The organism is Pseudomonas sp. HP_08 (genome assembly GCF_055284095.1).
In genome coordinates this window covers 169305-392290 of the sequence record NZ_JBTOQC010000045.1, presented here as the reverse complement: position 1 = coordinate 392290, position 222986 = coordinate 169305, and the positions used below count along the sequence as shown (strand labels likewise).

The following is a 222986-nucleotide window of genomic DNA, read 5'->3' as shown; positions in this document are numbered from 1 at the left end:
CAAGATTTCCCTCGGCGCGCTGGTGCTGGCGCTGGGCCTGTTGGTGGACGACGCGATCATTGCCGTGGAGATGATGGCGATCAAGATGGAGCAGGGCTACGACCGCTTGAAGGCGGCCAGTTTCGCCTGGACCAGCACGGCGTTTCCAATGCTCACCGGCACATTGATTACCGCCGCAGGCTTTTTGCCGATTGCCACCGCGCAGTCGAGCACCGGCGAATACACCCGCTCGATCTTCCAGGTAGTCACCATCGCGCTGCTCGCGTCATGGGTGGCGGCGGTAATGTTCGTGCCGTATCTGGGCGACCGCTTGCTGCCGGACCTGGCCAGGCGGCATGCGGCCAGACAGGGCAGCGGACACGGTGCTGGACATGACCCTGATCCTTATGCCACGCCGATGTATCAGCGCGTGCGCCGCGTAGTGGAATGGTGCGTGCGGCGGCGCAAGACGGTGATCGTCGCGACCGTGGCCTTGTTTGTGCTGTCGGTGCTGATGTTCCGCTTCGTGCCGCAACAGTTCTTCCCGGCTTCCGGGCGTCTTGAATTGATGGTCGACCTGAAACTGGCCGAAGGCGCGTCGCTGCGCAACACCGGCGAGCAGGTCAAGCGCCTGGAACAGATGCTCAAGGACCACGACGGCATCGACAATTACGTGGCCTATGTCGGCACCGGCTCGCCGCGTTTCTATTTGCCGCTGGACCAGCAATTGCCGGCCGCCAGCTTTGCCCAGTTCGTGGTGCTGGCGAAAAGCATCGAAGACCGCGAAGCCCTGCGCACCTGGCTGATTACCGCGCTGAACGAAAACTTCCCGACCTTGCGTTCGCGGGTTACCCGTCTGGAAAACGGCCCGCCCGTGGGTTACCCGGTGCAGTTCCGCGTCACCGGCGAGCACATTGAGGTGGTCAGGGCGCTGGCGCGTCAGGTGCAGGACAAGGTGCGTGAGAACCCGCATGTGGCCAATGTGCATCTGGACTGGGAAGAGCCCAGCAAAGTGGTGCATCTGAATATCGATCAGGACCGCGCGCGGGCGCTGGGCGTCAGCAGCCGCGATGTGGCGGCGTTTCTGCAATCGTCGCTGACCGGCGCCAGCGTCAGCCAGTTTCGCGAAGACGACGAACTGATCGACATCGTGCTGCGCGGCACGCGCAGTGAACGCGAGCGCTTGCAGGACCTGTCGAGCCTGGCGGTGCCGACCAGCAACGGCGCGAGCATCGCCCTGTCACAGATCGCGACCCTGGAATACGGCTTTGAAGAGGGTGTCATCTGGCACCGTAACCGCCTGCCCAGCGTGACTGTGCGCGCCGATATCTATGGCCGCGAACAACCGGCGACGCTGGTCAATCAGATCCTGCCCAACCTTGAGTCGATTCGTGCCGATCTGCCCGATGGCTATCTGCTGGAGGTCGGCGGTACGGTGGAGGACTCGGCTCGCGGGCAGAACTCGGTCAACGCCGGCGTGCCGCTGTTCATCGTCGTGGTGCTGACCTTGCTGATGATCCAGCTGCGCAGCTTCTCGTTGATGTTCATGGTGTTCATCACCGCGCCTTTGGGGCTGATCGGCGTGACGCTGTTCCTGCTGGTGTTCAACCAGCCGTTCGGCTTTGTCGCCATGCTCGGCACCATCGCGCTGTCGGGGATGATCATGCGCAACTCGGTGATTCTGGTGGATCAGATCGAGCAGGACATCGCTGCGGGGCTGGACACCTGGCACGCGATCATTGAGGCCACGGTGCGGCGCTTCCGGCCCATCGTGCTCACCGCGCTGGCGGCAGTGCTGGCGATGATTCCGCTGTCGCGCAGCCTGTTCTTCGGCCCGATGGCGGTGGCGATCATGGGCGGGCTGATTGTGGCGACGGCCTTGACCCTGCTGTTTCTGCCCGCGCTGTATGCCGCGTGGTTCAGGGTCAAGAAGCCCCTGTAGTAGCTGGATGCCTTCCACTGGTCTGTGGGAGGCAGCTCTGCTGGCGAAAAGGCCAGTACATCCGGCACATTTCCTGTGCCTGTAATACCGTATTCGCGAGCAGAGCTCCCTCCCACGGTTACGAAGTGAAGCCTGGATTTCTGGCTTGCACAGACCCGTGGCGGGTACGTTACAGCGCGCCGAACACCTTTTTCGCCAGGCTGGTCGCGGCGGCGGCCGGGTTGGCGCGGATGCTTTCTTCCTGCTTGGCGATCATCTCGAACAGGCCGTTGAGCGCCTGTTCGGCCACATAGTTCTCGACGTTGGCGCTCTTGGCGTCGACCAGGCCGAATGCCGCCGCTTGACCGGCGAAGGTGTTGTATTTCTGGGCCACGCCAACTTTGTCGGTGGCCTGCTTGACGATAGGCAGGAACCTGGCGCGGATCGCTTCGCGGCTGCTCTTGTCCAGGTACTGGGTCGCCGAGTCCTTGCCGCCACTGAGGATCGACTTGGCGTCGGCCACGGTCATCTTCTTCACCGCATCGACCAGCAGCGCCTGCGCCTGCGGTACGGCAGCTTCGGCAGCCTGGTTCATGCTGGTTTCCAGCTGGTCGACCTGAGCGCCCATGCCGAACTGACGCATCTTTTTCGCGGCCTTGCCCAGATTGCCCGGCAGCTCGATGCGCACCTCTTCGTTATTGCTGAAGCCGCCCGGCGTGCCCAATTGCTTGACCGCGATCTGTGCGCCCTGGGTCAAGGCGTCCTTGAGCCCGCCGCTGGCGTCCGACTGGCTCAGGTCGCTCAACGACAGGGCAAAGACATTGGCCGACAGCAACAGGCCCGCGCACAGGCCGGCAAGGGTAAACGAGGGGCGAAACATGGCAGTTTCCTTTTGCAATAAGGGTGTCTGAACAGTGCCTGCGCAGAATATCAGGGATGCGCCGGGTTGACGCGGATGCGCAGCGGTTGCACGTCGCTGCCGTCAAGCTTGACGCTGTGCTGCTCGGTATTGATGAACAGCAGGCGCCCGCCATCCTCGATGCGTGCGCTGACGGCATAGCGATGGCCGGGCAGAATCTGCTCCGGCTGATAGCTCAGCTTGAACGGCACCTGGCCGTTGATCTGAGCGCTTTGCTGCGCCAGAACCAGGGCCGGGGCATCGGCAAGGGAGACGTCTTGCAGGCTGACGCTGAGGGTGGCCGAGGGCGGCAAAGCCATGCGTTGCAGATAGAACACTTCACCGTCGAGGCTGGCCACGGGGGCGTTCGAGGTTGAACAGGCGGCCAGCAAGCTGGCCAGTGCGATCACGGGCAGGGTTTTCATACAAGTGTCTCCTTGGCGGGTTCATCGCCATTGCCGTGCGAGGTCACCTGACGAATCGACAGGCGGATCTCGGCGGTCAGTACGCGCTTTGCAGCGCCCTCGGCCAGTTCACCGAGCAACGGGTGGTAACTGAGCTTGCCGTTGCCATCCTTGCGCAATACGCCCAGGTCGAGCAGCGTCTGGATGAAGTGGCGGAACAGGCTCTTGTCAAAAAATTCCGGGGCATTCAGGCCATGCAGGATCGACAGGCGCTGGGCCATGACCGTGCACAGGTCTTCGAGCTCTTCGGCGCTGAGGCTGTGCTGGCCGTTATTGAGCAGCAAGGCGATCGCCATGTAGAAGCGTTGCAGGGTCTGGGTAATCGGCTTGGACAGCAGGCTCAGTTGCACGAACTCGCGCGAGCTGGGCTCCGGACGCAAGTACACGTCGTTTTCCAGGCGCAGCAGGCCTTGGGACACGAAGGCCTCCAGCCACTGCTCGATGACCTCGTCCAGCTCTTCCAGCGGCCAGCGGATGAACAGCTCCGATTGCAGGAACGGGTACAGGGCGCGCACATAACGGAAGATCAGCTCGCGGCTCATGCGCGACCAGCTCTGGAAGAAGCACGCCAGCAGCGAGGGCAGGGCGAAGATGTGCAGCACGTTGTTGCGGTAGTAGGTCATCAGGACGGCATTCTGCTCGTCCAGATAGTAGATACGGCCCAGCGCGTCTTTCTGTTCGGACAGCAGCTCCATGCTTCTGACATGGGCGATCAGCGCCTTGCCGTCGCCTGCGGGCAAGGTGATGTGCGGCGAGTACGGCACCTGGCGCAGCAGGCTCAGGAACAGGTCGAGCGTGCGTTCCAGCGCCTGGTCATCCAGCGCCAGGCGCGGGGTCGAGAGCAGCGCCAGCGCGACCAGGTTGACCGGGTTGATGGCCGCCGCCGCATTGAGGCGCTGGGCCACCTGATCGGCCAGCCGGTGGGTGGTCGCGTTCAGCCATTCCGGGCGGTCCTGCGGTGCCAGCGCCTGCTGGCGCCAGTCGGGTTGCTCGCGGTCGAGAAAGTCGTCCAGGTGCAGCGGTTCACCAAAGTTGACCGCGACTTCGCCGAAGCGCTTTTTCAAGGCGCTGAACACCTTGAACAGGTCGAACACCGACTCTTTCTTCTTGGTCGCGCCACGCAGCTCGCCCAGGTAGGTGCGGCCTTCGAGTACCCGCTCATAGCCGATGTACACCGGGATGAAGACGATCGGCATGCGTGAATTGCGCAAAAAGCTGCGCAGGGTGATGGCCAGCATCCCGGTCTTGGGTTGCAGCATGCGCCCGGTGCGCGAGCGTCCGCCTTCGACGAAGTACTCGACCGGGAAGCCCTTGCTGAACAGGGTATGCATGTATTCGTTGAACACGGCGGTGTACAGCGGGTTGCCCTTGAAGGTGCGGCGCATGAAAAACGCACCGCCCCGGCGCAGCAGGCCGCCGACCACCGGCATGTTGAGGTTGATGCCGGCGGCGATGTGCGGTGGGGTCAGGCCGTTGCGAAACAGCAGGTACGACAGCAGCAGGTAGTCGATGTGGCTGCGGTGGCAGGGCACGTAAACCACTTCGTGGCCCGGCGCGACCTTTTGCACGTTCTCGATGTGGCTGACCTTGATGCCGTCGTAAATCTTGTTCCAGAACCAGCTCAGCACCACTTCCATGAAGCGGATCACCGTGTAGGTGTAGTCCGAGGCGATTTCGTTGGCGTAGCTCTGCGCCTGAGCGCGGGCTTTTTCCCTGGAAATATTGTCGCGTTCGGCGGCCTCGTTGATTGCCTCGATGACCAGCGGCTCCTGCAGCAGGTCCTTGACCAGGTTACGTCGGTGCGAGACGTCCGGACCGATGACCGCGCTCTTGAGGTTGCGAAAGTGCACGCGCAACAGGCGTTGGGTCATGCGCAGGGTCAGTGCCGGGCCCTTGTTCTGGTTGAGCAGGTCGCGCAGGTGGATGGGCGCGGAGAACTGCACGCGGGTCTTGCGTCCCAGAATCAGGATGGTGACCAGCCGCCGCAGGCGTCCGGTGACGGCCCAGCTGTCGGCGAACAGCAGTTTCCAGGCGCTGGACTCACGATCCGGCGACTGGCCCCAGAACACGCTGACCGGAATGACCTGTGCGTCAAGGCCGGGATGCTCGCCGAGGGTCGTCATCAGCCGCTCCAGCGTGGGCGGCGCGCCGCGCTTGTCATGGCGGCCCAGCCAGTCGGGTTCCGGGGTCAGGTAGAAAAAACCTGCCGGCTCCAGCAACTCACCCAGCGCCACCGGCAATACCGGGCGCGGCAGCCCGACCTTGCTGCATTCGCGGTCGATCACTGCCAGATCGCTCAGCGACGGCGATTGCAAGGCATAGAACACCGGCTTGCTGCGATCCAGATCCAGGCCCAGAGACGACTGATTGATGGTTTCGGAGCGAACCCAGAGGTACAGCAAGCGGCGCAGGGCACCGAACACAAAGCGACGCAGGGGGGAACGAGTCATACAGTTCTGCTGAATAGAGGGCTCGGGCGGCAGTGTGCCGTATCTGCCTGAGAACGGCAAAAGGGCCGGTGTCGTCTATTGGTGTCGTAGAGCGTAGGAATGTTCCGTATCCGCAGGATCGCCGTGCGGCAATCCTGCAGTGCAGGGAGGGTTACGAAGTGCGCCAGACGATCTCTTGCTCGCCATCTTCGCTCACGCGAATCCAGCGGTCGGCGTCGTCTTCGCCTTCTTCCTCGACCCAGGTGCCCGGTGCGCAGCGCACCTCGACACCCAGTGCGGCAAAGGCGGCGCGCGCGCAGGCAATGTCGTCGTCCCACGGTGTCTGTTCGCTTTCAAGGTACAGGCTGTTCCACTTGCCGACCGCCTTGGGCAGCCAGGTCACCGGCACGTTGCCTGCGGTGCATTTCCAGGTCTGGCCGCGTTGCTTCCATTCGCTGCACGGGCCCAGGGCCACGCTCAGCCAGGCAGTGATTGCCTTGTGGTCGACGTCTTCGTCCTTGAGGTAAATCTCGATATCGGGTTGACGCATGATGGCCTCGAATAAGTGCTTAACGCAGGACGAAATAATCGTAGCGCATGGATACAGTGACCTTGAACGGCCCCGGGTACTCGATGACCGCTGTGCGCCGCTCGGCACTGGCGCGCCAGCCGTGAGGCGTCATGGCCAGCAGGTCGGCGCGGGACTGGTTGTCGATCAGCTTGAGGGTGTAGGTCAGGGTTTCGCTGTGCGCAAGCTCCATACCTGCTGGCACCAGGGCCAGGTGCTTGTCGTCGGCGTAGTCGCGCACTTCGTCGTAGAGCTTTTCGCGCATTTCCATCAGGTGGCCGCTGGTCGGGCCAACTCGCATCAGGCCGCCACCGGGTGTCAGCAGGCGCCTGGCCTCGGTCCAGTCCAGCGGGCTGAACACGCTGGCGAGAAACTGACAGCTGGCATCGGGCAATGGAATGCGCGCCATGCTTGCGACCAGCCAGGTCAGCGCCGGATCGCGCCGACAGGCACGCTTGACCGCCTCGCGAGAAATATCCAGCGCATAGCCGTCGGCCTTGGGCAGCGCTTCGGCCAGTTGGGCGGTGTAGTAGCCCTCGCCACAGCCGATGTCCAGCCAGCGTTTGGGGCTACGTTCGGCAGCCAGCTCCGCCAGGCGCCGGGCCACCGGGGCGTAATGCCCGGCGTCGAGAAAGCGCCGCCGCGCCTCGACCATGGCCTGGTTATCGCCCGGGTCGCGGCTGTTTTTATGCTGCACCGGCAGCAGGTTCAGGTAACCCTGGCGCGCGCGGTCGAAGCGATGATTGGCCGGGCACGCGACGCCATGCTCGACGGCGCTCAAGGGGGCTGAACAGATTGGACAGGTCAGCATCAGGCGAGCAACTTGACCAGGGTCTGGTAGTAAATCTCGGTCAGCACATCCAGATCGCTGGCCAGAATGCGCTCGTCGACCTGATGAATGGTGGCGTTGACCGGGCCCAGTTCGACAACCTGGGTGCCGAGGGTGGCGATAAAGCGCCCGTCGGAGGTGCCGCCGCTGGTCGAGGCCTGGGTTTCACGGCCGGTGACCTGGCGAATGCTCGCTGACACCGCGTCGAGCAGTGCGCCCGGCTCGGTGAGGAACGGCAGGCCCGACAGCGCCCAGTCGATGTGCCAGTCCAGGCCGTGCTTGTCCAGAATCGTCGCGACGCGCTGCTTGAGGCCTTCAACCGTCGATTCGGTCGAGAAGCGGAAGTTGAACACCGCCACCAGATCGCCGGGGATCACATTGGTCGCACCTGTGCCGGAATTGAGGTTGGAAATCTGGAAGCTGGTGGGCGGGAAGAAATCATTGCCTTCATCCCAGTGCTCGGCGGCCAGTTCCGCCAGTGCCGCAGCGGCCAGGTGAATCGGGTTACGGGCCAGGTGCGGGTAAGCAACATGGCCTTGCTTGCCGCGCACGGTGAGGGTGGCGCCCAGCGAGCCGCGACGACCGTTCTTGACCACATCGCCGACCAGCGTGGTGCTCGACGGCTCGCCGACGATGCACCAGTCCAGACGCTCCTTGCGCGCGGCCAGACGCTCGACGACGGCCTTGGTGCCGTGGTGCGCCGGGCCTTCTTCGTCGCTGGTGATCAAAAACGCCACCGAGCCCTTGTGGTCCGGGTAGTCACCGACAAAGCGCTCGACCGCCACGACCATCGACGCCAGGCTGCCCTTCATGTCCGCCGCGCCGCGCCCGCAGAGCATGCCGTGTTCGTCGATCGACGCCTCGAACGGGTCGTTCTGCCAGGCTTGCACGGGGCCGGTCGGCACCACGTCGGTGTGCCCGGCAAAGCACAGCACCGGGCCGTCGCCGTTGCCATGAGTGGCCCAGAAGTTGTCCACGTCTTCGATGCGCATCGGTTCAAGCTTGAAACCGACCGCGCCCAGGCGGCGCATCATCACAGCCTGACAATCGGCGTCGATCGGGGTGACCGACGGGCGGCGGATCAGGTCGCAAGCCAGTTGAAGAGTGGGCGAAAGCTCGGCTGGGGCCGTCATGAACAGAACTCCGGTAACAGGGCGCAAGGCGAAAAGGCGGGTATCTTAAAGCAAAGACGGATGCCGCGCCTGTCATCACAGCCTATAATGCGCGCCGGTTTTTGAGGGCAGGCACATGAGTACAGCAGATCCACGGTTCGCCGGTATCGCACGTTTATACGGCAATGAGGGGCTGGCGCGCCTGCGTAGCGCCCATGTGGCGGTAATCGGCATCGGCGGCGTGGGCTCCTGGGTCGCCGAGTCGCTGGCCCGTTCCGGGGTCGGCGAAATCTCGCTGTTCGATCTGGACGATGTCTGTGTCAGCAACGTCAACCGCCAGTTGCATGCGCTGGACGGCACCGTAGGGCGCAGCAAGGTCGAGGTCATGGCCGAGCGCATTCGCGCCATCAACCCTGAGTGCGTGGTGCATGCGGTGGCCGACTTTGTCACCGCCGATACCCTGGCCGAATACATCACTGCCGAACTGGACTTCGTTGTCGACTGCATCGACAGCGTCAAGGCCAAGGCGGCGCTGATTGCCTGGTGCCGTCGGCGCAAGATCCAGTTGGTGACCACCGGCGGCGCCGGCGGGCAAATCGACCCGACCCAGATTCAGGTAGCCGACCTCAACCGCACGTTCAACGATCCGCTGGCGGCCAAGGTGCGCTCGACCCTGCGCCGCGAATACGGTTTTTCACGCACGCCCAATCGTAGTTACAGCGTGCCTTGCGTGTTTTCCAGTGAGCAGCTGCGCTACCCGATGCCCGACGGCAGCGTGTGCCAGAGCAAGACCTTTGTCGGTGAAGGTGTGCGGCTGGACTGCGCCGGCGGCTTTGGTGCGGTGATGATGGTTACCGCGACCTTCGGCATGGTCGCGGCCAGCCGTGCGGTAGACAAACTGGTGGCCGGCGCGCGCCGGCCTTCGGAGCGGGTCAAGGCAGAACCTGTTCAGGCTGATGCCGATTCGACTCAGGCCTGAGCCAGCTCGCGCATGCGTTGCAACACCGCGTTAAGGCCGTTGCTGCGCGACGGCGAAAGCTGACGGCTCAAGCCCAGGCGTTCGAACCAGTCGACCAGGTCGATCTGTTGCAGCGCTTGCGCCGGCAGGTCGTTGATCCGCACCAGCAGCACCGCCAGCAGGCCGCGCAGCAGCCGGGCATCGCTGCTGGCCCGAAACTGCCAGCGGCCGTCGTCAACCTCGGCCAATAGCCACACCTGACTTTCGCAGCCATGCACCCGATGCTCGTCGGACTTTTCTGCGTCACTCAAGGCTGGCAGGCGCTCGCCCCATTGCATCAGCAGGCGCGCGCGTTGCTCCCAGCCCTGGGCCTGGGCAAATGCGTCCAGCGCAGCCTGGGCCTCGGCGGTCAGATTCATGCCAGCAGCTCCAGGCCCTGATCCAGCGCGCTGAAGAAACGCAGCAAGTCGTCGGAGTCGTTGTACAGCCCCAGCGAAACGCGGATCGCACCCGGCAAGCCGAGGCTCTTGAGCAATGGCATCGCGCAATGATGACCGGCGCGCACGGCAATGCCTTGTTCGGTCAACAGGTGCGCCAGATCGGCATGGTGTACGCCCTCAACCACGAAACTGACCAGCGCCAGCTCCGGCGCACCGAGCACGCGTACCTGCTCGCGTTGCTGCAGGCCTTCAAGCAGACGTTGATGCAGGCGCGCTTCATGAACGCCCAGCGCCTGCTGGTCGAGGCTGCCGAGGTATTCAAGGGTCGCGCCCAGGCCAATGACGCTGGCAATCGGCGGCGTGCCGGCTTCAAAACCCAAGGGGGCAGGGCGAAATTCGGCGTGGTGGTAGTCGGCAGTCAGCACCATCTCACCGCCGAACTGCCAGTGATCAAGCTGCGCCAGCGCCTCAGTGCGGCCAAACAGCACGCCCAGCCCTTCAGGGCCATACAGCTTGTGGCTGGAGAACACATAGAAATCGCAGCCCAGCGCCTGTACATCGTGACGGCCGTGAACCACGCCTTGCGCGCCGTCGACCACGGTCAGCGCGCCTTGTGCGCGGGCCAGCGCCAGCAGGCGGGTCAGCGGCTGCCAGGCGCCAAGCACATTGGAGAACTGGCTGACCGCCAGCAAACGGGTACGCGGGCCGATCAGGCTGGCAGCGGCGTCCAGATCGATCAGGCCGGTACTGTCCAGCGGCAGTACGACCAGACGCAGCTTGCGCCGGCGTGCCAGTTGTTGCCAGGGCAACAGGTTGGCGTGGTGTTCCAGGGCGCTGATGACGATCTCGTCGCCCTCGGCAAAGCGCTCTTGCAGACCGTAGGCCAGCAAATTGAGGGCCGAGGTGGCGCCGTGAGTGAAGATGATCTGCCCGGATTCACCGACGTTCAGCCATTGGCCGACCGTATGCCGCGAGGCTTCGAACGCCTGGGTGGCATGCGCGCCGGGCAAGTGCTGGGCACGGTGCACATTGGCGGCACCGCTCAAGTAATAGTGGTTCAGGGCATCAAGCAAGGCCCTTGGCTTTTGCGTGGTGGCGGCACTGTCCAGATAGGTCTGGCCTTGCCGTTGCAGAGCGTCGAGGGCTGGAAAGTCCGCGCGCCAGGGAGAAATGAGGGGCATTGGTCCATCCGGCTCGGTCAGTCGGCGCCTGCCCAGCGGGGTCAAGCCGCAAGGCAGGCGCCGCCGACAACATCAGTTGTGAGCGTGCAGTGCTTCGTTCAGCTCGATGGCCGACTTGTGGGTCTTGCATTCCACCGCGCCTGTCTGCGAGTTGCGGCGGAACAGCAGGTCGGCCTGACCGGCCAGGTCGCGGGCCTTGACGATGCGCACCAGCTCGTTGTTTTCGTCGAGCAGTGCCACTTTGGTGCCGGCGGTGACATACAGGCCCGACTCGACGGTGTTGCGATCGCCCAGCGGGATGCCGATACCGGCGTTGGCGCCGATCAGGCAGCCTTCACCGACCTTGATGACGATGTTGCCGCCACCGGACAGGGTGCCCATGGTCGAGCAGCCGCCGCCCAGGTCCGAACCCTTGCCGACGAATACACCCGCCGAAACGCGGCCTTCGATCATGCCCGGGCCTTCGGTGCCGCCGTTGAAGTTGACGAAACCTTCGTGCATCACGGTGGTGCCTTCGCCAATGTAAGCGCCCAGACGCACACGGGCGCTGTCAGCGATACGCACGCCGCTCGGCACGACGTAATCGGTCATTTTCGGGAATTTGTCGACCGAGAAGACTTCCAGCAGCTCGCCCTTCAGGCGTGCTTCAAGTTGACGCTCGGCCAGCTCGCTCAGGTCTACGGCACCGGCGCTGGTCCAGGCCACGTTCGGTAGCAGCGGGAAGATGCCGGCCAGGCTCAGGCCGTGCGGCTTGGCCAGGCGGTGCGACAGCAGGTGCAGCTTGAGGTACGCCTCGGGTGTCGAGGTCAGGGCTGCATCTTCGGCCAGCAGGGTGGCGACCAGCGGCTTGTGGCTTTCAGCCAGACGGGTCAGCAACGCGGCCTGGGCTGCATCGACAGACTTGAGTGCGTCGGCCAGTTTCGATGCCAGGTCGGTGGTGAAGGTGATCGCCTGGTTGCCGCCGGTATAGCCCAGCAGCGGAGTGACGGCGGCGACCAGTTCGGCCGACGGATTGATCAGCGGTTGCGCGTAGAACACTTCCAGCCAGGTGCCTTGACGGTTTTGAGTGCCGACGCCGAAGGCCAGGCTGAACAGGGTGGTGGACATGCAGATTCCTCTTGGTGGTCGGGGGTGTCAGTAGCGCTTGGGCTTACTGCAACGCCGCCGCATACAATTCTGGTTTGAAGCCAATCAGGGTTCGGTTACCGAGATCGAGCACCGGGCGCTTGATCATCGACGGTTGCGCCAGCATCAGTTCGACTGCCTTTGCCTGGTCGAGGTCGGCTTTCTGCGCCTCGTCAAGCTTGCGAAACGTCGTACCGGCGCGGTTCAGGACCACTTGCCAACCGTGTTCGTCACACCACTGCGTCAGGTGTTCACGGTCGATGCCCTGGGTCTTGTAATCATGAAACTCATGGCTCACGGCATGTTCATCGAGCCATGTACGGGCCTTTTTCATCGTGTCACAGGCTTTGATGCCATAAAGACGAATGATGTTGCTGCCGTTGGTGGTATTTCCCATTGCCAGAACTTCCCATGCATCGCTGAAAACAGCCGGGGATTATGCCATGGCAAACGCCGCTGTGCCCGGCTCGTCTCGACATCTGTCGGACAATCCGGGTACAGCAGTATGGCGCGCGCCCTATGGGAATGGCCGGGCAGCAGTCCATGGATCAGCGGGTGACGAATGCCCGGATGCGCTCGGCCGCTTCAATGCATTCGGCCAGCGGCGCGACCAGGGCCAGGCGTACACGGCCGGCACCGGGGTTGAAGCCGTCGACTTCACGTGACAGGTACGAGCCGGGCACAACGGTCACGTGCTGTTCGGTGTACAGGTCACGGCAGAACACCGCATCGTCGCCGCCGACGTTGGGCCACAGGTAGAAGCTGCCATCGGGGCGTTGTACATCCAGCACAGGACCCAGGATATCCAGCACGGCATCGAACTTCTCGCGGTACAGGTCGCGGTTGGCGAGTACGTGGGCTTCGTCGTTCCAGGCCGCGATGCTGGCCAGTTGGGTTTGGACCGGCATGGCGCAACCGTGGTAGGTGCGGTACAGCAAAAATGCCTTGAGAATCTCGGCATCACCGGCCACAAAGCCGGAACGCAGGCCTGGCAGGTTGGAGCGCTTGGAGAGGCTGTGGAACACCACGCAGCGCTTGAAATCCTTACGGCCAAGTTCCACGCAAGCGGTCAGCAAGCCTGGCGGTGGCGTCTCTTCGTCGAAGTACAGCTCGCTGTAGCACTCGTCGCTGGCAATCACGAAATCGTATTGGTCGGCCAGCGCGATCAGCTTTTTCAGGGTTTCAAGCGGCACCAGTGCGCCGGTCGGGTTGCCGGGCGAGCACAGGAACAGGATCTGGCAGCGCTGCCAGACCTCTGGCGATACCGCATCGAAATCCGGGTTGAAGCCGTTTTCGCTCAGGCACGGCAAGTAGTGCGGCTGGGCACCGGCGAGCAGGGCCGCGCCTTCGTAGATCTGATAGAACGGGTTCGGGCTGATTACCAGGCCGTTGTCTTCACGGTTGACCACGGTCTGGGTGAAGGCGAACAGGGCTTCGCGGGTGCCGTTGACCGGCAGCACGTTGCGCGCAGGATCAATCCAGCCTTCAGGGACGCCAAAGCGCCGCTCGCACCAGTGGCCGATGGCTTCGCGCAGTGCCGGGATGCCCAGCGTGGTCGGGTACACGGCCATCTGGTCGAGGCTGTCGGCCAGGGCCTGGGCAACGAACGCCGGCGACTTATGCTTGGGTTCGCCGATCGACAGGGCAATCGGGCGTTTGTCCGGGTTGGGCGTCACGCTGCCGAGCAGGGCGCGCAGCTTTTCGAACGGGTAGGGCTGAAGCAGTTGCATGGCGTTGTTCATGGTGCAAATGTCCCAAGGCAAAGTGCAGGGCGCCCGTCTTGCGGGCGCCATCGAATCAGATGCTGAGTCGAAAGCCCACGGTGGGCTCGCTGGTGACGCTCAATTGCTCGGCGATTGCTTCTTGCAGGCGCAGGCACAGTTGCGGGTCGGACAGCGGCTGGTTGTGGGCGTCGGTGATGAAAAAAACGTCCTCGACCCGTTCGCCGAGCGTGGCAATCTTGGCGTTTTGCAGCGACAGGTCGAACTCCAGGAAGATCTTGCCGATCCGCGCCAGCAGGCCGGGACGGTCCGGTGCCAGCAGCTCCAGTACGGTGACCGGGCGTTGGGCATCGTTGTGGATAGTGACCTGCGGTGCAAAGGCAAAATGCTTGAGCTGGCGCGGCACCCGGCGTTTGATGATGGTCGGGTAGTCGTCGGGGTTGCGCAGCGCGTCGGTCAGGCCGCGGCGGATCTCTTCGATGCGCTCGGGGTTGTTGCCGATCGAGCCGCCATCGCTGTCGAGCACCACATAGGTGTCGAGGGTGAAGCGGCTGCTGGAGGTGATGATTCGTGCGTCATGAATGTTGAGGTTCAACTGGTCCATGGCTGCCACGGTCACGGCAAAGAAGTCATGCTGGTCCGGGGCGTAGACGAAGATCTGCGTGGCGCCTTCGAATTCGCGCTGGGTGGTTTCCTTGATCAGCACCAGCGGGCCGCCGTCGGCCGGTTGCTGGAGAATCGCATCGCTGTGCCAGGCCACATCGCCTGCGGTGTGGCGCAGGAAATAGTCATCACCCAGGCCCGACCACAATTGCTCGACATCGTCCGGGTCGGTGCCGTTGCGCACCAGAATATCCAGGGCGGCGGTCTGTGTGCGGCGGATCTGCTCTTCGCGGTCGACCGGATTCTCCAGGCCGCGGCGCAAGGCACGCTTGGTCTCGGTGTAGAGCTGGCGCAGCAGGCTGGCGCGCCAGGAGTTCCACAGCGTCGGGTTGGTCGCGTTGATGTCGGCGACGGTCAGCACATACAGGTAGTCCAGGTGCACTTCGTCACCGACGAACAGCGCAAAGTCATGGATGACCTGCGGGTCGGAGAGGTCCTTGCGTTGCGCGGTGGTCGACATCACCAGGTGGTGGCTGACCAGCCAGACGATCAGGCGGGTGTCCCACTTGGGCAACTGATGACGGTTGCCAAAGGCCTCGGCATCTACCGCGCCCAGCTCCGAGTGGTCGCCACCACGGCCCTTGCCGATGTCGTGGTACAGCCCGGCCAGGTAGATAAGCTCCGGCTTGGGCAGCCGCGCCATGATCTTGCTGGCCAGCGGAAATTTCTCCGACACCTCGGTGTACTGCAGCTTGCGCAGGTGCTTGATCAGGTTGAGCGTGTGCGCATCCACGGTGTAGATGTGGAACAGGTCGTGCTGCATCTGCCCGACGATGTGCCCGAACTCTGGCAGGTACAGGCCCAGAATGCCGTAGCGGTTCATGCGCCGCAGGTTGCGGTGGATGCCGATCTCGCACTTGAACAGCTCGATGAACAGGCTGGTGTTGCGAATATCGTTGCGGAAATCGTCGTTGATCAGGTGCCGGTGCTCGCGCAACAGGCGAATGGTGTTGGCGCGCACACCCTTGATTTCCGGGCGCTGGGCCATCAGCACGAAGATTTCGATAATGGCGAACGGCGTGCGCTTGAAGACGTTGGGGTTGGTCGCTTCTATATAGCCGTCATGCAGCTGGAAGCGCGAATTGATCGGCTGGGTGCTGCCGTCGTCGTCGCTGAGGATCACCTCTTCGAAATGCTGAATGATCAGGTCGCTCAACTGGGCGATGCTCATGACCACGCGGTAGTACTTCTGCATGAAGCGTTCGATGGCGCGCTTGGCGTCGCTGTCCTCATAGCCCAGCAAGGCGGCGATGGTGCGCTGGTGATCGAACAGCAGCCGGTCTTCGGCGCGGCCGGCCAGCATGTGCAGGGCATAGCGCACCTTCCAGAGAAACTCCTGGGAGGAGGCCAGCAGGTTGTTCTCGCTTTCAAGCAGAAAGCCTTCGCCGGCCAGCGCGTGCAGGTTCAGCGTGCCGTACTGGCGGCGGGCGACCCAGAGGATGGTCTGGATGTCGCGCAGGCCGCCCGGCGAGCCTTTGACGTTGGGCTCCAGGTTGTACTCGGTGTCGTTGTACTTGTGGTGCCGGGCGCGCTGTTCGGCGCGCTTGGCCAGAAAGAAGTCCTTGCTCGGCCACATGTTCCGGGTGCTGGTGACTTCGAGCATGCGCTGGCGCAGCGGCTCGGGGCCGGAAATCGTGCGGCTTTCCATCAGGTTGGTGATCACCGTCAGGTCGGCCTGGGCCTCGATGGCGCACTCGTTCACCGAGCGCACGCTTTGCCCGACTTCCAGGCCGATGTCCCAGAGCAGGGTCAGAAAGCGCTCGATGGAATCGCGAAACAGCTCGTGATCGTCGTTGTCGAGCAGGATCAGCAGATCGATGTCCGAATAAGGATGCAGCTCGCCACGCCCGTAGCCACCGACGGCCAGCAGGGCGATGTCGGCTTGCTGGCTCCAGTCGAACTGGCTCCAGGCCTGCTGCAGGATATTGTCGACGAACCAGGCGCGGTCTTCGATCAGGCGGCGGATGTCGCGGCCCGAGCGAAAACGCTGGTCAAGCACATCGCGTGCGTGACGGATGGCTTTCTTGAAGGCGGCAATAGGGCTGGCCTTCAAGGCCAGTTCGGCCTGGAACTGGCCGCGATCGAACAAATCAGGATCCACCTGCGGCATGGCAACTGCTTTCCTTCTGGGTTGTCGGCAAATAAACGGCGTGAATCAACCTGCGTTGGTGCGCGGGATGGTGTCGTCGGCGCGCAAGGTGAAGATTTCGTAGCCGGTGGCGGTGACCAGCAGGGTGTGTTCCCACTGGGCCGACAGCTTGTGGTCCTTGGTCACGGCGGTCCAGCCATCGGCCAGTAACTTGGTGCCGGCACGGCCCTGGTTGATCATCGGTTCGATGGTGAAGGTCATGCCTTCCAGCAGCTCGATACCGGTACCGGCCACGCCATAATGCAGCACCTGCGGTTCTTCGTGAAAGACCGTGCCGATGCCGTGGCCACAGAAATCTTCTACCACAGACAGGCCGTTTTTCTCGGCGTGCTGCTGGATCACTGCGCCAATGTCGCCCAGGCGTGCGCCGGGGCGAACGACTTCGATACCTTTATAGAGGCATTCCTGGGTGATGCGCGACAGGCGCTCTACCCAGGGTGCAACCGGGCCAACGTGGAACATCTTGCTGGTGTCGCCGTAGTAACCGTCCTTGATGACGGTGATGTCGATGTTCAGCGCATCGCCTTTCTTGAGCTTCTTGTCGCTGGGGATGCCGTGGCACACCACGTGGTTGATCGAGGTGCAGATCGACTTGGGGAAGCCTTTATAGTTGAGCGGCGCAGGGATGGCCTGTTGGACGTTGACGATATAGTCGTGGCACAGGGTGTTCAGCTCATCGGTGGTGACGCCGGGCTTCACGTAGGGTTCGATCATGTCCAGTACATCGGCGGCCAGGCGTCCGGCGATCCGCATCTTTTCGATGTCTTCGTGGTTTTTGATGCTGATGGTCATACAGGCTCTCTCAGGAAGCCGCGTGCGGCTTGAAAATACGGAAAACGGCCATTCTACCAGACCGCCGGGCGGGCAGTGGCGATGGGCTTGCAGGCAGGTTGCTGCGGGTTGTGAAAGGCGGGCGCATCGGGCGGTTTTGTTTGTCAGGCTTTTGTGATATAAAGTGCGCCGCTTTGCAGGGCTAGCCTGCAGGGCATAAACCCACACACGTATCGACACGATGACCTGGGTGCCTTGGGCAATGCCTCTGGTTGGTCATTGGGATGCGTGGAGGCCTAACCCGACTTATCAAGGAACTATCATGTCCCAAGTCAATATGCGCGATATGCTGAAGGCCGGTGTGCACTTCGGCCACCAGACCCGTTACTGGAACCCGAAAATGGGCAAGTACATTTTCGGCGCGCGCAACAAGATTCACATCATCAACCTCGAAAAAACCCTGCCACTGTTCAACGAAGCACTGACTTTCGTTGAGCGTCTGGCGTCGGGCAAGAACAAGATCCTGTTCGTCGGCACCAAGCGTTCCGTCGGCAAGATCGTTTCCGAGGAAGCAGCACGTTGCGGTTCGCCGTACGTCGACCATCGCTGGTTGGGCGGCATGCTGACCAACTTCAAGACCATTCGTCAGTCGATCAAACGTCTGCGCGACCTGGAAATCCAGGCTGAAGATGGTACTTTCGCCAAGCTGACCAAGAAAGAAGCGCTGATGCGCACCCGTGATCTGGAAAAACTGGATCGCAGCCTGGGTGGTATCAAGGACATGGGCGGCCTGCCTGATGCCCTGTTCGTTATCGACGTTGATCACGAGCGCATTGCAATCACCGAAGCCAACAAGCTGGGTATCCCGGTTATCGGCATCGTCGATACCAACAGCAGCCCGGAAGGCGTTGATTACGTGATTCCAGGTAACGACGACGCCATTCGCGCCGTTCAGCTGTACATGGGTTCGATGGCTGACGCCGTCATCCGTGGCCGCAACAACGTTGCCGGCGGTACCGAAGTCTACGTTGAAGAAGCTCCGGCTGCTGCCGTAGAAGGCTGAGTAACCAACGCCAGGCGTTGACTCAGTGCGCAAAAAGGGGGCTAGGCCCCCTTTTTGCCACCTCGGAAAACATCGAGTGTCCAGGTCGCGGTCTGCTTGTCATCTGTGACTGCCACGATGGTTTTCCAAGAATTTGAACACCCGCGAGTTCGGGTGGTTTGGTTTAAGACCTTTCCAAGAGGATTTTGAAATGGCAGAGATTACTGCAGCGCTGGTCAAAGAACTGCGCGAGCGTACCGGCGAAGGCATGATGGATTGCAAGAAGGCGCTGACCAAGGCCGGCGGCGACATCGAAAAAGCAATCGACGACATGCGTGCTTCCGGCGCCATCAAGGCCGCCAAGAAAGCCGGCAACATCGCTGCCGAAGGCGCGATCGGTGTCAAGGTTGCCGAAGACGGCAAAGCTGCGGTCATCATTGAAGTCAACTCGCAGACCGACTTCCTGGCTCTGCAGGACGACTTCAAGAACTTCGTTACCAGCAGCATCGAAAAAGCCTACGCCGACAAGGTTACCGACGTCGCCGTGCTGATCGAAGCCCAGGAATCGGAGCGTCAGGCTCTGGTTGCCAAGGTTGGCGAAAACGTCAACATCCGTCGTCTGGCGCGTGTTGAAGGTGATGTGGTCAACGCTTACCTGCACGGCAACAAGATCGGTGTGGTCGTGGTCCTCAAAGGCGGTGACGCCGAGCTGGCCAAAGACATCGCCATGCACGCTGCTGCCAGCAACCCTGAGTTCCTGCTGCCGTCGGAAGTTTCGGCTGAAGCGATCGAGCGCGAGAAGGGTGTCTTCCTGCAACTGAACGCCGACAAGATTGCCGGCAAGCCGGAAAACATCGTCGAGAACATGGTCAAAGGCCGTATCGCCAAGTTCCTGGCCGAAGCCAGCCTGGTCGAGCAAGCGTTCGTCAAGAACCCGGAAATCAAGGTCGGTGAACTGGCCAAGAAAGCCGGTGCTGAAATCGTTTCCTTCACCTACTTCAAAGTGGGCGAAGGCATCGAGAAGCCGGTCGACAACTTCGCTGAAGAAGTTGCTGCTCAAGTAGCTGCCAGCAAGAAGTAAGACGGTTCCACGCGTCTGTCAAAGAGGCTGCCCGCACAAGCGCGCGGCCTCTTTGTCAAAGAAAGAAAGGGAATTTTTTCTTGTAAAAGCAGTCTGCAAGGCAGCATTTTCTGGCGCCTGCGTGGTGCCGGACTAGAGTTGACGCAGGCCTTGGTGCCTGCACGGATTTCATTATCAAGTAACGCCGCAGGAGAGATTCGCAATGGCTCAGCAGAGCAGTGGTCATCAGGCTCGCTATAAACGCATTCTACTCAAGCTTAGCGGCGAGGCCCTGATGGGCTCCGAAGAGTTCGGGATCGACCCCAAAGTGCTTGATCGCATGGCGCTGGAGGTGGGTCAGCTGGTAGGTATCGGTGTACAGGTCGGCCTGGTCATCGGTGGCGGCAACCTGTTCCGCGGTGCAGCGCTCAGTGCTGCCGGCATGGACCGGGTCACCGGCGATCACATGGGCATGCTTGCCACGGTGATGAACGCGCTGGCCATGCGTGACGCGCTGGAGCGTGCCAATATTACCGCCATCGTGATGTCTGCCATTTCCATGGTGGGTGTGACCGATCACTATGATCGTCGCAAAGCCATGCGCCATCTGAGCGCCAAGGAAGTGGTCATCTTCGCCGCCGGCACCGGCAACCCGTTTTTCACCACCGATTCGGCGGCCTGCCTGCGAGCCATCGAAATCGATGCCGACGTTGTCCTCAAGGCGACCAAGGTCGATGGCGTTTACACCGCCGATCCTTTCAAAGACCCCAATGCCGAGAAGTTCGATCATCTGTCTTACGATGAAGTGCTGGATCGCAAGCTGGGCGTCATGGATCTGACCGCCATCTGCCTGTGTCGCGACCACAAGATGCCGTTGCGCGTCTTCAACATGAACAAGCCTGGCGCCCTGCTCAATATCGTGCATGGTGGCGCTGAAGGAACCCTGATCGAGGAAGTTCAATAATGATCAATGAAATCAAGAAGGATGCTCAGGTCCGTATGCAGAAGAGCCTGGAATCCCTGGCTCATGCATTTGGTCGCATCCGCACCGGCAAGGCGCATCCGGACATCCTTGAAGGTGTGATGGTGCCGTATTACGGTTCCGACACGCCGATCAGGCAAGTGGCCAACGTCACGGTCAAGGACGCTCGTACCCTGCAAGTGGTCGCATTCGAGCGCAACATGCTCGGCGCCGTCGACAAGGCCATCATGAACGCCGGCCTGAACCTGAACCCGACCAACCTGGGTGAACTGCTGCTGATCTCGATGCCGGCCCTGACCGAGGAAACCCGCAAGGGCTTCACCAAGCAGGCGCGTGATGCCGCTGAGGATGCTCGTGTTGCAGTGCGCAACATCCGTCGCGATGCCCTGAGCCAGTACAAGGATCTGGTCAAGGAAAAGGAAATCAGCGAGGACGAGGAGCGTCGTGCGGCTGACGATATCCAGAAGCTGACTGACAAGTTCGTGGCAGACATCGAAGTGGCTGTTAAGCAGAAAGAAGCCGACCTGATGGCCGTATAAGGCTCGGGGCGTTTTCATGGAAAAGACCAAGCAAGCGGCACTGTCCTCGGTGCCGCGACACGTCGCGATTATCATGGACGGTAATAATCGCTGGGCGAAAAAGCGCCTGCTGCCCGGTGTTGCCGGGCACAAGGCAGGTGTGGATGCGGTGCGTGCGGTGATCGAGGTGTGTGCCGAGGCCAAGGTCGAGGTGCTGACCCTGTTCGCGTTCTCCAGCGAGAACTGGCAGCGGCCGGCCGAAGAAGTCGGCGCGTTGATGGAGTTGTTTCTGACTGCCTTGCGACGTGAGACGCGGCGCCTGAACGAAAACGACATCTCGTTGCGGATCATCGGTGATCGCTCCCGCTTTCATCCCGAGCTTCAGGCTGCGATGCGCGATGCCGAGCAGCGTACTGCCGGCAACGATCGCTTCATCCTGCAGATCGCGGCCAATTACGGTGGTCAATGGGACATTGCCCAGGCTGCCCAGCGCTTGGCGCGTGAAGTGCAGGCCGGGCATCTGCAGCCCGAAGACATCACGCCGGGGTTGTTGCAGGCGTGCCTGTCCACCGGTGATCTGCCGGTACCGGACCTGTGTATTCGCACCGGCGGCGAGCGTCGTATCAGTAACTTCCTGCTTTGGCAGCTGGCGTACGCCGAGCTGTATTTCTCCGACCTTTTCTGGCCGGACTTCAAACACGACGCCATGCGCGCAGCGCTGGCCGATTTCGCTTCCCGCCAACGTCGCTTCGGTAAGACCAGCGAACAGGTAGAAGCCGGAGCCCGCGCCTGATGCTCAAACAACGGATCATCACTGCTCTTATTCTGTTGCCGATTGCCTTGGGCGGTTTTTTTCTGCTCAAGGGTGCAAGTTTTGCCCTGTTCATCGGCCTGGTGGTCGTCCTCGGTGGTTGGGAATGGGCGCGTCTGGCCGGCTTTGCCAGCCAGTCGATGCGCATTGCCTATGCGGTGACGGTCGCTGTTTTGCTGTTTCTGCTGTACCTGCTGCCGGGTCTGGCGCCGTGGGTGCTGACCGCTGCGGTCATCTGGTGGTTGCTGGCGACTTGGCTGGTCTTGACCTTTCCGGCCTCCAGCGATCACTGGGCAAGTGCAGTGTGCAAGCTGGCGATTGGCTTTCTGATCCTGTTGCCGGCCTGGCAAGGCCTGGTGCTGATCAAGCAATGGCCCTTGGGCAACTGGTTGATCCTGTCGGTGATGGTGCTGGTGTGGGCGGCCGATATCGGCGCCTATTTCACTGGCAAGGCACTGGGCAAGCGCAAGCTGGCACCCAAGGTCAGCCCGGGCAAAAGCTGGGAAGGTTTTTATGGTGGCCTGGTCGTCAGCCTGGTAATCACCCTTGTGGTCGGTGTCATGCGCGACTGGTCGTTCGGCCAGTTCATCGCAGGGCTTCTGGCGGCAGCGGTGGTGGTGGTGATTTCCGTGGTCGGCGACCTGACCGAAAGCATGTTCAAGCGTCAGTCCGGGGTCAAGGACAGCAGTAACCTGCTGCCCGGTCACGGCGGTGTGCTGGACCGTATCGACAGCCTGACGGCGGCCATTCCGGTATTTGCAGTGCTGCTGTGGGCTGCTGACTGGGGTGTGATGTGAGTACGCCGCAACAGATCACGGTACTGGGGGCTACAGGCTCCATCGGGCTGAGCACGCTGGATGTCATTGCCCGTCATCCTGATCTTTATCAGGTGTTCGCCCTGACCGGTTTTGCGCGTCTGGATGAGCTGTTCCAGCTGTGCGTCGTGCACCGGCCGCGTTTTGCCGTGGTGCCTGCGCCCGAGGCGGCGAGCCGGTTGCAGGATCAGTTGCTCAGTGCCGGGCTTGAAACCCGTGTGCTGGTCGGGGAGGGCGGTCTGTGTGAAGTGGCCGCTCACCCTGAAGTCGATGCGGTGATGGCGGCCATCGTCGGGGCGGCCGGGCTGCGTCCGACCCTGGCGGCGGTCGAGGCTGGAAAGAAGGTGTTGCTGGCCAATAAAGAAGCGCTGGTCATGTCGGGTGCACTGTTCATGCAGGCTGTGCGGCGCAGCGGTGCGGTATTGCTGCCGATCGACAGTGAGCACAATGCGATCTTTCAGTGCCTGCCACAGGATTTCTCCCGTGGTCTGGGCGCGGTAGGCGTTCGGCGCATCCTGCTGACGGCCTCCGGTGGCCCTTTCCGGCAGACCCCTCTTGAGCAATTGCAAGCCGTCACGCCGGAGCAGGCCTGTGCGCATCCGGTGTGGTCGATGGGGCGCAAGATTTCCGTCGACTCGGCCACCATGATGAACAAGGGGCTGGAACTGATCGAGGCCTGCTGGCTGTTCGATGCGCGCCCCGATCAGGTCGAGGTGGTCATCCATCCGCAAAGTGTGATCCACTCGCTGGTCGATTATGTCGACGGATCGGTCCTGGCCCAGCTGGGCAACCCCGATATGCGCACGCCCATTGCCAATGCCCTGGCGTGGCCTGCACGTATTGATTCCGGCGTAGCACCACTGGATCTGTTTCGTATTGGTCAACTGGACTTCCAAGCGCCGGACGAGCAGCGCTTCCCTTGCCTGCGCCTTGCGCGTCAGGCGGCAGAGGCGGGTGGCAGTGCGCCGGCCATGCTCAATGCGGCCAATGAGGTGGCGGTGGCCGCTTTTCTCGATGGCCGTATCGGCTATCTGCAGATTGCCAGCCTGATCGAGTCAGTGCTTGCGCGCGAGCCGGTTGTCGCGGTCAATGAGCTGGAGACAGTATTTGCGATGGATGCCAGGGCACGGCTTCTGGCCGGGCAATGGCTTGAGCAAAATTGTTGATAAGATCATGTGCGAAAAATCCATGGACGGTCGGGTGATGCGTCAGGGGTGGCTACAAAAGCCTGCAATGATTGGCACACCGGCTCGCATGCCGGTCCCCGGAGAAGATAAATGAGCGCGTTATATATGATCCTCGGGACCCTCGTGGCCCTGGGTGTGCTGGTGACCTTTCACGAATTCGGCCACTTTTGGGTGGCGCGCCGCTGCGGCGTCAAGGTGCTGCGGTTCTCGGTAGGCTTCGGCACGCCGCTGGTGCGCTGGCACGACAAGCAGGGCACCGAGTTCGTGGTGGCAGCCATTCCGTTGGGCGGCTACGTCAAGATGCTCGACGAGCGTGAAGGGCATGTGCCGCCGGAGATGGCGGAGCAGTCGTTCAATCGCAAGACCGTTTATCAGCGCATTGCCATTGTCGCAGCAGGCCCGATTGCCAACTTTCTTCTGGCCATCGTGTTTTTCTGGGCGCTGGCGATGCTGGGCAGTCAGCAGGTCAAGCCGGTCATCGGTTCGGTGGCACCGGACAGCATCGCGCAGCAGGCGGGCTTGAGTGCTGGCCAGGAAATCGTTGCCGTTGACGGCAAGCCGACCATCGGCTGGTCGGCGGTCAATCTGCAACTGGTTCGCCGTCTGGGCGAAACCGGCACGGTCAATGTGGCGGTGCGTGAGCAGGGCGCCAGTGCCGACAGCGTGCACCAGCTGGTGCTCAAGGAATGGCTCAAGGGCGCAGAAGAACCTGACCCGATCCGCTCGCTGGGTATTCAGCCGTGGCGGCCGGCCCTGGCGCCGGTGCTTGCCGAACTCGATCCCAAGGGGCCTGCGCAAGAGGCAGGCCTGAAGACGGGCGACCGCCTGATTGCTCTGGACAGCCAGCCGCTGAATGAGTGGCAGCAGGTCGTCGACTGGGTGCGTGAGCGACCCGATGCGCGTATTTCGGTGACCGTCGAGCGCGACGGTGCCCAGGTGGTGGTGCCGTTGACTCTGGCGGCGCGTGGAGAGGGTAAGGCGGCGACCGGTTACCTGGGCGCAGGCGTCAAAGGCGGCGAGTGGCCGGCCGAGATGCTCCGGGAAGTCAGCTACGGGCCATTGGAGGCAGTGGCCGAGGGCTTCAGGCGCACCTGGACCATGAGTGTGCTGACCCTTGAATCGCTGAAGAAAATGTTGTTCGGGGAGCTCTCGGTAAAAAACTTGAGTGGACCGATAACCATTGCTAAAGTGGCGGGCGCTTCAGCCCAGTCGGGCGTGGGTGACTTCCTGAACTTCCTGGCGTATCTGAGCATAAGCCTGGGGGTTCTCAATTTGCTGCCCATTCCAGTGCTGGATGGGGGGCATTTGCTGTTTTATCTGATCGAATGGGCCCGTGGGCGTCCTCTTTCGGAAAAGGTACAGGGTTGGGGGGTTCAGATTGGTATCAGTCTGGTAGTGGGCGTCATGTTGCTCGCACTGGTCAACGATCTGGGTCGACTCTAAAGTTTCGCTCCATTGCGAATCTGCCGCCTCAGGCGGCAGTTTGTTTATTGCCAGTTGGAATAAAGGACTTCATGAAACGTCTGCTGCTAACTGCGGCTCTTGCCGTACTGATGATCGCTGAAGTTCACGCCGAGTCCTTCACCATCTCCGATATCCGAGTCAATGGCCTGCAGCGGGTTTCCGCCGGCAGCGTCTTTGGTGCCTTGCCGCTCAACGTTGGCGAGAACGCTGATGACGGCCGTCTGGTCGAAGCCACTCGTGCGCTGTTCAAGACCGGGTTCTTCCAGGACATCCAGTTGGGGCGTGACGGCAACGTTCTGGTCATCACTGTGGTCGAGCGTCCATCGGTCGCCAGTATCGAGATCGAAGGCAACAAGGCGATCTCCACTGAAGACCTGATGAAAGGCCTGAAACAGTCGGGTCTGGCCGAGGGTGAAATCTTCCAGCGCGCCACTCTCGAAGGTGTGCGTAACGAGCTGCAGCGTCAGTACGTTGCCCAGGGCCGTTATTCCGCTGAGGTGAAGGCCGAGGTCGTTCCCCAGCCACGCAACCGCGTCGGCCTGAAGATCGACATCAACGAAGGCACCGTTGCCGCTATCCAGCACATCAACGTGGTGGGCAATACCGTTTTCGCTGAAGACGAACTGGTCGACCTGTTCGAACTCAAGACCACCAACTGGCTGTCGTTCTTCAAGAACGACGACAAGTACGCCCGTGAAAAACTCTCCGGCGACCTTGAGCGCCTGCGTTCCTACTACCTGGATCGCGGCTATATCAACATGGATATTGCCTCCACCCAGGTATCTATCACCCCTGACAAGAAGAGCGTGTACATCACGGTCAACGTCAACGAGGGCGAAAAATACACCGTCAAGTCGGTCAAGCTCAGCGGCGACCTGAAAGTGCCTGAAGACCAGGTCGAGTCCCTGTTGCTGGTGCAGCCAGGCCAGGTGTTCTCGCGCAAGGTCATGACCACCACCTCCGAGCTGGTCACCCGTCGTCTGGGTAACGAAGGCTATACCTTCGCCAACGTCAACGGCGTGCCGACCCCGAACGCTGAAGATCGCACCGTCGATATCACCTTCGTGGTCGATCCGGGCAAGCGTGCCTACGTCAACCGCATCAACTTCCGTGGCAACACCAAGTCGGCCGACGAAGTGCTGCGTCGCGAAATGCGTCAGATGGAAGGTGGCTGGGCTTCGACCTACCTGATCGACCAGTCGAAAGTGCGTCTGGACCGTCTGGGCTTCTTCAAGGAAGTCAACGTCGAAACGCCTGCCGTACCGGGTACCGACGACCAGGTCGATGTGAACTACGCCGTTGAAGAACAGGCCTCCGGTTCCATCACCGCCAGTGTTGGTTTTGCGCAAAGCGCAGGCCTGATCCTGGGTGGCTCGATCAGCCAGAACAACTTCCTGGGTACCGGTAACAAGGTCAGCATCGGCCTGACCCGCAGCGAATACCAGACCCGCTACAACTTCAGCTATGTCGATCCGTACTACACGCCGGACGGCGTGAGCCTGGGTTACAACGCCTTCTACCGTACCACCGACTACGATGACCTCGACGTCGACGTGGCCAGCTACGCGGTAGACAGCATGGGCGCCGGCATCAGCCTGGGTTACCCGATCAGCGAGACCGCGCGCCTGACCTATGGCCTGAACGTGCAGCAGGACAAGATCAAGACCGGTACCTACACCGTTGATGAAATCTTCGACTTCATCGACAAGGAAGGCAGCAACTTCACCAACTTCAAGGGTTCGATCGGCTGGTCCGAGTCGACCTTGAACAAAGGCGTGCTGGCGACCCGTGGTCACTCGCAAAGCCTGGTGGCCGAAGCGACCCTGCCGGGCAGCGACCTGTCGTTCTTCAAAATTGACTACCGTGGTCAGTACTTCTATCCGATCAACGATACCTACACTGTGCGCCTGCACACTGAACTGGGCTTTGGCGACGGTTACGGTTCTACCAGCGGCCTGCCGTTCTATGAGAACTACTATGCCGGTGGCTTCAACTCGGTACGTGGCTTCAAGGACAGTACGCTCGGTCCGCGTAGCACACCAAGTAAAGGCGCTGACGATCCGGCTGGACGGCCCGGCACCTTGCGTGATCCGGATCAGGATCCGCTGCCATTCGGTGGCAACGCACTGGTACAGGGTGGTGTAGAGCTGATGTTCCCGCTGCCATTCATCAAGGACCAGCGTTCCCTGCGTACCTCCCTGTTCTGGGACGTGGGTAACGTCTTCGATACCAACTGCGAATCCAAAACACGGACCGGTACTGGTGAAAAAGTCGAATGTAACGGCGTCGACTTCTCCGGTATGGCCAGCTCTGTTGGTGTTGGTGTGACCTGGATCACCGCGCTTGGCCCGCTGAGCTTTGCTCTGGCGATGCCGATCAAGAAGCCGGACAACGATTCGGAAACCCAAGTGTTCCAATTCTCCCTGGGCCAGACGTTCTAAGCGTCTGACTCTACGAAACGAAAACGAATTCTGTAGGAGTGTATTTGTGCGTAAGTTGACCCAATTGGTACTGCTGGCCACTGTCCTTGTAGCAACCCCGGCCTTCGCTGACCTGAAAATCGCCGTTCTGAACTATCAGATGGCCCTGCTGGAATCCGATGCTGCCAAGCGTTATGCCGTGGATGCCGAGAAAAAATTCGGTCCACAAGTCACCAAGCTCAAAGGCCTAGAAACCAGCGCCAAGGGCATCCAGGATCGTCTGGTCAGTGGCGGCGACAAAATGGCCCAGCCAGAGCGCGAGCGTCTTGAGCTCGAGTTCAAGCAAAAGGCCCGTGACTACCAGTTCCAGTCCAAGGAACTGAACGAAGCCAAAGCCACTGCCGACCGCGAAATGCTCAAGCAGCTCAAGCCGAAGCTGGACCAGGCTGTTGAAGAAGTCATCAAGAAAGGTGCTTTCGACCTGGTGTTCGAACGTGGCGCAGTGATCGACGTCAAGCCTCAGTATGACGTCACTCGCCAGGTCATCGAGCGCATGAACCAGCTGAAGTAATCATGAGCGCACCCATCAAGCTCGGCCAGCTGGCCGAGTTCCTGGGCGCCACCCTGCGTGGCGACAAGGACAAGGACATTACCGGGCTTGCCACCTTGCAAGAGGCGGGGCCCGGTCAAGTCAGTTTTCTGGCCAACCCGCAATATCGAAAGTTTCTCGCCGAAACCTGCGCTGCGGCCGTGCTGCTCAAGCCAGCCGATATCGACAGCTATGCAGGTGACGCGCTTCTCGTTCCCGATCCCTACCTGGCTTATGCGCGGGTGTCGCACCTGTTCGACCCCAAGCCCAAGGCTGTTGTAGGGATTCATCCAAGTGCCATCGTTGCCGATGATGCCCATGTCGACCCAAGCGCCAGCGTGGGGCCTTATGCGGTGATCGAAAGCGGCGCGCGGATTGCGGCAGGGGTTACCGTCGGCGCTCATTGCTTTATCGGTGCGCGCAGCGAAATCGGTGAGGGCGGCTGGCTGGCATCGCGTGTCACGTTGTATCACGACGTGCGCATCGGCCAGCGTGTGGTCATCCAGTCCGGCGCGGTACTGGGCGGTGAAGGCTTTGGTTTCGCCAATGAAAAGGGCGTCTGGCAGAAAATCGCCCAGATCGGCGGTGTGGTCATCGGTGACGATGTGGAGATCGGCGTGAATACCGCCATCGACCGCGGCGCGCTGGCCGACACCCGGATCGGCAACGGGGTGAAGCTGGACAACCAGATTCAGATCGCGCACAACGTGCAGATCGGCGATCACACGGCAATGGCCGCCTGTGTCGGTATTTCCGGCAGCACCCGAATCGGCAAGCACTGCATGTTGGCCGGTGGCGTGGGGCTGGTCGGGCATATCGATATCTGCGACGGGGTGTTCATCACCGGCATGACCATGGTCACCCACTCGATCACCGAGCCGGGTTCCTATTCGTCGGGCACTGCCATGCAGCCTGCCGCCGAGTGGCGCAAGAGCGCAGCGCGCTTGCGCAAGATCGATGACATGGCTCGACGCCTGCAAAAACTCGAAAAAGTCGTCGAGACCGTGACCCGCGACGCCAATGATTCATCTGATGGCTGAAATCTCTTTCATATCGGGTCAGTACGGTCGATAGACCGCCTGCCCGATTTGCAGAAGAGTGCGTGCAGTCGTTACGCATTCTCACTCTTTACTACAGGCTTTCCCTCGAAATGATGGACATCAACGAAATACGCGAATACCTGCCTCATCGTTACCCTTTCCTGTTGGTGGATCGTGTTGTAGAGCTGGATATCGAGGGCAAGACAATTCGTGCCTACAAGAATGTCAGCGTCAACGAACCGTTCTTCAATGGTCATTTTCCCCAGCATCCGATCATGCCGGGCGTACTGATCATTGAAGCCATGGCTCAGGCCGCCGGTATCCTGGGCTTCAAAATGCTTGACGCCAAGCCTGCCGATGGCACTCTCTACTACTTCGTAGGTTCGGACAAACTGCGTTTTCGTCAGCCAGTCGTGCCGGGTGACCAGTTGCTGCTGGAAGCCAGATTCGTCAGTTGCAAGCGTCAGATCTGGAAGTTCGAGTGCAAGGCATCGGTTGACGGCAAATCGGTTTGCTCCGCTGAAATCATCTGTGCGGAACGCAAACTATGAGTTTGATTGACCCTCGCGCAATCATCGATCCGACGGCCGTACTGGCCGACAATGTTGAGGTCGGCCCCTGGTCGATCATCGGAGCCGGTGTGGAAATTGGCGAGGGTACAGTGATCGGTCCTCACGTGATTGTGCGTGGACCGACGTACATCGGTCGTCATAACCGGATCTACCAGTTTTCCTCGGTAGGTGAAGACACCCCTGACCTCAAGTACAAGGGTGAAGAGACGCGTCTGGTGATCGGTGATCACAACGTGATTCGTGAAGGGGTGACGATTCATCGCGGCACCATTCAGGACCGCGCTGAAACCACGTTGGGCGACCACAATCTGGTCATGGCTTATGCCCATATCGGCCATGACAGTGTGATCGGCAATCACTGCATTCTGGTCAACAACACCGCATTGGCTGGCCATGTGCATGTCGATGACTGGGCGATTCTGTCCGGTTACACCCTGGTGCATCAGCATTGCCATATCGGCGCCCACAGCTTTTCCGGCATGGGTACGGCGATTGGCAAGGATGTGCCTGCGTTCGTCACGGTATTCGGTAATCCGGCCGAAGCGCGCAGCATGAATTTCGAAGGCATGCGCCGTCGCGGCTTCTCGGAGCTTGCCATTCAGGCGCTGCGCAAGGCCTACAAGACGGTTTACCGGCAAGGGCTGACCGTCGACCAGGCGATTGTCGAGCTGGCCGAGCCGGCTGCTGCCTTTCCTGAGGTGGCCATCTTTCTCCAGTCGATCCAGTCCTCGACTCGCGGCATTACCCGCTGACCATGGCCAGTTCATTGTGTATCGCTCTGGTCGCCGGCGAAGCGTCCGGCGATATCCTCGGTGCCGGCCTGATGCGTGCGATCAAGGCGCGCTACCCGGATACCCGGTTTATCGGCGTGGGCGGGCCGCTCATGGAAGCCGAAGGCATGGCCTCGTACTTTCCCATGGAGCGTCTGTCGGTCATGGGCCTGGTCGAGGTGCTCGGCCGTCTGCGTGAGCTGCTGGGCCGGCGCAAGGAGCTGATAGCGACCCTGATCGCCGAGCGTCCTGATGTGTTCATCGGCATCGACGCACCGGACTTCACCCTCAATATCGAGCTGCAACTGCGCCGTGCCAGTATCAAGACTGTGCACTACGTCAGTCCGTCGGTCTGGGCCTGGCGGCAGAAGCGGGTGTTGAAGATCCGTGAAGGCTGCGACCTGATGCTGACCCTGCTGCCGTTCGAGGCGCGCTTCTATGAAGAAAAGGGCGTGCCGGTACGTTTTGTGGGTCACCCGCTGGCCGATACCATCGCCCTTGAGTCCGATCGCGACGCTGCCCGGGCGCAGTTGGGGCTGGGTGATGGCCCGCTGGTTGCGTTGATGCCGGGCAGCCGTGGGGGCGAAGTCGGGCGCCTGGGGGCGCTGTTTTTCGATGCGGCGCAGCGCCTGCTGGCCGAACGGCCTGAGTTGCGTTTCGTGTTGCCCTGCGCCAGCCCGCAACGGCGCGTACAGATCGAGCAACTGCTGCAAGGTCGTGACCTGCCCGTCACGCTGCTGGACGGCGGTTCGCATCTGGCATTGGCGGCGTGTAACGCGGTATTGATCGCCTCCGGCACCGCGACGCTCGAAGCGCTGCTGTACAAGCGCCCGATGGTGGTGGCCTATCGCATGGCGCCGTTGACCTTCTGGATTCTCAAACGGCTGGTCAAAAGTCCTTATGTCTCGCTGCCCAACCTGCTGGCCGATCGTGGCCTGGTGCCTGAGTTGCTGCAGGATGCGGCGACGCCCGAAGCGCTGGCCGCTGAAATACTGCCCTTGATCGATAACGGCCAGGCGCAGACCGAGGGCTTTGACGCGATCCACCGCACGCTGCGTCGCGATGCATCCAATCAGGCCGCCGAAGCCGTGTTGGCATTGATCGGCCGCCCTTCTTCACTGTGAGTGTACGAACAATGCAAATGGGCCTGGATTTCACCCTCGTCGAAGAACTGGTTGCCGGCGTCGATGAGGTCGGGCGTGGCCCGTTGTGCGGTCCGGTGGTCACCGCTGCGGTGATTCTCGACCCGGCCCGGCCGATTCTTGGCTTGAACGACTCGAAGAAGCTCACCGAGGCGCGGCGCGAAAAACTGTTCGACGAAATTCGCGAGAAGGCCCTGTGCTGGTACATCGCACGAGCCGAGGTCGATGAGATCGACCGCCTGAATATTCTGCATGCCACCATGCTGGCCATGCAGCGGGCCGTCGAAGGCCTGAGCATTACCCCAAGGCTGGCCCTGATCGATGGCAATCGCTGCCCGAAACTCTCGGTGCCGTCGGCGCCGGTGGTGCAGGGCGATGCCAAGGTGCCGGCGATCGCTGCCGCCTCGATTCTGGCCAAAGTCAGCCGTGACCGTGAGATGGCAGCCTTTGAGCTGATTTATCCCGGCTACGGCATGGGCGGGCACAAGGGCTATCCGACGCCCGTTCATCTGGAAGCGCTGGCCCGCCTGGGACCGACGCCCATCCACCGGCGCTCCTTTGCCCCGGTGCGCGCCGCTTGGGAGGCACTTGCCGTGGCACCCGGTGCGCCGGTCAGCCTGCTTCAGGACTGATGTTGCGGGACTGACGTTTCAGGTCCGGCTGGGTACAATCCCGATCTTCGTTTTTCGTGTTCCCGCGTTATAGGATCTTCATGTCGGCTTCTTTCGTTCATCTGCGCCTGCACACTGAATACTCCCTGGTCGACGGGCTGGTCCGGGTCAAGCCGCTGGTCAAGGCGCTGACGGGCATGAACATGCCGGCGGTGGCCGTCACCGACCAGGGCAACATGTGCTCGCTGGTCAAGTTCTACAAGGCGGCGCAAGGGGCGGGCATCAAGCCGATCTGCGGTGCTGACTTGTGGCTGGCCGGCAAGAATGCCGATGCGCCGCTGAGCCGCCTGAGCCTGCTGGTGATGAGCCCGCTGGGCTACCGCAACCTCACCGAGCTGATTTCCCGTGGTTTCACCGAAGGCCAGCGCAACGGTTTTGTGATCATCGAGCGCGAGTGGGTGGCCCAGGCCAGTGAAGGCCTGATCGCATTGTCGGCGGCCAAGGAGGGCGAAATCGGCATGGCCCTGCTCAGCGGCAATGCCGATGAGGCCGACCAGCTGTTGCGTGAATGGATGGCGGTGTTTCCCGACCGCTTCTACATCGAGTTGCAGCGCACCAACCGGGTCAACGACGAAGAGCATGTGCATGCCGCTGTCGCCCTGGCCGATCGCCATGGCGCGCCGCTGGTGGCGACCAACGATGTGCGGTTTATCCGCGAAGAAGATTTTGCCGCCCACGAAACCCGCGTCTGCATCGGCGAAGGCCGGGCGCTGGACGACCCGCGTCGCTCGCGCAATTACAGCGATCAGCAGTACCTCAAAAGCGCAGAAGAAATGGCTGAGCTGTTCAGCGACCTGCCCGAGGCGCTGGAAAACACCGTCGAGATCGCCAAGCGCTGCAACATCGACGTCAAGCTGGGCACGCACTTCCTGCCCAACTTCCCGATCCCCGATGGCATGACCATCGACGAATACTTTCGCAAGGTCTCTTTTGACGGCCTTGAAGAGCGCCTGCAGGTACTGCTGCCCAAAGACTCGGAAAACTATGACGAACGCCGTCAGGTGTATGTCGACCGGTTGAATTTCGAGCTGGATATCATCATCCAGATGGGCTTTCCCGGTTACTTCCTGATCGTGATGGACTTCATCCAGTGGGCCAAGAGCAACGGCGTGCCAGTGGGCCCGGGCCGGGGTTCGGGTGCCGGATCGCTGGTGGCCTATGTGCAGAAGATCACCGACCTGGACCCGCTGGAATACGACCTGCTGTTCGAACGCTTTCTTAACCCCGAGCGGGTTTCGATGCCCGACTTCGACGTCGACTTCTGCATGGACGGTCGCGACCGGGTCATCGAATATGTGGCCGAGAAATACGGCCGCAATGCGGTCAGCCAGATCATCACCTTCGGTTCCATGGCGGCCAAGGCGGTGGTACGCGACGTGGCGCGGGTGCAGGGCAAGTCCTACGGCCTGGCCGATCGCTTGTCGAAGATGATCCCCTTCGAAGTCGGCATGACGCTCGAGAAGGCTTTCGAGCAGGAAGAGATTCTGCGCGACTTCCTCAAGAACGATGAAGAAGCGGCCGAAATCTGGGAGATGGCGCTCAAGCTTGAAGGCGTGGTGCGTAACGTCGGTAAACACGCCGGTGGTGTGGTGATCGCGCCGACCAAGCTGACCGACTTTGCACCCATTTATTGCGACGAGGCCGGTGATGGCCTGGTGACCCAGTTCGACAAGGACGACGTCGAGGCGGCGGGTCTGGTGAAGTTCGACTTCCTCGGCCTGCGGACCCTGACGATCATCGACTGGGCGCTGGACACCATCAACCGCGAGCGGGCCAAGGAAGACAAGGCGCCGCTGGACATCGCCTTTATCCCGCTGGACGACAAGCCGACCTACGAGCTGTTGCAGCGCGCTGAAACCACGGCGGTTTTCCAGCTTGAATCGCGCGGCATGAAAGAGCTGATCAAAAAGCTCAAGCCCGACTGCCTGGAAGACTTGATCGCACTGGTGGCGCTGTTTCGTCCCGGTCCTTTGCAATCGGGCATGGTCGATGACTTCATCAACCGTAAGCACGGCCGCGCCGAACTGGCGTATCCGCACCCCGATTATCAGTACGAAGGCCTCAAGCCGGTGCTGGCACCGACCTACGGCATCATCCTGTATCAGGAACAGGTGATGCAGATTGCCCAGGTCATGGCCGGCTACACTCTGGGTGGCGCTGACATGCTGCGCCGCGCCATGGGTAAGAAAAAGCCCGAAGAAATGGCCAAGCAGCGCGGCGGTTTCATCGAAGGTTGCAAGAACAACAATATCGAGCCGGACCTGGCGGGCAACATTTTCGACCTGGTGGAAAAATTCGCCGGTTACGGTTTCAACAAGTCTCACTCGGCCGCCTATGGCCTGGTCTCTTACCAGACCGCCTGGCTGAAAATGCACTACCCGGCGCCGTTCATGGCGGCGGTATTGTCGGCGGACATGCACAACACCGACAAGGTCGTGACCCTGATCGAAGAAGTGCGCAGCATGAAGCTGCGCCTGGATGCGCCGGATGTGAACATGTCCGAGTTCAAGTTCACGGTCAGTGACGACGGACGCATCATCTACGGCCTGGGCGCGATCAAAGGCGTCGGCGAAGGGCCGGTGGAAGCGATCACCGAGGCGCGTCAGGCCGGGCCGTTCAAGGATCTGTTCGATTTCTGCGCCCGGGTCGACCTCAAACGGGTCAACAAGCGAACCCTGGATGGCCTGATTCGCAGCGGTGCGCTGGACCGGCTGGGGCCGTATTTCGAGCTGGAACCCAAGGCGTATCAGGCCAATATCGACCGTAACCGTTCGGTGTTGCTGACCGCGCTGGAAGAAGCCATCCAGTCGGCCGAGCAGACTGCACGCAGCCGCGACAGCGGGCACAGCGACCTGTTTGGTGGCCTGTTCGAAGCCGCAGATGCCGATGTCTATGCCAACCATCGCAAGACCCGTGAGATCACGCTCAAGGAGCGTCTTCGCGGTGAGAAAGAAACCCTGGGCCTGTACCTGACCGGCCATCCGATCGATGAGTATGAAGGCGAGATCCGCAGGTTCGCCCGCCAGCGCATCATCGACCTCAAGCCGGCCCGCGATACGCAGACCGTGGCCGGGCTGGTGATTGCCCTGCGGGTGATGAAAAACAAGAAGGGCGACAAGATGGGTTTCATCACCCTGGATGACCGCTCGGCGCGTATCGAAGCCTCGTTGTTTGCCGAGGCTTTTCACGCCGCGCAGTCACTGTTGCAGACCGATGCTATCGTGGTGGTCGAGGGTGAAGTCAGTAACGATGATTTCTCCGGTGGTCTGCGCTTGCGTGCCAAGCGCGTCATGAGCATCGAAGATGCCCGCACCGGCCTTGCCGAAAGCCTGCGCGTGACGGTGGATGCCGCAGCGCTCAAGGGCGACCGGCTGCGCTGGCTGGGTGACCTGTGCAAGCGCCATCGCGGTGCCTGCCCGGTCACGCTCGACTACACAGGGATGGACGCCCAGGCGATATTGCAGTTTGGCGACAGCTGGCGAATCGATCCCGCCGACAGCCTGATTCAGGCGTTGCGTGACCAGTTCGGCAAGCAGAACGTCTTCCTCCAGTACCGTTAAGCGCTTAAAGTACCGAATTTTTAACCTCGACCTGAATGCGCCCCTTCCGTATGGTGGGGCGCTTTTACAGATCAACCGGCCGGCCTCTTGGCCGTCGACCCAAGACGGATGCCTATGAACCCGAATTTTCTCGATTTCGAACAGCCTATCGCTGACTTGCAAGCCAAGATCGAAGAGCTGCGCCTGGTAGGCAATGACAACTCGCTGAACATCAGCGACGAGATCTCCCGGCTGCAGGACAAGAGCAATACGCTTACCGAAAGCATCTTCGGCAACCTGACCAGCTGGCAGATCGCCCGGATGGCGCGTCACCCGCGTCGTCCTTATACCCTGGACTACATCGAGCACATCTTTACCGAGTTCGACGAGTTGCACGGCGACCGGCACTTTGCCGATGACGCCGCTCTGGTCGGCGGTGTCGCGCGTCTGGACGATCAGCCGGTGATGGTGATCGGTCACCAGAAAGGCCGTGAAGTGCGCGAGAAAGTGCGCCGTAACTTCGGCATGCCGCGCCCTGAAGGCTACCGCAAGGCCTGCCGTCTGATGGAAATGGCCGAGCGCTTCAAGATGCCGATCATGACCTTCATCGACACCCCGGGCGCGTACCCGGGCATCGATGCCGAAGAGCGCAACCAGAGCGAAGCGATTGCCTGGAACCTGCGCGTGATGGCGCGTCTGAAAACCCCGATCATCGCCACTGTGATCGGTGAAGGCGGTTCCGGCGGCGCACTGGCCATCGGCGTTTGCGACCAGTTGAACATGCTGCAGTATTCGACCTATGCGGTGATCTCGCCTGAAGGTTGCGCATCGATTCTGTGGAAAACCGCCGAAAAGGCACCGGATGCCGCTGAAGCCATGGGCATCACCGCCGAGCGCCTGAAAGGCCTGGGGATCGTCGACAAGGTGATCGGTGAGCCACTCGGTGGCGCGCATCGCGATCCAGCCGCCGCCGCTGCGCTGATCCGCGAAGAGTTGCTCGGTCAACTGGCCGCGCTGAAGAAATTCGACAGCGCTGCATTGCTGGCGCGCCGTTATGAGCGCCTGATGAGCTACGGCGTCTGATATGACCCCGGGACAGTGTCATGAGCGATAACGCGCTGCACACAGCGCTCGCTCAGGCGCTGTCCGGGGCCGGCGCGGCGCCTGCCTTGCATGTCGCGTTCTCCGGTGGCCTGGATTCCACTGTCCTGCTGCACCTGCTGGTCACGTTTTCAAGACGCCAGCCACTCCCTCCCATTCATGCCATTCATGTCCACCACGGCCTGCAGGCGACGGCTGACGCCTGGCCGGAGCATTGTCGTCAGGTCTGTGCGGCGCTGGGTGTGCCCTTGCGCATAGAAAAGGTTCAGGTGCGCAGCGGCGCCAGCCTTGAAGAGGCGGCGCGTCAGGCGCGCTATGCCGCGTTTACGCACGTGCTGGGGCCGGATGAATGGCTGCTTGTGGCCCAGCATCGCGATGATCAGGCCGAAACGCTGTTGTTTCGTCTGTTGCGGGGTGCCGGAGTACGCGGTCTGGCGGCCATGGCGCCGCGCCGGGCGCTGGGGCAGGGCAGCCTGCTGCGTCCATTGCTCGGCGTTTCTCGCTCGGTGCTCGAGGGCTATGCGCAGCGCCACGGGCTGAGTTGGGTCGAAGATCCAAGCAATCAAAACGCTCACTATTCGCGCAATTTTCTGCGGGCGCAGGTGTTGCCGCTGTTGCAGGCGCGCTGGCCGCAGGCGCAGGCAAGCCTGGCGCGCAGTGCGGCGCACCTGGCCGAAGCACAGCAATTGCTGGATGAGCGGGCGGTCGAGGACCTGACGACTGCGCGGCGATATGACGCATCGGCCGCTGCTTTTCACTGGCTTGATCTGCCGTGTCTGACCCTGGCGCCGCTGGCCGGTTTGTCCGAGGCGCGCCAGCGCAATGCTCTGCGACACTGGCTGGCGCCGTTGACCCGGCTGCCGGACACCGACCATTGGGCCGGCTGGAGAGACCTGCGCGATGCGCAGCCGGCAGCGCACCCCGTCTGGCGCCTGGCCGATGGCGAACTGCACCGCGCCGGCGAGCAGGTGTTCTGGCTGGCGGGTGACTGGCTGCATGAGCCTTGCGGTGTGTTGGACTGGCACGATCCGTCGCAGCCGCTGGCATTGCCTGGCAATGGGGTACTGCGTTTTGCAGGGCACGTGCCGCCAGGATCGTTTCAAGTGCGCTATCGCCACGGCGGTGAGGTGATGAACGTGCCCGGCCGCGGGCAGCGCGATCTCAAGCGGTTGCTCAACGAAAAAAGACTGCCCGGTTTTGTCCGCGGCCGTCTGCCACTGCTGTTTCAGGGCGATCACCTGGTGGCGGTGGCCAATCTGCCAGGCCTGGACGAGGTGGGTGAAAAAGGTGCGCGGTTGTACTGGCATGCACCGACGAACGACCAATGTTTGAGCTGATAGGCCCTTTCCGGTAGACTACGCTCCCTTCTTGATACAGCTTGTGTCAGTGGTTTCCAATTGACCCAAGTTGCCGATTCAAAACCCGTGTTTACGGGGCAATCTTTAACGTGTGGCGCGATGGGCAGGCTTTTTTTGCCGGTCGGTTTCAACGCAGCAGTTTCAGGAGTGCACTGTGAACCTGGTGGGTAATCGGAGGCTTCGGCCTTCCTTCGCTTTCCCCGGCGGCTCTGACCGCTTTAACGCAGACTTCTAGGGTTTTTCATGACGCGCTACATCTTCGTCACGGGCGGTGTTGTTTCTTCATTGGGGAAAGGCATTGCCTCGGCTTCATTGGCGGCCATCCTGGAGGCGAGGGGACTTAAGGTCACCATGCTCAAGCTGGACCCCTACATCAACGTCGACCCGGGCACCATGAGCCCGTTCCAGCACGGTGAAGTGTTCGTCACCCACGACGGCGCCGAAACCGACCTGGACCTGGGCCACTACGAGCGGTTCATCCGCACGACCATGACCCAGAACAACAACTTCACCACCGGCCGTGTGTACGAACACGTGCTGCGCAAGGAGCGCCGTGGTGATTATCTGGGCGCGACCATTCAGGTCATCCCGCACATCACCGACGAAATCAAGCGCCGGATCATCAAGGGCGCCGGCGATGCCGACGTGGCCCTGGTCGAAATCGGCGGCACGGTCGGCGACATCGAGTCGCAACCGTTCCTGGAAGCCATTCGTCAACTGCGCTTCGAAGTGGGCGCCAAGCGCGCCATGCTGATGCACCTGACCCTGGTTCCGTACATCGCCACTGCAGGCGAAACCAAGACCAAGCCGACCCAGCATTCGGTCAAGGAACTGCGCTCCATCGGCCTGCAGCCTGACGTACTGATCTGCCGTTCCGATCACCCGATCGACGTTTCGTCGCGTCGCAAGATCGCGCAGTTCACCAACGTTGAAGAGCGTGCGGTCATCGGCCTGGAAGACGCCGACACCATCTACAAGATCCCGGGCATCCTCCACGCTCAAGGCCTGGACGATTTCGTCGTCGAGCGCTTTGGCCTGCAATGCGGCGGCGCCGATCTGTCCGAGTGGGAAGCGGTGGTCGATGCCAAGCTCAACCCGGAGCATGAAGTGACCATCGCCATGGTCGGCAAGTACATGGAATTGCTCGATGCGTACAAATCGCTGATCGAGGCCATGAGCCACGCCGGTATCACCAACCGCACCAAGGTGAACCTGCGCTACATCGATTCCGAAGACATCGAGAACCAGGGCACCGGCCTGCTTGAAGGCGTCGACGCCATTCTGGTGCCGGGCGGCTTCGGTCTGCGCGGTGTCGAAGGCAAGATCACTGCGGTGCAATACGCTCGCGAAAACAAGGTCCCTTACCTGGGCATCTGCCTGGGCATGCAAGTGGCGGTCATCGAGTTCGCCCGTAACGTGCTGGGCTGGAAAGATGCCAACTCCACCGAGTTCGACCGTACCGTCGAGCATCCGGTAGTAGGCCTGATCACCGAGTGGGAAGACGCCACCGGTGCGGTCGAAACCCGCACCGAAAGCTCGGACCTGGGCGGCACCATGCGTCTGGGCGCTCAGGAATGCCAACTGCTTCCTGGCACCAAGGTGCACGACTGCTACGCCAAGGATGTGATCGTCGAGCGCCATCGTCATCGCTACGAGGTCAACAACAAGCTGCTGCCACAACTGGTCGAGGCTGGCCTGAAAATCTCCGGTCGCTCCGGTGACGGCGCGCTGGTTGAAGTGGTCGAGGCGGCTGACCATCCGTGGTTCGTGGCCTGCCAGTTCCACCCTGAGTTCACCTCGACGCCACGTGACGGACATCCGCTGTTCAGCGGCTTCGTCAAGGCAGCCCTGGCTCAACATCAGAAGAACGCCTGATTCGGGATATCAAGTACATGGCTCAGAAAATCATCCGCGTAGGCTCCATCGAGATCGCCAACGACAAGCCGCTGGTCCTGTTCGGCGGCATGAACGTGCTGGAGTCCCGTGACCTGGCCATGCAGATCTGCGAGCAATACGTACGCGTTACCGAGAAACTCGGTATCCCGTACGTGTTCAAGGCCAGTTTCGACAAGGCTAATCGCTCGTCGATCAACTCCTATCGGGGGCCGGGTCTGGAAGAGGGCTTGCGCATTTTCGAAGAGATCAAGCGCACCTTCAATGTGCCGCTGATCACCGATGTGCATGAGCCGCATCAGGCCGCTCCCGTGGCCGAAGTGTGCGACATCATCCAGTTGCCGGCCTTTCTGTCGCGTCAGACCGATCTGGTCGTGGCGATGGCAAAGACCGGTGCCGTGATCAACATCAAGAAAGCCCAGTTCCTCGCGCCCCAGGAGATGAAGCACATCCTGACCAAATGCGAAGAGGCGGGTAACGAGCAGTTGATCCTCTGCGAGCGCGGTTCGAGCTTCGGCTACAACAACCTGGTAGTGGACATGCTCGGCTTCGGCATCATGAAGCAGTTCGAGTACCCGGTGTTCTTCGACGTGACCCATGCCCTGCAAATGCCGGGCGGTCGCTCCGATTCGGCCGGCGGTCGCCGCGCCCAGGTACTGGAGCTGGCCAAGGCCGGTCTGTCGCAAGGCCTGGCCGGGTTGTTTCTTGAGGCGCACCCGGACCCGGACAACGCCAAGTGCGATGGTCCTTGCGCCCTGCGCCTGGACAAGCTTGAGCCGTTCCTGACCCAGCTCAAGGCACTGGATGATCTGGTGAAAAGTTTTGCACCCGTAGAGACCGCGTAAGCCCGGCTCTGCGGTAAAGTGCGCGCCCGGTCCTGCCGGTTTCTGGCCGGGCGCCACCCGTTTTTCCCTGCTGTGTCGTTTACGTCAATCTTGGAGTGTTCACAACAATGGCAAAAATCGTCGACATCAAAGGTCGTGAAGTTCTCGACTCCCGTGGCAACCCCACTGTCGAAGCTGACGTGCTTCTCGACAATGGCATCACCGGTTCGGCCTGCGCGCCATCCGGTGCTTCGACCGGCTCGCGCGAAGCGCTCGAGCTGCGTGATGGCGACAAGAGCCGTTACCTGGGTAAAGGCGTTCTGAAAGCGGTAGCCAACATCAATGGCCCGATTCGCGATCTGCTGCTGGGTAAAGACCCGGTCGACCAGAAAGCCCTGGACCAGGCGATGATTGCCCTCGACGGTACCGAGAACAAAGGCAGCCTGGGCGCCAACGCCATCCTCGCCGTGTCCCTGGCCGCTGCCAAGGCCGCTGCCCAGGATCAGGATCTGCCGCTGTACGCGCACATCGCCAACCTCAATGGCACCCCTGGCGTCTACTCGATGCCGGTACCGATGATGAACATCATCAACGGTGGCGAGCACGCTGATAACAACGTCGACATTCAAGAATTCATGGTTCAGCCGGTCGGCGCCAAGAGCTTTTCCGACGCGCTGCGCATGGGCACCGAGATTTTCCATCACCTCAAGGCTGTCCTGAAGGCCCGTGGCCTGAACACTGCCGTGGGTGACGAGGGCGGTTTTGCCCCTAACCTGGCTTCCAACGAAGACGCTCTGGGCGCCATCGCAGAAGCGGTAGCCAACGCCGGTTACACCCTGGGCACCGACGTGACCCTGGCACTTGACTGCGCGGCCAGCGAATTCTTCGAAGAAGGCGGCACCTACAACCTGTCCGGTGAAGGCCAGTCGTTCGACGCCGCAGGTTTTGCCGACTACCTGGCAGGTCTGGCCAGCCGTTACCCGATCATCTCGATCGAAGACGGCCTGGACGAGTCCGACTGGGCTGGCTGGAAAATCCTCACCGACAAGCTCGGCGACAAGGTGCAACTGGTCGGCGACGACCTGTTCGTGACCAATACCAAGATCCTGAAAGAAGGCATCGACAAGAAGATCGCCAACTCGATCCTGATCAAGTTCAACCAGATCGGTACCCTGACCGAAACCCTGGAAGCCATCCAGATGGCCAAGGCCGCCGGTTACACCGCCGTGATCTCGCACCGTTCCGGTGAAACCGAAGATTCGACCATTGCCGATCTGGCCGTGGGCACTGCGGCTGGCCAGATCAAGACGGGCTCGCTGTGCCGTTCCGATCGCGTCTCGAAGTACAACCAACTGCTGCGTATCGAAGAGCAATTGGGTGCCAAGGCTGTGTATCGCGGTCGCGCAGAGTTTCGCGGCTAAGCCATAGATGGTAAAACGGCAGGGCCGGCACGCAGTGTGTGCCGGCCCATGCCGATGTTGCACTGATTAGGCCTGGCATTTGTCAGGCCTAATGCCGTTGGTCGCTATGTTTCTGGCGCTGCCGCCTCATTACCGGGTCACTGATATTTAAATGCGCAGTCCTTACTGGTTGTTTCTCGTCCTGCTGCTGTTACTTGCCGGTCTGCAATATCGACTGTGGGTAGGCAACGGAAGCCTGGCGCAAGTGGCCAGCCTGACCCAGCAGATCGCGGATCAACATGCCGAGAATGAAAACCTGCTCGAACGCAATCGGGTGCTGGATGCTGAAGTCATGGAGCTGAAAAAGGGTCTGGAGACCGTCGAAGAGCGTGCCCGCCATGAGCTGGGCATGGTCAAGGACGGTGAAACGCTTTATCAGCTGGCGCGCTAGGCATGAGCACTGCATTGCCTTTTTTCTGGGCCGTCATTCCCGCCGCAGGCGTGGGTGCGCGTATGGCCGCAGACCGTCCCAAGCAATATCTGGCATTGGGCGGCCTCACTATTCTTGAACACAGCCTGCTGTGTTTTCTCGATCATCCAAGGCTCAAGGGGCTGGTGATCAGCCTTGCAGCGGATGATCCCTACTGGCCGACCTTGCCCTGTGCCCTGGATTCACGTATCCAGCGCGTCACCGGTGGCAAGGAGCGCGCCGACTCTGTCCTCAACGCCTTGCTGCACCTGCACGCGCAGGGCGCAAGCGACGATGACTGGGTGCTGGTGCACGATGCCGCACGGCCTAATCTGGCGCGCAGCGATCTGGACAACCTGCTGGGCGAACTGGCCGATGATCCGGTCGGTGGTCTGTTGGCGGTGCCGGCCCGTGACACCCTCAAGCGTGCCGATGCTCAGGGGCGGGTGACCGAGACGGTCGATCGCAGCCTGATCTGGCAGGCCTATACGCCGCAGATGTTCCGTCTTGGCGCCCTGCACCGTGCGTTGGCCGACAGTCTGGTGGCGCATGTGGCGATCACCGATGAGGCTTCGGCCATCGAGTGGGCTGGTGCTGCGCCGCGTCTTGTCGAGGGGCGGGCGGATAACATCAAGGTTACGCGGCCTGAAGATCTTGAGTGGTTGCGTCAGCGTCGGCAGGGTCGCTTCTAGAGGGTCGCCTCTAGTCGCTTCTAAGTGGGTGATTATGTTGTCGGTGCGTGCTGTGGTGGCCGTTAGCCGACACCATATTCCTTACGCTGCGCCAATCCCTGCTTGAGATAGTCGACCAGCTTGCGCACTTTGGGCGACAAGTGCCGTTGTTGCGGGTACAGCGCCCACACCGCCGTGTTGGGCGGCTGATGCGCCTCAAGCAGGGAAACCAGCGCGCCGCTGTGCAGATGCTCCAGCACGTAATAATCCGGTAGCTGGCACAGGCCCGTGCCGTGCAAGGCCGCGTCCAGTACCGCCTGGCCGCTGTTGCAGCGCCAGTTGCCTTGCACGCGCTGGGAAAACTCCCTGCCATTTTGCTGCAATAGCCAGGTGTCGCTGCTGCCGATCAGGCAATTGTGGCGGCTCAGTTCCGACAGGCTGTGCGGCCGGCCATAACGCTCCAGGTACGATGGCGAAGCGCACAGGTACATGCGTCGCGGCGCCAGGCGCGTGGCGACCATTCGTGAGTCTTGCAGCCGTCCAAGGCGGATCGCCAGGTCCAGGCCCTCGTGGACCAGGTCCAGGGTGTCGTTGCTCAGTTCGAGGTCGACGCGCAATTGTGGGTAGTTTTCCATGAAGCGGGTCACCAGCGGCGCGATGAATCGTTCGCCGTAGGCCACCGCGCAGGTCATGCGCAACAGCCCCTTGGGTTCGCTATTCAAATCGCCGACTGCGCGCAAGGCTTCTTCGCGGCCGTCTTGCAGGCGCTGGCAGTGCTGCAAAAAAGTCTGCCCGGCCTCAGTGAGTGTCACCCGTCGGGTACTGCGGTACAGCAGGCGGGTTTGCAGGCGCTCTTCAAGGCGCATGATCTGCCGGCTGACATGTGAAGACGACACGCCCAGACGCAGCGCAGCCGCAGTGAACTGGCCGCTTTCAGCGACCGCAACAAACTCGTCCAGACCTTCCCAGCGATTGGCGTACATCGATTGTCCCTGTACAGCAATAATGTTTTGCTTTTGCCTGGATTATTCATCATTCGGTAGCGTAATACACTCCGTGTCTGTTTTTACCCTAATGGAGAGACCCAATGATCAAGTCACGCGCCGCTGTCGCCTTTGAAGCCAAGAAGCCACTGGAGATTGTCGAAATCGATGTGGCCATGCCCAAGGCCGGCGAAGTGTTGCTGCGGGTCGTGGCCTCCGGGGTTTGCCATACGGACGCCTACACCTTGTCCGGTGCCGACCCTGAAGGCATTTTTCCGGCAATCCTGGGCCATGAAGGTGGTGCGATTGTCGAGGCTATCGGCGAGGGTGTGACCTCGGTGGCGGTGGGCGATCACGTCATCCCGCTGTACACCCCCGAATGCCGCCAGTGCAAATTCTGCCTGTCGGGCAAGACCAACCTCTGCCAGTCGATTCGTGCGACCCAGGGCAAAGGCCTGATGCCGGACGGCACTGCGCGCTTTTCCTACAAAGGCCAGCCGATTTTCCATTACATGGGCACCTCGACCTTTTCCGAGTACACCGTCTTGCCGGAAATCTCGGTGGCCAAGATCCAGAAAGATGCACCGCTGGAAAAAGTCTGCCTGCTGGGCTGCGGCGTGACCACCGGCATCGGTGCCGTGCTCAACACCGCCAAGGTCAAGCCCGGTGACACCGTGGCCATCTTCGGTCTGGGCGGCATTGGTCTGTCGGCCATCATCGGTGCGGTCAAGGCCAAGGCCTCGCGCATCATTGCCATCGACATCAACCCGTCCAAGTTCGATATCGCCCGCCAGTTGGGCGCTACCGACTTCATCAACCCGAAAGAATACGATCGCCCGATCCAGGAAGTGATCGTCGACCTGACCGATGGCGGCGTGGACTTCTCGTTCGAGTGCATCGGCAACGTGCAACTGATGCGTGCAGCGCTGGAGTGCTGCCACAAGGGTTGGGGCGAGTCGGTGATCATCGGTGTGGCCGGTGCCGGCCAGGAAATCGCCACCCGTCCGTTCCAGTTGGTGACCGGTCGCGTCTGGCGCGGCTCGGCCTTCGGTGGCGTGCGCGGTCGTACCGAACTGCCAAGCTACGTCGACATGGCGCAAAGCGGCGAGATTCCGCTGGATGACTTCATCACCCACACCATGGGTCTTGAGGACATCAACAAAGCGTTCGACCTGATGCATGAAGGCAAGAGCATCCGCTCCGTCATCCATTTCTGAGGAAGCCGCAAGTTTTGAGCTGCAAGCGGCAAGAGGGCACCCGCCTTTACTTGCCGCTTGCAGTCATGAGCTTGCAGCCTGGAGCTGTCCAATGAGTCTTGAAAACATTTCTTGCCAGAAGAGCTTTGGTGGCTGGCACAAACGCTACAAGCACACCTCCAAAGTGCTGGGGTGCGACATGGTGTTTGCCGTGTACCTGCCACCTCAGGCAGAGCAGGGCGGCAAGCTGCCGGTGCTGTACTGGCTGTCGGGACTGACCTGCACCGATGAAAACTTCATGCAGAAGGCCGGCGCGCATCGGCTGGCGGCCGAGCTGGGGATCATCATCGTGGCGCCGGACACCAGTCCGCGTGGCCCCGATGTGCCGGGCGACCCGGACGGTGCCTGGGATTTCGGCCTCGGGGCGGGGTTCTATCTCAATGCCACCGAGCAGCCCTACGCCAAGCATTACCAGATGCATGACTATGTGGTTGATGAGTTGCCGGCGTTGATCGAAGCGCACTTTCCGGCTTCCCAGGCGCGCGGCATCAGCGGCCACTCCATGGGCGGGCATGGTGCGCTGGTCTGTGCCTTGCGCAACCCTGGGCGCTATCAGTCGGTGTCGGCGTTTTCGCCCATCAGCAATCCGGTCGATTGCCCGTGGGGCCAGAAGGCGTTTTCCCGCTATCTGGGGGAAGATCGCTCGCGCTGGCGCGAGTGGGATGCCAGCCTGCTGCTGGCTCAGGCCACCCAGAAGCTGCCGATCCTGGTGGACCAGGGCGATCGCGACGATTTTCTGGTCAATCAGCTCAAGCCCGAAGCGCTGGTACAGGCCGCCAAGGCCGCCGGTCATCCATTGAACCTGCGTCTGCAGCCCGGCTATGACCACAGCTATTACTTCATCGCCAGCTTCATCGAAGAGCACCTGCGTCATCACGCCACAGCCCTGAACGCGTATTGAGTGCAATCAGGTCAGTTCAACTGACCTTGTGCCCTGCAAAGCAGGTAGAATCGCGCCCTGACTTTTTTCAGGGCGTTTTTCTATGCGTATTGGCCATGGCTACGATGTGCACCGTTTCGCCGAAGGCGATTTCATTACCTTGGGCGGCGTGCGGATTGCACACGGTTTCGGCCTGCTGGCCCATTCCGATGGCGATGTCCTGTTGCATGCCCTGAGCGATGCCTTGCTGGGAGCCGCCGCACTGGGCGACATCGGCAAGCACTTCCCGGACACCGATCCACAATTCAAGGGCGCCGACAGCCGCGTATTGCTGCGCCATGTGCTCACACTGGTGCAGGGCAAGGGCTGGAAGATCGCCAATGTCGACGCCACCATCGTTGCCCAGGCACCGAAGATGGCGCCGCACATCCAGGCCATGCGCGAGCTGATCGCCGAAGACCTGCAGGTTGACCTCGACCAGGTCAACGTCAAGGCCACCACCACAGAGAAACTTGGCTTCGTCGGCCGCGAAGAAGGCATCGCGGTGCATGCCGTCGCGCTGTTGCTGCGCGCATGAACGACCTTCAATTGCTGGGCCCGCGGGCTTACGGAGAGGCGTTGGGTACGGCTGTGCTCAAAGCCACTGCCGATGATTTTCAGGTCGACGAAGTGCTGGACATTCCGTTGTCCGGCGATGGCGAGCACCTGTGGCTCTGGGTTGAAAAGCGCGATCTGAACACCGAAGAGGCCGCCCGGCGCCTGGCGCGTGCTGCCGGCGTGCAATTGCGCACGGTCAGTTATGCCGGTCTCAAGGACCGGCAGGCGCTGACCCGGCAATGGTTCAGCATTCAGTTGCCGGGCAAGGCTGACCCCGACCTGTCGGCGGCCGAAGATGCCACCCTGACCATTCTTTCGCGCAGCCGGCACCGCCGCAAACTGCAGCGTGGCGCGCATGCCGCCAACGGTTTTACCCTGCGCCTGACCGGTCTCAAGGCCGACAAGCCTGCCTTGCAGCAGCGCCTGGAAGCGATCGCGGCCCAAGGCGTGCCCAATTACTTCGGTGCCCAGCGTTTTGGCTACGAAGGCGGCAACCTGGCGCAGGCCCGCGACTATGCCGCGCGCCTGGCCTTGCCCGAGCAGCGCGCAGTGCGCTCGCGGCTGTTGTCCACGGCGCGCAGTTACCTGTTCAACCGGGTATTGGCGGCGCGGGTCAGCGACGGCAGCTGGAATACGGCGCAAGCAGGCGATTTGCTGGCATTCACCGACAGTCGCAGTTTTTTCCCGGCCGGCCTCGAGGAGTGCAACGATCCTCGCCTGGCGATTCTTGACCTGCACCCCACCGGGCCGCAGTGGGGCGCAGGCGCCTCACCTGCCAGCGGCGCCACCGGCGAGCTGGAAAACAGCCTTGCAGACAGCGAGGCGGCGCTGTGCGAATGGCTGGTGCGGGCGGGGATGGAACACGAACGTCGTATCCTGCGACTGCCCATTGGCCGTTTGGCATGGCATTATCCCGAGCCTGACATTCTGCAACTGGAATTTGTCCTTCCGCCCGGATGTTTCGCCACCGTTCTGGTACGCGAACTCGTCGATCTGGTGCCGGTCGGGCTAACGGATAGCCCATGCGTATTCTGATTTCAAACGATGACGGGGTCGCTGCGCCCGGTCTGGCAGCGCTGTATGCCGCGTTGTCGGATTATGCCGAGTGCACGGTGATTGCCCCGGATCAAGACAAGAGCGGTGCCAGCAGTTCATTGACGCTGGATCGCCCGCTGCACCCACAAACCCTGGGGAACGGTTTCATCAGTATCAACGGTACGCCGACCGATTGTGTGCACCTGGGGCTGCACGGGCTGTTGCCTTATGAGTGCGACATGGTGGTGTCTGGCATCAATCTGGGCGCCAACCTTGGCGATGACGTGCTTTATTCGGGCACTGTGGCCGCCGCACTGGAAGGCCGCTTCCTGCAGCGTCCCAGCATGGCCTTTTCATTTCTGTCGCGTGAGCCGGACAACCTCGCGACGGCGGCGCATTACGCGCGCCTGCTGGTCGAGGCGCACGAGCTACTCGACCTGCCGCCACGCACCGTGTTGAACGTGAACATTCCCAACCTGCCGCTGGACCGCATACGTGGCATCCAGTTGACCCGGCTGGGCCATCGGGCCCGCGCTGCGGCACCGGTCAGAATGGTCGATCCGCGTGGCCGTGCCGGTTACTGGATCGCTGCAGCCGGTGATGTCGAGGACGGCGGTGCCGGCACCGATTTTCATGCGGTGATGCAGGGTTATGTGTCCATTACGCCCTTGCAGCTCGATCGCACCTTTCAGGACGGCTTCAGCAGCCTGAACACCTGGCTTGAGGGCTTGCGCTGATGTCCCGTGACCATGATGACTTGCTGCGCCGTGGCATCGGCATGACCTCGCAGCGCACCCGTGAACGGCTGATCCAGCGATTGTCCGAAGAGGGCGTGGCCGATAACCGGGTGCTGGACGTCATTCGCAAGACCCCGCGTCACTTGTTCGTCGATGAGGCGCTGGCACACCGGGCCTATGAAGACACCGCCTTGCCGATCGGCCATAACCAGACCATTTCCCAGCCCTACATGGTGGCGCGCATGAGCGAGCTGCTGCTGGAGGCCGGGCCTTTGGACAAGGTGATGGAAATCGGTACGGGCTCCGGTTACCAGACGGCTGTGCTGGCGCAACTGGTCGAGCGGGTGTTCTCGGTCGAGCGCATCAAAGTGTTGCAGGATCGTGCCAAGGAACGCCTGATCGAACTGAACGTGCGCAATGTGGTGTTTCGCTGGGGTGACGGTTGGGAAGGCTGGCCGGCGCTGGCGCCTTACAACGGCATCATTGTCACCGCGGTGGCTACCGATGTCCCTCAGGCGTTGCTCGATCAGCTGGCGCCCGGCGGGCGTATGGTCATACCGGTGGGCTCCGGCGAGGTTCAGCAGTTGTTGATGATCGTACGTGAAGAACACGGGTTCTCCCGGCGTGTGCTGGGTGCTGTGCGTTTTGTGCCGTTGCTCAATGGCCCACTGGCCTGAACGGTCTGGCCTGTTGTCGGGAATTCTGTACGCCACTGCGGGTCTATCACCTGCCTGACGGTCTTGATATGGCAGCATGGCATTATCGTGTAACGCCGCTTGTTTCAGGCAAGCGCGCGTAACACCGGTTACACTCGCTGCTCATCGTATTTGTAACGTAACAGCATCATTTCAAATCAATCACCAGGAAAGGGAGTGGCGGGTGAGTCACACAGTCATTCGGCAGCTTAGGTTTTTGACAGGTTTTCAGCGTCTGGTGATTGGCCTTGCCCTGAGCGTCCTTCTGGTCGGCTGCTCCAGTTCGCCTTCGGGCGGCGTTCGCGTTGTCGATCGCAATGGCAATCCTGTCGAGCAGCGCTCGCCAGTCACCTCCGGCCAATACGTGGTCAAGCGTGGCGATACCCTGTTTTCCATCGCCTTCCGTTATGGCTGGGACTGGAAAGCACTGGCGGTGAGCAACAGGATTCCAGAGCCCTACACCATTCGTCCGGGTCAGACGATTCGCTTTGACGGGCGTTCCGATGCCGCGTCGAGTGTGGCGAGCACGCCGGTGCGAACCGGACCTGTCAGTACCTCGACATCGGTCTCCAGCAGTGGCTCGGGTTCTGTAAAAACCACCGTTATTTCCAGGCCGGTTGCTGTAACGCCCGTGGTCATTCCACCGGCGGCGACCAATGCGCAGACCCCGGCGGGGCGCTCTCCAACGGGCTGGACGTGGCCTGCCAGTGGCGTGTTGATAGGAAAATTTTCTTCAAACGGCAGTTTGAATAAAGGCGTTGATATCGCCGGGGATTTGGGACAGCCTGTTTTAGCTGCGTCTGATGGTTCAGTTGTTTACGCCGGGAGTGGATTGCGGGGCTACGGCGAATTGATCATCATCAAGCACAGCGATACCTACGTCAGTGCCTACGGTCATAACCGCAGGTTGCTGGTTCAGGAAGGGCAACAGGTCAAGGCAGGGCAGACAATTGCCGAGATGGGGTCAACGGGGACTGACCGGGTGAAGCTGCATTTCGAGATTCGCCGCCAGGGTAAGCCTGTAGATCCGCTGCAATTCTTGCCACGTCGTTGAAAGTTGTCAGCCTGTTCCCGGCGTAGAGGAACAGGCTCAGGCGTTGCCACGGAAGTCAGGTGACGCGGGGGCTTGAGGTCGAACTCACCAAAGGACTATAACAATGGCTCTTAGCAACGAGGCGCCGGAGTTTGACATCGATGATGAAGTGCTCCTTATGGAAGCAGGCATTGTCCTGGAGCCGGTGTCTGACGAAAAGCAGTCGTCAACCGCAGTCTCGGCTCGCGCCAAGGCCAAAACTTCTTCTTCGCTCAAACAGCACAAGTACATCGATTACACCCGGGCGCTAGACGCCACCCAGTTGTACCTCAACGAAATCGGTTTCTCCCCTTTGCTGTCTCCGGAAGAAGAGGTTCACTTTGCGCGTCTGTCGCAACGTGGCGATCCTGCCGGGCGCAAGCGCATGATCGAGAGCAACCTGAGGCTGGTGGTCAAGATTGCCAGGCGCTATGTCAATCGCGGCCTGTCACTGCTGGACCTCATCGAAGAAGGCAATCTGGGGCTGATTCGGGCCGTCGAGAAATTCGATCCTGAACGCGGTTTCCGTTTTTCGACCTATGCCACCTGGTGGATTCGCCAGACCATCGAGCGGGCGATCATGAACCAGACGCGCACTATCCGTCTGCCGATTCATGTCGTCAAAGAGTTGAATGTCTACTTGCGGGCTGCCCGTGAGCTGACCCAGAAGCTTGATCACGAACCCTCTGCCGAAGAGATCGCCCACCTGCTGGAAAAACCCGTGAGTGAGGTCAAGCGCATGCTGGGCCTCAACGAGCGGGTGTCCTCGGTGGATGTATCGCTGGGGCCGGATTCGGACAAGACACTGCTCGACACCTTGACCGACGATCGTCCAACCGACCCGTGCGAGTTATTGCAGGATGACGACCTCTCGCAAAGCATCGATCAATGGCTTTCGGAATTGACCGAAAAGCAGCGCGAGGTGGTGATTCGCCGCTTCGGCCTGCGCGGTCATGAGAGCAGCACCCTTGAAGATGTGGGGCTCGAGATCGGCCTGACCCGTGAGCGTGTCAGGCAGATTCAGGTCGAGGGCCTCAAGCGTCTGCGTGAAATCCTCGAGAAGAACGGCCTCTCGAGTGAGTCGCTCTTCCAGTAAGTCGCCTGGCGAATAAAAGGCCGATAGCAACAGGTTTGTTGCTATCGGCCTTTTTGCTTTGTGCATACTTGCATTGCGCTATCGTGACAGTAGTGGCTATAAGCAGTGAATCGTTATTTCAGGACCGGCTTTTTGATATCAACTAAGCGTTGTGTAAGTCATTGCTTACGCATGCTGTAAGTATTCCTGGTTTTAATGTGTTGATTTATGCCAGACATGCCTTGATAAAATTCTTATGTCGTTGATTTATATGTGTTTTTATTTATTTCTGTGCAGTATCTGGACACTTTTTATGCCGATGAAAGGGGTTGCTCTTGGCTGAGAAGTCACTACTATCGGAACTGTGCCAACGGAGCGGCACAGGCTCTCAAGGATGAAAGTCGACAGGGACATCGCTGGATGCGATTCATCAGGATGATGAAAGGGATCAAAAGGACAAGGGAAAAAATGTGGGCGGTCATACCGCCCCTTTTTTTTGCCTGCAGAAAAGTCATCAGGCCAGAATATGCAAAAGGCCCGCAAGGGGCCTTTTGATCAACGTTCCAGATCAGCGATCTTGCCGGGCTTGCCATCCCATTCGGCGGCATCGGGCAACGGATCGACACGTTCGGTAATGTTGGTCCAGATTTCGGCGAGCTCGGCATTGAGCTCAATGAAGTTCTCCATGCCGGCCGGGATCTCGTCTTCCGAGAAAATGGCTTGCGCCGGGCATTCTGGCTCGCAGAGCGCACAATCGATGCACTCGTCCGGGTGAATCACCAGGAAATTCGGGCCTTCGTAAAAGCAGTCCACCGGACAGACTTCTACGCAGTCGGTGTACTTGCACTTGATGCAGTTGTCGGTGACGACGAAGGTCATTTCTAATTTTCTCCTCAGGCGGCGGCAGCATCGCTATATCAGACAGCGATGCCAGGTTCGGGAGGTTATCGCCCGAGCCGTATGAAAACATGTGCTTTAAGTGAGCGGTCTCAAGGCGGGTGGCTGTGTCCGCCTGCCGCTGACCTTTGGTTCGCTACGTTCTCACGCGGCCCGGATAGCGGCTTGACCAGGCTAAATGTCAAGAGCATTCTAAAACCGCGCGGGATTCTAACAGTATGTAACGCTCTACGTCACAGGCGAGTTTGCAATGAGTACAACAAATCCAGCGCCTGACGTGGTGTCAGATCGTCGGGTTTGAGGCGTCCAAGCTCTTCAAGCACCGGATGAGGCAGGCTGGCGAACAGGTCGCTCTGCTGAGGCACGGCAGGTTTGCCGGACTTCGACCTGGTCTGAACATGCGGCTGCTCATGAGGCAGGCTGGTCGTTTCCAGTCGATGCAGATGCTCCTTGGCGCGGTTGATCACCTGGCCTGGAACCCCCGCCAGCTGCGCCACGGCGAGGCCGTAGCTCTGGCTGGCCGGCCCCGGCAGAACCCGGTGCAGGAACACGATGCGTTCGTTGTGCTCGGTGGCATTGAGGTGCACGTTGCTCACCAGAGGCTCGCTTTCGGGCAGCACCGTCAGTTCGAAATAGTGCGTGGCGAACAGCGTATAGGCGCGTAGCTGGGCGAGACATTCTGCCGCAGCCCAGGCCAGCGACAGACCGTCAAAGGTACTGGTCCCGCGCCCGACTTCGTCCATCAGGACCAGGCTGCGGTCGGTGGCGTTGTGCAAAATGTTAGCGGTTTCGCTCATTTCGACCATGAAGGTCGAACGTCCGCCGGCCAGATCGTCGCTGGAGCCGATACGGGTAAAGATCCGGTCGACCAGCGACAGCTCGCAACTGGCCGCTGGCACATAGCTGCCGATGTGGGCCAGCAGCACGATCAGCGCGGTCTGGCGCATGTAGGTCGACTTACCGCCCATGTTCGGGCCGGTAATGACCAGCATGCGGGTGTTGTCGTCCAGATCCAGGTCGTTGGCCACGAACGGGCTGGACAGCACTTGCTCGACCACCGGGTGACGGCCTTGCTCGATCTTCATGCACGGCTGCGCAACGAAGCGCGGGCAATTGAGGTCCAGGTTCAGGGCGCGTTCGGCCAGGTTGCTCAGCACGTCCAGTTCCGCCAGGGCGGCGGCGGTGTCCTGTAGCGGCGCCAGATGGCCGATCAGGTCTTCGAGAAGTGCCTCGTAAAGTATTTTCTCTCGTGCCAGGGCACGGCTCTTGGCCGACAGTGCCTTGTCTTCGAACGCTTTGAGTTCCGGGGTGATAAAGCGCTCGGCACCCTTGAGCGTCTGGCGGCGAATATAGTCGGCAGGGGCCTGTTCGGCCTGCTTGCTGGGCAGTTCGATGAAGTAGCCGTGCACGCGGTTGTAGCCGACCTTGAGGTTGGCCAGCCCGGTGCGGGCTTTCTCGCGGGTTTCCAGATCGATAAGAAACTGGCCGGCGTTTTCGCTCAGCGATTGCAGGTCGTCGAGTTCGGCATCGTAGCCGGTCTTGAGTACGCCGCCATCGCGAATGACCGCCGGCGGGTTGTCGATGATCGCGCGTTGCAGCAGCTCGGCCAGCTCCGGGTAGGTGCTGGTGGTGTGCGCCAGCTGTTGCAGGTGCGGCACTTCAAGGTCGGCCATGGCCCGTTGCAGATCGGGCAGGGCGCTCAGGGCATCACGCAGACGAGCCAGATCGCGCGGGCGGGCATTGCGCAAGCCGATACGCGCCAGAATCCGCTCGATATCGCCAATTTCCTTGAGCTGCGGTTGCAGGCCCTCGAAGCGGTACTGCTCCAGCAGGCATTCGATGCCGCTCTGCCTGGCTTGAATCACCGGCAGATCGCGCAACGGACGATTCAGCCAGCGGATCAGCATACGAGTGCCCATGGCGGTCTGGCAGCGGTCGATGACCGACAGCAGGGTGTTGTCGCGCCCGCCGGCCAGGTTGGTGTCCAGCTCCAGGTTGCGACGGCTGGCACCGTCCATGATCACAGTATCGTCCAGACGCTCGTGGCGCAGGCTGCGCAGGTGCGGCAGCGCGGTACGCTGGGTTTCCTTGGCGTAGCCCAGCAGGCAGCCGGCAGCGCCGATGGCCAGGGTCAGGTTTTCGCAGCCAAAGCCCTTCAGGTCCTGGGTCGAAAATTGCTGGCACAGGCTCTTGTGCGCCGAGTCGCGCTCGAAATCCCATGGCGCACGGCGTCGCGCGCCCCGACGTTTTTCGGCCGGCAGGCCTTGTGGCCAGTCATCAGGAATCAGCAGTTCGACCGGGTTGATGCGCTCCAGCTCGGCCAGCAGGGTTTCCCAGCCCTTGAACTCCTGCACGCTGAACAGGCCGCTGGTGATATCCAGCACTGCCAGGCCAAACAGACGCTCGTCGCCCAGCACAGCTGCCAGCAGGTTGTCGCGGCGCTCGTCGAGCAAGGCTTCATCGCTGACGGTGCCCGGCGTGATGATGCGCACCACCTGACGCTCCACCGGTCCCTTGCTGGTGGCCGGGTCGCCAATCTGCTCACAGATCACCACCGACTCGCCCAGTTTGACCAGCTTGGCCAGGTAACCCTCGGCGGCGTGGTAGGGAATGCCGCACATGGGAATGCTCTGGCCAGCCGACTGGCCGCGAGCGGTCAGAGTGATGTCCAGCAACTTTGCGGCTTTCTTGGCGTCTTCATAGAAGATTTCGTAGAAGTCGCCCATGCGATAGAACATCAGCTGGTCCGGGTGCTGATTTTTCAGCCTCCAGTATTGCTGCATCATGGGAGTGTGGGAGGACAGATCGGAAATGGCTTTATTCATCAGTGGGTTATGGCAGATTCGTAAATAAATGGGGCAACGCCAGGGGCAAAAGCGCATCTCGGCTTGCAACAGAAGATGTCAGCTGGCGACTGGGTAATGGGCGCAAGATTACCACGCGTGCAGGGCCGTTGCAGGCATGCGCCGGGGTGTGCACCGGATGGCTGCGAAGGATGCCTACACATTTGCCCGGCTATGCAAGGGCTTGCGTGTGTGTAGACTCGCCAACCGTTGGCCGCTGGCTTGGCTGACGACTTTCTTTCCTGTCAGGAATTGCACCATGGATGACATTACCCGGCTTGCCGATGTGCTTGGCAGGCATCTCGAATCGCTCAAGGCTCAGGTCAGCACGGCCGAGTCCTGTACCGGTGGCGGGATTGCCGAGGCCATTACCCGTATCGGCGGCAGCTCGGCCTGGTTCGAAGCCGGCTATGTGACCTATTCCAATGCGCAGAAAACCCGTCAGCTGGATGTGCCCCAGGCATTGTTCGAGTCGGTCGGAGCGGTCAGTGAAGAAGTGGTGCGCGCAATGGCGACCGGCGCACAGCGCCATAGCGGGGCGCGCTTTGCTATCTCGGTCAGCGGTGTGGCGGGGCCCTCGGGCGGCTCACCGCAAAAACCGGTGGGCACGGTGTGGCTGTGCTGGGCTGATGGTCAGCAGGTCATCGCTCAGCGCCATCACTTTGCCGGTGACCGCGACGAAGTGCGCCGACAAACGGTAAAGACCGCGCTGGAAGGGCTTATCCAGCTTTGTATCGGTGAAAAACCGAAACAGGGGTAGGCGAGCGCTCGGCGCTGTGGAATAATACTGGCTACTTATACAGTTGTCGTGGCCGCAAGGCCTTTAATGAATTTGATTACGTGAGGACTTCAATGGACGAGAACAAGAAGAAAGCCTTGGCTGCGGCCTTGGGTCAGATCGAGCGTCAATTCGGCAAAGGTGCCGTAATGCGCATGGGTGACCAGGACCGCCAGGCTATTCCTTCCATCTCCACCGGCTCGCTCGGCCTGGACATCGCACTGGGTATCGGCGGTCTGCCACGTGGCCGTATCGTCGAAATCTATGGTCCAGAGTCGTCGGGTAAAACCACACTGACCCTGTCGGTCATCGCTCAGGCGCAAAAACTGGGTGCTACCTGCGCCTTCGTCGACGCCGAGCATGCCCTTGATCCGGAATACGCCGGCAAGCTGGGTGTGAATGTCGACGACCTGCTGGTTTCCCAGCCGGACACCGGCGAGCAGGCTCTGGAAATCACCGACATGCTGGTGCGCTCCAATGCCGTCGACGTGATTGTGGTCGACTCCGTGGCTGCTCTGGTGCCTAAAGCCGAAATCGAAGGCGAAATGGGCGACATGCACGTGGGCCTGCAGGCTCGCCTGATGTCCCAGGCGCTGCGCAAGATCACCGGCAACATCAAGAACGCCAACTGCCTGGTGATCTTCATCAACCAGATCCGCATGAAGATCGGTGTGATGTTCGGTAGCCCGGAAACCACCACCGGTGGTAACGCCCTGAAATTCTACGCCTCGGTTCGTCTGGATATCCGTCGTACCGGTGCGGTGAAGGAAGGCGACGAAGTGGTTGGTAGCGAAACACGCGTCAAGATCGTCAAGAACAAGGTGGCACCGCCTTTCCGTCAGGCCGAGTTCCAGATCCTGTACGGCAAGGGTATCTACCTGAACGGCGAAATCATCGACCTGGCCGTAGCGCATGGCTTCCTGGAGAAATCCGGTGCCTGGTACAGCTACAAAGGCAGCAAGATCGGTCAGGGCAAAGCCAACTCGGCCAAGTTCCTCGCTGAAAACCAGGAAATCGCCGGTGCGCTCGAGAAGCAGATTCGCGACAAGCTGCTCAATGGTGGCGCTGCTGTGACCGCTGCTGACGCACGTCCTGCGGATATTGATGAATCCGCTGACGACATGGCCGAAATCGACGCCGACGCCTGATTTTCGATCATGACCACCGTGCTCGATACCCTCGTCGCTGTACGGCGTACCGCAATGGACCTGCTCGCACGCCGCGAGCACGGTCGTGTCGAGCTGGCGCGCAAGTTGCGCCAGCGCGGCGCTCCCTCCGAAATGATCGATGCTGCCCTGGACCGCTTGGTCGAGGATGGCCTGCTGTCTGAAACCCGTTACCTTGAAAGCTTCATCGCATCGCGTGCCCGGTCCGGGCAGGGTCCCTTGCGGATTCGTGAAGAGTTGAGTCAGCGCGGACTTGCGCGAGGCGATATCGAGCAGGCCTTGGCTGAGTGCGAGGTCGACTGGCGAGCCAGGCTGGAAGAGACCTGGCAACGCAAATTTGCCGGCAAGCTACCCGGCGACATGCGTGAGCGCGCACAACAGACCCGCTTTCTGAGTTATCGAGGCTATCAGCTGGACATGATCGGCCGCCTGTTGAGCGGCCGGGGCGGGGATTTCGACTGAGTTGATCCTTAGCCGATATCCTGCGTTTCATGTGCCTGGATCTTGCTGGAAAGCGCGGCATCAGCCCGGTTCTGCGGCAAGTTGATATAGTCGATCAATTCTCGCAACCGTCCCTGCTGGCGCCCGGTAAAGTTGAACGCGAGCCGGGTCAGGTGACTGTACGACGCCTCTTCGTGCTCATCGGGCTTGAATTCAAGCTGCTGGAACCCCTCGCTCAAACACAAATCAGCGAAGGTACTGCGTATATGTTCCAGCGCTGCCTCGCTGAGCGGGTGGCGCATGCGCAGGACAAACGTCTTTTTCAGCCAGCGGCTGGAGTGGAAGTTGCTGTAGAAACGATCGATTTCTTCCACTGCCTGTTCAGGACTGTGCACCAGGCGCAGCAGCTTCAGGTCGCTGGGCAGAATGTAGTGGTTGTCTTGTAGCTGGGCCTTGATGAAGTCCAGCGCGCCTTGCCAGAAGCTTCCGCCCGGAGCATCGAGCAGCACAATCGGCACCAGCGGGCTCTTGCCGGTCTGGATCAGGGTCAGCACTTCCAGTGCTTCATCCAGCGTGCCAAAGCCGCCGGGGCAGAGCACCAGCGCATCGGCCTCCTTGGTGAAAAACAATTTGCGGGTGAAGAAAAAGTGGAAGGACAGCAGGTGGTCGCTGCCTTCTATCGTGGCGTTGGCGTGTTGCTCGAACGGCAGGGTAATGTTGAGCCCCAGGCTGTGATCCAGGCCTGCGCCTTCGTGAGCGGCTGCCATGATGCCGCCGCCACCGCCAGTGATGACCATCATGTCCGACTCGGCCAGGCGTTTGCCCAGTTCGCGGGCCAGAGCGTAAAGCGGATGCTCAAGCGGTGTACGCGCCGAGCCGAACACCGTGACCTTGCGGCGTCCCTTGAATTGTTCCAGAACCCGAAAGGCGTTATCGAGTTCACGCAGGGTCTGCAACACAATCTTGGCATTCCAGCGGTTACGGTCGTCCTCGGCCATGCGCAAAACGGTAAGGATCATGTCGCGGTATAGCGGCAGATTGGCGCTGCCAGGGGCCAGCAAATCAAGGTGTTGCTGAACCTTGTCGGCGATGTCCAGCCCCTTGTCCTGAAAGTGGCGGGATAGCGCATCGTTGGGTACATACGGCATTTAAGTATTCTCCTCCTGCAGAATCGGCGTGGCTGCCCGCTGCATACCTGAATAAAGGTTATCAAGGTTTATAGCGTCAGCTGCCGGTCGATGTCGATTCGAAGGTGTTCCGTGTCATTTGTAATACGACACTGAAATGCCCGCTCGTCAGTCTGCCAGATACCTGTTCATCGCTCTGATTTACTCAGTTTGAGGCAGGGCTTGCGGGGTCTGCCCATGGAGCATGGCGATGATTGAGGTGCAGGGAGGCTGCAGATGGTAATCATCAGACTTGAAGTGGATCAGGCGCTGTACGACGCGCTCGAACAGGCGGCGCAAGCCGATTGTCTGACCCTGAGTCAGGAATGCCTGCGCCGCTTGCGCAGTGAAGAAACGCGCTCACGTTACGTTCAGGCATTGATTGCCGAGTTGCGCGCCGATGATGAACAACGGCACGCGACCAGACGGGTGACATGATGAATAAGCGCTAGCGCTTACTTTTTCGCCTTGGCTGCAGGCTTGGTCGTGCAATCGGTGTTGGTGAATGTCTGGCTGATGACCGGCCGGTTGCTCTTGTATTCGGTGAATTGATACTTGAGCACGGCGCCCTTGGTCATTAACTGACGGTACCCGTTGTTATGACAAACACTGTTGGCCAGTTGGGCGCGAACCGTGTCCGGGTTGGCGCGCATCTGCCGGGCCTGGTCTTCACGTACGCTCAGGTGGTTGATCAGTTCGTTGCCACTGACCGTGTAGCCCTGGTCGAGAATGTCCTCGTTGATGGCGCGTGGAGTTCCGACGCTGCTTTCCTTGGCGACTTGTTCCAGCATCTTGCTCAATTCGTACTCTTGTTTCGACGCCGCCTGGGCACCCAGAGGGGCTGCGAGCAAAAGTATGAGGGTGGGGGCGATAAGGCGCAGCATTGAACTCTCCTGACTACGGTGGCTGGCGCTTTGACCAGCAACTTGGATGTGCGTTCACAAACAGGCGCGGGAGTATAAAGGCTGTGCGCCCTGAATCACATCGGCCCGCAAAACGCTCGCGGCCCCGGCTCTGATAAACTGCGCGCACTTTTCAATCCTTTCGGGTTATTCGCTGTGCCGATGCTTTCCTCCCGCGAGTGTGTCTCGCCATGAGCCACGCCGTATCTCGCCTGCGCGAAGAGCGCCTGGCACGCAGTACCAAGCCATTTGTTGCCCGGGGTTCGCGGGCGCCGCGTTGCCCGGGTTGCCGGGTGATTTTCAGCTATTGTCTGTGTGCCTGGCGCACGCACGCCGCAGCCATGTCAGCCATGTGCCTGTTGATGCATGATACCGAGCCCTTGAAGCCGACCAACACCGGCTGGCTGATCGCCGATGTGATCGAGGATACGCATGCCTTTGGCTGGTCGCGCCTGGACGTCGACCCCAAGCTGCTGGCGCTGCTTGATGACCCGCAGTGGCAGCCTTATCTGGTATTCCCCGGTGAATTTGTCGCCCAAGAGCGGGTTGTCGATCAGGTCGCTCCGCTATCGGGCAAGCGTCCGCTATTTATTTTGCTGGACGCCACCTGGACAGAAGCGCGCAAGATGTTCCGCAAGAGTCCGTACCTTGAGCGGTTCCCGGTATTGAGTCTGGCGCCGGAACAGATCTCGCGGTATCGCCTGCGCCGCTCCAAGCGTGACGATCACTTCTGTACCGCTGAAGTCGCAGCGTTATGCCTGGAGCTGGCGGGTGATATCGATGCCAGTCAGCAGCTCGATGCCTATCTGGATGTGTTCACCACGCATTATCTGGCGGCCAAGTACCAGAATCCGCTTGATCCTGACGATGCCGTGCATAACCGTCTGAAGACCTGGCTCTGAACTTTACGCCTTAAAGGCCAACTGCCATCCTCAGCCCGGATCGCGCTTGACCACCACGGCCCGGCTGGGCATGCTTGGCGCCGCCCCGAGTCGTGCAGGGACGCTGAGCATTTGCCGACATTCGCAGCGGCCTGATCGGGTATTCGTACTCAGTATAAAAACAGGATCAAATAATGACCTACGATATCCTGATCGCCGATGATCACCCGCTGTTTCGCAGCGCCTTGCATCAGGCGCTGAGCCTGGGGCTGGGCCCGCAAGCGCGGCTGGTCGAAGCGGACAGCATCGCGCAGATCGAGGCTCAACTGGCGCAGAAGGCCGACTGGGATCTGGTGCTGCTGGACCTGAACATGCCGGGCGCCTATGGATTTTCCGGGCTGGTTCTACTGCGCGGCCAATACCCGCAGATACCGGTGGTAATGGTCTCGGCGCAGGAAGAAGCGTCGATCGTGGTGCGTTCCCGTGAATTCGGCGCCAGTGGTTTCATTCCCAAATCCAGCCCTCTGCAAACTATCCAGCAGGCCGTGCGTGCGGTGCTTGATGGCGATGTCTGGTGGCCGCCACAAGCCGATGAAGCTGTCAGTGTCTCGGCTGAAGCCAAGGCGGCCAGCGCAGGCCTTGCCAGCCTCACACCGCAGCAGTTCCGGGTATTGACCATGGTCTGCGAAGGCTTGTTGAACAAGCAGATTGCCTACGAATTGAGTGTGTCGGAGGCGACCATCAAGGCGCATGTCACGGCGATCTTCCGCAAGCTTGGGGTGCGCACACGTACGCAGGCGGCGCTGTTGCTGCAGCAGCTGGAATCGATCCCGGCACAATAATCAGGTGGGGTTCACATTTTTTTGACCGGCCCCGCTTTAATTTCCTTCATCTTTTTTGCATGGCAGTTCTTTGTATGTCGCCTTTCAAGGGCCAGACCGGTCTTAAACGTATTTTCAATGCTGCCGGGTACTCGCTCGATGGCCTGAGCGCCGCCTTCAAGGGCGAAGCTGCCTTTCGTCAGTTGGTGCTGATCAATGTCGTGCTGATCCCGCTGTCGTTCTTCCTCAACGTCAGCCGGGGCGAACATGCGCTGTTGATTGCGGTGTGCCTGTTGGCACTGATCGTCGAGTTGCTCAACTCCGCGGTAGAAGCGGCCATCGACCGTATTTCCCTGGACCTGCACCCCTTGTCGAAGAATGCCAAGGACATGGGCAGTGCGGCACAACTGATCGCCCTGAGCATGATTGCCTTGGTCTGGGCGGTGATCCTGCTCGGCTAGAGGGCCGGGTTAATAGAGGCTGGGCAACACGATCTGGTCGCTGCGCTGTACGCCAGCGGTGAAGGCCCGGCACAGTTCCAGAAACTCACGCATCGCCGAGGTCTGGTATTTCTGCTTGTGCCAGATGAAGTAGAACTGCCTGGACAGGTCCAGCGCCGGCGTGTCCAGCGCCACCAGGCTGCCGCGGCGAAAGGCATCGCGCAGGGCCAGCCTGGAAATACAGCCAATTCCCAGACCTGACTCCACGGCGCGCTTGATGGCCTCGGTGTGCTCCAGTTCCAGGCGCACGTTCAAGCCATTGCGATGATGGCGCAGGGCCTGGTCGAAAGTCAGGCGAGTGCCAGAACCCTGTTCGCGCAGGATCCAGGCTTCACGGGTCAACTCCTCAAGCGTGGCCTGGCCCTTGATGGCCAGCGGGTGCTGAGGTGCGCAGAACACCACCAGTTCGTCCTCGACCCAGCTTTGCACCTCGATGTCCGGGTGGCTGCAGTCGCCTTCAATCAGGCCCAGATCGATTTCATAATGCGCAACCTGTTGCACGATGTGTGCGGTGTTCTGCACGTGCAGCTTCACCTGGCTTTCCGGGTGGCGCTGCATGAAGCTGCCGATCAGCAGGGTGGCCAGGTAATTGCCGATGGTCAGTGTGGCGCCGACCGCCAGCGAGCCGAAGCCCGACTTGCCGTTGAGCAGGTCTTCGATTTCCTTGGCCTGGTCGAGCAGGGCCACCGCCTGGGGCAGCAACTGGCGACCGGTAGCGTTGAGGCTCAGACGCTTGCCGGCACGGTCGAACAACTGGCAGCTCGATTGGCGCTCCAGTTCGGTGATCGAGGTGCTGGCGGCCGATTGCGACAGCGACAGCATGACCGCAGCCTTGGAAACGCTTTCTTGCTGGGCGACGGCCACGAAGACCTGAAGTTGACGCAGAGTAAATCGCATATCTATATAACCGATAACCCATATCTTGATAATCCAGTTAACAGATATTGTGTCTGCCACTAGAATGTCGCGCAATAGCGCCTGTGCCGGCGCGAGCGATTTTTTCAGGAGTTTCCACGTACATGAGCAACATGTATCACGAGCGCGTCCTCAGCGTTCATCATTGGAATGACACGCTCTTCAGCTTCAAGTGCACCCGTGACCCGGGCCTGCGCTTCGAGAACGGTCAATTCGTCATGATCGGTCTGCAGCAGCCCACCGGTCGTCCGCTCATGCGTGCCTACTCCATTGCCAGCCCGAACTGGGAAGAGCATCTGGAATTCTTCAGCATCAAGGTGCCCGATGGCCCGCTGACGTCCCAGTTGCAGCACCTCAAGGAAGGCGATGAAATCATCATCAGCAAAAAGCCTACCGGCACGCTGGTGCTCGACGACCTCAAGCCTGGCAAACACCTGTACCTGCTGAGCACCGGTACCGGTCTGGCGCCGTTCATGAGCGTTATCCAGGACCCGGAAACCTACGAGCGTTACGAGAAAGTCGTGCTGGTACACGGCGTGCGTAATGTCAACGAGGTGGCTTACCACGAGTTCATCACCGAGATCCTGCCGCAGAACGAATTCTTCGGTGAGGCGCTGCGTGAAAAACTGATCTATTACCCCACCGTGACCCGTGAGCCGTATCGCAACCAGGGTCGTCTGACCGACCTGATGCGCAGTGGCAAGCTGTTCAGCGACATCGGCCTGCCGCCGATCAACCCGCAGGACGACCGCGCCATGCTGTGCGGCAGCCCGAGCATGCTGGATGAAACCAGCGAAGTGCTCAACAGCTTCGGTCTGACCGTTTCGCCGCGCATGCGCGAGCCGGGTGACTACCTGATCGAGCGCGCTTTCGTCGAGAAGTGATGGGCGCCTGAATAAAAAACCCGCCGCCTCTTATCGGAGCCGGCGGGTTTTTTATTGGGCCGTAGCCTTTTATTGGCAGGCCGGTACGACTTCCAGTACGCGGATCAGTCCGGGTTCCGGGTAATGCCAGCGCACATCCAGATCCCAGAACTGCGCCCCATAACGGCGTTCAGGCGCTGGCACCTGATAGGCCGGTCGCGGGTCCTGAGCCAGGCACTGCTTGATCAGCTCGACCAGCGGCTCGTTCAGGCGCAGGGCGTGGCTATGAGCCTGTTGCAGGGCGCTGTCCTGCCACTGCACCGCAATCAGCGTCGGTGCGGCGCTGGCCATCTCGTTGCGGGCATCGCTGACAATGTCGGCGTAAGGCACGTAAGGCTTGATATCCAGCACCGGCGTGCCGTCGAGCAAGTCGATGCCCGACAGCCACAGGCGACCCGGTTCGACCTTGTCCAGGCGCACCACCGACTGGCCGATGCCGTTGGGCCGGTGCGTGGCGCGGGTGGCGAACACGCCCATGCTCTGGTTGCCGCCCAGCCGCGGCGGCCGGACCTTCAGGCGTGGCGTCGCTTCCAGTGCCTGATGAAACACGAACAATAGCCAGACGTGGCTGACCTGCTCCAGTCCCTGCACAGCATCGCCCTGATCGAAGGGCGCCACCAGTTCCAGCACGCCACGCGCTGCCGGAGCCAAATGCGGCTGGCGTGGAATGGCGAACTTCTCCTTGAAGCAGGAGCGCACAAAGCCGACCGGGGAGACGCTGTAGGTCATGGCTGGGCAGGGCGTACGCGCAGGGTCAGGCCCTTGAGGAAGTTGCGCAGCAACTGGTCACCGCACTCGCGGTAGTTGTTATGCCCGACCTTGCGAAACAGCGCGCTGAGTTCTGGCTTGGACACAGGGAAATCCACCGAGGCGAGGATCGCGTGCAGGTCTTCTTCCTTGAGCTCGAAGGCCACGCGCAGTTTTTTCAGAACAATGTTGTTGGTGACCGGCAGCTCCAGCGGCTGGGGCGGACGGCTTTCGTCCTTGCCACGCTTGAAATACACCAGACCATCGAGAAAATGCGCCATCAGTTCGTCAGGCAGGACGGCGTAGCCTTCGTCCTCTTCCTTTTTCAGGTAGGCGGCGACTTCTTCTCGGGTCAATTGGCAGTCGGCCAGCTTGAGGATATCGACGATCTTGAAGTCGCTGATATCCAGCATGTAGCGCACGCTGCGCAAAATGTCGTTGTTGATCATGGAAGCAGAAATCCTTTCAGGTAGTAGCCTGGAAAACGGTTATCAGAATTTTTCCGAGGCAGTCATGTAGCGCCACTGGCCTTCGGGCAACTTGCCCATCGATACACCACCGATACGGATGCGGCGGATGGCAACGATCTTCAGGCCAACCGCCGTGCACAGTTGGGCAATGACGTCGGGTTGCGGATTTTTCAGGGCGAAACGCAGGCGGTTCTCGTTCTGCCAGCTGGCTTTGACTGCCGGCAGCTCCTTGCCTTTGTGGGTGACGCCATGGTTCAGGCGGTTGAGGCCATGGGCGACCATCTCGCCGCTGACTTCCACCACGTATTCCTGTTCGATGCGGCTGCGGTCGTCGGTGAGCTTGCGCAGGATTTTCCAGTCCTGGCTGAACACCACCAGACCGCTGGCGTTGGCCTGCAGGCTCGACACGGCTTCCTGACGCAGAAAGTGGCCCTTGAGCACGCGCTTGCCGTAGCTGTGCTCGACCGACAAGGTGCCGGGAGTGATCGAGTCGAGCGCCGCATCCAGGCTCTGGCTGGCCGGTTTGTGCAGGATCAGCGTGACCGGGTCCGGCGAGCTGGCCACAGCGTCCGGGTTGAGCACGACCTTCTGGTTATCGACCTTGAATTGCGGCTCTTCGATCACCTGGCCATCGACGGTCACCCAACCGCCTTCGATGTACAGCTCGGCTTCGCGACGCGAGCAGCCGGTCAGCTCGATGAGGCGTTTGGAAAGGCGTAGGGGTTCAGACATGAAAGGCAGCCGTTTTAAAAGGGTAGAAAGGCGTCATTGTACGCATGCACGCCCGGTTAATCTGCTTGGTGCGCGCTTGTGTCAGATCCGCCGCGGCCTGGCCAGTGTCAGGCGCAGCATCGGATAAGGCTGGTCCAGCCCGTCCACCGGGCTGCGGCTGACCTGTTTGAAACCGTGCTTGAGATAAAACCCCAGCGCCTGAGGGTTCTGCTCGTTGACGTCCAGGTGACGAATACCGAACTGCGCGATGGCATGGTTGAGCAATTGGGTGCCCAGCCCTTGACCACGGTGTTCAGCGTCAATGAACAGCATTTCCAGCTTGCCCAGGCCGACGCCGGCAAACCCTGTGATCAGCCCCTGTGCGTCGCGGGTGCAGAACAGCAGCACGGTGTCCAGGTACTGCTCCAGCAGCAGGACCTTGAGACGTTGCAGATAAGGTTCGGGCAAAAAGTCGTGAGTGGCGCGCACCGCGCTTTCCCAGACCTCGATCAGCCGTGGGTAGTCGTGCTTGTCAGGGCGATGGAAGTCCATGCCGGATAGCTCCTGCGCAATTGAAAAGCCCCGCAACGGCGGGGCTTGATGGCACCGTTTCAGGCTTACAGCAGTTCGGCCCACAGGTCGTATTCGTCGGCGTCGGTGACCCGGCACATGATCTTGTCGCCCGGTTTGACGTTGCTGTCGTCCTCCAGACCAATGTAGACGTTGCCGTCGATTTCCGGGGCATCGAAGAAGCAACGGCCGACCGCACCGCGTTCGTCGACTTCGTCGATCAGCACTTCGATGTCCTTGCCGATCTTCATCTGCAGGCGGGCAGCACTGATGGCCTGTTGGTGGGCCATGAAGCGGTCCCAGCGATCCTGCTTGACATCATCCGGTACGATTTCGGCATCCAGCAGGTTGGCTGGCGCGCCTTCGACCGGCGAGTACTGGAAGCAGCCGACGCGGTCGAGCTGGGCTTCGGTCAGCCACTCGAGCAGGTACTGGAAGTCTTCTTCGGTTTCACCGGGGAAGCCGACGATGAAGGTCGAGCGGATGATCAGGTCCGGGCACTGCTCGCGCCAGTTCTTGATCCGCGCCAGGGTCTTGTCTTCGAAGGCCGGGCGCTTCATCAGCTTGAGCACTTTCGGGCTGGCGTGCTGGAACGGGATGTCCAGGTACGGCAGGATCTTGCCGGCCGCCATCAGCGGAATCAGCTCGTCGACGTGCGGATACGGGTACACGTAGTGCAGGCGCACCCACACGCCCAGCGAGCTGAGCGCCTGGCACAGTTCAGTCATGCGCGTCTTGACCGGCTGGCCGTTCCAGAAACCGGTGCGGTACTTGATATCCACGCCGTAGGCGCTGGTGTCCTGAGAGATCACCAGCAGCTCTTTGACGCCCGACTTGACCAGGCGCTGGGCTTCGTCGAGTACATCACCCACCGGGCGGCTGACCAGCTTGCCGCGCATCGACGGGATAATGCAGAAGCTGCAGCTGTGGTTGCAGCCTTCGGAAATTTTCAGGTACGCATAATGACGCGGGGTCAGCTTGATGCCTTGCGGCGGCACCAGGTCGATCAGCGGGTTGTGCTCGTGGTTCGGTGGTGCCGCCGAGTGCACGGCGGTGACTACCTGCTCGTACTGCTGCGGACCGGTGACCGACAGCACGCTGGGGTGCACATTGCGGATCACGCTTTCGTCGACGCCCATGCAACCGGTAACGATCACCTTGCCGTTTTCGGCGAGGGCCTCACCGATCACTTCCAGCGATTCGGCCTTGGCCGAGTCGATGAAACCGCAGGTGTTGACGACCACCACATCGGCGTCCTGATAGGTCGGCACGACTTCGTAACCTTCCATGCGCAGTTGGGTCAGGATGCGTTCAGAGTCGACCAGAGCCTTGGGACAGCCGAGGCTGACGAATCCGACTTTGGGTGCGGATGCGGGGGTATTAGCGGTGGACATGGCAAACCTCGGCGTGAAGGGGGAGGCCTCAACGCACTGCGCGGGCTCCGACGTGGGCGCTCGGTGCGCCTCTGGTCAAAAAGTGCGCAATTCTAGCGATCAGCCGGCGACATGACCAGTGCCTTACAGAGAAATAAGACGAGTGCTGCGCTATGCTTCGCGGCGTTGTGCACGGAGTCTGTCAAGAAAGCGTGCAAACTCAATTGTTTCCTGCTGTTAAGCACACAGGCGGCTCAGGTTAAGTACAAGGCCTCAGGTTCCGGTTTCGGGAGTATTCGATGAGTCATGCAAGTAGTCAGGCCGGAACAGGAAGTACCGCCAAACCGTTGGGATTACTGATTGCAGCGGTGGGAGTGGTGTACGGCGACATCGGCACCAGCCCGTTGTATACCCTCAAGGAAGTGTTTCAGGGCGGTTATGGGGTCGAGGTCACCCACGACGCCATTTTCGGGATTTTATCGCTGATCTTCTGGTCGCTGATCTGGGTGGTGTCGTTCAAATACATGGTGTTTGTCCTGCGTGCCGACAACCAGGGCGAAGGCGGGATCATGGCCCTGACTGCGCTGGCGCGGCGGGCCACGGCGCGCTTTCCCCGGTTGCAGATGGTCATGGTGGCCTTCGGGTTGTTCGGGGCGGCCTTGTTCTACGGCGACAGCATGATCACGCCTGCGGTGTCGGTACTGTCGGCAATGGAAGGGCTTGAGCTGGCCTTTGACGGGCTGGATAACTGGATCGTGCCGATGGCGCTGGTGGTGCTGGTGGGCCTGTTTCTGATCCAGAAGCACGGCACAGCGCGCATCGGCGTGCTGTTCGGGCCAGTGATGGTGGCCTGGTTTCTGGTGCTGGGCGCATTGGGGGTCTACGGCATCCTGCACACCCCTGAGGTCTTGCAGGCGGTAAACCCGGTCTGGGGCGTGCGCTTTTTCATTGTGCATCCCGGTATTGGTGTCGCGATTCTGGGCGCGGTGGTGCTGGCCCTGACCGGTGCCGAGGCCTTGTACGCCGACATGGGGCATTTTGGCCGCAAGCCGATTTCCCGGGCCTGGTTCATCCTGGTGTTGCCGGCCTTGCTGCTCAATTACTTCGGCCAGGGTGCGTTGGTGCTGGAGCACCCTGAAGCGGTGCGCAACCCGTTCTACCTGTTGGCGCCGGGCTGGGCCTTGCTGCCGTTGATCGCGCTGTCGACGCTGGCAACAATCATTGCCTCTCAGGCGGTGATTTCCGGGGCCTTCTCGATGACCCTGCAGGCCATCCAGCTGGGCTATATTCCGCGCATGTACATCCAGCACACCTCCAGTGATGCCCAAGGGCAGATCTATATCGGTGCGGTGAACTGGGCGCTGATGGTCGGGGTGATTCTGCTGGTGATCGGGTTCGAGTCTTCCGGCGCGCTGGCGTCGGCCTATGGGGTTGCGGTGACCGGCACCATGCTGTGCACCACCTTCCTGGTGTCGGCGGTGATGCTGCTGCTGTGGAAGTGGCCGCCGTTGCTGGCGGTGCCGCTGCTGATCGGGCTGCTGCTGGTCGACGGGCTGTTTTTTGCCGCCAACGTACCCAAGATCGTGCAGGGCGGGGCCTTTCCGGTACTGGCGGGCGCTGCGCTGTTCATCCTCATGACCACCTGGAAGCGCGGCCGGCAACTGCTGGCCGAGCGCATCGACGAAGCCGGCCTGCCGCTGCCGATCTTCATCAGCAGTATCCGCGTGCAGCCGCCGCATCGCGTGCAGGGCACCGCCGTGTTCCTGACGGCGCGCTCAGACGCGGTGCCGCATGCCTTGCTGCACAACATGCTGCATAACCAGGTGTTGCACGAGCAAGTGGTGCTGTTGACCGTGGTGTATGAAGACCGCCCGCGAGTGCCTGCGAATGAGCGCTTCGAGGTCGAGTCCTATGGCGAAGGCTTCTACCGGGTGATCCTGCATTTCGGCTTTATCGATGAGCCGGATGTGCCTCAGGCGCTGAGCTTGTGCCATCTCGATGAGCTGGATTTCAGCCCGATGCGCACCACTTACTTCCTTAGCCGCGAGACGGTCATCCCCTCGAAGATGGTCGGCATGGCACGTTGGCGAGAAGCGCTGTTCGCGTTCATGCTCAAGAATGCCAACGGTAACCTGCGCTTCTTCAAGCTGCCGTTCAACCGGGTGATCGAACTCGGTACCCAAGTGGAAATGTAGATAAAAAAGCCCCGGTCACTTTGCAGTGCCGGGGCCTTTTAATGCGGCTATCTCGCTATCAAGGCTTGCCTTGCCATTTGTTGATGGCTTGAATCAGGCGCTTGGCCAGGGCCGGGTAGTTCTCGTCAAAGTGGTGGCCGCCCGGTAATTGCAGCGCCTCACCCACAGCGGTGCTGTCGGTGCAGCCGCTGTCTTTCTGTTCTTCGACGCCGTATACGCACAGCACTTTGCTGGCTGGCAGCTTGGCCATTTCCGGTCCGGTCTGGGCTTCGGTGCCCTTGTTGCCCAGCCAGCCATCGACGTGAATCTCGAAGTTGCCGCTGCGCGCAAAGGCCAGCAGGATGATGCCGTCGACACGCGCCTGATCCTCTGGCGCCATGCGGTTATAAACCGCTGGCAGCACATCGGCCCCAAACGAATAGCCGGCGAGGATAAAGCGCTTGGCGCCCCATTTCTGCCGATAGTGGTTCATCAGGTCGGTGAGGTCGGTGGCGGTCTGCTCCGGGGATTTACGCTCCCAGTAGTAGCGCAGTACATCGATACCGACCACCGGATAACCCATGCCGGCCATATCACCGGCCACCACTTTGTCCAGGTCGCGCCAGCCGCCGTCACCGGACAGGAACAGGGTCACGGTGTCGCTGGTCTGTTTGGACGGTACTTCAACGGTCGGTACACCCAGGCCACCGGCGTCGTTTTCGCCGAGCAGCAGGTGGCGCAATTCGGTTGTCAGCACTTGCGGCAGCGGAATGTCGTAGTCGCTGATGCTGGTGTCTGCATTGGGCTGATCGCGCACGAACGCTGCGCTCGGATCGTCCGGCGCGTCGTTGAAGGCGGCCAGCCAGTGACCGTGTGCCGCTTTTTGTGGCAGTGGCTCATCGCAGATCTGCGGCGGCGTGTCGCCTTCGTCCACCACCGGTGGCGGGTTGGAGACATGCTGCAAGGCAAAACCCACCGAGATGGCCTGGGCCTTGTCGTCGGTCTGTGCCGCCAGCCAGCGCCAGGCCAGGGTTCCGCCGTGGCCGATGCCGCCGACCACCTGGGCCGGGCCATCGAGCTGTTGCAGTGCAGCCTGGAAGGTCTTGCCCTGCAATACGCAATCATCAGCCGGCAGCACGACCTGAACAATGCGTGCAGAGGCATCGGTGCCCAGCGCCTGCAATTGCTTGTCGCTGAGTTTGTCCTTGTCCGAAACCGCCAGGGCAATGCGCGTCTTGACCCGGCCGGCTGGCGTTACGCGGGTGACCGCTGCGCCATCTGCCAGGGTCAGTTGTTCAAGGGTTGCCGGTGTAGCGGGGCGTTGCCACAGCCATACACCCAAGCCTGCGATCAAGAGAATCGCCAGTACCACCAGTGCATAGCGCCATAAGCGTCGAATCATCAGCGTTTCACCAATCCAGTCAGGCCGCCTGCAATCAGGGCGGCGGTATCAGCCAGGGCCACCAGCGGATCGAGTCCGGCCGGCACGGCCATGTAGCGAGGTTCCCAGTCGGGCTGGAACTTGTCCTTGAAGCGCCGCAGCCCCTGGAAGTTGTACAGCTGTTCACCACGCCGGAACACCATCGAACCCAGGCGCTGGGTCAGCGGTGCACCACGTCTTGGTTGCAAGCCCGACAAGGGCACCATGCCAAGGCTGAAACGGCTGTAGCCCTGGGCTTTGTAGTATTGAATCAGGCCGATCATCATGAATTCCATGGTCGACTTGGGGGCGTCGGGGTGAGCGCGCATCAGGTCCAGGCTGGCCAGATCGAGGCTGACGGTCTCCAGCAGGTTGGCAAACGCCACCGGCTTGCCCTGGAAGCGGATGATGGCAACGCGAAAGTACTGCAGGTACTCGGGCGTGAAGCGTCCGAGCGAGAAGCCTTTTTCCCGCACGTTCTTGCCGCTCAGCCAGGCATCGGAAATGACTTTCAACTCGTCCAGCGGGGCCTGGCCTGCTTCATGGATTTCCAGCGACAGGCCATCGCGGCTGCCACGGTTCCAGGTGTAGCGCAGGTCTTTCATCTCCTTGCCCTTGGCGTCGATGTCGAAGCGGCGCAAATCGACGCGCGCTTCTTCACCGAGCTTGATCGCGGTCAGGCCGATGTCCATGTAGTAGGGCAGGTTTTCTGCGCGAACCTGGTAAAACACCGGGCGGGCATGGTGCACATCGCACAGGTCACGGAACTGCCAGATCATCTCGGCACGTTGCTGGGCCGGGCCGATCGGGTCGTAAAGCGCCACCAGGCTGCGGCCGCGATGGGAGTACATCAAAAAAGCGTTGCCGTCCGGGTGAAACAGAATCGCCTTGTCGCCGGTCAGCGCCAGGCCGCCGTCAGGCTGGCTGGAAGTCTTGAGAATGGCCGCCGCCTTGGCCAGGTCGGCGGCGTCGGGGAGCTTGATCACCGGGCGAGCAGTGCGCAGCAACCAGGTCAGGCAGACCACCAGCAACAGCACCGCACTGCCCAGTGCCGAACGCAAGCCGCGGGGCGCATCGGCATCCAGGGTGAACTGCCACCACAGCTGATGGCTGTAGGGCACGTCCTGATAGGCAAACAACAGCAGCCAGATCGAAGCGCCAACCACACAGAAGCTGGCGATCAGGTACAGCGGCGAAAAGGGCAGTTCCAGCAACCGGCTTGGGCGATAGAACGAGCGGCGGAAGGTGGCCAGCAACGCGGCGGTCAGCAGCAGCAGGCTGGCCTCTTCCCAGTCAAAGCCTTTGAGCATCGACAGCACGGCGCCGACCAGCAGCAGAATCACGGTCAGCATCCAGGCGGCAGACAGCCGGCGTCGTAACCCTTGAGCCAGCAGCAGGCACAGCACGCCAACCAGGCTGGCAACAAAGTGCGAAGCGTCGATCAGCCGGTGCGGGAGCATGAAACCGACGTTTTCCAGGCGCGTGTCGATTTCAGGTGTGGCACCGGAAAAAAGCAGTACTACACCAGAAAGAAACACCAGTAGGGCAAGGATCGGCGCCGCCAGGCCCGACGCCACGCGCATTGCCTGGCGGGTTGGCAGCAGGCGCTGAGCTTCGGTAAACAGCAGGGTCAGGCACGCCAGCAGCAGTGGCAACACCACATAGATCAGGCGATACAGCAACAGGGCCGCTGCCAGTGGTGCGGCGCCCAGTTCGTTGGCGAACGCCGCCAACAGCACGGCCTCGAACACGCCGACGCCGCCCGGCACATGGCTGAGTACCCCTGCAGCCAGGGCCAGCAGGTAAATAAGCATGAAGGCGCCCAATGGCGGCGCCTCTGGCAGCAGCATATAAAGCACCAGTGCCGCCGCCGCGACATCCAGTGCGGTGATCAGCAGCTGCACCAGCGTCAGGCGCAAATCAGGCAGGCGCAGCGAGCGACGTCCGGCGCGCACCAGCAGTACGTTAGGGATGTCCTGTTCCGGCAGGCGCCTGCGGTATACGGCATAGGCCAGCACCAGGCTGCCGATCAAGACCGCAATGGCGATACCGGCCAGCAAGTCGACAGGCAGTTTCAGCGCCAGCGACGCGCCGGACAGGTTGCTCAGGGTCGCAATCGCGGCCAGTGGCGGCAAGGCGCAGCCCAGCGACAGGCTGGCAAACACCGTCATGCGCGCAATCTCTACCGCCCCGACGCCATGGCGCGAGTACAGCCGATAACGCACCGATCCTCCCGACAGCATCGACAGGCCAACGGCGTTACCGATTGCAAAAGAGGTAAAGCCGCCGAGCAGCAATGTGCGGGCGGGCAACTTGACGCCGGCATAGTGGCTGGCTGAAAACTCGTAACCCATCAGGATCACATAGCCGATCACGGCCGCCAGCAAGGCACCGCCCAGCGATGGCAAGGGCACGGCGTAGAGCGCGTCACGCAGTGCGAAAAAGTCCATTTCGATCAGCATGTGCCGGCAGGCGATCAAGGCCATGCCAAACAACACCAGCATCACCGCCAGGCCAATAGGCTGGCGATACTTGCTCAGGCGTTCCAGCCACTGGAGGCGCGCAGGTTGGATCGGTTGAGTTGCCGTTACGGCTTCGGGAGTCTCTGACGAGTTATCACGCATCATTCATTTCCTGAAATGTGCGCGACAGGGTTGAGGTCTACAGCCAAGTTACCGATCCCTACGCAAAAATATGTCGAGATGTTAGCGCGTCAGCGACTAACGAGCGAATAGCCAGTGGAGCAGGGTAAAGCTGTTCAGGTGTGATTCAGCCTAGACACAAAGGTATCGGCAGTGCATGAAAAAACTGTCGGACAAGACGCATCCGGTTACCGGGTCGATGATAGGGTTTTCCGCGCAGCGACGCTAAACAGTTTTTTATCAGGGGCTTGGTGAGGTGGGGCAGGCTTTTTTGCAGGCAACAAAAAAGGCCACTTTTTCAAGTGGCCTTTCTTTTGTATCTGGTTGCGGGAGCCGGATTTGAACCGACGACCTTCGGGTTATGAGCCCGACGAGCTACCAAGCTGCTCCATCCCGCGTCTGTGTGGGCGCATTCTACAGCCAAACGAAATGTTGTCAATGCTGAATGTAAAAAATAGTAATAAAGCGTATGGCACTGACAAAGTACGAAATTCAGGACAAAAAAAAGCCACTTTTTCAAGTGGCTTTTTTTCTATACCTGGTTGCGGGAGCCGGATTTGAACCGACGACCTTCGGGTTATGAGCCCGACGAGCTACCAGACTGCTCCATCCCGCGTCTGTGGTGGCCATTCTACGGATTATCGATTCGGTGTCAAGCGTGTTTTTGGAAAAAGTGCTTTTTGTTCAATTGTTTAGTGAAAGTATTCCAATACGCGCGCGCTCACCGTCAGCCTGTCGCCGGTTTTTCATAGGCATTGTCCAGCTGCGCAGGTGCCAGCGATAAATAGCAATGAGATACTGCACTTCCCGGAAAACGATGATCGGACGGCATGGCCCAGCGCAAGATTATTCACATCGACTGTGACTGCTTTTATGCAGCCATCGAAATGCGCGACAACCCGAAACTGGCCAACATCCCGCTGGCCGTGGGTGGCTCGGCAGATCGGCGCGGTGTTATTGCTACCTGCAACTATGAAGCCCGTGCATTTGGGGTGCGTTCGGCCATGTCGTCGCACCATGCATTGAAACTGTGCCCAGACCTGACCATCGTCAAGCCGCGCATGGATGCCTATAAAGAAGCATCAAAGGAAATCCAGGCCATCTTTCGCGACTACACCGACTTGATTGAGCCCTTGTCGCTGGATGAGGCCTATCTGGACGTGTCCGAGTCGACCCGGTTCGAAGGCAGTGCCACGCGCATCGCTCAGGATATTCGTCGCCGGGTGTCCAATCAGTTGCACATCACCGTGTCGGCAGGTGTTGCGCCTAACAAGTTTCTGGCCAAGATCGCCAGTGACTGGAAAAAGCCCAACGGCTTGTTTGTCATCACGCCTGTGCAGGTCGAAGACTTTGTCGCGGCGTTGCCGGTCAGCAAGCTGCATGGCGTTGGCAAGGTCACGGCCGACAAGCTCGCACGTTTGGGGATCGTCAGTTGTCACGACCTGCTGAGCTGGCAAAAGCTGGCGCTGGTCCGTGAATTCGGCAGTTTTGGCGAGCGGCTATGGAGTCTGGCGCGGGGCATTGATGAGCGCCCGGTGCATAACGACAACCGGCGTCAATCAATCAGCGTAGAAAATACCTACGATACCGACCTGCCTGATCTGGAGAGCTGCCTTGAGCGGCTGCCGGAGTTGATGCAAACCCTGGAAACCCGCATGCAACGGCTGGACGGCCAGTACCGGCCGGGCAAGCCGTTCGTGAAGGTCAAGTTTCATGACTTCAGCCAGACGACGCTGGAGCAGGCCGGTGCCGGGCGAGACCTGGCCGGTTATCAGCAGTTGCTGACCCAGGCCTTTGCCCGGGGCGCCAAGCCGGTGCGGCTCTTGGGGATTGGTGTGCGCCTGCAGGACCTGCGCGGCGCACATGAGCAACTGGAGTTGTTCGAGCGCTAAGCGTTTTACTCGTCCGCAGGAGCCGGTGCTACCAGGCGTCCCGCATCGCGAGCCAACAGCTTGAGGAAGTCGCTCTGCAATTGCGGGTCGTTGCGCGTCAGCTCGATCAGGCTTTGTTCCAGTTCGCCGGCCTGTTCTTCCAGGCCCAGCTCTGCCAGACGCTTGACCCGATAGACCCACTGGCTGACTTCATCATCTTCCAGGTCGTCATAGATCAGGCCATGGGCTTCCAGCAGTTTGCCGCGCAGGCTGCGGCTGACAGGCAGGCTGTCGCTGGCGTGAGCATTGTCCTGTTCGTCTTCGACATTTATATAGAGGCGCGTGATCTGGCGCAGGTCCTGTTCGGCGAACGGGCTGTCCAGCAGATTCAGGCGCAGCACGCCATTACGGTCGGTGCTCAGCTCATGAGTCGTGTTGCCGGCCTTGACCAGCACCGGGCGTTCGTTCCAGGGCAGGGTCGTACGCTCGACACGTTTGTCCTGTTGCGCCTCATCGATACTGGCCAGGTTTTGTTCGGCGCGCCCATGGGAGGGTGCGTTCATGAACGGGTTGATTCCGGCCACGCCGTAATCGAGCCAGTCGTGGGTCACGCTGTCGGGCAGGTTGCCCAGGGCGAATACATTGACCACGTTGGCGCCCAGGCCGGCCACGATTGCCACGGCACCCAGCGGGATCTCGTAGATTTCGCGCCAGGGCTGGTAGGGCGTGTAGCGGTCATAGTGACGGGTCACTTCGAATTCGGTGACTTCGAAGGCCTTGTGTTCATGAATGCGGATGCGACGCTGCGGCAGCTCCAGGGTCTTGGGCTCGCCGACATCGATCTGCAATGTGTGTTCGAGAAGTTTGCGCTCGACGCGTTCTTCATGCTCGCTGCGTTGTGACAAGTGATTGGCACAGCCGCTGACGAGCAGGGCGCCGCACAAGGTGGCGCTGCCGAGGCTCAGGTTATGTCGCTTGAACATGGGGTCTCTGAATTCGGATAGACGCGCAGGTGCGTGCCAGGCGCACCCGCTACAAGCGGGTGCGCTCAGGGCTTAGCGACGCAGGCGGCTCTGGATGAACGACAGCACGTCAGCGAGGGCGACGGCTTGCGGCTGCGACTCGGTGCGGCTCTTGTACTCGATATTGCCATCGGCCAGGCCGCGATCGCTGACAACGATGCGGTGCGGGATGCCGATCAGTTCCATGTCGGCAAACTTGTTGCCGGGGCTGGTTTTCTTGTCGCGGTCATCGAGCAAGACCTCGAAGCCTGCAGCGGTCAGGTCGCTGTACAGCTTGTCGGTGGCCTCGCGCACGGCGTCGGTTTCGTAGCGCAGCGGTACCAGTGCAATGTGGAACGGCGTCAGGGTGTCGTTCCAGATAATGCCGTTCTCGTCGTTGTTCTGCTCGATGGCTGCGGCGACCACGCGGGACACACCGATACCGTAGCAGCCCATGATCAGGTCGATCGGCTTGCCGTTCTCGCCCAGCACCTGGCACTTCATGGCCTGGCTGTATTTGGTGCCCAGCTGGAAAATGTGCCCGACTTCGATGCCGCGCTTGATTTCCAGTACGCCCTTGCCATCCGGGCTCGGGTCGCCACTGACGACATTGCGCAGGTCGGCCACTTGCGGGGTCGGCAGGTCGCGTTCCCAGTTGACGCCGAAGTAGTGCTTGTCGTCGATGTTGGCGCCGACGCTGAAATCGCTCATCAGTTCGACCGAACGGTCGATGATGCACGGCAGCGGCAGGTTCAACGGACCAAGGGAACCGGCACCGGCGCCAATGGCGTCGCGCAGTTCGGCTTCGCTGGCCATGGTCAGCGGGCTGGCAACCTGTTCAAGCTTGGCGGCCTTGATTTCGTTGAGCTCGTGGTCGCCACGGATGATCAGCGCGATCAGCTTGCCTTCTTCGGCAGCATGTACGACCAGCGTCTTGACGGTTTTTTCGATCGGCAGACCGAAACCTTCGACAAGCTGTGCAATGGTCTTGGCGTTAGGGGTGTCGATCAGGCGCAGTTCTTCGGTTGCAGCCGGGCGGCTGGTTTCCTGTGGAAGTGCTTCGGCCTTCTCGATGTTGGCCGCGTAGTCGGAGCCGTTGCTGAAGACGATATCGTCTTCGCCGGACTCGGCCAGGACGTGGAATTCATGCGAGCCCGCGCCGCCGATCGAGCCATTGTCGGCCTCTACCGGGCGGAAGTTCAGGCCCAGGCGGCTGAACACGTTGCTGTAGGCCAGGTGCATGCGGTCATAGGTTTGCTGCAGTGAAGCCTGGTCGGCGTGGAATGAGTAGGCATCTTTCATGATGAACTCACGGCCACGCATCAGACCGAAGCGCGGACGGATCTCGTCACGGAACTTGGTCTGGATCTGATACATGTTGATCGGCAACTGTTTATAGCTGTTGAGCTCGTTGCGGGCCAGGTCGGTGATGACCTCTTCGTGGGTCGGGCCCAGGCAGAAATCGCGCGAATGGCGGTCGACCAGGCGCATCAGCTCGGGACCGTATTGCTCCCAGCGACCCGACTCTTGCCACAGTTCGGCAGGCTGGATGCCCGGCATGAGAATTTCGAGTGCGCCGGCGGCGTTCATCTCTTCGCGAACGATGGCTTCGACCTTGCGCAGTACGCGCAGGCCCATGGGCAGCCAGGTGTAGAGGCCTGAAGCCAGTTTGCGGATCATGCCGGCACGCAGCAGCAGCTGATGGCTGACCACGACCGCATCCGAAGGAGTTTCTTTCTGTGTGGCGAGCAAAAATTGACTGGTGCGCATGGTTGGCCGTTGTCGGTTGCTTAAGGCTGAAAATGACCGGCATTGTACGGCGCTGTGCCAATCGAGTACAGGGCGCGGCAGTTGTGGATCGGGAAGGTCTATAAATGAACAAGCCCGGCATGAGCCGGGCTTGTGGTGTTGCGTGTGACTGGGCCGCGATTACAGAACCGAAATCGGGTAGTCGATGATCAGGCGGAACTCGTCGATGTTGCCTTCGGCCTGGTCGGTGTTGCCGCGGTGCCAGGCTTGGCGAATGCGGAAAGACAGGTCCTTGGCCGGGCCCGATTGCAGTACGTATTTGGCTTCTACGTTGGTCTCGTGGTGTTTGCCATCGTCGCCATAGCCATAACCGGCGTAAGCGCTGTTGCCAGGCATGTTGGAGCCGTCGATGTCCCAGCCTTTGAGGTAACGAGCCATGAAGCTCAGGCCTGGAACGCCGTATGGCGCCATGTTCAGGTCGTAGCGGGCCTGAACGGATTTCTCGTTCGGACCGTTGAAGTCGGAGTACTGAACCGAGTTGTTCAGGAAGATCGAGTCGCCGCCACGGTTGTTGTCGCCGATACCGATGTAATCGAACGGAGTGTCGCCGTTGATTTTCTGGAAGGCCAGGGTCACGGTGTGGGCGGCCAGGAACGAGTAGGCAACGGAGCCGGAGAAGGCGGTGTTGCTGATCGAGCCGGCTTTGGCGCTGCCTTCGTCAACGGTGCGATACAGGTTGGCGTCGAAGGCCAGGGACTGATCGTCGCTCAGTGGCAGGGCGTAGTTGATGTTGGCGTAGTACTGGTTCCAGACATCTTCGAGGTTGGCTGCATAGAACGCTACGCCGAGGCTGTCGGTGATGGCGTACTTGCCGCCTGCGAAATCGGCAGTCTTGGCCGATACGCCAGCATAGTTGGCCCAGATGTTACCGTTACGGTTGGTTTCATCCTGGCTGGTGCCCGAGTAGTAGTGACCCGCTTCCAGGTCCAGACCTGCGATCTCGCTGCTCTGCAGGCTGATACCGCTGGCGGTCTGCGAGACGAGGCGCGAGCCGCCCACAGCGAATACAGGGCTGGTAGGGAACTGGTCGCCGATTTTCAGCTCGGTTTTCGAAATGCGGAACTTAACAGCGCCACCGGCCTTGCCGAAGCTGTCTTCGTTACGGCCCTGGCTGTCGACCACCAGGTTGCCGGAGCCGGAGTATTTGTCCTGGCCGTCCAGTTTCAGGCCAAAGAAGCCGAAAGCGTCCACACCCACACCCACGGTGCCTTGGGTGTAGCCGGAGCTGTAGGTGGCGAAGAAGCCCTGGGTCCAGTCTTTATCGTCAACCGCGCCGTCTTTCTTGTTGCGGTTGTAATAATAGTTACGTGCCTTGAGGTTCAACGAGCTGCCTTCGACAAAACCCTTGGCCTCGGCCTGGTCGCTGACGAACGGCGCCGCTGTAGCCAATTGGGTGCTGGCTGCTGCTGCAACGGCCAGTGCGATTGCGCTCCACTTCATCACTCTCATCGTGATTGCTCCTTTGGTTTTTAGAAGTTTCTGACCGCTCACCTGTATTTTTATCTGAGCGGTTCTTTCTTTTTATGCTGGCGCAATGTAACTCACGCCGGTCGGGGGAAGCGATAGTCACGACCCCATTATTTTCAGTTTTTTTACGGCTTCTTCGCCGAAAAAGTCCCTTATGTCGTCGAAAATGTCGCTATTAAGCAAATGCATATTCGACCACTGTGTCCAGGAGTAGAGCAAAAGTCTTGCCAGGTTTGAGTCGCTTGGCATCCAAGCAACCAACGCTGCTTTGAGACATGCCAGTGACAAAGCAACAAGCGTGCTCAAAGTTCCTCGAAATGAAAAAAATTTGTGAAAAATGCAGCTTCAACCTTAATAATTGTTTGTAAATGTATGTTTTTTAAGTGAAAAATAATTTTGTATCCGTTGCCCGTGCGGTGGGTGCTTTTCTTCAGGTATCGCCAAGGGCGTTTCACAGATTGTTACCGGGCGTACTCCATTGTGGGTAAATCCCGGAATCCTGGTATGCCAAGTACCCACTTGTGTTTCGTTTTGGTGCGTTTCTGAGCATAGCTGCCTGAATCTGAACGGTCGGGTTATGTTCGATGGCAGGTGATTTGTCACTTTGGTGTGTCTGGGCAGACAGGTTGCGGGGTCTTTGCTGCGAATAAATGACGGTGAGTCCGAATCGGTGCGCGAGCCGACGAAGGAGGGTGCAGGTCGGTGCGTCGGGTTTTTGATATTCTCCCGTTCCTGCGTGGCGTCACTGCATGGCGACGTCTTTTATATTTTCGATCAGGAGTACGGTTGTGTTCGTTCTCGATTCGCGCCTGCAGCAAGACACGTTGCCAGTAGGCGATTTCCCGTTGTGCCGGCTACTGCTGTCCAACGATGCGCAATATCCCTGGTTTATCCTGGTGCCGCGTCGCGCCGATATTACTGAGGTCTTTCAGCTCGATAGCCAGGAGCAAGGGCAGCTGTGGCAGGAAACCACCGCGCTGGCCAGTCTGCTCAAGGATGTTTTTGCGGCCGACAAGCTCAATATTGCGGCGTTGGGTAACGTTGTCAGTCAGTTGCACATGCATGTCATCGTCCGCGCGCGCGATGACGCTGCATGGCCTGCTCCGGTGTGGGGCAAGCAGCCGGCGGTGCCTTACACCGCAGAGCAATACGCGGCCATTATCGAGCGCCTGAAGCCGGTACTGGTGGGTGACTTTCAGTTCGAGGCGTCGTTATGAGTCTTGAATTGCGGGTCGTAGAGCTGGAAAGCCGCCTGGCTTTTCAGGATGACACCATTCAGGTGCTCAATGATGCGCTGGTTGCCCAGCAGCGCAGCCTGGATCGTCTGCAATTGCAGCTGGCGATGGTGATCAAGCGTCAGGAAGAAATGAGTCATCGTGGCGATGGCTTTGAGGATGATGTGCCTCCGCCTCACTATTAATAGAAGAAAGCTGGCAGGTATAAAAAAAGCCGCGATCGATTCGCGGCTTTTTTATGGGGCGCTGACGCAGGTTTAACGGCGTGGCAGTGCTGCAATTACATCCTCGGCCTGCAGGCCCTTGTCGCGGTTCATGACCGAAAACTCAACGCGCTGACCTTCGACCAGAACGCGGTGGCCTTCGCCGCGGATGGCGCGGAAATGCACAAAGATGTCATCGCCCGAATCGCGCGAGATAAAGCCGAAGCCTTTGGAGGCGTTAAACCATTTCACGGTGCCGGTATCGCGATTGCCCAGGTCATGGCTTTGTGGTGCCGGGCTGGGGGAGCGTCGGTACAGTGTGGTGCCCAGGTGCAGGGCCACGGCAATCAGGGCGATGAACAGGGCGACGGCAATGGCAGGTTGCTCGGCAATGGTTTGCAGAGGAACCAGTAAGGCGAGGGTCTGGACGATCACTGCAATGACCAGCAAGGCGCTGGCCAGATTCTGCAGGTTGCGGCGAGGGCCTTTTTTCCAGTGCGGGACGACAGGCGCCAGCAGCAGGTTGAGCAGGCCGAAGAATGCCAGGTACAGGGCCTCGGGTTGAAACAGGTGGGTGGGAAGCGCTTCACTGCGCAGACTGGGTATGAAGGAAAGCAGCAGGGCTGCCGCTCCTGTTACCAGGTGGACGATTTTCAACATGGTAAAAAGCTCACATTAAGATGGATCGCAAGGAAATAGCGGGTAACGCCCGGTACGCTTCTAAAGATGAAGGAGGCGTGCTGCACGAGCGTTGGTCCTGCCTATGCGCTACAGACCGGACGTACGTCATTTGATGACCGGTTCGTGGCGACACGCGGTGTATTTAACAGCAAAGCCATGGGCTACTCAAATCAGCCGTCTTGTGAGCGTTATTCGCAAGGGCCGGGCAGGCAATAAGGCGCTTCAGGCGGTCCTGAATTGCAGCGGGGTGGCTTTCGGAACTCCTGAGGACCCGTTCGCGTCATAGCCGTCGGGTGCTGGCGTCCGGGTGTGCATGCCTTTGTTCTATCGCCTCGATAGTGCTGCATCGCAGGGCGTGTCTTGATAGAGTGGCCCTTGTCGCTATTTTTCATCGTTATTAAAGGAGCGTTAACATGGCAATCGATATTGGTATCAGTGAAGAAGATCGCAAGTCGATCGTCGACGGACTTTCCCATCTGCTGGCCGACACTTATGTGCTGTATCTGAAGACCCATAACTTTCACTGGAACGTCAGTGGGCCGATGTTTCGCACTCTGCACCTGATGTTCGAAGAGCAGTACAACGAGTTGGCGCTGGCGGTAGATGCCATTGCCGAGCGTATTCGCGCACTGGGCTTTCCGGCGCCGGGCACCTATTCGACCTATGCCCGCCTGTCTTCCATCAAGGAAGAAGAAGGTGTGCCGCCTGCGACTGACATGATCAAGAGTCTGGTTCAGGGTCAGGAAGCCGTGGTGCGTACTGCCCGCAGCATTTTCCCTCTGCTGGACAAGGTCAGCGACGAGCCCACCGCCGACCTGCTGACCCAGCGCATGCAGGTACACGAGAAAACGGCGTGGATGCTGCGTTCGCTGCTCGAAGGTCAGTAATCCTGCTGGCGAGTGGCGCGGCTGCGCCACTCGTTACCGCTTCATGTAGGGAAAAGTCGCGTATTTAAATACATATTTAATACCTGACTTGCTGCTCTCTGATATCGCTATTCTCGAATCTCCAATTCCTCGCCTCGTTGTGGTTATGTCCTACAGTCTTTGAGTGTTGGGCTGGCTGGATTAGTTCTCATGTTTCGGGCTTTATAAGGGTGCATTTATTTATTTTTAAATGTTTCTTTAAAAGGTTCGTCGAACTGACTATTCGGAGGTCATCACTGCCATGATTCGAGGTGTTGAACGTGAGGTAAAAGATTCAATTCGCCATGTGACGATTCCCGACGACCCCTTCGTCGAGGGTTTCAACATGACGCTGGCCCAACCCCATTCAAAGTCGGTCAGGCTCAACGGCCTGGCAACCTGCCTGCGGCTGGAAAACGTTTACTGGAACATTCTTACGACCATTGCCCGCTCCAATAACTGCTCGGTCAATGCAGTCCTGTCCTACGTCGACAGAGAGGTTCACCTGCGTTACGGCGGGGTCAAGAACTTCAGCGGCCTGATCCGGGTCGTGTGTGTGGCTCATCTGCTCAAGGAGCAGCCTCAGGCCTGAAGACGGTGCTTCCAATTTTTCATGCGCGATTGCCGGCCGGTGATCGCGTTCGGGTCCTGGTGTCACGGCGCATTGCCAGGGCTGTCCCGGTCGGCACGAGCCTATCTCCCAACGGATAGGGTCGTGCGGCTGCAAGGCTTCGATTAACTCTATATAATCCTCCGTCTTGCCCATGGGCATGGCTCTGCGCGGGCGCTGTGGCTTGAACTGCAAGTCGTTGCTCTTGCACTATTGGGCGCACGCCAGGGGCCAAAGCCGCCACTGAATCTCGAATTACGGAAGTGAATACAACATCATGATGCGCAGCCACTATTGCGGCCAACTGAACGAGAGTCTGGAAGGTCAGGAAGTTACCCTTTGCGGATGGGTCCACCGTCGTCGTGATCACGGTGGTGTGATCTTCCTCGATATCCGTGACCGTGAGGGTATGGCTCAGGTGGTCTTCGATCCGGACCGCGCCGAGACCTTCGCCGCAGCTGACCGCGTGCGCAGTGAATATGTCGTCAAGATCGTCGGCAAGGTGCGTGCCCGCCCGGCTGGCGCCGTCAACCCGAACATGGCCTCCGGCGGCATCGAGGTGCTGGGTTACGAGTTGCAAGTGCTGAACGAGTCCGAGACGCCGCCGTTCCCGCTCAACGAATACTCCGACGTCGGCGAAGAAACCCGCCTGCGTTATCGCTTCATCGACCTGCGTCGTCCGGAAATGGCTGAAAAGCTGCGCCTGCGTTCGCGCATTACCAGCAGCATTCGCCGCTACCTGGACGAAAACGGCTTCCTGGACGTTGAAACGCCGATCCTGACCCGTGCTACCCCGGAAGGCGCCCGCGACTATCTGGTGCCGAGCCGCACACACCCCGGCAGCTTCTTTGCCCTGCCGCAATCGCCGCAGCTGTTCAAGCAGTTGCTGATGGTGGCCGGTTTCGATCGTTACTATCAGATTGCCAAGTGCTTCCGCGACGAAGACCTGCGTGCCGACCGTCAGCCTGAGTTCACCCAGATCGACATCGAAACCAGCTTCCTGGACGAAGACGACATTATCGGCCTGACCGAGAAAATGATCCGTCAGCTGTTCAAGGAAGTGCTGGATGTCGAGTTCGGCGAATTCCCGCACATGCCGTTCGAAGAAGCCATGCGTCGCTATGGCTCGGACAAGCCGGACCTGCGTAACCCGCTGGAGCTGGTCGACGTTGCCGATCAACTGACCGGTGTCGAGTTCAAGGTATTCAGCGGCCCGGCCAACGATCCGAAAGGTCGTGTTGCCGCCCTGCGTGTACCCAATGCTGCGAACATGCCACGCAGCCAGATCGACGACTACACCAAGTTCGTCAGCATCTACGGCGCCAAGGGCCTGGCCTACATCAAGGTCAACGAGCGCGCCAAGGGTGCCGAGGGTCTGCAGTCGCCGATCGTCAAGTTCATCCCTGAAGAAAACCTCAAGGTCATTCTTGATCGCGTAGGTGCAGTGGACGGCGACATCGTGTTCTTCGGTGCCGACAAGTTCAAGATCGTCAGCGAAGCCCTGGGCGCGCTGCGTATCAAACTGGGCAACGACCTCAATCTGCACACGTGCGAGTGGGCACCGATGTGGGTCGTCGATTTCCCGATGTTCGAAGAAAACGACGATGGTTCGTTCTCGGCGCTGCATCACCCCTTCACGGCGCCAAAATGCAGCCCTGAAGAGCTGGAAGCCAACCCGGGCAAGGCGCTGTCGCGTGCCTACGACATGGTCCTCAACGGCACCGAGCTGGGCGGCGGTTCGATTCGTATCCACCGCAAAGAGATGCAGCAGGCGGTGTTCCGTCTTCTGGGTATCAACGAAGACGAGCAGCAAGAGAAGTTCGGCTTCCTGCTCGACGCGCTGAAATTCGGTGCGCCACCGCATGGCGGCCTGGCCTTCGGTCTGGATCGTCTGGTGATGCTGATGACCGGCGCCCAGTCGATTCGTGAAGTGATTGCCTTCCCGAAAACCCAGAGCGCTGCCGATGTCATGACCCAGGCACCGGGTGTTGTCGATGCCAAGGCCCTGCGCGAGCTGCACATTCGTCTGCGCGAGCAGCAAAAGGCCGAGTAAGGCGAGGCGGGGCGCATCGCTGGTGCGCCCCGTGTCATACGCTGATGATCAGGTAATCGAGCCTTTCGCTTGTTTTCATGAGCGAGAGGCGCGTGTGTTTCTGAAAGATTCTGGAGCGAAAAATGGCAGGTCATTCTAAGTGGGCGAACATCAAGCACCGCAAAGAGCGTCAGGATGCCAAGAAAGGCAAGGTCTTCACCAAGTGGATTCGTGAGCTGACCGTTGCGGCCCGTCAGGGTGGCGGCGATCCGGGCTCCAACCCGCGTCTGCGCCTGGCGCTGGACAAGGCGCTGAGTGCCAATATGACCCGCGACACTATCGACCGGGCCGTGGCCCGTGGCGCCGGTGCTACCGATGCTGACGATATGGTCGAGCTGGGTTATGAAGGTTATGGCCCGGGCGGTGTGGCGGTGATGGTCGAAACGATGACCGACAACCGTAACCGTACTGCTGCAGCCGTGCGTCACGCCTTCAGCAAGTGCGGCGGCAACCTGGGTACCGATGGATCGGTGGCTTATCTGTTCGATCGCAAGGGGCAGATTTCCTTTGCCGCAGGCGTCGATGAAGATGCCTTGATCGAAGCGGCCATGGAAGCCGATGCCGACGATGTAGTGACCAATGAAGATGGCTCCATCGACGTGTTCACCTCCTTTGCCGGTTTCTACGCGGTACGCAATGCACTGGAAGCTGCAGGCTTCAAGGGTACCGATGCCGAGATCGTCTTGCTGCCAAGCACCAGCGCCGTGCTGGATCTGGAGCATGCAGAAAAAGTCCTCAAGCTGATCGACATGCTCGAAGACCTTGATGATGTACAGAATGTCTACTCGAACGCTGAAATTCCCGATGAAGTCATGGAGCAGCTAGGCTGATCCGGTCTTCTGCATTTACAGGGCGCCACTGGCGCGCCGGACTGTTGGCACTATGACTCTTATTCTTGGTATCGACCCGGGCTCGCGTATTACCGGCTATGGCGTGGTGCTCGACACCGGTCGCGGTTGTACTTATGTAGCCTCTGGTTGTATCCGCACTGGTGAAGGCGAGTTGCCTGAGCGTCTGCAGATTGTGTTTCGTGGCGTGCGCGAAGTGATCAAGGCCTATGGTCCGGTCACCATGGGCATCGAACGGGTGTTCATGGCACGTAACGCCGATTCGGCACTCAAACTTGGCCAGGCGCGCGGTGCTGCTATTGTGGCGGGGGCCGAAGAGGGCCTGGAAATTGCCGAATACAGCGCCACGCAGGTCAAGCAGGCGGTGGCCGGTACCGGTGGCGCCAACAAGGAGCAGGTGATGATGATGGTCATGCACCTGCTCAAGCTCACCAGCAAGCCACAGATCGATGCCTCCGATGCGTTGGCAATTGCCTTGTGTCATGCCCATACCCGCTCCAGCCTGATGCCTCATGGGTTGAGTGCGGCGCGCAGTCGGCGCGGACGTTTGCGGCTCTGATTTGCAGCATTTGTTCGCATTTTTTTACTTGCTTGCAGCCATGATTTTGTCCACTTTTCCGGTGGGCCAAGGGCAATAGGATCTGACGGTGATTGGACGTTTACGGGGTGCGCTGGTCGAAAAGCAGCCGCCACATCTGGTGCTGGATGTAAATGGCGTCGGTTATGAGCTGGAAGTGCCCATGACCACGTTGTACCGGTTGCCACATGTCGGTGAAAACGTGACGCTGCACACCCATCTGGTCGTGCGTGAAGATGCGCACCTGCTCTATGGCTTCTTTGAAAAGCGTGAGCGTGAACTGTTTCGCGAGCTGATTCGCCTCAATGGCGTCGGCCCCAAGCTGGCCCTGGCGTTGATGTCGGGGCTTGAGGTCGACGAGCTGGTGCGTTGCGTCCAGGCTCAGGACACCTCTGCGCTGACCCGCATTCCAGGGGTGGGCAAGAAAACCGCCGAGCGGTTGCTGGTCGAGCTCAAGGATCGTTTCAAGGCCTGGGAAGCGCTGCCGGGCACCTTTGCCCTGGTCTCCAATGGGCCTGGTTCGCTTGAGCCTGCTGCCTCCGAAGAGGCCGATGCGGTCAGTGCGCTGATCGCTCTGGGCTACAAACCTCAGGAGGCGAGCAAAGCCGTCTCCGCTATCAAGGATAAAAACTTGAGCAGTGCCGATCTGATTCGCCGTGCCTTGAAGGGGATGGGTTAAGTGATAGACGCCGACCGCCTGATAAGTGCTGCGGGTAGCCGCGATCGCGAAGAGCAGATCGATCGCGCCATTCGCCCCTTGAGTCTTGCCGACTATATAGGCCAGCCGACCGTGCGCGAGCAGATGGAGTTGTTCATCCAGGCTGCCCGTGGGCGCAACGAATCACTGGACCATACGTTGATTTTCGGGCCGCCAGGGCTGGGCAAGACGACGCTGGCCAACATCATCGCCCAGGAAATGGGCGTTTCGATCAAGAGCACCTCGGGGCCTGTTCTGGAGCGTCCGGGTGATCTGGCCGCGATCCTGACCAACCTCGAACCCAATGATGTGCTGTTCATCGACGAGATTCACAGGCTTTCGCCTATTGTCGAAGAAGTGCTGTACCCGGCGATGGAGGACTTCCAGCTCGACATCATGATCGGTGAGGGCCCGGCGGCCCGTTCGATCAAGCTGGATTTGCCGCCGTTCACTCTGGTGGGTGCAACGACGCGCGCCGGGATGCTCACCAATCCATTGCGTGATCGTTTCGGGATTGTTCAGCGTCTGGAGTTCTACAATATTGCCGACCTGTCGACCATCGTGTCGCGCTCGGCCGGCATTCTCGGACTGACCATCGAGCCTGAGGGCGCCTTTGAGGTGGCCCGTCGCGCGCGTGGTACGCCGCGTATCGCCAACCGCCTGTTGCGCCGGGTGCGCGATTTCGCCGAGGTACGTGGCAATGGCGAGATCTCCCGGCAGACCGCTGACAAGGCCTTGAACCTGCTGGATGTCGACGAACACGGTTTCGATCACCAGGACCGGCGTTTGCTGCTGACCATGATCGAGAAGTTCGATGGCGGCCCGGTTGGCATCGACAACCTGGCAGCGGCCATCAGTGAAGAACGTCATACCATTGAAGATGTGCTGGAGCCGTACCTGATCCAGCAGGGCTACATCATGCGTACGCCGCGCGGACGGGTGGTGACCCGGCATGCCTACCTGCATTTCGGCCTGAACATTCCTTCACGGATGGGCGATATGCCAGTTACTGGGGAACCAGTCGATGATCCTGTCGACTAATGGCATCGGGGCGCCGTTCAAAAGCGTCGTGTTTTGCAAAACGTTGAAAAACAGTTGTATCACCTGATTGGCAACCCGAGGAGTAAGCACTAGAGTATGCGCGCGCAAAACGGGGTTCAGTCGTTCGCACATCTGTGTCGCGTCTATTACGAGGACACGGATGCCGGCGGCGTCGTCTACTACGTCAATTATCTGAAATTCATGGAACGGGCTCGCACCGAGCGGCTGCGGCAACTGGGGTTTCTCCAGTCCCGGCTGGCCGATGAGAACCTGTTGTTTGTCGTGCATTCCAGCGAAGCGCGTTATCACAAGCCGGCACGGCTCGATGACGAGTTGTCGGTCAGTGCGCAGGTCATCGAATTGAACCGCGCCAGCCTGCGTTTTCGTCAGCAGGTCAGGCGGGTAACGGATGCAACACTGCTCTGTGAAGGGCAGTTTCTGGTGGCGTGTGTAAGCGCCGATAGTTTCAAACCCCGGGCCATTCCCCAGGCACTGCGCGCGGCCTTTGCCGATGATCAGTGCGACACGGGCACCTATTCGGATTCAGAGCAGGAGATACAGCGTGGAAGCTAACGTCGTCGACCATACCTCCATGTGGAGTTTGGTCAGCAATGCCAGCATTGTCGTTCAGTTGGTGATGCTGAGCCTGGTGGCGGCCTCGGTCGCCTCCTGGGTCATGATTTTTCAGCGTAGCAATATGATTCGTGCCGGTCGCCGGGCACTGGACAGCTTCGAGGAGCGCTTCTGGTCGGGTATCGACCTGTCCAAGCTCTACCGCCAGGCTGGCAGCAGCCCGGACCCGGATTCGGGTGTCGAGCAGATCTTTCGGGCCGGCTTCAAGGAGTTTTCCCGCCTGCGCCAGCAAGCCGGTGTCGACCCCGATGCGGTGATGGAAGGTGTGGCGCGTGCCATGCGCGTGGCCATCTCGCGTGAAGAAGAGAAGCTCGAAACCGGCCTGTCGTTTCTGGCCACTGTCGGCTCGACCAGCCCCTACGTCGGTCTGTTCGGTACGGTATGGGGCATCATGAACTCCTTCCGTGGTCTTGCCACTGCACAACAGGCCACTCTGGCCACCGTTGCGCCGGGTATTGCCGAAGCATTGATCGCGACAGCCATCGGCCTGTTCGCCGCGATCCCGGCCGTAATGGCCTATAACCGCTTCGCCGCCCGTACCGAGACCCTGATCAATCGCTACTACACCTTTGCCGATGAATTCCAGGCCATCCTGCACCGCAAAGTGCACACCAGCGAAGAATGAGGCGCTAATTCCCCATGGCTTTGATCGCTCGAGATCGTCGCAAAAAACGCAGGCCGGTCGCCGAAATGAACGTGGTGCCTTACATCGACGTGATGTTGGTATTGCTGGTCATCTTCATGGTGACAGCCCCCATGATCAACCAGGGCGTAAAGGTCGATCTGCCCAAGGTCTCCAGTGAGGCCTTGCCGCAGGACAACAACAATCAGGTCCTGACCATTTCGATCAAGGCCGACAAGACGTATTACTGGAACCTGGGTAGCGAAGTCGACACCGACAAGCAGATGGACAAGGCCATGACCTTGCCGCAACTGACCAGCGCCGTGACCAAGATCGTTGCTTCCGGGCGTGATGCCGGCAAGCAGACTCAGGTGTTCATCCGTGGTGACAAGGCGGTCGACTACGGCTCGGTCATGGTCACCATGGGCGGGCTGCAGAAAGCCGGGATTGCCAACGTCGGCTTGATTACCGAGGCGCCCTGATGCAGCCAATTCGAGAGCCGTCCGCCTCGGAGAATTACTTCTGGCCTACTGTCTGGGCCGTGGCTTTGCACATCCTGATTTTTGGCACGCTTTTCGTCAGTTTTGCCATGACCCCCGAGTTGCCTGAGGCCAAGCCGGTGGTTCAGGCTACGCTGTATCAGCTCAAGTCCAAAAGTCAGGCAACGACCCAGACCAACCAGAAGATTGCAGGTGAGGCGAAGAAAACTGCTGCGCGGCAGAGTGAAGCCGAACAGCTGGAACAGAAAAAGATCGAGCAGGAAGCTATAAAGGCTGCGGAACAAAAGAAAGCTGACGCCGCTCAAAAAGCCGAGGATCAAAAGGCTGCCGAAGAGGCCAGGAAAGCCGCCGAGCAGAAGGAAGCCCAGGAAAAGGCTGCCGAACAAAAAGCCGAGCAAAAGGCCGAGGAGGCCAAGAAGGCCGCCGACGAAGCCAAGAAGGCTGCTGCCGAAGAAGCCAAGAAAACCGCTGATGCCAAAAAGGCAGAAGAGAAACAATTGGCTGATATAGCCAAGAAGAAGGCTGAAGAAGAGGCGAAGAAAAAAGCCGAAGAAGAGGCCAAGAAGGCCGCTGCCGAGGACGCCAAGAAAGCCGCTGCTGAAGAAGCCAAGAAGAAGGCTGCCGACGAGGCCAAGAAAAAGGCCGCCGAAGACGCCAAGAAACAGGCTGCCGAGGACGCTAAGAAAAAAGCGGCTGAAGACGCGAAGAAGAAGGCCACCGCCGATGCGGCTGCCAAAAAGGCTCAGGACGCTGCACGCAAGGCTGCCGAAGACAAGAAGGCGCAGGCATTGGCCGATTTGCTCTCCGACAAGCCAGAACGGCAACAGGCCCTGGCCGATGAGGTAGGTAATGAAACGGCTGGCAGCTTCGATGACCTGATTCGTCTGCGTGCTTCCGAAGGCTGGGCTCGTCCGCCGTCGGCTCGCAAGGGAATGGCCGTGGTCTTGCAGATCGGCATGTTGCCTGACGGCACCGTGACGTCGGTCAAGATTCTCAAGGCCAGTGGTGATGGTCCGTTCGACAGTTCAGCGGTAGCAGCGGTCAAGAATATTGGTCGTTTGACAGAGATGCAGGGGCTCAAGCCAGCAGAGTTCGCGCCCTATCGTTCATTCAAGATGACATTCACACCTGAGGATCTAGCCTTGTGATTAACCTTCTTCGAGGACTGCTTGTAGTTCTTTGCTGTGCGGCAGGATTAGCTGTCGCAGAAGAAAAGAACATTATGGTCACCAGCGGAAGTGACCGTGCCACGCCGATCGCCGTTGTGCCGTTCGGCTGGCAGGGCGGTAACGTCCTGCCCGACGACATGGCCGAAATCATCGGCAACGACCTGCGCAACTCGGGTTACTACACACCGGTTCCGCGTCAGAACATGATCAGCCTGCCGGTTCAGGCGAGCGAAGTCATTTTCCGTGACTGGAAAGCGCTGGGTACGCAGTACGTGATGGTGGGTAACATCGTCCCGTCCGGCGGCCGTCTGCAAGTGCAATATGCGCTGTTCAACGTGGCCACCGAACAGCAGGTGTATGCCGGCAGCGTTTCGGGTACCACTGACCAGCTGCGCGACATGTCGCACTATATTGCCGACCAGTCGTTCGAAAAGCTGACCGGCATCAAGGGCGCCTTTTCGACCCGCATGCTATACGTGACCGCCGAACGTTTCTCGGAAGCCAATACGCGCTACACCCTGCAGCGTTCGGACTACGACGGTGCGCGTGCAGTGACCCTGCTGCAATCGCGTGAGCCGATCCTGTCGCCGCGTTTCGCACCCGACGGCAAGCGTATTGCCTATGTGTCGTTCGAACAGAAGCGTCCGCGCATCTTCGTTCAGCACATCGACACCGGTCGCCGTGAGCAGATCACCAACTTCGAAGGCCTTAACGGTGCGCCTGCATGGTCGCCGGACGGCAGCCGCCTGGCATTTGTGCTGTCCAAGGACGGTAACCCGGAAATTTATGTGATGAATCTGGCGAGCCGCCAGATCACTCGCGTGACCAATGATTCTTCGATCGATACCGAGCCGTTCTTCGGCAAGGATGGCTCGACGATCTACTTCACGTCCGACCGCGGCGGCAAGCCACAGATCTATAAAACCAGTGTTTCCGGTGGTGGCGCACAGCGTGTAACCTTCGTTGGCAACTATAATGCCAACCCGAAACTGTCGGCTGACGAGAAGACCCTGGTGATGATTCACCGCCAGGAAGGCTTCACCAATTTCAAAGTGGCTGCTCAGGATCTGGCTCGTGGGAGTGTAAAAATCCTCACAGACAGTAACCTTGATGAGTCACCTACTGTTGCGCCCAACGGCACCATGGTAATCTACGCCACCCGCCAGCAGGGCCGGGGAGTCTTGATGCTCGTGTCCATTAATGGACGCGTAAGGCTCCCGCTTCCTACCGCTCAAGGCGAAGTCAGAGAACCGTCCTGGTCCCCTTACCTGAACTGACGCGGCGCTACAAAGTTTTTGCTTAACACACTGGGGTTCATTAGGAGTTTCAAGATGGAAATGCTGAAGTTTGGTAAGTTTGCTGCGCTGGCTCTGGCCATGGCTGTAGCAGTAGGTTGCTCGTCCAAAGGCGGCGACAATGCCGGTGCTGGCGCTGGCGCTGTTGATCCTAACGCTGGTTACGGCGCTAACACTGGTGCCGTTGACGGCAGCCTGAGCGAAGAAGCTGCTCTGCGCGCAATCACCACCTTCTACTTCGAATACGACAGCTCGGACCTGAAGCCAGAAGCCCTGCGCGCTCTGGACGTTCATGCCAAGGACCTGAAAGGCAACGGCGCTCGCGTCGTTCTGGAAGGTAACACCGACGAGCGCGGTACTCGCGAGTACAACCTGGCTCTGGGCGAGCGTCGTGCGAAAGCCGTTCAGCGCTACCTGGTGCTGCAAGGCGTTTCCCCAGCTCAGCTGGAACTGGTTTCCTACGGTGAAGAGCGTCCAGTTGCTACCGGCAACGACGAGCAATCCTGGGCTCAAAACCGTCGCGTCGAACTGCGTAAGTAATTTGACATGCGAACTTGCCGTCGTGCTCTAACCGTTTTGGCTCTCACCCTTCCGCTTGCTGCGTGGGGTGCGGTACCTGTAGTCGGTGACAATTCTGGCTCTGGCAGCAGTTATCCGCCAGCGGGATATGGCACGTCCGGCGCCTATGCCGGGGGAGGGGTTGCGGCCCAGCCCTCGGCACAGGGTCAACTGTTTTTACAGTTGCAACAGATGCAAGAAGAAATCGCGCGTCTGCGCGGTATCGTCGAAGTCCAGCAAAATGACATCCAGCGCATCAAGCAGGAAGCCCTGGAGCGTTATCAGGACCTCGACCAACGTATCGTCAATGGCGCTGCTGCCTCGGCGAACAACAATTCTCAACCTGCGGGCAATGCAATAAATGCCGGCGGGACACCTTCAGCCCCGGTAAGCGATGCACCGGCGGCGGGTACCGAGCCGCCTGACCCGGCCAAGGAAAAGCTTTACTACGAAGCTGCCTTCGACCTGGTCAAGGCCAAGGATTTCGACAAGGCCAGCCAGGCGTTTGCCGCTTTCCTGCGCAAGTACCCCAACAGCAACTATGCGGGCAATGCCCAGTATTGGCTGGGTGAAGTCAATCTGGCCAAGGGCGACCTGCAAGGTGCAGGTCAAGCGTTCGCCAAAGTCAGTCAGGCTTATCCGAAGCATGCCAAGGTGCCGGATTCGCTCTACAAACTGGCCGATGTCGAGCGTCGCCTGGGTCATACCGACAAGGTCAAAGGCATTCTTCAGCAGGTGATCGCCCAGTATCCGGGCACTTCCGCTGCGCAATTGGCGCAGCGCGACCTGCAACGCCTCTGACCGCCTGAATCGCTGTTCAAGAAAGCCGCGCTTGTCGCGGCTTTTTTCGTTAGAATTCGCACCCGAAATTTTTGCTCATTACGCTTCTCTGCATTACGCGATCGCGGATGCCCTGAAGTGCCTGACGGAGGCGGACAGCCTGTTTAGCTGTTACGCCCGTGGCCCCTATGCAAGACACCTTACGCATCACCGAAATTTTTCACTCGTTGCAGGGTGAAACCCGCACCGCCGGGCTGCCCACGGTATTCGTGCGGCTCACTGGCTGTCCTCTGCGCTGTCAGTACTGCGACAGTGCCTATGCCTTCAGCGGCGGCACGATCACCACGCTGGACGCTATCGTCGAGCAGGTTGCCACCTGGCGTCCCCGCTATGTCTGTGTGACCGGTGGTGAGCCGCTGGCACAACCCAATGCCATCCCGTTGCTCAAGCGCTTGTGTGATGCCGGCTACGACGTATCGCTGGAAACCAGCGGTGCGCTGGATATTTCGGCAGTCGACCCGCGTGTCAGTCGCGTAGTCGACCTCAAGACGCCGGGTTCGCTGGAAGTGTCGCGTAACCGCTACGAGAACATGGATTTGCTGACGCCCAACGATCAGGTCAAGTTCGTGATCTGCTCGCGGGAAGACTATGACTGGGCAGTGTCCAAGCTGATCCAGTACCGACTGGACCAGCGTGCGGGCGAAGTTCTGTTCTCGGCCAGTCATCACCAGTTGAAAGGGCGTGATCTGGCAGACTGGATCGTGGCGGACAATCTGCCGGTTCGTCTGCAGATGCAACTGCACAAACTGCTTTGGGATGACGAGCCAGGGCGCTGAGGGAGAAAAGATCATGAGCAATAAAAAAGCGGTAATCCTGTTGTCCGGCGGCCTGGACTCCGCCACCGTGGTAGCCATGGCGCGCGCCGAAGGCTATGCCTGCTACACCATGAGTTTTGATTACGGCCAGCGTCACCGCGCCGAGCTTGATGCAGCTGCGCGCGTTTCCCGCGATCTGGGTGCTATCGAGCACAAGGTCATCGGTTTGAATCTGGACGGCATGGGCGGCTCGGCACTGACCGATAGCAGCATCGCGGTGCCTGAAGCGCCAACCGAAGGCATTCCGGTCACGTATGTGCCGGCGCGCAACACCGTGTTTTTGTCGCTGGCGCTCGGTTGGGCAGAAGTGCTTGAGGCACGGGATATCTTCATCGGTGTCAACGCCGTGGATTATTCCGGTTACCCGGATTGCCGGCCCGAGTTTGTCGAAGCATTCGAGCGCCTGGCCAATCTGGCCACCAAGGCTGGAGTCGAAGGCAATGGCTTCACTATTCAGGCGCCGCTGCAGAACCTGAGCAAGGCAGACATCATTACGGCTGGCATCGGCCTGGGCGTCGATTACTCGCTGACCGTGTCGTGCTATCAGGCCGATGGGCAAGGGCGTGCCTGCCGTAAATGCGACAGCTGCCGACTGCGTGCCGAAGGCTTCGCGGCGGCCGGTGTTGCAGACCCAACCAATTATTTTTAGTTTTTTTGCATGAAGGTGTTGAATTACTGATAAAAATCAGTAATATACGCCCCACGCAACGGGTCGTTAGCTCAGTTGGTAGAGCAGTTGGCTTTTAACCAATTGGTCGTAGGTTCGAATCCTACACGACCCACCATATACAAGTAGAAACCCTCCTCACGGAGGGTTTTTGCGTTTACGGCGTAAAAAATCAGGCCGTATGCACAAAAAACAGACCCGGGGCCTGAGCCTGGCTGTCTGCTTTTCGCAGATACAGGTGCGCAACAGCGTCTGTCAGGTAAAACAGGTCGGTGAACGGTTCCGGGAAATCGCTCGAGTAGAACTGGCAGAAGAACTCATAGTCAGCGCCAATATGCGGCTCGACAGGTGCCCAATGCGGCGCTGCCGTGCAGATCAATGAGCAAGCCGGAATATCGTTCTGCCCCAGCGATCGCTCGGCAAGCACGGCGGCGCGTTGCTCAATACCCGGTACAGAGCTGTATTTGAGTTCGTGATCACCACCGGGCAATACGGCGGTATAGCCACTCGGGCGCGTTGGATGTTGCATCACGGCCGCATCGCTGGTGATGTTGTCCAGAAAGTAGTCTGTAGCGCTGTAGGTGGAAAATACATACAGAACACCTTCTGCAGGCAGGCTTGTGGCCTGGGTACGCTGCAGTGCCCGACGGCAGTCAATGGTCGCGACAAGCATCAACGGCTCACCGTCGGGGTTGTGCGGCCAGTGCTCGACACGTGCGGCATCACCACCCAGCGTAATGCCGCACGCAGCAGTGCTGGCGGGTGACGCAAACGACATTTGCAGAATCGACGTCAATGGATTCGTGTCCTTGTTGATACTGCGCCCAATCAGATGATGTATTCGGGCTGACCCATTTCGTTCCAAGTCTTGAAGCGCGCATCTATCAGGTGCGAGAGCTTGTCGTAATTGTCCCAGGTGTCATCCACACGATAGAGCGAATGCTCGTCTACACCGAAGGCTTCAGAGTAATCGTCGATATAGCGGCTGTCGTTCTCCAGTCCCTGGTAATAGGCGAGGGCGAACGCATTGCCGGTCTTGCTGAACTCCTGGTCGGTCATTGCCTCGTCCAGCATGCTCAGCACGAAACCCGCGCCGGTGATGGCGCGTTCTTTGAGGTCCACGATCTCGTCCTCGGCGTCTTCCTGCAGTTCTTCGCTGGTCAGGTCATTGATGGCCATCCAGCTCAGGAACATGCCGATATGCGTGGCGCTTGCTTTATCAGGCAAGTCCGCAGGGTAGTCGCCCTGGTAATGCCAGGAGGCATCGTCATACTTCATGGTGTGTCTTCCTATGGACGAGTGACGCTGTTTTCCGGTCATCGATAGAGACAACTGCTGGTAAAAGAGTTCCTGAGTTGAATGCGTTATTTAAATAGTAATCATTTGTATTTGTGCCGTTTAAAAACATTGCTCCAATGTTGTTCTTTAAGGTTAGAATCGGCCCGCCTCTACTTCAGGACCTTGATCCTGCTGGCTTCGAGGGGTGTAAACTTGCATTACGCGCTACCGCGCATTCAGGTCCAGCCAACATGACGCAGATTTCCGAACGCTTTCTGGTGCAGGCGCATCTCGCTGCCAAACAGCCGAAAGAGTTGAGCCTTGAAGAACAAGCCCATTACCGTGAGCAAATCGCTGTCGAGCTTAAAGCGCGCGATGCTGTTCTGGTTGCCCATTATTATTGCGACCCCGTGATCCAGGCGCTGGCCGAGGAAACCGGCGGCTGCGTGGCTGACTCGCTGGAAATGGCGCGTTTCAGCAATAACCATGCGGCCAGCACCGTGCTGGTGGCGGGCGTGCGTTTCATGGGCGAGACCGCCAAGATCCTCAACCCGGAAAAACGCGTGTTCATGCCGACGCTGGAGGCGACCTGCTCGCTGGACGTGGGTTGCCCGGTCGATGAGTTCTCGGCGTTCTGCGATCAACATCCCGAGCGTACAGTCGTGGTCTATGCCAACACCTCGGCTGCGGTCAAGGCGCGTGCCGACTGGGTGGTGACCTCCGGTTGTGCCCTGGAAATCGTCGAAAGCCTGATGGACAACGGTGAGAAGATCATCTGGGCGCCGGACAAGCACCTGGGTCGTTATATCCAGCGTGAAACCGGCGCCGACATGCTGCTGTGGGACGGTGCCTGCATCGTCCACGAAGAGTTCAAATCCAAGCAGCTCGAAGACATGAAGGCCTTGTACCCCGAGGCTGCGGTGCTGGTGCACCCCGAATCGCCAGAGGCCGTCATTGCGCTGGCCGATGCGGTCGGCTCGACCAGCCAGATGATCGCCGCCGCACAACGCCTGCCCAACAAGATGTTTATCGTGGCCACCGATCGCGGCATCTTCTACAAGATGCAGCAGCTGTGCCCGGACAAGATCTTCATCGAGGCGCCTACGGCCGGCAACGGCGCGGCTTGCCGCAGTTGCGCACATTGCCCGTGGATGGCCATGAATACGCTGGAGCGCACCTTGCAGTGCCTGCGCGAGGGCAGCAACGAGATCTTCGTCGACCCGGCACTGGTCCCGCACGCTGTGCGACCTTTGCAGCGCATGCTCGACTTCACTCATGCAGCGCGCATGAGGCAGGCCGGTAACGCCTGATTCTTGCGACAAATAAAAAGCCCGGCTGACTTGCCGGGCTTTTTGATTCAGCAGGCGGTCAATTCATCATGCCCTTGATCATGCGCTCCTGTTCGGCCAGCACTTTCTGGCGGGCATCGATGCGTGACGCCAGCTGGAAGTTGTTGTTGGAGCGGCGCTTGGCAAAGTCCAGTTGCTGGATCGCCTGGCGGAAATCACCCATCAGCGCAAAGTACTCGGCGCGAGCCTCATGCAGGCCCACGGTGTTGCCGTTCAGGCCGCGTGCTTCGGCCACCTGATACCAGATGTCCGGATCGGCAGGGCGCCTCTTGAGCAAGGCATCGAGCGCTTTCTCGGCGTCGGCCGAACGGCCCTGCTTGAGTTGCACATCGATGAGCGCCTGATTGAGCGGGTAGTTGCCGGGGTACAGGGTCAGCATCCGTTCGGCGCGTTGCCGGGCTTCCGCCAGGCGGTTGCTGGTGATGTCCAGATCGATTTGCGCCAGGTTGTAGGTCACCTCATTGGACGATTTATCCAGCAGCGTCTTCAGGCCGTCACGCGCCTCATTGAGCTGGCCACCCTTGATCTGCGCGATGGCCAGGCCATAACGCGCGTCATCGGCGTTTGGATTCTCGGTGAGCTGGGCGCGGAAGCGCTTGGCGGCAATCCCGGGTGTTTCTTCATAAAACAGCGCAACCCGCGCGCGCATCAGTTGATAGCGCAGGCTGTCTTCCTGCCCGCCAGGCTTGGCCTGTTCGGCGCGGTTACGGGTGTCGGCGATGCGCGATTCGCTGACCGGGTGAGTCAGCAGAAACTCCGGTGGCCGGGCGTCAAAACGGTACTGGCGCATCAGGCGTTCGAACATCGTCGGCATGTTGCGCGGGTCGTAGCCGGCCTTTTCCAGATTGAGAATGCCGATACGGTCGGCCTCCTGCTCGTTCTGCCTGGAAAAGCGCCGCTGTTCCTGAATGGCGGCAGCCTGGGTGCCGGCGATGGTTGCAATGCCGGCGTCGCCGGCGCCGGCAGCCGCCATGACGATACCGGCCAGCATGGCGGCCATGACCGGCACTTGCATGCGTTGCTGGGCTTCTACGCCACGGGCGAAGTGCCGTTGTGAGAGGTGAGCCAGTTCGTGGGCCATGACCGAGGCGTATTCGCCTTCGGTCTTGGCATACAGAAACAGGCCGCCATTGACCCCGATGATGCCCCCAGGCGCGGCAAAGGCGTTGAGCTGGTTGCTGTTGATCAGGATGAACTCCAGGCGCCGGTCCTGCACCTGGCTGGTTTCGGCCAGTTTATAGACCGACGCCTCGACAAAGTCTTTCAGTTGCGGGTCTGACAGCTGGCCCACCTGCGAGCGCAACATCCCCAGCCACGCCCGCCCCAGTTGGTGCTCCTGCTCGGGAGACACAATCGATGAGCTGGAGTCGCCCAGCGAAGGCAAATCATCGGCCAGGACCGGTGTCGCCAGCAGGCAGGCAAGGGTGAGCAATGTAGGACGCAGGAAATTCATGCATTTGGCTCTGGGCGAATGTGCATCTACTGTAGCCGGCTCAATGGCTTGCTGACCAGAGTGCGGTATTCTTGCCGGCCTGCGCGAAGCGTCACGATGACTTTTTGCCAGATCGATGTGTCTGCCCGGAGAGAAGCGATGTCTGACGCTGTAGCCCCCAAAGTTTGTGACGCCGAACTCGACGCTCGCGGGCTCAATTGTCCGTTGCCGCTGCTCAAGGCCAAGATGGAGCTCAATCGCCTGGCCAGTGGTGCGGTGCTGAAAGTGCTGGCCACCGATGCCGGTTCCCAGCGCGACTTTCGCAGTTTCGCCCGGCTGGCAGGGCATGCGCTGCTGCATGAGCAAGTCGATGCAGGGCTTTATACCTATTGGTTGCGCAAGGCATAGGCAACCGTTCTCGCGCAAAAGGATGCTCGATGTACAAAGTGCTTAGCGACTGGATGCAGCGCTACTTCTCGGATGAAGAAGCGGTGGTGCTGGCGGTGTTGTTATTTCTGGCCTTCACCCTGATCCTGACCCTGGGCGGGATGCTGGCGCCGGTGCTGGCGGGCATGGTCCTGGCGTTTCTGATGCAAGGCGTGGTCGGTTTGCTGGAGCGGCTGCGCATGCCGGAGCGCGTGGCAGTGGTTCTGGTCTTCGCATTGTTTATCGGCGCACTGTTGGTCTTTTTGCTGGTGCTGGTGCCGTTGCTGTGGCATCAGGTGATTACCCTGTTCAACGAGCTGCCCGGCATGCTCGCCAAGTGGCAGTCGCTGCTGCTGATGCTGCCTGAGCGCTATCCGCACCTGGTCTCCGATGAGCAGGTCTTGCAGGCCATCGAAGTGGCGCGAGGCGAGGTGGGCAAGTTTGGCCAGCTGGCGCTTACCTTTTCACTGTCCAGCCTGCCGCTGCTGGTCAATCTGATGATCTATCTGGTGCTGGTGCCGATCCTGGTGTTCTTTTTCCTCAAGGACCGGCTCTTGTTCGCGCGCTGGGCGCGTGGCTATCTGCCGCGTGAGCGGGGTTTGCTGACCCGGGTGGCCAAGGAAATGAACCGACAGATCGCCAACTACATTCGCGGCAAGGTCATCGAGATCGTCATCTGCGGCGGGGTGACCTACGTGGCTTTCGTGGCACTGGGGCTCAACTACGCCGCGCTGCTGGCGATGCTGGTGGGCATTTCGGTCGTGGTGCCGTATGTGGGTGCGGTGGTGGTCACTGTGCCGGTGGCATTGATCGGGCTGTTTCAGTGGGGCTGGGGCGACCAGTTCATCTACCTGATGATGGTTCACGGCATCATTCAGGCGCTCGATGGCAACGTGCTGGTGCCGCTGCTGTTCTCCGAGGCGGTCAACCTGCACCCGGTGGCGATCATCTGCGCGGTGCTGTTGTTCGGCGGGCTGTGGGGCTTCTGGGGGATTTTCTTTGCGATTCCGCTGGCGACCCTGTTCAAGGCTGTGCTTGATGCCTGGCCGCGCAACGAGCCGGTGGTCGCGCCGCTGATGTAAAGCAAGAGGCGCCGCCGGGTGCGGCGCCTTCACTGCGGGCTCAGGCCTGGTTCAATGCCTGTGCGCTGGCCAGAACCTCGGCCACATGGCCGGGCACCTTCACGCCGCGCCACTCATGACGCAGCACGCCGTCCTTGTCGATCAGGAACGTGCTGCGATCCACGCCCATGTATTCCTTGCCATACAGCTTCTTGAGCTTGATCACGTCGAACAGCTGGCACAGCGCCTCGTCCTTGTCTGAAATCAGCTCGAACGGAAACGCCTGCTTGGCCTTGAAGTTCTCGTGGGTCTTAAGGCTGTCGCGTGAAACGCCGAACACCACGGTATTGGCCGCTTCGAACTGCGCAATGCTGTCACGAAAGCCCTGGCCCTGAGTGGTGCAGCCCGGCGTGTTGTCCTTGGGATAAAAGTAGATCACCACCTGGCGACCCTTGAGCGCAGAAAGGCTCACGGTCTGGCCGCCAGTGGCGGGCACCTCAAAATCGCTGACGGATTGGTCGACTGCAACGGCCATCGGTTTTCCTCAAGTTGGAGTCTGTGGGCGCCACGGTTCGATCAGCGCATCAAGGTTCAGGGCGTCGGAGAAGTCCAGGAACTGATCGCGCAGCCAGCTGATCTGGGTGCCGGCCGGCAGCGTGACGGTGAAGGTGGCATTGAGCATGGTGCCGCCGGTCTGCGGTGCCTGGTAGGTGTCGCACACCAGGTTTTCCAGCTCGACGTTGTGGTCGATGAAAAACTGGCACAGTTCATTGATGATGTCCGGGCGATACGCCGAACTGATATAGGCCACGTAGGGCAGCGCTTCCGGGCGGCTCTCAAGCGTCATGCTGCGCACCACGCTGGTGGTGAAGGCGTGCTTCTTGCTCAGGTTCGGCAGGATGGTCTCCAGGCGCGCCAGAGCGTCCCAGCTGCCGGATATCTGCAGAATCAGCGCGCTGCACTCGCCATGACGGGTCAGGCGTGAGCTGACCACCGCACAACGGCTTTCATGGCTGGCGCGGCACAGAACGTTGGTCAGCTCCATGGGGTTGGCGCCAAGGGCACTGATAACAAGGAATTGTTCGCGAACTGAGGGAGTGGACGACATGCAGCATTCCTAGATGATGAACGGTCGGTACATTTCGGCTCTTGCAGAGGCGACTCGGTGATGCGGGCTGCTCGATGTCGGCCTGGTCCTGTCACGATACCGACCTGCACGGCAGGGCTACAAGGCGCTGGGGCAGGGGGTGTGGAGGACAAAACCGGGCGATTGGAGGCAGGGCGCAGGTGACCTGTACCGAACAAAGGACGAAGGGTAGCGAAAACCATCGCTCAGGGGAATGCTCAGAGCGTGGTACTTCGCTTGTGCAAGGCTGATGGCGCCAGTACCATTACGGCTCTCTTTTTCCGGCAGGAGCGGTTGCATGATTGCGGGCAGTATGGTGGCACTGGTCACACCAATGGATGCACAAGGTCGTCTTGACTGGGACAGCCTGAGCAAACTGGTTGACTTCCACCTGCAAGAGGGCACCAACGCCATCGTCGCCGTGGGCACTACCGGTGAATCGGCGACCCTGAGTGTAGACGAACATATCGAGGTGATTCGCCGCGTGGTCGATCAGGTCGCCGGGCGCATCCCTGTGATCGCCGGCACCGGCGCCAACTCCACCAGCGAAGCGGTCGAACTCACCGGCAACGCCAAGTCTGCCGGCGTCGACGCCTGCCTGCTGGTGACGCCGTACTACAACAAGCCGACCCAAGAAGGCTTGTTCCAGCACTTCAGCCACATCGCGCGTGCCGTCGACATTCCGCAGATCCTCTACAACGTGCCAGGCCGTACCGCTTGTGACATGAAGGCCGAGACGGTCATCCGCCTGTCGACGGTGCCGAACATCATCGGCATCAAGGAAGCCACGGGCGATCTGCAGCGCGCCAAGGACATCCTGGCCGGTGTGAGCAACGACTTTCTGCTGTTTTCCGGCGATGATGCGACCGCTGTCGAGCTGATCCTGTTGGGCGGCAAGGGCAACATTTCCGTGACCGCCAACGTCGCACCGCGCGCCGTGAGCGACATGTGCGCCGCCGCCCTGCGTGGCGACGCTGCCGCTGCCCGGGCGATCAACGAGCGGATTTCTGCGCTCAACAGCACCCTGTTCATCGAATCCAACCCTATCCCCGTGAAGTGGGCACTGAATGAGATGGGCATGATGGCCGACGGTATCCGTCTGCCACTGACCTGGCTCACCCAGACCTGTCACGAACCGCTGCGCCAGGCCCTGCGCCAGGCCGGCGTACTGGTTTAATTGAGGAAGTACAACGCAATGAAGCGATTGGCCGGATTCTCCGCACTTGCCCTGATTATCTCCAGCACCAGTGGTTGTGGCTGGGTCTGGGGTCCTGACGGTTACTTCCGTGATCGCGGTAGCGATTACCTGGAATCGACCCAGACTGCACCGATGCAAGTGCCTGCCGATGTCACGGGCATCAAACGCCTGGACCCGTTGCTGCCGATTCCGCGCAACGTGGCCGACAGCACCCAGAAGGGCGAGTACACCGTTCCTCGTCCCGCCGCACTGGCCACCAGTGCCGCCGAGTCCAGCGACTTCAGCCTGCAGCAAAGCGGCGAAGCGCGCTGGATCCTGGCCCAGCGCCCGCCGGTCGAAGTCTGGTCGGTGGCGCATCAGTATTTTGAAGACAATGGTTTCCGGATTGCCGAAGAGCGCCCGCAAACCGGCGAATTCAGCACCAGCTGGCAGCGCCTGGACGAGCTTTCGGCTTCCGTTTCGCGCCGCCTGAGCGCCAGTGGCACCGCAGCCGACAGCGAAACCCGCGTGCGGGTACGTATCGAGCCAGGCGTGCAGCGCAACACCAGCGAAGTGTATGTGGCCAGCGTTTCGCGCCCGGCTGGCAGCACCGCTGAAATCGGCTTCCCGGACCGCTCCGCAAGCCCGGGCCTGGACGCTTCGCTGACCGACGATCTGCTCGCCAACCTGAGCCGCAACGCCAAGCAGGGCGGTTCGGTATCCCTGTTGGCAGCCCGTGACTACGACACCCCGAGCCGTGTGGCGATGGGCGCTGACGGCAGTGGCAACCCGATGCTTAACCTGGGTGCAGACCTGGACCGCGCCTGGTCCAGCGTCGGTCGTGCCCTGGATCAGGGCGACTGGCGCGTAGAAGACATCAACCGCAGCCTGGGCCTGTACTACATCAACCTGGCCGAGCGCGCCGACAAGCCTGAAAACCAGCCTGGCTTCTTCAGCGGCCTGTTCGGCGGCAAGGCCAGCAAGGAAGAGATCGAAGCGCGCGCCGAGCGTTACCAGGTGCGTCTGAGCAAGGTTGGCGACAGCGTGCAGGTTACGGTCGAGAAGAACATCAACACCGTGGCCCCGGCCGATGTCGCACGCCGTGTGTTGAGCGTCATTCAAGATCACCTGGGTTAAGTGCGCTTCGCCGTACTGGGCAGCGGCAGCCGTGGCAATGCCACGCTGGTCGCCAGCCACGAAACCTACGTGCTGGTCGATTGCGGCTTTTCGCTGCGGGAGACCGAGCGACGCCTGGCCCGGCTGGGCGTCGACGCCGCGCAACTGAGCGCCATCCTGGTGACCCACGAACATGCCGATCATGTGCATGGCGTGGGTTTGCTGTCGCAGCGCTACAATGTGCCGGTGTACCTCAGCCGTGGCACCTTGCGCGGCCTGCGTAAGCCGGTGGAAGTCGCCGGCCTGCTGAGCGCCGGAACGCCGCTGCACATAGGTGCGCTGGAAATCGACGTGGTGTCGGTCTCGCACGATGCGCTGGAGCCCACCCAGTTCGTCTTCAGTGACGGCCAGCGGCGCTTCGGCATCCTGACCGACCTGGGCACTTACTGCGCCGAGGTGCTGCAACGCTATCAGGGCCTGGACGCCCTGATGATCGAAGCCAACCACTGCCGCGACATGCTTGCCCGAGGCCGTTATCCGGTCTTTCTCAAGCAGCGGGTGGGAGGCCACTCAGGACATTTGAACAATCATCAGGCTGCAAGCCTGGTGAGCGAGCTGGGATGGCAGACACTGCAACATCTGGTGCTGGCCCATCTGAGCAGCAAGAACAACCTGCCGCAGCTGGCCCGGCAATGTTTCGTCGATACCCTCGGGTGCGACCCGGACTGGCTGCAACTGGCCGATCAAGATTGTGGGCTCGACTGGCGACAAATCGCCTAGCCCTACCATTTAGCAAGCGGAGCCCATCATGGAAAAACGTGAAGAACTCTACCGCGGCAAAGCCAAATCGGTTTACAAGACCGATGACGCTGACCGCTTGATCCTGCTGTTTCGCAACGACACCTCGGCGTTCGACGGCAAGCGCATCGAACAACTGGACCGCAAGGGCACGGTGAACAACAAGTTCAACGCGTTCATCATGCAAAAACTCGAAGAGGCGGGCATCCCGACTCAATTCGACAAACTGCTGGGCGACAACGAATCCCTGGTTAAGAAGCTCGACATGATCCCGGTCGAATGCGTCGTGCGTAACTACGCCGCCGGCAGCCTGGTCAAGCGTCTGGGCGTCGAAGAGGGCCTCAAGCTTGAGCCCTACACCTTCGAACTGTTCCTGAAGGACGACGCCAAGGGCGACCCGTTCATCAACGAATCCCACGTCGTGGCATTCGGTTGGGGCACCGCCGAACACCTGGCACGCATGAAAGAGCTGTCGCTGAAAGTCAACGACGTGCTGAGCAAGCTGTTCGACGACGCCGGCCTGCTGCTGGTCGACTTCAAGCTTGAATTCGGCGTGTTCCACGGCGAGATCGTCCTGGGCGACGAATTCAGCCCCGACGGCTGCCGCCTGTGGGACAAAGAGACCCGCAAGAAGATGGACAAGGACCGCTTCCGCCAGGGTCTGGGCGACGTGATCGAAGCCTACGAAGAAGTTGCCCACCGTCTGGGCGTGCCGCTGTAAGGCGCGTTACTGACGCAAGCGCTTGATACCACGAAAAAAATTGCAGAAAGGGCTCGACATCTGCAATCAGACTGGTATCATGCGCGCCAGTTGGAGAGATGCCAGAGTGGCCGAATGGGACGGATTCGAAATCCGTTGTACTGGCAACAGTACCTAGGGTTCGAATCCCTATCTCTCCGCCATACGTTGAAAACCCTTGTAAATCAAGCACTTACGAGAGTTCAAAAAAAGCGTTTTGTACCAACGCTTTGTACCAAAATAAAATAGCTCTAATCTTCGGATTGGGGCTTTTTTTTTGCACAAAATTTGACCAATTGCCGGGGATCGTGGAGTTGTTCTGTCTAAGCCAAGCTCACAGGCAGGTCCACCTCATATCGGAGCGAACTTAAGACGTTATGAGGCGCTTCGGCATGCCCGTGACAAATCGGGGTAGGGTGGGGGCAGAAAAACGCTTAAAACGATTCACAGAGCACTCTCTACGAAGGATCGATACGCATGAACCCGCAAGAATTGACTGATGAAGAACTCGATGCCCTTGTATCCCAAGCGACGGAAGCTCTAGCCGCGATGGTTGAAACTCTGGGTAAGCAAGCGAAGCCTGACGTGCGGGTCACACGACTAGCGAATGTCGATGTTCAGAACCTAAGAAGGTGCAGCATCTTCACCCCTGAGCCGGGTTTCCATCTCTTCATGAAGTTTGAAACGCAGAGCGGTGAGTGGGTGGAAATCACACCTAACAACGACGAAGAGAATGCCGGGGCTTTCGTGGTGTACGAAAATGCCGAAGGTGATATTCGACGGATCGTGGCGGGTTCGCCAATCGTGCGTACTGGCGATGGTTGGGTGATTGAAAGCCCAGCTTATCGGGTCGAAATTCTAGATTGAAGATGATCACACGCCAAACGTAGTTCAGAGCGCCTGTGACCTCTGCATGGTACTGAACTGCCATTTTCTCATGTGAGAGCGGGGAGTCTCCCTGAAAGGATCTGGCGTGGTTCGGCTTCTCGATGCGTGCAAGCTTCGCTATAAATCTATTATTAGATACTTGGCAAAGGATTTGTGGTTTGAGATTTTTGATTTGGCTTCTAAAAACGTGCCATTTACCACTAAATTTACAGTTTCGAACCTTTCGCGGTGTAATTTATAAGAGATTGCTCTGAATGGCTCAAATTCGTGCGATTTGATGATTGGATAAATCTTCATTCTAAAACCATAAATGCTTAAAACCCGCTTTTGATTTTTTTAGTCGAATCATTATGAAGTGAAAGCAAAGGGTAGGTGTAGAAGTATTCAGAAAAAATCCATTTCCGCGAAGCGATTGGTCTTTACCTTTCTGCGTAGCAAGCGTTCTTGTTTCAAGCTTCGGGCTTTCTCAAGAAATGACTAATTGATTTCTCAATGCGAGATTAATTTACATCACGCATTGCTTTCCAGTTCTCTTTTCTTCAGTTCCCAATATCCCGTTCCCATTATAAAATTTTGGTGGTCGGCAGGACTGGTTAGGTTCGGGTTTGGTTTTTGCTGTTGGCTTTTAAATCTAAAAAACACGCGCGCGCACACGTTGGAAATTGACCCCTTGATTTTAAAGGGCTGTAGAGGTTATAAAGTACACTGTACTGTACTTTATAACCAAAAATACCCAATTTATAAAGTACACTGTGGTGTACTTGTTCAGGCTTTTTTTCCAGAGATTTCTGTGTTGGCGTTTTTAAGAAGTACACCACAGTGTACTTTATACGTCATCAAATATGAGTAAAATCGGTTTGGATTTATTTTATGATTCCCTTGATCAAGGTGTTTTGCGAGAAATGCACCTTCTTAGAAATCTGTAAATGGTTAATATTTTAATTCCTGCATTATAATAATAATCGATCAAATTTCGCCTAACGCCGAAATTTCTGTTATCAATATGCTATATTGATTAAACAAGAAATAAAACGGAGTAATTATATGGCGTCTACGTTCATCAGTCACAATCCAAATACTAAAAAGAAACTAGCTGAATTAGCGCATGAGAGCACCAATGCTTACGTATTGTTGATGTTTCTTATGATTGAGTCAGACGAGTTTTACGGTAAGCATCAAGTCACTTATCAAAACTATGAATCAATGGCTGCTTACCTAGGGAAGTCGAAGGAAACAGTTAGGGTTGCGCTCAACATTTTAAGAAGAAAAATGCTAATTTCAGAAGAGTATGACGCGAAAAATAGAAATTTCCTAATTGAAGTTTTAGTAAATAAATTTTAAAACTAAGACTAGGTGATTGAAATGAATAACCCCTTTAAGAGCGTGATATCTGTCAATGATGTGGTGCAGTCTTTTTATCAGACTAACCTAAAGGCTCGTCCGCTGCTGTCTGCAGTTAATAGATCCGATAGCTACGCCAGAGATATTTTGGACATGGCTTGCGAGATGATGGATAGAAATAATGAATGTACAGTTACTTATGCTGAGTTAGATAAGGAGCTTGGCATTAAGCAATCAAGGACACGTACACGCTCTATGAACATCCTTAGAATGCTCAATTTGGTAGACACAATCAATGGCAACAAGAAAGGAGTCATTTTGTTCAGAATCAATGCGAGAGCGTTCAGTAAAACAGGCATAAACGTTAAAGAAAAGGACGGAAGATTTTGCGATGATCTGAATTCAGAAATGATTGATAAGGATGGTAAGGTAAAAAAAGAGTGCATTGAGTCATATAGATACTACGAAAAGAATCAGGAAAAGGTAGAGAAAAATGATGGTTTGCCATTTTGATCTGCGTAGCAATGTAGTTCATAGGTATTTATTTTTAGGTATTGCTAATCCTCAAATTTGAGGATTTTTTTTAACGAATATTTTCTTTTGTCTGTTGATTTGTCAGTTTCAAATGTTACTATATTTGAAATAAACATTAATTTAACAATGAACACTAAGGCAGATACTCTTTTTCATTTGATAGCAGCGCATAATGGGTTTTCTCCCAGCACAGAAAAGGTTTTCAAGGAGCTGATGAAGTTTCTCGATTCCGATGGTCTGATAAATATCAATTTCTATCATAAAAAACATATTTCTAGTGAAGCTGGCGTAGCTACTCATACTGTCAACAACGTTATTTTGAAATTGAAAAAAGCAGGTTTTCTCAAGTCTATTGATACAGGTTGCTTCAAGCCGAGTAAATCATTATTCGTGAATGATTATTTTTATGGATTGTATGCTCGCACTGGATGGAAGAATCTGAATTATGAAATAAAGATAAATAGCAACACTGGGCTGATGCAAGTGATAGGTGCAGTATGAATTACGCCTCTGTCTCAGACCGCCAGAAATTCCTTGTGAGCCAGCTTTCAACCTTCGATGCTGACCATTTCATCGTCATCGTGAAGCCTAACGCTGCGCTGTGCAGAAAGGGCAGGACAGACCTCACAATCAACCATATCCCTCGTAAATCAGGCTTCAGGTCCACTGGGTACGCCGTGGAAGACTTCATGCAGCCAAGGCTCTGGAATTGCCTCAGCAAATACAACTCTGAGGGCTACAGCATCACAGTGAAGTGCAAGTCCACGAAGTACCACTACGTTGCACTCTATGACGTGAGTCACGCAGAGCTGACAAGGCTGGTGGACGTTGATGGCGCAACCCCCTGCTTCGTGAGCTTCCTGAGCGAAAACGACCGACTAGAGAGGTTTTATTCAGTGGTCCTGCGATTCCGTGTGACAGAGCACAAGAAGGACACGATTTACGCGAAAAAGGTAGCCAGTAGTTTCCAATCCAAATTCGGTTTGAAGAAGATCGACGACCTTGAAGCCTGCATCCCGCTTGCCGGGTTTTGGGACAAGAGGTCAGGAACGCTGGTGAAGTCTAGCCGTTTAAAAAACCGTGACTGCGATGCGTGTACAACGCGATTGGCGACGTTTTTGAAGGGTGGGTTGGCAGATCTGCAGGATGAGCCAGAAGCGCCGGTAATCGACCGCTCTGGCAATGATGACTTCTATTTCGAGTCGTGCCTTCAGATGATGATTTACAACGCTGATAAAGCTGGTGATGTAGTTAATGAAGCTGATATTGAAAAGCGTCTAATCAACAAATTGGTTAAAGAGCATTACCATATCGATCTAATAAAAGGTTTCTTCGTGCAGCGCGAAATGCCGAAAGAAGAGGTTTGCGATTTCTAAAAGGAATCGTTTGCAGGCGTTTGCGGGTCTATCAATAATTATCTTCAAGGCGTAATGCTTCCGTGCTCACAAGCAAAATTCAATAGCTGCGGAATGGGATAATGCAGAAATTATTTAAAATATTTTTGCTTAAGGCTTGATTTTTTTTATTAAATGGTAGGATAGGTGAGTAGGTAGATAAAAAAGCATTATTTGGTTATAAGATTTCGAATCTGCCTGCGTTTTCATTTTTATTTAATTTGTTATTAAAAAACTCTCCGTTTTTGAGCCGCCCACGTTGGCGGTTTTTTTCGTCTTGATCTTGTCACGCGCATGGAATCGATCAATCATGAGCTTTTCCATCTGCGGGGGAGCCTCTAGAAAATGGCTTGGAAATTCAGAGATCGGTACATGCCGGGTGAGGTTATCACCATCCCATACGACATTACTGAAAAGCTTCACAAGCTGAATCAAACCCTTGACGCCTATCGCTGGTATGAACTTCTTCCCGCCAAGGAACGTGAGCAAACCATAGCTGATGGTGGGGTAATTGCTGACATTTTGACGAAGCACGTCATGTGCTGCTATTACATTGGCTGGTTCGACATTGAAAGCGATGAAGCTTTCGAAAATTATAAAAAAAATTTCAGGAAATTCTTTATCGACCCTCATCCAGCTTTCGCCGCTTGCCGCTTTGCAGCTTGTCTAAGCTTTATAAGGCATCAAAGAAAGCTAATTGAGCAATGCGAATTTCTTTCTAGCGTCCAAGAAGGTGGTAGTATTTTCACTAACACGAATATCAACATAGAGAACCAAACCATCCCTTGGGACTGAAATTAATAGATTATCAGATCCGCTGGGTATCCCAGCTTTTCTGTTTCAGGTGATACGTCTGGTATGTCATGATCTTCTATTAATCCGCCTTCTAGGATTAATTCTCGTAGGATGGTTTTTTCTTCTAGCGTTTCTCTTGCGATTTGCTCTGGTGATTTGTTCATTAGATTTTCCTCTTGTAGGTTGATTTTTTGTAAGGTGATTTCGATGCTTCATGTCCAAGCTCAGGTTTGGATTCAGAGCTGATACGGGCAATGACCATTTCCTTGATCGTAGGATTCAGGGGAAGCTCAGGGTTAGCTTTGTATTTCGCTGTGAGGTTCGTCACCACCTCATAGATGATGGGGTTAGCCGTGCGGTCTGCATCGTGCGCAGCCTTCATCACGTCAGCCGGTTTGGGGTTGTTTCGTGTCCAGCTCACGTCATACGCCGTATGGTTGTCCATGAACCCTTTGTCCAGCTCTTCGCGGGTGTGTGGGTCTATCGTCACGTCCAGATGCTTGATGACTGATTGAGCTGACAGGTTAGCTACCAGCTCTTCGTATGCGCGGTGCTTATCGTCTTTGCTGTAGTCACGCAAGGAGATTCGATTCTTGCGGGACTCATGCCCATAGGAGTGAGAGACTTCATGTAGGAGGGTATTCAGTTCGTGAAGACGGCTCTTGAATACGTTGGATGGGTTCATGACTATCACGTCTGCCGCAGGGCGGTAATGGTTCGAACCGATGACACGTACAAGCCTAGTGGGCATCGTCTCCAATACGGCTTGGTAGACCGTCTCTAGCTCTTCTGGTGTGGCTTTAGGTGTCTGAGTATTGAGGCGGGCTTTAAATTTCTCAGGAAGCTCGCCGGTAAACTGCGAAATGTTGAAGACTGCAGTCAGCTTCGCGGCTGGAATATAGATCGCCTTTGCCTTGGCTTCCCCGTCATTCTCCAAACCTTGCTCCTGCTGGTCTTTCGCATACCCGACCGGCACACCGAAGCGTTTGATGATGCAGTGAGATTTCTCGCCTTTGTTGCTCAAGCCCTCAGCGTAGCCTTGTTTTGCGGTGAGGTAGTAGGACGTGCCGTAGTCCTTCTCGAAGGCGGAATCCTGTAGGAGCAATGAGTTTTCGAGGTTGTACATCGTGCCTGATGCAATGTTTTTGTAAGGCGTTGTGAAAACCGGATGATTCCAAATGTTCTTGTATTCACTGTCGTTTATTTTTGTAAATATTCTATCTATGCGCTCCTCAAGGAAGTCAGAAATCTTTGGGATTGAATCTTCGGCGTAATCTCTTTTTTGTTTTTTTGTCAGGCTTGCCATGTTTTTAATATTTGTTTTATGTGAACATTATAGCATTTGCTGGTTTGTGCTTTTTTCGCTTTTGGCTGTTGTATGTGGAGGAAGATTTAGAGTTGTTGCGATAGCCCATTTCACTCCCGCAAAGCGGGGGGGGTGAGCTTCAGTTATCTGATGTGAATTTTATTTCAGTGCCTCAACTCCTTCCTTCAAGGTTTGCTTCACGTCGTTGATTTTATCTATAGCTTTTTCTTTAAGAGATTTAGGTAAAGCCAGTTCTCCATTGGAGTATAGAATGTTTCTGATATTTTGACTGACACGTTTGGTCGCGGAAAAATGGATTTTGCTAACAATTAACGTTAATAAGAAAAAGAAAATGATCGTGCAGAAATACACCACATGGATTATTTCAGTAGAGCCACTGGAGGTCGCGGTCATTCTTATGTTTACGTAAAGCAATACGCCTTGGAAAACTGTTTGCATCGCCATGATGATCATTGGCATAGGCATCAGAGATTTCAAGAAGGGATTTCGTCTAAGATAAATCCCCATGACATAAAATATGGATAGCCATGCGATTGGTGCTGCGACTGCTCCAAAAAATAAAAGGGTGTAGATTTTGGTGATGCATTTAGTCTGGTCAATCCATTTGGTAAATTTGGCTATGGTTTTAGCTTTTGTCTCATCATAAAAGATTTTCTCGTTCATTTTATTGTAATTTGTTTTTCTAATTATACCATTTCGCATGCAGGCATAAGGGCTTAGCAGCCCTTTAAATTATGCGTCCTTGCTGGCATTTACCTCTACGTCCTTCTCATAAGCTGGAGCTTTTGAGTGGTCTCCGTAAATCCACGTTCTCATAATATCTGTTAAGTGATACGCGCCAAATTTCAGAATTGCTGCAATCATGAACGAAACAAACACAAGGTACAGGCAGAGCATCAAAATCGTGTCCACGGCGTTTGCGATAGTGCTCGCATTGGCTGATGCGAGGTAGGTATTCGAGTAGGCTGAAAACGGAATCGCTTGAAGCATGAACAGGGTGTTGATGAACGCTACGCCGAGGAACGTCAATGCTCCAAACATGCTCCAGCTCGACACGTAAACAACGATGGATTCAATCGGCTTCCATGTGTCGGTCTCGGGGTCCACTGCGTTTTTGCTTTTGCCCATCGTCAAGATGAAATGCGGAATGCTCGCGATTCCAGTAGCAGTGATTTTTGTCCACATGCCGAGGAAGAACGATATGACAATCATTGCGAAGGCAATTGGAATTGAGAATTTCAAGTACATTCCCATGACCCACATGTACGTTGCTGCCGAGTCTGCAAACGCTGCTACGTCATCGTTCGCGTACACAGCGGCAATCATGTACGAGGCTTCAGGTCCAAACCCTGTGCCGTACTCGCTGAAAATATCCGAGGCTTCTGCATTCGCCGTAGCCGCTGTAGCGAACGCCACCATCGCGTCATTACCACCGAACATCTTCGCAGATGCTTTCATAGACGCTTGAGCCATCTCCACACCGGCTTTTGCCTTCGCCTTGTCCGCTGGATTGGTGTACATAATTGAGAGTGCCTTGGTGCCGATTCGGATCTCGGTAGAAGCTGCAATCAGTCGATTTCCAAGCATGTCCAACTCCTTGAACACTGAGGCGCACATCCTGCCTGAAGGGGATTTCTGGCTTGGGTAGCTGAGGCATTCGATGGTCCTGAAAATACCAAATGGACCGTCATTGCCAATCGCGAAATACCTATCAAGCAAGCCGAAGAAATCGAGGTTCATTGACGCTTCTGCTTGGAACGCGCCCATGATGGCGGCAGTCGTCCAGCGCCTCTCTTGAGTGGTGACGTTCTTCGTGTACGGCACAGTGAAAGCTGGTTTACCCTGAATTACAGGCTGTTCAAGGATGTTGGATTGGTAGCTTTCGATCTTGGTCGAGTTCGCTAGAAGCTTGCCGGGCTTGTCGAAATTGGATGAGGCGTACTGGCTCTGTACGAACCATCCCACCATCGTCATGTAAGAAGGATTGGTGACGTAGCGGCTACCAAGCAAACGAACGTAATTGTTGATCTGAGCGCTGCACATGTAGGGGCTGGAATCGCTGGCACACATCTTCTCTGCACAAGCTCTTTGAGTTGCTTCAAGGTTCGCCATATCGGTATTGGTTTGGCAGAGCTGAACCCAACGATCCTTGGCGTCCACAAGGCTTTGCTCAGTGACTCCCGGCGCTCTAGTGATGCGCTGGATGAATGTCTCTGCCATGCAGCTTGCAGAAGCGTAGACATAAGCTTGCATCCCAGTTGCGTCGGTGCGTCCGAGGTCATAGGTCTTGATAGCTTCGCATGACATGGTTTTGTCGAATTCAGACGCAATCATTCCGCTTGGAAGGTCCATGTGGTTGCTGAGCTTCGATGCGATGTTGGCTGCATCAGTGAGCGCTACCGTGTAAGCGTCTGTGAGCGCTTCAATCCCCAATTGATACAGATCTGGTAATCCATTCGCTGACGCCGCGAGTATCGTCCCCTCATCGATCTCATGGTCGATGTTGAGTATGCAGCTACCGACCTGAGCGAACGCCGTGACGTGCCCTTCGTAGCGGTTGAATGTGAGGTTCTGTTGTGATTTGCCCGGTTGCTGATTCACGCACATCTGAAAGTCTATAAGGTTAAGAAACTCCCTTGTGCGCTGGTTCTTCGGTACAGGAATCGACACGAAAGGTTGCTCAACGGACTGCTTGGCAAGCAGCGCTTGGAGGTTGAAATTACCTGCTTGTAAGCCCCACGCAATCGCTGTGAAGCCTGCGACCATCAGCATGTTCGTATCTTCGTTTTCTGCTTCTGGATCTGACTTGTAAATCGGGATAAGGCATAAGATGACGAAACCAATTAAGACAAAGTGCCCCACGGTTTCGCCCCGCTTTTGCTTTCTCTTTTGGCTTTCAGGCTGACCCACTGAAATCATGGCTTCGAAAATCGCCATCAAAGGAATTCGAATCGCTAAGCCTGCAAAAATAGCGGTGAAGAAAATGACGATTAGGTAAATCGGTCCCATGTACAAACGGTAGGTTTCAGAGTTGAACAGATTCGATGCGCCAAGGCATTTGTACTCGCCGGTAAAAAATATGTGAGTATCGAATGGTCCATCATGAACAATCTGCGTCATGTGACAGCCAAGCACTGATTCCAGAAGAGGAAATACCAAAGCTTGTTTGCGCTCGTAATCCTTGTAATTGACCTCAAGGTTTTTGCTTGCAGTGTTGTAGCCGACTGGTGACGTAAGCCCCCAGTCTTTGCCAATTTCTAAATCGGCTGAAAATGCTGGAGTAATGGCGCTAATGGAAAGCAACAAAAGGAGGGAGTAAAGGAAGCGCTTCATAAGTGTGATTATGTTTTTTATTCCCTTATTATACCATTAAGCGCCTTCATTAATGACGCTTAGGTCGGTATTTCCTTCCGACCTTTTTGAATAGGTTGTAAGCCCCTATAGCTGTTTTTCTATCAACGATAGCGTTTACAATAGTGTACATTCCAAGAGTTGCGGCTCCACACATCATTTCAATTCTGCTGAGCAACGTAGAAGCGAAGCTTAGGTAAGGCATTTTCAAGCCCATAACTGCTACTGATCTTTCGAGCATCTGCAATGCGTAGTTTGTGCATGAGATATGTACGATGAAGAAAATAGCACCGGAGACGACTAGCTCAATCATTTTCTGAGTGATGATATTCGCGCCTTGCCCGACTGCTGCCCCTAGTCCATTGGTTGCAAATTTCATGATGGATTGGTCCAGCACTGCGGCTATCTCCCAGTTCGAAATGTAAAAGAAAACAATCAACGGTCCAAATACAATGGTGCTGAAAAGGATACCCAAAAGGGTCGAGCCGATTCTCATCAGGTTATCAAGGTCATTCAGCTTGCAGAAAGCCAAAATTGCAAACGGCATGGTCACTATCAAAATAAATAGGTAGAAAATGTTCAGTATGTAAAGCAAAAAGAAAGGTCCGGTCATGATGGAGATTACGAGAAACTTGAACATCGTCGCTAAAATGTAGCCTTTCAAAGCCCACCCGAAGAAGAACGAAGCCAGTCCGCCAGCGATTGCACCTACGATTTGCATGAAGTTCGGCGTCTTGATTAATTTCTTCTGGTTCTTCTTGATTTTGTCTTTTGACACACCAGCGTTTTCTTCCGCTTTAGCCTGATCGCTCATCACCCTTTCTTTTTTCTTGTCGCCGTAGGCGTTCGCCGCATAGCCAATCAGCTTTGTGGTTGCTGCGAGGTACATGATTTGAGTCATGGTTTCAGCTATCTGAGATCCATATTTCTGCATGCAAGTGACGGGGTATTTGGTCGTGTTCACGCAAGCGTCAAGCTCGACTTTTGGATTTTCCAAGCCCATGCCGATGGCTTCGTAGAAGTCCTTTTGCTGAGCTGATGCAGTGGCGTTCGTGCTGTACTGCTTCTGCATGATGGCGGCGCTGTCAGCAAGGCTTGGCGTTCCATCTGAATTCGGGATGAGGTTCAATTCACGAACCCTTTCGCCCATGTTCAGACCGTTGTACGTGTCACCATCGCTGTAGCCGTGCCTTCTCGCCCAATCGTCGATGATGTACGTCCCAACCGCTTGAGTCTGGATCGTGTTCATCGGAGAGGATGTGCCGAACTGGTTTTGTGCAGTTGCCGAGAGATTTGCCTCATCTGACATGCTTGGCATGGTCCAAACAAGGTTGATGAATCCCTTCTGGTAAGCTTCAACTTGTCTTTTGAAGAGGTCTTCATTGAACACTGACGCATGGAACTGGGTGTTGATTTTCAGGCGTGTATTATAGTATTCGTCAATCAATGCATTTGTTTTGTCATGAATTTGAGTCTCGTACTGGTCTGTCTGACCTAAGCCCATCACCTTCCAGTTGTTGTCCACGCACGATGGGTTTCCGCTCCCTTTTGGTGAATCTGCCTTTGTATGAGCGTCAATAAAGTTTTGTGCAGCCATCCTATCGCCAAGCGATTTTGAACATGCGTAGTTGACAATCAGGTCAGCAATCTCATCTGACTTCACCATCCACGGTAAGAAATTCTTCTTCATAATGTTGGCTTGCGCATCTTTGAAGAAAAGGGATGCAGCGGACTCCTTGATTTCTTGAAATCCAGCCGGATTGTTATTGAAGGAGGTTGTTCTAATATCGCTCATAAGTTTCGACGCTTGATTTTCTAAAGCGTCAATATCATTGAAGTCTCTGTACGACTTGTTGTAGTTGATAGCTTTTAGGTAAGAAAGGGTTTCGCCAATGTCTGTGGGGTTTTTGGCAAAGGTTATTTTATCTGCAGACCACATTGTCTGGTTTGGGGCTTCCGAAAAACGTTTCTCGAATGAGATTCCGTCCTCATCGTTCGGTTGCCACACATCAGCCGTAGTGTTTCTGACCTTCCAGCTCGTATCCTTCACCTTCATGTTATCGATGGCGTTGTTAAACGCAGATGTATTCGATATCACAAGGCTGGTCGCTATCAGCCCAGCTACCGTAGCTTGAGCTGAGTAATAGGTATGGCTATTTTCTTTCTTCTCTCTGTAGTCCTTGAGCGTGTCATTTTTTGAGCTGATTTCAAGGTTGCCGGTGATTTGACGATTGATGAACCTACCTATGATTTGAGCTTCTGCCTCTGCACCAGCGTTTGAGCCTGAAACCAAAAGGTATGCGCCACCACTGAGGGCGTGATTCACTCCAAACAGACCCGGCATGAACATGCCCAACCCAGCTACAGACGTAGCCAAGGTGTACATCCCCCACGTTTTGTAACGAGCGGGATTCCCCTCATGCTCATAAAGCTCGCCGGAAATCCCTGCCTTGATATACGTGATAATTAGGGCTGGTAGGTGAAGGGTTCCAAGGAATAGCGCGATACCCCACGCGAGCATAACGATGACGCCTATGGTGTACTGGTTCGAAGCGTTGATTTCTTTCTGTCCATCTGACAAGCCGTCCTCGATTGCCGAAGACCTGTTCATGACTACAGCGTTGTTATTTACATCACCGAATGCTGCACTGCCTAAAAAGCTGTATCTGAGATTTTGACTGATGTTCTGTGGGCAGACTAAGTATTCTGTGTCTATTGATTTTCCGTCCTGCGACACGCCGCAGGTCGAAGAATCGGAATCAGCGAAGGCAGGAGTGGTGCAAAGCGCAGAAAGGAGAAAGAGAAAGGGAAGAAAGCGTCTCATCGTTGTTCGTTTGGTTTGTCATATTATACCATTTCACTTGTATGGTTTTAGGAGTATTGGATAGGGAAATGCCCAATCCCCAAATCGCAGATTTGGAGTGAACAGGATCTGCGTCTGGGTGATGGTTTGCTGTGTCCTGCAACCACCTGCTAGCTGATGGGTTCCAGGTGGTAGAGCAACCGCTTGAAGCTTACAATCAAGCCATTCCAGCATTCTGAGCGTCTTACTGCGTATGTCCCACCTCGACCCTATAGCTCTGTTTACCCTCGGTGATTTCAAGAACGATTTGGTAAAGCTTCTCCATGCATACCCTGTCATCTATCTCTGTGAGCAAAGCCCCGAGGGTGTGTACTTGGTGCAGCTCGACAAGGAGAAGAACCTTCTCGTTGATGACAAGCAAGGTCTGAGCGTGTCGCTTGGAGACTTCAAAGCTGCCATCAAGGAATCCAAAGATGGTGGTCGCCTTGAGGTTCGCTTCAGGGCTTTAGAGATCGACGTGTTCGGCACCAGCGGCTATGCGACGGTGAGCGTTGAGCTAGGGCAGGGCATCGTCTTCAAGGAGCTGCAGAAAGTCCTCATGGTCTTCGGAGCCATTGCTCCTATAGAAGGAGGGATGACTACTGTACTCAAAGCAGCCATTTCGAAGGTTGCTCGGTGGCGAAAAGGTGAGCTGACCTTTAAGCCAAACTGACTGATCGAGCCTTGGGGTTGGTCGTGATTCGCGTCCGCAAGCACCAGTCCCTGATTATTTTGCAGAAACTTTTCTATCGCCTATCTCGCTCCTGATCGATTCCTTCTATTAGGAATTAGCACTTCAAGCAGGAAATACCAATCGAAATTTCTGGATAATCTTTAAATTCTTTTAAAGAAACCCCTGCGGCTCATGCAGCTCAAAGCTTGTAGCCCTTTCTTATTTTTCGCACTCACTCCGCAAAAACCTATAAACCAAATTAAAGATTTTTAAAGCAGATAAAACTTGCATTTTTGCGAGTTTTGGTCGTTTGACAAATAAATTCGAAATGATATCGTTTGTCTCGTCGAGCAAAGCAATGCCCGCTAATGAGGAATTTAATGGTTCAAACATACAAGACAAACTTCGCTATCAGAAGTGATTCTAAAACTCTAAATAGGTTTAGAAAGGAGTGCATGAGTAAAGACGTATTAGGTAGGTCTGTTTTTGATTTTGAAAAGGTTCGACCCAGAAACGGTCGTTCTGAAATAAGAGCATGGGGCTGTGATTCGTCGGTGCTCAACTATGAACACATAATTGATTCAACTGATGAGATTTCATTTGCTTTTGAAACCGAGTCGTATGCACCTATATTAGTGCTCTTTAAGTTCTACACGTCTTTTAGAAAGGCTTCTATTTGTGTGAGATTTGTAAATTCGAGTATCACTGAAGGCGGATATTTCTTTCGAAATGTTTTAGGTGAACTCGACACCGGCTCTTTTCAGACGCTTTCAAGAGAGTCCAGCACAGAAGTTTTTGCCTTGATGGCTCTTTATCATCAATTGTGGACTGATTTGACTGATGATTCGTCATTGCTTAATTGACGATAGCATGCATTAACTGAAACGCCTTCACGTTTCTAAAAGCAGTTTTAAACAATACTGCAATGCATACCAGAACAGTAACACTGTTCCGTCTTCTCATAGGGAGAGGCGCAAATGGTAACTTGTAATGGCTGATGAATATAGAAATGAAATTTCCATCATGGGTAAAAAATCAACTATTGATGAATTTGTTAATAGATACTTTGTTGTCATTGATGGGCAATATTATTTTGATTTTGAAAAGGTAATTCCGACGAATGATAAGACTTTCGAGGACGCTTGGGCTTGTGGCAGCGAAGCTTACAATTTTGAAATTGTTGAATACGATGAAAAAGATAAATTGGTGTTTCGTTTCGATACTATTGGCGGCGGACCCGGCTTGATCATCGCGAAGATTTTGAGCGAATTTAGAAGCGCCCATGTCGTTTCAGTACTAGTTTGTGAAATGCTTACCTACGCAATTGTTGTGAATCGCCCGTCATTTCGTGACAAGCCATTTGTTCAGCGTGCGATTAAAGGTAGCTGTACACGAGCTGAGGAAGAGTGGATTAACTCTGTAGGGCAAATGCTATGGGGGTACTCCGTCGAGCCTGATCTTACTCAGAGAGGTTTTGTTGATATAGGTGGTGGGCAGTTCATGAGAATGCATTTTGATATGGAAGCATATCAAGACCTATACCCACGATTCAAAAAACCATAATTTGTTGCGCATAGCTTCATCTACTTGCACTAATTGAAATGTCCGCATTTCTAAAGGCTGATTGAGTTCAGTAGTGCAAATTCGAAAAGTTAAAGTCTTTTCCACATGTTAACTCCTAACGATGTGAGCCGCTCTGTGCGCGTTTGAAATATCTTGGATCAAAAAAAAAGCTGTTGGGTTTCATTGATTCTGTCGTGACAGAATGCGTTGGTAAAATCGATAAACCGTCTGAGGAAATCGTGCTGTGTGATTTATTCAGCGGTTCGGGAAAGGTCGCTAACCATTTCAAGGATCGTTTTAAGGTCGTTGCGAATGATCTTGAATACTATTCGTTTGCAACGTTGAGCAATCTGTTAATCAACGATTCATCTATAGTTTATGAATGTCAGCCAATAGTTGACTGGATGAATTATGCAATGGAAGGTGAAGAAGGTTTCATTTTTAAAAATTATAGTGAGCAAGCTGGGCGCACTTATTTCACTGATGGAAATGCTATGAAGATCGATGCGGGAATCAGCCTCGTTTACGACATGTATGGACGTAGCGAGCTGACTGACCAGCAATTTTATTACTGCCTCTGTTCCGTCTTGGAAGCCGCAGACAAGGTTTCGAACACGACTGGTTTGTACTCCGCATACCTCAAGAAATTTAGTGCTACTGCGCTCAAACCGATTGAGTTCAAGACGTTCGAGTTGAAGGAATCTGTAGCGAGCAATGAGGTATATCTAGGAGACGCCAACCACCTGATTCAAGAGATCCGTGGCGACATTCTCTACCTCGATCCGCCCTACACGCCAATGCAGTACAGCAATGCGTATCACGTCTTGAACACCATTGCTCAGAATGAGCAACCGAGGATTCACGGCATTTCCGGTCGCCCGGAAGGCAGGAACGTTTCTCCGTGGTCGAGCAAACCTAAGGTCGAAGATGAGTTTAGGCGTTTGGTGGAATCCGCGAATTTCGAATATCTGGTCATGAGCTATTCGAACGAAAGCATCATGCCTGTGGAGTTAATTGCTGATGTGATGAGTTCGCACGGCAAATATGAGATCAAGCAAATGCAGTACAAGAAATTCAAAAGTCGCACAGATGCCTCAAAAGAAGCCTTCGTGATTGAATACCTTCATGTGCTGCATAAAGCAAGCTGATTAATCTTTTTGAAATAAATCTGAATAGGTGTTTTGTAAATGGCTACAAGAGAAGGTGGTGCAGTCAATTTCGAGTTTGTCAGTGTCGAAGAATGTGAAGCAGAATTAAAATCACACAAGGCTTCGTTTTCGATGTTTGGTGGATTCAATAATAGATCTTTAGGATGGATGATTCACCCGAAGCGAAAGCCTGTCTATGAAATCATTTCCCGTTTAATCTTTACTACGTGGAATGATTCGTTGAGGCTTGATAACGACTGTTGCGAAGTGGAAGTAAGATCTCGCTGCAATGAAGTTTTTGAAAAGTGCTTTCGTCGCAAAGTTCAGGATCTAGAGTTTGTAAAGATTCTGAAAGGGTTTAAGAAGATTCACAAGCAAGCGCTGTCGTCACATTGTGCATAAAAAGCCCGCAATGCGGGCTGTTTTTCGGATGAACCTAACCTTTGGTTTTTATTGGATCAGCTCTGCGAGGGTAGGTGCGTTCTTCTTGAATGGTCCCATCCTCCTTGTGGATTTTCAGTGAGGCAGTTTTGCCCTCAAGGAATGCCGTAGCAAGCTTGATGATTTCTGCCTTTGTGTCAGCAGTCTTTGAAGCTCGTTCAGCACCTTGCTTCTTGAGAATCCAGTGGTCGCCGGATTTGGTGATGTGGTAGTTATCCATTTTGCTCTCCTGATCTTCGAATCAAAAACGCTTTGGGACGCTATTTGGGAGGCGCTTTTGCCCTCAAGAGTTCCACTTAATCACTCATCCTGAATTTACCCGTCTGCGCAGCATCAGAACAGTAATGCTTGGTATTGGCGTGTGAGGTAGGACTGATGAGCAAAGACAGCAAGGCGTTGGTCGCCGAGATTTTTGACCAGCTTCGAATGCTCCGTGAAGCTGTGAATAAGCTGGAAGCGGTGGATGAATCCGAGGTGGACTCGCTACGTGGTTCACAAACCGTTGACGTGGATGGTGCTGTGCATCTGTCGTTCATCAAGCTTCAAGACCAGATCGCCGCAATGGAGGAGACCTTAGCTACGATTGCTGAGGCAACTGGCGAGATTCCGAAGCTTTGAGGGATAAGGGTATGTGCGGACGCTTTGTGATGTTCCGGTCTATGGACGAATACGTTCAAGAACTCGACCCTCAAGGGGATCTGTTCGCCAAGGTCGATCAGACGCCTATCAGGCGCTACAACATCGCCCCCAACCGGCTGAGGATTTTGAGTGGTATCCCGTCTCCAAAGACGTTGGCAACTTGCGCAATAAAGGCGAATATCTCATCAAGTCGATTACGTGAACAGGGTGGCAGGGTAGTGAAGGGATTCTTGAAGGCTGGGATGGTGTGTGTAGGGTTGGGTGCGTCGCTTCAAGCGGCGGCTGCTGACATCGAGTGGTACTACAGAAATTTCGCTCCAACGGATCTGGCGAGCCTGAAAGGATGCCGCAAAGACACCCTGTATGACGGCTACCTGTCGTCTCTGAAAAAGGGGTTGGAAGTCGCACCTGAAATCGACCACACGCGAATCCCCATCTTCATGAAGAACCTGCTCGGCAAGGTGGACGTGGAGTATCAGTTAATGGGCTACAAAGCCTATGACGAATATCAGGCTTCTGGAAAGTCGGGTCCGAACCCGTCAGCGGGTGTGATGGAAAGCTGTGACACTGATGTGGGTAACGCACTCAAGAACAGAATCAAAATTAATGAGCTGAGCCTGAAGGCGTTGGGCGCTCGATAGATCCTAGACACAAACCGACCAGCCCCACCTGTGCAGGGCTGGATGGTCTGCGTTTAGTCCTTCTTAGGCGGAGGTGGTGGAGGTGGCGACTTTGGAAGATCTCTTCCATGGTCTTTAACGAACCGCATTGGAGGCGGGGGTGGCGGTGGTGGTTTTTGACTGCTCATGCTGGTTAATCTCCTGCTGAAGGACGTAAAAAGGGACGAAAGACGCCACAGAAAGAATCATAGTCAAGGTTACGTTGGAAGCGAGTGCGGTGAGGTTTCGCCCCCGCTTGTCGTTATTTTCGGTGTTGACTGAAGCGCCTTCGATGTAATAGTTCAAGATAACACTTTTGAAATAGGTCTCAGCGTCGTCTTCGTTTTCTCCGTAAACTGCAAAATGTGCAGTGGCTTCGGCGCGATATTTTTCCATTTCATTAAGCGTTGGCAGTCCTCGGTCGTAGTCGGGTAACTGCCAAGAAATCCAAAAGTAATAAGCTCCGCGAAGCATGCAAATTAATGCGCAAAAGTAAAAGGTCCAAAAGAAAACTCCTACATATCCATCATCGGTGGTAGGGGCTTTGGCAAGCATGTATGAAAAGAATGAAAGCAAAACCACTAAAATAGTTAGTGGAAGATTCAACCGTGAAATCAGTTTTTCCTTTCTATCAAGCTCGTAAAAATATATTTTTTCATAAAAAGTGAATCTTGAAGCTTCATCCATGGATAATTCCTCTATGGTTTTTCATGCGTGCTTCTTGCGTATCAAGTCCTCAAGGGCGTTCTTCTGGTCGTTCAAGGCTTAAACCTCCTGAATCGCTGCCGGTGACATGGTTTCGTGAGTCATGGACAGGACGATAGCTGTGACCAAACCAGTCTCTACACACGCGAGAAGCGCACACTCATAGCCATAATTCCCGACTGCGTACAGCCCCACATTTTCGAATCGTGTGAAGCCCACTTCATCATCAAACATGCGCGTGTGAAGGGTTACGGTCTTGGCGTTTGGGTGAGCGCCAAAGTCGATGGAGCTTTCGTATAGCTCGTACATCCATGCGCCCAGCTTAGGGTCATGTTTATCTACCAGATTCTGTGCGGCTTTGATTGGCGACTGGAAAGCTTTCTTGCATGCTTTGAGGTCTTCTGGTGAGTTGTTCCGCTTCAACCATACCTCTGACAAGGTTTGGTCTTTGCTCATGATGAGCGCGTAGCAGGCTGTCTCCAATGCGGTGCGAAGGGTAGGGAAGACACCACCAGCGTGACCTGTCATGCCGATCCTGAAAGAGGTCATCAGGAGGAATCGAGCATTGATGCGCATGGAGTGAATTACCAGATCGTCAGGCTGAACGTCAGAGCCACTGACGTGCTCGGTCAGAAAAGTATCAAGGTCGTCCATCATGGTCAGGAACGGCGAGCCTGCAGCCACAATTTCGTCCACATTCTCAGTCCCGGCGTTCAGGTAGGCGCGGAACGAATCATCACCATTGCTGCTGAACATCACTGACCCTCGCTACGTTTGTTTTTCAGTTTAGCCTTGTACTGGGCAGCCTCGGCTTCGATACGCTCCATCGTCCAGCCAGCTTGCAGCCATAGCGGCTCAAGGAGAGCGGTGAGGCGCTTGTCGGTCTCTGAAAACAGCTCAATGTCTTCGTTCAGGGCAGTGACAATCTCGTCGAAACCTCCCGCGTACAGCATGTCCATGTTCTCGCGAAAGAAGGTGTGCGCAAGGTGGTTCCTGCGCTTGTTCGACCGATGAATCAACGATTCCAGATCGGCTGGCACGGTCGAGATTTTCTTGAGAGAGTGGACCAGCTTGCCGAAGGTTTTCGAGATGTTGTCTTCAAAAAAATCCTCGTATTCCTCGTCTGTCCATTCGCCCTTTCGAGGGAAGAAATCTAAGAAAAACAACGCGTTTACCATGCCATGTTCAAGCACCTGCGCCATGTGCATCGCTGCGCCGTAGTACGCACACATCTCTTTGAATTGGAGGGACTGAGGGTCAAGCTCTTCCATGGGATTTCCTAGGTCTGCTGACCGTTCCTCGGGGTATGTGGAATCATACCCAGCGAACCTGCACAGCTCTAGCGATTCAGACCAGCTTGTTCGGTAGTCAGGGTGTCCCTATGATCGATTTAAACCAAAGGGGGCAGGGCGCTCATGATTGAAGATGACTACGACCATGACAGGGACTATGTGCCAACCTATCAAGACCATGACCAGATTCCCCAGTACGCACTGGGAGAGGCTCTGAAATCCCTGACGCTTTTCACTACGGACATGAACCTTGTCAGTCAGGCGATGAACCTGACCATCATCGATGAATTCGTCATGGATCTGGAATACGACTACCTTCGTGCCAAATTCAACGAAACCTCCAATCCCTATGATTCGATCTTCCTTGCTGCTCAGTCGCAGATGTGGATTTTCAGCGCGTATGAGGTCATGCGAACGTGGATTGAGAAAGCCAAAGGTTACGTCAAAACCGCCAAAAACTCGGGGCTTCACCTCAAGCTCAAAGACTTGAAGCGGGACCGTGGGTACGTCAACTACACAGCCCTTCAACGGGCTGATGAGGTTCAGGCTCTAATTAATGATCCCTCGCTAGTGAAGGCGCTGGAGGACGATCTGGCACGTATCAATTTCCTGTTCATAAGGTTGGAAACCCTTCGCGTTGCTCTGGCTAAGCATGAAGTCAGGAAGCGACCCAACGCCATGATGGTGGGTGGCACTGTGGGGTACATGAACCGTGAATGCGGTTCGCTTGAATACCAGATGAATAACGGAATGGTCACTCACGGCAGTATTTCACGCAGGGATATTGCTGATGGAATTCGGGCAATTCCAGAGTTTACGGTGCCGACTGCAGATGAGGTGAAAAGCTACGACCAATACATGCGCGGGCTTTCAGATGAAGAGGCAATAGAGCTTTTCAAAAGCTTTGAGCAACCCTGATTTTTCAAAGGAGTGACCTGTGAAGCCAGCTCTACCTAAGCGACTTGAATCCAAGGTACGCAACGCCCTTGCGAAGGTCCAAAGAATCAGAAATTCCATCGTTCGCGGTGAAATCAAACTGAGTGAAGAACAGGCTGTGGTCGATGAGTTTGATTCTGACCCGGTAGCCTTTGCTGCGAAGAATTACCCAAGACATGACGTGGATTCCTACCCGGTCCAAACTCACATTTCACGCAAGCGGGAAAGCATCGAATATCAGCTTATGCGCAAGCCAGAACGTTGGACCGAGCTGGAAGAAGCAGAAGCCAATCTTGCTCTGATTGAAGCTGAGGTGCTTGCTGAGGTGGCTTCCATGCGTCCATCTGCTGGACGGCTTTCATACCCATCGTCTTTGCCGCCATTCGAGGTCCAACGTCAGGTTACGATTTCTGAGCATCAGGCATTTCGCATTCAGGAAAAAGCTGACCACGCTGTGCATATGGCTGAGATCGAGCGGGAATCGCAAGATGAAGACGCTGAGCTACAACGTCAGTCCGATCTTGAAGATGAACAATACAGGGAAGAGCGGCGGCTGCGGCTGGCGTCCATGACTGAGGATGAACGTCAGGTGTTGCTTGCCCAAGAGGCACGATTCAGCGAGCTGCTGCGGTCGGGGAAGGTTACTGTCCACGATGTAATCGCTCATCTGAACCAGAAGAACGTTGAAAAGGATGGCTGAGCGCAGAATGCTCAGCCAGTATTTCCCATTCTCTACGCTTTACGTTGGTTTTTTTGAGATTTCTTTGCGTAAGGCGTAGTTCGCCAGTCGATTTTTTCTCTGAACCTGACCAGCTTGTAGGTCACTGCTTGGAGCTGGATACAGCGATGATCTGCTTCACTTTGTTTTGGCTCTCGCCAAGCAGTACGGCAATTTCCTTGTGATCCTTGCCTTGACTCACCATGTCCATGATTTTGGCGGGCAGTATTTCCATTTTGTAGATGGAAGCTGATTCACGCGCAATTCGGTTAAGGTCAAATGATAGGAAGTCGCCGCCAAATTTCTTGGTAGCAAGGCTGACTCGATCACTGATATTCTTAGCGAGATAGAAATTATCATCCTCTGCTAATTTTCTAGCGTAGTCAGCAATTTCTTCTTCGGTTTTGTATATCTCAGTGAAATCTTCATCATCATCGGGATCTTCATCTACTGGCTCGTAAATCGAACACAGCATTCTGAGCTTCGATTGCGTGACATGCTCAACAATCATTGGCGGGTTGTTGAAGATCGCGTATGTGGTGAACTCGATGTTTTTCCCTGCCGCTTCTGATTGGAGCTTCTTCACGTCATCCAGACGATTCTGGCTCTCGGAATACCCAATCATAAAATCTAGGGTCATCCCCTCCGTACTGTTGGTGGTGCCTGCTACCAGCTCGACAACAACGAAGGAAGGAACGTTGGTTTTTATCCATTCGTTCAGGTCGCCGGTTATGTCCATATCAACCGTCAGATGATTCTTGGTATTGCGCAGCGATCCCATTGTGAAAGGAACCTTGCTTTCAAGGCAGAAGGATTCGATAGCCTTGTACGAAGCGACCAGATTGCTGACCTCCGTCTCAACGTCAAGCGCCAAAATGGTATCCAGTATTGAGTCCAAATCCTTGTTCATAACATTCCCTATGTGGCGGTCATTTGCTCTGTCGTCAGACCTGGCTCTGACGTTCGTGGTACGTGCGTCTGACGTAGGTAAGACTTACATCATACGATGGTCAGACTCAGTAGCGGTGGTCGAAGAGGGCGCTGTAGCTTTTGTACAAGGCGTCAAAGCGTTCCCAGTCAGTTGCGCCGGTACGTGAGTAGGTCTTGATGGGTGTTCCCTTCACGGCGGTCTTGCCTTTGAACAATACGCTGTTGTGCATCTCATAAAAATCCGTGAGGTCGTCATCAGTGGCGTCCTTCGGCACTGGATACCGTCCAGCCCACACAACGCTGTGTTGGTAGAAATTCAGGATCTTTTTCTGTGCTGGATTGCGCTTCACGCCAAGCAGATGAGCGAGTAGGTTCAGGTCATGGTGTTCAGGTGGCTTTTGTCTGAGGCTGACCAGCGCCGCTTTCATCACTACCTCAAGCGATAAGCCACACAGCATGTGATAGACAGGGAAGCACGCCCGTAGCATGTCGAACCCTTCCCGCAATCCAAGCTCCTTAGCTGAGTCCTTTCCGCGTTCATCAGCCATCGAGAGCCACACAGCCCCGGCAGAGGCGTGTAGGTTGTTCGCCCTGTGAAGCCATAGGTTTTCATGGCTCCGGTCCTCGACAAGGGTCATGCGTGGAGCTGGTGTGTCGTACAGCTCGAATCCGTCTTCGTCATCGTCATGCATGGAAAATCCCTTTAATGAATTGCGAACACAAAAAAGCCCCAATCAAGGGGCTTCTTCAGAAAGATCTGGTTAGTCTTTCAGGACCGCTGTGAAGCCAGCGAAACCGCCGTTCTGTACGGCTTCGAGCAAAGCTTTGCGGTTGGTTTTAGCCACAACTACTTCTTTGCCCCCCTTGTCCTTGTATTTGAAGCCTGCTTCGACCAACGAATCATCTTCGTTGAACTTGAAGCCCAGCAGCTCAAACACTTCTTTATCTTTGCTTGGTTTAGCATCACCACGGCGCAGAGGTAGCTCAGCAGTTTTGCCGGTCTTCTCCTGAGTAACGATGTAGGTTTTAGGTGGAGTCGTTACGCCGGGAGCTTTTGCAGCGGTGTTCTTGCCTGTTGCTCCTTTATCGCCACCAGCATTGGCATTCAGTTGAGCAACACTTGCGGATTTGATGATTTCGACAGCCAGAGAGCAAGCCAACTCATGGAGTTCTGGTCCCCAAGCTTGAGCTACTGTTTCAAATTTGTCATTACCACGGATTTTTTTGTAATGATCTTTCAGCTTTTCCTGATCCTGTTCGATCTGGTTCAGTTCCGCAAAAAGAGACTTGTACAGAGGCTTGTTACCAGCAAGCAAAGCTTCAGAAATTTTCACTTCCAAATCTGCGATCTTGGTATCGGCACCGATGGTGGTCAGTTTTTTGAAGATGGTTTTGCCGAGAGCTTTCGCGCTATCTGTGTACGAACCGCTGTTGAGAACTTTATCGAAATCAACCTGAGCTTGGGTTGGAGCTGGAACAGCTTCGGCTTTAGCATTTACCATTTTGTGATTCCTTCCGGGTATCGATACTGAATTTAATTGCTAGGTGAAAACCTAATGTAGAGGTAATTCCTTGTCAATTCTATTTGAGTAAAAAATCAGAGATTTCATAATCGGAAATGAAAAAAGCCCCACGAAGGGGCTTTGGAAATGGAATTAGTTTATTCCTTCGTGGATATTGTGTAGCCCTCGAATGCGGTTTTTTCCTCAATCGCGGTAGCAATGCTTCTACGTGATGCAGGGTGCTCAACCCCCATTTTGTCTACGAAGACGCCCGGTACGAGAATTTCTTTCCCTTCAGCATCCTTCTCGATAGCAAAACCAAGAAGTCTGAATGCATCTGAATCCTGAGCGAGGTTGGCTGCGCCTTTTCCGATACGCATGACCAGCTCGGCGGATTCTTCGCCCTTAATGACGATGTAGGTCACGGCTGGCTTTGGCTCGGTTTTAGGACGGCTGGTCTTAGTTTTGCCCGCTGGCGTAGTCAGTGCTTGGTGGCTGTGGTTCAGTACCTTAAGAGCAAGCCCGTAGACGATCTCTTGGAATGCAGGGTCTTGACGGAACGAAGACAGGATCTGAGAGATAGAAAACTTCGAGCTGATTTCAGCCAGCGCAGCAGCGTTTTCTAGCTCTGCGTCTTTGATGGTTTTCAGCTCAACCATCAGCTCATGGGCTGCATCGTCGTCTGCGTTGCCAACGGCTGTTTTAATTTGTTCACGAAGCTCGCGGATTTTTTGACTTTCGCCAGACGAATTAATCAGAGCGTCCAGAACGAATTCGCCAATAATTTTTGACTGCGGTACGTGGTCAGATTTTTCAATGGCGTTTTCGTACTGTTCTTTAAATGAAAGTGTTTCTTCGTTCGAAGCAATCGAATCAGTCATTGTTTATCCGCTGAATATTTGGTCTAAAATGGGTGCGATAATATACCAAAGCAACGGGGTTAATTCAATTGGAATCTCGTGGTCAAATTAAAGGCGTCAAAAATGGTATAATCTGTACATAACAAAATTACAAAATCATGGCATCTCCAAAACCACTTAACGCAATAATGCAGCACTTGAAAAAAGTGTGGAACTACAACCCTGCGCTCGATCCAGATTTATTACCACAAGACGAAGATGAACCAGCCGAAAATGGCATGAAGTCAGAGATAGACGTTGATAATGAATACGGAACCCTTTCAGGTCATAGGATTACGTCCGGTATCAAGAAGAACGGTAACGAGAAATACGACAAGCCGTCAGACGAAGCAAAGATTAAATTCGATGCGATACTCAAAGAGTATTGCGAGAAGTACCAGCTAACAAGTCATTACAATCCGCTATACGGGAATTACGTCTTGAAGGACGCGCAAGGGAAAGGCGTGTACAACGTCAAGGAACATGGAGAATTCAGGCATAATGGCTATGACATTTTAGGCGACCATTACAAAGACATGGTGCGTATCTCGGCGCGTCAGTTCTTGAAGAACAATCTGAAGGTTTGCCCATTCGTTGAAGAGAATGACCCAAAAATTCCAGCGGCAATGCAAGAAGCAAATCTACGTTTGACAATCGAAATCATGCTTGAGGAAGGTGTTGAGTTTGAGCGCCTAAAAATCAATAGCAAGACGTGGAGGCACATATTAGACGACTACAAACCAAAAGCCGAGGATGACCATGACTCTGGTGGTCAAAATGATTTGAGTGGTGTTGGACACAATACTCCGCAAGCAAATTCACCTCCAAGCGTTGATTCTGATAAGACTGCAATTCAGTGCAAGGCTGAGGATAAATCAACGACAGTTGATGAGATTTATCCAGATACGAAAGTGGAATCTTGGTTGGATTCTATCGCAAACGAACCTGCTGCCGTTCAGGATATTACTCAAGAACCAGTTACCAATGACGAAGTGGTGAGCACCAAGAAGGCTGAATTCAAGGAAGAAGATGAAAAGGTTAGACTTGAAAAGGAGCTACGCTGGGCGCTCGATACAGCCGCTGGTGATGTTGGATTATTGCTGAGACAAAATGATAGCTTCGCCAAGAGAAATTATCAGGTCGAATTTTCATCCGATGGAGAATCTGTAACGATTCAAAACGCACAGCCAGTCGCAGGTAATATCCATAAGGTTACGTTGCAAACTTCTGACATTCCCGATGGAGAATTGTATAAAGAAGAGGGTATCGCCTATTACGCAGAGAAAGTCGATAAACAAGCTCCTGCAACGAATACGGCTGACTTTGATGCGTTGTTCGATCCAAAAGTGCATTCTATTGATAAGAAGGTAGCGGAAACACCTGATGCTGAGCCAGATGGTAAGAAAAAGACGAAGCTCAAAATATGATCAGTCTGTTCATCAAATCCAAACGACCTGAGAAGGTCATTGATGAGAGCATCCTGACAGATGCTTTTGTCAAAGCTGTTAAAGAAAGGCTTGTGAGGTGCCTTTTAAAAACAGTCCAAGAGGTTCCTGTCATCGTGCCGGTGTCCAATGTTCACTCGCCCAACGGGCGGGAGTGGCTTTTGGCTGTTGGTGAGGGCTATCAGATTCGCGATATGGCACATCTGCAGGCGAAGCTCCTGAAAGGAATGCTGGTGGATCTGGCTCTTGAATTCAACATCAGCGCAACGGATGAAGGGCAGTTCTGCTTGTCTGTCCTGCTCGATGAATCTCAGAGCCTGATAGAGACGGTGATACGTGTCACGGATCGGGTCATTGGCGATTTGCCAGAAGATCTATCGACGGGTGGGTATGAACCTTTGCAAGCTGCGTATATGAACAGCCTACCCCGTTACCTCGCAAAGGAACTGAACGACTACCTGGCTGAAAGCCCGCGCCTCACAGAAGCCCTAGCCCGATTGGAAGGCTCGAAAGGTCCGCACCTTGTCACCGTTGGGGGAAGCCTCAAAAACATTCTGGACAAGAAGCTACAGAAGGATAAGCCAGTATTGTTCAGCGACCTGTACACCCGAGACACGACAAACACGTTCGACAAAGAAGCCCAATAAAGGGCTTTTTACAACTGGACCAAGTGGCTATCAACGCCTGCGGCTGGCGGTAGGCGGTCCTCTTCGAGATCGTCAATGAGTGACGCCAGATGGTATTTCTTGAGGTTCTTGCCACTGAACAATTCCATCACATGGAAAGGTGTGAGGACGCTGCATTTGTTGAGAGAAAAGCCATTTTTCAAATAGGCTTGGTCGAGTAAATGAAGGTTTTTTGCGTAATGCACGTTCTCACCTTCTTGCGTTAAGACATTGCGTTTTAGAAAGTCGAGATAAGTATTGTCTTTGTCAATAGTCAAAAGAGAGCGTTGGAAAAGACTGTATCGACTGTCAATCATTAGTAGGTAAGCTTCAAGCTCAGGTTGTAATGATTTCAATAAGGCAGGATCGAAATTTTCTTTCTTCTTCAAGTTCCTGAATATCTCCATCATGAAGCTGGTTGAGAAATTCTGCTCAATGGGCATGAAAGAAAGCTTGTTGTTTATCTCGTTTATTATGAAGTCGTCGTAAAGCTCGATTGTTTTCCGTATAGCATCTCTCGCATTTTCAAAAACACTTTTAGTTTTAGTGCTTTCCGATTTTTCCTCTGGCTTTGATTTTAGCTGTGTAATTTGTTGCTGAACAGCGCTGGGCTTTTCGACAGGCCCAAGATTGAGATCATCAATGTCAACGTCTTCATATTGCACTTCTTGAAGTTGAAGCTGTTCTTTAGTTATTTTAGTGAAATCGTTTTCAGTGCTCGACATATCAAGCCTCTCTTTGTATTTTCTTGATTTTGAGGTACTTGTTCAGTGCATAACCAGCGGAGATTGGTAAGACGACGAAAGCCAATAATCCGAAAATTGCCATTGGGGCTTGTTTGTGAAATTCAGTGAATGTCACGAGCCAATCGACGAAGGAGAAATCAAACGCTAGCTGGAAGAATTTGCTTGAGATGAGCAAGGCAGCAAAGGCGTAGAATGAGATTCGTGCGATCTTGTCTGTTTCGATTTTCTTGGTCAGGTGGAAAATGACATTGGCGATAAGGAGCAGTGCAGCCACTTCGAGGTAATTGTTTACGCTCGCTTCCATACCTTTAGTTATGAAGAAAAATATCGAAATATTAGCTATGACTGGAAAAAGGCTTTTGTCAGATGCGAACCATTCGGCTATAGATTTTGGTGTGTTGAGTATGTTCATTGTTTTAAAATTGGTTATTACTGCAATTATACCATTTGGTTGACGAAATCCTCTTGTTCGAGGCGAAGCGCGTATAAAAAAGCTCGACGGTCAGGATTGCTGTCGTTCGTGAATACCCCAACAACTTTGCATAGAGCTGAATCCACAATCAGGAAGCACGATATTTTTTCGGCTCCTTTCTGACGCAGCGTCAGTGTTGTGTGTGGTTTAAGCGTCTGAAATATCACCAGTTTCAGCGGTTCGGAAGAAACCCCGGATTCATGAATAAGCTCTATCTCACAGTTCGGAATCTTCGATGTGTAAGGCTTTAGGGCTTCTATCAAATCTGTTGTGTATAGGCTTGCTGGCTCTGGGAGTGGCTGTTTGTAGAGCAAATTAAACCTGTCCACTGTTAATTTCTTCTCGTATCTCCACGTTTGAACAGTATCCAAATCAACAATTTTCGAAAACAATTGACTGAAATTTTCACGTAGATATATTTCTTGGTCGCTAATGCTTGCTTTCGAGCCACGCTGAAAATGCCACTGGCTATGACCACTGGTTAAAACTCTGTGCCCTAAACCTAATCGGTCTAAATGAGTGTCTATTATTTCGTTTGAACGAAAATGGCAAGCTATGGATTCTGTCGAGTCAATCTTAAGGTTTCTGTATCTTTTGAAAAGTAGAAGTTCGGAGGGGTCGCGCTTAAAATCGTTAAACCTATCGAAATTAATGTATTTATCCCTTTGAGCTATTTTCTGAATGTTCGTTGGTATTGATTTTGAGAAGTCTCTGAAGTCGATGTCTTGGTCGTTAAAAAGTTGGTAGGAATCACTAATCATAATGAATAATTTCGGTTTAGCATATTATACCATTTGCAAAGTGCTACAATGAGGATAAATAAACCATAAAATCATGAATGAATATGAATTAAAATCTTTACCAGAGATGGATTTTGTCTCTGTGCAAAAAGAACCTGAAATAAAGCAGTTGGATTTCAACGAGCAACCTGCTGTGAAGTCCTCAATCCTTGAACGATCAGCTCTGAATGTTCAGTCCTTGAAAAACCTTGGAATTGCACTTGGCTTCATGTCACACGCTAAGAAGCTTTCTGCTGAAAATCCTACTGAGGCGGTCGAAGGCGATTTCTTGACCTACCGCTTCGAAGCCAAAGCTGCGCATGAGGAAAGCACGCTGAACGCACCTTCGGAGCATTCTGAATGGGGTACGGCTGGAATCGGTAGCTCTGACGATGATGAGGGAAAGCAAGAGCCAGAAGAGCAATTTGAAGGTGTAGTAGCTGATCATCACGTAGGCGTTGATGAGTCCTTCTTTGTCGATGCTGATGAGGAAACACAGGTGATCGCGGACGTGCATGTGGTGCAAGAGGAAAACCCTGAAGTGTTCGTAGTGGATGCAGAATCTGATGAGGTCGAAGCCATTGTGCATGCTCTCAATTCACGCGAATCGGTTGTGTCCGGGGTTGATATTGGCGTAGATGTAGAAGCGCCTGATAGCGGTACTGACGACCTCACAGCGCCCGGTGTTGTTGCTGATGAACCTGTGTATGAGTCCTTCATCCCAGCGCCTGACATAGAGGTTCCGGCTCACGTAAAAGCTGAGTACAAGGACGTGAAGCCTTTCCTTGCGCCTTCACCCGTTGAGTCGGTAGAAGAGGTGCAAGAAGCGGTTATGACTGCCTTGGAGATCTTCGACGCGGCTGTGTTCGGACCTAAGCCTTTACCCAAGCCCGTCCCTACGGCGTTAGACAAGCAGCTACGATTAGCAGAGAAGGATTCTGTGAGCGCAGTGAAGCTCGAATTCATGACAGATGAGACTCACGCACGTTTCTACTCACTCGAAACCCGCGAGCTAAATTTCAGGCGCTGGGCGTACAAAGGATTAAAAGAATCTGCTGAGTTGACAGAGGGCTTGAAGGTTTCAATCGAAGCACTCGATTTCGTGGCGATTGAGAAATTCTTGAAGGTGCTAAACAGGTCAGTGAACTACAAAAAGCTGAGCGAAGACTTAGAAGGTACAGTGCGCGATGTGATGCGCAGAAGCCAGAAGCGCTGGGGTAAATAATCCTCAAACCAAAAGAAACCCTCAGTTTGAGGGTTTTTTAGTTTTTACCATTTCACGCCCAGCTTTTGCAGCGTATCTATAAAGACTGTGGCGGTGTGGGGCAAGTCGATTATCAGCACGGAAAATATTATCGTCCAAATATGCTTCCAGTGTGAATCACCTTTGGAACCATCGGCTATTTTTTTCAAGCCGTTCAATCCAAGAAAAAAATAGATAACGCCTAAACATTGGAATAGAAAAACTATTGTTTTTAGATTTTCAAGAAACTTGGTCTTTGCATCGCTGTCTTGTGCAAGAATTCTGTCCTTCAATACGCCATTGATTTCGCTCGTTGCCGTGTCCCAGCAACCGCTGCTGCTCGAAAGCTTGCTGATCAATTGGCTGTCAGACACAAAGCACATGCCGGTGCCATCGCCTCGAATTGTATGCATGATCGTATTCACAGTCGATGAGCCTGAAAACATTAAGAAACCCACGAAAATGAGGGCTATCGCTCTGCCTTTTGATCTGTTGTTTTGTTCAGCAATTAGCCTCAGCTCATAGAACCCCATCAATAGGGTTGCGGCTCCCACCAGCATCATTCCTGCATAAAAGCACCAGATCACAGCGGAGATTAGATCGTCCTGTGCGCTCTGGGCTGAGGTGCCTATTGACCCAGTACCTGCATCGGCGGATAAGCCGCCTGATGTTTGCAATGGGTTCGATAGCAAGGGATCAGGTGCGCCTGTTGCGGTAACGTAATCTATTGGCGATGACGTATCAGATTGCGGCGTGACGATTACACCTGAATCATCTGCTTTTGCTCCAATAGAAAAGAAAAGCATAAAAGCCATCGTCGCTATTAAGGGGATTTTCTTTGTTAAAGTGTGCTTCATTTGTGTTTAATTTGTTTTGCTTATTATACCATTTTGTATTTTTGGAAATGGTAAAATATGGCTAACAACAAAAATACATAATAATGAACGTGTTAATCGAAAGTGAAGAAGCAAGGAAAACAAAGGAAAAGGCACTCGAAGACCTGAACCAAAAAGGGATATTTTATGCTGAAATCGTTCGTGGTGGATTATCCCTTTTCGTGAAGCTGGCAGTTCCATTTGATAAAAAGAAATTTTCTGCATTAGCCCTTCGACTAAAGCCAATCACAAAAGCTCACAGTTTAAGTCCACGCTTCAATGAAGGATTTCGAGTTGATAATCACATGGTTAGCTTGAACCGATTGAGTGATGTGAGTGACGAAATAATAGATAAGCTGGAGGTGGTATGATGGAGACTAATTTATCAAAGCTGAGGGAGTTACAACGTGCAAGGGACGATGGCGGGTGGATTGATCCAGAGGATCGTAAAGAAGAAAGGCGCAAAGCTTTAGAAGCTGCATGGAAGGATAACGAGAATGCTCCTATAGAGGTGGATAAAAGGTTGAAGGCTAACAAGGCAGAATTGAAAGCCCTTATGCCCTACATTAAAACCTTGTGCAAGAAACCCACTTGGGACGAATTGCAGAAACAGAATCCTGCGTAAACGAGAATTTTGGTTGCGTTTTTTCTCATAAGTTAATAATGCGATAGAGTAAAATGTTATAATTCGATTATATAACCAAATGATGCAGAGTCGAAATGAAATATGAAAATAAGTACGATGAAATTGACGCAAGTGACGTAATTAAAAATAAGCCGGTCTATCGCAGCATCTGCATTATGAATGAAGCCGGGAAAAAGCGCGTGAAGGACATGAAGGGTTCAAGGTCTGAAATAATTGATAGGGTCTTGCAATATGCTTATGCTTACGAAACCCATTACCTAAACGAAGATGGCGACTACGATACGAAGCTTGATGGTACGCCAGCCTATGCCCCTCCCTCTAAAATCGAATCTTTCAATTATGCTAAATCAGTAGTCCAGAGCCAGAATGAGGAAAATCCTCTTGATGGAATTCCTAAGCAAGTAGTTCTTACTAAATTTGAGAAGGATGAAATATGGATGATTTTCGCAGGAAGATGAAATCAAAAGTCTTAACGGGTAAGTTTGTCAGTTAGAAATGTTAAGCTTTAATAGAAGGCACTTATGGGGTTGGGGCTTTCATGTTGAAAATTGTTAAGTGGTTAGATTACAGAGCTTCGGCTCTGTTTTCATTTGTGCGTTCTTCAAAATGGTATGATTGACTCATAACAAGCAAAAATTATTATGCCAAATCTAAAAGCCGAATATCGCGCTCAGGTCCAGAGCTTCATCAAAACAATGGATTATGCAAACAACGTCAGCGAAGACGCTGATTTCAAAATGTCCAAGATAAAAGACGAAGCATTTCTTCCTCGTTGGCTCACAACCCTTGTGAACGATGAGGTTGTGAGGCAGGGCGAGTCTGCGCCTGCTGTGTTGAATTTCGGCGGTCCAGTCTTCACCAACACCGTGATTGAGAAGGGTGGTGAGAGTTTTTATGGCTTTGAGATGTGCCACGAGTACACGAAGCCTGACCATGCTCCGATGACAGTGAATGCTCTGAGCAAGACGATAGACAACTACATCACTCTCAGGAACCACGTAGTAGCCCATTGCGTTCCGTTGCTGGATCTCGATAACACGATGAAGGAGTGGTACGGAAAGGTGAAGGGGATGCTTCTGCCAGATCCTGCGGGGCAGTTAGTCCAGAACCTGAACGAGAAGGGCATTGCCGTGAAGACCCTTGATGACCTCCAGAATCTCAAAGGCGAAGCGTTTGACCGATTCCGTGAGTTAGATATGCCTAACACATGGATTGCGCTCAATCCGCACATCAAGGGCTTTAAGAACGATTTCATCGTGCCGCAAAGGTTTTGGGATTTCGAAAATTCATACGCTGCAAGGATTCAGAAGCGTTTCGCTGAACCAGCACCTGTGGTCGAACTGGTTGAGGAAAGAAAACCCATTCGACCAAAACTGAAAATGTGAGAGAAGATTCGCCTTTATGGCGAATTTCTGCTCTTCGATTTGGTATGATTTGATCCATAACCAAATAATACTGAGATGATTAAATTCTACACGCTAGAAGATTCTGCTGAATTCTTCGCTCCGCTCTACAATTCTATCACTGAAATCGCTTTGCAATTCGGATATAGAAAATCTGGAAATTCATTCAAAGACTACAATGATGACTGTCTGATTCTTCTAGAAGATTATGCCGTACATTTGGCTGCTGACGCACCTTTGACGATTTTGAAAGAAATAGGATTGGCTGTCAGGAAATTCAAGAACAAAGAGGTTTCGCTATTTTATGGTGGCTCGCTGGTTACGCACAAGCAAATCAAGATGTTGATTGAAATGGAAAAGCAGACCGCCTAAATGGCGGTTTTGTAAGCTCGGACTTTTTTCGTGATTAATTTTAGAAAAAAATTTCTTAGTAAGAGATTTATGTTTTTTGAATGGTATAATTCGAATATAACCAATAATGTAGAAAATAATTATGATAATTTCAATGAGTAATTCAGCAAGAAAAGTCCCTTGTAAAATAACAAATGCTGTGGTGTTTATTAAATACATGCTTGGTCAAAAGTCTGGCTTCCTAGTGAAGCTTGATGAGGATTTTGAGAAAATTGAAGAGGCAAAGCCGGAAGGTCAATGCGGAAATATCGCTCGACTTCATATCAAGGCTCCTTTGCAAGACGCTTTGAGTTACCCAATCGTGAAGCTGCTAATGGCAGATGCTAAGCGTGATGGCGAAATTTATTCACTTCGTCAGGTGGGTGACTCGGAATGTGTTTTAGATATTTCACAGATTGATAGATCAGTGAAGGTTGATATGGTCGCTGCTTCTGTGAGTTACCATAAATTTGTGGATTACAAGACTAAGGCAAAAAAGAAGTGAGAATCCGACTTAGCTAAAAGCCTCCGCATGGAGGTTTTTTTGTGCCTGCTGATGGCGTTGTGCCTGTGTGACATGGCGGTGTAACCTCTCTGATCTCTACCTCAAAGGACTGATGCTTTGAAATCTACTCATCCTATCCAACGGATTCTGGCGCAAGGTCATTTTGATGGTCTGTGCCTGATCTACTCGTTGTTCAACGCCTACAAAGCACTGAGAAGCCCAAACGAAAAAGCCTCTGATTTCGCATACAGGAACTCGAATTTCTGGCGGCGCGTCATCGGCAACACGCCGTCTCTTCACAATTTTGTGCTGGGTGACGGCAGCGACTTTGGCAGGCTGAGGAACGCGACCGATGCGAAGGTGAAGCAAGCCTTCATCGCGACCTGCTTCGAGGTCATGACTGATGGATCGGCTGTTACGCCTGTGGTGACTTCCACAGATATTGGGGCTCTGACCACGATGGATTTTTCTGCCTCGGTGGCGATCCTTTGTGTGAAGGAGAAGGCTGAATTCGAGGAAGGTGGGATGGGAGATCACTGGGTCGCGATTGTGGGACGGGATGATGACGCTGGGGTGTACCTTGTAGCTTGCTCGTACACGAACCATTCCTATGGGCTGAACGAGCGGCAGGACGCCAAGACAGGGCGCTTCTATAACACGACCATTGAGGTAGGTGGTATCACCAAATCCACGTCCTACCCGGAAAATATCAATGTCATCCAGCTTATCCATCGCGTGCCGGATTGAGGGTCGAGGGATGGTTACGACAACGGGTATCAAACAGCAAGAAATAATTTCCCGCTTAGGTTTCGTCGTTTCGAATTTGCGTCTCTCCAATTCAGTAAATTTGACCAACGACAATATTTTGCTTGAAAGGTTTTTTAAGCAGGTTTTGAACGTTCGTCATGGTTATAACCTGAAAAGCGTGAATCTTGAGATAAGTAATTATCCAGCAATTGACCTCGAAGATTCTGACAGGCGCATTTGCTACCAAGTCAGCTCTACAAATCGCACCGAAAAAATAAAAACAACAATCAAAGCCTTCAAAGCTAAAAGGCTTTTTGACACGTATGATGAACTTCGGTTCTTGATGCTGGTATTAGATGATCCTTGCAAGGCGGAAGACAAGGACGTTGAGAATCCGATGAAAACAAAGATTTCCATTCAAACCGTCAAGGGGTTGAATTCCGAAATTTTTGCGCTTGATGATGAAGCGTTGATTAGTGATATTTATGATGTGGTCACTAGGGAAATAACTCTCCCTGTGCCGTCAGTGAATTTGCCGGTAATTGAAGAAAGAAAATATTATCTGCCGTCGATCCAGCGTTTAATAGATGGGCTGAATTTCACCAAGGATTATGAAGCTAAGGGTATGCTCGAAAGGGATATGGTCGCCTTAGCTGACGCCTTAGCTGACCTGAATCAAGACCAGCGAAACGTTATCTATAAGTACCTTGCGCTCTGTAATTACAGAACAGATTATCGTGGTAAGGAAATGCCCGGTGAGATCTACATGGTTACGGAGGATAAAAATGTATTATTCACGCCGGTAGAGGTTTCTGTTCTTAACACCTTAAAGCGTAAGGAAATGCTTTTCAATCATGAGTCGTTTCGCATTAGCCACCTTGAATGGGAAGAATGCGACATTCTATATTTCCGCTCTGAATGCGATGTAAACCTGTTCGGCTGGATGAAGTATGTAGTAAAGGGAAACAAGAATAAGCTTCGCGACATGTTCTGCCTAGGTGACTACAAGCACCTTGGAATATGACCCCACGCAAGAAAAAAAGCCCCAATGCGGGGCTTCGTTTACGGCTTGATTTTACGGTTGGGATCAGTGCCAGTCTTGGGGGATTTGCTCACTGGCGGTGTCGCGTTAGCCGGTGCTGATGAACCTGCAGGAGTGGTCGAAGTAGCCGGTCTGGTGTCAGGTGCAGGACTCGCAGGAACGGTTGCCGGTGCAGATGGTTGGCTTGGGTGGATTGAAGCTGTTGGAGCCTTCTGACGCTCTTCCGCCGATGGGTCATCATCAAGGGTTATACCGGCACGTCTCAGAATGTCTGCCAACTCGACAGGGGTTACATTTTCCGCGCTAGCGAAGTGTTCTATGACCTTCTTCTGCTCTGCCTTGCTGATGGTGAGCTTGTCGATGTGAGCGAACGCCTCTGGCTCCATACCCATCCTCACTCCGTAGAGGAATCCGTAGAGCTTCGGACGTTGGTCTACGTCCACATCGAGCTTGCGGTTCGTGCGAAGGTACAGGAGCTTCGGCTGAGCATTTGCTTGAGCCTGAACAGCCTCAAGGTGCTTCTTGACCTTCTCCTTGTTCGCTTCTATCAGCTTGTCACGCTCAGCATCGAGCATCGCATGGGCTTCTGCCTTCAACGCTGCGGATGGCGTGTAGTTCGTGATTTTTATGTCGTGCAGCACGGACTGGATGTACATGAGGCGTTGAATATCATGGTTATCAATCCCCTTGAATTCCATCTCACAATAGCCCTGAGCCACCAAGGCTTGGATCGCCGCCTTCGCTGATGAGGCATTGGCTTGATAGACCTTAACCGTCCCGTCATGCTCGATCTCGATCTGCTTCCTGTCCGTCCATTTACTTTTCAGGGCATTCTCAAAGCCGATCCCGCTTGTGAGGGTCTGCTTGTACGCACCAGAGTTGTTGTAGCGGCTGATGAATTGCTGAAGGGTTTCGTGTTCGAGGAACCTGAATTTCGGCAATCTCTTCCTCGCCTGCTGCTCATATTTTTTCTTCCCTGCTGCACGCTGAGCTTCCTTGTGGAAATTGATCAAATCCTCAATGTCATTGTGAATAGACAAGCTTTCATCAGGCGTAGCGATGAAATGTTCAGGGTTCAACACTCCAGCCTTCAAGGCTGGGAATTTGATGTTGTCCGTGGTTGAGTAGAACGACCAGCTACCCACATACCTCCTGCCGTTGGTGTCTACCTTGTAGGTCGGTGTGAGCATCACGCCCAGCTCCGCATACAAGGTCTTGTTAAGCTCAACGACATTTTTGGTTGGAGCATCATTCACCAGCTTCACTGCTGCTGAGATGACCTTTGATACGTCTAAGCTGATTTTGTCCTTGAGCTTAAAGCGCTGGTAGGTCTGCCAGTTTTCGAGTACGCGCTTGTCGTAGAAGGGAAGGTTCGCAACGGATCGGAATTCTTCGCCAAGGTCTGGATGGTGTACCTGCACGTCCTCATACTTCGACGTGGATTTTGCTTTCGTGTAGCGCAATGCAAAGCCAGCTTCCTTCAACTGCTCGGTGATCCTCGGGTGGGAGTAGTCTGACCCAGTGTGCTGAGCAAGGATGGCGTGGAGCTTCGTGTAGACCTCGGCATGGTCGCCAGTGACCGACTTCGTCACCTTATCAACATCAATCCTCATGCGTTGGTTCCGGCGCTTGTCATGCTCCATGCGCAGAAGGGTAGGGTGCTTCTTCTCCAGCTCGTACTTCACGTCATCAGCCATTTTGATCATGCCGTGGTCCTGCTTCCCTCGGTAGAACTCGTAATACTGACCGTCGATTGTGTAGCTGCTCATCATGATGTGGATGTGCGGGTTGCCGTCCTTCAGGTGCGGAACTATGTCGTAGTAGAAATTGATTTCAGAGCTGCCTGAGAATTTCTTCAGCACAGCCTTAGCCATTTCACAGAGAAATTTGGCTTGCTCTTCATCAGTTTTGCATTGAGATAGTTCCTCGGGTTTGCAGGAAATGATGAAGCGGAAAGCGTCCATCTGCTTGCCCTTCGATTTGGGACGGTTGTTGTTCCCATCTGCGGTGTGGTTACGGAAAAAGGCAGCGCGGTTGGCAGCGAATTCCTTTCGGTACAGAACCATCTCAATGGCAGATAAGGTCTTCTCTGCCTGCGCTGGGTGAAGCATTGCGGAAGGAATATTGGTCTGTGCCCACTCACGTCCGTAGTGAACGTCAAGCTTTGTTTTTTTATCTATCTTGGGTTCAACAAGGTACTCAGAATGTTTGGTAAGGCTTTTCAAACCTCTGATTTCTGGTGAGCCTTTGCTTGTGCTTGCAGGCTTCGCATTGGTCGAAGCTGACGATTGAGATTCCTCTTTGTTTGTGAAGTCGATTACCATTTCTGTCTCGGTTGTTTTTATTTTATGCCACGAATTTTTTTAACGAGCGTGACAGCCTCGTAGTGTCTTCTCCTTAACCCTTTGAAAAGGTCAACGGTGTAGGATTTATTTTCAAGGTTTAGAATATGCGCCGCCTCAATATCCTTGTTCAGCTTTTGGTAAATCGCCAAGGCTTCAAGAATATCTGGATGATTGATTGGTGCGCCGCGCTTGTATAGCTTCACGTTACCTATCAAATGCCTGAGCATGGGCTTGAGCTTCAAGTGCGTGGAGCGTAAAGCTCTCTCCGTGTCTTCATCAGTAACGAATGTCATTCGGTCATTCAGTCGGTCAATGTCAAAATCCAGAGCGAAAGCCTTCTTGGCTTCATAGACTGGTCCGTCAGTGATTTCATGGAGCGTCTTACCTTCCATGATTTTGTCTATGTCTTTGGACAGCTCGATACGTACCTTCAAGAAGTCCTCGAACAGTTTTTGAAGGTTGTATTGCTCACCCTTCGCTGAGAAAGCCTGACCTGCGGTGAGGTCTCGAAGCTGTGACATGTTCGCGTTCGTGCGGTTGAATTTCGTGGCAAGGTCTTTGGTGTCTGACTTGTCTGCGCCGTTGATGATGAGTGCACCATCCCTGACAATGTTCATTATCATTTCGGACACACCCTGTTTTTTCTCAAGCAGGTAGAACCTTTCTTGCTGTGCAAGCTTCGCCGCATCGATCTGAAAACCGTACTCGTCTAGCTCTTCTGATTTTACCTTTTTGATGAAGCCAGCAAGGTACGCCAGATCCGTCAACTTCTGACGGAACTGGGTTGTGCATCGAATTTCGAATTGTACTTTGTCGTTTGCCTTAGCCATGAATCACCTCCAATTATTGATTGGAAGCGAATCGGGATTTTACCATCTGAAAGAAATCGACGAAGTTGTCTGTGCCGGTGAATTGGAACAGGTACGGGAAGCCTCTCTCAATTTCTGAGATTTTGGTTTTGGTAATCCCTTCGATGTTAATGGCGTGCTGACCTTTACCTTCCTTCAAGATTTCTTCGTGTAGACGATTGATTCTTTTCAAGAGGTTTGTGTTTTCAGTAGCCTTGTTTTTCTTCGAGGTTTTGTTTTCTTCAACGGTTTGCTTCAAGGCGCTACGATCAGTCCTAGCCTTCGCAGCTTCTTCATCCGAACCATCCTCAATAACAGAGGCGAGCTTATCTATCTTTTTCTCATCGTTCTTGATACGAGTATCAAGGGCGCTGATTGCCTTGGCTATTGAATCATATGTGGATTGTAAATTGGCTACGTCGGCTTCTTTCTCTGTAGAGATTTTTGCGTTAGCTAAATCATTGGTGTTTTGGTTTGTATCGGTCATTTTACGAAATGGTTGTTAGTGAGTTTATTATACCATTTTGACGGTTCAGGATTTTAGGTTGCGAAAACAGGCTAAAAATCATTAGCTAAAACAGAGAGAGAAAAGCTACAAAACAAAGAAATCAACAAGCGGAGCGCGTAGCCTTAGTATTAACGTGCGCGCACTGTTATTACTCCGTCCTTGCATGCTTTAAAAGTTTTAAAAAATAGCTTCTGAAAAGACAACAGTGCGCCAGATTTGCCGTTCTTCTCGTCTGACAGTGCAGCGGAATCGACCATCCTTCTTTCGTGACAGTGCAGAGAAAAAGGGTGGTTCTGATCAACAACAGTGCAGCGTTTTTGACGTTCCTTCCCTCAAGACTTTCAGTTTGGATCAATGCTTTTCGATTTTTTTCTGGAGGGGTAAATTCTTTTTGTTTAACGAAAGGTTTGGGTTAGTCGCAATGGTATAATTAGGAAATAAACAAATACAAAATGAATATGTCCAACTACAACCATGAAGAGGAATCGCCAGAGCTAAAGCAAATCCTCGCTGACCTTGAGCTTCACCTGAACTCTGAAACTACCTCTGAAGCTGATCATGAGAAACACAAATCTGAATCAATAAAGCGCGTGATGGTTGGTGATAAGTATGTCTCCGGCTTACCCATCAACACGATTCGACATTTGATAATCCCTTGCATTCTTGCCTTCCTTCTTTACAGGAATCTAAGCTCACTCTTCGCCGGTGGCTCAGGGATGATGATCGGGCTGAATGTCATTTCCATTTTGTTCTTCACGTCTGTTGCTGTGTGTGCCTCATTCAATTTTCTCAAAGCACAAATTGCTCTTCGCGCTTCATCCTTCGAACAACGTACCAGCGTTGCAAAAATTTCCCTGAAACGAATTTTGCTGGAGGGTGGTGATGAAGATGGCTCCTTCCTGCTCAGACGCCAAGGCTTAATCTTGGAGCTGGTTGCCGGTCTGGTTCTACCAACGATGGTCTTCATAGTCACTTACGTAGTCATGGACACGCTCAACATCTTCGCCGTGGATGTGGTGTACGTGGTGCTAGCCTTGGTCGTCTTGATAGCGTTCCTCAACGTGCCTATCAACGCGATGAGAGCGAGAGCCTTGTTGGAATTGAAACGCTTCATGTGAGCGCTAGTAGGGTAGAAAGCCAGATCGATCGGTCTGGTTTTTTGTGCCGGCATTCTGCTTTGCGTCGTTCCCTTCGTGCATAAGCCGTCCTGGGATGCCGTGTGAGTGGTGAAGGTGAATGGTCGTGCTGGTAGGATGCCACCACTCGAAATATGGAAGGGATACCCCTGTGAAAAATGTGAAGGGCTGGCTTACTCGCAACTGGATCTGGCTTGCGATGGCGAGCGTCATTGCCGCGCTTGGAGGGAAGCTTTTCTACACATACGCTCAGACCTTCCCCTACGTTTCGACCGAGCACGCTGCATGGAGTAGCTTCGGTTCCTTGATGGCAGGCTTCTTCACCCTGACAGGGACGGTGGCTACCATCGCAACTCTTCTGTTCCTTGCACGGCAGAACAAGGAGATGCAAAAGGTTACGCAGACGCAGATGGACACCTTGACGTTCGAGAGGTACATCAACCATCGCAAGCTCTTTACTGAGCATCTGCAAGAGCTTGAAGTGCTCCACAAGAACACCTTCGTCTTCCGCGATCCTTCAAGCCTCTACAGTGAAATTTTTCCTGACAATAGTCCGCATCACTGCTCGTTTGCAGTCAGCCCTATCTACGATGAAAATGGTGATGGCGTAAATCTGATTGGAGAAGTTCTCTCTACGCTGAAACGCCTCAAATCATATCTTAATCAAACCATATTCGTTGAAGTAGAGGATGAACCTCAAAAGCTAATTTTGCTTTTGATGACTTTTACTAGACAAGTTTTCAGAATTGAACCTACCAATCCCGCGCAAGAAGGCGACATTACGTTTTTGACAAACGATTATGGTATCAACGTCCATAGTCTTAAAAATATTGTTGAGCCGTGCCTCTCTATTGCCAATATGATAATGCGGTTGACCAATAATCCTTTGGTTGATGTTCGTGAGTTTAATTCAGAGTCCCGGTTTGTTCGTGAGGCTTTGGTTAATCGTTATTATCTGCAAAAAGTAAAAAGCTCAGTCACTATACATAGAGAGGTAAAAGGAATCCACGTCCTCGCCTTCGTGTACTTCGAGGCTCAGCGGCTTCGCGAAGATGGTGCATTCCTCTTCCCTCAAACGGTGAAGCTGCTGAACGCGAAATTCCAAACTGTTGAGACTGTGAAGACCTTGGCTGAAGACTCTGTTTTCAATGACATGCTCAACGTGCTGCTAAATGAGGTCACGCACAAGGTTCATGAAATGGATACTGGATTGGAATACTATAATGATGCTGCAAGGGTTCGCGATAACCTGCATGCACTGATAAGCCGCGCTGACAATTTCTGACTCCTTCCTCTATATAGGAGCCAACCTTGTTGGCTTTTTTAACGACTGCTATTTATTGACAAGCACAATTTTGAAACCTCTTGCCGAAATATTGACAGATTCAGATATTTGATAATGATTTTTAGCTTAGGCTCCGGTTTCCGAAATGCTGTGTGGTATAATTTGAAAATAACAAACCACTTAGAAAATGAAAAAATTAAAATTAGCTTTAGGCTTCGCAGCAATCCTTTCTGTTTCTTCAATCCATGCAGTCGCTGATGAAGCTCAGGGTCAGTCTATAACATCAAACCCAAACGCGAGTGTGGCAGTTAATGAAAACACAGCACCGATAGAAGTAGTTTCTGTTGTAGGTCATCCGGTTTACCACAACGACGAAACGGGTGTGACGGTTTATGCTGCACCTGAACCAGCACCGATTACCATAAATCAGATGATCTCATCTCAATAAATTAGCTAACAATTATTTGGCTTTTTTGTCGATTATTTTCCGTTAAGCCTCTGAGTTCATTGGGCGGAATGCTATAATATGTATATTAACCAAATAATATAAATCATGAAAAACTTCACAAAAATAATTTCCATTTTATCCTTAACACTAATCGCTTCCCACTCTTTCGCTGCCAGCGCTGCTGAAAATTCTTATGACGCTGAAATGAGAAAAATGCAAAAGCTGTCAGAAACTGAATTGTTCCTTGAGGATAATTTCGCTGATCAAGCTGCTGTCGAATTGCCGGGGATTCACTGCGTACAGGCTGAGAAATCAAGCACAGAAGTGGAAGGCGCTGCTGGCGGTGTGACTACTCACAGAGTCGCTTACAAAGGCTTTACCTGTACCTACACAAACTGACTTTTAGGAATCCAGACAAGCCGACCATTGCAGTCGGCTTTTGTTTCTGTATTTATATTCGAGGATCTTCGAATGGTGTTTCCTCAACATCAAACTCAATTCCTTTATGCAAGCCAACGATAGCCATGTGATATTCTTCGTTTATGAATTCACCTTCATCAGATTCGAAGTACAGGTCGATAACGATAGGGAATTCATGTTCGGCTTCTTCCTCACGTTCTATCGTATCGAACGTATATAGCCTATCGTCTTCCTTATCATAGTAGCCGTTAACCTGATCTGGTCCTGTGACCTCAACCTTAAATTTAACCGTTACGTCGAAATTGATCATGCATCTCGTGGAATCCAAGTGGGTGATTTCTGGCTCGAAATCCGTTATTTCCACTACTTCAAAACTTTCAACCTCAGCGTCTTCCCAAGTAGAAGAATTGTATGCATCCGCTTCTTCCAGACGGGTTTTTATTTCCTCGCGGATGGCTTCCTTTTTCTCGTTCAGGTATTTCTCAACGAATGCGGCACGTTTATCAATGTGCTTGTAGCACATGTCCAATAGGGTGCTTAACGTATCAATGCTGATGAATTGATCATTGCCTTTGCAGAACGCTTTGTGATCAGCGTCTGATGAAATTACGTAGATTTTCTCCCCACGTTTAAGAGCGGAGCGTAGTGCGAGTAAGGAGAAAGCGTCTCGAAACTCATTTTGTTTTTTGGCTCCAAATGGTCTGATTTGCTTAAAAAACATGTCAAGGATTTCGTTTGGATTTACCTTGCTCATGTCAACAATTTGAGCTTTTGAAGACTCTAGAAAATCATGGAAATCGTCATAGCCTTTTTTCTTTAACTCGTCTTCTGTTAGTTCAGGAAAAATCTTACCTGTCAGCTCATTATCGTTGCGAAGGAATCCAGCACGTTTTTTGAAATTCTCTAGACCTTTCAGACCTTCCTTGATGGATTCGAGAATCTTCTTTTTTACTTCCTGCTCAACAACCGTGCTTGTAATGTGAGCTAATTCATTTTTCTGGCACAGCTCTTCGAACGACTTGAATGTCTGAGATTCAAAATTCAATTCTGCTTTGACGTAAAATTCTGTGTCGATAAAGACGTTTTTGGTTGCAAGTGACATGTGTTAAGTACCAATTCTTTGATTGTCCAAGAAATTTTGAAGATTTTTAAAAAAATCACTTTCCACAACATTGTTTATATTTTTTTTCTGAGCCACAGGCACATGGCTCGTTTCTTCCTTGCTTTGGGTGGTCTTGAGCTATTCCAAGCGTTCTCATGTGCCCGGTGATGCTTTTGCCAGCTCGATGGGACTTGGACATATCTATGAGCATGCCCATACGTTCCGCTCGGTTCCTATGGGGATAGCCCTGCTTGTCGTAGTATGCCGACACGATCATTGCTGCTTCGACAAGCTTGGGGTTGTTGAGTAGCGTTGGGAGCGACTGACGAATATCTGTGATGGTTTGCCTGCCAAGCGAGGCGGAATCCTTGGAAAACTGAGAACCTGCCGGTTCGCTTTCAAAGCACTCCTGAAGCATTGACGCTGCGAGCACCATCCCCTCGATACCCGGCTCGAATTTCAGTAGGTATTTGGCATAGGCAATCTTCGCTTCATTTTGAAGGTCAGGGACGTGCATACAGAAGAACAGGTATTTTTTGGCGTCCTCGATTTCAAAAGCGGTTGTTAGCCCGCTGGTGATGGCGTGAGCGAGACCGAACATCGCTTTGGGATGACCTTGCTCGGCTGATTTGGCAAGCCACTCGTATGAAAGTGCGTCATTCGGCTCAACGCCCAAACCTTCCGCATAGCATTTCGCAAGGTGGAACTGACCGTGTGGGTAGCCAGCTTCCGCCGAACGAACTGAGTATTCAAAAGCCTTCTGCTCGTCTACGGCTGTTCCCAAGCCCTTGGCATGCATTTCTGCAAGCTCTGCCAGTGCTACGGGATGGTCCAGTTGAGCTGCCTCTGTGAAGTTGTACAAGGCTTCAGGAAGGTCTACGTCGAAGTTATTCGACCCATCGCGCAGGTAGATACCAAACTGAACCTGAGCCTCTGCGTAGCCCTTTCTGGCTGATCGGGCAATGCAACCTTGACCCATGCCTTTCAAGGAATTGTCCTTGCCATTGGCGAGCGTCATGCCGTACTCATACAGACTTTCGCGGTGGTCTTGGTGCTGAGCAAGCTTGAACCACATCTGAGCTTGGTCTAGGTACGATTGGTATTCCTGACCGAAGAAGCCACTACCTGCCTTTCGAACATCATCGTCGTATTTTGTGGCTCTCCCTTGGAAGTATTTGCCAGCGAGGTACTGAGACTCTGCGTCGCCTTCGACCATTGCCTTGTAGCTCATCGTTTGCAGGAAGTCATCGACCGGCTCAGTCACCTCGTAGGCAGGGACAGAGGCGGTCCCATGCATGAGCTGATAGGTGAAGGCGAGCAGGCTCAGGCATTCCTCAATGGATGACTTGGCGATATTGAGCATGTCGGCATCTGACAGATTGTATTTTTCAGGATGAGCGCCGATGTTTCCGCATCTCCTTACCTTCTTTAAGGAGTCAGCTACGTCGAAATTTATCAGGTTTAGCTTTTTCAGCTTGGCGATTACGAAATCTAAATTTTCCCGAGAGTCAATTTCAGTAGTTTTGAAATCTAATATAATGTTGCAAATTACCACAGCCAGTGAGCGCTGATTAATCAATGAATGCTCAGGCAGTACTATTAGCTGAGATTTTGCTTTGCCGTAAAATTTTCCAATGTCAGCCGAGATGCTTTCTGCGAATTCATAGTCGTTCATTTTTCAATCCTAAAAATCTGGAAAATCGTCAGTTCCCGTTCAAGCCACTGTCGCGGGTCAAAAGGCGGCGTTTCCAGTGAATCTCCTTCTCCATCATCTCTTCTTTGCCGGTGTGCTTGTCAGCGATTTCGAGGATGCTGAACCTGAATTTCTCCGCGAAATCCTTGCCGCGCTTGGTGTGCAGATCTCGAATGCGCGTGTTCCCACCATGCCCGCTGTTTGCGTAATTCGACCATCGATCCCACAAGCCGCCTGTGCCTGTAGCTGAACCCACGTAGAGCTGATGCTCGCCTTCGGTGCGGTCAGAGATGAGGTAGACCCCTGCAACGCTGGAAAGGGCTGTCTGCCAAGACTCCAAGCCTTGGTTGACGATGATCTTCAACTCTCCATGGGACACGTCCACCTCCTTGAAACCGGGAAATCTGCCTACCGTCATGGGCTTTTCAAGCATGGAGGACACGACCATACTTTTAAGGCAGGTTTCCAGCCAAAGGTAATTCAGTCGGGGCTTCGTGTAGTCGAGGATCAAACGTCCTTCCAGCTCAACAAATTCTGGTACACGACGGTAGTCGTAAACGAAGTCGCGCTTCTCTTTTTTGGTCTTCGTGTCGTTCAGTTTCAACGAGTCGTACACACCTGCCAGAAGCCATTTCTTCGTGCCCGGTAGCTCGACCAATCCGATGACGTACTCACACTCAAAATTCTTGCGAGACTGCCATGATTGCCACTCGTCAAAATCGCCTGCTAGGTACACGTCCATCGGGTGCTCAATCCCGTTGTGCTGAGCGAGGTGCACCTTCGTGTTTTGTGCGGTAAGGGACGGCAGGAGGCTGGTAAGAAGCTGGATCAGCATGGATTGGCTCTGGTGAGTTTATGAACGGCAATCGCCAAGGACTCACTGCTTTCGCGCAGGGAATCGAGATCGGTGTTGAGTGATGGTTGGTTGATGCTTTGGAATGCCATGCACGCGAGATCTTGAAGGATCTGAGGCTCTGCAGGGGTACTGAGGACGTGGCGAATCGCAAAAGCCAGGTCTTGCTGTGACTGGTAGGAATAGACGTGCGTGCGAGCTGGACGAAACCTGATGAGGGATCGAGGTGTGTGACGCTCAACCGTGAAGGGCTGAGAGAACACTCGCCTTGTCAGGCGGTAAGCGCTGCTGGATATGACGTGTGCCGTCTCGTCCGGGAATCGGTTAATGAGGCTGATGGTGTGTGAGGGTAGAGCATCAAATCCGCTTTTGATGGCTTTGCCGTTTGGATAGAACATCAGGTAGAGACGGTACATCTCGTCTTCGAGGTCGATCAGTCCGTTGCTCATTTTCAACCACTCCGTGGTTAGCGTTCATGTGCCATTTTTACAGGAAGTGATGCAGGAGTGGTATCACAAAAAACCGCCCCGTAGGGCGGTCTCTATGGATCATAGGTGTTTAGGCAGAGGTAGATGGCTGGTCCATATCGGCTAGCTGCTTTTTGTAATCCTCAATGCGCTTGTTGGTCTGTTCGAGCTGATTCTTTGCGTTCACAAGGTTGCTCTCAGTCCAGCGCTTCCAGCCAGCATCATCAAGATTTTCAGCAACGCTTACTTTTTTTCCTGTGTCAGTCGCAGTGATAATTTTAATGTCCACTGCCAAGTCACTTGGCTCGTACTTGAATGCAGCGGAAGACGATATGTTGTACGAGATATGGTAGGTCGCGCCGGGGGCAACACCTTTACCATCAACACGCTCTCTTGACGTTGGGCTGGTGAGGACCGTTGAGCCAGCAGCTACGGTCGTCTTGAAAATGATCTCGTCAAATTGGACCTGAGAGCCATTCACCACGTCAAATTCGACGAAGCGTTTGCGTGGACCATCAACCTTGATTGAGACGTTTTTGATCTCGACCTTGGCGTAGTCTGCCACTGCATCGGCGTATGGCTTTTTGAGGATTTCTGCTTCGCTGATTTGAGCTTCCAGCTTTGGAATGTTCTGCTCAAGCTGGGCAATATTCTGGCTCAGTTGAAGCTTGCGCTGACGTGCGAATTCCAGCTTCTGGATCTTGGCGTTTTCTTCCATCTGCTTCTGACGCTGAGCAGCAAGCTCATCCTGCGCCTTCTGCCACTTAACCTGAAGATCAGCCAGTTCTTTATCCCAGTCAGCTTTGTCGCTGATTACGTCAGAGGCTGTTTTCCCATCCATCATTTTCAGGAAGTCACGCTCAGTGTTGTCATCTGCGCTGGTGTCTACCTGCTTGCCGCTAAGCCCGTTCATTGCCTGACCTAGGATAGCGCCAATGTTCTGATCCGGTGTGCGACCGCCGTGGTTCTTCGCGTAGGCGTAGTTCAGACCAGTCTGGAAGGCTTCCTGAAATTTCACTTTCTCAACTGGGTCCATGTCCTTGGAGACCTTCTGGACGCTCGCTTTCAAGATCGACATGGAAGAGGCTTCGATTTTCTCTTGGCATCCAGTCAGCAATGCTACAGAGCCAAGCAATACAGCAGTTGCCAAAAGCTTACGATTGAAAAGCAACATTTGGGTCCATCCACCACAGTTAGAGAGGGCTGGAGTTTTCCACATGCGAATGGCTGAAAGCCAGCATTTTGTGGATCCAAGGGGGGCTTTTTGTTTGAAAAATCCGCGAGCTAGAGCCTTTGTGCTGGAAGGGCAGGGGTGGTTGAAAGCGGCTTCTGCTTGGTAAATGTAGTGGCATCACGACATATCTTGAGGTAAAAACCATCCAGAAAATCACCTCCAAGGACGACCTGATGATTACGCTCAAAAACGCCCTGAAGCTCTCCCTTTTGCCAATGATGCTTGCTTCGAGTGCGCCTGTTTTCGCTGTGACGCCAGATGAGCCTCTTGCCAAGAATCCCGGCTACAAGATCAATACTGACCAACGAAGCATCGAAATTCAGGGGCTTGGAAATAAAATCCTCGACGAAGCCTCATCGGCTCGCTACATGGTGAGGCTGGATAACAAAGGAACTGAATATGCATATAGCTTTAAACGCTTGGGGTCAAACGATATAAAATACACTGGCAATCCAGAAGACATTGCTGGGTATATTTTTTTCAAACTCACTGTTTACCATGATGGGGCTAAGGTTCAGGAGCAGACAACAGCTTTCATTCCAAGCCAATATACCAATGCAATAAAATTTCTCAAAACGGATCGGGATGAAAAACCTCAATATGATTTTGATCTCGGAATGGATTCCAAAAATAAAATATATATAATAACCAGTCAGACCGATGTTGTTTATCTTGACAAGAAAGAAACGATTAAAGATCCTAAAAAAGCAAAGGATAAGTACGACAAGTACCTATTTTGATGTATTTATTTACCCTTGAAAAAGCGATTCAGTCTATCGCCTTCTTCATGAACTGCTCACTCGCTGGATATTCATGTCGCAGGGGAGGATTTAGCGTCCCATGTGCTGAGAAGGTACAGGGCGAGCGAGCCTGCCAGATTCACTGCCAGTTCTGCATGGCGTGGAGCTGGTTTGACGCCAGCCTTGCCAGTGCCGTGGGAATCGCTCAAGCGGTTCCTCAATGCTCCCAATCCTTCAACCACTGACGTGCATCCGCCAAGGATCTGCTTGAAGACCTTCTCTGTGTGTTGAGAGGGGGCAAGGTTGAGTAATTCAGCGGTCTGGCGATACAGCTTGTTGAGGTCCGGTGTTTCGTCGTACTCGGTCCCAGCTTCTTCCAAGATGTGCTTGCAGACGGATTCCAAAAGGGTACGCGCCATGGTGATTGCGCCTTCTGGATCTGTGGTACGCCTCTCTAGTGATTTAGTCCAAGCAACCCTCACATGCTCTGAGTCGAAACGCTCAATAGCACCAGTGACCACATGATCTGCTGGTGATGAACCACCTTTCTCAACGTAGTCCAGCAATGGGCGGAATTCGTCCCATAGGAAGGTCCGGCGTTCGGCATAGGTGCCGTATTTGTTCTTGATGAACTGCCAGAACTGCCCGAGGCTGCGGCATGTGTTCACGCACCGTGGGACCAATGTGGAAAGGGTAGGGTCGTCCAGAATGGCGCGTCTGAGCGCGAGATACGCCGTGTCGTCTTCCTGACCGCCTGTAGCTTGCGAGACCAGCATGTGCTGGAGAGCTTCTGCTTCTTCTGACAGTGGATGCATAGGTAGGCTCTGGACCAAGGGGTGTGACACACCGACATACTAGGGCTTGAACCCCCAAGGTTCCAGCCACTTCCCTCAACTGCTTGTAGCACCTTTGATTTGGCTTCGGAGCCAGTCGCCGCTTGCCTTGGAAGGGATCATGGTGTCAAATCACCGGCTGCCTTCAGAGGCAGTTTCTGCTTCATTTTTCAAGGACAAGGCTAGCACCATGCCTACATTGCATTGGGTGGGGAAGGATCAAGTCCGTAACCATCATCGGGATGTAACCTATCGCGTTCTGCGCGAGCAATTCACTTTTTCAGCTCATCAGAGCCTGCCGAAGAACAGCTTAGATAATAAGATTATCCATGGCGATAATCTAGAGGCTCTCAAAAGCTTGCTGCCTGAATATGAAGGAAAAGTGAGATGTGTTTACATCGATCCGCCCTATAATACCGGCAATGAAAACTGGGTTTACAACGACAACGTTAACGACCCACGAATTAAAAAATGGTTAGGGAAAGTTGTCGGTAAAGAAAATGAGGATATGAGCCGCCAAGACAAATGGCTCTGCATGATGTATCCACGTCTAAAGCTTCTTCATCGGTTGCTTTCCGAAGACGGATCAATTTGGGTTTCGATTGATGACAACGCTGTAGGTATTCTTCGTCCGGTTTTGGATGAGATTTTCGGTGTTGGGAATTTCGTGACTTGTGTGATTTGGGAGAAGGCGGATTCGCCTCGGAATTCTGCCAGCCAATTCTCTACAGACCATGACTACATTCTGGTTTACTCCAAACGACCTAATTGGGTTCCTGCCCGGTTGGCACGTACTGCTGAGTCGGATTCCATTTACGACAATCCAGATAACGATCCTAATGGTTCTTGGATTGCAGGCGATCCCTTTGCGAACAAACCCTATTCGAAGGGGCTGTTCACCATTACAGGTCCAACTGGGCGTGATTTCTCCCCACCTCCGGGACGGTTTTGGCGGGTGTCTGAGGAAAAGCTGCGCGCTCTAGATGCTGATGGTCGTGTCTGGTGGGGTCCAACCGGCGATGCCCGTCCTAGCATCAAGCGGTATCTCAACGAGGTGGGTGACTTGGTGCCCCGCACGTTGTGGAAAAAGGACGTTGGCAGTAATCGCAGCTCGAAGAACGAAATGCGGGCTATTTTCTCCGGTTCTTCGTCTTTCGATACGCCAAAGCCTAGCAGCCTGATTGGTCGAATTTTGGACATTGCTGCTGATAGCGATTCCATCATCCTCGATTCCTATGCTGGGTCTGGTACGACTGGACACGCCGTATTGAAAGCGAATGCCCAAGACGAAGGCACTCGACGTTTCATCATGATTGAGATGATGGATTACGCTGAATCGCTTACCGCTGAACGCATCAAACGGGTTGCGAATGGCTACGGCGAAGAGAGCAAGGCAGTGTCGGGGCTGGGTGGCGGTTTCACCTATTACGCATTGGGTGAGCCGCTGTTTGTGCAATACGGCAACCTGAACCCTGCTGCCGGAATCGACGCGATCCGTAACTATGTCGCATGGCAGGAAGGAATCGTTGAAGGCACTGGTTCGTCATCTGCTGAAAGCCAGCATCGCTACTGGCTTGGCGAAGCAAATGGTCTGCGAGTCTTCTTCGCTTATGAGGAACATTCTGTAACCACGCTCGACCTTGATCTTCTGGCAGAGCTGGTGAAGGTTGCTGGACCTGTACTGGTTTACGCTGACCAGTTGGCTCTTGGTGATGACTTCATGCGTCGGCACGCCATTGGCTTCAAGAAAATTCCACGCGACATTGCTCGACTCTGAGGATTTAGAAAATGCAGTTGAACACCTATCAGAGTCAGGTCGTTGAAGATCTTGAGCTGTTCCTTCGTCGCTGGACCGCTTGTGATGACCCTCAGCTAGCCTATCGCGCTCACTGGGATGCACTGGGCGCGACCAAGATGCCCGGTTATCAGCCAGCTCCGCACGGCGCTCCACAAGTGTGCGCGAAGGTGCCGACTGCCGGTGGTAAAACCTTCATCGGACTCCATGCCGTTTCGAGCATTTTCAGTGCGCTGCAGAAGCGCCAAGGTGATGCTCGTTTGTGCCTGTGGCTCGTTCCGTCGCTGTCCATTCTGGATCAGGTTCTGAGGGCGCTGCGTAATCCGACACATCCTTACCGACAGGCGCTGAACCGTCTGTTCGAAGGTCGTGTGAGCATCATGGATAAGCGCGATTTGCTGTCTGGGTTCTTGTCTCGGGATGAGGTGGAAGACGGACTTGTCGTGGCTGTGCTGACGTATGACAGCCTCAAAGCCCGCAACAAGGATGACCGAAAGCTTTATCAAGAGAACAGTGCGCTGGATGACTTGGCGTCCACGGCGGTGGCGGTAGGTGAGGGTGTTGACCCTTACTCTCTGGTCGCATCGATGGCAGGTTTGGAGCCAGTCATTATCGTTGATGAAAGCCACAACGTGACCAGTAGCCTGTCCCAAGACATGCTTCGCAACCTCAACCCTAGCTTTGTGTTTGAACTGACCGCTACCCCGCGAACCGGGGCGAATATCATCAGCTTCGTTGATGCTCTGGTTATGCGTGACCAACACATGGTCAAGCTACCAGTCATCGTGAGAAACCTTCCAAGTCGTAGCTCTGTCATTGCTCATGCAATTGATTTGAGAGCGCGGCTCGAAGCTGAGGCGAAGGCAGAAGAGCAGACTGGTGGTGCTTACATCCGACCCATCGTGTTGCTGCAGGCTGAAAGCAAAACCAAGGCAGATGCCAAAACCTTCGAGCTGGTGAAAGCTGAGCTGCTGGAACATGGTATTGCCGAAGACTGGATCAAGATCAAGACTGCTGACAAGGATGAGTTGAGCGGTTTGGACCTCATGACCCCGTCCTGCCCGGTTCGATTCATCATCACCGTGAACGCCTTGAAAGAAGGTTGGGATTGCCCGTTTGCGTACATCCTCGCGACCTTGGCTGACAGGTCGTCTGCGGTTGATGTGGAGCAAATTCTTGGTCGGATTTTGCGACAGCCATATGTTCGCGCTCATGGTCATGAACCACTCAACATGAGCTATGTGCTGACGGCATCCAGTGTCTTCAGTCAGACGTTGGAAAGGATCGTTGTCGGTCTGAACAGAGCTGGTTTTAGCCGTGCAGATTTCAGGACTCCTGACCTCGTTTCGAACGATTCCAAGCCAGATAACCAGACCTCGAAAACAGTTACGCCTGAGCCCACAAAACCTCAACCGGGGCTGTTCGTCACGAATAGTTCTAAGGGTGATTCAACACCTTTTGAGTTGTCATCGAGCGACGGCACTGAACCGGGTAGCGGCAGTGAGCCTAGTGGCGAAGATTTTCTTGAATCGACACTGCAGGCTGCGCGCCAAGCCAATGCAGAGCTTATAGCTACTGCGGCTACCAACGGCGGTAAGCACATCCCAAATGAGGTGAGAGGCGCAATGGAACTGTTCTCCCTACGACCTGAATTCGTTGATGAGATTAAGGAACTCAAGCTACCCCAGTTCTATCGGAAAGCACCTGCTGGGTTGATTTTTGCTGATGAAGACGGCGGGGTGCTTCTCGATAAATCTCAGTTGCTCGACCAAGAGTTTCGTCTGGCAGATTGCGACGTTAACGACTTTACCGTTGCTCCTGTGGGCGGCGATTTAGTGAAGCTCGATCTGCTTCGTGTAGGTAGCTCGCAGGGTGACTACGAACCTACGAAAATTCAGTTGAAGGACAACGAGATTCGCAAGCTGAAGGACTACCTTTCGAGCTTGGATTCCGAGGGTAAGCGTCGTCAGCTCACAGGGCTGGTAGGTAACTGGCTGGGCAAGATGCCGCCGTTGGCTGAGGCTGATTTGCAGGCGTACATCCGTAAGATTCTGGCAAGGTTGAGTGCCGGTCAGTTGGATGAGGTGCTTGAACAACAGCATGCTTACGTAGAGAGCATCAAACAGCGCGTTCGTAGCGAGATGCTGACTTTCTCCCGGAGACGATTTAAGCAGTGGATCGACCTGAACAAGGTGGATACGCGACCGTCCTACCAACTGCCGCTGGAGATTGCCCCACGGCAGAAAGCCCCACTCGCGGCTGAGAATTCTCTGTACGTTCGTGAAGAGAAGGGTAACGGGCTTGAAGAGCGCATGTCCGAATTCTTGTCAGATTGTGAAAACGTCCGTTGGTGGCATAGGAACTCAAGCGGGCGTGGGTTCGTCCTGAATGGACCAATCAACCACTACCCTGACTTCGTTCTGAAACTGCGATCAGGTCTCATCATCCTCTTGGAAACCAAGGGTGGTGATCGGGACAACTCGGATTCCAGTGCGAAAATCGAGCTTGGAAAGTATTGGGAAAGGTGTGCAGGGCGTGATTACCGCTACCTGATGGTCTTTGAGCATAGCCCTTTGGAAGGTGCGTATTCGTGGGCAGATGCCTGTGAATTGCTGAAAAACCTCTAGCTTTAAAAACGTTTGAGAAGAAAGCCGACTTTTTGTCGGCTTTTTAATTTCTAATGTGGCAGCAGCTTGAAAGGGAATGGGCAGTCTTTAAGACTGTAGTATTACTATCAGTCTATTCCATGCGCGAAGCGCGAACCGTTATTTACGCAATTAACCATAAATAAAATATTAACGATTTGGTATCATGAGGGCATAACCAAATAACTAAAAAATTAAGCAAAAAACAGCATTTGCATTAATCGCCGTGGGAATAATGGTTTTCCCTCCAATAGTTTCCAGAATCATCAGCACAAGCCTTTTCATAACATGTGGCTTCTCTGCGAAAACAGCCTTTGCCCTCTACGTCTCACTGACCTTTTTCATCATCGCTTCTACGCTGACATTGATTTACGTTGCTGGAACTAGGCTTTCCCGAGCTGGTGACGCAAAAAGAGTCGAGCTAGAAAGCATCAGTGAGCGTGAAGAGCCTCACGTTGGCAAGCGAGTCAAAGATAAAATCAGGCTGTCCAAAACTAAAGAGATAGCTCCAGCGGCACCTCAGAAAAAGGATGGGTGGTTTACCGGGTTTGCTGATGACCTATCGTCTTTCGGGGATGCCGGTGGCGGGGGAGGTGATGGTGGAGGCGGTGGCGATTAAATTTAATTCGGTTAACAGCCGGTTTTTTATTTATCGACTATTTTTTGATAATGGTAAATTGGCATGTTTTAATTTGGTATAATTCGCATATAACCAAATGATACTATAATGACTAAATCTGAAAAATCAAAAACTTTGCCTTACACGATATTGTTCTACGGGTTGCTATTCGGAGCAATCTGCTACAGGAAGTCCCAGTCAGTTGAAAGGCACGAGCCTGTAAGAATAGAAATAAAGCGTGTTAGCGATAATGTTCCATTTCATCAATATTGGAATTCGATATTTGATAGGATGCTCGAAGGTAGGCAATCTGAGGGTTGAGGCTCAGCTAAAATAACCGACTAGAAATAGTCGGTTTTTTAACGCCTAATTTTCGACGGTCAAAATGGTATAATATGAGCACATAACTACAATCATTAAAATGCGTAACATTATCCGTCTAATCATGCTCACGGTGCTTCTCAGCGCGGGCGCTCAAGCCAATGCGCAATCAGGTCTTTTGTGGGGTATGAATGTATCCCCAATATGTAGCTTGCAACCGGGATTAAAGAACGTAGAGAGCTTCGATGCCACTCCCTACGAAAACGATTACGGATTCATCTGTAATGAGGATTCTGCTTTTACGCCAATAGCCTCATTGTTCGGGACGGAGAGCGATAGTTTCGCGCCTTTGAAGCCAATGCTAAAGGATGCGGGTTTCGATACTGTCTATCCAGAGAACAATGCGTTGTCATCAATGATGGCTTCGATACTCCTGATTGTTTCATTTGTGCTGATTCCAGCGGCTATCTGGCTGATTGTGAGAATCTGTATAGAAGGAGCAAAGTCAGGGAGTGCATTAGCGACGTTCGCAAAATACCCTGTGAGACTTTTCGCAGTGTTATTAGTCGCAATTTACCTTTTGTTCGGCGGCGCGATAGTCATGTACTTCCCAACGATTGGAATTTTCATGGCGAATGGTCAGATTGCTGGAAAGATAAAAAGTACATTCGAAACTGGAAAACTCAAGAATTCGCTAGAAACGACTGAGAAATTCATGCTCAGTGCGAACAATGCTTCTCAGATCAAAATGGCGGCAGAAGAGGACGTGACGACCCAAGCGCTTTTCCAATTTAACCATCCGCGCATGACGAAGGTACAAGGCACATTCTTCGGCTCGAATAGCCTCACGAAAGACGAAGCCATTGAAGAAGCTGTGAAGCAAGGGAGCCTTACGATTGAGCTGAACAAAGAATCTAAGCTGAATTTCGATGTGACTTCCAATCTCTCAGACATACTTAACGCCTTCAATCTTGGTCGTCGCTACACGCTTACGAAGAAAGCTGACTACAGTCCTGAGTACCGCGATGCATACGGCTTTGAGACCGTTTACGGTTCCGTTGAGATCGGATCGAACGGTGAGAACATCGAGCAGCAAGCCGGTGGTGAAAGCCTGAATGACGGGACGATGATGAACATGCTTCGCTCTGCACAGAAGCAGTCTGCTGAGACGCTTGGACCTCAGTACGTGCCGGAGTTGAGCACGTTCAAAAGCGTTATTTTGGCTCAGTTGAAAGCCGGTGCCATCGACACGACCAACCCATCAGCAAACGCTGCTGTGAAGACGTTGGCGGATGCTACACGCAAGAAGTACAGATCTGCTTCTACAGATATTCGTACCAATACCATCCAGTACGACAGGCTACAGGCAACCATGCCTCAAACCTACGATGTGGTGTCTGGCGTAGCTGGTGCGACAATTTTCGCCGGGGCTAGAGGTCACGACATGACAAGTGACGGGCAGTTGATTCGTGCCCAGCAAGACTGGATTAGAAAAGAAATCGTTTTGCCTTTCAGATCGGCAGTGTGTACTGAGGACGCTTACACATACATCAATGCTGCGATGATGGTGCAACGTTTCAATGAGATTCCGGGCAAAACGCTGATGAGTGATTTCATCAGAAACAATAAATTGATCGGATTAAATTTAGCTTGTGCTGAAATCAATGCAGCAACTCATAAAATCGATGTTCTTGGCTCTCAAAATTCTGAGGACGCAGAAGCTTTCAAAATAGAAGCACTGGCTGGTTCATTGGCTAAATCTGCTTTAGATGAAAGCATCTACCTCGGCATTAAGGACTCACTTGCAGATGATAAAGCTCATGAAGGTGCTTTGAAATACGCTGTATGGCTTCAAGTGAAAGAAGGCGTGTTGGGTTTAGGGTTAGCTGACGTGACAGTTTCAAATTACCTCAATGCTCAGCAAGTGAAAGCTCGTTCATTGAATAGCAGCTTGTATTTTACTTTCAAAAACAGTGGTATCCAGAACTACAATTTCGTCAACCTTGCGATGTTGAGAGGAGCAAATGACATCGATTTATCCGATGAAGATTTGAAATGGGTTGCGGATTCTTTTCCAGTATTACCATTCAACATGTTGATGATTTCTTCTGTGACGAACGTAGCACCATCATCATTGTTGAGTGACCAATCAGCTGAAAGCGCTTTCAACGTTGCTAAGCTCGTTGGGAATCTATTGTCCGTAGAAAGTAATTCTATAAAGCTTTTAGGTGGCATGGATCAAGGCAAGTCGATGTATGACGGCGCAACTGAATGTAAGAATGATCCAAGCGTATGCGAGGGGAATCCGACCGTAAACTTTGAAACCGGCATGAGATTGATGGGGAGTGAATCCATCAGTTATGCGAACAAAGTTATAGGGGCTTACGTTGTAGCAAAAGCCGTTAAGGAAGCGAAAGATATGGTTCCTACTGTGCTTGAAGCCAGCACTGCTGGTGTTGCTGATAAAAGCAGTGTGAGCTGGTTAAAGCTTGCATGGCAAGGAGGTACAGTTATTTTTATGACTGCGGTTTACGGAACATTGATAATCGCTGGTGGGTTGTTGCCTGTAGCCTATATGAATTACGGTATTGGTATTTTCTGTATGTATTTCCTTCCAATCGTTAAGATCTTCTTGATGATAAGCGTGATTATTGTATTCAGTTGGGAAGTAGCAATACTCAAAGGAATCTATGCGCCTTGGCTTTTGCTCCGAGCGTTGATTGCTAACACAGACAAAGCTAGTGCGGATTACTTGAAAGATTTAGGTATGAAGCTTTTCAGAGTGGCATTGCTAATCCCTTCTTTCGTTGTTGTGTACAATTTCCTTGGGTTCATGCTTGAAAACTTTGTGCCAAAAAGGTTGATCTGGAGCATTTTGACCATGGGTGATGGTAGCTTGGTGGCACAAGTCGTATTGTCGCTGATGGTTGCGATTGGAATGCTTTGGATTTATTTCTCATTCGTTAAAGCAATGAAAACCTATCATACGGAAATCATTACAGCACTGACCCAACAGCAAAGCGCTCATGATGATAGTACGTACAAAAATGTTGTACAGATAATGACCCATCCTCAGATGGTTAGCGCTTACCAAATGGTATTGCAGCAAGGAACACAAGCTATCCCGAATGCCGTTAGAAATTACTCTGACAAAGAAAAAGAGAATTTGAGGAAGCAGTTCAGTGACGTGCCTCGAAATCCAGTCGTTCCACAATCAAGTGACGGAACAAGAAAAAGAGATGCTGAGTAATGAAGCCCCGAAAGGGGTTTTGTTTCTTATGGGGCTTTTTAAATAGGTTGAAATGATATAATAAGGAAAACAAATTTAATGCAAAATGATTAATTTAGACAAGCCTGAACCTGCTAAGGAATACCACAAGCATCAACGTTTTCTGCCGTTGGTAATCGTTTTTCCATTTACTATAGTATTTCTGCTATCCACTGTAGGTTTGAAAAGCGCGCTCGCTTACGCGGGAATTGTGGCTATTGCCTTGGTGTGTATTTTCTATTCGTTAAAAGTGCGAAAAGCAGCTAAAGAAAGAATAGCTGAAACAGATGCTCGATTGAAACGTGAAGCAGATAATAAGAAAGCCAAGGACCATTTTGCAAAAATTAATGCTGCTCGAAAAGATTTTAGAAATGTCGAGCATGAGGTTCTTCCATGACACAGGTTCGATTTTCCGGTGCGGCGCGGCTTGCCGTGGCGTGCTTGGCGGTCTTTTCTATCACCAGTCCTACAAGCGCCAAGCTATCTGGAGACCACGCTTCTACGCAAAATGTAGACGTGTGGGAGGTGCTACCATCGCTGGATCTGGCGGTGTGTGCTGATCCGTTGGTGATGCAGGAATCCGAGAAGACAAACGTACTGAAGGCACTGCTTGGTGAAAAGGTTAAGTCACTGCAAGTGGCTGGGCGCTGACGGGCATACTCGAGGACGGGCATGTCTTAGCCTAGATAGTTCAGACGTTGAAACGCGCCGCTGAGTCGAGTCCGTCAATGTCACCTTCTTCGATTTTCAAATCCAGCATTTGAACCACGAGATCAGCCATATCGTCTTTAAAATTACGTTCTCCTTCGTGGTTGAGTATCCGTCCTATCGCGCCCGCGATTACGTCAGATAGCTGTATCAGAGCGCTATTTTTGGATGATGCGGTCTGCAGTGAGGTTAGTTGCAGTTTGTCGTTATACCTTTTTGTTAAGGTTTCCCCTACACGGTCTCTCAGGTCAGAGATTACAAAAGAGTCAAGCGATTGCTCTTCATCAACCGTTACCTCCATTTCCCTCGGTAAATCTATCCTTCCGCTGTCCAGCTCATGGGCAGCACCACGCGCAAGCATCAGCTCATGCAGCTTGAGAATTGTTTCTTCAATCGGACGATTGGTTTTCGCCCGCTCGACTGCTATGTATTTAAATCCTAGATACTCACGATTTTCTAGAATCACTCCAAGATAAGATTTCAGTGTTTCGTAATCGCTCTTACCAAATTTTGTGAAATGGACTTCGCGGTTTTTCCAAACTGATTTGGCTTTCCATTCGCTTATCGCTTTGCTGGTAGCGAACACTGCTCTACCATTGAGAACCCATACCGACGCAACCATTACGAATTTGTGCGTTTTTCCTGTTTCATCCGAGAAAATATGCACCTTTTTGACTGGTGGTGAGTCATCAATGACTGCACCTTCCATTTTCTCTTCATTTCTTCTACGGCTTTTCTTGATTTCACTGTCCGCTAAAAATAGTTCGTACTCATTTTGTATTTTAGCGCGGGCACGGACTATGTAATGAAGCCTTTCCAGCTTGAAGAGGTCTTTTGGTAGAATCCCGCTTTCTTTGTAAAGGTCTGGTTGGAATATTTCCCAGTATTTGAGTGAAAGCGAAATGTCGCTATTCCGAGTGTGAGGATAGAGGTTTAGGACGTAAGCGACTCTAGGTTTCAAGGATGAGAAGTCAGCAGCAGCTACTGAGGATAGTAACTCTTTTTTCTCCTTCTCAATCTTTTCGTCCTTGGTCAGAACCTTCTTCTCTGGTTTTTTCTCATCCTCATCAGGCGGTAGCGGAACATCATTTTCAATGGGGTAAACCTTGCTCATTACACATTCCTTGTCTTCAAGCTGTAGGTGGTTGCGCCTAGCGTTTTCAGGCGCATCTTTCCTTGATGATAGCCTATGGCTGTCATTACGGATTGCCCTCTATCACGGTAGCCTGTCGCTGAGGGGGCGCGGGTAGCGTACAACCCGTCAATGACAAAGGGAGATTCCATTGATCAAGCAGTACGTAGCAGCAGGAATGATTGGGTTGGTGTGCGGCTCTGTGTGGGCTGCAAGCAATGAAGATGAAACAGCGGCACTGGCAACGCTCAATCAGGTCCAGAAGATGTACGAGAACCGTCCACAAGGCACGCCCAATGACGCTGGTACGCGAACCTTGTCCAAGCAGGACATTAATGACTGCGTGACACAGATGACTGAGGCTAAAAACAAGCTCGATGCTGTGAAGCAGCAGTACGGTAACACCCAAGCCTATCAGGCAATGCAGACACGTTTGCTGAATGGCCAGGTCCGTGGTCGCTTGGCGAGCTGCAAGCAGACCAAGGAGACCTTGGGCTACTGATGGCACGCCTTGCTTTGAAACGCTCTCAGGCGCTGGTATGGTCTGTCCTAGAGCGTTTCATCGTAAGGGAGAGGCATGAAGATTTGGGCGTATGCGAAGGGTTCTGATGGTTACGTCACCCTTGAGGACGGTCGGCTAAAGTTTTTCTTCGTCTGGCAAGTCCTCAAGATGAAGCGTGAGAATCCGCAGCAGTTCAGCTCTCTGACCTTCATCAGTACCCAGTGGCGAGAGAAATATCGGCGGGAAATGTTTGCCGTGAAGCACGGATATTTTCGCTACAAAAGCGCCGAACCGGTTTCACGCTCAGGTGACAGCGACGGCGAGTCCCTTCCACACGCCTACTTGATAGCCATCCTTTCCCAGCTGCAGACGATTAATTTCAAAATCGGTGAGGAAGTCGTGCCTTTTACGTTCACCCGGCTTGTGCCGGAGGAAACCCGGCTGAGGTTTGGGAACGGCAAGGTCTACGTCCCTGACCTTTATGGCGAGTTCACATCCGACAACCCGTACTACAAAAAATGGGGCGGGAAGCTCGCCATTGAGGTCTGTTATTCCAACCCGTGCAGCCCTCAGAAGATTGTCGATTTCCGTGACCACGGGATCCCTATCATCGAAATCAAAGTCGCCAAAAGTACAAACATTGAGACGTATATTGATAAAAATGACATCGAGGTAAGTCTCGAACGCGGCTATCAGAAAATCTGCGAAATAGCGTCAAACCAACTGTTTTGCAGAGTCCTGTCTGACCCGGTGAGCATCCAGTACCATCAGGAATATGTTAGGCAAGCTGAGAAGGATCGGGCAGAGCTGATCGAGAAGAACAGGCGCGAAACTACCTTCCTTTTCAACAAGCTTCGTGAGGCTGAATCACTCGCTGATACTGTGGGCAAAGAGCGAGATGGCTTTTCCCATGCGAAGGGTCTATTGGAAAAGGACAAGGCTGGTCTTGAGGCTTCGACCAATGAGCTGACTCAAAGCGTTGAGGATCTGAAGGTTGAGCTTGGGAAATACAAGACGGCGTACACGAACAGGGTCAATGAAATTAAAACGCTGAAGAGCGAATTGGAGGATGCGAAGGCAGGATTTTGGACGAAGGTTTGGCGGGCTATCAGTTCTGAGCAGGCACAAAAAAAGCCCTAGTGGGCTATTTTTTGTTTTTTTACTCGTTGATCGATAGGGCTTGCAATCTTTCCTTCACTACTTTAGTCCATTCTGCTTTTTTACTTTCCACCAACTCAGCAAGTCATTCCTGAAGATTAAATTTTCGCTGGAGTGAAGAATTGATAATTTGTCCACTCCAATCATAATATTCGTTGCCTCTATCGTTGATGTCAATCCTCCAGTCCTGCGTGCTAATGTCATATTCTGCGCCCGCATTGAAACTTACACCGCCGTCAGTTTTGTAACGAATCTCGATTTGGAATATTGCGTATGTATCTTGTATGACTTCATTTTCTATATCTATTGTTGCTTTTTTGGTGAGTAACTCTTCAAATTTTGCCATTTTTATTTTCTCCGATTTTGTTATTCGAGACGCTTAACTGCTTCCCATATAAATATAGTACCATTTTTTTCTTGAAATACAGGGTTTAACGTAAAATAATCCTGTACTCATCTAAATATTTTGCAGCTGAGTTTTCGCTATCTCTATAACTATAGTTTTGTTGTGCTCCAGCGCTGCTTTGATTTCTTCAAGTAATTCCTTAGTAGCATTGGCTACGTGTGTGCTTTCAGACCTCACGAAAAACCCATCCACCTCTGCATTCGTGTTGTTCGCGAATGGCACGAATACAGGCTTCTTGATAATTTCAATCTTGCTATTGCTGTGTATCACCTCGACGTATTTCTTTAGACGATTGCCATTTCCGTCCAAAGCATAGAATCTTCCTTCATTTCGTTTGCTGCTTTTGTATTCAGGTGTGTAACCTAATTTTTTAATGGCAATGTAATGATGATTGATGCTCATTGAATTCTCAGTTGTTTCAATCATCGTACCATTTTATTTTTAAATACAAGATTTAAGCGGTAATTCTCCTGTGTCTTGGTTTTGTTTTTTAGTACCTTTTCAGTGAACTTGTTAAAGCTCCCATAAAAGTTAATGGTTTTTGCGTTTTTGCGGCATGAGCCTCACTGACCCGGCTGAAAAGCTTCTCTGGTGTTTTGATGACCACCATCGATTTGCTATGCGGCTTCGTCTCTGTGAGCGCGTTCGAGCATGTGACCGGTAGCTGATGAAGGTCTTGTTCATGCACGACCATGCTTGCCACGAACTGCAGTGCTGCTGCACAACACATGGATGGATCTATGTCGTTCAACTCAAGGTCGATGAGTCTGGTTTTCTCTCGACCTTTACCCGCTTCGATAGCGACTCTTGGTAGCTGGAGGCTTCCTGCTCCACACGTAGAATCGTAGAACGTCCATGAATCGGTTCCTGTGGTTCTGTTCTGACTTTCCAGTGTGTGAAGCAAAGAACCCATAAAGGCTTGAAAGGTCAGTTGGTGTGAGGAACTGACCCAAGCCTTCACCAGATCTGCGGAATAGCGCGACTTCCTCGATGAGCAAGGTCAGTACGTCCGTGAACGCCGGTAGGGCTTTTACAACTTCTTTGTATAGCATCACTGACGTTGCCAAGGCTTCGGGATTGAGCGTGTCAAATAGCTTCTCATCAAGCGCAAAATGGGTGTCGTCGATGTAGACGTGCTCGACAAGCTCTTGGTCCGTGATTCCATAGTGGCGGTATCTCGAAATGAGCTGGTTCAGCATCACGCCAAGGCTGAATTTCACAAAGACTGAAAGGGCTAGATCCTGCTTCGCTCTCTCGCCTCCTGTGTGGTGGCTGGTGATGGCGAAGATTGCGGATTTCAGGGCTTTGATTTTGAGATCGGTAGACTGGCTCATACTGCACCTACCGTTTCACTTGGATTCGAAATCACTTCATTCATCAATTCGCTGAATAACTTGAAGTGGTTAATTTCAGATTGCTTTTTCTTAACGATTTCTGGTGTTAGGAAATTTATTAAAAATTGCGCGTCGCCTTTAACGTATTGAGTGATTACATTTGAGCAAATCATCAAATAACTTTTCAGATCTATGTTGTGTTGTGTCGTATTTGCAAGAATCTGTAACGAAGCAACGTGACACATCATCGGATCAATATCGTTAACCACGACTTCGATATTTTTTATCTCATCAGGGTTTGCTCTGTATTGATTCCACAAATAGGCAAGCATTAGAGCGCCGTATCCTACACATGGATCAGCGAATTTATGAGGCTTGTTTTCTTCTATTGGCGTGTAAATCAACTTTGCCATAAATTTTGCAAGGTCTGGCGGTGTCATGAACTGACCTTTCGATTTTCCGCGACCTTTGGTTAGCAAAATGTCTTCTGCTAAAAGGGATAAAATATCCTCGAAAGGCTCGCTTTCTCTGACAATCGCGTTGTATTGATTGATAGCTATTGCTAAAGACACTTGATCAAAATATTGCAGATCATCTGGTGGGCATTTAAAAGGCTCAAATGCTTCGCCAATCGCAATGTGATTTTTTAGATCTGGTTTCGAAACGCCGTAATGGGCATAGCGTTGAGCAATGGATTCAACACTTGAATCAAGTGCTATCTGCACAAACGTCCTAAAAGAAAGGTCTTGATTTTTGGAGTCTGAGATTTTCGGATTTTTAGAAATCTTAAATATGGTTTTTTTCAGGATTTCGATTTGGATTTTTAGATCATTCATTTTTCACCTATTCAGTAATGAGGTGCAAAAGATAGATCGAAATGAATTTAAATGTCAAGGATATTATTATAATGTCACGGCAACTAAGGAAGCTTCGAAAATAGAATTTTATTTTGGATAAAAATCTCAAATTCGTTTTTTGATTTTTGGTCTGGTTTCGGATTCTCGAAAATCAATACTTCTTTTCCTAAAATCTGAATTAGGGAAATGGTATAATTTGCTCATAACAAATTATAATCCCATGGCTACCAAGATCACGTTTTCAACCATTGCTTTCGCTTTATGTGCTTGCACAAATACTTATGCGGCAAACAAAATTGATATTTCTCCTTTGCTTCAAGAAGAAAAGTTTGATGTACACAATAAACAAATAAACTGCAATATGCCGAATGGATCTCGTGACTTGATGATGCTTAGGCAGGTCTATAATAAAGATACAGGTGTACCGGTTTATAAGGGCAATGGTGTTTATGCTGCTCTCGCCTACATTGATGCCAAAGGTGTTTATCACTCGAAGGAAGAAATATTAGCTACGACTTCATCTGAGTATACAAATGATGGATGGGAAGTAGTGGTTGCATGTGGTGGTAGTCAGTTTGATGGTTATTCATCAGGAACAGATAAGGTAGTGGGTGATTGGTGTCCTGCTGGTTATACGACTGGAGGTTTTGATAGAATAAGAACATATTTGTATTTCCCGAATATGCCTGCGTACAAGAAAGTGAATTTCAAAATCAATTGGCAATGCACTGAATTAGCAAGTTTTACTGGTATACAAACTGGTACTGATTTCTGTCCTTATCCCCAAACTGGTATGATTTCTAAATCTAGACAAATAAAAACGTATACAGACGGATACTCATACGCGCTTACAGGCTGGATAGTAACAAGTAATTCATGCGTGACACCTCCGCCGCCCGTACCGGTTGTCACTACTATACAAAAGGTTGTAGAGGTTTCCTGTGATAGCTTTTATAAGGCTCCTGCTGGAACATATTCTGGAAAGGTTTATCAAAGCGGCACACTCACAACATCAAAGAATTTTTTAGGAATCACTTCCAGCGTTTTCACTGTTGAATCGCAAGATATTTCTAGCTGTGCTCAAATGTTCTCAGATGTTATTGAGAGTAAAACGGTTGAAAATTGTCCTGATGGTCAATCGGGAACAATCACCAAGGCTGTTTACACTGCAAAAGATTCGCTTGGATATACTACATATCCCTTGGGGCAGTCAGCAATAATTTTGGTGAGTAATTGTTCCACAGTTGCAGATATTGATAAGTCAGAAGCAGTGAATATTGTTGCGTCTAAATCTGCTGTGCTAAGCAATATGTCATTTCGATTAAGTCAGTTAAGTTCGAATGGCATTGAGTTATCAAAGTCGATTTCTGAATTTGATTCAAGTCTTGCAACAGATGCTCATACGTTGAATATTGTCGCTGACACAATGAACGCAAATACATTGAACGCCGTAAACGTGACAAAAGTGGTTAGAGCTTTCAAAAAGGCATCTGGTAATAATGCAGTATACATTAAGGTTGGAGCTATAAGTCGCAATCTTGTTGATTACGTAGGTCAGAACGGTTTAACTGTCGATAGAATCAGCAAAGAAAAACTAACCTTAATGAATGCTTTGGAGTCAGATGGGGTTGTGACTGTCGAGTATGCGTCTTATCTTAATCAGATGAAGCCCGGCGATAAGCAAAAGTTCACTGTGAAGCTTTTCGATATGTAATAAAAAGCCCCAATGAAGGGGCTTTTTTCTGTCTGGTTCATTTTAATAGGTGAATATTGAAAACATCTGTGAGAATCCAGTTAATTAGAAATCCCATGCAGACGGTAAAAAGGTAAACCATTTGTCGTGTGCTTGCAAAGGTGTAAAAAAAGAACTTGTATAAATGGTAAACTGGTAAGATTGAGCCGATCACTAAAAGAATCCCTAAATACCTACCTTCGCCCAATATCTTTAAGCCCCATATGCATGTGGCGCAAATGATAAGGGTGACAATCAGGATTATTATTGCGTCTATTCCTGTAATTGTGTTGATGCCAAGCTTTTCTTTCCGCTTAATTTCAAAATCGATATGAGCATTTGCTAGGCGTTCACTTTCGTGACCTTGATGAATCGCATCGTAATACTTTCCATCATCACCTTGATACGCTGATTTTCCGCCAGACTCTGTACCGATGACTTTCTTCAAGGCTTGTACTCCGTGTAGTAGTAGCCGTCCCGTTGGTAGGCTTTAGAGAAGCTGACATTCAGCGCTGGAGTGTACATTTGGTCAATGCCCTTGCGCACCACGTACACGTAGATCACAGAGGTTTTTCCGGCGTAGGAAAGCTCTGCGCGGTACTGAGTGAAATGCTGCCGGTCTTTTTGATTCTGCTCGAACACGTCCATTGTGCTTGCATTCGCACCCTGAGCGTACACGCCGTTGGGCAACCTGATGGCGGGCTGCTTGTACAAAGGGTTCGCGACCTTCTTCCAAAAATTCGGCTCAACGATGTAGTTGAAGTACCCGGTGAAGTGGTAGGTGTCCTTACCCTCGGCTGGCGTGCATTGGGCAGTCATGTTCAGGAAATCTTTGATCTCCCGGCTGAACTGAATGCTGTTGTCTTCAAGCATCTGCCAGTTCTTAACCTTGACCGGCAACGGTTTGGCTTCGTAGTAGTAATACCGATCTTGGCATTTGGCGTGCGCTTGGGTGGCTACCAGAATGAAGGCGAGGGCGGTGAGTGTTCTCATGCTTAAATCCTTGCAGACATGAAAAAGCCCCGGTATGGGGCTTGAAGGCGTCTTGGTGGTTGCCGGTCTTAACGACTGAACAGACCGCGAACTGTGGAACGAACAGTTGAAGAGGCTTCTGATTTCACTGTGTCCGTTGCGCTCTTCATCATGTCACCCATAAAGCTTGATTCTTGCTGACCATTGCCGGTGCCATTGTTGGTAGTGGCTTGGTAGCTGGTGTTCGTGGCTTTCGCATTGCCGGGGATAAATTGAACCTGCTGACCACCTTCGTAGCTCGCCACGGCGGGTTGGGCTGGCTGCGAACCGGGCATGTAGCTGCTGGCTTGCTGTTGGAGATCTGCACAGCCTGTCAGGCTCAGGGTGGCGACGATTGCGGCAAAGCTGATTGCACGTTTCATGTCCATTTTCTCGCGTGAAAAGCATCAGATGGGAGCCGGACGGGCGGCTGTGCGTGCAATTCTACGTATAGCGTAGAATTACTCAAGCTGAGTCTACGTTAAGCGTTGTTACGAGCGAACGAAAAATGGAGTTAACTGCTTGTTTCTTATACTGAAATTTGCAGATGAAAAATTTACAACTTGGGCAGACCTTGAAGCGCCTACGGTCGGCTTCTGGCTTGAGCCAAGCTGAGTTGGGTCTACGAGCTGGATTTGACTCAAACACGATCTCTCGCTTCGAGTTGGGAACGGTCACGCCTAGCGTCGATGCGTTGTACAAACTGGCTGTCGAGCTGGAGTGTTCTGTACGGGATTTCTTTCTCGAATTCGATGACGATGAGCAGAAGCGTGCGTATCTGTTCAACGTGATTTGTGGGGCTAATTCGAGCGAGCTGAATCGCCTTGTTGAGCTGGTGAGTCAGCCAGTCAAGAAGCCGTAACGATCAGAATTTTATCGTCAAAGGGCTTTCGGTCTTTTTTTCGGAATGGGTTTCGATTGCTGGTTCAGATGCGGCGGTTGAATTCGTTTCAGAGATATAGGCATGGGAATCTGAATTCATATCTACGAACCCTACGTTGTCTATAGCTTTGCGCATTGCTTCGTTTTGCTGCTGCTTTGTATACGCATTCGGCGCTTCGTATATTAATGAATCTGAGTGTGCAAATTGAGTTAATGAACCTATTACGCAGATTGCCAAAGCGGAAATTAATGATGTTTTGTTACTGTTCATGATATTTATTATTTGGTTATATAAATATCGTACAATTTGCTTTTCTTAAGTCAAATCGAAAAAGCCAATATTAGTAAAGTATTTCCATTTTCTGACGAATGTCAGAAGCGTGTCCTATCTACGTCAGACGTGCGTAGGACGTTCCCTCGGTCGGCGTCCTCTTGCCCGCTCCTCATCTCTACTCGATACTGTTCAAATGTACAGTAGTTGAGTGGCAGTCATGTTCCACGTTCTCGGACCTATCACAAGCAGTGAAACCCCAGTCAGGAAGCCCATTTCAGGGCGTGTGAGCTGTGGGTTTCCAAGCCCTGCACTTGAGTACTCAGAGCCGCCTCTGTCGATTGATGAGCTGGTTGCGCTCCGTGAACCAAGCCGTTGGTTGCTTAGGGCGGATGGAAATTCGCTCCAAGGAATCGGGATCTACGATGGTGACGTGCTGGTCGTGGACAAGGCTTTGGAGCCAGTCTGTGGTGACATTGTGGTGGTCGTCATTGGTGCTGATTTCTGCTGCAAGGAGTTTCGTGAAAGGCTCGGTAAATCACCACTTCTGATCGCTCACAACCCTGAAAACGCTGACGTTGAGGTGGGTGACTGGGAAGAAATCGACCTTTGGGGTGTCGTCCTGTACAACTTGCATCGTGTCTCTCGATAACTCTTGGAACTGTCATGACTACTAGAAAGGAAGCTCTCCAGCGGATGTCCCAGCAGGTTCTTGAAACCCGAAGTGAGGTGCGTGCTGGGTTGGAAAATGTTGAGAAAGAACTGCGCGAAGCTGTGAGCGGGTTGAGAATTTACGTAACTGGCATGAAGGTAATGCTGGGGATGGTGGATGAGGACGATTGGGAATACGCGAAATTGAATTTCGATGGAGAAGACCTTCGAATTTTTACCTCTACCACCCATGAAGATGGACAAAATTATGGGACGTACCGCGAAGGGGAAATGACTGTACGGTATATTCGTGATTTCAAAGATGACGAAAAATTAACAAAAATAGCCTCAAAGGATTCTATCAATTCGCTTTGGACTGCGGTCGAGGATTCCATTTCTGACATGCTTGGCGAAGCGAAAAGCTCCGTTCGATTGCTATCAGAATTTTCTGATGTGCAAAGCGAGAGTATTCATAAAGATCTAGCTGATCTGATGAAGGGGGATTACTTTGAGCAGCATTGGGCTAACGCTAGATTAGCGATTGAGACTGATGCTAGCGATTCGCTGACTAGGACAACTCAGTTTTTAGAGTCAGTATGCCGTCATTACCTAGAGAAACGAAATATTCCCCTTGGGAAAATAAAAGCGATAAATGAATATATCAATGCTGTCGCTGACGATTTTCCGCCGCTAGTTTTGCCAGAAATCATCGAAAAAGGCGACAAAAGCGAAGAGATAAAAGCTCAATTTGTTAAGGATGTAAAAGCCCTCCTTGGTGGCGTCAAGTCCGTCTCACAGGGTTGTGGAGTGTTCAGAACCCATTATGGAACTGCACATGGCGGAAACAAAGTGGCAAACGCGGATGAAGCACGCCTAGTGAACAACCTTGCAGGCGCGGTTTCGATCTACATACTCGAAAAGCTCAAATCACATATGGTTGCGGACAGTCATGAGTGACGAAGGGTTTACAGCGCTTGCTGCACAATCAGCCAAGGTTAAGAATGAGAACCTGCAGCTACTCCTAGGGCTATATGCTTTCGAGCAAAAGCTTTCGGAATTGGTCGATGGGCTGGACGTTGGTGGGAATAGTCACACGGTAACCTTTGACGAAATCGTTGATCTCGAAGGCGACCCAATTGGGCATACAGCTTGCTATCTCGCGTTCACAGGCAAAGAGCTTATGGTTGGCTGGAAGCAAGTGCCTCGACCCAGCGAAGAGGACTACTGGTCGCTCTGCTCGTTGGAAAGCGCTGGAGCAGAGAGGCGGCGGCGTTTGAGTGATCCAAATGTGCTGGACTCGCTCATCAGTGATATTGCGAATAATCTTGAAACTGAGTTCAAGAAGACTGTCCCGGTCGTCAGATCCCTCGCCCAGTTCGTGACCATCGAGAAGGCTGAAATCGACTCTGATCTTGATGAGCTTTTCAGCGGAAACGGGACGATTCTCGAATCTTGGATGAAGGCACGTAAAGCCGTCCAGACTGACCCGGAGCAGTCGATTACGTTGAGCTGTTCGCACATAGAGACGGTTCTGAAAGGTTGCCTCAAATCGCTCAATGCCACTGAGTACGAAACCCTAGCAATTGAAAAACTCGCAAGAAAGACACTTGGTCTGCTCAAGGCTGATAACGCTATCGACACAGTGACCGCTGAAATGGTCCAAGGCGCGATTACCGTGAGCAAATCGATTGGCGAGACTCGTAATTTCAAAAGTTCTTCGCATGGCAAAAACGAAGGGTACGTGCCGCCATCCTCGGACCTTGCACAACTCGCGAATCACCTTGCAGGCGTCGTGTCAGTTTTCGTCATGAAACAGACTGACCGTGTGATAAAGGCTAGGTGATGAAAACCATCTTCTGTCTGGTTGATTGTGACTGCTTCTATGTGAGCGCTGAGAGGTTGTTTGATCCGACCTTGATTGGTGTTCCAGTGGTCGCACTTTCTAACTCGGATGGCTGTGTCGTTTCGCGTTGCCCCATCGCAAAAGGCAAAGACCCAGCTACTGGCGGGCTGGGCATAAAAATGGGCGCTCCCTTCTTCGAAATTAAGCACCTTATGAAGAGCCATGGGCTTCGTGTGGTGTCCTCAAATTATGCTTTGTATCAAGAGGTCAGTAACCGCGTAATGCGCGTCCTAGAGACGTTCTCGCCTCGAATTGAGGTCTACAGCATCGACGAAAGTTGGTTGGATTTCTCTGGTGTCCAAGGCGACCTGGAGAAGCTTGGGCGTGAGATCCAAGCTGCTGTGAAAAAGCAGGTCGGTATCGGGGTTGGGGTAGGTTTTGGTCCTACGAAAACGCTCGCGAAAGCTGCGAATTTCAGCGCGAAAAAATGGAGAAAGGAGACTGGTGGTGTAGTGGTTCTCATGGACGAAATTCGTCGGGATAAGCTGCTCAACTGGATGCCGGTCGATGAGATTTGGGGCATAGGCAGGAAGCTCTCAAAACGTCTGGAATTGATGGGCGTGAAGAAGGCAATCGACCTCCAGCGGTACGACCGAAAATCGTTGAGGAAGCTCTTCAACGTCAACGTTGAAAAGACCTCGATGGAGCTTGAGGGTGTGTCGTGCTACGCGCTTTCAGAAGGTGCTGAGCCGAAGCAAACCATCGCCAGTACACGAAGCTTTGGCGAGCGGATTACTGAGCTGCAAGGGTTGCGTGAAGCCGTCACAACCTATGCGTCCAGAGCCTGCGCGAAGCTTCGTTCTGAGGGGCAATTGTCATCGTGTCTGCAAGTGTTTATTCAAACCAGCAGGTTCGATGAAAAGCCTTACAGTCGTGCTGTGATCTGCGGTCTGGTAGCACCGAGTAACGACACAAGATTATTCGTTGCGGCTGCGCTCGAAGGGCTGAGCAAGATCTACGTGCCGGGATACCGCTATGCAAAAGCGGGGATCGTGTTGAGCCAGTTCGTGAGTGGTGAAGGTTATCAGCCTGACATGTTCGCACCAGAGCCACGACGAAATTCTGAGAGGCTGATGAAGGTCATGGATGGAATCAATGCACGGTATGGAAGGGGAAGCATCAGGATTGCTACAGAGCCACCCATAGCCCATTGGGCTATGAAAAGGGATTATCTGTCAGATAGTTTTTGCACTGACTGGGCGCAGCTCAAGAGGGTGAAAATGACATGAAAAGAGAAAAGCCGATTAAGGCTCTTTCAGTTTTACAGATTTATGGTTTTATCTTTCTCTTGGGTTTGTCCTTGTCGATAGCACTGAGCGTGTTTGCTACGAAAATTGAGTTGTTCATATCAAACGTCATTTTTTCCGAAACGATATAGGAATCATTGGCGTTTTCTAAAAGGTGCTGTGCCGCTTTCTTATTTTCGCCTTTGAGGTGATTGAACAGAAATTTATCATTGGCATAGTCTTTCTTGAAATCGCTGAAATCCATGTGCAGACCAGCTTCTTGGAAAATTCGCTTCGCAACAATCTCATGATCTGAAATATGGTCAAGTCCGTACACCCATTCCGAAGCGAGTTTCGAAAGTTTAGCTTCGTGTTTTAGAATGGTTGAAACCTGAAGGTAGGATTCCACTAGCTTGTTATAGCTTTCTCCTGCGCCGAAAACTAAATACTCATTTCCCCGAATCGTGGCTGTGCCGTCCGGTTTCGGCATCTGTAAATCATCATTTCTATATCCAAGCTTAGTAAGTCCCTCGATTATGAATTCAGGGACGGTTTTGATTTCAGGCTTCTTGCTAAATTCGCTACGCAAGATTTTGAATTCTTCTTTTACTGACATTATGGTTCTGTTTGTTGATTACTATAATAATAGCATTTCTCAAAACCCAGATCGCAGGCAACAAAAAAGCCCCGAAAGGCTTTTTCTGCAATGCAGTCAGCTTCATCACTGGAGAAGCTTCTTCCTTGCGTCATTGAATTCTTGTTCAGTGATATGACCATCATCTTTTAGTTTAGCCCATTTAATCAGCTCATCGGCTACAGAGAATGTCCGAAGCTTATCACCTTTGATAATGTCAACCTCATTAGAGTCCGCAAAAATTTTTGCTTTACTGCTGAAAATACCATTCTTCTCTACCCACGCGGAGTGGCTACGAAGCGGATTCAAGAAAAGAAAATTCAGAATCACGATGTAGAATATAGCAATGACACACATAATAAATGAGGCATACATTTTCTCTCTCATGTGGTCCCATTCATGCGACGTTTTAATAGCCTCTCCGCAGTACAGACCAAAAATTAAGAATCCAATAAAGAATAGAGATACGTAATACTTGTAAATTTTAGCTGAGGTTTCGATGTGAGAAAAATCATGATTTTTCTTCATCATGACAATCCCGAAAATCAGAAGAAGAACAGGGATGATGCCTACCAGAAAGAACAAAGAAGGTAATAGGATAAAGCCGAAAATTATAAGCTTGATCTGCTGGTTACTAGTCATTGGGTTATTAGTCATTGCATTTGATCCATGATTTTTTGCTGGTGAGGATTTTTAATAATTCTCAGTGCTTTGTGAAGTGCTTAAGAATTTCAGCTGTGACTAACACAAAAGCCCATCCTATAAATATTCGGCGCCGAGTTGAGCTATTACGTTTTGATTTGAAAAACGAAGCAAGACCAACGTGGATTGCAGGTATCAGGATGCTCCCACCAATTGCTTTCGAAATATAATCTTGAAACAAAACGGGTTCTCGCAAAATATCCATGATAGGCGAAGCGCTGAAATCCCTTTTAATATTAGTGATGAATACGACAACGAAACTGACAAGCGTAAGAAAAATCGCTAGTGGCAGAGAGGTCACTTTTTTTGCTGGCATTGAAAGGTCTTGCTGACCTTTCGCGTTTTCCTCTGGCGCTGATACTTCCATGTTGCTTCCTTAAAGAATGCCGAAAAAATGTCGCTTCGATGGCGAACATTATGTGGGACGCATAGTAGCATCAGGCAGAATGGACCGTAAGGAGTGGGGGATAGCCGATGGACGAATTTCTGAACAGGTCAGATGAGCTGCACGTTGAAATCATGGGGTTTTTGGACGGAGTGCCAGCTTACCCCGGCATACGTCATGAGGTAGCGTTGGTCGCTTGTGGCATGGCTCTGGAACACGCTCTGAGCCTTCACTTGCTGGTGAGAGCTGAGTGCTACACATCGGCGTTATCCATGATGCGGTTACAGTATGAAGCTCTCACACGAACCGTCTGGCTGCTGTACGCCGCTACCGATCTGCAGGTTGAGACACTGGCGTCTCCGCTGACACTGGATGAAGAGCACGCCGCAAAGAAAATGCCCATGTTCGCCGCTATGCTCGATCAGATCGTGAAGACTGCTCCTGAGCCTGCCTCGCGCATGCTGCTAAATTTCAAGGAGACGAACTACCACGCCATGAACTCATTCGTTCACAGCGGGATTCATCCTCTGCGCCGTCACGCCGAAGGCTACCCTGTAAAGCTTGTTCAGGACGTGCTGAGGAACAGCAACGGGCTAAACGTGATGGCCCTCCAGCTGGGTATCGTCCTAACAGGCGATCCACGGTTTGCAGGCACTGTAAGAGCTGTGCAGGAAGAATTTCACCAGATCTTGCCGGGTCTGGTTCCACAAATTTACCGAGCATAAAAATGAGCAGTTCAAAAGAATGGTACTTCGCGGTAGAAAATCAAAATATGCGCAAGTGGATGAGTGAAACCTATGGCGTCTCCGAGGATATTGAAGAGGACACGCCTGAGTGGGAAGAAATGGCTGAGGCTTATCAGAATATGATAGACGGTGAAGATTACGAAGCTGAAATGCAGTGGTTTGCAGAACATCCATACCACGAGATTTATGATTCGTACACCATCAAAATGCACCAATTGCAGAATATGCTATCTAGCGACTCAGACTCATACTTGGATCAGATGAAACATCAAATGATGTACTCCCATGCGGTAACGCTATTTGAAGCTATGGTGGGCGATATTATCAAGGCATCTGTCAAAACCTTTCCTCACATGATGGAACGACTTACCCAAGGGTGTGCAAGCATTGAAACAGAGAAATACACTCTAAAAGATATAATCAAGCATAATGGTGTAGAGGGTATCGCCATGCTAAAGCTCAATGATTTGACTTTTCATAATGTTAGAATTTTTGAGCAATACGTAAATATCCTTAGTGAAGGAAAGCTAAATAGTTCGCATAAATCTGACATGTTCAAAATCACTTCAATGCGACATGATTTCGTTCATAGAAATGGTGCAACCAAGGACGGTGATTATCACAAGATAAACGGAAAGGCTGTGGACTCCACAATCGAGAAAATACTTCGTTATTCTGTAGATGTGTATAAAGCTATTAGCGATGCGGCTGAAAAAAGAAATGATGCTAAATTTTGAGCGGCGGTAGAAGTTCTTGATTTAAAATTTAGGGGGGGGCAGTAAATAGGCAGTATAAATGGTATAATATGAACAATACTATTTAGCCAAAAATGAATTACATAAAGCCTTTCTTCCTATTCATAGCCCTTTTGTTAACCTCGAATTTTTCATTCGCTGACGATTTCAAAGACTGTTATCGCCCTGATTCACATAAGACATTGAACGAGTGCATGGACCATGCGGTAGCAAATGCGCCTTACATCGGTCCCTTGCTCAACACGCTCGAAACGGATCGGTCCCTGCTGGTCGTGAATTACGCGGGCAACAAGCTCACAAATTTCAACAGTGATTCGAAATTCACTTTGACGCACGACAGCACTGAGTCTGACTACCTCTCTCAATCGAGGGATAAGCTGGTATGGGCAGGCGGGGTCGGCTTTCTGTACTTCTACACCGCGTTCGCGTGCTACCTAATTTTCAGAGGGCAAGCCACAAGCTTTATAGGTAAGGACAGAAAGGACGTTGTGTATTTCGCCATCATCTCGGCGGGCATCATGATTCTGCTTGGCTTTGGGGTTCTATTCGACCTGTACGCCGGGTCGATACTGACCGGCGTCGTGGTAGGGATCTCGTTCGTGGTGAACATGTCCTTGAAGCTCTGGACGTACACGCAGCTCGACGTGGGGTTCAACACAACCCAAGCCAATGCCCTCGCTAGGAACGAATCCACGCAAATCATCATGGCGATGATTCAGCAGCACGCGGCGAACATCCTTTTCAACAGCAAGCAGTTCAACACATTCAATTACGATACGAACGAGAAGGGGGAGAGGGTCTACGAAGAGACGGCATATTCGACGTGCATGAACGAATCGGCTGAGCCGTCACGTTTCTTGGCAAACCTCTTGGTCGATGGTGAAGCGCAAAAGACTCAGAAGTGCTTGAAGCAAGTGGGCTTCGACACGTTCAACCTTGGGCATCTGAGCTACTTCGGGGCGGACGAATCGACCAAATCTGCTTTGATAGAAATGAACGACCTTGCACAAATGGTTGCCTTGGACTCAATCAAATTCATGTGTGGTAATGCCCTTAACGTGGAGGATCGTCGTGTGCAGTGGGCACCGCACTGGATGGTGTACGACCAGTGCCTGAACCGTATCACGTCTGGTGGCGTTGAGAATGGTGCTGATGGGAAGATTCAGTTCTTCCCTCAGAACGACGGAATCACAAAAGCTTCAATCCAAGCGCAGATTGAGCAGATGAGGCAGGTCTACGTTGCATCTGCAGGGGCATTCGTGCAGACACACGCACAGGTTGCAAAGGACGCCGTGCAACGTCCGCTAGCTGATATAGCGAGCTTCATGCTCGACATATCGACTGTGAACCGTGTAGCCGGGGATCTCGAATATCAGATCGAGAAGGAATACAAAGAAAACGTTCAGGCGGTGTATGACCCAGTGATTTTGGGCTTCAAGAGCCAATCAGCTCTCACTCAGAACACTGACTTGGATAACAGGCGCAAGGTGTCAGAGTCGCTGCAAACTGAGAGCGTCTTTGACATAGACAAAACAATCTCAATCCTTGTGCTTCCTACCAGCTCGGAGGCGTGGAAAGCTGGGTTGAAAAACACAATGGAGTACACAGCAAACGGGATGTTCGGAAATCTCTACACCACGTCAGGGTTCACTTTCGAGGACTGTACGAAGGAAGTGAATACGTGCATAGCCCCAGCGTTGAATCAGTCTGCCGCGCTGTTCTCGAATGGCATGTCAGCGCTCAAGAACTACTGGACGATGTACATCGTCTTCAAGACTGGTCAGCTCACGCTCGATGAGTTTGAAAGCCCTTCGATGAAGAAAATGGCTTGCGTTCTTGGATTTTTCGTATCGATGACCGCTTTCGCAATCAGCTTTCTGACTGGGGCTTTGGTGCTGAGTGGTTTACTAGCCCCGTTGTTTTTCTTGGGACGTTTCGCTCAGGGAATATTTAGCTTACCTAGCAGTCTGATTGTCATGTACATCAAAATAGCTAGCCTAATTTTCCCTCACGGCAAAAATCACGACCAAGAAAAGTCGTTCCATGTGTTCCTTGATTTGATTCTTTCATTGCTTTGGAAAATGTTAGAGCCGCTGATAATCCTTGTGCTTTTTACTTTCACGATTGCGTTGCAAGGAATACTTGTCGTTTTCGTAAGTAATTGCACTTATTTCATTGTGATGCCTCTGGTGCAAACAGGTGGGTTGGTCGAGAACGCTATCGCGACTCTTTTCATGCTTCTGGTGTTCGCAATGCTCAACGTTTATGTAGGGTTTAAGCTATGTGTGTCGATGATGAGGATACTGGATTCAATACAAAGGATATTCAAAGCAGAAATCGTGAGCGATTTGGTAGGTGAGGCACAAGAAAAATATGAAGAAATCCAAAACAAAGTAAAAGAAGTCACTTCGAAATTAGCCAGATAATTACTGGCTTTTCGACAGGTGGATCTTGTTTTGTATCTTAACTGGAGTTATAAGATATTATATATGCTATAATTGCATTAAGGGCAATGCCCTTCGGAGAATTTAATGAACTACTTTTTGAGAGATTCTACGCACAGATATATGCATTTTGCTTTCCCAATCTTTATCTATGCGTTAATTAACATCACGCAGCTTAGCTTTTGGGGTACAAAGCCTCACGGTGATTTCTGGCTGACGTATCAGAACTGGGCTTACCCATTCCCTTACCTGATGATGCTTGCCATAGGCTTCGCCGGTTTATTATTCCTAAAGATCGACAGGCAGTGCCATGTGAATCGTGCCGGGGAAAGGTGTGCAGCGGAATTGGACGTGTACCGCCTGATGGGTCTGTACAAATACGCTATGTGCTTTGTGGCAACGGCAGTGACGTACCGCTTTGCAATCGTCCACTTCTACGGGGTGAATTTCTTCGACTTGACGCCTGAGCGTAGCTGGTTCGAGAACAAGTACACCATTGGCACTGTGAGGGTTGCCCAGCGTGATTTCTTTACGTCAGACCAAATGCCGATGTACATAGCGCTGTACTCGTTCCTTGTGACGTATGTGGTGGGTGGCAGCATTGGGTACTACTACCTCAAAACACTTGCTGATGACGCTCGTGTAGCTGTGTATAGAAAGGCTGCACGCACAGCACACTAAAATTGCCGCTCGATTGAGTGGCTTTTTTTTTCCTGTGATTTGGTGATAGTGGTAGGAAGGGAAGGGTAAAAAGACCAATCCCGCTTTAGGCGGGGAAGGGTACTCAGTGAGGTTTCGGGTTGGTCAGCTTCTTGAGCGTTTTTGGTAAAATGCCGGTGCAGTAAAAATCGGCTAAAAGATTAATTTGCTTGGTCATTGGTTGTGGTGGAACTGTCTTGCTTTGAGCAGGTTGTGATTTATTCATTATAGTATTAGTTGGTTATAGTCCTAATTATACCAAATGCAAATAGCTCAATTTCCCCTTAAACGACAAATGTCAGACGAACATCATATCTATTTCTTACCTTCGTATGACCTGAATCAGACGCACGTCAGACGTAAATCACCTTTCCAGTGCTTCGCTGTGTTGATTTTCAGCGGATAATTCCTCGATCAATTTTCTGAGATTCAACACAGAGCGTCTACGGATTCTGTTTTCCCATGCATAGGACGTGAGTCATACCTCTGTCAGATGCTCGTTGGAAGTGGATGGTGCGGGGGTGTGAAGTGCGTAGGACGTAGATCAGACGATGGTCCTACCTACGTAAGATGTCGGGAATGGCTAAGCTGGCTGGGCGTCTGACTTGGTTATGATGTGCGTCAGATGGACGTAGGACGTTTGCAGTACATGGGTAGGACGTTGATCCTACGTGAGTGGGTCCAGCGTATGACAGGCACAAAAAAAGCCCTGTATGGGCTGTTCTCGATCTGGTGAAGGCTTATGGTAGAAGACTGAATACCTCCACCGCACGACTCTGTGCATTTTCTTCTGTGATTTCGGCTGGTGTTAAACCGATGTACATTTGAAAGGCTAATTTTTCGTTGAGGTCTGTTTTACTGTAATTCGAGATTTCTCCTGTATATTCGTTTTTGACTCTTACCACTTTGTTATCTATTGAGTGAATGGTTTTTCCTTTTATCGGCTTAATACTGTCTTTGAAATTACCTAATTCGTTCAAGTATTTTTCTGCTAAGTTGATGTTTGAATTGTTCATGTTTTTCTCTCTATTATTTGGTTATTAAGAAGTTTTCTTCTCATACCTAAATTATAGTATTTTTAAAATCTCCAATTTACGTTAAGCGCAAATACTTCTGACTTTTTTCTGACTTTATTCTGATGTAGGTACTACGAAGGTATGACGAACGTCAGACGTAACGTTTTCAGGGGTTTGGGGTAGTTGATGGTTCAAAAGGGTGGAGTAAGACTTCGATCTGACGCACGTCAGACGTAGGTAAGATTAAGATATGACGGGCAACAAAAAGCCCCGGTTAAGGGGCTGAATGGTTTTCTGATGCGGTGAGGATCAATCGTCTCTGCGGTCAGTTTCAGCCTTCAAGTCGTCCAAAATCGCTTCAATTGCTGGGTTGCTGACTGCCTTCAGGCGCAGACGATTCATCATTTCAACGTCCAATCCTACTGCTGCGAAGATTGAGTTCTTGTAGCGCTTGGTGTTAGTGACGGCTTCAACAAGCTCTATAGAGCGCTTCGCGTGGCTGGTCATAGCAAAGGTGGATCTACGGTTGTTGTTGCCCGGTTCAAGCTCGTTCAGCTTGATCAATGCTTCTTCTGCGAGCTGCGCCGGGGTCTTAGCTTCTAGAGCCAATGCGAACCCGCCAAGCTGACTGGCTGGCGTGTCTGGTTGGGTGTTGAGGATGCGGGTGTTGAGTTCGTTAAAATCTATTACTTTTGACATGTTATTTTTTCCGTGTGATTAATTAAGTGTGCTGATGATTTGTTGAGCAACTGCATCGAATTCCTGCTGAGCGGTTTTTGCTTCAACGGATTCAGAGCTGTAGATAGAGCGCGCTTCACTGATTTTGTTTGGATACAGTGAACGGAAAATCATCGGGGCTAGTATCGGTGGAACTGTGCTGTTGAACGCCTTCGCAAAACCAACGATTGTGTCTGAGATTTTTGCCAAGCCTTTATCTCCTCTATATTTCGAGGATTCAAAGCAAAGCATTGAGCGGAATTTGGTGTTGACTGGAATCCCTTTAGACAGACAGAACTGGGTAAGGTTGGCGACGTAATTCCCAAGTTTTGGAGCCGTCTTCAATTCCTGTGGTTCAGCCTTCACAGGGAAAATCACAAGGTCAGAATCAATGAGCAACTGGCTGATTTCTGGTTTAATTTCATCTGCGCTGGTGTAAAGATTTGCAGGAATATCAATCAAGATGTAGTCAAAGTCAGGATGAGTGCTTTTCACTGCATTGAGTGAAAATGCTGATAGCGAAGAACCGTAGATGTTGAGTGTGGTTTTCTTGTTCCAAGCACTGATGCTATTCGTGTAGCGTTTCACGTCGCCTAAGCGGTTGTCGCTGAGGCTTTCACCCACAAGCTTAGTCAGATTCTCGATGCGGGCTTTCACGTTTGAAGCGTTGAGCTTATAGAAATCTTCGGCTGCGCGGATAGGGTCCAAATCAACGATTAAAACCTTTTTGCCCTGAGCAATAAGCTTCGAAGCGAAATTCAATACGAATGTTGTTTTTCCGCTGCTTTTATGCTGAGCAAGAGTGATTACTTTGGGTTGAGCTGTTTCAATTTGGTTGAGGTTGAAGCTAGGGGTTTGTGCATTCATTGAGCGATTCCTTTAAAATTATTTGGTTATACCTAAAGTTATACCATTTGTTTTTCAATTTCTGACGTTAATCAGAAAATAATAAGAAATATTTATGATGGCTGTAATACTTGTGTCTGATTTACGTCTGACGTTGGTATTACGTGCGTCTGATGGGAATGGATCATGAAGGAACAGAATGCTTCAGTAAATTTAAAGATCGTTGGTTTTTAGACTGAAGCGATATCAGGAATCATGAATATAGAATGATTGGATATCAGAAGGCGGAATCTACTGAAGTCAATTGCTAATAATTAATTTTCGTCTAAAAAAAATACCTATTGCGAGATTTGAAAGCTGAGGTTATTTTTCAGCCTCAACGTCATCAAGGGTTAGGAAATGAAAGGGATTCTGCGCGGTTTGGTACTGGCTGGGTGTGTTGCTGTAGCAGTGGGTGCAGTTGGTGACGAACGCTACAAATTCGAGGCTTATCCGGCTTCTGCCGTGGCTACGAAGGCTGTGAGCAAGATTGACTGGAAGTCGAACAAGGATCTGGCGAGTTATTGGAAAGCGAAAGAGGCTGTTGAATCGACTGTGGGCAAGAAGCCTGATTTTGCCGGTCATTTCGTTGTAACCAGCTACGGCTGTGGCTCGGGCTGCACCGCCTCGGCGTTCGTGGATGTGAACACCGGCAAGGTTTACAAAGCCCCAATGAACGAGACAAGCACTCAGGACGGCGCTCACAAGGCATCTAGCAACATCGTCTTCATGAGTGACTATCGCTACGTTAACGGCGGTCCTCAAATGATGGAAACGCCGGGTGTGGTGCTGTGGAACGAAAAAACCTCAAAGTTCGAGATCATCCACAAGGGTAAACCTGTGAAGGTCGAAATGGAGTAATGCGGTGATGGGAGTGGGCTTCTGACTGGTGAAATGCCTATAGAAGCTCACTCCGCTGCGCGGGGAATGTGTTCTCTGCGTCTGTGATGATGCACGCCGAGGTAGGGAAAAGCGGTTAAAGCTTCTTTCGCTTCACCTATAGAGACTCATCCGCTTCTTGGATTTGGTTCAGGCTGAATGCCACCTCGTACTCAAAAAGCGAGACGTTCGGCACTGCCACAATCGCGTGACGCAGGTTCGAGCTGATGCTTTTCGCTACGATGACCCCCTTCACCATCTTCCCTTTGGCTAGGTTCTTCTTGATCCAGCCCATGTACCGGCTGATCTGACCAATCGCCTTGTCTGCCACACGTCCACGCTTAAGCTCAAACACCACGAACGAGTCATCGGAATCCAGCGCAAGAATGTCGATTGGACCTACGCCGGTTGGGTACTCCACACCGTCTCGACCAATGTCATCGACGTACAGGCGTAAGGCTTTACCGTCTACCCGAAGCGTCTCGATGTTGTGAGCGATGAAATCACGAAGCTGCCATTCCAGCTCAAATACTGTCTCGCGGTCTGTGTCCGAGGTGTCCTGCTCATCAAGAGCTAGGTCTTCGTTTTCGATAGCTAAAACGGTGTGTTTGGACGTACCGGGACGAAAAATCAGCACCTGTGTTTCTGTGGTTTCAGTGACCCAACCCATTTTGGCAAACCCTCTGCGTAGCGCTTGAGAATTCGTGGTGTTGGGGTTCAACGGTGGAGCATCCTCGGGAAACTGCCTGCACCACTCTTTCATGGGGTACAGGTTGCGCGTTCCTGTGGGTGTGAGGTCAACAACGAAGTAACCCTTTGGTGGCTGCATGTATTGGTCAATCCCTTGGCTGTGTACTTGTGATTAATTGGATTGATGGCGCTAGTCTGCAAAGTCGTATTTCAGTTTCTTGATACCATCGAATTTCTGCGCTGGTGAAGCTCCATCACTATAAATATCCCACGTCACTTCACCCGTTTCGTGTCCGACGATACATTTGATGGTCAGCTCTGGCACGCCTGCACGCTGGAGCTGTGTAATCACCGTGCCGCGAAAGCTATGAAATACGTACTGTTCATTGAAGCCCATCGAGGTCTTCAACCGACCGAAAGCCTTACTCAGAAAATCTGACCGGATACCGTATTTATTGCCTGCAGGAGAAGGCATAAGGAAGCCATCTTTTGAATTCTTCTTCATGCGCTCGATGATGGGGAGAAGATCAAGATGGATGGGCACTTTCCGTACTGATGAGCGGGTTTTGCCATCGTCAAGGGAAATGCAGAAGACCCCTTCGTCATCAACCAAGTCGCGATGAATTTCGAGCTGGAAAATTTCTTCAATCCTCATTCCGGTAAACGCGCCAATGCGAATCGCGTCCATGAGGTGCTGGCGGTTTTTACCTTTTATTTCTTTTGCCTTGGCAAAGATCTCTTCGGCTTGCTTGACGGTGTAATTCTTACGTTCAGCTTCAGCTAGTGCTTTACCTTTGCGTGAAGACGGGAATTCGTGATTTTGGAACGGCGGTTTCATGTTCTGAAATTTCGATTCAAAACGGGGCAGATTGTTCATAGCCCATTTATAGAAAGTATTTCCAGCAAGAACATATTGTTTTTTGGTTTTAGGAGAAAGATCGGTCTGCGCCTCTAGGTAAAGGCGAACGCTTTTGTGATCCAAACCTAGTTTTTCTTTCTTCAACCAGTCGCTTAGCTTCTCCAATCGACTCACTTGCATATCTACAGTTTTATCAATCACCTTGCGAATGTCTTTTTGATAGGTTGCAAAGATTTCAAGATTCTTTTTGGTGAAAGGGGTATCAGGTGCGTGAGATTCGTGGTTTTTGGCGGATTCCCCTACCTCCTGTTTTTCCGTGATAGTGAATTCATCCGTCTCTGACAATTCTCCCATCAGCATTTTCAATTCGAGAGTATTGGTGATTCGATTGAGTTTTTTGACTGCCTCAACAATTGTCTCAAAGCCAAGCTGACCTTTCTCGTTGAGCTTCATGCTGTACTGAACGTTCCACACGTCAATCTCATCGTCAAAATGATCGTATTCAGCATCTGAGATGTACCCCTGCATGTGGAGGTGCATGACGCGTTCTTTCTGTTCAGCTTTGAGCCGGTCAAGCTCAGGTTCGCCAAAGGTCGAACCCTTACCAATGAGGTCATTAATGAGCGACTTGATGTGCTCTGTTTCGCGTTCCGCCTTGGAAGCCATGTACGACACGGCAACCTCTTTGACCTCTTCAAAATCCATGTTCAGGCGAAACTCCCCGTTTTCCGCACGTTGGATCTTTCGCTTCGCCTCGATCTCTGTTTTCCACCGCTTGATGAGAGGGATTTTGAGATTCTGAGCCTCTGCTTTGGCTCCAGTCTTCAGAGACTGTGAAAACTGACTCTTGCCAAAATACTCGCGCAGATCTTCGGGAATGACGTATCTGGCGTGCCAAGTGCCTGCTTTGAGGATAAGATTGTCTGCTGCCATGAGGGGGCACGCCTGTTGTGCGGTAGAGATACTGTTTTGTACCAGTATTTTGTACCAAACTGAAGCGAAACCCGCGTGGGGCTTGGGTTTAAAGGGCTGGAGAGGTGGTGGCAGATTTTCCCTATCTCTCCGCCATTATTTAAAAGCCCCGAGCGTTAATAGCGCTCGGGGCTTTTTTTCGTCTGGGGGAAATGCGGGGGACGATTCAGCTATAGTCCTGATCCCGGCAGATACGAAAAGGGCGTTCCGGTGGTAAACGTTTCTCTCAAGAGTGTTCTCATTGCTTGTTCCGTCTTTCTCCTATCCAGTGCAAACGCAACCTCTCTGAACCTGTCCGCCGAAGGCGAAGCGCTGTATTTCAAGGCGCTGCCTTATCTGCAAAGGATCGACGAAGTAAACAACGAGATCTTCACGATCAAACATCAGTTACCGGCTGGCGAGGCATTCCCTCAGCAGAAAAGGGAACACTACAGGGATGAGATGCAGGCGCTTGTCAAAGACGCAGCCCCTCTGGTCATGCGTTCGGCGGAAGAAGGCAATCCAGCTGCGCAGTATCGCCTGGCTATACTGTCATCGACGTTTGACCCTGTGGGGCCCTCTGACGAAAAAGTGTGTGGCCTTCTCAAAGCCAGTTTGAGTAATGGATTTACACCGGCGGGCTTGCAGATGCTTGCCTTCTGTTTCGAGCAAGTTAAAACGCCTGAATTCCGGTCATTGGTCGACGCACTGCCCAATGATGAAACCCTGTATGGCAAGTACTACCCTTTGCCCGCGACACTGCCGATGTGCGACAGCAAGAGCCGCTCTCGCGACCCTGCAATTGTGTCGCTCGACGAAAAAGGCTTTCGCGCCAACCTGTATATGAGTTTGGCCACTCGATTGTCTGCGCGCGCCCTTGAGCAAGAAAAGCTGCGCTATCTCAATAAAGCTGCGGAGTATGGATGCGCCAGTGCAATACAGAGATTAAAGTTCAGGAACCCTGTGTCGGGATAACAGGCAAACGAGAAGACGTCTGTGCAGACGAATGCTCGACCATTCACCCGCCTCAGGCCACCACAGGAATCAGCGGATCAGCTGCCGCCAGCGCACTGTCCCGATGCGGCGCGGGCGGATAGATCCATTGCGTATTGATCTGCGTCTTCAACGTTTTCCCTTCCTGCCCCGTCAGTAGCACCTGGCGATCCCAGCCCTCGGTATACACCGCGCCCCAGGCGCCCAGGTCCAGGCAGGTCACGTATTTATGCTGGCTATAGGGAATCGGCGCTACATCCAGCAGATCCGCCGCCGCGTTGTTGCCGGCCGAACGGCCCAGGGCGATGGCGTGCTGGCAGGTCATCAAGGCGTGGTTGCCCAGGTCATCGCTGGCGGCAAAGGCGGTATCGCCGGTAGCGAAGATCGCAGCTTGTCCCTTCACCTTGAGCGTGGGGTCCACATGCAGGCGGCCGCTGGGGTCGCGTTCCCCTTGTACTTGTTCGGTCAGGGGCGAGGCCTTGACCCCGACGGCCCAGATCACCGTGCTGGCCTCGATGCGCTCGCCGTCTGCGAGCACGACGCCTTGCGCATCGACGGCCTGCACCGAAGCGCCAAGGCGCCAGGTGAGGCCCACCTCAGCGCTGGCCTGGGCGACGACTTGGCCGATGGCCTGGCCCATCGAACCACCAATCGTCTGGCCGCGGTCTATGATCAGCACGCGCACATCGGCGTCTTCGCCCAATAGGGCGCGCAGGCGGGCCGGCATTTCCGTGGCGGTTTCGATGCCGGTAAAGCCGCCGCCCACGACGATGACCGTGTTGCGCTGCACACTGGCCGGTTGCTCGCGCAGGGCGTGCAAGTGCTCGCTGAGTCGTTGGGCTGAGGCGTAGCTGTCGACATCGAAGGTGTATTGATCGATGCCCGAGACGGCAGCCGGCCGCGCGACCTGGCTGCCCGAGGCGAGAATCAGGCGGTCATAACCCAGCCATTGCTCACGGCCGCTGGCATCCCGATAGCTCACTCGCCGGGCATCTGCGTCGATGGTGGTGGCGCTGCCTTGCACAAAATTGACGCCGACGGTTTCGAACAGCTCGCCCAGCGGGGCGACGGTAGGGGCAATGTCATGCTCGTATAAGCGCGGGCGCACGTGCAGTTCGGCCTGAGGCGCGAGCACGGTAACGGTGACGTCAAGGCGCTGGTGCTGGTCCAGCAAGCGTATGGCGCTGAGTGCGCTCCACAAACCGCCGAAGCCGGCACCGATAATGAGGATGGATGAGTGCATGGGGTTACTCCTGTAAGGGCCGGCGGTAGGTGACTGCGATGCGCAGAGTGTGCAGCGCAAGCGGATCATGGTATTGATCCGCTTGTTGATGAACTCACTGGTCCACTTGAGGTGCGCATGGCACACACCGCTCAACCCTCCTGGGTCATGTCGCTACCCTTGGGCGAACCTGCGGCTGGCATCAGTCTGCAAACCTGGCTGTACCAGAGCCTGCGCGAGGCCATCCTCAGTGGTCGCCTGCCGGCTGGCAGCAAATTGCCGGGCACTCGCGCGCTGGCCGAGCATTACTCCATTGCTCGGGGCACGGTGCAGGCGGCCTACCAGCAATTGTTATCGGAAGCCTATGTCGAAACGCAGGTGGGCAGTGCCACCCGTGTGAGCGCGGTGTTGCCCGAGGCGACGTTGCAGGCGGGATATGTGCAGCGCAAGGTGGTGCCCGGCGTCGTGTTGCCGCGCACTGCGCCTGCCACCGGCTGGGTCGAGCGGCTGGACGCGATTACCCCCATATTTGCCCGGCGAGCGGTCACGCCGGGGCTGCTGCCGTTTTTTCCGCATCGGGGGGATGTTGGCGCCTTTCCTGTGGACCTGTGGCGCAAGCTGCACATCCAGCAGTTGCGCAGCTCGCGCGCGGCGACCTTGCTCGACTCCGACCCGCAGGGCTTGCCCGTGCTGCGTGAAGCCATTGCCGGTTACCTGGCTGTGGCGCGTGGCGTGCAGGTGCCGGCCGAGCACATCCTGGTACTCAATAGCGTGCAGCAGGGCCTTGACCTGTGCCTGCGGCTGTTGGTGCCGCCCGGTCAGCAAGTGTGGCTGGAGGATCCGGGCTATCCCGGTGCCCGACAGTTGATCGAGGTTTCCGGGTACACGCCGGTGCATGTGCCGGTCGATGAGCAGGGCATGCGCGTACAGGAAGGCATTCGCCGCGCTCCGCAGGCGCCGCTGGCGTATCTCACGCCTTCGCGTCAGGCACCATTGGGTCGCGAACTGTCGCCTGCACGGCGCATGGCGTTGCTGCGTTGGGCAGGTGTCAGCGGCGCGTATATCTTTGAAGACGACTACGACAGCGACTACCGCTTCATCGCCAAACCGATCCCGGCGCTGCGCTCACTGCCTGCGGCGAGCAATTCGGTGATTCTTGCCGGCACCTTCAGCAAGCTGCTGTTTCCCTCCATTCGCCTGGCCTATCTGGTGCTGCCGTCGCATCTGGTGGAGTGCTTCACCCGCGCGGCCGCGCTGACCGCCCGGCACGCCAACAGCTTGAGCCAGGCCGTACTCGCCGCGTTTATCCAGCAGGGCCATTTCGACCGCCATGTACGGCGCATGCGCAAACTCTATGAGCGGCGTGCCGAGGCTTTGAGCGAAGCCGCGGCGCAGCACTGGCAAGGTCTGATCGAGGTCCCGCCGATCCGCGCCGGGCTCGATGTCGCCTGCCGCTTGCTGGTGGATGACGAAGCCCAGGCCTGCACGCGCATCGCACAGGCCGGTGTGGACGTCATGCCGCTGGCGCGTTACTGCCATCAGCCCATGCCTGCCGGGTTGGTGCTGGGTTTTGCGCCTTATGACGAGGGCGCGATAGTTGAGGCAGCGCGGGTGCTGGCAAAGGCACTGAGGAAGTAAATCGGCAATAAGATTTCCAGCTTTATTGTTAGTTGGATCCATTAATCTTAATAAATCCATGGTTTCAGCAGCGGGATTTAAAAAGGAATGGGGTTAAAACATTTCTGGGTTGGAAATGTTGTTGGACAAAAACACGTTAGTATAGGCCCCGCATTGCTAGCGTTTTGATATCTTTGCTGGTGTTTTGGATTGTTCAAGGTCAGTTATGGATCGTAAAACGTTGCTTGATTGCCTGGAGGCCGAAATCAAAAGGCTTTCCGAGTGCATCGATATCGATGCCCGGATTACCCGTCATTACCAGTTGATGGAACAACATTACACGGGGCGGCCGCTGTTTTATAAAAGTATCCTGAAGTACGACCGCTTTCTGGTCGTGTTGTCGATGCTGACGCATTATTACGGTCATTATTTTCCATCGTTATCCCGGGTCAAAGAGTTCTGTGAGCGGCGCGGTTATCTATCGAAGAACAGCCTGGAGTCGTATTTCTCGTTTTTTCTGATTTCAGGCTACATGGACATCAGCGATCACCCGGAAGACCGTCGCTTGAGGGTTTTCAAGCCCTCGCTGCGGGCGATGGCCGAAACGATCAAGATCATCAGCGCCTACTACTTTCCGGCGATGGGTGTCCTGGGCCCCGAGTGCAGCGAATTGCGGGTTGATAGCCGGACCGTGCAGGCTTATTTCAAAGGTTTCAACAAAGTGCTTGAGGCGGATCTCACTCTGGACGTTCTGGTGCCTGAGTGTCGCTGGTTGATGAACCGCGATGGCGGACACATGTTGATGCTGGCCTTTTTCTGCGATGCCTTGCAGGGGCAATGTGCGAATGCCGGTGGTTACAAGGTGTCGACCTACGCGCAGTTATCCTCGCGGTTATCGGTATCCAGCACGCACCTGATCCGGATGGTCAGGGAAGGAGAAAAGAAAGGGTATTTCAAGGCATGCAAAAGTGGCCTTGAAATAACCGAGTGCTTCATGACCCTGGTGCGCAGGATGATGCTGGTCAGTTTTGCGATCACTCAGGTCTGCATCAGGATAGGAGAGGACTGAAATACAGGATCGAGGACATGCGTCCGATGCCCACCTGAAGCCACTATGGAGTTGCAGTTATCTATGGAAAATCGCATTCGTGGCTTATTGAAAAAGGCAGTCGTGCGCGCTGAGCTGCTGGCGATTGGCAGCTGGGTGGTCGTGAATACCATCACCCAGGCTCATGTGTCATTCAAGGCTGTCCTGATCTCATTCCTCGCCATGCTGATGGTTTTTTGCATCCAGACATTCACACGTTCGGATAAAGTCTGGCGACTCTCGGGGCTGGTGTTCATTCTCACGTTTGCGGGCAGTTTCAAGTTTCTGTTCATGCAGCTGGACGCGCTGTACCAGGCCTTTTCCCTGCCGTTTGCCGTAATCACTGTGCTAGGGGCTTCGCTTTTGGTCAGAAACGCAACGGATTACATTGTGACGGCGGTAATCAGTTGGCTAATGGTCTGGCCGTATATCGATGTCGATCTGCCCGAGGCTGCTCGCTACATTCTGGTTTTCGGCTTTTTTTCAGTGGCATTAGGATGGGTCAATAACCATACCTACATGGCGTCCCTGCGAGGCCTGTTGGTGTTGGAAAGTCAGTACCGGGTCATGGCTGAAACGGATTTCCTGACCGGTATTTTTAATCGGCGTGCCCTGATGCAACGTTTCGAGCAGGTCGCAGCGGGTGGAAAGCGCGGTTTTTTTCTGATGATCGACGTCGACAACTTCAAGAGCGTCAATGACCGGTGGGGGCATGAAGTCGGGGATCAGGTACTGTGCGCGTTGGCCCGTTGCATGGCGTCTGTCGATCATCGGTACTGTCATGGACGCCTGGGCGGTGAAGAGTTCGGCGTGCTGCTTGAGACGCCCAGTGAAACCCAGGCTCTGGAATACGCGCAGCAACTGATGCACGCCGTGCGCACCATGGACAGTCTGCCTTGCCGGTTTACGGTGAGTGCCGGTCTGGTGGCGTTTATGCCGGGCTGCGATATTTCCCAGGTACTCAGAGAGGCCGACCGGCAATTGTATGCAGCCAAGAAGTCGGGCAAGGACAACGTCAAGTATGACCCGTTTGTGAAGGGCAGCTTACTCTCGTCGGTTTGACGAAATCACCGTCTCGTTACTTTACGCGCCTTCAAGGCGCCAGCAGGCTGCTCCTGGATAGCGGAGGGCGGCTGTTTGCATGTTTTATTCATGAGGCAGTAAGGAATCACCATGGCAAGTTCATTGCACGACGCGCTGGATGATTTTGAATCCTGTGTCCGGCGTATGAGTAACAACATTTCCTGTTTCTTGATCAAGGTTAATGAAGTCGACTGTGCCATTGATGTCGTCAAGTCGTTATTGATTGCGCTTGATCAGATGGGTCAGAAACAGGACTGTAATAAAGTGCTGGTAATAGGACCTTCTCTGTCGCAACTAAAAAGTGAAATGTGCCGATTGATTTCAGTGGTTGAGGAGGGGATTCGTCGAATTCTTGGCCTGGCTGGTTTACTGGCTGACGAAGTCAGGCAACAGCTTTTGTTGCTCTGCACTCTTGTCGGCGACGTGAACCCCGTCTCGGTACGTATGCAAGCGCTGAGTATTTCACTGAACGAGATGGAGCACCTGTGCGCCACGATTCTTTATCGATCCAATAAGCAACTAACGACCTTGGGACTCATGAAATTCCAGGCTTGAGTGGCGTGCGTGCTCGTCAGTCAGGCGGTGTATTAACGACAAGGCTTTATCAGGGGGGACTATGTTCGGTCGTCAGTTGAAAGAAGAGCTTGGCAGGCGCAATGCCGAGTGCGAAGTGCAGCAGCAGTTACTGGCGCAACTGGATGCAGGCCTGTTATCGATCCGGCTGGCCCCGGATCTGAAAATTGAGCACATCAATCACAATGTCGAGCAGGTGCTGGGGCGTGCACGGTCTGCGCTTGCCAACTGCGCGTTGCCGGACATTGTCGAGGACTTTGCCGGGACGTCCGCACTTCGCTCGGCGTTCATGAGGGCAATGCGAGCTTTCGAGCCCGTCCATGAGTGTTACCGGTTCAAGCGTGGCGACGGCTCGATTGTCTGGTTGAAGATGCACTGGTCAGCGATCAAGGCTGAGAATGGCAGCCTGCTGTATGTGCAGGGCTATGGTTCGGACATCAGTGAGTTGATGGAGCGGCTTCGGGACGAATCGCAAATGATGCAGGCACTGGTCAAGTCCACGGCGGTCATCCAGTTTCGCCTCGACGGTACGGTCATCAGCGCCAACGATCAGTTCTTGCAGGCAATGGGCTATACGCAGGCTCAGGTACAAGACCGGCATCACCGCACGTTCTGCTCGCCCGAGCAGACGACTTCGGCTGAGTACCAGGCATTCTGGGAGCGCCTCAATCGCGGTGAATATGTGGCTGGCCGCTTCAGCCGTGTCGACAGCCGTGGGCAGGTGGTGTGGCTGGAGGCGACGTACAACCCTGTGCGCAGCCCGGAAGGCCAGTTATACAAAGTGGTCAAGTTTGCCAGTGTGGTGAGCGATCAGGTCAGCCGTGAGGCGCAGGTCAGGCAGGCCGCCCATGTGGCCTACGATATTTCTCGCCAGACCGATATCAATGCTGCCAATGGGGCCGAAGTGGTTCAGCAAACGGTGCAAACCATGAAATGCATTGCCGGCCAGATGCAGTCGGCCACCACCAGCATGCAAGCGCTCGGCAAGCAGTCGCAGCTGATCAGCAGCATGGTCGAAAAGATCAGCGCGATTGCTTCGCAGACCAACCTGCTGGCCCTCAACGCAGCCATTGAAGCCGCCCGGGCCGGCGAGCAGGGGCGTGGCTTTGCCGTGGTTGCCGATGAGGTGCGCCAGTTGGCCGGCAGAACCAGCACAGCCACCGCAGAAATCGTCCAGATCGTGCAACAGAACAAGCTGTTGGCAGACAAGGCCGGTGAGGATATAGGCTCCAGTCACACTCAGGCCGAGCAAGGTCTGCTATTGGCCGAACAGGCCGGCACGGCAATCGTCGATATTCAGAAGGGTGCTCGCGAGGTGGTACAGGCCGTAAGCCGCTTCACGGTCGACCTGTAACACGCGCCTGCGAGTGATTCACGCCTGACACATCCACTTGCATGTCATCAGCCTCGTCTATCCTCTCTGAACGTGCACGCCAGGACAGGAAACCTGTCCCTTGAGCGCTGCATGGTTTTGCTGTCGCCCGGTGCACTTGAAGCGCCGGGTTCATTCAGGTGTATGGCGAGGAGTTTCAGATGTCCGACGTAGATCAAGCAGCACAATCGCAGTCGTTTCCAAATGATCACGAGCTGATCGCGCAATTCAAGGCAGAAGGCAAACAGATCGACTGGTTGTTGCAATGGCTGGTCAAGTTTGTCGTAAGCACCAAGGTCGAGCTGGGCGTCACCTTGTCGATTGGCGGTAACCTGGTGTCCGGCCTGCTGATCTCGCACGATGATTATTTCGATCAGTTGGCCCAGGACCTGGCTGCGCCCTTGGGGCAGTACGATAACGGCGCCGAGAAGTCGTTGAAGGAAATAATCCTGTCATTCAAGCCGGGCGACCTGGCGCAGGACACCTCTGATTTCCACTTCATTCATTTGAAAGACAGCAAGACCTATTCGACCGACCAGAGCCCGATCTGTGAGTCCGGTGTGCTCTGGCGCGGCCGTATCGCGGCGGTGGATGGTTTCAGCGTCGGTCAGATCGTCACCAAGTAGTGAGTCGGCGCCTGGCCTGGCATGTGTCCGGGCCAAACGCCGGACAAAGAAAAGCCCGCGATGGGGGAGCGGGCTTAAGGATTCACACTTGGGAGCGAGTTCAGAATGCAAGAGCCGCTGTGAAAAGTTCGTGAAGTTGAGGTGATGGTTTCGCAGGCGTTGTTATTTTTTTTCTGGCGTCTGCAAATGCTGTGGCGTCTCGGACGTCGGCACGAATGTCTTGGCTTCTTCAGCGGCGGCTTCTTTGGAGGCCGCCTGATCCTTGGCAGCTTCCGCTCTCTGCTGCTCGGCCTTTTCGGCGTTTTTCTGCGCCGACTCCATATGGGCTTGTGCGTCCTGTGCCTTCTGTTCGGATTTGGAGTCACAGGCGGCAAGGCCCAAGGCACAGGTGGCAATCAGAATTCGGGCAAGGGCTTTGGACATGGTGGTCTCCTACAAGGCAATTGAGTGTCTTAAGGCGCTGCCTCGACAGGGAAGTTCAGCCGTTTTGCGGCTGAAATGCCTTGTTGCAAACGATCGCGCGGCGCACATCACGGCAATGCCTGCGGCTCGAAGCCCTTGAAATCCGTGCCTGTCGCCAGATCGCAATAAATTCGGTGCAGCCTGAAGGGCAGGGTAACTGGCTGAAAACCATCGTTTTTTAGCGACAATATGTCGCAGGCTGGCCAATGGCGAGTAATATATGCGCCCTGCAGTGAGGCTCTAGACCTCGCCCACCGAATTTTCCGAGATGGCCTGAGAGAACTGGCAAGAAGAAAAATAACGCAATACGCCAGGTTGCACGCCAAGGTCTTGCACAGAATCAATGAGAGACGAAAAGGCGAAGAAGAAATGACCAATACCACGCGATCCTTATACATTTCCTACGCAGGTCCTTCCCTGCTGGAAATGCCCTTGCTCAACAAGGGCAGCGCGTTCACGCCGCAAGAGCGTATTGATTTCAACCTGATCGGCCTGCTGCCGCAGACCGTCGAGACCATCGAAGAACAGCTCACCCGGGTTTACGACCAGTACCAGCAGTGCGCCAGCGATCTGGACAAGCACATCTATCTGCGTTCGATCCAGGACAACAACGAGACGCTGTTCTTCCGCCTGCTGGATTCGCATCTCGAAGAGATGCTGCCGATCATTTACACCCCGACCGTCGGCCAGGCGTGTCAGGAATTCTCCAAGATCTACCGCACTCACCGCGGGCTGTTCATTTCCTACCCTGACCGCGACCGCATCGACGACATCCTGCGCAGCGCGACCAAGGACCGCATCCGCGTGATCGTGGTCACCGACAGCGAGCGCATTCTCGGCCTGGGCGACCAGGGCATCGGCGGCATGGGTATCCCGATCGGCAAACTGTCGCTGTACACCGCCTGCGGCGGCATCAGCCCGGCCTATACGCTGCCTATCGTGCTCGATGTCGGCACCAATAACCGCGAATTGCTCGACGACCCGATGTACATGGGCTGGCGCCATGAGCGCGTCACCGGCAAGGAATACGAAGATTTCATCGCGCTGTTCATCGAAGCCGTCCAGCGCCGCTGGCCGGACGTGTTGCTGCAGTTCGAAGACTTCGCCCAGGCCAATGCCATGCCGTTGCTGGAGAAGTACCGCGACGAGCTGTGCTGCTTCAACGACGACATTCAGGGCACCGCGTCGGTGGCCGTCGGTACATTGCTGGCCGCTTGCAAGGCCAAGCAGCAGACGCTGGGCCAGCAGAAAGTGGTGTTCCTGGGCGCCGGTTCCGCCGGTTGCGGTATCGCCGAACACATCATTGCCGCCATGCAGGTCGAAGGCCTGAGCGAAGCCGAGGCGCGCCAGCGCATCTTCATGGTCGACCGCTTCGGCCTGCTGACCCAGGGCATGGACAACCTGCTGGACTTCCAGAAACGCCTGGCACAACAGGCCGGCGATGTCGCCGGCTGGGCCAGTGAGGGTGAGGCCTACGCTTCGCTGCTCGACGTGGTCAAGCATGCCGGTGCCACCGTATTGATCGGTGTGTCGGGCCAGCGCGGGCTGTTCAGTGAAGAAGTGATCCGCGAGTTGCACGCGCACTGCCCGCAACCGCTGGTCATGCCGCTGTCGAACCCGACTTCCAAAGTCGAGGCGACACCGGAAGAAATCCTGCGCTGGACCGATGGCCAGGCGCTGGTCGCCACCGGCAGCCCGTTCGCGCCGGTGAGCATCAACGGCCGCACCGTACACATCGCGCAGTGCAACAACTCGTACATCTTCCCTGGCATCGGCCTGGGCGTGATCGCTTGCAAGGCGTCGCGCATCAGTGACCGCATGCTGATGGCGGCCTCCAATGCCCTGGCCGAATGCTCGCCGATCGTGACCGGTGAAGGCGATGCGGTGTTGCCATCGCTCAAGGACATTCAGCAGGTCAGCCGCAAGATCGCCTTGGCGGTGGCCAGGGAAGCCCAGGTCGAAGGGCTGGCGCTGGAGACTTCTGAAGAGGTGTTGCTGGCGGCCATCGAGCGCAACTTCTGGGTACCTGAGTACCGCAGCTACCGTCGTCGCGCCAACTGACCGGTGGCGGGACCTGCGCAGATACACGCGCAGGTCCCGCTCAACGGCTCAACATAGCCAAAGACTTGCAGCCCCGATGCGCGATAACCTCCCTTGGCGATATATACTGCGCGCCATTATCCAAGGGAGAGCCGTGTGGCCATCGATATTCACTGGATTCGCGACGACGATAGCCTCGCCCGCCAATGCACCCACTGGCAGTCGCTGCCATTCATTGCCCTCGACACCGAGTTCATGCGGGTCGACACCTTCTACCCGATTGCCGGTCTGCTGCAGATCAGTGACGGCAACATTGCCTGGTTGATCGACCCGCTGTCGATCAACGACTGGCGCCCGCTGGCGGCGCTGCTCGAAAACCCTGACGTGACCAAGGTGCTGCACGCTTGCAGCGAAGACCTCGAAGTCCTGTTGCGCCTGACCGGCAGCCTGCCGTTGCCGTTGTTCGACACGCAACTGGCGGCTGCTTACCTGAACCTGGGCTTCTCCATGGGCTATTCGCGGCTGGTGCAGGAGGTGCTGGGCATCGAACTGCCCAAGGGCGAAACCCGCTCCGACTGGTTGCAGCGTCCGCTGTCCGACACCCAGATCAGCTACGCCGCCGAAGACGCCGTGCACCTGGCCGAATTGTTCACCCTGTTGCACCCGCGCCTGTCGCAAGACAAATATGCCTGGGTGCTGGAGGATGGCGCCGAGCTGGTTGCCAACCTGCGCCGCGAAACCGATCCTTACGAGGTGTACCGCGACGCCAAGCTGGCCTGGAAGCTGTCTCGGCAGCAACTAGCGGTATTGCGCGAGCTGTGCGCCTGGCGCGAACAGCAGGCGCGCATCCGTAACCAGCCGCGCAACCGTATCCTGCGCGAGCACTCGTTGTGGCCGCTGGCCAAGACCCAGCCGGATAACCTCTCGGCCTTGTCGCGTATCGAAGACATGCATCCGCGCACCGTGCGCCAGGACGGCGAGTTTCTGCTGGAGTTGATCCAGGAGGCCTCAAACGTGCCGGCCGATCAGTGGCCTGCCGCGTTGCCGGATCCGCTGCCGATCGAAGCGGCCGGTGTGCTCAAGTCGCTGCGTGCTATCGGTCAGCAGTACGCCGAGCGTCTGGACATGGCGCCCGAACTGATGCTGCGCAAGAAAACCCTGGAATTGCTGCTCAAGAGCGGCTTCCCTCAAGGGCCTTATCAATTGCCCGAGTCGCTGCGTGGATGGCGCCGCGAGCGGATGGGCCAGGCGCTGCTCGACAGCCTGGCCAATGCCGGAGAACAGTCTTGAAACGTATTTGCTCCATCTATCGCAGCCCGAAGAAAAACCAGATGTACCTCTATGTGCTCAAGAGCGATGTGCTGACCCGCGTGCCCGACGCGCTGCTGGGCCTGTTCGGCAAGCCGCAGCATGCCTTCGATCTGGTGCTCAGCCCGGAACGGGCCCTGGCCCGGGAAGACATCAACAAGGTGCTGGAAAACCTCGATACCCAGGGTTACCACTTGCAGCTGCCGCCGCCTGAAGAAGAATACATCGAGCATCTGCCCGAAGAGCTGCTGCGCCGCAACGATCCGATGTAACCGCTTACCTCGGTGTTTGCCTGTCTGAATTTTCAAGGTTGTCTGCATGCGCGTTCTGATCGCCGAACATGATTACGCTCTTTACACCCGCTTGTTGCGCCAGGCGGCGCCCGATATAGAAGTCTTGAGCAGCGGCGATTCGGCCAGGCTTGCGAGCATGGCCAGCGACGCGCAGGTCTGGCTGGGTCAGCCTGACCTGTTGGCCAGCCTGCTGCGCCAGGGCAATAAACCGCAATGGATACAATCGACCTGGGCCGGCATCACGCCGCTCCTGAGCGAGCGTCTGCCCAAGGACTATCGCCTGACCCGCGCGGTGGGCATCTTCGGTCAGGTCATGGCCGAATTTGTGCTCACTTACATGCTCGGTCACGAGCGTGAAGTGCTGGCGCGGCTGATGAGCCAGGTCGAGCGCAAATGGGACAACCGCACCGGTCAGAGCCTGGCCGGGCGCAAGGTGCTGATCGTGGGAGCCGGTGACATCGGCCAGAGTGTCGCGCGGTTTTTACTGCCGTTCGGCATTGAAGTGCATGGCGTGGCTTCCACGGCGCGCAGCCAGGAACCGTTTGCTCAGGTCGTTGCCCTGGCAGAGATGGGCGATGTGCTGGGGAATATGGACTACGTCATCAACCTGTTGCCCAACACGCCACAGACCCATGACCTGTTCGATGCCAGGCTGTTTGCCCGCTTCAAGCCCACCGCGTTGTTCATCAACGTCGGGCGCGGTGTCGCGGTGGTCGATGCCGATCTGGTCGAGGCGCTCAAGGAAGGCCATCTGGCAGGAGCGGTAATCGATGTTTGCCGTCAGGAACCGCTGCCGCATCGCCATCCATTCTGGACCGCTTACGGCCTGTTGCTGACCGGGCATAGCTCGGCGCCCACTTCACCGCCGGCCATGACCGACCTGTTCGTCGAAAACCTTCGTGCGTTCCAGGCCGGCCAGCCGCTGCGCGGTGAAGTGGATTTTGTGCGCGGGTACTGATCGACCCGCGCCGCTTCTTACAGGCTGAAATCGCCTTCGGTCGCCAGCTCTTTCACTGGAAGGCGCGGGCTTGGCGTTTCGCGACCTTGCAGGTATTCCGGCAGCGAAGACTTATCGCCGACCTTGCCCACGGCAATCACGGTATGAATGGCGTACTCGTCAGGGATTTTCAGTTCCTTGCGGGTCAGTTCCTGATCGAAGCCGGCCATGCCGTGGGTGTGCCAGCCGCTGAGGCTGGCTTGCAGGGCAAACAGGCCCCAGGCTGAACCGGTGTCGAAGGTGTGCCACAAGGCCGGGGTTTCTTCGCTGGCGCCAGGTGCGGTGAAGGTGGTCTTGGAAACGATCACCACCAGCGCCGATGCATGCTGTGCCCAGCTACGGTTGAACTCGTTGAGCAGGCCCAGGTAGCGTTCCCAGTTCGGCGTGCCGCGACGGGCATAGAGAAAGCGCCATGGCTGCGAGTTGTACGCCGACGGCGCCCAGCGGGCGGCTTCGATGAAGCTCAGCAGGGTTTCTTCGGCAATAGTGTCGTCGGCGAAAGCGCGTGGCGACCAGCGTGCGATGAACTGCGGGTCAATGGCAAAGTCGGTAACGCGGGAATTAGTGCTCATGGCGGTCCTGTCATAGCGATAAAAAAGAAGGAAAGGGCAGGATGGGCCGTAGTCGGCAAGCATCGACAGCGATGTGTAACAAAGCCTGTTAAAGCTACTGTTTCGCTTTCTCGTTGACAAGCCTGGTTCGTTTATAGCGTTCACGACCGGCAGTCGCGAATGCTTGGCCCACAGCCGTCATGGCACTAGACTAGCGGCCTTTCAAAACCTGACAGCTTTCTGCGAACCATGACCGCCACTGCCCAACCTTTCTGGATCAGCAAGACCCTCGAACAACTGAGTTCGCAGGAGTGGGAGTCGCTGTGCGACGGGTGTGGCCTGTGTTGCCTGCAAAAGCTTGAGGACGAGGACGACAGCAGCGTTTATTACACGCGCATCGCCTGCAAGTTGCTCGACCTCGACACCTGCCAGTGTTCGGACTATCCGGGGCGCCGCAAGGCGGTGCCGGACTGCATCCAGCTCACGCCGGGTCAGGCTGAAGAATTCAAATGGTTACCACCGACCTGCGGCTATCGGCTGATCAGCGAGGGCAAGGATTTGCCAGAGTGGCATCATCTGGTGTGCGGCGACCGCCAAGCGGTACACCGCAAGCGTATCTCCCAGTCCGGGCGCATGCTCAGCGAGGACAATGTGCCCGAGGACGACTGGGAGGATTACCTGATCTTTCGCGCCGGCTAAGCGATAGCGGCCGAATCAGACCAGAGGCTTGGGCTCGGACTCGATGATTTTCGGTACCGCCTCTTCAGCCTTTTTCTTCAGATCATGCAACTGCGCGCCGGCATGCTCGATATCGTTGCGTGCGCTGTGCAGATCGCTGCGGCCTTTCTCGAGCAAGGTTTTGGCCGAGCAGTGACCACTGATGCCGCGAGCCAGTACCGCGCCGCCAACGGCTATTTGCACCAGACCGAACACACCGCCACGGCGCAGGCCTTTACCCAACAATGCCAGGCCGCCGGCCAGTGAGGTGATGCGCTCCCAACCATGGACATTCTGCTCAGGACGTTTCGGTGCCAGGTTACGGTCGATGCGTTCAACGATCGGGGTATCGCTCATGAGTAGCTCTCCATCATCGTATCGGGGTTGAATCACAACTGACTGCCGTCTGGATCAACTGTTCCCTCGGCTTGACTCAATGGCTGCCGGAAGATCCATTCCTGTCCCGCCCGAAGCCCGGCCCGGAGCGGGTGTTATTGCCCTTGGCCATGCGGTCGTACAGCACCACATTGACCGTGGCCGCCAGATTCATGCAGCCCTCGGTCGGGATATACACCACGTCTTCGCACCAGTCGCGGATCTCCTGATCCAGCGAGCCGTCTTCAGGACCGAAGATATACAGCGCGCGATCGGGATGGGTGTATTCAGGCAAGGCGCGGGCGCCGTCGACCAGTTCGACGGCCACCGGGATGCAGCCCAGCGGCAGGATTTTCTTGAGGTCGTCGATGCCGATCAGCGGGATGTCCTGATGAATCTTCTTGGTGTCGGTGACAAAGTCCCGGGCGCGTTCGAAACGCTTGCCGGTGTAGAACACCGAGGCCACGCCATAGCAGCCGGCGGCGCGCATGACCGAACCTACGTTCTCCGGCGATTTGGGGTTGTACAGACCGATACAGGCGTAGCGTTTGTTGGCCACGGGGGAGTGCTCTGAATAAAAGCCGGCAAGTATACGGCAGATTCAGAACCACAGCCGCACGCCCAGCACCAGACGGGTCTGGTTGACGTCCTCATCGCTGTAATCGGCGGTCTTGCCGTAACTGCGATTCCAGCTCACGCCTATATACGGCGCAAATTCCGGAATCACTTCGTAGCGCAGCCGCAGGCCCAGTTCGCTGTCGGCCAGGCCCGAGCCCATGCCGCGTTGCGGGTCGTTCTTGCCGTACAGGTTCACCTCGGCCCTGGGCTGCAGAATCAGGTTCTGGGTGAGCAGCAGGTCATATTCGCCTTCCAGGCGCAGGGCGCTTTGCCCGGCCTCGCCGATAAACGCCGTGGCTTCGGTTTCCAGCCCCGTCAGCGGCGTGCCCTGAATGCCGAAGGCTGCCCAGGTTTGCGGCGAGCCAGGCTTGAAGTCCTGACGCACCCCGCCAAGCACGTCCCACCAGGGCGAAATCGCATGGCCCCACAATGCTTGCACCTCGGCGTGTTCGGTGCGGCCCTGGCTGCGCTCGCCTTCGGAGCGCAGCCACAGGCGGTCGATATCGCCGCCGATCCAGCCATTGACGTTCCAGGCCAGGGCGTTACCGTCATCGGCGTCCTGCCATTCAAGCTGATCGATGACTAGTTGGCCGTTGAGCGCGTTGTCATGCATCTGGTGGCCCGCGGGATGCGTATACACCGCAGCGCGGTCGGCATCGGTGAGCGGCGGCACGGGCAAGGGCGTCTTAGCGGGGGCGGCGGGCATGCTGTGCCCGGCGTGGCCGCTCATGTCATGGGCGCTGTGATCCATGCCGGCCGCCAAGCTGTGAGTGGAGATCAGCAGCAGGCAGGCCAGCGAGGCGGGCAGGGGGCGTTTTCCAGTCATGGCAAAGAGGCTCATTCCTGCACCCGCACTTCACGGAACATGCCCGTTTCCATGTGGTACAGCAGGTGGCAGTGGTAGGCCCAGCGGCCCAGTGCATCGGCGGTCACCCGGTAGCTGCGGCGTGAGCCGGGCGGCATGTCGAGGGTGTGTTTGCGTACCTGAAACTGCCCGTGCTCATCTTCCAGGTCGCTCCACATGCCGTGCAGGTGAATCGGGTGGGTCATCATCGTGTCGTTGACCAGCACGATTCTGACCCGCTCGCCGTACGTCAGCAGCAACGGCTCGGCATCGGAGAATTTCACGCCATTGAACGACCAGGCGAATTTTTCCATATGGCCGGTGAGGTGCAGTTCGAGGGTACGGCCCGGTGTGCGGCCATCGGGGTCGGCGAAGGTGCTGTGCAGGTCGGCATAGGTCAGCACCCGCCGGCCGTTGTTGCGCAGGCCAATGCCGGGATCGTCGAGTTTTGCGCTGGGTTGTGTGGTCTGCATGTCCACCAGCGGATTGTCTGCTTCGCTGGCCGGATGGGACTGGCTTTGTGCGCTGGCGCCGTGATCCATGCCGGCCATATTGCCGTGGTCCATGCCCGCCATGCTGCCATGATCCATGCCTTCATGGTTCATGCTCATGTCGCTCATGCTCAGCAGCGGCCGTGGGTCCAGCGCCGGCACTGGCGCGATCAGGCCGGTGCGGCTGCTCAAGGTGCCACGGGCAAAGCCGCTGCGGTCCATGGCCTGGGCAAACAGGGTGTACACCGGCTCGCTGGGCTCGACGATCACGTCATAGGTTTCTGCCACGGCAATGCGCAGCTCGTCGACCGTCACCGGTTTTACATGCAGGCCGTCAGCGGCGACCACGGTCATCTTCAGGCCCGGAATGCGCACATCGAAATAGGTCATGGCCGAGCCATTGATCAACCGCAGGCGAACCCGCTCGCCCGGCTTGAACAGCCCGGTCCAGTTCTTGTCCGGGGCCTGACCGTTCATCAAATAGGTGTAAGTGGCGCCACCCACGTCTGCAATGTCGGTGGGGTTCATGCGCATCTCGGCCCACATTTTGCGATCGGCCACGGTGCTGCTCCAGCCGTCGCGGCTGACGTCGTCGATGAAGTCGCCCAGGGTGCGTTTGTTGCGGTTGTAGTAGTCGCCTTGCTGCTTGAGTTTTTTCAGCAGGGTGGCGGGCTGCTCATCGGTCCAGTCGGTGAGCATCACTACGTGTTCGCGCTGGTACTCGAAAGGCTCAGGCTCTCTGGCGTCGATGATCAGCGGTCCATAAACCCCGGCCTGTTCCTGCAGCCCGGAATGGCTGTGATACCAGTAGGTGCCGTTCTGGCGGACCTTGAAGCGGTATTCGTACAGGCCATCGGGGGCGATGCCGTCGAAGCTCAAGCCCGGCACGCCGTCCATATTGGCCGGCAGCACAATGCCGTGCCAGTGAATGGACGTGGGTTCCTTGAGGCGGTTGCGCACACGCAAGGTCACGGTGTCGCCTTCACGCCAGCGCAGCAACGGGCCGGGCAGGCCGTTATTGATGGTCAGGGCCGTGCGTGGCTTTCCGGTGATATTCACCGGGGTTTCGCCGATGAACAGCTCGAACTCGGTGCCGCTCAGTTCCACGGCATGGCCGGTATCGTCGCTGGCCCGTAGCGGCGTGGGCCACAAGCCCAGGCTGCCGAGCAAACCGCCGGCGGCCAGGCCTTGAACGAAGGTGCGTCTTGAGGTTTTGCAATGCATCGTGGCCCCTTGTGGCATCGTCTCGAACCGAGTGATCGGAGGCGAAGATGCCACAAGCAAGAACCGCGAGTGATTACATTTGCGTCAGGTTGAACGAAGCCGCCGGGCGTTCAATCCTCTTTTTTCATCAGCCCTGCCAGCGCCGCAAACGGGTTATGCGTGGCCTTGGCGATTTTCGGCGTGCTCAGCGAGCCGTCGCCGAAATACTGCTGGTCGGTGTACCGCGAATGCTCGTTGTCATGGCAGTACAGGCACAAAAGCTCCCAGTTGGAGCCGTCCTGCGGGTTGTTGTCGTGGTTGTGGTCGCGGTGGTGGACGGTCAGTTCGCTCAGGCGTTTGCCGGCGAATTCCCGGGCGCAGCGGCCGCACACGTGCGGGTACATGCGCAGGGCCTTGTCGCGATAGCCCATCTCGCGGTCGCGCTGGGCGTCGGCGAGGATGCGGTCCAGCTTGGAGGTGTTGGTAGGCGTGCTCATTTTTTGACCTGTATCACGGGGTACGAATGCCGTCAGTTTAGTGCCTGGCGGTGTATTTCACACCTGTTGCGCAAGGAGTTGCCCATCGACCATGCGCAAGCGCTTGGACAGCGAAATCGCCAGGGCGCGGATGATTTTCGCGGCAATCTTCGGCGATTCTTCGCACATCTTGTCCAGCGAGTCGCGGCCCAGGGTCAGCAACTGGCAGTAACTGGCGGCAATGCAACTGGCCGAGCGGCGCTCGCCGTCCAGCACGGCCATTTCACCCAGGGTCCGGCCACGGCGCAGGGTGGCGATATTCACAGGCTGTCCGTCGGGGTTGAGCTTGCGCACCACCACGCTGCCCTGGTGAACGATGCACATGAACGTGCCGGCATCGCCCTCATTGAAAATGAGCTGGTCCTGCTCGAATTCGGTGATGCTGAAATAGCCGGAGATGCTCAGCAGATCAGCCGGTGGCAACGTGTTGAACATGCCGCAGTCGAGCAGCATGTCGCGGATGGCCTTGTTCAGGTTGGGTGCGTGTTCAGGCATGGTTCGGTCTTGTTGTGAAAGTCGGTTTTTCTAAGGTTGAGGTCAGTCGCGGCCGCCGTGCGGCCGCGAAACGGTTTACAGGTCCAGCACCTTGAACACAAACCCGTATTCCAGCGCCACATCGCGCAATCCCTGGTAACGCCCGCTCATGCCACCGTGCCCGGCATCCAGTTCGGTCTTGAGCAGCAGCAGGTTGTCATCGGTCTTGCTGGCGCGCAATCTGGCGACCCACTTGGCGGCTTCCCAATACTGTACACGGCTGTCGTTGTAGCCGGCGATCACCAGCGTAGCCGGGTAGGCCTGGGCACGCACGTTTTCATATGGCGCATAGCCCTTGATGCGCGCATGCACCTCAGGCTCTTGCGGGTTGCCCCATTCGTCGTACTCGGTGACGGTCAGCGGCAGTTCCGGGTCGAGCATGGTGTTGAGCACATCGACAAACGGCACTTCGGCAATTGCCGCCTTGAACAGCTCGGGGCGCTGGTTGAGTACCGCGCCGATCAACAGCCCGCCGGCACTGCCACCGCTGATCACCAGTTGTTCGGCGCGGGTCACGCCCTGCGCGATCAAGTGTTCGGCGCAGGCAATAAAGTCGTCGAAGGTGTTTTGCTTGTGCTCCTGCTTGCCGGCGCGGTACCAGGCTTCGCCCAGCTCGCCGCCGCCGCGCACATGGGCGATGGCGAAGGCCACGCCACGGTCGAGCAGGCTCAGCCGGGCATGCGAAAACCAGGGATCGAGGCTGGCGCCATAGGCACCGTAGCCGTACAGGTACAGCGGCGTCGGTGTGCCCAGGCGGTCGCGGCGTACCACCAGGCTGATCGGCACCTGCGTGCCATCGGCCGCCGTGGCCCACAGACGCTGGCTGACATAGGCGTCGGCATCGAACTCACCCAGCACCGGGGTTTGCTTGAGCACGCTCTGCTCGCCACTGTCGAGCAGCAACTGACGCACTTGCGGCGGACGGTTCAGCGACTGATAGCGCAGGCGAATGCGGTCGCTGTCGAATTCCAGGCTGTCCTGCACATACAGGCTGTAGGCGGCGTCGGGCAGTTGCACGCGATAGGCCGGCAAGCCTTGCGGACGCACTTCGATGACCGGCAGGCCGCCTTCGCGCAGGCTCAGGGTGATGGCGCGGGCATTGAAGGTCACGCCATCAAGCATCACCGTGTCGCTGTGCGGCACCAGCGATTGCCACTGATCGCGGCTCGGCAACGGGCTGTCCGGGGCGTGGTACAGGGCAAAGTTGATGCCGGACTGGTTGCTGCGGATAAACCAGCTCCACACGCCGTCGAGCAGCGCATGGTCGACATCGTATTCATGCCCTTCGACGCGCGGCGCCAGGCAGGTAAAGGCCTGCTGCGGGTGTTCTGCGTCCAGCACCCAGACTTCGCTGGTGGTCTTGCTGCCCAGTTGCAGGATCAACTGGCGTTCGGAACTGCTGCGCAGGCAACTGAGGAAAAACCGCCCGTCCGGCTCGCAGAACACTTCATCGCAGCTGCTTTCACCCAGGCGATGACGGTAGAGCTTGTACGGGCGATGGGTTTCGTCCAGCCCGGCGAAGAACAGCGTCTGGCTGTCGTTGGCCCAGGTCATGCTGCCGTCGCAATCCTCGAATGGCAGGCTATGGATCTGGCCGGTGTCTACTTCTTTGACGAACAGTTCATAAACCTCTTCACCCGAGGTATCGAGGCTGTAGGCCAGGCGGCGGTGGTCGGGGCTGATGCTGAACGCGCCCATCGACAGAAAGCCGCCGTTGGCCAGCTCGTTGGGGTCGAGCAGCAATTGCTCCTGGCTTTCGTCAGCCTCGTGCGAGCCGTTGGCCGGGCGCGGGCAGCGGTAGTGGCGGGCGTACTCGTCGCCTGCGGTGGTGCGTGTGTAGTACAGATACGGCCCCCACGGCGAAGGCAGCGACAGGTCGGTTTCAAGGATGCGGGCCTTGATTTCCTGAAACAGTGTTTCGCGCAGGTCCTGCTGGTCGGCCAGTTGCTGCTCTTGCCAGGCGTTCTCGGCCTTCAGGTAATCGAGTACTTCAACCTCGTCGCGCGCTTGCAGCCAGGCATAAGGGTCAGCGCCGTCGTCCTTGCGGGCGACGGGAGCGCTGAGGGGAGCTGAGGATAAAGGCATGCGGGTTCTCTCGAAGATCGAAACATGGATGACTGACCTGCAAACCGGCAGGTGTTACTGGCATTCATACATCAGCCAGGCGCGCCGGGTCAGTGAAAAGCCGTTATGATAAGCGCCTCTTTGGCCGGCTTACCACGCACGACATGACTGAACATGACTATCTGATCGCCTGGGGCCTGTATGCCGTCGCTGCATTGGGCTGCCTGTTGGTGACCTTTTTGATGACTGGCTGGATGTGGCGCTACCTCAAGGAGCCGCTGCGGGTGCTGGTCGCCGTGCTGTTGTTCACCCCGACCATCGTCGATCCCGCCAAGGAACTCTACGCCCCGGCCCTGGCCATCAGCGCGCTGGACCTGTTGTTCAAGGTCGGCAGCAATGTCTGGACTGCCTTGTTGGACCTGGCCATGTATGGTTCGTGCGCGTTTATCGCCTATGCCGTGTTCGTGCTGGTGCGCTGGCCGATCGAAAAGAAACGCAAGCAGCGCCAGGCACAAGAGCAGGCCCGCCAGCAGGCCGCCGCCAAAGAAGCGGCCGAGGCCGACGAAGACGACCAGCCGTTCACCTCCGACGATCGCTACGCACGTCGCCCGGTACCGCCCATGGCGCCCGGCACCGGTCGTGGCCGGGTCGAGCCGCGTTTGTAGGCCTTGCCCTTCGCGGCAGGCGCGCAATGTATTGAAGCGAGAACCTGAGCATGTGTGAACTCTTGGGCATGAGTGCCAATGTCCCGACCGATATCGTTTTCAGCTTCACCGGCCTGATGCAGCGCGGTGGCCGCACCGGCCCGCACCGTGATGGCTGGGGCATCGCATTCTATGAAGGGCGCGGCCTGCGCCTGTTTCAGGACCCGGCGGCCAGTTGTGAATCGGAAGTTGCGCAACTGGTGCAGCGCTACCCGATCAAGAGCGAAGTGGTGATCGGCCACATCCGTCAGGCCAATGTCGGCAAGGTTTGCCTGTCCAACACGCATCCGTTTGTCCGCGAACTGTGGGGCCGCAACTGGTGCTTTGCGCACAACGGCCAGCTGGCCGACTTCAGCCCTTCGACCAGTTTCTACCGACCGGTGGGCGATACCGACAGCGAGGCGGCGTTCTGCGACCTGCTTAACCGGGTGCGCGAGGCGTTTCCGGAGCCTGTCGAGGTCGAGCAATTGCTGCCCGCGCTGGTTGAGGCCTGCAGCGCCTACCGTGGCAAGGGCGTGTTCAACTGCCTGCTCAGCGATGGCGACTGGCTGTTCTGCTTCTGCTCGACCAAACTGGTGCACATCACCCGGCGTGCGCCCTTTGGTCCGGCGCGGCTGAAGGATGTCGATGTGATCGTCGACTTTCAGGCCGAAACCACCGCCCACGACGTGGTCACCGTGATCGCTACCGAAGCCCTGACCGAAAACGAAGTCTGGAAGCGCTACGAGCCCGGCCAATGGGGCCTGTGGCGCAAGGGCGAGTGCATTGCCCACGGCACCACCGGCCCTGTGCCAACCCATCCCTGAAAAGACCGACACCCTGAAAAACCAACAAGAGAGACGTCAATGCTGCGAAGTTATCTGCGACTGGTGCTGTTCACCACCGGCCTGCTGTTCGGCGTCCAGGCGCCCGGCCTGATCAGCGACTACAGCAAGCGTGTCGAGGCGCACCTGATCGAGGCGCAACAGGCCATGAAGGGCTTCAAGGCGACCGCGCAGCAGTTCTTCAATGGTGATATCCAGGCGTTGATCCAGCATTACCGCAACAGCCAGGACCCGGTGTTTCGCAGCGATGCCAGCAATATCGAAACCTTGCAGGCCCGCACCCAGGTGCTGGAACGCCAATGGCTGGGCCTTCAAGGTTCCTGGCTGAGCAAGGCCTGGCACGTGACCACCGCCGCCGACCCGGACATTCGCAGCGAAACCCTGAACGGCTACACCTGGCAAGTGCTGCTGGCACCGGCGGTGATTGGCTGGGGCATCTTCAGCGCATTCATTCTGACCCTGCTGGTCGAAAGCCTGTTCCTGCTGATCGGCTGGGTCATCAACGGCGGTCGTCGCAAACCGCCGTTGCGTGCCAGCTGGCGCTAGCATCGGCCCTACGGGACCACGCGGGTCTGTTCTTGAATAAACGCCATGACCTTGTCTGGCGGGTTCCACATCAGTACATCGAGGATCGACAGGTTCTCAATGAAAGGGTAGGGCCCGGTGCTGTACGTCAGTGGCGTCAGGTCGAGAAAGCGCAGTTCGATGTCTCTTTGAAGCCATTCTTCAGGCCTGAATATCTCCCGCCCGCCTGGCGCATTGATATAGCGTCGGGCGCGTTGCAGGCTGCTGATTTCCAGTGCCCATTGCCCGGCGTGTTCAATGGGCGGCAAGGGCAGTTGCAAGGCTGAACAGACCTTCCAGGTAAAATCCATGCCCAGGTAGTCGCAAGCGCTTTGCAGGCTGCGTGCATTCAGCTCTGTGAGGCGATCGCTCTGGCACAGGGCAAAGGCGCGCCTGAGCACCTTTAGCGTTTCACTGAAAAACGGTGCCTTGCCCCGGTAATGCTCAAGCTGGCCTTCTATGCGCCGCAGCGCTGCCACTGCGTCCAGAACCCGGGCATGCTCTATAAGCGGCCCTGCGTCCAGACTTACCGGCACACTGATGTACTGCCAGGCGCCCTTGGTGTCGAGCATGCGGTTGCGATTCATCCAGCTCTTTCGCTGGTAGTCGACGACATCGAACAGGATGCCTTGCTCGACCGAGGCAATCAGCTGGAAGTAACCCAGATAAGGAAAAAAGTACGGTTGCATGATGCCGAGGGTAGTGATCATTTGCGCGCACGCACCCGTGGTGACAATGGAGTCGCCGGAATTGTTTTTTGGAAACGGGAAGAAAGGCAGGCGAGCACCGGGCTGCCTGCCACATGAGGTTAGCCGTAGTGGCCATTAGCACTGCTACCTTTGGTCGGCTGACTATTTGGCCAGGTAGCGAATCCCTTCCTCCAGCCCCTCAAGCGTCAGCGGGTACATCTGTTGTTCCACCAGATCGCGGACGATATGCGTCGAGGTGGTGTATTCCCACGCGCTTTTCGGGTAGGGATTGATCCAGATGATCTTCTTGAACTTGGCCATGAAGCGCTGCATCCACAGGTAGCCGGCTTCTTCGTTCCAGTGCTCGACGCTGCCGCCCGGATGGCTGATTTCGTACGGTGCCATGGCCGCGTCACCGACAAAGATCACCTTGTAGTCGGCGCCATAAGTGTTCAGTACATCCTGGGTCGCGATGCGTTGCGCGTTGCGGCGCTGGTTGTCCTGCCACAGCGTTTCGTAGATGAAGTTGTGGAAGTAGTAATACTCCAGGTGCTTGAACTCGGTCTTGCACGCCGAAAACAGTTCTTCGCAGACCTTCACATGCGCGTCCATCGAACCGCCGATATCGAACAGCAACAGCAGTTTGACCGCGTTGCGCTTCTCCGGGCGCATCTGGATATTGAGCAGGCCGGCATCGCGGGCGGTGTGCTCGATGGTGCTGTCCAGATCCAGCTCTTCGGCCGCGCCCTGGCGGGCAAACTTGCGCAGCCGGCGCAGGGCGACCTTGAGGTTGCGCGTGCCCAGTTCGACCTGATCGTCGAGGTTCTTGTACTCGCGCTGGTCCCAGACCTTGACCGCCTTGCCCTGGCGCTTGCCGGCATCGCCAACGCGAATGCCTTCGGGGTGGTAGCCGCCCGAGCCGAACGGACTGGTGCCGCCGGTACCGATCCATTTATTGCCGCCGGCGTGGCGCTCTTTCTGCTCTTCAAGGCGCTGCTTGAAGGCTTCGAGCAGTTTGTCCAGGCCGCCCAGCGTCTGAATCTGCGCGCGCTCATCTTCAGTCAGCGAGCGCTCGAACTCCTTGCGCAGCCAGTCCTCGGGAATCAGTGCCTGCAAGGCGTCGTCAAGACTCTGCAAACCGTTGAAATACGACCCAAAGGCGCGGTCGAACTTGTCGAAGTGGCGTTCGTCCTTGACCAGAATGGTCCGGGCCAGAAAATAGAACTCGTCGATGTCGGCAAAGATCACACGCTTTTGCAGCGCCTCGATCAGGTCGAGCAACTCGCGCAGCGACACCGGCACTCTGGCTGCGCGCATTTCATTGAACAGGTTAAGCAGCATGGCTCTCAGCCTTCCCTATCTCGTTGAAAAAGTTCAACGGTTGCCGCGCCGGCTCATGAAAGCCAGGCGTTCAAGCAACTGCACATCCTGTTCGTTCTTGACCAAGGCACCGGCCAGCGGCGGAATGGCCTTGGTCGGGTTGCGCTCGCGCAGCACCTGTTCGCCGATATCGTCGGCCATCAACAGCTTGAGCCAGTCGACCAGTTCCGAGGTCGAGGGCTTTTTCTTCAGGCCCGGCACCTTGCGCACATCGAAGAACACATCCAGCGCTTCGCTGACCAGGCTCTGCTTGATGTTGGGAAAATGCACATCGACGATCTTCTGCAAAGTCTCGCGGTCGGGGAAGGCGATGTAGTGAAAGAAGCAGCGGCGCAGGAAGGCGTCGGGCAGCTCTTTCTCGTTGTTGGAGGTAATGATGATGATCGGCCGATGCCGGGCCTTGATGGTTTCATCGGTCTCGTAGACGTAGAACTCCATGCGGTCGAGTTCCTGCAACAGGTCGTTGGGGAACTCGATGTCGGCCTTGTCGATTTCATCGATCAGCAGAATGACCCGCTCCGGCGACTCGAAGGCTTCCCAGAGCTTGCCTTTCTTCAGGTAGTTGCGCACATCGTGGACTTTGTCCACGCCCAGTTGCGAGTCGCGCAGGCGGCTGACCGCGTCGTACTCGTACAGGCCTTGCTGGGCCTTGGTGGTCGACTTGATGTGCCAGGTAATCAGCCGCGCGCCGAAGGCCAGCGCCAGTTGTTCGGCCAGCAGGGTCTTGCCGGTGCCCGGTTCGCCCTTGACCAGCAACGGCCGTTCCAGGGTGACCGCAGCGTTGACGGCCAGCTTCAGATCATCGGTGGCGACATAGACGGGAGTGCCTTCGAACTTCATCGTGAATCCTCGAAAAATGTGCAACGGACTATAGCGTATGGGCCTTCGCTGATGCGCGACCTCAATCGGTGCCTTCATAGCGCGCATTTAAGGCCTGCACAAAGCCATTGCGCAGAATCCCCCAGAACGCCTGCAAGCCACTGATGTTTTTCTGGTCGACACTGCCGCTCAGTTCCACCCGCGTGGCGAACTGGTTTTTCGGCTGGTTCTTCAGCACCGTTTCGCTGGCGCCCACCAACGCTTCCCAGACCGAGCGAAACAGGCCCTTGTCGCGGTTTTCGACATCCTGTTGCCAGTTGAACACCTCGACATCGCGCAGCAGCGGCTTGATATAGCCAGACAGCTTGCCGTCGTTGGCCTGCGCTTCGATGACCAGGTCGCCGTGGCCGGCATTGAAGTCGAACTTGCCGTAGGCCGAAGCGAAGTCGTTCAGGCGGCGCAATTCGATGCCCTTGGCCCGCAGGCGGAAGTCAAAGTCCTGGAAATTGCGAAACGGGTCGAAGGTGGCCGTGGTTTCCAGGTCCGCGCTGTCGAGCAGCCGCGCCTTGCCTTCAAAGCGTGCATCGCGATTGCCTTCGACATCGACGATGTTGGTGAGGTTGTACAGGCTGGCGTTGACCCGGTCGGCCTGGATGCGCACCTTGGGCGTGGTGGTGAAGTTGTTGAAGGTGATCTGGCCGTTATCGATCCGCGCTTCGTTGAGGGTAAAGGGCAGCACTTTATCGAGCTGCGCGCGCCAGTCGGTGCCTTTACCGGTCTGGGTCGCTGCGCGGTCCTGGCCGCCGTCGACGAAGTTGAGTTGCGGCTCGGTGAAGACAGCCTCGGCGACCACGGCGTGGTCATACCACAGCGAATGCCAGCTCACCGCGATATCGATGACCGGCGCCTTGACGAACGGCACCGGCACCTTGCCGTCGACCTTGACGATCTCCAGCGCCTTGATCCGGTAGGCACCGCGCCACCAGGCGAGGTCGACATCCGCGATGCGCCCGCGGTAGTCGCCCATATCGGCCAGTTTGTCGTTCAGGTAGTCACGCACCACATACGGCAGGGTCAGGTGCAGGACCAGCAGCAGGGCAGCGAAGCCGGCCAGGGTCCACAGTGGCCAGCGGTAGCGACGTTTCATGGTGCAAGCCTCGTGTGCGGGATAAGCGATTGACTGCCGGCGATGGCATCGGTTCGCTGCAACTGGACGCATAACGGTCAGGAGAATAGGCTGTCGGGTCTTTCTCCATGCCTTTGCCACAAGGACACCGTCATGAGCCGGATCTATGCAGATAACGCCCATTCCATCGGTAACACGCCGCTGGTACAGATCAACCGGATAGCGCCACGCGGCGTCACCATTCTGGCCAAGATCGAAGGGCGAAACCCTGGCTACTCGGTCAAATGCCGGATCGGCGCGAACATGATCTGGGACGCCGAAGGCAGCGGCCGGCTCAAGCCTGGCATGACCATTGTCGAGCCGACCTCGGGCAACACCGGCATCGGCCTGGCCTTCGTGGCAGCGGCGCGTGGTTACAAACTGGTGCTGACCATGCCGTCCTCGATGAGCCTGGAGCGACGCAAGGTACTCAAGGCCCTCGGCGCCGAACTGGTCCTGACCGAGCCTGCCAAGGGCATGAAAGGCGCCATCGCCAAGGCTGAAGAACTGCTGGCCGCCAACCCCGAGCAGTACTTCATGCCGGCGCAGTTCGAAAACCCGGCCAACCCGGCCATTCATGAAAAGACCACCGGTCCTGAAATCTGGAACGACACCGACGGCGCCATCGATGTGCTGGTAGCCGGCGTCGGCACCGGCGGCACGATCACCGGTATTTCGCGCTACATCAAGAATACTCAGGGCAAGCCGATCCTGTCGGTGGCCGTCGAGCCTGAATCTTCGCCGATCATCGCTCAGGCCCTGGCCGGCGAAGCGATCAGCCCGGCATCGCACAAGATTCAGGGCATTGGCGCCGGTTTTATCCCGAAAAACCTCGACCTGTCGCTGATCGACCGGGTCGAGTCGGTGAGCGAAGACGCCGCCAAGGCCATGGCCCTGCGCCTGATGCAGGAAGAGGGCATTCTGTGCGGCATCTCGTGTGGTGCCGCCATGGCCGCTGCCGTGCGTCTGGCTGAAAAACCGGAGATGCAGGGCAAGACGCTGGTGGTGATCCTGCCCGACTCGGGCGAGCGCTACCTGTCGAGCATGCTGTTCAGTGATCTGTTCACCGATGAGCAATTGCAGCCCTGACCGCGAAGTAGATTTCTTGCTGGCCAGCCGAAGGTTTATGATGGCCGGCTAATGACAAGCGCCGCCTGCCTCTTCCCGCCCGGGATTGGCAGGCGGTGTCCTAGGAGAATTCCATGACCCTATCGTTCGCTGTCAAGGCGTCGATCCTGCTGTTGTTCGTGGGCAGCACCCTGTATGTGCACTTGCGCGGTCGGGCGCGTTTGCCGCTGTTGCGTCAGTTCGTCAACCATTCGGCGTTGTTCGCACCCTACAACAGCCTGATGTACCTGTTTTCCAAAGTGCCGTCCAAGCCTTACCTGGACCGCCGCCAGTTCCCTGAACTGGATGTGCTCAAGGACAACTGGCAGGTCATCCGCGAAGAGGCCATGCGCCTGTTCGACGAGGGCTATATCCGTGCTGCCGCCAAGGACAACGATGCCGGCTTCGGTTCGTTCTTCAAGAAGGGCTGGAAACGCTTCTACCTGAAATGGTACGACAAGGCCTTGCCGTCGGCCGAAACCCTGTGCCCGCAAACCGTGGCGCTGGTCAACAGCATTCCCAACGTCAAGGGCGCCATGTTTGCCCTGTTGCCCGGCGACAGCCACCTGAACCCGCACCGCGACCCGTTTGCCGGTTCCTTGCGCTATCACCTGGGGCTGTCCACGCCCAACTCCGATGCCTGCCGGATTTTCGTCGATGGCGAAGAATATGCCTGGCGCGATGGCGAAGACGTGATGTTCGACGAAACCTATGTGCATTGGGTCAAGAACGAAACCAGCGTGACCCGCGTGATCCTGTTCTGTGACATCGAGCGACCGCTGACCAACCGCCTGATGACCCGCATCAACCGCAGCGTCAGCGATTTTCTGGGCCGCGCCACCGCGCCGCAGAATCTCGACGACGAGCGCGTTGGCGGCATCAATCGCGCCTATGCTTTCAGCAAGCGCTTCAGCAATGGCATCAGCGGCCAGGTCAAGCAGTTCAAACGCAGCAATCCCAAGGCCTACCGCATCCTGCGCCCGGTGTTGGCGGTCGTGGTGCTGACATTGCTGGGGTATTGGCTGTTCTGAACCCAATGTGTGGGGCAAGCCCGTGTCGCCGCTCTTGTTCGATACTGCCTTGCCCGCTGCAACCTTGCCCGGCGCCATCGCCGGGCTCATGCTGGCCGGCTTCGACGATTACCGCCTTCACTTCCGGCGCCTGACCGATGGCGCCCGCTCACGCTTCGAGCAGGCGCACTGGCAACTGATCCAGAGCGTCTCGACCGAACGCATCGAACTCTACGAACTCAAGATCAACCAGTTGGTGGCCCGGCTGCGTGAACGCTTTACGGCAGAACACTTGCTGGCCGTCAGTCAGTGGCCGCAGATCAAACAGGCTTACCTTGAGCTGATCGACCCACGCCAGGATGCCGAGCTGGCCGAGACCTGGTTCAACTCGGTGTTCTGCGCGCTGTTCAGCCACGACCTGATCAGCGACCGGTGCATGTTCATCCACAGCACGCGTCCGCCCTCAAGCCCCGGCGTTCCTCTGGCACAGATCCGCCGCTACCGGCCTCGCGGCGACTTGCAGCGTCTGCTGATCCGCATTTTCAATGACTACCGTTTTGCCGTGCCGTATGCCGACCTGAAGGGCGACCTGCAACGCCTGTTTGCCTTGTTGCAAAGCCATCTGCCGGACTGGGTCATCCGCGACCCGGCGCTGCGTGTCGAGTTGTTCACCTGCGTGTTCTACCGCAACAAGGGCGCTTATCTGGTCGGGCGGCTGTTCACGGTCGATGAGCAATGGCCGCTGGTGATCCCGCTGCTGCACCGCGAAGGGCAGGGCATCACTGTCGATACGCTGATTCTCGATGAGGCGCAGGTATCGATCATCTTCTCGTTCACCCGTTCCTATTTCATGGTCGATGTGCGCGTGCCGGCGCATTTCGTGGCCTTCCTCAAACGGATTCTGCCGGGCAAGCACCTGGCCGAACTGTACAGCTCGATCGGCTTCTACAAGCAGGGCAAATCAGAGTTCTACCGCGCCCTGATCCGCCATCTGGCGCGCACCGACGACCGCTTCGTCCTCGCTCCCGGCGTGCCGGGCATGGTCATGAGCGTGTTCACCCTGCCGGGCTTCAATACGGTGTTCAAAATCATCCGCGACCGTTTCGCACCGGCCAAACGGGTCGACCGGGCGACGGTGATCGACCGTTACCGGCTGGTAAAAAATACCGATCGGGTCGGGCGCATGGCCGATACCCAGGAGTTTGCCGACTTTCGCTTTGCCGTGACCTGCTTCGAACCCGCCTGCCTGGCCGAACTGCTGCACGTGGCAGCGATGACCGTGGTCATCGAGAACGACGACACCGTGCTGATCCGCCATTGCTGGACCGAGCGGCGCATGATCCCGCTCAATCTCTATCTGGAACAGGCCAGCCCCGCTCAGGTGTACGACGCGCTGGACGACTATGGCCTGGCGATCAAGCAACTGGCGGCCGCAAACGTCTTCCCCGGCGACATGCTGCTCAAGAACTTCGGCGTCACCCGCCATGGCCGCGTGGTGTTCTACGACTACGACGAAATCAGCCTGCTCACCGACGTCAACTTTCGCTACATGCCGCCGCCGCGTTTCGCCGAAGACGAATGGGCCGCCGAACCCTGGTACTCAGTGGGCCCGCATGACGTATTCCCCGAAGAATTCCCACTGTTCCTGTTCCCCGACAAAGGCCTGCGGCAGTTGTTTGCAAGCCTGCATGGCGAGCTGTTTGACGCCGGTTACTGGCAGGCGATTCAGGCCGATATCCGCAGCGGCAAGGTGATTGACGTGTTTGCGTACCGCAGCGCCTTCAATTCAAATCCACATGCCGGCTCAGCAGCGCCCGCAAGGCCGCCGGTTTCACCGGTTTAGGCAGGTAGTCGAGGCCTGCCGCGTGCACCTGGGCGATCAGTTCCTGGCGTCCGTCGGCGCTGATCAGTACGCCCGGCACCGGTTCGCCCAGGCGGGTGCGCAGCCAGGCCATCAGTGCGGTGCCGGTTTCGCCTTCGTCCAGGTGGTAGTCGACCAGCGCCACTTGCGGGCGCACGCCGGTGTCGAGCAAG

Annotated in this window: 228 protein-coding genes, 4 tRNA genes and 2 pseudogenes (2 of these 234 cut by a window edge); 138 read left to right on the top strand and 96 right to left on the bottom strand. The window is 54.9% G+C overall.

Features of this window, described 5'->3' with window-relative positions; genetic code table 11:
* On the top strand, positions 1-1921 hold the 3' portion of the coding sequence (locus ACYAS9_RS26240; RefSeq protein ID WP_463571345.1) for an efflux RND transporter permease subunit. 1157 nt of this gene lie to the left of the window's left edge; the window shows 1921 of its 3078 coding nt (coding positions 1158-3078); the start codon falls outside the window, past its left edge; it ends in the stop codon at positions 1919-1921.
* Positions 1922-2090: 169 nt separating this feature from the next.
* On the opposite strand, the gene ACYAS9_RS26235 is transcribed toward ACYAS9_RS26240, so the two are convergent.
* The 6 genes from ACYAS9_RS26235 to dapE form a co-directional block, all read right to left on the bottom strand.
* A complete protein-coding gene (locus ACYAS9_RS26235) occupies positions 2091-2780 on the bottom strand; it encodes a DUF4197 domain-containing protein (RefSeq protein ID WP_463571344.1) in 690 nt (229 codons plus the stop codon).
* 50 nt (positions 2781-2830) lie between these two features.
* Positions 2831-3223: a YbaY family lipoprotein gene (locus ACYAS9_RS26230; protein WP_463571343.1), complete on the bottom strand. Its 393-nt coding sequence runs from the start codon at positions 3221-3223 to the stop codon at positions 2831-2833.
* The gene (gene plsB / locus ACYAS9_RS26225) at positions 3220-5712 is read right to left on the bottom strand and encodes a glycerol-3-phosphate 1-O-acyltransferase PlsB (protein ID WP_463571342.1); all 2493 of its coding nucleotides are present in this window, start codon (positions 5710-5712) and stop codon (positions 3220-3222) included. Before plsB ends, ACYAS9_RS26230 begins: the two co-directional genes overlap by 4 nt.
* Positions 5713-5863: 151 nt before the next feature.
* Positions 5864-6241: a hypothetical protein gene (locus ACYAS9_RS26220; RefSeq protein WP_463571341.1), complete on the bottom strand. Its 378-nt coding sequence runs from the start codon at positions 6239-6241 to the stop codon at positions 5864-5866.
* 19 nt (positions 6242-6260) lie between these two features.
* Complete coding sequence (locus ACYAS9_RS26215; RefSeq protein ID WP_463571340.1) at positions 6261-7070, bottom strand: putative RNA methyltransferase; 810 nt, start codon at positions 7068-7070, stop codon at positions 6261-6263.
* Positions 7070-8221 carry a succinyl-diaminopimelate desuccinylase gene (gene dapE, locus ACYAS9_RS26210; protein ID WP_463571339.1) on the bottom strand — a complete coding sequence of 384 codons (1152 nt, stop codon included), beginning with the start codon at positions 8219-8221 and terminating at the stop codon, positions 7070-7072. The genes ACYAS9_RS26215 and dapE overlap by 1 nt, the downstream gene beginning before the upstream one ends.
* Positions 8222-8336: 115 nt before the next feature.
* Here dapE and tcdA point away from each other — a divergent pair, with 115 nt between their 5' ends.
* A complete protein-coding gene (tcdA, locus tag ACYAS9_RS26205; protein WP_463571338.1) occupies positions 8337-9179 on the top strand; it encodes a tRNA cyclic N6-threonylcarbamoyladenosine(37) synthase TcdA in 843 nt (280 codons plus the stop codon).
* Here tcdA and ACYAS9_RS26200 read toward each other — a convergent pair.
* The 7 genes from ACYAS9_RS26200 to map form a co-directional block, all read right to left on the bottom strand.
* A complete protein-coding gene (locus ACYAS9_RS26200) occupies positions 9170-9577 on the bottom strand; it encodes a SufE family protein (protein ID WP_463571337.1) in 408 nt (135 codons plus the stop codon). The two genes, tcdA and ACYAS9_RS26200, sit on opposite strands and share 10 nt — an antisense overlap.
* Entirely contained in the window at positions 9574-10779 is a 1206-nt protein-coding gene (locus tag ACYAS9_RS26195) for an aminotransferase class V-fold PLP-dependent enzyme (RefSeq protein ID WP_463571336.1), read from the bottom strand. The genes ACYAS9_RS26200 and ACYAS9_RS26195 overlap by 4 nt, the downstream gene beginning before the upstream one ends.
* A 72-nt stretch (positions 10780-10851) precedes the next feature.
* On the bottom strand, positions 10852-11886 hold the full coding sequence (dapD, locus tag ACYAS9_RS26190; protein WP_463571335.1) for a 2,3,4,5-tetrahydropyridine-2,6-dicarboxylate N-succinyltransferase: 1035 nt from the start codon (positions 11884-11886) through the stop codon (positions 10852-10854).
* A 43-nt stretch (positions 11887-11929) separates the two neighbouring features.
* Positions 11930-12301: an ArsC family reductase gene (locus ACYAS9_RS26185; protein WP_463571334.1), complete on the bottom strand. Its 372-nt coding sequence runs from the start codon at positions 12299-12301 to the stop codon at positions 11930-11932.
* A gap of 151 nt (positions 12302-12452) precedes the next feature.
* Positions 12453-13646: a succinyldiaminopimelate transaminase gene (gene dapC, locus ACYAS9_RS26180; RefSeq protein ID WP_463571333.1), complete on the bottom strand. Its 1194-nt coding sequence runs from the start codon at positions 13644-13646 to the stop codon at positions 12453-12455.
* Positions 13647-13701: 55 nt separating this feature from the next.
* Positions 13702-16398: a [protein-PII] uridylyltransferase gene (locus ACYAS9_RS26175; protein ID WP_463571332.1), complete on the bottom strand. Its 2697-nt coding sequence runs from the start codon at positions 16396-16398 to the stop codon at positions 13702-13704.
* A 45-nt stretch (positions 16399-16443) separates the two neighbouring features.
* Positions 16444-17229: a type I methionyl aminopeptidase gene (map, locus tag ACYAS9_RS26170; protein WP_463571331.1), complete on the bottom strand. Its 786-nt coding sequence runs from the start codon at positions 17227-17229 to the stop codon at positions 16444-16446.
* 301 nt (positions 17230-17530) lie between these two features.
* On the opposite strand from map, the gene rpsB reads away from it, so the two are divergent.
* From rpsB to ispD, 23 genes are all read left to right on the top strand, one after another.
* Positions 17531-18271 carry a 30S ribosomal protein S2 gene (rpsB, locus tag ACYAS9_RS26165; protein WP_463571330.1) on the top strand — a complete coding sequence of 247 codons (741 nt, stop codon included), beginning with the start codon at positions 17531-17533 and terminating at the stop codon, positions 18269-18271.
* Between the two features lie 190 nt (positions 18272-18461).
* Entirely contained in the window at positions 18462-19331 is an 870-nt protein-coding gene (gene tsf / locus ACYAS9_RS26160) for a translation elongation factor Ts (RefSeq protein WP_463571329.1), read from the top strand.
* A gap of 202 nt (positions 19332-19533) precedes the next feature.
* Positions 19534-20274, top strand: a complete 741-nt coding sequence (gene pyrH, locus ACYAS9_RS26155) for a UMP kinase (RefSeq protein ID WP_463571328.1) — start codon at positions 19534-19536, stop codon at positions 20272-20274.
* On the top strand, positions 20274-20831 hold the full coding sequence (gene frr / locus ACYAS9_RS26150; protein WP_463571327.1) for a ribosome recycling factor: 558 nt from the start codon (positions 20274-20276) through the stop codon (positions 20829-20831). Before pyrH ends, frr begins: the two co-directional genes overlap by 1 nt.
* A 16-nt stretch (positions 20832-20847) precedes the next feature.
* On the top strand, positions 20848-21603 hold the full coding sequence (gene uppS / locus ACYAS9_RS26145) for a polyprenyl diphosphate synthase (protein WP_463571326.1): 756 nt from the start codon (positions 20848-20850) through the stop codon (positions 21601-21603).
* Positions 21603-22418, top strand: a complete 816-nt coding sequence (locus tag ACYAS9_RS26140; protein WP_463571325.1) for a phosphatidate cytidylyltransferase — start codon at positions 21603-21605, stop codon at positions 22416-22418. The genes uppS and ACYAS9_RS26140 overlap by 1 nt, the downstream gene beginning before the upstream one ends.
* Positions 22415-23602, top strand: a complete 1188-nt coding sequence (gene ispC, locus ACYAS9_RS26135) for a 1-deoxy-D-xylulose-5-phosphate reductoisomerase (protein ID WP_463571324.1) — start codon at positions 22415-22417, stop codon at positions 23600-23602. Before ACYAS9_RS26140 ends, ispC begins: the two co-directional genes overlap by 4 nt.
* Positions 23603-23713: 111 nt before the next feature.
* Positions 23714-25066: a sigma E protease regulator RseP gene (rseP, locus tag ACYAS9_RS26130; protein WP_463571323.1), complete on the top strand. Its 1353-nt coding sequence runs from the start codon at positions 23714-23716 to the stop codon at positions 25064-25066.
* 71 nt (positions 25067-25137) lie between these two features.
* Complete coding sequence (gene bamA, locus ACYAS9_RS26125) at positions 25138-27528, top strand: outer membrane protein assembly factor BamA (RefSeq protein ID WP_463571322.1); 2391 nt, start codon at positions 25138-25140, stop codon at positions 27526-27528.
* A gap of 46 nt (positions 27529-27574) precedes the next feature.
* Positions 27575-28078 carry an OmpH/Skp family outer membrane protein gene (locus ACYAS9_RS26120; RefSeq protein WP_463571321.1) on the top strand — a complete coding sequence of 168 codons (504 nt, stop codon included), beginning with the start codon at positions 27575-27577 and terminating at the stop codon, positions 28076-28078.
* A gap of 2 nt (positions 28079-28080) precedes the next feature.
* Positions 28081-29136, top strand: coding sequence for a UDP-3-O-(3-hydroxymyristoyl)glucosamine N-acyltransferase (gene lpxD, locus ACYAS9_RS26115; RefSeq protein ID WP_463571320.1), 1056 nt, complete (start codon positions 28081-28083; stop codon positions 29134-29136).
* 110 nt (positions 29137-29246) lie between these two features.
* Positions 29247-29687: a 3-hydroxyacyl-ACP dehydratase FabZ gene (fabZ, locus tag ACYAS9_RS26110; protein WP_056834957.1), complete on the top strand. Its 441-nt coding sequence runs from the start codon at positions 29247-29249 to the stop codon at positions 29685-29687.
* Positions 29684-30460 carry an acyl-ACP--UDP-N-acetylglucosamine O-acyltransferase gene (gene lpxA / locus ACYAS9_RS26105; RefSeq protein WP_463571319.1) on the top strand — a complete coding sequence of 259 codons (777 nt, stop codon included), beginning with the start codon at positions 29684-29686 and terminating at the stop codon, positions 30458-30460. The genes fabZ and lpxA overlap by 4 nt, the downstream gene beginning before the upstream one ends.
* 2 nt (positions 30461-30462) lie before the next feature.
* Positions 30463-31602 carry a lipid-A-disaccharide synthase gene (gene lpxB, locus ACYAS9_RS26100; RefSeq protein ID WP_463571318.1) on the top strand — a complete coding sequence of 380 codons (1140 nt, stop codon included), beginning with the start codon at positions 30463-30465 and terminating at the stop codon, positions 31600-31602.
* An 11-nt stretch (positions 31603-31613) separates the two neighbouring features.
* A complete protein-coding gene (gene rnhB / locus ACYAS9_RS26095) occupies positions 31614-32252 on the top strand; it encodes a ribonuclease HII (RefSeq protein WP_463571317.1) in 639 nt (212 codons plus the stop codon).
* Between the two features lie 80 nt (positions 32253-32332).
* Positions 32333-35851, top strand: coding sequence for a DNA polymerase III subunit alpha (dnaE, locus tag ACYAS9_RS26090; protein WP_463571316.1), 3519 nt, complete (start codon positions 32333-32335; stop codon positions 35849-35851).
* 114 nt (positions 35852-35965) lie between these two features.
* The gene (accA, locus tag ACYAS9_RS26085; RefSeq protein ID WP_463571315.1) at positions 35966-36913 is read left to right on the top strand and encodes an acetyl-CoA carboxylase carboxyl transferase subunit alpha; all 948 of its coding nucleotides are present in this window, start codon (positions 35966-35968) and stop codon (positions 36911-36913) included.
* 20 nt (positions 36914-36933) lie between these two features.
* Complete coding sequence (gene tilS / locus ACYAS9_RS26080; RefSeq protein WP_463571314.1) at positions 36934-38268, top strand: tRNA lysidine(34) synthetase TilS; 1335 nt, start codon at positions 36934-36936, stop codon at positions 38266-38268.
* Positions 38269-38532: 264 nt separating this feature from the next.
* Positions 38533-40164: a CTP synthase gene (locus ACYAS9_RS26075; RefSeq protein ID WP_463571313.1), complete on the top strand. Its 1632-nt coding sequence runs from the start codon at positions 38533-38535 to the stop codon at positions 40162-40164.
* Positions 40165-40181: 17 nt separating this feature from the next.
* Entirely contained in the window at positions 40182-41027 is an 846-nt protein-coding gene (gene kdsA / locus ACYAS9_RS26070; protein WP_463571312.1) for a 3-deoxy-8-phosphooctulonate synthase, read from the top strand.
* A gap of 107 nt (positions 41028-41134) precedes the next feature.
* Positions 41135-42427, top strand: a complete 1293-nt coding sequence (gene eno / locus ACYAS9_RS26065; RefSeq protein WP_463571311.1) for a phosphopyruvate hydratase — start codon at positions 41135-41137, stop codon at positions 42425-42427.
* Between the two features lie 151 nt (positions 42428-42578).
* On the top strand, positions 42579-42857 hold the full coding sequence (ftsB, locus tag ACYAS9_RS26060) for a cell division protein FtsB (protein WP_463571310.1): 279 nt from the start codon (positions 42579-42581) through the stop codon (positions 42855-42857).
* Between the two features lie 2 nt (positions 42858-42859).
* A complete protein-coding gene (gene ispD, locus ACYAS9_RS26055; protein WP_463571309.1) occupies positions 42860-43567 on the top strand; it encodes a 2-C-methyl-D-erythritol 4-phosphate cytidylyltransferase in 708 nt (235 codons plus the stop codon).
* Between the two features lie 62 nt (positions 43568-43629).
* Here ispD and ACYAS9_RS26050 read toward each other — a convergent pair whose 3' ends face one another.
* Positions 43630-44529 (bottom strand): LysR family transcriptional regulator, encoded by a 900-nt coding sequence (locus ACYAS9_RS26050; RefSeq protein WP_463571308.1) that lies wholly within the window; start codon positions 44527-44529, stop codon positions 43630-43632.
* 104 nt (positions 44530-44633) lie between these two features.
* Here ACYAS9_RS26050 and ACYAS9_RS26045 point away from each other — a divergent pair, with 104 nt between their 5' ends.
* From ACYAS9_RS26045 to rpoS, 8 genes are all read left to right on the top strand, one after another.
* A complete protein-coding gene (locus ACYAS9_RS26045; RefSeq protein WP_459748504.1) occupies positions 44634-45746 on the top strand; it encodes an S-(hydroxymethyl)glutathione dehydrogenase/class III alcohol dehydrogenase in 1113 nt (370 codons plus the stop codon).
* A gap of 91 nt (positions 45747-45837) precedes the next feature.
* Complete coding sequence (gene fghA / locus ACYAS9_RS26040) at positions 45838-46686, top strand: S-formylglutathione hydrolase (RefSeq protein WP_463571307.1); 849 nt, start codon at positions 45838-45840, stop codon at positions 46684-46686.
* Positions 46687-46768: 82 nt separating this feature from the next.
* Positions 46769-47242 (top strand): 2-C-methyl-D-erythritol 2,4-cyclodiphosphate synthase, encoded by a 474-nt coding sequence (gene ispF / locus ACYAS9_RS26035; protein WP_463571306.1) that lies wholly within the window; start codon positions 46769-46771, stop codon positions 47240-47242.
* Positions 47239-48297, top strand: coding sequence for a tRNA pseudouridine(13) synthase TruD (gene truD / locus ACYAS9_RS26030; protein ID WP_463571305.1), 1059 nt, complete (start codon positions 47239-47241; stop codon positions 48295-48297). The genes ispF and truD overlap by 4 nt, the downstream gene beginning before the upstream one ends.
* Positions 48285-49034, top strand: coding sequence for a 5'/3'-nucleotidase SurE (gene surE, locus ACYAS9_RS26025; RefSeq protein WP_463571304.1), 750 nt, complete (start codon positions 48285-48287; stop codon positions 49032-49034). The genes truD and surE overlap by 13 nt, the downstream gene beginning before the upstream one ends.
* Positions 49035-49075: 41 nt before the next feature.
* Positions 49076-49711, top strand: a complete 636-nt coding sequence (locus ACYAS9_RS26020; RefSeq protein WP_463571376.1) for a protein-L-isoaspartate(D-aspartate) O-methyltransferase — start codon at positions 49076-49078, stop codon at positions 49709-49711.
* Positions 49712-49913: 202 nt separating this feature from the next.
* A complete protein-coding gene (locus ACYAS9_RS26015) occupies positions 49914-50783 on the top strand; it encodes a peptidoglycan DD-metalloendopeptidase family protein (RefSeq protein ID WP_463571303.1) in 870 nt (289 codons plus the stop codon).
* A gap of 103 nt (positions 50784-50886) precedes the next feature.
* Positions 50887-51897 carry an RNA polymerase sigma factor RpoS gene (gene rpoS / locus ACYAS9_RS26010; protein ID WP_463571302.1) on the top strand — a complete coding sequence of 337 codons (1011 nt, stop codon included), beginning with the start codon at positions 50887-50889 and terminating at the stop codon, positions 51895-51897.
* Positions 51898-52431: 534 nt separating this feature from the next.
* Here the strand turns inward: rpoS and fdxA are convergent.
* Together fdxA and mutS are read right to left on the bottom strand one after the other, a co-directional pair.
* The gene (gene fdxA / locus ACYAS9_RS26005; RefSeq protein ID WP_463571301.1) at positions 52432-52755 is read right to left on the bottom strand and encodes a ferredoxin FdxA; all 324 of its coding nucleotides are present in this window, start codon (positions 52753-52755) and stop codon (positions 52432-52434) included.
* 251 nt (positions 52756-53006) lie between these two features.
* Positions 53007-55586, bottom strand: a complete 2580-nt coding sequence (mutS, locus tag ACYAS9_RS26000; protein WP_463571375.1) for a DNA mismatch repair protein MutS — start codon at positions 55584-55586, stop codon at positions 53007-53009.
* Positions 55587-55875: 289 nt separating this feature from the next.
* Here mutS and ACYAS9_RS25995 point away from each other — a divergent pair, with 289 nt between their 5' ends.
* The 3 genes from ACYAS9_RS25995 (at position 55876) to recX (ending at position 58022) form a co-directional block, all read left to right on the top strand.
* The gene (locus ACYAS9_RS25995; protein WP_463571300.1) at positions 55876-56376 is read left to right on the top strand and encodes a CinA family protein; all 501 of its coding nucleotides are present in this window, start codon (positions 55876-55878) and stop codon (positions 56374-56376) included.
* A 92-nt stretch (positions 56377-56468) separates the two neighbouring features.
* On the top strand, positions 56469-57542 hold the full coding sequence (gene recA / locus ACYAS9_RS25990) for a recombinase RecA (protein ID WP_463571299.1): 1074 nt from the start codon (positions 56469-56471) through the stop codon (positions 57540-57542).
* Positions 57543-57551: 9 nt separating this feature from the next.
* A complete protein-coding gene (recX, locus tag ACYAS9_RS25985) occupies positions 57552-58022 on the top strand; it encodes a recombination regulator RecX (protein ID WP_463571298.1) in 471 nt (156 codons plus the stop codon).
* An 8-nt stretch (positions 58023-58030) separates the two neighbouring features.
* Here recX and ACYAS9_RS25980 read toward each other — a convergent pair whose 3' ends face one another.
* Complete coding sequence (locus ACYAS9_RS25980) at positions 58031-59149, bottom strand: LOG family protein (RefSeq protein WP_463571297.1); 1119 nt, start codon at positions 59147-59149, stop codon at positions 58031-58033.
* Positions 59150-59404: 255 nt separating this feature from the next.
* Between ACYAS9_RS25980 and ACYAS9_RS25975 the strand changes: the two genes are divergently transcribed.
* Positions 59405-59605 carry a hypothetical protein gene (locus ACYAS9_RS25975; RefSeq protein WP_463571296.1) on the top strand — a complete coding sequence of 67 codons (201 nt, stop codon included), beginning with the start codon at positions 59405-59407 and terminating at the stop codon, positions 59603-59605.
* A 17-nt stretch (positions 59606-59622) separates the two neighbouring features.
* On the opposite strand, the gene ACYAS9_RS25970 is transcribed toward ACYAS9_RS25975, so the two are convergent.
* On the bottom strand, positions 59623-60051 hold the full coding sequence (locus tag ACYAS9_RS25970) for a quorum-sensing-regulated virulence factor family protein (RefSeq protein ID WP_463571295.1): 429 nt from the start codon (positions 60049-60051) through the stop codon (positions 59623-59625).
* Between the two features lie 209 nt (positions 60052-60260).
* Here ACYAS9_RS25970 and ACYAS9_RS25965 point away from each other — a divergent pair, with 209 nt between their 5' ends.
* From ACYAS9_RS25965 to ACYAS9_RS25955, 3 genes are all read left to right on the top strand, one after another.
* Positions 60261-60971, top strand: coding sequence for a tRNA-uridine aminocarboxypropyltransferase (locus ACYAS9_RS25965; protein ID WP_463571294.1), 711 nt, complete (start codon positions 60261-60263; stop codon positions 60969-60971).
* Between the two features lie 170 nt (positions 60972-61141).
* The gene (erdR, locus tag ACYAS9_RS25960; protein WP_463571374.1) at positions 61142-61792 is read left to right on the top strand and encodes a response regulator transcription factor ErdR; all 651 of its coding nucleotides are present in this window, start codon (positions 61142-61144) and stop codon (positions 61790-61792) included.
* A gap of 74 nt (positions 61793-61866) precedes the next feature.
* Positions 61867-62232 (top strand): diacylglycerol kinase, encoded by a 366-nt coding sequence (locus ACYAS9_RS25955; protein ID WP_463571293.1) that lies wholly within the window; start codon positions 61867-61869, stop codon positions 62230-62232.
* 9 nt (positions 62233-62241) lie between these two features.
* Here the strand turns inward: ACYAS9_RS25955 and ACYAS9_RS25950 are convergent, their stop codons facing one another.
* Positions 62242-63168: a LysR family transcriptional regulator gene (locus ACYAS9_RS25950; RefSeq protein WP_463571292.1), complete on the bottom strand. Its 927-nt coding sequence runs from the start codon at positions 63166-63168 to the stop codon at positions 62242-62244.
* 122 nt (positions 63169-63290) lie between these two features.
* Between ACYAS9_RS25950 and fpr the strand changes: the two genes are divergently transcribed.
* A complete protein-coding gene (gene fpr / locus ACYAS9_RS25945) occupies positions 63291-64070 on the top strand; it encodes a ferredoxin-NADP reductase (protein WP_459748520.1) in 780 nt (259 codons plus the stop codon).
* A gap of 69 nt (positions 64071-64139) precedes the next feature.
* Here fpr and tsaA read toward each other — a convergent pair whose 3' ends face one another.
* The 5 genes from tsaA to rimO form a co-directional block, all read right to left on the bottom strand.
* Positions 64140-64838, bottom strand: a complete 699-nt coding sequence (gene tsaA, locus ACYAS9_RS25940) for a tRNA (N6-threonylcarbamoyladenosine(37)-N6)-methyltransferase TrmO (RefSeq protein WP_463571291.1) — start codon at positions 64836-64838, stop codon at positions 64140-64142.
* The gene (locus ACYAS9_RS25935; RefSeq protein WP_463571290.1) at positions 64835-65305 is read right to left on the bottom strand and encodes a YehS family protein; all 471 of its coding nucleotides are present in this window, start codon (positions 65303-65305) and stop codon (positions 64835-64837) included. The genes tsaA and ACYAS9_RS25935 overlap by 4 nt, the downstream gene beginning before the upstream one ends.
* 42 nt (positions 65306-65347) lie before the next feature.
* Positions 65348-66058 carry an rRNA pseudouridine synthase gene (locus ACYAS9_RS25930; protein WP_463571289.1) on the bottom strand — a complete coding sequence of 237 codons (711 nt, stop codon included), beginning with the start codon at positions 66056-66058 and terminating at the stop codon, positions 65348-65350.
* Between the two features lie 81 nt (positions 66059-66139).
* Positions 66140-66589 carry a GNAT family N-acetyltransferase gene (locus ACYAS9_RS25925; RefSeq protein ID WP_463571288.1) on the bottom strand — a complete coding sequence of 150 codons (450 nt, stop codon included), beginning with the start codon at positions 66587-66589 and terminating at the stop codon, positions 66140-66142.
* 65 nt (positions 66590-66654) lie between these two features.
* Entirely contained in the window at positions 66655-68001 is a 1347-nt protein-coding gene (gene rimO / locus ACYAS9_RS25920) for a 30S ribosomal protein S12 methylthiotransferase RimO (RefSeq protein ID WP_463571287.1), read from the bottom strand.
* Positions 68002-68279: 278 nt separating this feature from the next.
* On the opposite strand from rimO, the gene ACYAS9_RS25915 reads away from it, so the two are divergent.
* Positions 68280-70175, top strand: coding sequence for a potassium transporter Kup (locus ACYAS9_RS25915; RefSeq protein WP_463571286.1), 1896 nt, complete (start codon positions 68280-68282; stop codon positions 70173-70175).
* Between the two features lie 58 nt (positions 70176-70233).
* Here the strand turns inward: ACYAS9_RS25915 and ACYAS9_RS25910 are convergent, their stop codons facing one another.
* The 4 genes from ACYAS9_RS25910 to ACYAS9_RS25895 all read right to left on the bottom strand — a co-directional run bounded on the left by ACYAS9_RS25910 (position 70234) and on the right by ACYAS9_RS25895 (position 74832).
* On the bottom strand, positions 70234-71556 hold the full coding sequence (locus ACYAS9_RS25910) for a virulence factor family protein (protein WP_463571285.1): 1323 nt from the start codon (positions 71554-71556) through the stop codon (positions 70234-70236).
* Complete coding sequence (gene mprF, locus ACYAS9_RS25905; RefSeq protein ID WP_463571284.1) at positions 71556-74198, bottom strand: bifunctional lysylphosphatidylglycerol flippase/synthetase MprF; 2643 nt, start codon at positions 74196-74198, stop codon at positions 71556-71558. The genes ACYAS9_RS25910 and mprF overlap by 1 nt, the downstream gene beginning before the upstream one ends.
* Positions 74199-74537: 339 nt before the next feature.
* Positions 74538-74614, bottom strand: a tRNA-Met gene (locus ACYAS9_RS25900).
* 141 nt (positions 74615-74755) lie between these two features.
* A tRNA-Met gene (locus tag ACYAS9_RS25895) sits at positions 74756-74832 on the bottom strand.
* 214 nt (positions 74833-75046) lie between these two features.
* Between ACYAS9_RS25895 and dinB the strand changes: the two genes are divergently transcribed.
* On the top strand, positions 75047-76108 hold the full coding sequence (dinB, locus tag ACYAS9_RS25890) for a DNA polymerase IV (protein ID WP_463571283.1): 1062 nt from the start codon (positions 75047-75049) through the stop codon (positions 76106-76108).
* A 5-nt stretch (positions 76109-76113) separates the two neighbouring features.
* Here dinB and ACYAS9_RS25885 read toward each other — a convergent pair whose 3' ends face one another.
* From ACYAS9_RS25885 to ACYAS9_RS25875, 3 genes are all read right to left on the bottom strand, one after another.
* On the bottom strand, positions 76114-77070 hold the full coding sequence (locus ACYAS9_RS25885) for a hypothetical protein (RefSeq protein WP_463571282.1): 957 nt from the start codon (positions 77068-77070) through the stop codon (positions 76114-76116).
* Positions 77071-77142: 72 nt separating this feature from the next.
* Positions 77143-78858, bottom strand: coding sequence for a proline--tRNA ligase (locus ACYAS9_RS25880; RefSeq protein WP_463571281.1), 1716 nt, complete (start codon positions 78856-78858; stop codon positions 77143-77145).
* 159 nt (positions 78859-79017) lie between these two features.
* Complete coding sequence (locus ACYAS9_RS25875) at positions 79018-80346, bottom strand: OprD family porin (protein WP_463571280.1); 1329 nt, start codon at positions 80344-80346, stop codon at positions 79018-79020.
* 806 nt (positions 80347-81152) lie between these two features.
* Between ACYAS9_RS25875 and ACYAS9_RS25870 the strand changes: the two genes are divergently transcribed.
* Positions 81153-81581 carry an HIT family protein gene (locus ACYAS9_RS25870; RefSeq protein WP_463571279.1) on the top strand — a complete coding sequence of 143 codons (429 nt, stop codon included), beginning with the start codon at positions 81153-81155 and terminating at the stop codon, positions 81579-81581.
* Positions 81578-81784 (top strand): SlyX family protein, encoded by a 207-nt coding sequence (locus ACYAS9_RS25865; RefSeq protein WP_459748536.1) that lies wholly within the window; start codon positions 81578-81580, stop codon positions 81782-81784. The genes ACYAS9_RS25870 and ACYAS9_RS25865 overlap by 4 nt, the downstream gene beginning before the upstream one ends.
* 72 nt (positions 81785-81856) lie before the next feature.
* Here ACYAS9_RS25865 and ACYAS9_RS25860 read toward each other — a convergent pair whose 3' ends face one another.
* Together ACYAS9_RS25860 and ACYAS9_RS25855 are read right to left on the bottom strand one after the other, a co-directional pair.
* Positions 81857-82078, bottom strand: coding sequence for a cold-shock protein (locus ACYAS9_RS25860; RefSeq protein ID WP_080544372.1), 222 nt, complete (start codon positions 82076-82078; stop codon positions 81857-81859).
* 108 nt (positions 82079-82186) lie between these two features.
* A pseudogene (locus ACYAS9_RS25855) lies at positions 82187-82462 on the bottom strand (cold shock domain-containing protein membrane protein); the annotation flags it as partial.
* A 434-nt stretch (positions 82463-82896) separates the two neighbouring features.
* Between ACYAS9_RS25855 and ACYAS9_RS25850 the strand changes: the two are divergent.
* The 17 genes from ACYAS9_RS25850 (at position 82897) to ACYAS9_RS25770 (ending at position 96470) form a co-directional block, all read left to right on the top strand.
* On the top strand, positions 82897-83370 hold the full coding sequence (locus ACYAS9_RS25850; protein WP_463571278.1) for a Dps family protein: 474 nt from the start codon (positions 82897-82899) through the stop codon (positions 83368-83370).
* A 280-nt stretch (positions 83371-83650) separates the two neighbouring features.
* Complete coding sequence (locus tag ACYAS9_RS25845) at positions 83651-83980, top strand: ribbon-helix-helix domain-containing protein (RefSeq protein ID WP_463571277.1); 330 nt, start codon at positions 83651-83653, stop codon at positions 83978-83980.
* A 295-nt stretch (positions 83981-84275) separates the two neighbouring features.
* The gene (aspS, locus tag ACYAS9_RS25840) at positions 84276-86051 is read left to right on the top strand and encodes an aspartate--tRNA ligase (protein ID WP_463571276.1); all 1776 of its coding nucleotides are present in this window, start codon (positions 84276-84278) and stop codon (positions 86049-86051) included.
* Between the two features lie 122 nt (positions 86052-86173).
* Complete coding sequence (locus tag ACYAS9_RS25835) at positions 86174-86920, top strand: YebC/PmpR family DNA-binding transcriptional regulator (RefSeq protein ID WP_463571275.1); 747 nt, start codon at positions 86174-86176, stop codon at positions 86918-86920.
* Between the two features lie 52 nt (positions 86921-86972).
* Positions 86973-87497, top strand: coding sequence for a crossover junction endodeoxyribonuclease RuvC (ruvC, locus tag ACYAS9_RS25830; RefSeq protein ID WP_463571274.1), 525 nt, complete (start codon positions 86973-86975; stop codon positions 87495-87497).
* Positions 87498-87585: 88 nt separating this feature from the next.
* Entirely contained in the window at positions 87586-88194 is a 609-nt protein-coding gene (gene ruvA / locus ACYAS9_RS25825; RefSeq protein WP_463571273.1) for a Holliday junction branch migration protein RuvA, read from the top strand.
* Positions 88195-89253, top strand: a complete 1059-nt coding sequence (gene ruvB / locus ACYAS9_RS25820; RefSeq protein ID WP_463571272.1) for a Holliday junction branch migration DNA helicase RuvB — start codon at positions 88195-88197, stop codon at positions 89251-89253. It begins immediately after the preceding gene.
* Positions 89254-89349: 96 nt separating this feature from the next.
* Complete coding sequence (ybgC, locus tag ACYAS9_RS25815) at positions 89350-89826, top strand: tol-pal system-associated acyl-CoA thioesterase (protein WP_459748544.1); 477 nt, start codon at positions 89350-89352, stop codon at positions 89824-89826.
* On the top strand, positions 89816-90511 hold the full coding sequence (gene tolQ, locus ACYAS9_RS25810; protein ID WP_463571271.1) for a protein TolQ: 696 nt from the start codon (positions 89816-89818) through the stop codon (positions 90509-90511). Before ybgC ends, tolQ begins: the two co-directional genes overlap by 11 nt.
* Positions 90512-90525: 14 nt before the next feature.
* Positions 90526-90990, top strand: coding sequence for a protein TolR (tolR, locus tag ACYAS9_RS25805; RefSeq protein WP_056835064.1), 465 nt, complete (start codon positions 90526-90528; stop codon positions 90988-90990).
* Positions 90990-92156: a cell envelope integrity protein TolA gene (gene tolA / locus ACYAS9_RS25800; protein WP_463571270.1), complete on the top strand. Its 1167-nt coding sequence runs from the start codon at positions 90990-90992 to the stop codon at positions 92154-92156. Before tolR ends, tolA begins: the two co-directional genes overlap by 1 nt.
* The gene (tolB, locus tag ACYAS9_RS25795) at positions 92153-93454 is read left to right on the top strand and encodes a Tol-Pal system beta propeller repeat protein TolB (protein ID WP_463571269.1); all 1302 of its coding nucleotides are present in this window, start codon (positions 92153-92155) and stop codon (positions 93452-93454) included. Before tolA ends, tolB begins: the two co-directional genes overlap by 4 nt.
* A 54-nt stretch (positions 93455-93508) precedes the next feature.
* Positions 93509-94012 (top strand): peptidoglycan-associated lipoprotein Pal, encoded by a 504-nt coding sequence (gene pal / locus ACYAS9_RS25790; protein WP_463571268.1) that lies wholly within the window; start codon positions 93509-93511, stop codon positions 94010-94012.
* A 6-nt stretch (positions 94013-94018) separates the two neighbouring features.
* The gene (gene ybgF, locus ACYAS9_RS25785; protein ID WP_463571267.1) at positions 94019-94831 is read left to right on the top strand and encodes a tol-pal system protein YbgF; all 813 of its coding nucleotides are present in this window, start codon (positions 94019-94021) and stop codon (positions 94829-94831) included.
* 167 nt (positions 94832-94998) lie between these two features.
* On the top strand, positions 94999-95646 hold the full coding sequence (queE, locus tag ACYAS9_RS25780; RefSeq protein WP_463571266.1) for a 7-carboxy-7-deazaguanine synthase QueE: 648 nt from the start codon (positions 94999-95001) through the stop codon (positions 95644-95646).
* Positions 95647-95659: 13 nt separating this feature from the next.
* On the top strand, positions 95660-96334 hold the full coding sequence (gene queC / locus ACYAS9_RS25775; protein WP_463571265.1) for a 7-cyano-7-deazaguanine synthase QueC: 675 nt from the start codon (positions 95660-95662) through the stop codon (positions 96332-96334).
* A 60-nt stretch (positions 96335-96394) separates the two neighbouring features.
* Positions 96395-96470, top strand: a tRNA-Lys gene (locus tag ACYAS9_RS25770).
* Between the two features lie 54 nt (positions 96471-96524).
* Here the strand turns inward: ACYAS9_RS25770 and ACYAS9_RS25765 are convergent.
* The gene (locus ACYAS9_RS25765) at positions 96525-97148 is read right to left on the bottom strand and encodes a DUF1963 domain-containing protein (RefSeq protein WP_463571264.1); all 624 of its coding nucleotides are present in this window, start codon (positions 97146-97148) and stop codon (positions 96525-96527) included.
* Positions 97149-97180: 32 nt separating this feature from the next.
* Positions 97181-97630 carry a DUF7832 domain-containing protein gene (locus tag ACYAS9_RS25760; RefSeq protein ID WP_463571263.1) on the bottom strand — a complete coding sequence of 150 codons (450 nt, stop codon included), beginning with the start codon at positions 97628-97630 and terminating at the stop codon, positions 97181-97183.
* A gap of 251 nt (positions 97631-97881) precedes the next feature.
* On the opposite strand from ACYAS9_RS25760, the gene nadA reads away from it, so the two are divergent.
* Positions 97882-98940: a quinolinate synthase NadA gene (nadA, locus tag ACYAS9_RS25755; RefSeq protein ID WP_463571262.1), complete on the top strand. Its 1059-nt coding sequence runs from the start codon at positions 97882-97884 to the stop codon at positions 98938-98940.
* Positions 98941-98998: 58 nt separating this feature from the next.
* On the opposite strand, the gene ACYAS9_RS25750 is transcribed toward nadA, so the two are convergent.
* The gene (locus tag ACYAS9_RS25750) at positions 98999-100432 is read right to left on the bottom strand and encodes a M48 family metalloprotease (protein WP_463571261.1); all 1434 of its coding nucleotides are present in this window, start codon (positions 100430-100432) and stop codon (positions 98999-99001) included.
* 138 nt (positions 100433-100570) lie between these two features.
* Between ACYAS9_RS25750 and ACYAS9_RS25745 the strand changes: the two genes are divergently transcribed.
* Both ACYAS9_RS25745 and ACYAS9_RS25740 read left to right on the top strand, forming a co-directional pair.
* On the top strand, positions 100571-100819 hold the full coding sequence (locus ACYAS9_RS25745) for a sulfurtransferase TusA family protein (RefSeq protein ID WP_463571260.1): 249 nt from the start codon (positions 100571-100573) through the stop codon (positions 100817-100819).
* 29 nt (positions 100820-100848) lie between these two features.
* Entirely contained in the window at positions 100849-101919 is a 1071-nt protein-coding gene (locus ACYAS9_RS25740; protein ID WP_463571259.1) for an AI-2E family transporter, read from the top strand.
* 40 nt (positions 101920-101959) lie between these two features.
* Here ACYAS9_RS25740 and ACYAS9_RS25735 read toward each other — a convergent pair whose 3' ends face one another.
* Together ACYAS9_RS25735 and ACYAS9_RS25730 are read right to left on the bottom strand one after the other, a co-directional pair.
* Positions 101960-102433, bottom strand: a complete 474-nt coding sequence (locus ACYAS9_RS25735) for a peroxiredoxin (RefSeq protein WP_463571258.1) — start codon at positions 102431-102433, stop codon at positions 101960-101962.
* Between the two features lie 9 nt (positions 102434-102442).
* Positions 102443-103006: a glycine cleavage system transcriptional repressor gene (locus ACYAS9_RS25730; protein WP_463571257.1), complete on the bottom strand. Its 564-nt coding sequence runs from the start codon at positions 103004-103006 to the stop codon at positions 102443-102445.
* A 316-nt stretch (positions 103007-103322) separates the two neighbouring features.
* Here ACYAS9_RS25730 and dapA point away from each other — a divergent pair, with 316 nt between their 5' ends.
* The 11 genes from dapA to ACYAS9_RS25675 all read left to right on the top strand — a co-directional run bounded on the left by dapA (position 103323) and on the right by ACYAS9_RS25675 (position 111806).
* Entirely contained in the window at positions 103323-104201 is an 879-nt protein-coding gene (dapA, locus tag ACYAS9_RS25725; protein WP_463571256.1) for a 4-hydroxy-tetrahydrodipicolinate synthase, read from the top strand.
* Between the two features lie 18 nt (positions 104202-104219).
* Entirely contained in the window at positions 104220-105338 is a 1119-nt protein-coding gene (gene bamC, locus ACYAS9_RS25720) for an outer membrane protein assembly factor BamC (protein WP_463571255.1), read from the top strand.
* Positions 105339-106097 (top strand): MBL fold metallo-hydrolase, encoded by a 759-nt coding sequence (locus ACYAS9_RS25715; protein WP_463571254.1) that lies wholly within the window; start codon positions 105339-105341, stop codon positions 106095-106097.
* A gap of 28 nt (positions 106098-106125) precedes the next feature.
* Complete coding sequence (gene purC, locus ACYAS9_RS25710; protein ID WP_056835104.1) at positions 106126-106836, top strand: phosphoribosylaminoimidazolesuccinocarboxamide synthase; 711 nt, start codon at positions 106126-106128, stop codon at positions 106834-106836.
* A gap of 92 nt (positions 106837-106928) precedes the next feature.
* Positions 106929-107018: transfer RNA gene (locus ACYAS9_RS25705), tRNA-Ser, on the top strand.
* Between the two features lie 313 nt (positions 107019-107331).
* Entirely contained in the window at positions 107332-107721 is a 390-nt protein-coding gene (locus tag ACYAS9_RS25700) for a hypothetical protein (RefSeq protein WP_463571253.1), read from the top strand.
* A 1065-nt stretch (positions 107722-108786) separates the two neighbouring features.
* On the top strand, positions 108787-109083 hold the full coding sequence (locus ACYAS9_RS25695; protein WP_024666821.1) for a hypothetical protein: 297 nt from the start codon (positions 108787-108789) through the stop codon (positions 109081-109083).
* Between the two features lie 21 nt (positions 109084-109104).
* A complete protein-coding gene (locus ACYAS9_RS25690; protein ID WP_024666820.1) occupies positions 109105-109596 on the top strand; it encodes a hypothetical protein in 492 nt (163 codons plus the stop codon).
* An 87-nt stretch (positions 109597-109683) separates the two neighbouring features.
* The gene (locus tag ACYAS9_RS25685; RefSeq protein ID WP_463571252.1) at positions 109684-110118 is read left to right on the top strand and encodes a cyclic nucleotide-binding domain-containing protein; all 435 of its coding nucleotides are present in this window, start codon (positions 109684-109686) and stop codon (positions 110116-110118) included.
* The gene (locus ACYAS9_RS25680) at positions 110115-110993 is read left to right on the top strand and encodes a hypothetical protein (RefSeq protein WP_463571251.1); all 879 of its coding nucleotides are present in this window, start codon (positions 110115-110117) and stop codon (positions 110991-110993) included. The genes ACYAS9_RS25685 and ACYAS9_RS25680 overlap by 4 nt, the downstream gene beginning before the upstream one ends.
* A gap of 363 nt (positions 110994-111356) precedes the next feature.
* Positions 111357-111806 carry a hypothetical protein gene (locus ACYAS9_RS25675; RefSeq protein WP_463571250.1) on the top strand — a complete coding sequence of 150 codons (450 nt, stop codon included), beginning with the start codon at positions 111357-111359 and terminating at the stop codon, positions 111804-111806.
* A 2-nt stretch (positions 111807-111808) separates the two neighbouring features.
* On the opposite strand, the gene ACYAS9_RS25670 is transcribed toward ACYAS9_RS25675, so the two are convergent.
* From ACYAS9_RS25670 to ACYAS9_RS25650, 5 genes are all read right to left on the bottom strand, one after another.
* Entirely contained in the window at positions 111809-111970 is a 162-nt protein-coding gene (locus tag ACYAS9_RS25670; protein ID WP_463571249.1) for a hypothetical protein, read from the bottom strand.
* Positions 111970-113112, bottom strand: a complete 1143-nt coding sequence (locus ACYAS9_RS25665) for a zincin-like metallopeptidase domain-containing protein (protein ID WP_463571248.1) — start codon at positions 113110-113112, stop codon at positions 111970-111972. Before ACYAS9_RS25665 ends, ACYAS9_RS25670 begins: the two co-directional genes overlap by 1 nt.
* 159 nt (positions 113113-113271) lie before the next feature.
* Entirely contained in the window at positions 113272-113796 is a 525-nt protein-coding gene (locus ACYAS9_RS25660) for a hypothetical protein (protein WP_463571247.1), read from the bottom strand.
* Between the two features lie 69 nt (positions 113797-113865).
* Positions 113866-116466, bottom strand: coding sequence for a hypothetical protein (locus ACYAS9_RS25655; RefSeq protein ID WP_463571246.1), 2601 nt, complete (start codon positions 116464-116466; stop codon positions 113866-113868).
* 49 nt (positions 116467-116515) lie between these two features.
* Entirely contained in the window at positions 116516-119308 is a 2793-nt protein-coding gene (locus ACYAS9_RS25650; protein ID WP_463571245.1) for a hypothetical protein, read from the bottom strand.
* A 232-nt stretch (positions 119309-119540) separates the two neighbouring features.
* Between ACYAS9_RS25650 and ACYAS9_RS25645 the strand changes: the two genes are divergently transcribed.
* The 5 genes from ACYAS9_RS25645 (at position 119541) to ACYAS9_RS25625 (ending at position 123112) form a co-directional block, all read left to right on the top strand.
* Complete coding sequence (locus ACYAS9_RS25645; RefSeq protein ID WP_463571244.1) at positions 119541-119999, top strand: hypothetical protein; 459 nt, start codon at positions 119541-119543, stop codon at positions 119997-119999.
* 455 nt (positions 120000-120454) lie between these two features.
* Positions 120455-120862, top strand: a complete 408-nt coding sequence (locus tag ACYAS9_RS25640) for a hypothetical protein (protein ID WP_463571243.1) — start codon at positions 120455-120457, stop codon at positions 120860-120862.
* Positions 120863-120989: 127 nt separating this feature from the next.
* Entirely contained in the window at positions 120990-121562 is a 573-nt protein-coding gene (locus ACYAS9_RS25635; protein WP_463571242.1) for a hypothetical protein, read from the top strand.
* A 143-nt stretch (positions 121563-121705) separates the two neighbouring features.
* Positions 121706-122710 (top strand): DNA adenine methylase, encoded by a 1005-nt coding sequence (locus ACYAS9_RS25630; protein WP_463571241.1) that lies wholly within the window; start codon positions 121706-121708, stop codon positions 122708-122710.
* Between the two features lie 39 nt (positions 122711-122749).
* Complete coding sequence (locus ACYAS9_RS25625) at positions 122750-123112, top strand: hypothetical protein (protein WP_463571240.1); 363 nt, start codon at positions 122750-122752, stop codon at positions 123110-123112.
* Positions 123113-123146: 34 nt separating this feature from the next.
* Here the strand turns inward: ACYAS9_RS25625 and ACYAS9_RS25620 are convergent, their stop codons facing one another.
* On the bottom strand, positions 123147-123371 hold the full coding sequence (locus tag ACYAS9_RS25620; RefSeq protein WP_463571239.1) for a DUF2188 domain-containing protein: 225 nt from the start codon (positions 123369-123371) through the stop codon (positions 123147-123149).
* Between the two features lie 155 nt (positions 123372-123526).
* On the opposite strand from ACYAS9_RS25620, the gene ACYAS9_RS25615 reads away from it, so the two are divergent.
* Both ACYAS9_RS25615 and ACYAS9_RS25610 read left to right on the top strand, forming a co-directional pair.
* Positions 123527-123769: a hypothetical protein gene (locus ACYAS9_RS25615; RefSeq protein ID WP_463571238.1), complete on the top strand. Its 243-nt coding sequence runs from the start codon at positions 123527-123529 to the stop codon at positions 123767-123769.
* 41 nt (positions 123770-123810) lie between these two features.
* Complete coding sequence (locus tag ACYAS9_RS25610; RefSeq protein ID WP_463571237.1) at positions 123811-124431, top strand: hypothetical protein; 621 nt, start codon at positions 123811-123813, stop codon at positions 124429-124431.
* A gap of 114 nt (positions 124432-124545) precedes the next feature.
* Here ACYAS9_RS25610 and ACYAS9_RS25605 read toward each other — a convergent pair whose 3' ends face one another.
* The 3 genes from ACYAS9_RS25605 to ACYAS9_RS25595 all read right to left on the bottom strand — a co-directional run bounded on the left by ACYAS9_RS25605 (position 124546) and on the right by ACYAS9_RS25595 (position 126425).
* The gene (locus tag ACYAS9_RS25605; RefSeq protein ID WP_463571236.1) at positions 124546-125136 is read right to left on the bottom strand and encodes a hypothetical protein; all 591 of its coding nucleotides are present in this window, start codon (positions 125134-125136) and stop codon (positions 124546-124548) included.
* Positions 125137-125214: 78 nt separating this feature from the next.
* Complete coding sequence (locus ACYAS9_RS25600) at positions 125215-125910, bottom strand: hypothetical protein (protein WP_463571235.1); 696 nt, start codon at positions 125908-125910, stop codon at positions 125215-125217.
* Entirely contained in the window at positions 125910-126425 is a 516-nt protein-coding gene (locus ACYAS9_RS25595) for a hypothetical protein (protein WP_463571234.1), read from the bottom strand. Before ACYAS9_RS25595 ends, ACYAS9_RS25600 begins: the two co-directional genes overlap by 1 nt.
* A gap of 144 nt (positions 126426-126569) precedes the next feature.
* Here ACYAS9_RS25595 and ACYAS9_RS25590 point away from each other — a divergent pair, with 144 nt between their 5' ends.
* On the top strand, positions 126570-127364 hold the full coding sequence (locus ACYAS9_RS25590) for a hypothetical protein (protein WP_463571233.1): 795 nt from the start codon (positions 126570-126572) through the stop codon (positions 127362-127364).
* A gap of 19 nt (positions 127365-127383) precedes the next feature.
* Positions 127384-128082: a hypothetical protein gene (locus ACYAS9_RS25585; protein ID WP_463571232.1), complete on the top strand. Its 699-nt coding sequence runs from the start codon at positions 127384-127386 to the stop codon at positions 128080-128082.
* A gap of 121 nt (positions 128083-128203) precedes the next feature.
* On the opposite strand, the gene ACYAS9_RS25580 is transcribed toward ACYAS9_RS25585, so the two are convergent.
* From ACYAS9_RS25580 to ACYAS9_RS25565, 4 genes are all read right to left on the bottom strand, one after another.
* Complete coding sequence (locus ACYAS9_RS25580) at positions 128204-129010, bottom strand: hypothetical protein (RefSeq protein WP_463571231.1); 807 nt, start codon at positions 129008-129010, stop codon at positions 128204-128206.
* Between the two features lie 106 nt (positions 129011-129116).
* Positions 129117-129722 carry a HEPN domain-containing protein gene (locus ACYAS9_RS25575; protein WP_463571230.1) on the bottom strand — a complete coding sequence of 202 codons (606 nt, stop codon included), beginning with the start codon at positions 129720-129722 and terminating at the stop codon, positions 129117-129119.
* Positions 129723-129791: 69 nt separating this feature from the next.
* A complete protein-coding gene (locus tag ACYAS9_RS25570; RefSeq protein WP_463571229.1) occupies positions 129792-130532 on the bottom strand; it encodes a hypothetical protein in 741 nt (246 codons plus the stop codon).
* Positions 130533-130690: 158 nt separating this feature from the next.
* A complete protein-coding gene (locus ACYAS9_RS25565; RefSeq protein ID WP_463571228.1) occupies positions 130691-131413 on the bottom strand; it encodes a hypothetical protein in 723 nt (240 codons plus the stop codon).
* Positions 131414-131550: 137 nt separating this feature from the next.
* Between ACYAS9_RS25565 and ACYAS9_RS25560 the strand changes: the two genes are divergently transcribed.
* Positions 131551-132858, top strand: a complete 1308-nt coding sequence (locus ACYAS9_RS25560) for a hypothetical protein (RefSeq protein WP_463571227.1) — start codon at positions 131551-131553, stop codon at positions 132856-132858.
* Positions 132855-133523, top strand: coding sequence for a hypothetical protein (locus ACYAS9_RS25555; RefSeq protein WP_463571226.1), 669 nt, complete (start codon positions 132855-132857; stop codon positions 133521-133523). The genes ACYAS9_RS25560 and ACYAS9_RS25555 overlap by 4 nt, the downstream gene beginning before the upstream one ends.
* Positions 133524-133531: 8 nt before the next feature.
* Here ACYAS9_RS25555 and ACYAS9_RS25550 read toward each other — a convergent pair whose 3' ends face one another.
* The 3 genes from ACYAS9_RS25550 to ACYAS9_RS25540 are packed head-to-tail and all read right to left on the bottom strand — an operon-like array spanning position 133532 to position 135520.
* Positions 133532-134266 (bottom strand): hypothetical protein, encoded by a 735-nt coding sequence (locus tag ACYAS9_RS25550; protein WP_463571225.1) that lies wholly within the window; start codon positions 134264-134266, stop codon positions 133532-133534.
* Between the two features lies 1 nt (position 134267).
* Positions 134268-134699, bottom strand: coding sequence for a hypothetical protein (locus ACYAS9_RS25545; RefSeq protein ID WP_463571224.1), 432 nt, complete (start codon positions 134697-134699; stop codon positions 134268-134270).
* A 26-nt stretch (positions 134700-134725) separates the two neighbouring features.
* Positions 134726-135520 carry a hypothetical protein gene (locus tag ACYAS9_RS25540; protein WP_463571223.1) on the bottom strand — a complete coding sequence of 265 codons (795 nt, stop codon included), beginning with the start codon at positions 135518-135520 and terminating at the stop codon, positions 134726-134728.
* A 73-nt stretch (positions 135521-135593) separates the two neighbouring features.
* Here ACYAS9_RS25540 and ACYAS9_RS25535 point away from each other — a divergent pair, with 73 nt between their 5' ends.
* The gene (locus ACYAS9_RS25535; protein WP_463571222.1) at positions 135594-136763 is read left to right on the top strand and encodes a hypothetical protein; all 1170 of its coding nucleotides are present in this window, start codon (positions 135594-135596) and stop codon (positions 136761-136763) included.
* Between the two features lie 44 nt (positions 136764-136807).
* Here ACYAS9_RS25535 and ACYAS9_RS25530 read toward each other — a convergent pair whose 3' ends face one another.
* Positions 136808-137638 carry a hypothetical protein gene (locus tag ACYAS9_RS25530; protein ID WP_463571221.1) on the bottom strand — a complete coding sequence of 277 codons (831 nt, stop codon included), beginning with the start codon at positions 137636-137638 and terminating at the stop codon, positions 136808-136810.
* Positions 137639-137721: 83 nt separating this feature from the next.
* Between ACYAS9_RS25530 and ACYAS9_RS25525 the strand changes: the two genes are divergently transcribed.
* The 8 genes from ACYAS9_RS25525 (at position 137722) to ACYAS9_RS25490 (ending at position 142371) form a co-directional block, all read left to right on the top strand.
* On the top strand, positions 137722-138027 hold the full coding sequence (locus tag ACYAS9_RS25525; RefSeq protein ID WP_463571220.1) for a hypothetical protein: 306 nt from the start codon (positions 137722-137724) through the stop codon (positions 138025-138027).
* A complete protein-coding gene (locus ACYAS9_RS25520) occupies positions 138024-138281 on the top strand; it encodes a hypothetical protein (RefSeq protein ID WP_463571219.1) in 258 nt (85 codons plus the stop codon). The genes ACYAS9_RS25525 and ACYAS9_RS25520 overlap by 4 nt, the downstream gene beginning before the upstream one ends.
* Positions 138282-138376: 95 nt before the next feature.
* Positions 138377-138760, top strand: a complete 384-nt coding sequence (locus tag ACYAS9_RS25515; protein ID WP_463571218.1) for a hypothetical protein — start codon at positions 138377-138379, stop codon at positions 138758-138760.
* Between the two features lie 183 nt (positions 138761-138943).
* A complete protein-coding gene (locus tag ACYAS9_RS25510) occupies positions 138944-139687 on the top strand; it encodes a hypothetical protein (protein ID WP_463571217.1) in 744 nt (247 codons plus the stop codon).
* A gap of 75 nt (positions 139688-139762) precedes the next feature.
* A complete protein-coding gene (locus ACYAS9_RS25505) occupies positions 139763-140077 on the top strand; it encodes a hypothetical protein (protein ID WP_463571216.1) in 315 nt (104 codons plus the stop codon).
* 133 nt (positions 140078-140210) lie between these two features.
* Positions 140211-140600, top strand: coding sequence for a hypothetical protein (locus tag ACYAS9_RS25500; protein WP_463571215.1), 390 nt, complete (start codon positions 140211-140213; stop codon positions 140598-140600).
* Positions 140601-140717: 117 nt separating this feature from the next.
* Complete coding sequence (locus ACYAS9_RS25495) at positions 140718-141347, top strand: hypothetical protein (protein WP_463571214.1); 630 nt, start codon at positions 140718-140720, stop codon at positions 141345-141347.
* Entirely contained in the window at positions 141313-142371 is a 1059-nt protein-coding gene (locus ACYAS9_RS25490; RefSeq protein ID WP_463571213.1) for an SMEK domain-containing protein, read from the top strand. The genes ACYAS9_RS25495 and ACYAS9_RS25490 overlap by 35 nt, the downstream gene beginning before the upstream one ends.
* Before the next feature lie 38 nt (positions 142372-142409).
* Here the strand turns inward: ACYAS9_RS25490 and ACYAS9_RS25485 are convergent, their stop codons facing one another.
* The 3 genes from ACYAS9_RS25485 to ACYAS9_RS25475 are packed head-to-tail and all read right to left on the bottom strand — an operon-like array spanning position 142410 to position 146069.
* The gene (locus tag ACYAS9_RS25485; RefSeq protein WP_463571212.1) at positions 142410-144713 is read right to left on the bottom strand and encodes a relaxase/mobilization nuclease domain-containing protein; all 2304 of its coding nucleotides are present in this window, start codon (positions 144711-144713) and stop codon (positions 142410-142412) included.
* 17 nt (positions 144714-144730) lie between these two features.
* A complete protein-coding gene (locus ACYAS9_RS25480; protein WP_463571211.1) occupies positions 144731-145564 on the bottom strand; it encodes a hypothetical protein in 834 nt (277 codons plus the stop codon).
* A gap of 13 nt (positions 145565-145577) precedes the next feature.
* Positions 145578-146069, bottom strand: coding sequence for a hypothetical protein (locus ACYAS9_RS25475; RefSeq protein ID WP_463571210.1), 492 nt, complete (start codon positions 146067-146069; stop codon positions 145578-145580).
* A 473-nt stretch (positions 146070-146542) separates the two neighbouring features.
* Between ACYAS9_RS25475 and ACYAS9_RS25470 the strand changes: the two genes are divergently transcribed.
* From ACYAS9_RS25470 to ACYAS9_RS25455, 4 genes are all read left to right on the top strand, one after another.
* Positions 146543-147208: a hypothetical protein gene (locus tag ACYAS9_RS25470; RefSeq protein ID WP_463571209.1), complete on the top strand. Its 666-nt coding sequence runs from the start codon at positions 146543-146545 to the stop codon at positions 147206-147208.
* A 118-nt stretch (positions 147209-147326) separates the two neighbouring features.
* Positions 147327-148511, top strand: coding sequence for a hypothetical protein (locus tag ACYAS9_RS25465; RefSeq protein WP_463571208.1), 1185 nt, complete (start codon positions 147327-147329; stop codon positions 148509-148511).
* A 187-nt stretch (positions 148512-148698) separates the two neighbouring features.
* The gene (locus ACYAS9_RS25460) at positions 148699-148959 is read left to right on the top strand and encodes a hypothetical protein (RefSeq protein WP_463571207.1); all 261 of its coding nucleotides are present in this window, start codon (positions 148699-148701) and stop codon (positions 148957-148959) included.
* A gap of 105 nt (positions 148960-149064) precedes the next feature.
* Positions 149065-149358: a hypothetical protein gene (locus ACYAS9_RS25455; protein WP_463571206.1), complete on the top strand. Its 294-nt coding sequence runs from the start codon at positions 149065-149067 to the stop codon at positions 149356-149358.
* Positions 149359-149410: 52 nt separating this feature from the next.
* On the opposite strand, the gene ACYAS9_RS25450 is transcribed toward ACYAS9_RS25455, so the two are convergent.
* The 5 genes from ACYAS9_RS25450 to ACYAS9_RS25430 all read right to left on the bottom strand — a co-directional run bounded on the left by ACYAS9_RS25450 (position 149411) and on the right by ACYAS9_RS25430 (position 154668).
* Positions 149411-150481 carry a PIN domain-containing protein gene (locus ACYAS9_RS25450; RefSeq protein WP_463571205.1) on the bottom strand — a complete coding sequence of 357 codons (1071 nt, stop codon included), beginning with the start codon at positions 150479-150481 and terminating at the stop codon, positions 149411-149413.
* Positions 150482-150536: 55 nt separating this feature from the next.
* Positions 150537-152156, bottom strand: coding sequence for an SEC-C metal-binding domain-containing protein (locus ACYAS9_RS25445; RefSeq protein ID WP_463571204.1), 1620 nt, complete (start codon positions 152154-152156; stop codon positions 150537-150539).
* Positions 152157-152184: 28 nt separating this feature from the next.
* Positions 152185-153009: a GIY-YIG nuclease family protein gene (locus ACYAS9_RS25440; RefSeq protein WP_463571203.1), complete on the bottom strand. Its 825-nt coding sequence runs from the start codon at positions 153007-153009 to the stop codon at positions 152185-152187.
* Positions 153003-153476 (bottom strand): hypothetical protein, encoded by a 474-nt coding sequence (locus ACYAS9_RS25435; protein WP_463571202.1) that lies wholly within the window; start codon positions 153474-153476, stop codon positions 153003-153005. Before ACYAS9_RS25435 ends, ACYAS9_RS25440 begins: the two co-directional genes overlap by 7 nt.
* A 109-nt stretch (positions 153477-153585) precedes the next feature.
* Positions 153586-154668: a hypothetical protein gene (locus ACYAS9_RS25430; RefSeq protein WP_463571201.1), complete on the bottom strand. Its 1083-nt coding sequence runs from the start codon at positions 154666-154668 to the stop codon at positions 153586-153588.
* A gap of 233 nt (positions 154669-154901) precedes the next feature.
* Here ACYAS9_RS25430 and ACYAS9_RS25425 point away from each other — a divergent pair, with 233 nt between their 5' ends.
* Positions 154902-155468, top strand: a complete 567-nt coding sequence (locus ACYAS9_RS25425) for a hypothetical protein (protein WP_463571200.1) — start codon at positions 154902-154904, stop codon at positions 155466-155468.
* A gap of 71 nt (positions 155469-155539) precedes the next feature.
* Here ACYAS9_RS25425 and ACYAS9_RS25420 read toward each other — a convergent pair whose 3' ends face one another.
* Complete coding sequence (locus ACYAS9_RS25420) at positions 155540-156283, bottom strand: abortive infection family protein (RefSeq protein ID WP_463571199.1); 744 nt, start codon at positions 156281-156283, stop codon at positions 155540-155542.
* A gap of 208 nt (positions 156284-156491) precedes the next feature.
* Here ACYAS9_RS25420 and ACYAS9_RS25415 point away from each other — a divergent pair, with 208 nt between their 5' ends.
* From ACYAS9_RS25415 to ACYAS9_RS25395, 5 genes are all read left to right on the top strand, one after another.
* Entirely contained in the window at positions 156492-158078 is a 1587-nt protein-coding gene (locus tag ACYAS9_RS25415; protein WP_463571198.1) for a site-specific DNA-methyltransferase, read from the top strand.
* 11 nt (positions 158079-158089) lie between these two features.
* Positions 158090-160723 (top strand): DEAD/DEAH box helicase, encoded by a 2634-nt coding sequence (locus ACYAS9_RS25410; RefSeq protein ID WP_463571197.1) that lies wholly within the window; start codon positions 158090-158092, stop codon positions 160721-160723.
* Positions 160724-161781: 1058 nt separating this feature from the next.
* Positions 161782-164931, top strand: coding sequence for a hypothetical protein (locus ACYAS9_RS25405; protein WP_463571196.1), 3150 nt, complete (start codon positions 161782-161784; stop codon positions 164929-164931).
* An 85-nt stretch (positions 164932-165016) separates the two neighbouring features.
* The gene (locus ACYAS9_RS25400; protein WP_463571195.1) at positions 165017-165346 is read left to right on the top strand and encodes a hypothetical protein; all 330 of its coding nucleotides are present in this window, start codon (positions 165017-165019) and stop codon (positions 165344-165346) included.
* On the top strand, positions 165343-165600 hold the full coding sequence (locus ACYAS9_RS25395) for a hypothetical protein (RefSeq protein ID WP_463571194.1): 258 nt from the start codon (positions 165343-165345) through the stop codon (positions 165598-165600). The genes ACYAS9_RS25400 and ACYAS9_RS25395 overlap by 4 nt, the downstream gene beginning before the upstream one ends.
* Positions 165601-165640: 40 nt before the next feature.
* On the opposite strand, the gene ACYAS9_RS25390 is transcribed toward ACYAS9_RS25395, so the two are convergent.
* Positions 165641-166771: a DUF3800 domain-containing protein gene (locus ACYAS9_RS25390; protein WP_463571193.1), complete on the bottom strand. Its 1131-nt coding sequence runs from the start codon at positions 166769-166771 to the stop codon at positions 165641-165643.
* Positions 166772-166940: 169 nt separating this feature from the next.
* Between ACYAS9_RS25390 and ACYAS9_RS25385 the strand changes: the two genes are divergently transcribed.
* The gene (locus ACYAS9_RS25385) at positions 166941-167291 is read left to right on the top strand and encodes a hypothetical protein (RefSeq protein WP_463571192.1); all 351 of its coding nucleotides are present in this window, start codon (positions 166941-166943) and stop codon (positions 167289-167291) included.
* A 75-nt stretch (positions 167292-167366) separates the two neighbouring features.
* Positions 167367-168431, top strand: a complete 1065-nt coding sequence (locus ACYAS9_RS25380; protein ID WP_463571191.1) for a hypothetical protein — start codon at positions 167367-167369, stop codon at positions 168429-168431.
* Positions 168432-168534: 103 nt separating this feature from the next.
* Here ACYAS9_RS25380 and ACYAS9_RS25375 read toward each other — a convergent pair whose 3' ends face one another.
* The 4 genes from ACYAS9_RS25375 to ACYAS9_RS25360 form a co-directional block, all read right to left on the bottom strand.
* The gene (locus ACYAS9_RS25375; RefSeq protein ID WP_463571190.1) at positions 168535-168795 is read right to left on the bottom strand and encodes a hypothetical protein; all 261 of its coding nucleotides are present in this window, start codon (positions 168793-168795) and stop codon (positions 168535-168537) included.
* 111 nt (positions 168796-168906) lie between these two features.
* On the bottom strand, positions 168907-169257 hold the full coding sequence (locus ACYAS9_RS25370; protein WP_463571189.1) for a hypothetical protein: 351 nt from the start codon (positions 169255-169257) through the stop codon (positions 168907-168909).
* Between the two features lie 383 nt (positions 169258-169640).
* Complete coding sequence (locus tag ACYAS9_RS25365) at positions 169641-170189, bottom strand: hypothetical protein (protein WP_463571188.1); 549 nt, start codon at positions 170187-170189, stop codon at positions 169641-169643.
* A complete protein-coding gene (locus ACYAS9_RS25360; protein ID WP_463571187.1) occupies positions 170186-171025 on the bottom strand; it encodes an N-6 DNA methylase in 840 nt (279 codons plus the stop codon). The genes ACYAS9_RS25365 and ACYAS9_RS25360 overlap by 4 nt, the downstream gene beginning before the upstream one ends.
* Before the next feature lie 241 nt (positions 171026-171266).
* On the opposite strand from ACYAS9_RS25360, the gene ACYAS9_RS25355 reads away from it, so the two are divergent.
* A complete protein-coding gene (locus ACYAS9_RS25355) occupies positions 171267-172760 on the top strand; it encodes a hypothetical protein (protein WP_463571186.1) in 1494 nt (497 codons plus the stop codon).
* A gap of 37 nt (positions 172761-172797) precedes the next feature.
* On the opposite strand, the gene ACYAS9_RS25350 is transcribed toward ACYAS9_RS25355, so the two are convergent.
* From ACYAS9_RS25350 to ACYAS9_RS25340, 3 genes are all read right to left on the bottom strand, one after another.
* Complete coding sequence (locus tag ACYAS9_RS25350) at positions 172798-173226, bottom strand: hypothetical protein (protein WP_463571185.1); 429 nt, start codon at positions 173224-173226, stop codon at positions 172798-172800.
* Positions 173223-173771 (bottom strand): hypothetical protein, encoded by a 549-nt coding sequence (locus tag ACYAS9_RS25345; protein ID WP_463571184.1) that lies wholly within the window; start codon positions 173769-173771, stop codon positions 173223-173225. The genes ACYAS9_RS25350 and ACYAS9_RS25345 overlap by 4 nt, the downstream gene beginning before the upstream one ends.
* Before the next feature lie 68 nt (positions 173772-173839).
* On the bottom strand, positions 173840-174172 hold the full coding sequence (locus ACYAS9_RS25340; protein ID WP_463571183.1) for a hypothetical protein: 333 nt from the start codon (positions 174170-174172) through the stop codon (positions 173840-173842).
* 164 nt (positions 174173-174336) lie between these two features.
* Between ACYAS9_RS25340 and ACYAS9_RS25335 the strand changes: the two genes are divergently transcribed.
* Positions 174337-174651 carry a helix-turn-helix domain-containing protein gene (locus ACYAS9_RS25335; protein ID WP_463571182.1) on the top strand — a complete coding sequence of 105 codons (315 nt, stop codon included), beginning with the start codon at positions 174337-174339 and terminating at the stop codon, positions 174649-174651.
* A gap of 3 nt (positions 174652-174654) precedes the next feature.
* Here the strand turns inward: ACYAS9_RS25335 and ACYAS9_RS25330 are convergent, their stop codons facing one another.
* Positions 174655-174942 carry a hypothetical protein gene (locus tag ACYAS9_RS25330; protein WP_463571181.1) on the bottom strand — a complete coding sequence of 96 codons (288 nt, stop codon included), beginning with the start codon at positions 174940-174942 and terminating at the stop codon, positions 174655-174657.
* Between the two features lie 220 nt (positions 174943-175162).
* Here ACYAS9_RS25330 and ACYAS9_RS25325 point away from each other — a divergent pair, with 220 nt between their 5' ends.
* Genes ACYAS9_RS25325 through umuC form a run of 4 tightly spaced genes read left to right on the top strand, consistent with a single transcriptional unit; the run spans position 175163 to position 178725 of the window.
* Entirely contained in the window at positions 175163-175594 is a 432-nt protein-coding gene (locus ACYAS9_RS25325; protein WP_463571180.1) for a LexA family protein, read from the top strand.
* Between the two features lie 14 nt (positions 175595-175608).
* On the top strand, positions 175609-176550 hold the full coding sequence (locus ACYAS9_RS25320; RefSeq protein WP_463571179.1) for an abortive infection family protein: 942 nt from the start codon (positions 175609-175611) through the stop codon (positions 176548-176550).
* The gene (locus tag ACYAS9_RS25315; RefSeq protein ID WP_463571178.1) at positions 176543-177436 is read left to right on the top strand and encodes an abortive infection family protein; all 894 of its coding nucleotides are present in this window, start codon (positions 176543-176545) and stop codon (positions 177434-177436) included. The genes ACYAS9_RS25320 and ACYAS9_RS25315 overlap by 8 nt, the downstream gene beginning before the upstream one ends.
* Positions 177436-178725 (top strand): translesion error-prone DNA polymerase V subunit UmuC, encoded by a 1290-nt coding sequence (gene umuC / locus ACYAS9_RS25310; protein ID WP_463571177.1) that lies wholly within the window; start codon positions 177436-177438, stop codon positions 178723-178725. The genes ACYAS9_RS25315 and umuC overlap by 1 nt, the downstream gene beginning before the upstream one ends.
* A gap of 40 nt (positions 178726-178765) precedes the next feature.
* On the opposite strand, the gene ACYAS9_RS25305 is transcribed toward umuC, so the two are convergent.
* From ACYAS9_RS25305 to ACYAS9_RS25295, 3 genes are all read right to left on the bottom strand, one after another.
* Positions 178766-179338 (bottom strand): hypothetical protein, encoded by a 573-nt coding sequence (locus ACYAS9_RS25305; protein WP_463571176.1) that lies wholly within the window; start codon positions 179336-179338, stop codon positions 178766-178768.
* A gap of 105 nt (positions 179339-179443) precedes the next feature.
* Positions 179444-180013 carry an SHOCT domain-containing protein gene (locus tag ACYAS9_RS25300; RefSeq protein WP_463571175.1) on the bottom strand — a complete coding sequence of 190 codons (570 nt, stop codon included), beginning with the start codon at positions 180011-180013 and terminating at the stop codon, positions 179444-179446.
* A gap of 46 nt (positions 180014-180059) precedes the next feature.
* Positions 180060-180425 carry a hypothetical protein gene (locus ACYAS9_RS25295; RefSeq protein ID WP_463571174.1) on the bottom strand — a complete coding sequence of 122 codons (366 nt, stop codon included), beginning with the start codon at positions 180423-180425 and terminating at the stop codon, positions 180060-180062.
* 107 nt (positions 180426-180532) lie between these two features.
* On the opposite strand from ACYAS9_RS25295, the gene ACYAS9_RS25290 reads away from it, so the two are divergent.
* From ACYAS9_RS25290 to ACYAS9_RS25275, 4 genes are all read left to right on the top strand, one after another.
* Positions 180533-181168 carry a DUF6988 family protein gene (locus ACYAS9_RS25290; RefSeq protein WP_463571173.1) on the top strand — a complete coding sequence of 212 codons (636 nt, stop codon included), beginning with the start codon at positions 180533-180535 and terminating at the stop codon, positions 181166-181168.
* A gap of 2 nt (positions 181169-181170) precedes the next feature.
* Positions 181171-181926: a hypothetical protein gene (locus tag ACYAS9_RS25285; RefSeq protein ID WP_463571172.1), complete on the top strand. Its 756-nt coding sequence runs from the start codon at positions 181171-181173 to the stop codon at positions 181924-181926.
* A gap of 212 nt (positions 181927-182138) precedes the next feature.
* The gene (locus ACYAS9_RS25280) at positions 182139-184370 is read left to right on the top strand and encodes a hypothetical protein (protein ID WP_463571171.1); all 2232 of its coding nucleotides are present in this window, start codon (positions 182139-182141) and stop codon (positions 184368-184370) included.
* 105 nt (positions 184371-184475) lie between these two features.
* Positions 184476-185069: a hypothetical protein gene (locus ACYAS9_RS25275; RefSeq protein WP_463571170.1), complete on the top strand. Its 594-nt coding sequence runs from the start codon at positions 184476-184478 to the stop codon at positions 185067-185069.
* Positions 185070-185827: 758 nt separating this feature from the next.
* Here the strand turns inward: ACYAS9_RS25275 and ACYAS9_RS25270 are convergent.
* From ACYAS9_RS25270 to ACYAS9_RS25260, 3 genes are all read right to left on the bottom strand, one after another.
* Positions 185828-186103 carry a hypothetical protein gene (locus ACYAS9_RS25270; protein WP_463571169.1) on the bottom strand — a complete coding sequence of 92 codons (276 nt, stop codon included), beginning with the start codon at positions 186101-186103 and terminating at the stop codon, positions 185828-185830.
* 309 nt (positions 186104-186412) lie between these two features.
* Positions 186413-186802 carry a hypothetical protein gene (locus tag ACYAS9_RS25265; protein ID WP_463571168.1) on the bottom strand — a complete coding sequence of 130 codons (390 nt, stop codon included), beginning with the start codon at positions 186800-186802 and terminating at the stop codon, positions 186413-186415.
* 18 nt (positions 186803-186820) lie between these two features.
* A complete protein-coding gene (locus ACYAS9_RS25260) occupies positions 186821-187687 on the bottom strand; it encodes a ParA family protein (RefSeq protein WP_463571167.1) in 867 nt (288 codons plus the stop codon).
* A gap of 378 nt (positions 187688-188065) precedes the next feature.
* Between ACYAS9_RS25260 and ACYAS9_RS25255 the strand changes: the two genes are divergently transcribed.
* Entirely contained in the window at positions 188066-188566 is a 501-nt protein-coding gene (locus ACYAS9_RS25255) for a hypothetical protein (protein ID WP_463571166.1), read from the top strand.
* Positions 188567-188702: 136 nt separating this feature from the next.
* Here the strand turns inward: ACYAS9_RS25255 and ACYAS9_RS25250 are convergent, their stop codons facing one another.
* Together ACYAS9_RS25250 and ACYAS9_RS25245 are read right to left on the bottom strand one after the other, a co-directional pair.
* Positions 188703-189413 carry an endonuclease NucS domain-containing protein gene (locus ACYAS9_RS25250; RefSeq protein ID WP_463571165.1) on the bottom strand — a complete coding sequence of 237 codons (711 nt, stop codon included), beginning with the start codon at positions 189411-189413 and terminating at the stop codon, positions 188703-188705.
* Positions 189414-189464: 51 nt separating this feature from the next.
* A complete protein-coding gene (locus ACYAS9_RS25245) occupies positions 189465-191066 on the bottom strand; it encodes a tyrosine-type recombinase/integrase (RefSeq protein WP_463571164.1) in 1602 nt (533 codons plus the stop codon).
* 249 nt (positions 191067-191315) lie between these two features.
* Between ACYAS9_RS25245 and ACYAS9_RS25240 the strand changes: the two genes are divergently transcribed.
* The gene (locus tag ACYAS9_RS25240; RefSeq protein WP_463571163.1) at positions 191316-192059 is read left to right on the top strand and encodes a hypothetical protein; all 744 of its coding nucleotides are present in this window, start codon (positions 191316-191318) and stop codon (positions 192057-192059) included.
* A 52-nt stretch (positions 192060-192111) separates the two neighbouring features.
* On the opposite strand, the gene ACYAS9_RS25235 is transcribed toward ACYAS9_RS25240, so the two are convergent.
* Positions 192112-193320, bottom strand: a complete 1209-nt coding sequence (locus tag ACYAS9_RS25235) for an NAD(P)/FAD-dependent oxidoreductase (RefSeq protein ID WP_463571162.1) — start codon at positions 193318-193320, stop codon at positions 192112-192114.
* 117 nt (positions 193321-193437) lie between these two features.
* On the opposite strand from ACYAS9_RS25235, the gene pdxR reads away from it, so the two are divergent.
* The 7 genes and pseudogenes from pdxR (at position 193438) to gvpU (ending at position 199657) form a co-directional block, all read left to right on the top strand.
* The gene (gene pdxR / locus ACYAS9_RS25230) at positions 193438-194937 is read left to right on the top strand and encodes a MocR-like pyridoxine biosynthesis transcription factor PdxR (protein ID WP_463571161.1); all 1500 of its coding nucleotides are present in this window, start codon (positions 193438-193440) and stop codon (positions 194935-194937) included.
* A gap of 205 nt (positions 194938-195142) precedes the next feature.
* Entirely contained in the window at positions 195143-195985 is an 843-nt protein-coding gene (locus ACYAS9_RS25225) for a hypothetical protein (protein WP_463571160.1), read from the top strand.
* A gap of 63 nt (positions 195986-196048) precedes the next feature.
* Positions 196049-197065 carry a GGDEF domain-containing protein gene (locus ACYAS9_RS25220; RefSeq protein ID WP_463571159.1) on the top strand — a complete coding sequence of 339 codons (1017 nt, stop codon included), beginning with the start codon at positions 196049-196051 and terminating at the stop codon, positions 197063-197065.
* Positions 197066-197176: 111 nt separating this feature from the next.
* The gene (locus ACYAS9_RS25215) at positions 197177-197641 is read left to right on the top strand and encodes a hypothetical protein (RefSeq protein ID WP_463571158.1); all 465 of its coding nucleotides are present in this window, start codon (positions 197177-197179) and stop codon (positions 197639-197641) included.
* A gap of 61 nt (positions 197642-197702) precedes the next feature.
* A pseudogene (locus tag ACYAS9_RS25210) lies at positions 197703-198461 on the top strand (PAS domain-containing protein); the annotation flags it as partial.
* Entirely contained in the window at positions 198441-199013 is a 573-nt protein-coding gene (locus ACYAS9_RS25205) for a methyl-accepting chemotaxis protein (protein ID WP_463571373.1), read from the top strand. The pseudogene ACYAS9_RS25210 and the gene ACYAS9_RS25205, both read left to right, overlap by 21 nt.
* 179 nt (positions 199014-199192) lie before the next feature.
* The gene (gene gvpU / locus ACYAS9_RS25200; RefSeq protein WP_463571157.1) at positions 199193-199657 is read left to right on the top strand and encodes a gas vesicle accessory protein GvpU; all 465 of its coding nucleotides are present in this window, start codon (positions 199193-199195) and stop codon (positions 199655-199657) included.
* Positions 199658-199819: 162 nt separating this feature from the next.
* Here the strand turns inward: gvpU and ACYAS9_RS25195 are convergent, their stop codons facing one another.
* Positions 199820-200080, bottom strand: a complete 261-nt coding sequence (locus ACYAS9_RS25195) for a hypothetical protein (protein WP_463571156.1) — start codon at positions 200078-200080, stop codon at positions 199820-199822.
* A gap of 408 nt (positions 200081-200488) precedes the next feature.
* Between ACYAS9_RS25195 and ACYAS9_RS25190 the strand changes: the two genes are divergently transcribed.
* From ACYAS9_RS25190 to ACYAS9_RS25175, 4 genes are all read left to right on the top strand, one after another.
* Positions 200489-202180 (top strand): NAD-dependent malic enzyme, encoded by a 1692-nt coding sequence (locus ACYAS9_RS25190; RefSeq protein ID WP_463571155.1) that lies wholly within the window; start codon positions 200489-200491, stop codon positions 202178-202180.
* Between the two features lie 135 nt (positions 202181-202315).
* On the top strand, positions 202316-203449 hold the full coding sequence (gene rnd / locus ACYAS9_RS25185) for a ribonuclease D (RefSeq protein ID WP_463571154.1): 1134 nt from the start codon (positions 202316-202318) through the stop codon (positions 203447-203449).
* The gene (locus tag ACYAS9_RS25180; protein ID WP_463571153.1) at positions 203446-203739 is read left to right on the top strand and encodes a YcgL domain-containing protein; all 294 of its coding nucleotides are present in this window, start codon (positions 203446-203448) and stop codon (positions 203737-203739) included. The genes rnd and ACYAS9_RS25180 overlap by 4 nt, the downstream gene beginning before the upstream one ends.
* 46 nt (positions 203740-203785) lie before the next feature.
* Positions 203786-204718, top strand: a complete 933-nt coding sequence (locus ACYAS9_RS25175) for a D-2-hydroxyacid dehydrogenase (RefSeq protein WP_463571152.1) — start codon at positions 203786-203788, stop codon at positions 204716-204718.
* Between the two features lie 17 nt (positions 204719-204735).
* Here the strand turns inward: ACYAS9_RS25175 and ACYAS9_RS25170 are convergent, their stop codons facing one another.
* Positions 204736-205329 (bottom strand): nitroreductase family protein, encoded by a 594-nt coding sequence (locus ACYAS9_RS25170; protein ID WP_463571151.1) that lies wholly within the window; start codon positions 205327-205329, stop codon positions 204736-204738.
* 228 nt (positions 205330-205557) lie between these two features.
* Here ACYAS9_RS25170 and ACYAS9_RS25165 point away from each other — a divergent pair, with 228 nt between their 5' ends.
* A complete protein-coding gene (locus ACYAS9_RS25165) occupies positions 205558-206007 on the top strand; it encodes a YcgN family cysteine cluster protein (protein ID WP_463571150.1) in 450 nt (149 codons plus the stop codon).
* 15 nt (positions 206008-206022) lie between these two features.
* Here the strand turns inward: ACYAS9_RS25165 and ACYAS9_RS25160 are convergent, their stop codons facing one another.
* The 7 genes from ACYAS9_RS25160 to ACYAS9_RS25130 form a co-directional block, all read right to left on the bottom strand.
* A complete protein-coding gene (locus tag ACYAS9_RS25160; RefSeq protein ID WP_463571149.1) occupies positions 206023-206382 on the bottom strand; it encodes a YgaP-like transmembrane domain in 360 nt (119 codons plus the stop codon).
* Positions 206383-206458: 76 nt separating this feature from the next.
* The gene (locus ACYAS9_RS25155) at positions 206459-206959 is read right to left on the bottom strand and encodes an RNA methyltransferase (protein WP_463571148.1); all 501 of its coding nucleotides are present in this window, start codon (positions 206957-206959) and stop codon (positions 206459-206461) included.
* A gap of 42 nt (positions 206960-207001) precedes the next feature.
* Positions 207002-207844, bottom strand: coding sequence for a copper resistance protein B (locus tag ACYAS9_RS25150; RefSeq protein WP_463571147.1), 843 nt, complete (start codon positions 207842-207844; stop codon positions 207002-207004).
* 11 nt (positions 207845-207855) lie between these two features.
* Complete coding sequence (locus ACYAS9_RS25145; protein ID WP_463571146.1) at positions 207856-209577, bottom strand: copper resistance system multicopper oxidase; 1722 nt, start codon at positions 209575-209577, stop codon at positions 207856-207858.
* 110 nt (positions 209578-209687) lie between these two features.
* Positions 209688-210053: a YajD family HNH nuclease gene (locus ACYAS9_RS25140; RefSeq protein WP_463571145.1), complete on the bottom strand. Its 366-nt coding sequence runs from the start codon at positions 210051-210053 to the stop codon at positions 209688-209690.
* A gap of 57 nt (positions 210054-210110) precedes the next feature.
* Positions 210111-210587, bottom strand: a complete 477-nt coding sequence (locus ACYAS9_RS25135) for a cyclic nucleotide-binding domain-containing protein (protein ID WP_463571144.1) — start codon at positions 210585-210587, stop codon at positions 210111-210113.
* A gap of 75 nt (positions 210588-210662) precedes the next feature.
* A complete protein-coding gene (locus ACYAS9_RS25130; protein WP_463571143.1) occupies positions 210663-212711 on the bottom strand; it encodes a S9 family peptidase in 2049 nt (682 codons plus the stop codon).
* 143 nt (positions 212712-212854) lie between these two features.
* Here ACYAS9_RS25130 and ACYAS9_RS25125 point away from each other — a divergent pair, with 143 nt between their 5' ends.
* From ACYAS9_RS25125 to ACYAS9_RS25115, 3 genes are read left to right on the top strand one after another with little or no spacing between them, the layout of a single operon-like run.
* Complete coding sequence (locus ACYAS9_RS25125; RefSeq protein WP_463571142.1) at positions 212855-213355, top strand: MFS transporter; 501 nt, start codon at positions 212855-212857, stop codon at positions 213353-213355.
* 50 nt (positions 213356-213405) lie between these two features.
* On the top strand, positions 213406-214200 hold the full coding sequence (locus tag ACYAS9_RS25120) for a class II glutamine amidotransferase (RefSeq protein WP_463571141.1): 795 nt from the start codon (positions 213406-213408) through the stop codon (positions 214198-214200).
* Positions 214201-214239: 39 nt separating this feature from the next.
* Complete coding sequence (locus tag ACYAS9_RS25115) at positions 214240-214764, top strand: DUF2937 family protein (protein ID WP_463571140.1); 525 nt, start codon at positions 214240-214242, stop codon at positions 214762-214764.
* 8 nt (positions 214765-214772) lie between these two features.
* Here ACYAS9_RS25115 and ACYAS9_RS25110 read toward each other — a convergent pair whose 3' ends face one another.
* The 4 genes from ACYAS9_RS25110 to ACYAS9_RS25095 all read right to left on the bottom strand — a co-directional run bounded on the left by ACYAS9_RS25110 (position 214773) and on the right by ACYAS9_RS25095 (position 218817).
* Complete coding sequence (locus tag ACYAS9_RS25110) at positions 214773-215492, bottom strand: WbqC family protein (protein WP_463571139.1); 720 nt, start codon at positions 215490-215492, stop codon at positions 214773-214775.
* Between the two features lie 141 nt (positions 215493-215633).
* Positions 215634-216812: a vWA domain-containing protein gene (locus ACYAS9_RS25105; protein WP_463571138.1), complete on the bottom strand. Its 1179-nt coding sequence runs from the start codon at positions 216810-216812 to the stop codon at positions 215634-215636.
* 33 nt (positions 216813-216845) lie between these two features.
* On the bottom strand, positions 216846-217691 hold the full coding sequence (locus tag ACYAS9_RS25100; protein ID WP_463571137.1) for an AAA family ATPase: 846 nt from the start codon (positions 217689-217691) through the stop codon (positions 216846-216848).
* Between the two features lie 61 nt (positions 217692-217752).
* Positions 217753-218817, bottom strand: a complete 1065-nt coding sequence (locus ACYAS9_RS25095; protein ID WP_463571136.1) for a DUF748 domain-containing protein — start codon at positions 218815-218817, stop codon at positions 217753-217755.
* A 132-nt stretch (positions 218818-218949) separates the two neighbouring features.
* Here ACYAS9_RS25095 and cysK point away from each other — a divergent pair, with 132 nt between their 5' ends.
* From cysK to aceK, 3 genes are all read left to right on the top strand, one after another.
* Positions 218950-219924: a cysteine synthase A gene (gene cysK, locus ACYAS9_RS25090; protein ID WP_463571135.1), complete on the top strand. Its 975-nt coding sequence runs from the start codon at positions 218950-218952 to the stop codon at positions 219922-219924.
* Between the two features lie 113 nt (positions 219925-220037).
* Positions 220038-220973, top strand: coding sequence for an aspartyl/asparaginyl beta-hydroxylase domain-containing protein (locus ACYAS9_RS25085; protein WP_463571134.1), 936 nt, complete (start codon positions 220038-220040; stop codon positions 220971-220973).
* A gap of 49 nt (positions 220974-221022) precedes the next feature.
* Positions 221023-222795, top strand: coding sequence for a bifunctional isocitrate dehydrogenase kinase/phosphatase (gene aceK / locus ACYAS9_RS25080; RefSeq protein WP_463571372.1), 1773 nt, complete (start codon positions 221023-221025; stop codon positions 222793-222795).
* Here the strand turns inward: aceK and ACYAS9_RS25075 are convergent.
* Positions 222734-222986: the end of a hybrid sensor histidine kinase/response regulator gene (locus tag ACYAS9_RS25075; RefSeq protein ID WP_463571133.1), read on the bottom strand. 3221 nt of this gene lie beyond the right edge of the window; the window shows 253 of its 3474 coding nt (coding positions 3222-3474); its start codon lies off the right edge, out of view; the stop codon is at positions 222734-222736. The two genes, aceK and ACYAS9_RS25075, sit on opposite strands and share 62 nt — an antisense overlap.

Coding starts and splice junctions, on each gene's coding strand:
- ACYAS9_RS26220 (WP_463571341.1), bottom strand. CDS start 6,241: ATGCGTCAACCCGATATCGAGATTTACCTCAAGGACGAAGACGTCGAC.
- frr (WP_463571327.1), top strand. CDS start 20,274: ATGATCAATGAAATCAAGAAGGATGCTCAGGTCCGTATGCAGAAGAGC.
- dinB (WP_463571283.1), top strand. CDS start 75,047: ATGGCCCAGCGCAAGATTATTCACATCGACTGTGACTGCTTTTATGCA.
- ACYAS9_RS25610 (WP_463571237.1), top strand. CDS start 123,811: ATGGACGAATACGTTCAAGAACTCGACCCTCAAGGGGATCTGTTCGCC.
- ACYAS9_RS25955 (WP_463571293.1), top strand. CDS start 61,867: ATGTCGCCTTTCAAGGGCCAGACCGGTCTTAAACGTATTTTCAATGCT.
- ACYAS9_RS26075 (WP_463571313.1), top strand. CDS start 38,533: ATGACGCGCTACATCTTCGTCACGGGCGGTGTTGTTTCTTCATTGGGG.
- ACYAS9_RS25735 (WP_463571258.1), bottom strand. CDS start 102,433: ATGGCCGTTGCAGTCGACCAATCCGTCAGCGATTTTGAGGTGCCCGCC.
- ruvC (WP_463571274.1), top strand. CDS start 86,973: ATGACTCTTATTCTTGGTATCGACCCGGGCTCGCGTATTACCGGCTAT.
- fghA (WP_463571307.1), top strand. CDS start 45,838: ATGAGTCTTGAAAACATTTCTTGCCAGAAGAGCTTTGGTGGCTGGCAC.
- ACYAS9_RS25135 (WP_463571144.1), bottom strand. CDS start 210,587: ATGCCTGAACACGCACCCAACCTGAACAAGGCCATCCGCGACATGCTG.
- ACYAS9_RS25415 (WP_463571198.1), top strand. CDS start 156,492: ATGCCTACATTGCATTGGGTGGGGAAGGATCAAGTCCGTAACCATCAT.
- fdxA (WP_463571301.1), bottom strand. CDS start 52,755: ATGACCTTCGTCGTCACCGACAACTGCATCAAGTGCAAGTACACCGAC.
- ACYAS9_RS26045 (WP_459748504.1), top strand. CDS start 44,634: ATGATCAAGTCACGCGCCGCTGTCGCCTTTGAAGCCAAGAAGCCACTG.
- ACYAS9_RS25225 (WP_463571160.1), top strand. CDS start 195,143: ATGGATCGTAAAACGTTGCTTGATTGCCTGGAGGCCGAAATCAAAAGG.
- lpxD (WP_463571320.1), top strand. CDS start 28,081: ATGAGCGCACCCATCAAGCTCGGCCAGCTGGCCGAGTTCCTGGGCGCC.
- ACYAS9_RS25545 (WP_463571224.1), bottom strand. CDS start 134,699: ATGAACATACTCAACACACCAAAATCTATAGCCGAATGGTTCGCATCT.
- ACYAS9_RS25095 (WP_463571136.1), bottom strand. CDS start 218,817: ATGAAACGTCGCTACCGCTGGCCACTGTGGACCCTGGCCGGCTTCGCT.
- ACYAS9_RS25645 (WP_463571244.1), top strand. CDS start 119,541: ATGTCCCACCTCGACCCTATAGCTCTGTTTACCCTCGGTGATTTCAAG.
- ACYAS9_RS25565 (WP_463571228.1), bottom strand. CDS start 131,413: ATGACTGATTCGATTGCTTCGAACGAAGAAACACTTTCATTTAAAGAA.
- ACYAS9_RS25595 (WP_463571234.1), bottom strand. CDS start 126,425: ATGGAAGAGCTTGACCCTCAGTCCCTCCAATTCAAAGAGATGTGTGCG.
- ACYAS9_RS25520 (WP_463571219.1), top strand. CDS start 138,024: ATGATGGAGACTAATTTATCAAAGCTGAGGGAGTTACAACGTGCAAGG.
- ACYAS9_RS25730 (WP_463571257.1), bottom strand. CDS start 103,006: ATGTCGTCCACTCCCTCAGTTCGCGAACAATTCCTTGTTATCAGTGCC.
- gvpU (WP_463571157.1), top strand. CDS start 199,193: ATGTCCGACGTAGATCAAGCAGCACAATCGCAGTCGTTTCCAAATGAT.
- ACYAS9_RS25740 (WP_463571259.1), top strand. CDS start 100,849: ATGTACAAAGTGCTTAGCGACTGGATGCAGCGCTACTTCTCGGATGAA.
- ACYAS9_RS25365 (WP_463571188.1), bottom strand. CDS start 170,189: ATGAGCCAGTCTACCGATCTCAAAATCAAAGCCCTGAAATCCGCAATC.
- ACYAS9_RS25140 (WP_463571145.1), bottom strand. CDS start 210,053: ATGAGCACGCCTACCAACACCTCCAAGCTGGACCGCATCCTCGCCGAC.
- ACYAS9_RS25480 (WP_463571211.1), bottom strand. CDS start 145,564: ATGGCTAAGGCAAACGACAAAGTACAATTCGAAATTCGATGCACAACC.
- ACYAS9_RS25690 (WP_024666820.1), top strand. CDS start 109,105: ATGAATAACCCCTTTAAGAGCGTGATATCTGTCAATGATGTGGTGCAG.
- ACYAS9_RS25125 (WP_463571142.1), top strand. CDS start 212,855: ATGACTGAACATGACTATCTGATCGCCTGGGGCCTGTATGCCGTCGCT.
- lpxB (WP_463571318.1), top strand. CDS start 30,463: ATGGCCAGTTCATTGTGTATCGCTCTGGTCGCCGGCGAAGCGTCCGGC.
- cysK (WP_463571135.1), top strand. CDS start 218,950: ATGAGCCGGATCTATGCAGATAACGCCCATTCCATCGGTAACACGCCG.
- ACYAS9_RS25445 (WP_463571204.1), bottom strand. CDS start 152,156: ATGAACGACTATGAATTCGCAGAAAGCATCTCGGCTGACATTGGAAAA.
- ACYAS9_RS25465 (WP_463571208.1), top strand. CDS start 147,327: ATGGTCGTGCTGGTAGGATGCCACCACTCGAAATATGGAAGGGATACC.
- rpsB (WP_463571330.1), top strand. CDS start 17,531: ATGTCCCAAGTCAATATGCGCGATATGCTGAAGGCCGGTGTGCACTTC.
- ACYAS9_RS25600 (WP_463571235.1), bottom strand. CDS start 125,910: ATGTTCAGCAGCAATGGTGATGATTCGTTCCGCGCCTACCTGAACGCC.
- ACYAS9_RS25590 (WP_463571233.1), top strand. CDS start 126,570: ATGATTGAAGATGACTACGACCATGACAGGGACTATGTGCCAACCTAT.
- surE (WP_463571304.1), top strand. CDS start 48,285: ATGCGTATTCTGATTTCAAACGATGACGGGGTCGCTGCGCCCGGTCTG.
- rpoS (WP_463571302.1), top strand. CDS start 50,887: ATGGCTCTTAGCAACGAGGCGCCGGAGTTTGACATCGATGATGAAGTG.
- ACYAS9_RS25670 (WP_463571249.1), bottom strand. CDS start 111,970: ATGAACAAATCACCAGAGCAAATCGCAAGAGAAACGCTAGAAGAAAAA.
- ACYAS9_RS25285 (WP_463571172.1), top strand. CDS start 181,171: ATGAGCAGTTCAAAAGAATGGTACTTCGCGGTAGAAAATCAAAATATG.
- ACYAS9_RS25410 (WP_463571197.1), top strand. CDS start 158,090: ATGCAGTTGAACACCTATCAGAGTCAGGTCGTTGAAGATCTTGAGCTG.
- ACYAS9_RS25130 (WP_463571143.1), bottom strand. CDS start 212,711: ATGCCTTTATCCTCAGCTCCCCTCAGCGCTCCCGTCGCCCGCAAGGAC.
- ACYAS9_RS26235 (WP_463571344.1), bottom strand. CDS start 2,780: ATGTTTCGCCCCTCGTTTACCCTTGCCGGCCTGTGCGCGGGCCTGTTG.
- pyrH (WP_463571328.1), top strand. CDS start 19,534: ATGGCTCAGCAGAGCAGTGGTCATCAGGCTCGCTATAAACGCATTCTA.
- ACYAS9_RS25875 (WP_463571280.1), bottom strand. CDS start 80,346: ATGAGAGTGATGAAGTGGAGCGCAATCGCACTGGCCGTTGCAGCAGCA.
- ACYAS9_RS25440 (WP_463571203.1), bottom strand. CDS start 153,009: ATGCTGATCCAGCTTCTTACCAGCCTCCTGCCGTCCCTTACCGCACAA.
- ACYAS9_RS25275 (WP_463571170.1), top strand. CDS start 184,476: ATGAACTACTTTTTGAGAGATTCTACGCACAGATATATGCATTTTGCT.
- ACYAS9_RS25550 (WP_463571225.1), bottom strand. CDS start 134,266: ATGTCGAGCACTGAAAACGATTTCACTAAAATAACTAAAGAACAGCTT.
- ACYAS9_RS25195 (WP_463571156.1), bottom strand. CDS start 200,080: ATGTCCAAAGCCCTTGCCCGAATTCTGATTGCCACCTGTGCCTTGGGC.
- ACYAS9_RS25660 (WP_463571247.1), bottom strand. CDS start 113,796: ATGAACGAGAAAATCTTTTATGATGAGACAAAAGCTAAAACCATAGCC.
- ACYAS9_RS25570 (WP_463571229.1), bottom strand. CDS start 130,532: ATGGTAAATGCTAAAGCCGAAGCTGTTCCAGCTCCAACCCAAGCTCAG.
- ACYAS9_RS25950 (WP_463571292.1), bottom strand. CDS start 63,168: ATGCGATTTACTCTGCGTCAACTTCAGGTCTTCGTGGCCGTCGCCCAG.
- ACYAS9_RS25760 (WP_463571263.1), bottom strand. CDS start 97,630: ATGAAGTATGACGATGCCTCCTGGCATTACCAGGGCGACTACCCTGCG.
- rseP (WP_463571323.1), top strand. CDS start 23,714: ATGAGCGCGTTATATATGATCCTCGGGACCCTCGTGGCCCTGGGTGTG.
- ACYAS9_RS25170 (WP_463571151.1), bottom strand. CDS start 205,329: ATGAGCACTAATTCCCGCGTTACCGACTTTGCCATTGACCCGCAGTTC.
- ACYAS9_RS25370 (WP_463571189.1), bottom strand. CDS start 169,257: ATGAGCATCAATCATCATTACATTGCCATTAAAAAATTAGGTTACACA.
- ACYAS9_RS25530 (WP_463571221.1), bottom strand. CDS start 137,638: ATGAAGCACACTTTAACAAAGAAAATCCCCTTAATAGCGACGATGGCT.
- ACYAS9_RS26215 (WP_463571340.1), bottom strand. CDS start 7,070: ATGCTGACCTGTCCAATCTGTTCAGCCCCCTTGAGCGCCGTCGAGCAT.
- ACYAS9_RS25265 (WP_463571168.1), bottom strand. CDS start 186,802: ATGTCAAAAGTAATAGATTTTAACGAACTCAACACCCGCATCCTCAAC.
- ACYAS9_RS25850 (WP_463571278.1), top strand. CDS start 82,897: ATGGCAATCGATATTGGTATCAGTGAAGAAGATCGCAAGTCGATCGTC.
- ACYAS9_RS25380 (WP_463571191.1), top strand. CDS start 167,367: ATGAAGATTTGGGCGTATGCGAAGGGTTCTGATGGTTACGTCACCCTT.
- ACYAS9_RS25930 (WP_463571289.1), bottom strand. CDS start 66,058: ATGTCTGAACCCCTACGCCTTTCCAAACGCCTCATCGAGCTGACCGGC.
- ACYAS9_RS25560 (WP_463571227.1), top strand. CDS start 131,551: ATGGCATCTCCAAAACCACTTAACGCAATAATGCAGCACTTGAAAAAA.
- pal (WP_463571268.1), top strand. CDS start 93,509: ATGGAAATGCTGAAGTTTGGTAAGTTTGCTGCGCTGGCTCTGGCCATG.
- ACYAS9_RS25620 (WP_463571239.1), bottom strand. CDS start 123,371: ATGGATAACTACCACATCACCAAATCCGGCGACCACTGGATTCTCAAG.
- umuC (WP_463571177.1), top strand. CDS start 177,436: ATGAAAACCATCTTCTGTCTGGTTGATTGTGACTGCTTCTATGTGAGC.
- dapD (WP_463571335.1), bottom strand. CDS start 11,886: ATGTCCACCACCCTGTTCAGCCTGGCCTTCGGCGTCGGCACTCAAAAC.
- purC (WP_056835104.1), top strand. CDS start 106,126: ATGGAAAAACGTGAAGAACTCTACCGCGGCAAAGCCAAATCGGTTTAC.
- rnhB (WP_463571317.1), top strand. CDS start 31,614: ATGCAAATGGGCCTGGATTTCACCCTCGTCGAAGAACTGGTTGCCGGC.
- ACYAS9_RS25085 (WP_463571134.1), top strand. CDS start 220,038: ATGACCCTATCGTTCGCTGTCAAGGCGTCGATCCTGCTGTTGTTCGTG.
- aspS (WP_463571276.1), top strand. CDS start 84,276: ATGATGCGCAGCCACTATTGCGGCCAACTGAACGAGAGTCTGGAAGGT.
- ACYAS9_RS25910 (WP_463571285.1), bottom strand. CDS start 71,556: ATGATTCGACGCTTATGGCGCTATGCACTGGTGGTACTGGCGATTCTC.
- queC (WP_463571265.1), top strand. CDS start 95,660: ATGAGCAATAAAAAAGCGGTAATCCTGTTGTCCGGCGGCCTGGACTCC.
- eno (WP_463571311.1), top strand. CDS start 41,135: ATGGCAAAAATCGTCGACATCAAAGGTCGTGAAGTTCTCGACTCCCGT.
- ACYAS9_RS26195 (WP_463571336.1), bottom strand. CDS start 10,779: ATGCCCCTCATTTCTCCCTGGCGCGCGGACTTTCCAGCCCTCGACGCT.
- ACYAS9_RS26140 (WP_463571325.1), top strand. CDS start 21,603: ATGCTCAAACAACGGATCATCACTGCTCTTATTCTGTTGCCGATTGCC.
- ACYAS9_RS25330 (WP_463571181.1), bottom strand. CDS start 174,942: ATGAACAGTAACAAAACATCATTAATTTCCGCTTTGGCAATCTGCGTA.
- rimO (WP_463571287.1), bottom strand. CDS start 68,001: ATGTCCACCGCTAATACCCCCGCATCCGCACCCAAAGTCGGATTCGTC.
- ACYAS9_RS25885 (WP_463571282.1), bottom strand. CDS start 77,070: ATGTTCAAGCGACATAACCTGAGCCTCGGCAGCGCCACCTTGTGCGGC.
- ACYAS9_RS25555 (WP_463571226.1), top strand. CDS start 132,855: ATGATCAGTCTGTTCATCAAATCCAAACGACCTGAGAAGGTCATTGAT.
- ACYAS9_RS25190 (WP_463571155.1), top strand. CDS start 200,489: ATGACCAATACCACGCGATCCTTATACATTTCCTACGCAGGTCCTTCC.
- ACYAS9_RS25290 (WP_463571173.1), top strand. CDS start 180,533: ATGGACGAATTTCTGAACAGGTCAGATGAGCTGCACGTTGAAATCATG.
- ACYAS9_RS25150 (WP_463571147.1), bottom strand. CDS start 207,844: ATGACTGGAAAACGCCCCCTGCCCGCCTCGCTGGCCTGCCTGCTGCTG.
- ACYAS9_RS25235 (WP_463571162.1), bottom strand. CDS start 193,320: ATGCACTCATCCATCCTCATTATCGGTGCCGGCTTCGGCGGTTTGTGG.
- ACYAS9_RS25425 (WP_463571200.1), top strand. CDS start 154,902: ATGATTACGCTCAAAAACGCCCTGAAGCTCTCCCTTTTGCCAATGATG.
- ACYAS9_RS26230 (WP_463571343.1), bottom strand. CDS start 3,223: ATGAAAACCCTGCCCGTGATCGCACTGGCCAGCTTGCTGGCCGCCTGT.
- ACYAS9_RS25615 (WP_463571238.1), top strand. CDS start 123,527: ATGAGCAAAGACAGCAAGGCGTTGGTCGCCGAGATTTTTGACCAGCTT.
- ACYAS9_RS25665 (WP_463571248.1), bottom strand. CDS start 113,112: ATGGCAAGCCTGACAAAAAAACAAAAAAGAGATTACGCCGAAGATTCA.
- pdxR (WP_463571161.1), top strand. CDS start 193,438: ATGGCACACACCGCTCAACCCTCCTGGGTCATGTCGCTACCCTTGGGC.
- ACYAS9_RS25295 (WP_463571174.1), bottom strand. CDS start 180,425: ATGGAAGTATCAGCGCCAGAGGAAAACGCGAAAGGTCAGCAAGACCTT.
- ACYAS9_RS26050 (WP_463571308.1), bottom strand. CDS start 44,529: ATGTACGCCAATCGCTGGGAAGGTCTGGACGAGTTTGTTGCGGTCGCT.
- ybgC (WP_459748544.1), top strand. CDS start 89,350: ATGCGCGCGCAAAACGGGGTTCAGTCGTTCGCACATCTGTGTCGCGTC.
- ACYAS9_RS25635 (WP_463571242.1), top strand. CDS start 120,990: ATGGCTGATGAATATAGAAATGAAATTTCCATCATGGGTAAAAAATCA.
- dapE (WP_463571339.1), bottom strand. CDS start 8,221: ATGACGGCCCCAGCCGAGCTTTCGCCCACTCTTCAACTGGCTTGCGAC.
- ftsB (WP_463571310.1), top strand. CDS start 42,579: ATGCGCAGTCCTTACTGGTTGTTTCTCGTCCTGCTGCTGTTACTTGCC.
- ACYAS9_RS25450 (WP_463571205.1), bottom strand. CDS start 150,481: ATGTCACTTGCAACCAAAAACGTCTTTATCGACACAGAATTTTACGTC.
- ACYAS9_RS25345 (WP_463571184.1), bottom strand. CDS start 173,771: ATGAGAACACTCACCGCCCTCGCCTTCATTCTGGTAGCCACCCAAGCG.
- ACYAS9_RS25995 (WP_463571300.1), top strand. CDS start 55,876: ATGGATGACATTACCCGGCTTGCCGATGTGCTTGGCAGGCATCTCGAA.
- ACYAS9_RS25745 (WP_463571260.1), top strand. CDS start 100,571: ATGTCTGACGCTGTAGCCCCCAAAGTTTGTGACGCCGAACTCGACGCT.
- ACYAS9_RS25505 (WP_463571216.1), top strand. CDS start 139,763: ATGATTAAATTCTACACGCTAGAAGATTCTGCTGAATTCTTCGCTCCG.
- ACYAS9_RS25455 (WP_463571206.1), top strand. CDS start 149,065: ATGAAAAACTTCACAAAAATAATTTCCATTTTATCCTTAACACTAATC.
- ACYAS9_RS25925 (WP_463571288.1), bottom strand. CDS start 66,589: ATGGACTTCCATCGCCCTGACAAGCACGACTACCCACGGCTGATCGAG.
- ACYAS9_RS25250 (WP_463571165.1), bottom strand. CDS start 189,413: ATGCAGCCACCAAAGGGTTACTTCGTTGTTGACCTCACACCCACAGGA.
- ACYAS9_RS26200 (WP_463571337.1), bottom strand. CDS start 9,577: ATGAATCTGACCGCCGAGGCCCAGGCTGCGCTGGACGCATTTGCCCAG.
- tsf (WP_463571329.1), top strand. CDS start 18,462: ATGGCAGAGATTACTGCAGCGCTGGTCAAAGAACTGCGCGAGCGTACC.
- ACYAS9_RS25435 (WP_463571202.1), bottom strand. CDS start 153,476: ATGAGCAACGGACTGATCGACCTCGAAGACGAGATGTACCGTCTCTAC.
- ACYAS9_RS25695 (WP_024666821.1), top strand. CDS start 108,787: ATGGCGTCTACGTTCATCAGTCACAATCCAAATACTAAAAAGAAACTA.
- ACYAS9_RS25650 (WP_463571245.1), bottom strand. CDS start 119,308: ATGAGACGCTTTCTTCCCTTTCTCTTTCTCCTTTCTGCGCTTTGCACC.
- ACYAS9_RS25120 (WP_463571141.1), top strand. CDS start 213,406: ATGTGTGAACTCTTGGGCATGAGTGCCAATGTCCCGACCGATATCGTT.
- ACYAS9_RS25975 (WP_463571296.1), top strand. CDS start 59,405: ATGGTAATCATCAGACTTGAAGTGGATCAGGCGCTGTACGACGCGCTC.
- ACYAS9_RS25355 (WP_463571186.1), top strand. CDS start 171,267: ATGGCTACCAAGATCACGTTTTCAACCATTGCTTTCGCTTTATGTGCT.
- ACYAS9_RS25700 (WP_463571253.1), top strand. CDS start 107,332: ATGAACCCGCAAGAATTGACTGATGAAGAACTCGATGCCCTTGTATCC.
- ACYAS9_RS25460 (WP_463571207.1), top strand. CDS start 148,699: ATGAAAAAATTAAAATTAGCTTTAGGCTTCGCAGCAATCCTTTCTGTT.
- ACYAS9_RS25105 (WP_463571138.1), bottom strand. CDS start 216,812: ATGCTGCTTAACCTGTTCAATGAAATGCGCGCAGCCAGAGTGCCGGTG.
- ACYAS9_RS25750 (WP_463571261.1), bottom strand. CDS start 100,432: ATGAATTTCCTGCGTCCTACATTGCTCACCCTTGCCTGCCTGCTGGCG.
- dapA (WP_463571256.1), top strand. CDS start 103,323: ATGATTGCGGGCAGTATGGTGGCACTGGTCACACCAATGGATGCACAA.
- ACYAS9_RS25335 (WP_463571182.1), top strand. CDS start 174,337: ATGAAAAATTTACAACTTGGGCAGACCTTGAAGCGCCTACGGTCGGCT.
- ACYAS9_RS25980 (WP_463571297.1), bottom strand. CDS start 59,149: ATGCCGTATGTACCCAACGATGCGCTATCCCGCCACTTTCAGGACAAG.
- bamA (WP_463571322.1), top strand. CDS start 25,138: ATGAAACGTCTGCTGCTAACTGCGGCTCTTGCCGTACTGATGATCGCT.
- ACYAS9_RS25260 (WP_463571167.1), bottom strand. CDS start 187,687: ATGAATGCACAAACCCCTAGCTTCAACCTCAACCAAATTGAAACAGCT.
- ACYAS9_RS25605 (WP_463571236.1), bottom strand. CDS start 125,136: ATGGATGAAGCTTCAAGATTCACTTTTTATGAAAAAATATATTTTTAC.
- ACYAS9_RS25935 (WP_463571290.1), bottom strand. CDS start 65,305: ATGATCAACAACGACATTTTGCGCAGCGTGCGCTACATGCTGGATATC.
- truD (WP_463571305.1), top strand. CDS start 47,239: ATGAACGACCTTCAATTGCTGGGCCCGCGGGCTTACGGAGAGGCGTTG.
- ACYAS9_RS25340 (WP_463571183.1), bottom strand. CDS start 174,172: ATGAAACGTGCAATCAGCTTTGCCGCAATCGTCGCCACCCTGAGCCTG.
- ACYAS9_RS25175 (WP_463571152.1), top strand. CDS start 203,786: ATGCGCGTTCTGATCGCCGAACATGATTACGCTCTTTACACCCGCTTG.
- ACYAS9_RS25110 (WP_463571139.1), bottom strand. CDS start 215,492: ATGATCACTACCCTCGGCATCATGCAACCGTACTTTTTTCCTTATCTG.
- ACYAS9_RS25475 (WP_463571210.1), bottom strand. CDS start 146,069: ATGACCGATACAAACCAAAACACCAATGATTTAGCTAACGCAAAAATC.
- ACYAS9_RS25880 (WP_463571281.1), bottom strand. CDS start 78,858: ATGCGCACCAGTCAATTTTTGCTCGCCACACAGAAAGAAACTCCTTCG.
- ACYAS9_RS25270 (WP_463571169.1), bottom strand. CDS start 186,103: ATGAACAATTCAAACATCAACTTAGCAGAAAAATACTTGAACGAATTA.
- ACYAS9_RS25165 (WP_463571150.1), top strand. CDS start 205,558: ATGACCGCCACTGCCCAACCTTTCTGGATCAGCAAGACCCTCGAACAA.
- ACYAS9_RS26175 (WP_463571332.1), bottom strand. CDS start 16,398: ATGCCGCAGGTGGATCCTGATTTGTTCGATCGCGGCCAGTTCCAGGCC.
- ACYAS9_RS25300 (WP_463571175.1), bottom strand. CDS start 180,013: ATGACTAATAACCCAATGACTAGTAACCAGCAGATCAAGCTTATAATT.
- ACYAS9_RS25375 (WP_463571190.1), bottom strand. CDS start 168,795: ATGGCAAAATTTGAAGAGTTACTCACCAAAAAAGCAACAATAGATATA.
- ACYAS9_RS25510 (WP_463571217.1), top strand. CDS start 138,944: ATGCCAAATCTAAAAGCCGAATATCGCGCTCAGGTCCAGAGCTTCATC.
- queE (WP_463571266.1), top strand. CDS start 94,999: ATGCAAGACACCTTACGCATCACCGAAATTTTTCACTCGTTGCAGGGT.
- ACYAS9_RS25655 (WP_463571246.1), bottom strand. CDS start 116,466: ATGAAGCGCTTCCTTTACTCCCTCCTTTTGTTGCTTTCCATTAGCGCC.
- nadA (WP_463571262.1), top strand. CDS start 97,882: ATGACGCAGATTTCCGAACGCTTTCTGGTGCAGGCGCATCTCGCTGCC.
- ACYAS9_RS25500 (WP_463571215.1), top strand. CDS start 140,211: ATGAGTAATTCAGCAAGAAAAGTCCCTTGTAAAATAACAAATGCTGTG.
- ACYAS9_RS25625 (WP_463571240.1), top strand. CDS start 122,750: ATGGCTACAAGAGAAGGTGGTGCAGTCAATTTCGAGTTTGTCAGTGTC.
- ACYAS9_RS25490 (WP_463571213.1), top strand. CDS start 141,313: ATGTCATCCAGCTTATCCATCGCGTGCCGGATTGAGGGTCGAGGGATG.
- ACYAS9_RS25515 (WP_463571218.1), top strand. CDS start 138,377: ATGAAATATGAAAATAAGTACGATGAAATTGACGCAAGTGACGTAATT.
- uppS (WP_463571326.1), top strand. CDS start 20,848: ATGGAAAAGACCAAGCAAGCGGCACTGTCCTCGGTGCCGCGACACGTC.
- ACYAS9_RS25115 (WP_463571140.1), top strand. CDS start 214,240: ATGCTGCGAAGTTATCTGCGACTGGTGCTGTTCACCACCGGCCTGCTG.
- ACYAS9_RS25675 (WP_463571250.1), top strand. CDS start 111,357: ATGGCTTGGAAATTCAGAGATCGGTACATGCCGGGTGAGGTTATCACC.
- tolA (WP_463571270.1), top strand. CDS start 90,990: ATGCAGCCAATTCGAGAGCCGTCCGCCTCGGAGAATTACTTCTGGCCT.
- ybgF (WP_463571267.1), top strand. CDS start 94,019: ATGCGAACTTGCCGTCGTGCTCTAACCGTTTTGGCTCTCACCCTTCCG.
- ACYAS9_RS25390 (WP_463571193.1), bottom strand. CDS start 166,771: ATGAGCAAGGTTTACCCCATTGAAAATGATGTTCCGCTACCGCCTGAT.
- tolR (WP_056835064.1), top strand. CDS start 90,526: ATGGCTTTGATCGCTCGAGATCGTCGCAAAAAACGCAGGCCGGTCGCC.
- ACYAS9_RS25535 (WP_463571222.1), top strand. CDS start 135,594: ATGAATGAATATGAATTAAAATCTTTACCAGAGATGGATTTTGTCTCT.
- ACYAS9_RS25865 (WP_459748536.1), top strand. CDS start 81,578: ATGAGTCTTGAATTGCGGGTCGTAGAGCTGGAAAGCCGCCTGGCTTTT.
- ACYAS9_RS25395 (WP_463571194.1), top strand. CDS start 165,343: ATGACACAGGTTCGATTTTCCGGTGCGGCGCGGCTTGCCGTGGCGTGC.
- ACYAS9_RS25470 (WP_463571209.1), top strand. CDS start 146,543: ATGAATATGTCCAACTACAACCATGAAGAGGAATCGCCAGAGCTAAAG.
- ACYAS9_RS25160 (WP_463571149.1), bottom strand. CDS start 206,382: ATGAGCGATACCCCGATCGTTGAACGCATCGACCGTAACCTGGCACCG.
- recX (WP_463571298.1), top strand. CDS start 57,552: ATGACCACCGTGCTCGATACCCTCGTCGCTGTACGGCGTACCGCAATG.
- ACYAS9_RS25845 (WP_463571277.1), top strand. CDS start 83,651: ATGATTCGAGGTGTTGAACGTGAGGTAAAAGATTCAATTCGCCATGTG.
- map (WP_463571331.1), bottom strand. CDS start 17,229: ATGACCATCAGCATCAAAAACCACGAAGACATCGAAAAGATGCGGATC.
- ACYAS9_RS25215 (WP_463571158.1), top strand. CDS start 197,177: ATGGCAAGTTCATTGCACGACGCGCTGGATGATTTTGAATCCTGTGTC.
- ACYAS9_RS25970 (WP_463571295.1), bottom strand. CDS start 60,051: ATGCTGCGCCTTATCGCCCCCACCCTCATACTTTTGCTCGCAGCCCCT.
- ACYAS9_RS25325 (WP_463571180.1), top strand. CDS start 175,163: ATGTTCCACGTTCTCGGACCTATCACAAGCAGTGAAACCCCAGTCAGG.
- ACYAS9_RS25305 (WP_463571176.1), bottom strand. CDS start 179,338: ATGTCAGTAAAAGAAGAATTCAAAATCTTGCGTAGCGAATTTAGCAAG.
- tilS (WP_463571314.1), top strand. CDS start 36,934: ATGAGCGATAACGCGCTGCACACAGCGCTCGCTCAGGCGCTGTCCGGG.
- ACYAS9_RS25320 (WP_463571179.1), top strand. CDS start 175,609: ATGACTACTAGAAAGGAAGCTCTCCAGCGGATGTCCCAGCAGGTTCTT.
- recA (WP_463571299.1), top strand. CDS start 56,469: ATGGACGAGAACAAGAAGAAAGCCTTGGCTGCGGCCTTGGGTCAGATC.
- ACYAS9_RS25360 (WP_463571187.1), bottom strand. CDS start 171,025: ATGAATGATCTAAAAATCCAAATCGAAATCCTGAAAAAAACCATATTT.
- tcdA (WP_463571338.1), top strand. CDS start 8,337: ATGAGTACAGCAGATCCACGGTTCGCCGGTATCGCACGTTTATACGGC.
- ACYAS9_RS25405 (WP_463571196.1), top strand. CDS start 161,782: ATGCGTAACATTATCCGTCTAATCATGCTCACGGTGCTTCTCAGCGCG.
- ACYAS9_RS26185 (WP_463571334.1), bottom strand. CDS start 12,301: ATGGGAAATACCACCAACGGCAGCAACATCATTCGTCTTTATGGCATC.
- ACYAS9_RS25220 (WP_463571159.1), top strand. CDS start 196,049: ATGGAAAATCGCATTCGTGGCTTATTGAAAAAGGCAGTCGTGCGCGCT.
- ACYAS9_RS25315 (WP_463571178.1), top strand. CDS start 176,543: ATGAGTGACGAAGGGTTTACAGCGCTTGCTGCACAATCAGCCAAGGTT.
- ACYAS9_RS25145 (WP_463571146.1), bottom strand. CDS start 209,577: ATGCATTGCAAAACCTCAAGACGCACCTTCGTTCAAGGCCTGGCCGCC.
- ACYAS9_RS25640 (WP_463571243.1), top strand. CDS start 120,455: ATGAGTAAAGACGTATTAGGTAGGTCTGTTTTTGATTTTGAAAAGGTT.
- ACYAS9_RS25540 (WP_463571223.1), bottom strand. CDS start 135,520: ATGATTAGTGATTCCTACCAACTTTTTAACGACCAAGACATCGACTTC.
- dapC (WP_463571333.1), bottom strand. CDS start 13,646: ATGAACAACGCCATGCAACTGCTTCAGCCCTACCCGTTCGAAAAGCTG.
- ACYAS9_RS25575 (WP_463571230.1), bottom strand. CDS start 129,722: ATGCATGACGATGACGAAGACGGATTCGAGCTGTACGACACACCAGCT.
- ACYAS9_RS25525 (WP_463571220.1), top strand. CDS start 137,722: ATGAACGTGTTAATCGAAAGTGAAGAAGCAAGGAAAACAAAGGAAAAG.
- ACYAS9_RS25255 (WP_463571166.1), top strand. CDS start 188,066: ATGAAAGGGATTCTGCGCGGTTTGGTACTGGCTGGGTGTGTTGCTGTA.
- kdsA (WP_463571312.1), top strand. CDS start 40,182: ATGGCTCAGAAAATCATCCGCGTAGGCTCCATCGAGATCGCCAACGAC.
- ACYAS9_RS25580 (WP_463571231.1), bottom strand. CDS start 129,010: ATGAACAAGGATTTGGACTCAATACTGGATACCATTTTGGCGCTTGAC.
- lpxA (WP_463571319.1), top strand. CDS start 29,684: ATGAGTTTGATTGACCCTCGCGCAATCATCGATCCGACGGCCGTACTG.
- mprF (WP_463571284.1), bottom strand. CDS start 74,198: ATGCGTGATAACTCGTCAGAGACTCCCGAAGCCGTAACGGCAACTCAA.
- plsB (WP_463571342.1), bottom strand. CDS start 5,712: ATGACTCGTTCCCCCCTGCGTCGCTTTGTGTTCGGTGCCCTGCGCCGC.
- tsaA (WP_463571291.1), bottom strand. CDS start 64,838: ATGACCTACAGCGTCTCCCCGGTCGGCTTTGTGCGCTCCTGCTTCAAG.
- fpr (WP_459748520.1), top strand. CDS start 63,291: ATGAGCAACATGTATCACGAGCGCGTCCTCAGCGTTCATCATTGGAAT.
- ACYAS9_RS25280 (WP_463571171.1), top strand. CDS start 182,139: ATGGACCATGCGGTAGCAAATGCGCCTTACATCGGTCCCTTGCTCAAC.
- fabZ (WP_056834957.1), top strand. CDS start 29,247: ATGATGGACATCAACGAAATACGCGAATACCTGCCTCATCGTTACCCT.
- ACYAS9_RS26020 (WP_463571376.1), top strand. CDS start 49,076: ATGACCTCGCAGCGCACCCGTGAACGGCTGATCCAGCGATTGTCCGAA.
- ACYAS9_RS25835 (WP_463571275.1), top strand. CDS start 86,174: ATGGCAGGTCATTCTAAGTGGGCGAACATCAAGCACCGCAAAGAGCGT.
- dnaE (WP_463571316.1), top strand. CDS start 32,333: ATGTCGGCTTCTTTCGTTCATCTGCGCCTGCACACTGAATACTCCCTG.
- ACYAS9_RS25965 (WP_463571294.1), top strand. CDS start 60,261: ATGAGCCACGCCGTATCTCGCCTGCGCGAAGAGCGCCTGGCACGCAGT.
- ACYAS9_RS25680 (WP_463571251.1), top strand. CDS start 110,115: ATGAATTACGCCTCTGTCTCAGACCGCCAGAAATTCCTTGTGAGCCAG.
- ACYAS9_RS25915 (WP_463571286.1), top strand. CDS start 68,280: ATGAGTCATGCAAGTAGTCAGGCCGGAACAGGAAGTACCGCCAAACCG.
- ACYAS9_RS25245 (WP_463571164.1), bottom strand. CDS start 191,066: ATGGCAGCAGACAATCTTATCCTCAAAGCAGGCACTTGGCACGCCAGA.
- accA (WP_463571315.1), top strand. CDS start 35,966: ATGAACCCGAATTTTCTCGATTTCGAACAGCCTATCGCTGACTTGCAA.
- ACYAS9_RS25430 (WP_463571201.1), bottom strand. CDS start 154,668: ATGTTGCTTTTCAATCGTAAGCTTTTGGCAACTGCTGTATTGCTTGGC.
- ACYAS9_RS25100 (WP_463571137.1), bottom strand. CDS start 217,691: ATGAAGTTCGAAGGCACTCCCGTCTATGTCGCCACCGATGATCTGAAG.
- ACYAS9_RS25400 (WP_463571195.1), top strand. CDS start 165,017: ATGATTAATTTAGACAAGCCTGAACCTGCTAAGGAATACCACAAGCAT.
- ACYAS9_RS25485 (WP_463571212.1), bottom strand. CDS start 144,713: ATGGTAATCGACTTCACAAACAAAGAGGAATCTCAATCGTCAGCTTCG.
- bamC (WP_463571255.1), top strand. CDS start 104,220: ATGAAGCGATTGGCCGGATTCTCCGCACTTGCCCTGATTATCTCCAGC.
- ACYAS9_RS25420 (WP_463571199.1), bottom strand. CDS start 156,283: ATGCATCCACTGTCAGAAGAAGCAGAAGCTCTCCAGCACATGCTGGTC.
- ispF (WP_463571306.1), top strand. CDS start 46,769: ATGCGTATTGGCCATGGCTACGATGTGCACCGTTTCGCCGAAGGCGAT.
- ispD (WP_463571309.1), top strand. CDS start 42,860: ATGAGCACTGCATTGCCTTTTTTCTGGGCCGTCATTCCCGCCGCAGGC.